This window comes from Amycolatopsis sp. NPDC104587, assembly GCF_055583645.1.
Genome location: NZ_JBVJNO010000003.1, coordinates 362,522 through 583,308 on the forward strand (window position 1 = coordinate 362,522; position 220,787 = coordinate 583,308).

Sequence of the window (220,787 nt, forward strand, 5' to 3'; positions counted from 1 at the left end):
GAGGGGGGGGGGGGGGGGTGGGGGGGGGGGCGGGGGAGACGGGGGCGGGGAAGAAGAAAAAGGAGGGGGGGGGGGAGGGGGGAGTGGGGGGGGGGGGGGGGGGGGGGCGCCCCCCCCCCCCCCCCCCACCCCGGGCTATGCGGTGATGGCTTGTTCGCCGGTGACGATGTGGTCGACGAACCCGTAGGCGAGGGCTTCGTCGGCGTCGAACCAGCGGTCGCGGTCGGCGTCGGTGGTGATCCGTTCGACGCTCTGGCCGGTCTGGCGGGCGGTGATTTCGGCGATGCGGCGTTTCATCTTGCCGAACACCTCGGCCTGGATGGCGATGTCGGTGGCGGCGCCGCTGATGCCGGCGGAGGGCTGGTGCATGACGATGCGGGTGTTGGGGAGCAGGTAGCGCTTTCCGGGGGTGCCGGAGGAGAGCAGGAACTGGCCCATGGAGGCGACGAAGCCGAGGCCCCAGGTGGAGACGTCGGGTTTGACGAGCTGCATGGTGTCGTAGATGGCCATGCCCGCGGTGACCGAGCCGCCGGGTGAGTTGAGGTAGAAGGTGATGTCCTTCGCGGGGTCGTCGGCGGCCAGCAGGAGGAGCTGGGCGATGATCCGGTTGGCGGTCTCGTCGGTGACTTCGGAGCCGAGGAAGATGATGCGGTCGCGCAGGAGTTGTTCGTAGACCGAGTCGTTGAGGGTCTGGCCGGGTGCCTGCATGTCGGGTACGGCGAGAAGGGTCATGGGGCCGACCGTAGGGTGCTGGGGGTGTGGTGGTGATCGTCGTTCGCTGTGGGCGTGCGAGTTTCGCTCCGGGCGATCGCCGGGATGGGGATGCGAATGCCGTCGGTCGAAGAGTTTCCGGTGCCGGGTGCGGGTCCGTACGGGGTCGTGGCCGGGCCGGACGGGGCGTTGTGGTTCACGCTGGTCCACAGCGGACAGATCGGCCGGTTCGCGGCCGGGGAGGTGTCGGTGTACCAGCTGGCGCCGGAGACGACCGGGCCGACGGTGATCACGGCGGGTCCGGATGGCGCGTTGTGGTTCACGGAGTACCAGGGGGGCCGGATCGGGCGGATCACGACCGGTGGTGTGGTTTCGGCGTTCGAGGTGCCGACGCCGTACGGGATCACGGCGGGTCCGGATGGGGCGTTGTGGTTCACCGAGATCAACGCCGACCGGGTCGGCCGGATCACTGTCGAAGGAGATGTGACGGAGTTTCCGCTGCCGGTGTCGGGTGCGTTCCCGTCGATGATCACGACGGGTTCCGACGGGGCGTTGTGGTGCACGCTGAACCAGGCGAACGCGATCGGGCGCATCACGACGGACGGTGCGGTTTCGGTGTATCCGGTGCCGACGGAGGCGGCGGCGCCGGTGGGGATCACGGCGGGTCCGGATGGGGCGTTGTGGTTCGTGGAGATCGGTGCCGGGCAGGTGGGCCGGATCGACGTCGATGGTGCGGTGATCGAGTTCCCGTTGCCGGACCGCGCTTCGCGGCCGCACGCGATCGTCGCGGGTGGGGACGGCGCGTTGTGGGTGACGTTGTGGGGTGCGAACCGGGTCGCGCGGGTGACGGTGGAGGGCGAGGTCACGGAGCTGGAGCTGCCGACGCCGGGGTCGGAGCCGCACGGGATCGCCGTGGGGCCGGACGGTGCGGTGTGGACGGCGCTGGAGGTCGGGAAGCTCGCGCGGATCCGGTACTGACACGAAAGGGGCCGCCGTCCTGAGTGGACGGCGGCCCCTTTCACGCCACGGCTCAGATGAGGCCGAGCTTCTGCACGGTGTCGCGTTCCTCGACGAGCTCGGCGACGGAGGCGTCGATGCGGGCGCGGGAGAAGTCGTCGATCTCGAGGCCCTGGACGATCTCGTACTTGCCGTTCTTGGCGGTGACGGGGAAGGACGAGATGATGCCTTCGGCGACGCCGTAGGAGCCGTCGGAGACGACGCCGGCGGAGGTCCAGTCGCCTTCGGGGGTGCCGTTGACCCAGGTGTAGACGTGGTCGATGGCGGCGGAGGCGGCCGAGGCGGCGGAGGAGAGGCCGCGGGCTTCGATGATGGCGGCGCCGCGCTTGGCGACGGTGGGGATGAAGTCGCTCTCGAGCCAGGCCTGGTCGACCTCGACGCTCTTGCCGCCGACCTCGGCGTGCTGGACCGAGGGGTACTGGGTGGCGGAGTGGTTGCCCCAGATGGCGAGCTTCTTGAGCTCGGTGACCGGGACGCCGAGCTTCTTGGAGAGCTGGGCGAGGGCGCGGTTGTGGTCGAGGCGGGTCATGGCGGTGAAGCGGTCGGCGGGCACGTCGGGGGCGTGCGAGCGGGCGATGAGGGCGTTGGTGTTGGCGGGGTTGCCGACGACGAGGACCTTGATGTCGTCGGCGGCGCCGGCGTTGATGGCTTCGCCCTGGGGCTTGAAGATGCCGCCGTTGGCCTCGAGGAGGTCGCCGCGCTCCATGCCCTTGCTGCGGGGGCGGGCGCCGACGAGGAGGGCGATGTTGGTGCCTTCGAAGGCCTGCTTGGGGTCGTCGAAGATGTCGGTGCCGGCCAGGAGCGGGAACGCGCCGTCGTCGAGCTCCATCGCGGTGCCCTCGGCCGCCTTGACCGCCTGCGGGATCTCCAGGAGCCGCAGCTTCACCGGGACGTCCTGGCCGAGGAGCTGACCGGACGCGATGCGGAAGAGCAGCGCGTAGCCGATCTGTCCGGCGGCGCCGGTGACGGTCACGTTGACAGGGGCTTGGGTCATTGCGGTTCTCCAGCTTGAGACGACTTTGGCTAGTGCGTGTGAGCCTATCTCTCCTCGTGGTGGCCGGACGGGTGCGTCCAGTCACTCTCGCTGGATCGATCAGGGACCGGCCGGGTCGTCGGTGACGTTGGCGGCGAGGCGGTGGAGGAGGTCGGCGAGCTGGGCGGTTTCCGCGTCGGAGAGGCCTTTTTGCATGCGCTGGTCGTGGGCGATGGCGGCGGTGGCGAGGCGGTGGAAGAGGTGTTCGCCGGTTTCGGTGAGTTCGACGAGGTGGACGCGGCGGTTGGCGGGGTCGCGGCGGCGGGTGACGAGGCCGGTGGTTTCCATGCCGTTGAGGTGGTGGGTGAGGGTGGCGCCCTGGATGCCGACGGCGTCGGCGAGTTCGCGTTGGTTGGCGACGGGGCGGGTTTTGAGGGAGATGAGGATCTGCCAGATGGGCTGGGAGCCGCCGGCGGCGGCGAGGGCGTGGTCGAAGGCTCGGCCGGCGGTTTTGGCGGTGCGGGCGAGGACTACGCCGATGGGGGCGGTGGTGGGTGGTGGCACGGGGTGAACCGTACCGCAGAAACAGAGAGATCTAAGTGTTTGACATCTAATGGTTAGAGATCTAACGTTGTGTTCATCGAACGGAAGGGGAGCACGATGAGCACCGATGAGCAGGTCCGCGAGTTCGGCCGGGTCTGGGCCGCGGCCGAGGAGCGCGGCGACACCGCTGTGCTGGCCGGCCTGGTCGCCGACGGGTTCCGCCTGGTCGGGCCGCTGGGGTTCGTCCTGGACCGCGACCAGTGGCTGGCGCGCTACGGCGGCGGTGACCTGGTCACCGAGAAGCTGTCCTGGACCGACGTCGAGGTCTGCGACTTCGGGGGCGCGGCGGTCGCGATCGGCGTGCACGAGCAGGTCGCGAAGCACCAGGGGAACCCGGTGAACGGCCGGTTCCGCGCGACGCACGTGCTGGTCCGCGTCGACGGGGCGTGGCGGCTGGCCGGGATCCACCTGAGCCCGATCGGCGGTCCGCCGCCGTTCGCGCCGGCGGTGGGGGCCGCGCGATGAGTGTTGAACTGAATCACACGATCGTGTGTGTCACCGATCGGGAGAAGTCGGCGGCGTTCCTGGCCGGGATCCTCGGCTTGGAGCCGGGCCCGGTCGACGGGCCGTTCGTGCCGGTCCGGCTGGCGAACGGCGTGACGCTGGACTACCTGCGCGTCGAGGCTGTCACCGGCCAGCACTACGCGTTCCTGGTCGGCGAGGACGACTTCGACGCGGCGATGGCGCGCATCGAAGCGGGTGGCGTCACGTACTGGGCGGACCCGTTCCACGAGCGGGCCGGCGAGGTCGGCAGCCTGAACGGCGGCCGCGGGGTCTACTTCGAGGATCCCGACGGCCACAACATGGAACTGCTCACGAGGGGGTAGTGGTGAAGCTGAGCATCGGGGTCACGGACTTCTCGTGGCCGGACAGGCTGACCGGCGAGCTCGCGGGGGTCGCCGAGGCGGCCGAGGACGCCGGGCTGGACACCCTCTGGGTCGCCGACCACCTGCTGCAGGCCGACCCGCACAGCACCCCGGACTCGGCGATGCTCGAGGCGTACACGACGCTGGGGTTCCTCGCCGCGCGGACCAGCCGGATCGCGCTGGGGACGATGGTGTCGGCGGTGACGTTCCGGCCGCCGGCGCTGCTGGTCAAAGCCGTCACGACGCTGGACGTCCTCTCCGGCGGGCGGGCGCGGTTCGGGATCGGCACCGGCCACCACGACGGGGAGGCGCGGGCGATGGGCCTGCCGTTCCCGCCGGTGGGTGAGCGGTTCGAGCGGATGGAGGAGACCATCCGGCTGGCGGTGCGGATGTGGGCGGGGGACACCTCGCCCTTCGAGGGTGCGCACTACCGCCTCGACCGTCCGATCGGGATCCCGCTGCCGGTGCGGCGGCCGCGGGTGCTGATCGGCGGCGCCGGTGAGCGGAAGACGCTGCGGCTCGTGGCCCGCTACGCCGACGCGTGCAACGTGTTCGACATCCCGGACGGCGGCAAGACGGTGCGCCACAAGCTGTCGGTGCTGCGGCGCCACTGTGACGAGGTGGGGCGGCCGTACGGGGAGATCGAGAAGACGATCAGCACGCGGTTGTCGACGGGTGAGTCCGCGGAGTCGTTCGCGCGGCGGTGCGCGGAGTTCGCGAGCTGGGGGATCGAGCACGCGGTCGTGATCACGGCGGGTCCGTGGCCGGTGGCCGGGATCCGGACGCTGGGGCGGGCCGCGGCCTTACTGGACTGACCGGACGACGCGGGGGTGATCACCGCGGCGGCCGGGCGGTCCGGCGGCACGAAATCGTTTTCCGGACGATTTATCCGTGCCCCGGTGAATGGGAAGAACGGAATTTGTCGGAATGTGAGCAATGCCGCGTGGTGGGACGACTACGGCGCGTTGCTCCGTTCAGCGGGGTTTGCTTCCATGATCCTTTCGCTACCATGGTCGCGCCCTCGTCCCCAATTCGCAGGTATTGGGAAGGATTCCGATGCTTTCTGCGGTCGTTGCTGCCGTCATGACGCTGTCCTCTGTGGTCACGCCCCATTCATGGAACACTCCTCCGCCGCCCGACAAAATCGTCATCGACGTCGTGAACGCCAATGGCACCGGCTGCCCGGCGGGCACGTCGGCCGTGGCGGTTTCGCAGGACAACACGGCGTTCACCGTGACCTACAGCGCCTACACGGCGCTGGTCGGGGTGGGCGCCGGTCCGCTGGACGCCAGGAAGAACTGCCAGATCGGCCTGCGGGTGCACGTCCCGCAGGGGTTCACCTACGGAATCGCGCAGGCCGACTACCGCGGATTCGCCCACCTGGAACGGGGCGCGACCGGCCTGGAAAGAGCCAACTACTATTTCCAGGGGAATTCGCCGACGGCGTACATCCAGCATCCGCTGACGGGCGCGTTCGAAGACGACTGGCATTTCATGGATTCGACCGAAGTCGGCGCGATCGTGTTCAAGCCGTGCGGCGAGGAACGCAACCTGAACATCAACACGGAATTGCGGGCCGCGGCCGGGTCGTCGGATCCGAAGAAGACGACGAGCTACGTCACGATGGACTCGACCGACGGCAGCATCACGACGACGTACCACTTCGCGTGGTTGTCCTGTCCGTGACCGGGAAACGGTGAACCCGGGGCGGCGCGGCTCGGCAGCGCGCCGCCCCGGAGGTCATGGCTTGACCGCGGCCCGGGGGTCGGTCGCCTGGAGGCCGAAGACCCGGCCGAGGGAGACGAGGGCCTCGTCGAGGTGGCTGAGGCTGGAGAGGACGGCACGGGTTTCGGCCTGTTCGACGCGGTCGGAGACCGGGGTGCCGTCGTCGCGCACGAGCGTGCCGGGTGTGGGGCCACCCGGCGCTTCGAGCGTTGTGCGGACGACGTCGATGTTGGCCAGCAGCCGGCCGGTGAACTGGCGCAGGCGGTCGGCGTCGGCGCCGGCGAGCTGCCCGGGCTGGGCGCGGGCGGCGACGTGGCGGGCGCGGAAGGCGATGGTCTCCAGGGTGGTGAGCACGTGCCAGCCGTAGTCGCGGCGGGCGCTGCGCAGGTTGACCGGGTGGGTGAGCGGCTCGATGGTGGTCCGGACCTGTTCGACGGCGCGGTCGAGGTCGCGGGAGAGCTCGATGATGTTGACGTTCTCCTCGCCGGCGAGCAGACCGCTGGTGTGCTCGAGGAACTCCGCCAGCTCGTCGAGGACCTCGGTGATGTCGTCGAGCATGACCGCGCGAGTGCGGACCGGGACGATGACGACCGCGGCGAGGATGCCCGCGGCGGCGCCGACCGCGGTTTCGGCGACGCGGATCCACAGCACTTCGAGGCTGAAGGTGCCGAGCAGGCTGTAGAGCAGGCCGAGCATGCTGGTGACGAAGAACGCCATCACCACCTGGGAGATCCGGGCGCTGTAGACCATCCCGAACACGCAGACCAGGATCAGCGCGAGCGTGGCGGGGGTGCTGCCGCCGACGAGGAGGGCGAGCAAGACCCCGCCGACGATGCCGATCAGGGTGCCGCCGAGGCGGCGGACGCCCTTGACGAAGGTGGCGCCGGCGCTGGAGGCGCCGATGAACACCACGAACACCGTGAGCACGGCCCAGTACCAGCGCTGGTGGGAGACGAGCTCGCCGCCGAGCACCGCGAGCCCGCCGCCGACGACGGCCTGGATGGCGCTGCGGGTCTGGTTGTCGTAGGCGAACTTCGCGGCCGGTTCGTCGTCTTCGGTGTCCGCTGTGCTCTCGGTCGAGTCCGGAGTGGACTCGGGCGTGGCGGCGCGCTGGGCGCGGTCGTCGGCCAGGGCGAGCTCGGCCAGCGCTTTGCGGACGCCGTCGCCGGGCGCGGCGTGTTCGTCGATGCGGCTGCCTTCGACGAGCATGCGGCTGTACTCGCCGGTCTGGCTGATCAGCGGCAGCTCACGCGGGTCCCGTTCCATCAGGGCGCGGAAGCGGGCGAGGCGGGCGATGAGGTCGTCGCGGACGTCCGCGGTCAGCTCGTCGGAGCAGGTGCGCTGGACGGTGATGACCAGCCACTGCACGGCGAGCTCGACCTCGATGGCCCGGCGGCGCAGGACGTCGGCGGCCCGGGCGTCGACGACGTCGGGGGCGGCGTCCTCGATGAGCAGGACACATTCGTGGAGCCGGCTGGTCGCCGAGCGCAGCTGCTTGCGGGTGCGCTCGCCGCCCCCGACCGCCAGGTGCGCCTCGGTGGCGCGGACGACGGCGGCGAGACGGGCGCGGAAGGCCCGGCGCACCCGCAGGAACTCGGCCTCGGCGTTGTGCCGCAGCAGGACGAACCGGACGACGGCGTTGGCCAGCACGCCGACCCCGAGCGCCATCAGCAGCTGGGGGACCTGCCCGAGGTGGGCCTGCAGGAACATCGGGAAGAAGAACAGGAAGAAGCCGATCGAGCCGAGCGCGGTGCCGCGCGGGCCGAAGCGCTGGGCGTAGACGGCGACGAAGATCAGCAGGACGAACACGACGCTGTCCATCGGCGGCAGGGCCGAGCCGAGGCTGGCGACGGTGATCGACGCCGCGCCGGTGAGGAACGCCAGGCCGAGGGTGACGGCCTGGCCGCCGGGGGTGGCGTCGTTGACGGTGAACGCCGTCATCATCGCGGCGATCGCGCCGACGAGCATGACGGTGAGCGGCACGTGCGCGGGCAGCAGCGCGCCGACGGCGAGGACGATGCCGAGGACGGCGGATCCGGCCAGCCGCAGCCGGACCAGGCCGGGGTCGGCCGCCGCGAGCCGGTCGAGGGCGGCGGTGCGGAAGCGGTTCATCGGGCGAGCAGCTCCCACTGGGCGAGGGTGGCGTGGCGGCCGCGGCTCGCGGTGACCCGCAGCCGGTAGTGGCGGTGCGCGGCCGGCTCGGCGAGCACGAACGGGCGCGTCTGGCGGCGCCACCGGAACAGCTCGTCGTGGCGTTCGTCCAGGGTGGTCCACTCGGTGCCGTCGTCGGAGCCTTCGAGGAGCCACGCCTGGGGGTCGCCGCCGCGGTCGCCGGAGGTGAGCGTGTACATCGTGACTTCGCGGGGGTCGCCGGTGACGGTGAACTCGATCGCCGGGGTGGCGCCGCGGAAGGTGACCTGGGTGCGGGTGGTGTCGTCGAAGAGCGCCCCGACGGTCTTGGCGTCCTCGCTGGTGGCGGTGCCGGTGAGGTCGGAGACCGGGTCGGGCTGTTCGGCGGGCGGCGGCGGGGCGCCCCACTCGGCCGGCTCGGTGGTGAGGTCGAAGACCAGCTCGGCGCCGCCGGCCAGCGTGGCGTGGGCGATGCTGGTGGCGTCGTGCGCCCGGCCGTCGACGGTCAGGCCGCGGACGTAGACGGTCTCGTCGGTGTTGCCGGGTGCGTGCACGACCAGCTTCTTGCCCTCGCCCAGGTGCACGGTCGCCTTCTCGAACAGCGGTGAGCCGATCGCGTAGCGGGGGCTGCCGACGGCCAGCGGGTAGAAACCCAGCGCGCTGAAGACGTACCACGCGGACATCTCGCCGTTGTCCTCGTCGCCGGGGTAGCCCTGGCCGATTTCGCTGCCGAGGTAGAGGCGCCGCAGCACCTCACGCACGACCCGCTGGGCCTTCGCGGGCGCGCCGGCCAGGTTGTAGATGTACGGGATGTGGTGCGACGGCTGGTTGGAGTGGCCGTACTGGCCCATGCGGACGTCGCGGGCTTCGGTCATCTCGTGGATCAGGCCGCCGTACGCGCCCGGCCGCTGACCGGTCTCCGGGGTCGCGAAGAACTCGTCGAGCTTCGCTTCGAGTCCTTCGTTGCCGCCGTGGAGCGCGGCGAGACCGGGGCCGTCGTGGGGTGCGGTGAAGGCGGTGTTCCAGGCGTTGGTCTCGACGAAGTCGCCGCCCCACGCGGCCGGGTCGTACCCCTCGGGGGCGAACTTGCGGCTGCCGTCGCGCTTGCGGCCCTGGAAGAAGCCGATCTTCGGGTCGAAGTGGTGGACGTAGTGCTTCGCCCGCTCCCGGAAGTAGGCGGCGTAGTCGGCGTACCTCCGTGCCCGCGGGCCGTCGCTTTCCCGGGACAGCGCCTCGGACAGGTTGGCGAGGCCGAAGTCGTTGACGCAGCCTTCCAGCGCCCAGGAGAGTCCTTCGTGGACGGACGTCGGGGTGTACCCGAGGAAGAGCGACTCCGCCAGCCCCTTCCGGCCGACCGACCGGTGCGGCGGGGTCACGGTGGCGTTCTTCAGCCCGGCGTCGTAGGCGGCCTCGACGTCGAAGTCGCGGACGCCCTTGAGGTAGGCGTCGGCGAACGCGACGTCGGAGCTGGTGCCGGTCATCAGGTCCGCGTACCCCGGTGACGACCACCGCGAGATCCAGCCGCCTTCGCGGTACTGCTGGACGAACCCGTCGATCATCCGGCCGCAGTGCGCCGGGTCGAGCAGCGCGTACGCGGGCCAGGTGGTCCGGTAGGTGTCCCAGAAGCCGTTGTTGACGTACATCTCGCCGTCGACGACCTTCGCCCCGGTGCGCCGGCGCGTGCTCGGCCACCGCCGCCGCACGACCGGGCTGGCGTGCCGGATCCCCTTCGGCGTGTTCTCGTGCGCGACGTTCGGGTAGAGGAACAGCCGGTAGAGGTTCGAGTAGAGCGTGGTCAGCTGGTCTTCGGTAGCGCCTTCGACCTCGACGCGGCCCAGCTGCTCCTGCCACAGCTCCCGCGCCTGGGCCCGGACCTGCTCGAACGTCGTCCCCTCGGGGATCTCCAGCTCCAGGTTCCGCTTCGCCTGCGCCAGGCTGATCAGCGACGTCGCGATCCGCAACGTGACGTCCGGGCCGTCGAACTCGAAGTATCCCGCGGTGCGCCGCCACGGCCGGCGGATCTTCCTCCCGCGGGTGGCCGGGGCGTCGGTCTTGGCGTAGACGAACATCCGGCGCGCGCCCGCCGACAGGCGGCTGCGGACCCAGGTGTGGCCGGTGACCACCCCGGTGTCGGCGTTGAGCCGCAGGCCCCCGCGGTTGCCGGCGTTGTCGAACAGCAGCCAGCCGTGCTTGTCCGGGAAGGTGCACCGCAGGATCGCCGCGTGCGACGTCGGCGCCAGGTCCGCGGTCACCCCGTTGGCGAACCGGACGCCGTAGTGGTGCGGCGAGTCCGTCTCGTCGTCGTGGGAGAAGGCCAGCGCGCGCTTGCGGCGGTCCAGCTCCACCGGGCCGACCCCGGGCAGGACGTGGAAGGTGTGCCGGTCGCCCATCCACGGGCTCGGCTGGTGGCTCAGCGCCAGCGCCTGCAGCGCCGGGCGGTTCTCCGCGTTGTTGTGGCGGTGGTAGGAGTAGATCCAGTTGGTGACCCGGGCGTCGGTGACCGGGGTCCAGAAGTTGAACCCGTGCGGCACCGCCGTGGCCGGGAAGTTGTTGCCCCGGGAGTAGTCGCTGCTGGAGTGCGAGCCGCGAGTGGTGCGGACGAAGTCGGCGGGCTCGCGCGGTGGCTCGGCGCGCTCACCGATCCGGACGTCGTCGACCCAGCCGGTGATCTCGCCCCCCGGCGACGCGGTGCGCAGCACGACCCGGTTGATCCGGCGCCCGGCGAACGCCCCCAGCGGGCGGCGCACCAGGTTCCACTGGTCCACCCACAGCGTCTTCGCCTCCCCCTGCTCTTCCGGGGTGAACCCGGCCGCGGCGCCGTCGGCGAACTCGACGTCGAGGCTCACCCAGGTGGCGTGGTAGGCCGGGATCTCGCCGTCGGCCTGCGGGAAGACCACATAGGACAGCTCGGTGCGTCCGGTGACGAGCACGTCCAGCTCGAACAGGACACTGCGCGGCCGCGCGTCGTAGCGCAGGGCCTTCGCCCCGGTGAAGCCGACGCCGGTCTTGGCCGTGGGGGAGCGGCCGGGGCCGCTGTCGACCCGCAGGGCCGGGTCCGCCGGCTGCGGGTCACCGGTTTCGAAGGAGGAGAAGAACACGGCGTCGGGCATGCGCTCACCGTATCCGCCGAACGGCGTAGCCCGCGTGATGACGTCAGGACGTCCAGGGCAGCGCGTCGCCGGCGCCGAGCCCGGCCGGGTCCGCCGGCAGGCGGACACCCTTGCGCAGCCACGACTCCTCGCGGTAGCGGCCGGTCTCGCGGTGCCACTGGTAGTCCCCGGCCAGCCAGTCCCGCAGGCCCTGCACGTGCCGCGTCACCGCGGCGGCCGTGGCCGGATCGGCCCGGCGCGCGGCGAGCAGCTCCGGCACCTCGATGCTGCCCAGCCGCTCGAACAGCTCGAGGCGAGCTTCCAGCAGCTCCCGGGTCCGCCGCATCGCGTCCGGCAGGCCGGTGCCGAGGAAGGCCGCGGTGACCACCACGCCGTTGGAGACGTCCTGCTCGTACTCGGTTTCGCGCCGGTAGGACACCAGGTCGTTGTGCAGGTCGACGACGTCGGCGAACGCCTCGCCGAGCCGCCGCACCGGTGAGGTCTCCCGGAGGTCGGCGGGGATCTCGATGCCGAGGACCAGCTCGTTGAGCTGCGCCGCCCACAGCGCCCCGCCCGCCCGGCGCCGCATGGCCAGGTAGTCGACCGGCTCGGGCACCCGCCCGGTCACCAGGTTCGCGACCTCCCACAACGCGTCGTCGAACAGGTTCGGCACCTGGGCCGCCAGCCGCTCGCACCAGGACGCTTCGGCCCGGGTGCGCCGCCACAGGTCGGCCAGGCCCCGCTCCGCCGGGTTGTCCGGCGCCCGCGCGCCGGACACGCGCATCTCCCCGAGCCGGGTGAGAAACCGCCGCGCGCCCGGCAGGTCCCGGGGTCGTTTGAAACGCTCCATGACGAGGTCGCCGAGGTACCAGCTCCAGGTGTGCCAGCAGGCGCACAGGTCGAGCCGCGCGCCGCGGGCGTCCGGGTGCACCCGCGCGGTGAACAGCCCGAGGTCGAAGTCGGTGAGGTCCTGGGCGTCCCAGACCTCCGCCCACGGGTCGCCCGAGCCGAGCAGGCCGACCTCGCGGGCCCACGCCGCGGTGTGGGCCCGGGCGGCGTCGACGTCGGGACTGCACCGGGCGGGGTAGGGCGGCAGGAGCTGCATGGTCCCCGATCCTGGCGCGGGCGCCGGTGCCCCGGCATCCACCGCAGGCGTGACACGGCTACCCGAACGCGTGACGGCCGCCTACCGCGGGTGGGTGCTCGCCCCCGCCGCCCGGGCCACGCCCCCTCGAACGCGGGAAGGCCCTCCCCGCCGCGGCGGGGAGGGCCTTCACCAGGGACCTACCGGACTAGATCTTCGCGCACTGCCCGGCGGCGGGGCCGCGGACGGTGTTCGGGAGGTCGTAGTCCGTCGGGGCGGGCGAGTTGGCCACGCACGCCAGCGGGCCGCCGACGCTGCTCGAGGTGAGCACCGCCCCGTGGTTGCCGGTCAGCGCGACCGGGCCGGCGACATCGGTCAGCTCGATCGACGTCGTGCCGGTCGTGCCGGTGATCGCCACCGGGCCGCCCACCTTCGTGCGGTTGAGCACCACCTGGGCGGCGCCGGTCGCGGCGAGCGGGCCCTTGATCTGGCCGCCGCGCACGATCAGGGTCGCGCCCTTGCCCACGGTGACCGGGCCGGACACCGTCGCGTCCTGCAGGCACACCGTGCCACTCGAGACGGTGAGCGGGCCGGAAGACGCGCCCGTGATCGTCTTCGTGCAGGTGGCGTCCGGCTGGCCCAGCAGCTCGAACTCGGCCAGCTGTGCCGGCGCGCCAGTGCTGGTCGCGGTCACTTCGAGCTTGTAGTAGGCGAAGTGCGCCGGGTTGGCCACCTTGAACGCGCGGGTCTGCTGCCGCCAGCTGAACGTCTGGTTCGTCTGCTGGTCGGCCACCGCCCACGTCTTGCCGTCGTAGGAGCCCTTCAGCGTCCAGCTCTTCGGGTCACCTGCACCGGTCTGGGACGTCAGCGTGTAGTGGCTGACGGCCTCGTCGGTCGAGTTGAGCTGGTACTGCACGGCCCCGGTGACGGCGGCCTGCGTGCGCGAGGTGTTGTCGAGCAGCGCACCCGCGTTCGAACCGTCCGAAGTGGACAGCGTGCCCTTGCCGGCGCCGGTCTCGTCGTGCAGCGGCGTCGGGACGGCGTCACCGGTGGTGATCGACGTCGGGGCGTCGTTCGGGCCGGTGCCCCACTTCGACGGGTTCGGGCCCATGTCGAAGTCGATCGTCCCGCCCTTGGCGATGACGTCCTGCGGCAGCGACGTCGAGGAGTACGCCTTGCCGATGACCTTCACACCCTGGACGTAGACGTTCTTCGCGCTGTTCTTCGGCGCGTTGATCACCAGGTTCTTGCCACCGGCCAGGTGGATCGTCGCCTTCTTGAACAGCGGCGACCCGATGGCGTAGTTGGGGCTGCCCATCTGCAGCGGGTAGAAGCCCAGCGCGCTGAAGATGTACCACGCGGACATCTCGCCGTTGTCCTCGTCGCCGGCGTAGCCCTGGCCGATCTCGGCGCCGTTGTAGAGCCGCGAGAGCGCCTCACGGACCTTCGCCTGCGTCTTCGCCGGCTGACCCGCGTAGTCGTACATGTAGAGCAGGTGGTGCGCCGGCTGGTTGGAGTGGCCGTACTGGCCCATCCGCACGTCCCGCGCCTCCCGCATCTCGTGGATCACGCCGCCGTAGGAACCCGGGTAGTTGGCGGTCTCCTGGTCGGCGAAGAACTGGTCGAGCTTGTTCGCCAGACCCGCCTGCCCGCCGTAGAGGTTGGCCAGGCCCTTGCCGTCCTGCGGCACGGTGAAGGCCATGCCCCAGCCGTCGGTCTCGGTGTAGTCCCCGCCCCACGAGCGCGGGTCGTACTGGTCCTTGGTCTTGGTGAACTTGCCGTTCGCGTCCTTGCCCTGGAAGAACCCGGTGCTCGGGTCGAACAGGTTGACGTACTGCTGGGCGCGGCTGGTGAAGTACGTGTAGTTCTCCTGGTACTCCGCCTTGCGCGGGTCGTTCGGCGCGGCTTCGTCGGCTAGCTTCTTCGACAGGTTGGCGATGCCGAAGTCGTTGACGTAGCCCTCGATCGCCCACGAGAAGCCCTCGCTGGCGGTGTTGGGCGTGTAGCCGAGGAAGATGCCCTGGTCCAGGCCCTTGCGCCCGACCGCCGAGTTCGGCGGGGTGACCGTGGCGTTCTTCACCGCCGCGTCGTAAGCCGACTTCACGTCGAAGTTCTTGACGCCCTTGAGGTAGGCGTCGGCGAACGCGACGTCGGAGCTCGTGCCGGTCATCAGGTCCGCGTAACCGGGGGAGGACCAGCGCGCGATCCAGCCGCCGTCGCGGTACTGCTGCACGAACCCGTCGACCATCTTCCCGGCCATGTCCGGCGTGAGCAGCGAGTACGCCGGCCACGTCGTGCGGTAGGTGTCCCAGAAGCCGTTGTTGACGTACATCTGGCCGTCGACCACCTTCGACCCGGTCTGGGTCACGGTGTCCGCGCCGGTCTTCGGCGACACGGGGCTCGCGTACTTGTACGCGGGCTTGTCGGCGGTGCCGGTGTTCTCGAACTGCGAGTTCGGGTACAGGAACAGCCGGTACAGGTTCGAGTAGAGCGTCGTGAGCTGGTCCTTCGACGCGCCCTCGACCTCGATCACCTTCAGCTGGTCGTCCCACGCCTTCTGCGCGGCGTCGCGCACGGTGTCGAACGTCGCGGCCGGCGCGATCTCCATCGCCAGGTTCTTCTTGGCCTGGTCGACGCTGATCAGCGACGTCGCGATCTTCATGTTCACCGTCTTGTCGGCGCCTGCGTCGAACCGCAGGTACCCGGTGACGTTGTCGCGGCCCTGACCGGTCAGCTTGCCCCCGGCGGTGACGGGCTTGTCGAACGTCGCGTAGACGAACATCCGGCCGGCACCGGCGTACACGTTGGTCTCGGTGTAGCCCGAGAGCGTGCCGGTGGCGGTGTCGAGCGTGAGCCCGGCCGAGTTGTTGACGCTGTCGAAGATCAGGCTCGAGTCCGCGCCCGGGAAGGAGAACTTCATCATCGCCGCGTGGTCGGTCGGCGCGATCTCGGTCTTGATCCCGTTCTGGAACTGCACCCCGTAGTAGTGCGCCCGCGCGACCTCGTCGCTGTGCTTGAAGGCCAGCGCCCGCTTGTCGCGGTTGGCGTCGGGCACCCCGGCGGCCGCGGACGGCATCACCTGGAACGCCTGCCGGTCACCCATCCACGGACTCGGCTCGTGGCTCACGCTGAACGCCTGCAGCTGCGGGAGGTTCTGCGCGTTGTTCTGGGTGCTGTAGTTGTAGAGCCAGCTGCCCGAGCCGGCGTCGGTGACCGGGGTCCAGAAGTTGAACCCGTGCGGCACCGCCGTGGCCGGGAAGTTGTTGCCCCGGGAGAACGTGCTGTTGGCCATCGTGCCCCGCGTGGTGACCACGTTGTCGCTCGGGCGGGTGCTCGCCGGCGGCGTCGGGGTCGCCGACACCTTCACGTCGTCCAGCCAGCCCTGCAGCGAGCCCGGGCCGTTCGGGTTGTCGTAGCCGACGAGGATCCGGTCGATCGTCTTGCCCTTGGCGACCTGCCCGATCGCCGAGCGCACCAGGTTCCACTGGTTGGCGTAGAGCACCTTCGAGGCGCCCTGGCCCTCCGGGGTCAGCGGGAAGCCGTACTGGTCGGTCGCGCCGAGGTTGCGCAGGTAGGTGCCGTCGGTGAAGGCCAGGTCGATCGCGACGTTCGTGCTCGGGTACTTCAGGTCGCCGGTGATGAACTGCGGCTGCACCTTGTACGACAGCTCGGTCGAGGCCACGACCGGCACGTTCACGTCGAAGATCTTGTTGTACGACCAGCCGTGCGCGGCGGTCTGCGTGCCGGAGTAGCGGAACGCCTTGAGCCCGGTGTAGCCGACGCGGTTCTTGCTCGTGTACCCGCTGGTCGGGCCGGAGTCGGTGAAGCTGCGCATGTTCGGCAGCGGCGGCGGCGCCGGGTCGTCGTTGGCCAGCAGCAGCTCCGACAGCTGCAGGATGTCCCCGCCGTTGTTGCGGGTCACGTTCAGCCGGAAGTACTTGTACGCCGCGGTCGGCGCGGCCAGCTTGTAGTCCTTCTGCTGGAACCGCGCGGTGAACGCCTGGTCGGCCTGCTTGTCCACGTCGGTCCAGGCGAGGGCGTCGTTCGAGCCCTGCAGCGTCCAGTCCTTCGGGTCGCGGTTGTCGAAGTCGTTGGCCGACGACAGCGCGTAGTGCGTGATCGACGTGGGTTCCGACAGCGAGATCTGCGCCCACGCCGTCGGGTCCCAGGACAGCCACTTCGTGTCCGTGGTGCCGTCGACGAGGTTCGACACGACCTCGCCGCCGTCGGTGTTCTCGCTGCTTGCGCTCGTTTCGGTGACCTTGCCGCGGATGTCACCGGGGATCGCGGTGCCGTTCGCGCCGTTCACCCCGGCCGCGCGCGGCTTGCCCGCGGCGTCGGTGTCGACCGTGTCGGTCCAGGTCGGCTGCGTGTCCCCGGGTTCGAACGAGGACGAAAAATCGGCGGGCAAGGCGTCTTCGGCGGCGGACGAGGCCGCGGGGAGGGCGACCAGGCCGGCGGCGACCACGGCGGCGGTCACCAAGAGAGCAACCGGCGGTCTGGCGCTTCGGGGCATCGTTGCTCCAAGCTCTGGAGGGTGAACGGGGGACCGACGGACGGGGGACCGGCGGCGCCCAGGAAGCGAAACGCGCGGGTGACATCGATGTCAAGACCGGCCGCCAAACCTGGCCAGAACTGGACAACGGAGGTGAAGGCCCCCCGATGAGAACCGTCCGGATCCTCGTCGCCGTTGTTGTCCTCGGCCTCGCCGCCGGGTCCGCGCCCGCGGCCGTCACCGCCGCGACATCCGCCGCCGTCCGCCCGGTCGCCACCTGCGCCGGCCTCGTGCGCGGCTACCCCCTGCCCGGCGCCGCCACGCACGTCACCTCGGCCGCCGTCGTCACCGGCGCCGGCCCCGAGTACTGCGACGTCCAGGGCTACGTCGACCCCGCCGTCCGCTTCGACCTGCGCCTGCCCACCAAGACCTACACCGGCCGCTACCTGCAGTACGGCTGCAGCAGCTTCTGCGGCCTGGTCGCCCCGCCCGCCTTCGCCGACTGCGGCCTGCCCCACGGCGGGGACGTCGCGGTCGCGGCCACCGACGACGGCCACACCGGCCGCACCCCCGGCGTCACCGACGACGGCAGCTGGGGAGCGACCGACCAGGCCGCCCGCGACGACTTCGACTTCCGCGCCCCGCACGTCGTCTCCCGCGCCGCCAAGGCCGTCATCCAGGCGTTCTACGGCGCCCCGCCGCTCAAGTCCTACTTCACCGGCTGCTCCGACGGCGGCCGCGAGGGCCTGCTGCTGGCCCAGCGGTACCCGGCCGACTTCGACGGCATCACCGCCGGCGCCCCCTGGACCCCACGGCTGGAGTTCCAGGCCTGGCTCGCCCGCGCCAACACCGCCGCCGACGGCCGTCCGATCCTCACCGCCGCGAAGCTGCCCGCCCTGCACCACGCCGTCCTCGCCGCCTGCGACGGTCTCGACGGGCTCACCGACGGACAGCTCGACGACCCCCGCGCCTGCCGCTTCGACCCGGCGACGCTGACCTGCCCGCCCGGCGCCGACACCCCCGCGTGCCTCACCCCGGCCCAGGTCGCCGCGACCCGCCGGCTCTACTCGCCGCCCACCGACACCGACGGCACCCCGCTCTACCCGGGCGGTGAGCAGCCCGGCTCCGAGCCGGCCTGGGCGCGGTGGATCATCGGCGAACCCGACACCGGCGGAGTCCCCGTCGCGCGCAGCCTCGCCGACAACTACCTGCGCTACCTCGGCTACCCGATCGGCGCGCCGGCGTCCACGGTCGACAGCTTCGCCTTCACCCGGAGCGAGTTCGACCGGCTCACCCCGGCCGCCGTCCGCTCCAACGCGCTGAGCCTCGACCTCTCGGCGTTCCGGCAGCGCGGCGGCAAGCTCCTGCTCTGGCACGGCTGGGCCGACCAGGCGATCCCGCCGACCGGCACCGTCGACTACTACCAGCGCCTCACCGCCCGCTCCGGCGGCGCGGCCGCCACCCAGCAGTGGGCACGGCTGTTCATGGTCCCCGCGCTCTACCACTGCGGCGGCGGCACGACGCTCACCGCATTCGACCCGCTGCGGGAGCTGGTCGCCTGGGTGGAGCACGGCACCGCACCCCAGGTGGTGACCGCGACCGGCCGTGACACAGCGGGGAACGTCACCCGGACCCGGCCGGTCTACCCGTACCCGCAACGCGCGGTCTACAACGGCGCCGGCAGCATCGACGACGCCGCGAACTTCCACCCCGCGCCGCCGGCCACCCCGGCCCACGACGTCTTCGACTGGGCGGGCGACGGGCTCTACGACACCCCGGGCCCGGTCGCGCCGTAAACCGTTCTCGCGCGGCCACCGTCGTCGCTAAGGTCGGGATCATGCCGACACCGGAACCCGCCGACCGTGTCCTCGCCCGCGCCTCGCTTGCCGAAGGCAACCCGACCGGGTGGTTCGAGCAGCTCTACACCGCCGCCGCCCGCGGCGAAACCGACGTCCCGTGGACCCGCGGCAAGCCGAACGCCGCCCTCGCCGGCTGGCTGCGTCCCGGCGAAGGCCGCCGTGCGCTGGTCGTCGGCAGCGCCCTCGGCGACGACGCCGAACTGCTGTCCTCGGCGGGCTGGGCCGTGACGGCGTTCGACGTCGCCCCGACCGCGGTCGAAGCCACCAGGGCGCGCTTCCCGGAGTCCACAGTGGACTACGTGGTGGCGGACCTGCTGACGCCGCCGGGGGAGTGGCGGCAGGCGTTCGACCTGGTCGTGGAGATCATCAACATCCAGGCGATGCCCCGCGACTTCCGGGCGGCCGCGATCACCTCGCTGGCCGGGTTCCTCGCCCCGGGCGGCACGATGCTGGTCTCCGAGGTGGCCGAGGAGAACGTCGAACCCGCGCCGGGCCCGCCGTGGCCGTTCAGCCGCGCCGAGATCGAGTCCGTCGCCCAGGACGGCGTCCGGCTGCTCAGCCTGGAGACCATCCACGACGGACTCCGCTACTGGGCGACCTTCACCCGCTGACCCCGGCCCGGTGCCGGCCGGGCGTCGTGCCCACGACCGCGGTGAACGCCGTGATGAAGTGGCTCGGGTTCGCCCACCCGCAGGCGTGGGCGACGTGCGTGGTGTCGTGGCCGTCGGCGAGCAGCACCAGCGCGTGGCCGACGCGCAGCTGCGTGCGCCACTCGTAGAAGGTCATGCCCAGCTCGTCGTGGAAGAGCCGGCTCAGCGTGCGGGCACTCGCTCCGGCCGCCCGCCCCAGCTCGGCCAGCGACGTGGTGTCGCCGGGGTTCTCGTAGAGCACCCGCGCGACGGCCCGCAACCGGTCGTCGCGCGGTTCGGGCAGGTGCAGCGGCTGTTCACGGGCCTCCTGCAGCTGATCGACCAAGACCCGGCGAAGCCGGGCGCTCGCGGCCCGGCCGGGCTCGTCCGGACCGGTGAGGGTGAGCACGAGCTCGCGGGCGAGGTCCGATGCGGTGAACACGGCCGGGTGATCCGGCACCAGCCGAGCGAGAGACGCGGGCAGGAACACGATCCGCATGTCGGTGTGGCCGTGCGCGCGGTGGTGGTGGGTGACCCCGGCCGGGGTCCAGGCGACCCGGTTGGCGGGCACGATCGACGTGCCGCGCCCGGTGTGCACCGACAGGACCCCGCGAGCCGCGTAGACCAGGTGCCCGCGCGAGTGGGAATGGGCCGGGATCGTCTCGCCTGAGGGCCACAGGTGCACCCCGCCGGAGGGCCACAGCCGGGACTCCTGAGCGGGTTGGCGGCGAACGGGCACAAGCTGGCATTCTACCGGTGGCCCGCCACCACCCGGTCCGGCGACAGTGGACGCATGAGCGAAACGATGCGAGCGGCGGTCTGCGTCCGGGCGGGTGGCCCGGAGGTGCTGGAGATCCGGGAGCTGCCGGTGCCGGTGGTCCGCCCGGGCTGGAGCCTGGTGCGGGTCGAGGGCGCGGGCCTGAACCGGTCGGAGCTGCGGACCCGCCAGGGTCACTCCCCGTCGGTGGTGTTCCCGCGGGTGCTCGGGATCGAATGCGTCGGTGTCGTGGTGGCCTCGACCGAGCCCCGGCTCCCGGAAGGCACCACCGTCGCGGCGGTGATGGGGGAGATGGGCCGGGCGTTCGACGGCGGATACGCCGAATACGCGCTCTTGCCGAACCCGCTGCTGATGCCGATCACCACCACCCTGCCCTGGGACACCGCGGCCGCGCTGCCCGAGACCTACCTGACCGCCCAAGGCGCCCTCGACACGTTGGGTGTCCACTCAGGACAGCGGCTGCTGGTCCGCGGCGGGACGTCGTCGGTGGGCATGGCCGCCGCGTCGATCGCGGCGGGCCACGGCGTCGAGACCGCCGCCACCACCCGACGGCCCGGCAAAGCCGCCGCGCTGACCGCCGCCGGTGCCGGTCACGTGCTCGTCGAAGACGGGCAGCCACTCGCGGAGAAGGTGCGCGGGCTCTGGCCCGGCGGCCCGGACCACGTGCTCGACCTCATCGGCGCGGACACCGCCGCGGATTCACTGCGCCTGGTCCGCCGCGGCGGCACGGTGTGCGTGGCGGGCTCGCTCAGCGGCTGGGTCGTCCCGGACTTCGAACCGATCACGAAGATCCCCTCGGGCACCAAGCTCACGGCCTTCCACAGCGACGACCTCAAAGGCAGCGCGGGCGAAGCCGTGCTGCAGCGTGTCTTCCGCGAAGTCGAGGCAGGGGTGTACCGGCCCAACCTCGACCGCGTCTTCGCCTTGGACGACATCGCCGAAGCCCACCACCACATGGAGGCCGACCAGGCCGCCGGCAAGGTGGTCGTGGTGCCCTAACAGCTTTCGAGGAACCGGGACAGCACGCGGGTGCCGAAGTGCAGGCCCGCCACCGGCACCCGCTCGTCCACCCCGTGCGCCATCGCCCGGTACGGGAAGCCCTTCGGCAGCCACAGCGGCGCGAAGCCGTAGTTGTCGATCCCCAGCTGGGCGAACGCCTTCGCGTCCGTGCCACCACCCAGGCAGTACGGGACCACCACGGCTTCGGGGTCCTCCGCCCGCAGCGCGGCGGCCATCGAGTCGAACCACGGCGAGTCCACCGGCGCCTGCACCGGCGGCTGGTGCGCGACGAACTCCCGCGTCACGTCCTCACCGAGCAACCCGTCCAGCGTCGCGAACAGCTCCTCTTCGGTGCCCGGCAGCACCCGGACGTCCACCTGCGCGGTCGCCGTCGACGGGATCACGTTCACCTTGTACCCCGCGTCGAGCATCGTCGGGGTGGTGCTGGTGCGGACCGTCGGCACCACGAGCGAGCCCGCCGGGCCCAGCGCGGCGACCGTCGCGTCCACTGCGTTCTCGTCGGACAGATCCACCGGCACCCCCAGCGCCGCGCCGGTCCGCTCCAGGAACGCCTGCACCGTCGGCGTCAGCGAAACCGGCCAGCGGTGCGCGGCGATCCGGTGCAGCGCGCCCACGAGCCGGGTGACGGCGTTCTCGTCGTTGGGCCGCGAACCGTGACCGGCGCGGCCCCGCGCGGTCAGCCGCAGGTGCGCCGTCCCGCGCTCGGCCGTCCCGACCGGGTACAGGTGCACGTCCCGCCCGTCCGCCGCCGGCACGTGGTAGGTGTAGCCACCCGACTCGCTGATCGCCGCCGCGCAGCCTTCGAACAGCTCCGGGTGCTCGGCGACCAGCCAGTGCGCGCCCCACTCGCCGCGGTCCTCCTCGTCGGCGACGAACGCCAGCACGAGGTCACGCCGGGGCCGCACCCCGCCGGCGAGGGCGGCCAGCACCATCGCCACGAAGTCCTTCATGTCGGTCGCGCCGCGGCCCCACAGGCAGCCGTCGCGGACCTCGCCGGCGAACGGCGGCACCGACCAGTCCGCGGCGTCCGCCGGGACGACGTCGAGGTGCCCCTGCACCAGCAGCGCCGGCAGCGAAGGATCGGCGCCGGGCACCCGCGCGATCACGCTGGCCCGGCCGGGCGCGGCTTCGAAGATCTCCGACGGGATGCCTAGGCCGTCCAGGAACGCCGCCACGTACTCCGCGGCCGGGCGTTCGGGCTCGGCGTCGTTCCCGCCGCGGTTGGTCGTGTCGAACCGGATCAGGTCCGCGCACAGCTCGACGACGTCAGCCATAGATGCCCTGCACCGCCCCCGCCGCGATCGCCGTGACGACCTTGAACGCCTTCATCGCCTCGGTCATGTCCACCGCGTCGAACCCGACCCGGCGGACGCCGATCTGCTCCACCGTCGGGATCACCGCCGTAGCCTGCGCGAGGTGGCTGGCGTCGAACTCGACCTCGATCCGGTGCGGCCCGACCTGCCGTTCCTCCCGTCCGGCGCGGGTCATCGCGTCGGCCGCCGCGCCGGTCAGCAGGTCCGCCGTGCGCGCGGGCGGCAGGCAGATCGCCGCGTACCGGCTCACGCACTCCTTCACCTGGACCAGCTCCGCTTCCGGTGCGTAGTCGCGGGCGTCGTCACACGTTTTGTCGTCACCCGAAACGAGCAGGACGGGGACGCCGTACTCCGCGGCCATCGCCGCGTTCAGCCGGCCTTCGCTCGCGGGGACGTCGTCCAGCCACACCCCGGTGATCTGGTTCTCCAGGTACGTGTGGGAAAGGACGCCGTCGAACCCGGCGCCCGCGTGGTAGCCGAGGAACACCACACCGTCCACACCGGAGTCGATCCCCTGCATCATCGACAACGGCTTGTGCCGCCCGGTCAGCATCCGCGCCCGCGGGTCGAGCTCTTCCAGCAGCAGGTTCCGCTGGGAGGAATGCGCTTCGTTGACCAGCACGTCACCGGCCCCGGCCTCGAACAGCCCGGCCAGCACGGCGTTGACGTCGCCGGTGAACAGCCGCCGGAAGCGGTCCCACTGCGGCGAACCGGGCACGACGTCGTCGGTCCACGTGACGCCGGTGGCGCCCTCCATGTCCGCCGAGATCATGATGCGCATGCCCGGCACTCTAGCCACGCCGCCCCGGTCCCGGCCGGGACCGGGGTGATCACGGTGCGTCACCGGTCACGATCGATAACGATCGGACACCTGCCGAGGTGGCGACATATTGCGCGGTTGTCCGGGTATGTGGTTACTTCTCGTCCTTGGGGAGGCTCACAGCGAGAACGATGGGGTGGTTTTTGGTGCATTTCCAACGCAGAATCGGGCGGTTCGGCCGCGTGGGCGCGGTCGTCGCGGCCGCGACGCTGGCGGCGATCCCGCTCGCCGTCCCCGCCCAGGCCCAGCAGGGCAAGGTGCTGCGGGTCGCGCTGACCACCGGCATCGACCACCTGAACCCGTTCACCGCCGTGCTCGCCGCCTCCACCCAGGTCGGCCGCTTCGTCTACGAGTTCCTCACCATCCCGGACGCGGCGAAGGCCGAGGCCTCGCCCGCCCTCGCCGAGTCCTGGACGCCGTCACCCGACAAGCTGACGTGGACGTTCAAGATCCGCAGCGGCGTCAAGTGGAGCGACGGGCAGCCGGTCACCGCCAAGGACGCGGCGTTCACCTTCAACCGCATGCTCACCGACGAGAACGCCCGCACCGCCAACGGCAACTACGTGGGCAACTTCGAGACGGTCACCGCCCCCGACGACACCACCCTCGTCATCAAGACCAAGACCGTGCAGGTCAACATGAACCTGCTCGACGTGCCGATCGTGCCCCAGCACGTCTGGGAAGGGCTCACCGACCTCAAGGCCCCCGGCACCGACGACCTCAAGGTCGTGGGCGTCTCCGACGGCCCCTACCAGGTCACCGAGTACAAGCAGAACGAGTACGTCAAGCTCAAGGCCAACAAGGACTACTGGCGCGGCGCGCCGAAGGTCGACGAACTGCAGCTGCTGCAGTTCAAGGACACCGAGGCCGCGGTCAACGCGCTCAAGCAGGGCGAAGTCGACGTCATCAACCGGCTCAACCCCAACCAGTACGCCGCGCTGCAGGGCCAGGAGGGCATCACCACCAACGCCGCCCCCGGCCGCCGCTACGACGAGCTCTCGATCAACTTCGGCGTCACCGACAGCTCCAACAACCCCATCGGTGACGGCAACCCGGTCCTCAAGGACCTCAACGTCCGCAAGGCGATCATCCAGGCCGTCGACACCCAGGCGCTGGTGGACAAGGTGCTCAAGGGCCTCGGCCAGGTCGGCGGCGGGGTCGTCCCGCCCATCTACAGCGCCTACCACTGGGACCCGAGCGACACCGAGAAGGTCAAGTTCGACCTCGCCGCCGCCAACGCCACGCTCGAGCAGGCCGGCTACAAGAAGGGCCCCGACGGCGTCCGGACCGCTCCCGGCGGCGCGAAGCTGGAACTGCGCCTGACCGGGCACTCCAACCGCAGCTACGACCAGGGTGTCGCCCAGTACGTCACCGGCTGGCTCAAGGACGTCGGCATCACCGTCAAGCAGGACCTCGTCTCCGACGACGAGCTGTCCGACCGCACCCAGACCGGCAAGTACGACCTGGCCATCGGCGGCTACGGCACCAGCCCCGACCCGGACTACGCGCTGTCGCTGCACACCTGCGCCGCGCGGCCCAGCGCCGACGGCAAGGGCGGCAGCACCGACACGTTCTTCTGCGACGCCCAGTACGACGACCTCTACCACAAGCAGCTCACCGAAACCGACAACACGAAGCGCGCGGACTACGTCAAGCAGGCCCAGGCCCGGCTCTACAGCCAGTACCCGACGATCGTGCTGGACTACCAGAACACGCTCGAGGCCTACCGCTCCGACAAGTTCTCCGCCTTCACCACCCAGCCCCAGCCCAAGGGCGCGATCCTCGAGCAGTCCGGCTACTGGGGCGTCTACGGCGCCACCCCGGCCGGCACCGAGGCGGCCGCGGACTCCGGGTCCGGCAGCACCGTGCTGTGGATCGTCATCGGCGCGGTCGTGGTGGTGGTCCTCGTCGCCGGCGGCGTGGTGCTCAGCCGCCGCGGCAAGACGGCGGAAGATCGCGAGTAGCAGCACATGACCATGCCCGACCAGGCCGCGGTGCTCGTCGACCCCGACGAGCACCGCGGCGGGACCGGCGCCGGCCGGTTCTTCCTCCGGAAGCTCCTCGAAGCCGTCATCAGCATCGTGCTGGTGGTCGTGCTGTTCTTCTTCCTCTTCCGCATGCTGCCCGGCGACCCGGTCGCCGCCATGACCCGCGACCGCGCCACCAGCCCCCAGCAGATCGCCGAGCTGCGCGAGAAGATGGGCGTCGACAAGCCCATCTTCGTCCAGTTCGGCCAGTACTTCTGGAACCTGCTGCACGGCGACCTCGGCGAGTCCCGGCTGCTCAACAACGGCCGCCCGGTCGCGGACATGATCGGCGAACGGCTCTGGCCGACCATCCTGCTCGTCGGCAGCGCCACCATCCTCGCCGTCCTCATCGGCCTGTGGCTGGGCATCCGCGCCGCCTGGCGCCGCGACAGCTTCTTCGACCGCGCCCAGACCGGCATCGCGCTCACGCTGTGGTCGGTGCCGCAGTTCTGGCTCGGCCTGATGCTGCTCGTGGTCACCGGCGGCCTGTTCCCCAGCCGCGGCATGCACTCCCCGGACGCCGCACCGGACGTGCTTTCCCAGACCGTCGACGTCCTGCACCACCTGGTGCTGCCGTGCGTGACGCTGCTGGCGGTGTTCTACGCCCAGTACATGCTGATCATGCGGTCGTCACTGCTGGGGGAGATGAACGCCGACTACCTCACCACCGCCCGCGCGAAGGGGCTGCGCGACGACCTCGTGCGCCGCCGCCACGCCGTCCCCAACGCCCTGCTGCCGACCACCACGCTGGTGTTCATGCAGTTCGGCCAGGTCGTGGCCGGCGCGGTCACCGTCGAAGCCGTGTTCAGCTGGCCCGGCCTCGGCCAGCTGACCTACGACGCGCTGCACGGCCCCGACCTGCCGGTGCTGCAGGGCGTGTTCACCGTGCTGGCGAGCGCGGTGGTGCTGATGAACCTGCTCGCGGAGCTGCTCTACCGCGTGCTCGACCCCAGGGTGCGTACCTCATGACCACCGCCGAGACCCCGCGGCAGATCGCCTGGAGCCGCCGCCGCGCGTCGCTCGCCCGGACTTGGCGCGAGTTCGCCTCCCAGCGCGCCGCGCTCATCGGGCTGGTGCTGCTCGCCGCCACCGTGGTCGTCGCGCTGCTGCTGCCGCTGATCAGCGACGAAAGCGGCCTCGACGTCACCAAGGCGGCCGGGCAGCCGCTCAGCCCGCCCACCGGCGACTACTGGCTCGGCACCGACAACTTCGGCCGGTCGGTGCTGCTCATGACGATCTGGGGCAGCCGGATCTCCCTGCTCGTCGGGTTCTCGGCGGCGCTGCTGTCGGTCGTCATCGGCACCGTCATCGGCATCACCGCCGCGCACTTCGGCGGCTGGGTGTCGGCGACGCTGCTGCGGTTCACCGACTTCTTCCTCGTCCTGCCCTCGCTCATCCTGGCGATCGCCCTCTCGGCGGTGCTGCCCAAGGGCGTCGGCACGATCATCGTCGCGATCGGCCTGACCGCGTGGCCCAGCACCGCCCGCCTGGTCCGCGCCCAGACGCTGACCATCGAGAGCCGCCCGTACATCGAGCGCGCCCACGCCCTCGGCGGCGGTCACCTGCACGTCATCGGCAAGCACGTCCTGCCCGGCGTGATGCCGCTCGTGCTGGCCAACACCACCCTCGTCGTCGGCAACGCCGTCATCGCCGACGCCACCCTGTCGTTCCTCGGCGTCGGCGACCCCAACTCCGTCACCTGGGGCCTGGTGCTGGAGAACGCCCTCAACAACGGCGCCATCAGCCGCGGCGCGTGGTGGAACGTGCTCCCGCCCGGCATCGCGATCGTCCTCGTCGTCCTCTTCTTCACCCTGGTCGGCCGGGGCCTGGAGACCGTGCTCAACCCGAGGTTGAAGAAGTGACCACCCCGCTGCTGCAGCTCAACGACCTGACCGTCACCTACACCGTCGGCGAGCAGGACATCCCCGCCGTCCGCGGCGTCACCCTCGGCCTCGACCCCGGCGGCACCCTCGGCATCGCGGGGGAGTCGGGCTCGGGCAAGTCCACGGTCGCGATGAGCGTCCTGCGGCTGCTGCCCCGCACCGCGAAGATCAGCGGCGAGATCCTCCTCGACGGCGAAGACGTCACCGCCATGAAGTGGGGCCGCCTGCGCGCGGTCCGCTGGGCCGAGGCGTCGGTGGTCTTCCAGGGCGCCATGCACGCGCTCAACCCGGTCCGCAAAATCGGCGACCAGATCGCCGAGCCCCTGCGGCTGCACCCGCCCGAAGGCGGCAAGGCGCTCACCGACGCCGCTGTCGACGCGCGGGTCGCCGAGCTGCTCACCCAGGTCGACCTGCCGCCGAGCCGCGCCGGCGCCTACCCCCACGAGCTCTCCGGCGGGCAGAAGCAGCGCGTCATGATCGCGATGGCCCTGGCCTGCTCGCCCCGGCTGATCATCGCCGACGAGCCGACCACCGCCCTCGACGTCATCGTCCAGGCCCAGGTCCTCGACCTGCTCTCGAGGCTGGTCGCCGAACAGGACATCGGCCTGATCATGATCAGCCACGACCTGTCGGTGCTCGCCGCCACCTGCAAGCGCATCGCGGTGATGTACGACGGGCAGATCGTCGAGGAGGGCCCCAGCGCCGACGTGATGGGCTCGCCCCGGCACGAGCACACCCGGGCGCTCGCCGCGGCGTTCCCGACCGTCGGCGACCCGGTGTCGCGCTTCGCCCCGGCCACCAGCACCCCGCTGCCGCCCGAACCGGCGGAGCGGGTGGCGGGCGAGCCGCTGCTGGCCGCGGAGAACCTGCGCGTGTCCTTCCGGGACCGCACCGGCAAGCGCATCAACGCCGTCGCCGGGGTCGACCTCACGGTGGCGCGCGACGAGATCGTCGCCCTGGTCGGCCAGTCCGGCTCCGGCAAGACCACGCTCGCCCGCACCCTGCTCGGCCTGCAGAAACCCGACTCCGGCGTGGTCCGCTACGCCGGGGACCCGGTGCCCACCGGCGGCGCCGGGCTCAAGGCCTACCGCCGTCAGGTGCAGCTGGTCCTGCAGGACCCCACCAGCGCGCTCAACCCGGCCCACACCGTCTACGAGGCCGTCGCCGAAGGCCCCCGCATCCACAAGCTGGCCGACGAGCGCGCGGTCGTCCACCGGGCCCTGGAGGCCGCGGAGCTGCGGCCGGCGGAGAAGTACGCCGACCGGCTCCCGCACCAGCTCTCCGGCGGGCAGCGCCAGCGCGTCGTCATCGCCGGGGCACTGGCGCTCGAGCCGTCGGTGGTGGTGGCCGACGAGCCGGTCGCCTCCCTCGACGCGTCCGTGCGCGGCGAGATTCTGGGGCTGCTGCTGCGGCTGCGCCGCGAGCTCGGCCTCGCCGCGCTGGTGATCACCCACGACCTCGGCCTGGCCTGGAACATCGCCGACCGCGTCGCCGTGATGTACCGCGGCGAGCTCGTCGAAACCGGGACGGTGGAACAGGTCCTGCTCGACCCGCGGCACGAGTACACGAAGTCCCTGCTGGCCGCCCTGCCCGGCGGCACCGCCCAGCGCCGGACCGTCGAAACCTGACGCTGCGGGAACCCCGCCCGAGCGCAGTGTGTAACCTCCGAACGGAAATGGCGACCACCACCGACCCCGCGCAGAAGCCCTCGACCGGACTGGCCGAGCGGCTCCTCACGCCTTCGCGATTCCCGTACCGCACGATCGCGATGGGCACGGTCGGGAGCACCCTGCTCATGCTCGCCGCCTTCGGCGCCGGCGGCATCCTGATCAAGGACCCCGTGCTCGGCCACGGCCCGATCTCGTGGATCCGCTACGGCCACGGGCGCATGCTCGCCAACGCCGTCCTCTACACCGGCTTCGGCCTCGTCGTCTGGGCCTGGGTCCGGCTCGGCCGCTACGTGCTCGCCGGCCGCATCGGCAGCCGCCCCATCCTGGTCGCCGCCGGCTGCTGGATGGCCCCGCTGCTGGTCTCGCCGCCGCTGTTCACCCGCGACGTCTTCTCCTACCTCGGCCAGGGCGCCCAGCTGCTCTACGGGCTCGACCCGTACGCCAACGGCCCCGCCGAGCTCGACGTCCTGCCGAACGTCGTGCAGAACGTCCACCCGCTCTGGCAGACCACCCCGGCGCCGTACGGGCCGCTGTTCCTGCTGATCTCCAAGGGCGTCGTCTCGGTCAGCGGCGACAACATGATCCTCGGCGTCATCCTCATGCGCCTCGTGCTGCTGGTGGGGCTCGCGGGCACGCTGTGGGCGCTGCCGCGGCTGGTCAAGCACCTCGGCGGCAAGCTCCCGGTCGCGCTGTGGCTCGCGGTCGCCAGCCCGATGATGGTCATCCACCTCTTCGGCGGCCCGCACAACGACCTGATGATGCTCGCGTTCCTCACCATCGGCGTCCTCGCCGCCCTGGAGAAGAAGCACGTCGTCGCGGTCGTCCTGGTCACGATCGGCATGCTGATCAAGCCGACGGCCGCGATCGCGCTGCCGTTCATCGTCTGGATGTGGGCCAACCACCTGGTCGGCGAGTCGAAGGTCCGCAACTTCCTGCGCGCCGGAGCGGCGTCGGTCGGGCTGTTCCTGCCGGTGTTCGTCGCCGGCACGTGGATCTCGCTCGGCTCGCTCAACCTCGGCTGGTGGTCCGGGCTCAAGGCCCCGCAGCTCATCGCCAACTGGCTGAACATCCCCACCGGCATCGGCGAGGTGTTCTACAACCTGGTCCACCTCGTGGTGGACGTCCAGGTGTCCCCGTTCGTCACGGTCGCCCGCGCGGCCGGCATGCTCCTGCTGATCGGCTTCGGCATCCGCCAGTGGTGGCTCGGCCGCGGCGGCGGCACCGAAGCCGTCTACCGCGCCGGGATCTCGCTGCTCGCGGTGGCGATCCTCATGCCGCCCACCCTGCCGTGGTACCTGACCTGGGGTTTTGTGCTCCTGTCGGCGTTCAAGTGGCAACCGCGTCACTTGGCGCTCGTGGTGGCGGTCTCGGTGTTCGTGACGCTGGTCTACTACCCGACGGGCGAGCAGGCCCTCTACGACTGGTGGTTCATCGCCCTGGTCGTGGTGGCGAGCCTGTACTCGGCGGCGTCGCTGCTGCGCCCGGACCCGCTGGGCCTGATCGACGCGTGGCGCCGGCCGGAGAAGTTCCTCCGCGACTGAGAGCCAGCCGGCCCGGCAGGTCGTTCGAGCAGCACAGCGACCTCGATGGCCTGCCCCAGGGCGAAGCTCGGTCCCGATCTCGGCCACCTCCACTACTGGGCCGGGCGGCTGCGCGCGATCTCCTCCGCGACCTTCTGCACGACCCCCGTCACGATCACGTCGCCGGACGTGACGTCGGTCAGCTCGACGAACCAGGCCTCTTGCGGTTCGGCGTACATGAACTGCACCCAGCCGATTTCAGGCGCCCGCCCAGCCGCTCCACCGATGGACCTCCGTCACCACCACCGCGTGCTCCGGCGGCCTTTCCGCGTACTGCTCGTATTTCGCGACCAGCCACGAAACCGGCTCCGCGCCCGGCGGCAGGGCCCGAGCCGAACCGTCCGCGCGGGCCCACCACAGCCGCGACCAGTCCTCGTCGTAGCCGTCGGCCAGGAAGCACACTGCCGGGTTCTCCGCGATGTTCGCGAGCCGCCGCAGCGCCACCGTCGACTTCGGCTTGTGGTCCACCGCGAACGCCACCTCGTCGCCGCGCACCGCGAAGGTCACCGGGACCAGGTGCGGCACCCCGGCCGCCGACACCGTCGCCAGCCGGGCCACCCGCGCCGCCGCGAACCGGGAACGAGCTTCGTCCGGTGTCATGTCAGCGCGGGGGAGTCGAACGTCAGCGTCCCCAGGTCCGCGTCCAGCGTCACCGGCACCCCCAGCGGCAGCGTCGGCGACGACGCCACGTGCCCGAACCCGAACTCCTCCACCATCGGCACCCCCAGCGGCCCCAGCCGCTCCAGCAGCAGCGCCCGCACGTCCGACGGCGCGCCGCACGCCGCCCACGAACCCAGGACGATCCCTCGCACCCCGGTGAACCAGCCGCTGCGCAGCAGCTGCGTCAGCATCCGGTCCAGCCGGTACACACTCTCGGTGACGTCCTCCAGCAGCACCACCGCGTCCCGCGCGGACCCCTGCTCCGGCGCCCCCAGCCCCGCCGCCAGCAGCGACAGGTTCCCGCCCGTCAAGACCCCCGACGCCCGGCCCGGCGCCAGCGGCGAACCGCCGCGCACCACCAGGTTCCGCTCGGGCTCGAACAGCGACCGCCGCAGGTGCTCCACCGCGAAGTCGTCGAACAGCACGCTCGCCGGCATCGGCGAGAACAAACTGGACAGTCCCAAGTGGACGTTCACCGCCCGGTGCAGCGCGGTGACGTCCGACGACCCGGCCAGCACCTTCAGGCCCGCTTCCCGCAGCGCCGCCCAGTCCACCAGGTCCAGCATCCGCTGCACGCCGTAACCGCCACGCGCGGCCAGGACACATCGGACACCGGGGTCCAGCCACGCCTCGGTGAACTCCGCCGCCCGCGCGGCGTCCGAACCGGACAGGTACGGCGGCGACCCCGGCTCGGCCGTCACGCACGGCCCGACCCGCACCTCGACGCCCCAGCCGCGCAGCACCGGCAACGCCTTCTCCAGCAGGTCCGCCGGCACCGGGCCGGCCGGTGCGACCAGCGCCAGGGTGTCGCCCGCACGCAGGCGTGGCGGCCTCATCGCCGCAGCTCCAGCCGCGCGACGTCCGGCGTCTCGAACCCGAGCACCTGGCCGTAGAACGACAGCTCCGCCGCCAGGGCCGCCTCGATCGTCGCGGCCTGCCGGAACCCGTGCTGCTCGCCGGGGAACCGCTGGTAGGCGTACGGCATCCCAAGGCCGGCGAGGCGCGCCACGAACCGGTCCGCCTGCTGCGGCGGGCAGATCCGGTCCTCCAGGCCCTGCTGGAGCAGCACCGGCCCGGCCAGGGTGGCGGCGTTGGCCAGCGGCGAGCGCTCGACGTACTGCTGTCTCGCCGCGGGCAACGGCCCGACCAGCCCGTCCAGGTAGTGCGACTCGAAGTCGTGGGTCTCACCCCCGCCGCCGGCCCAGTCGGCCAGGTCCAGCACCGGGTACATCACCGTGCCCGCCTTGTAGGTCTTCGTCGTCGTCAGCGCCACCGCGGCGGTGAACCCGCCCGCGCTGCCGCCGCGGATCGCGAGCCGGTCGCGGTCGGCCAGCCCGGCCGCCACCAGCGCCTCGGCCACCACGGCGCAGTCCGCGACGTCGACCACACCCCACTGGCCGCGCAGCCGCTCCCGGCGAGCCCGCCCGAACCCGGTCGACCCGCCGTAGTTCACCGCCGCGACGGCGAGGCCGCGGCTGGTGAAGTAGGCGATCTCCAGGTCCAGCGTCGCTTGGTGCTGCCCGGTCGGGCCGCCGTGGACGTGCACCAACACCGGCGGCAGCTCACCCGCGGGCGCCGCGAACTCCGGGTTCGCCGGCGGGTACAGCACCACCGGCACCGGCTCCCCGTCCGCCGCCGTGAACACCCGCTCCTGCGGCACCGGCAGGAACGCCGCCGGCAGCTCGGGCTGCGGCGTCAGATCCGTCAGCTCCCCGCTGCCGAGCGCGACGTGGACCACGGCGGACTCGCGCAGCGGACCGGCCGCGACCCCGGCGACCCCGCCGCCGTGCGCGGCGAACCCGGTGCTCGACCAGGCCGTCAGCTCCTCGGCGACCGGCGTCACCGAGCCGTCCGCTTCGTCGAGTACCGCCAGCCGGCCCGCCACCAGTACCGCGTGGCGGCCGCCGCCCAGCGGGACGAACCACCGCGAGCCCGCCTTCCACAGCGGCCCGCCCAGCTCCCGCTCCACCGGCGCCGGGTTCACCACCGAGCCGTCCAGCCCGATCCGGTGCAGGTTCCACCAGCCGTCCGGGTCCAGCAGGGCCAGCAGCGTCGTGGCCGTCTCCCACTCGACCTGGCACACGGCGACGTCCGGGCCGCCGGCCACGACGCGGTGCGGCCCGAAGGAGCCGTCCCCGGCCACCGGAGCCACGCACAGCTCGGTGCCGTCCCACGGCATCGCCGGGTGGTCCCAGCCGAACCAGGCGGCGTGCCGCCCGTCCGGCGCCAGCTTCGGCACGGTCAGGAAGTGGTGGCTCGCGGCCAGCACCCGCTCGGCGCCGCCGTCCAGCGCGATCGACACCAGCTCCCGCTCGACGTCGGTGGGACGCGAGCCGACCGACCGCTCGCGCACCGCCCACACCTCACCCGGCCGGCCCTCCCGGAGGTCGCCGTAGCGGACGCTTTGGGGCCGCGCGGGCTCCGGTGTCAGCGGCGCCACACCGGTTTCGCTCACCGCGTAAACCCGCTGATCCGCCCAGTGCGTGAACACCACCACACCCCCGGCGACCACCCACGGACGGCCGCCGTACTCGTGCAGCCGGTTGCGGACGCTCCACGGCGCCGGCAGGACGTCCTCGGTGCCGCCCGGCACCGCCCGGACCAGGGTGACCCGGCCCTGCTCACCGGGCCGCGCCTCGGCCCACCACACCTCGTCCCCGACGACGTCGAGCCACTGCGGGCCGCCGCCGGCGGCGGCCACGGCGGCGGCGGTGATGGGCGAAGACCAGGTTCCGTACGGGGCGATCCGAGACACCCCCAGAGGCTAGCGGCCCGCGAAGGTGGGGCGGCGGATGCCGATCATGCGCCGGTGGCCTAGGGTCGTCGGTGCTATGTCTCGCGTAATCCACGTCTTCCGCCAGCCGGATCGGTTCGTCGCCGGCACCGTCGGCGAGCCCGGCGATCGCACGTTCTACCTCCAGGCCTCCGAGGACGTGCGCACCATCAGCGTCACCATCGAAAAGCAGCAGGTCGTCGTCCTCGCGGAACGCCTCAGCTCGCTGCTGGAGGAGGTCGCCAGCCGCTTCGGCGCCGACGTGCCCGAGGACGTCCCCGACGACCTCGTCGACGTCGACCCCCTGACCGTGCCGGTCGAGGAGGAGTTCCGGGTCGGCACCATGGGCCTGGGCTGGGACGCCGACAGCAGCGCGGTCGTCGTCGAGCTGCTCGCCATCACCGAAGGCGAGGTCGACGAGACGGTCGTGCTCGACGACACCGAGGAAGGCCCGGACGCCGTCCGCGTCTTCCTCACCCCGGCCGCCGCCCGCGCGTTCGCCGAGCGGGCCGACCGGGTCGTCAACGCCGGCCGCAAGCCGTGCCCGCTGTGCGGGGAGCCGCTCGACCCGGCCGGGCACATCTGCCCCCGGCAGAACGGCTACCGGCGCGACACCGACGCGGGCGAAGACTGACCATGGCCGACACCCCGGCCGACCCGGCGTCGCGCGAGCTGGTCACCCACGGCCGCATCGACGTCGAAGGCCGGCTCGTCGACGCCTCCAACGTCACGCTCTTCTGCGCCATCGAGCTCGACGGCGTCACCGGGCGCGTCGTGTACAAGCCGGTGTCGGGGGAGCGGCCGCTGTGGGACTTCCCGGACGGCACGCTCGCCGGGCGTGAGGTCGCCACCGCGATCGTCGCCGACGCCGCCGGCCTCGGCGCGATCCCGCCGACCGTGCTGCGCGACGGCCCGTTCGGCCCCGGCATGGTCCAATTGTGGGTCGAGACCACCGAGGACGACGTCGTCGAGGTCCTCCCGCCCGACGAGGTCCCCGAGGGCTGGCGGGTCGTGCTGCACGCCCACGACCGGCTCGGCGAGCCCGCGGTGCTGGCCCACGCCGACCACCCCGGGCTGCGCGACCTCGCCGCGCTCGACATCGTCGTCAACAACACCGACCGCAAGGGCGGGCACCTGCTCCCGGGTGTCGACGGGCGGGTCTACGGCGTCGACCACGGCATCTGCCTGCACACCGACCCGAAGCTGCGAACCGTGCTGTGGGGCTGGATCGGCGAGCCGGTGCCGCCGGACACCGTCGAGAAGCTGCGCAAGCTGCGTTCGGAGCTCGACGGCGGCCTCGGCACGACGCTGGCCGAACACATCACGAAGTTCGAGATCCGCGCGCTGGCCGAACGCACCGACGTGCTGCTGGCCGAAGGCATCTTCCCCGAGCCCGGCGACGACTGGCGGGCCATCCCGTGGCCATTGTTCTGATCGACGACGCCGCCCGCGCCCGGCTCGTCAACCGCTTCGGCGCGGAGCCGCAGCTCTCGCCGCGTGGGCCGATCGTCCCCGCGTGGTGAACGTGCTCGACACGGACCTCGGCGCGAACGCGATCCTGCTGGAGGGCCTGGTCCCGGGCGCCCAGCTGGACGGTGACATCCCGTGGGCGGAGGTCGGCGACCTGCTCGACCAGCTCCACTCCGTCGAGCCCACCGGTCCCTTCCGGCCACTCGCGACCAGCGGGCCGGTCTCGCTCCTGCACGACGACCTGCACCCCGCCAACGTCCTCACCAGCGGCCGCGGCATCGTCGCCATCGACCCGCGCGCGGGGTTCGGCGACCCGTCGCTCGACGCCGTCGACTGGATGTTCGTCCCGATGGCCAGGGGCGGCACGATCGACGACGGGGCTCGCCGCGCTCGCCCCGCACGTGGCGGGCTTCGACGCCGACCGCGTCCGGGCCTGGTGCGTCGCGATGGCCCCGCTGGTCGCCCTCGGGCCGCTGCGGCGCGGCGAACCGTCGCCGTTCACCGACGCCGTCCTGCAGATGGCGCGCTGACCGGCGTGGCGTCACCCGCCCGGGTCGCCCGGGCCACTAGCGTCGCTGGCCGTGCGCTCCCATTCCTATGACGACGTGCTCGCCGGCCCGCGCCGCAAGAAGGTGCCGGAGGTCCCGGCCGAACCCGGCCTGGTGGTCGAGGACCCGGCCAGCGGGTTCTGCGGCGCCGTGATCAAGATCGAGTACGGCAACGTCGTGCTCGAAGACGGCAAGGGCCGCCACCGCGTGTTCCCGCTGGCCCCCGCCGGGTTCCTGCTGGAGGGCAAGCCGGTCACGCTCGTGCCGGTCAAGACGGTGAAGGCGCCGGTCAGGCAGGTTTCGGCGTCCGGGTCGGTCAAGGTCCAGGGGCTGCAGGCCCGCGTCGCCCGCGACTCGCGGATCTGGGTGGAGGGCAAGCACGACGCCGAGCTCGTCGAACGCGTCTGGGGCCACGACCTGCGGGTCGAAGGGGTCGTCGTGGAGCCGCTGGACGGCGTCGACGTCCTGGCCGACCGGATCGCGGAGTTCGGCACCGGGCCCGGCCGGCGCCTCGGCGTGCTGGTCGACCACCTCGTCTCCGGCAGCAAGGAGTCCCGGCTCGTCGGCGCGATCCACGACGAGAACGTGCTGGTCACCGGGCATCCGTACATCGACGTCTGGGAAGCCGTGCGGCCCGGGGCGGTCGGCATCCGGGCGTGGCCGAAGATCCCGCGCGGCACCGAGTGGAAGCAGGGGATCTGCGACGCGCTCGGCTGGGGGCAACCTTTTGAAGGCTGGCAACGTGTGCTGAGCGGGGTGAGCAGTTTCCGCGACCTCGAGACCCCGCTCATCGGGGCCGTGGAACGGCTCATCGACTTCGTCACCGAGTCGACGGAAGAGGCCTGAATGTCTGATTTGTCCAAGGTCACGCGTAGGTCACTTCAAGTCACTGTGCCGGTGCGAACCGGCGCGATCTGAGAGCATTAAGCCATGTCTTGGGCACTGGTCTGGTTGATCGTCGGCATCGCCCTCGTGATCGCCGAGGTCCTCTCCGGCGACTTCGTGCTGATCATGCTGGGCATCGGCGCGCTGTTCGGCGCCGGGGCCGACGTCATCACCGGGAACGTCTTCATCGACGTGGCGGTGTTCGCCGTCGCGTCCGTCGGCATGCTGATGCTGGTGAGACCCGCGCTGAAGCGGCGGCTGCTCGCCGGCTCGTCGCACCGGACCGGCATCGACGCGCTGATCGGCGCCCGCGCCGTCGTCGTGTCCACAGTGGACTTCGAGGCCGGGCAGGTGAAGCTGGCCGGCGACGTCTGGTCCGCCCGCAGTCTCTCCGAGGCCCACGAGCCGATCGCGCCCGGCACCTCCGTCACCGTCGTCGAGATCTCCGGCGCCACCGCCGTCGTGTCGGCCGAGCCGTGAGCCTGGGCCTCGTCACCGTCCCCGAGGGCCGGGCCGCGGTGATCGAACGCGGCGGGCGGTTCCGCGCCGTGCTCGGCCCGGGCCGGCACTTCGTGCTCCCGTTCGCCGACCGGGTCCGCGCCCGCGTCGACCTCGGCGAGCAGATCCTGTCCGCCCCGCCCCACGCCGTCGAAACCGGCGACGGGCAGGAAGTCCACATCGGCTTCGAAGTCGTCTTCGCGGTCACCGACCCGCGCCGGGCGACGTACGAAACCACCAACCCGGCCATCGCGATCGAACAGCTGGCCCGCACCGCGCTGCGGCAGGAAGCCGGGCTCACGACGGCCGAGCGCGCCGTCGCCGCGCCCGGGGACCTGCACCGTACAGTGTGGACGGTCCTGCACGACACCACCGGACGCTGGGGCGTCACCACGCGGGAGCTCAAGCTCGCGGTGCGCCCGCCCGCGGCGCCCGGACCGCCGTCAACCGCGCAAGAATGGTACTAGGTAAGGGGAAGAGCTCTTGACCGGATTTGTGATCGGCCTGGTCATCGTGTTGGCCTTGCTCGTGATCATCACGATCGCCAAGGCGGTCATGGTCGTGCCGCAGGCGCAGTCGGCCGTGATCGAGCGACTGGGCCGGTTCCGCACGGTCGCCTCGCCCGGCCTGAACATCCTCGTGCCGTTCCTGGACAAGGTGCGCGCCCGGATCGACCTGCGCGAGCAGGTCGTCTCGTTCCCGCCGCAGCCGGTGATCACCGAGGACAACCTGACGGTCTCGATCGACACCGTCGTCTACTTCCAGGTCACCGACTCGCGTGCCGCGGTGTACGAGATCTCCAACTACATCGTCGGTGTCGAGCAGCTGACCACCACCACGCTCCGCAACGTGGTCGGTGGCATGAGCCTCGAGCAGACGCTGACCTCCCGCGACTCCATCAACACGCAGCTGCGCGGGGTCCTCGACGAGGCGACCGGCCGCTGGGGCATCCGCGTCGGCCGCGTCGAGCTCAAGGCGATCGACCCGCCGCCCTCCATCCAGGACTCGATGGAGAAGCAGATGCGCGCCGACCGTGAGAAGCGCGCCATGATCCTCACCGCGGAAGGCCAGCGGGAGTCCGCGATCAAGACGGCGGAAGGCCAGAAGCAGAGCCAGATCCTCTCCGCGGAAGGTGCCCGCCAGGCCACCATCCTCGCGGCCGAGGCCGAGCGGCAGTCCCGGATCCTGCGGGCCCAGGGTGAGCGCGCCGCGCGGTACCTGCAGGCGCAGGGCCAGGCGAAGGCGATCGAGAAGGTGTTCGCCGCGATCAAGGCCGGCCGCCCGACGCCGGAGGTGCTGGCCTACCAGTACCTGCAGACGCTCCCGCAGATGGCGCAGGGCGACGCGAACAAGGTCTGGATGATCCCGAGCGACTACGGCAAGGCCCTCGAAGGCTTCGCCCGCGCGCTCGGCGCCCCCGGCGACGACGGTGTGTTCCGCTACGAGCCGCCGAAGGAAGACGACGTCCCGGCCAAGCCCGACCTCGAGGACGAAGAGGTCTCCAGCTGGTTCGAGACGAAGAGCGACCCGAAGGTCGCCGAGGCGGTCGCGGCGGCGGAAGCCGTGGCACGCCAGGAGGTCCCGGCCCTCGGCGTCGCGACCGGAACGCCGCCCGCGCGGCCGCAGATCCCGCGCCCGGCGCAGCAGCAGGCGCCGGAACTGGAAGAGGCGGAGGAAGAGCGCGGCACCGAGGTCGCGCCGGCGCCGCAGCAGCCGTCGACACCGCAGAGCGGGCTGCCCCAGCCGCAGTCCCCGTCCCCGCAGCAGCCGCCGGCCGGCCCGCCGCAGGGTGGCCAGTACCAGGGCCCGCCGCCGCAGTCCCCGCCGCCGGGCCAGTTCGGCGGACCGCAGCAGAACCCGGGCAGCGGGCCGTTCCCGCAGCAGCCCCCGTTCGGCGGCCCCCAGGGCGGCCCGCGCCGCTGACGTCAACGCCGTGAAGGCCTCCCACCACGCGGTGGGAGGCCTTCACGGCGTTCAGGCTCGCTGGTAGACGCTCGCGTCGTCGATGTCCACCTTGGACCGGTCCTTCAGCCAGATCACGCACAGGACCGAAACCACCGCCGACAGCACGATGTAGCCGGAGATCGAGTACGGCGTCCCGGTCTGGTGCAGCAGCCACGTCGCCAGCAGCGGCGCCGGGCCGCCCGCGAACACCGACGCCAGCTGGTACCCCAGCCCCGCGCCGCCGTAGCGCAGGTGCGTCGGGAAGCTCTCGCCGATCAGCGCCGCCTGCGGGCCGTACTGCAGCGCGTGCGGGATGAACGACACCACCACGATGACGAACACCAGCGCGTGGCCACCACTGGTCAGGACCGCGAAGTAGGGGAACGCGATCACGCCGGTGAGCACCACTCCGGACAGGTAGACCTTCTTGCGCCCGTACCGGTCGGACAGCTGCGAAAAGAACGGGATCATCAGCAGCTCCAGCGCCGCGCCGACGAGCACCGCGTTGAGCACGAACGTCTTGCTGAACTCTTCGCGCGCCACGACGTAGATCAGCACGTAGCTGGTGAACAGGTAGAACGGCATCTGCTCGCTGAACCGCACGCCGGCCGAGAGCAGGATCTCGCGCCAGTGGTGGCGGATCGCGTCGAGCACCGGCGTCTTCGCGGTCTTGCCGCTCTCGACCAGCTTCGCGAACATCGGCGTCTCGAGGATCTTCAGCCGGATCACCAGGCCGACCGCGACGAGGATCAGGCTCGCCAGGAACGGCAGCCGCCAGCCCCAGGAGTCGAACGCCGCGGGGGAGAGGACCGCCGAGAGCAGCGTCATGCCGCCGGTGCCGAGCACCAGCCCGACCGGCACGCCGATCTGGGCGAAGCTGCCGAGCAGGCCCCGTTTCTTCTGGTCGCCCCACTCCATCGCCAGCAGCACCGAGCCGCTCCACTCACCACCGATCGCGATGCCCTGGACCAGCCGCAGCAGCACCAGGATCAGCGGCGCGGCGAACCCGATCGCCGCGGTGCCGGGCAGCATCCCGACCACGCCGGAGGAGATGCCCATCAGCAGCAGCGTGACGATCAGCGTGGTCTTGCGGCCGATCCGGTCGCCCCAGTGCCCGAAGATCGCGGCGCCGACCGGGCGGGCCGCGAAGCCGACCGCGTACGTCGCGAACGACTGCATCGCCCCCGCGTACGCGCTCGAAGCGGGGAAGAACAGGTGCGGGAAGACCAACGCGGCCGCGGTGTTGTAGAGGAAGAAGTCGTACCACTCGATGGTCGTGCCGATCGCGCTCGCCAGCGCCGCACGCCGTACCTGCACTCGCCCCGTCTTGCTGTCCGGCTCCACCTTGTGAGTGACGCCGTTGTCTCCCAGGACCATCTCGCAACACCTCCGGTGACTGATGTCACACAACAGTGTGACGTCCGTCGACGAATTCGGCGATCGATGACCGTGATCGTGGCTAACGCGTGAAGAACCGCCGGGCGGCCCGCGGCGCCCACAGCAGCACCACGACGGCGACCTGGATCGCGCCGACCACCGGGATCACCGCGTGGAACATCGGCGACGACGACCACGAGAAGACGCTGAACACCACCGACAGCAGCTGCGACACCGTCGTCAGGCGACGCGTCCACGGCCGCGCCCCGGCCAGCTTCACCACCAGGAGCAGGCAGACCAGCAGCAACACGCCGTGGAAGACCGCCGCGGAGACAACGGCGATGTCGGCCGAACGCGCCACCTCCGCTGCTCCGAAGTCCGGATGCTGGCCGGCGATGACATCCCGCAGCGAGCCCTCGCCGGCCACCATGACGATCGGCACCACGAGGTGGCTGAGCGCCACCAAGGCCAGCAAACCCCGCGCCCACTGGACAACGGCCGGCACCCGGGTGGTGGTCAGGGTCATCTAGCTCTCCTCGATCCGGTGAGCCCGGCGCCAGCGCGGGCCGGGTGTCGGGTGGGGCGGGTCGACGCGGGCGGCCCACGCCTCGTTCAAGCGGGTGATCAGCCGGTGTGCGGTGGCGACGTCCTCGGCCGGCCAGTCGGCGATGACCTCGGCGAACACCCGGGCGCCCGCCTCGACGGTCGCGTCGATGTCCGCCCGGCCGGCATCGGTCGGGCGGACGAGGAACGTGCGCTGGTCGTCCGGGTCCGGCTCGAAGGTGACCTGCCCGGCCTGCTCCAGCGCGGTCAGGTGCCGGCTGGTGGCGGACGCGGTGAGCCCGAGTTCGGCCGCGATCGCGCCCGGTCGCACCGGCCCCCGCTCGCCGACCAGGCGAAGGATCCGCACCCGCGTCAGGTCGAGACGCCGGGAGATCCGGCGGTGGCCCTGGTCGATCAGCTCCATCACCGCCCGGGCCAGCTCGCCTGCTTCGTTTCGTTGCGACACGAAACGAAACTACCACAGCGGCAAACTTGCAGAGTCTGCAATGTTGCAGACTCTGCAAGTTTTGCTACCTTGAGTTCATGGACACCGACGGCGCCGGGCTCCGGGAGCGCAAAAAGCAGCAGACGCGCATCGCACTGAGCTGGGCGGCGATCCGGCTGACCGTGCAACGCGGGTACGACAACGTCCGGATCGAGGACATCGCCGCCGAGGCCGGGGTGTCCACCCGGACGTTCAGCAACTACTTCGGCAGCAAGGGCGAAGCCGTCGCCGCCCGCCACCACGACCGGGCCCGGGCGATCGCGGCGGCCCTGCGCGAGCGCCCGGCCGGCGAGCCGATCTGGGACGCCGTCACCGAAGCCACCCTGGCCGGGTTCGCCCTGGGCGAGCCGGTCGACCGAGGGCGCCCGGCGGACCCGTCGTGGGTCGAAGGGCTCCGCCTGATGGTCGCCGAACCCGCGCTGCAGACCGAGTTCCAGAAAGCCGCCGCGGCGGCCGAAGCCGAGATCGCCTGCGTCGTGGCCGAACGCACCGGCGCCGTCGACTTCTACCCGCAGCTCGTCGCGGGCGTGGTCGGCGCCGCGCTGAACGTCGTCACCTGCGAATGGCTCCGCGCCGACCCACCACCGCCGATGGACGAGCTCTTGCGCGACGTGTTCGGCCGGCTCGCCGCCGGCCTGCCCGAACCGCGCTGAACCACTGAGAAAACTGGGGCGCCCGGCACCCGCCGGGCTGGTTCGTCGTGCCCTTTTCCTGCCACCGCAAGGAGTTCCGCCATGGAAGACGTCGTCATCGCCGGAGCCGGCCCGACCGGCCTCCTGCTCGCCTGCGAGCTCGCCCTCGCCGGCGTCCGCCCGCTGGTCTTCGAGCGGCTGCCCGAGCCGGCCCCCGAGAACCGCGCCAACGGGCTCGTCGGCCAGGTCGTGCGCCTGCTCGACCGCCGCGGCCTGCACGAGCGGCTCGCCGGCCCGATCGGCCCGCCCGTGCCCGCCTTTGTCTTCGGCGCGATGCGCCTGGACCTCACCCTCACCGAGTACAACTCGCTCACCATCCTCGGGGTGCCGCAACGGCAGGTGGAGGCGATGCTCGCCGAACGCGCCACCGAGCTGGGTGTCGAGATCCGGCGCGGCCACGAGCTGACCGGCCTGACCCAGGACGGGGAGAAGGTGACCGTCCAGGTCACCGGCCCGGACGGGCCCCTCGAGGTGACCGCGCGCTACGTCGTCGGCGCGGACGGCGGCAAGAGCGTCACGCGCAAGCTCGCCGGCATCGGTTTCCCCGGCGTCACCGAAGACCGCACCATCTCCTACAGCTCGAGCGCCACCGTGCCCGCGGAGCTCGTCGACCCGGTGTCGGGCGGCCTAAAGGTGCCCGGCCACGGGGTCGTCCCGCCGTTCTTCCACTACCGCACCGAAACCGGCCTCTTCGTCTTCGCGCCGTTCCCCGGCCGGCCGCTCGTCACCACGATGGAGTGGACCGACGACGACAACACCGACGACGACGTCCCGATGACGCTCGACGAGCAGCGCGCGAGCATCCGCCGGGTGCTCGGCTTCGACCTGCCCCTCGGCCCGCCCGAGGGTGACGGGCTGCGCCTGCTGCGCCGGCTGCGGGGCCGCAACACCCGCCTCGCCGACCGCTTCCGCGAGGGGCGGGTGCTGCTGGTCGGCGACGCGGCGCACGTCCACTCCGCGATCGGCGGCCCCGGGCTCAACCTCGGGCTGCAGGACGCCGTCGGCCTCGGCTGGAAGCTCGCCTCCGAGGTCCGCGGCCACGCTCCGGCCGGCCTGCTCGACACCTACGAGAGCGAACGGCGGCCGGTCGCCGAGCGGGTGGTCATGCACACCCAGGCCCAGTCCGCGCTGATCGCGCCGGGCGGCGACGTCACGGCGCTGCGGCAGCTGTTCGGCGAGCTGCTCCGGCAGCCGAGCACCGTGCAGCACATCGCGGACCTGATGTCCGGCGCCGACGTCCGGTACCCGCCGGGCACCGATCACCCGCTCGACGGCCGCTGGGCCCCGGACCTGGTGCTCGACGACGGGACCCGGCTGGCCGAGCTGACGCGGACCGCCCGGCCGCTCCTGCTGGACCTCACCACGAGCGCGTCGCTGGGCGACGAGCTGACGGGCTGGACCGACCGCGTCGACGTCGTCACGGGTAAGGCGTCGGCGCCCGCCACCGCGCTGCTCGTGCGTCCCGACGGGTACGTCGCCTGGGCGTCGAGCTCGGCCGAGCCGGACGAGGGGGAGCGCAAGACGCTGCGGATCGCGCTGGAACGGTGGTTCGGCAGCCCCGTTGACATGTAGGAGATATCCTACGTATGGTCGCGGGCATGACGATCACCCACGTGCAGTTCCTGACCCTGCCGGTCGCCGACCACGCCCGCGCGCGCGACTTCTACGTCGGCAAGCTCGGCTTCGAGGCGCTCGTCGACCGCCGCACGCCCGAGGGCGGCCGGTTCGTGATGGTCGCGCCGAAGGGCGCGCAGACCGGGATCGTGCTGACCGACCAGCCGGTCACCGGCATGGAGCCGGGTCCGCGGCACTTCCAGCTGCAGACCACCGACCTCGACGCCGACGTCGCCGCGCTGCGGACCGCCGGGGTCGAGGTCGCCGACCCGGACCACCGGCCGTGGGGCCGCGCGACGTCGTTCACCGACGTCGACGGCCACACCCTCGGCCTGCTGGAGCCGTCGGACTTCGGCAACGTGCCGAGCTGATGCCGGTCAACGACGACGTCTTCGCCGCCCTGGCCAGCCCGGCGCGGCGGCAGGTCCTGCGGCTGCTGCTGGACGGCCCGATGGCCGCCGGCGCGATCGCCGAGCGCTTCGCGATGGCCCGGCCCAGCCTCTCGGAACACCTTCGGGTGCTGCGCGAGGCGGGTCTGGTCGCCGAGCAGCGTCAGGGCCGCAACCGCGTCTACCGGCTGGACGCGGCGCCGCTCGAAGAAGTCGCGGACTGGCTCACGCCGTACGAGCGCTTCTGGCGGACCAAGCTCACCAACCTGCGTGACCTGCTCGACGAGGAAGAGGACCTGTGACCGACGACGACCCGACCGCCATCCACGTCGACCAGTTCCTCGCCCACCCGGCCCGCAAGGTGTGGCGCGCGCTCACCGAGCCGGACCTGCTCGAACGCTGGATGAACATGCCCAACGACATCAAACCGGTGGTGGGGCACCGGTTCGAGCTGCTGGCCGAGCCGGTGCCCGCGGCCGGGTTCGCCGGCGGGCCGGTGGCGTGTGAGGTCCTCGAGGTCGTGCCCGAGCGCAAGCTGAGCATCCGCTGGGGTCCGCAGTGGACGGTCACCTGGCGGCTCGAACCCGAGGGTGACGGCACCCGGCTCTTCCTCAGCCACGAAGGTTTCGACCCGGACGACGAGTTCCAGCGCGTCTCGCGCCGGATCATGGGCGGCGGCTGGCGCTCCCACGTGCCGCGCGCGCTCGCCCGCTTGCTGGACACCCTGCCCGATCCGGCCCCGTTACGATCGAGTGGTGAGCGCCGCCGCTGAACCCGCTGAGCCGAAACCGCTGCGCGCCGACGCCCGGCGCAACCGGGCGCGCGTGCTGGAGGCGGCCGAGAGCGTGTTCGCCGCCAAAGGCACCGGGGCGCCCACCGAAGAGGTCGCCCGTGCCGCCGGGGTCGGCATCGGCACCGTCTTCCGGCACTTCCCGACCAAGGAAGCCCTGCTCGAAGCGGTGCTGGTCGCGCGGCTGCGCCGGTTCGTCGACGAAGCCGAAGCCGTCGTCGCGGCCGACTCGGCGGACCCCGGTGAAGCGTTCTTCGCGTTCCTGACCAGCTGGATCGAGATGTCCAGCGCCAAGAACGCCTACTTCGAAGCGCTCACCGCGGCCGGCGTGACCGTGCCGGTCTCCAAGTCCGACATCGGCGCCCGGCTGCTCGAATCCCTCGGGGTGCTGCTGTCACGAGCGCAGGACGCCGGCGCGGTGCGCAAGGACCTCGTCGTCGGCGAGCTGATCACCGTGATCATCGGGGTCGCGAAAGCCGCCGAATACGCCAAGGACGCGCACCTGCGCGACCGGGCCGTGACGATCATGTTCGACGGCCTTCGCCCGTCAGCGGGGGACCGGCGCTGAGCCGACCGGCTCCAGCGTCGGGCGCTTCGGGGTGAGCGTGTCCCCGGAGGACTCACCCTTGACGCGCCGCCGCACCCACGGCAGCGCGTGTTCGCGCGCCCACTGCAGGTTCTGGCTGCGACGCTCGGCCGGGCTCAGCTCCACCCGCGGCGCCGGCTCCGGGTTGGTCAGCGGGTGCTCGACGCCGAGGACACGCAGGACCTCGATGGCGACCTCGGTGTGGCCGAGCGCGTTGAGGTGCAGGCGGTCCGGCGCCCAGAACCGCCGGTCGCACAGCTGCCGCATCGACCACAGGTCCACCAGCAGCGCGTCGTGCCGGTCCGCGATCCCGCGCACGAGCTCGTTGTAGATCGCCACCCGGCCGCGGATCGCGCGGAACAGCGGGTCCTCGACCCCGTCGACCCCGGTGAACAGGATCAGGCGGGCGCCGGTCGCGCGGATCCGGGCGACCGCGGTCTCGTAGCCGCCGAGCAGCGCGTCGATGTCGACCTTGGGCCGCATCAGGTCGTTCCCGCCCGCGTAGAGGGAGACGAGGTCGGGCTCCAGCGCCAGCGCCGGCTCCAGCTGCTCGGCGAGCACCTGCGGCAGGAGCTTGCCGCGGATGGCGAGGTTGGCGTACCGGAAGCCCGGCTCGCGCGCGGCGAGCTGTTCCGCGGTGCGGTCGGCCCAGCCGCGCACGCCGTTCGGGGCGGCCGGGTCGTCGTCCCCGACGCCTTCGGTGAACGAGTCCCCCACCACCACTAAGCGCTTGCTCATGTCAGCAGTCTAAGCAGGCGCCCGGGAAAAAGGATCACACCCCTGGGCCGTGGGTGGATTACGGTGACGGACATGGCCGATGTTCGTGTGGGTGTGGTGTTCCGTCCGCAGTCGCCGCCCGAGGAGCTGCGGGAGACCGTGATCGCGGCCGACCGGGCCGGCATCGACGAGCTCTGGCTGTGGGAGGACTGCTTCCGCGAAGGTGGCCTCACGACGTCCGCGGCCGCGCTGGCGTGGAGCGAACGCCTCACGGTCGGGATCGGGCTGCTGCCGGTGCCGCTGCGCAACCCGGCGCTCGCCGCGATGGAGATCGCGACGCTGGCGCGGATGTTCCCCGGCCGCTTCGTCCCGGCGGTCGGGCACGGGGTGCTGGACTGGATGGCGCAGGTCGGCGCCCGGGCCGCGTCCCCGATGACGTTGCTGCGCGAGCACACCGACGCCGTCCGGCGGCTGCTGCACGGCGAGACCCTCAGCGTGACCGGGCGGTACGTGCAGCTCGACAACGTGGCGCTGGACTGGCCGCCGGAGCAGGTGCCCCCGCTGGTCGTCGGGGCGCGCGGGCCGAAGACGGTCGCCCTGGCGGGCGAGGTGGGCGACGGCGTGCTCCTGGACTCCTTTCTGGTCACCCCGGAGTACGTCGCTTCGGAGACGGCTCGAGCCACCGAGGCGGCAGAGGCCGTTGGCCGGCCGGCGCCGCAGGTTATCGTCTTCACGGAGATCGAACCGAACGTGCCCGCCCTTGGCGACCGCGCCCGCGACCTGATCGCCGAGCTGGCCGCCGCCGGCGCGACGTCCGTGATCTTGCAATGCCCTTCCGACCACCCCGACCCCGGTCCGCTGATCGCCGCCCTGGGCCGCTGACGGCGACCATGGGCATGTCCGTCACGACGTCGCTGCTGGACATCGCGTACGAAGAATCGGGCTCGCCGGAGGGGGTCCCGGTCGTGCTGCTGCACGGCTTTCCTTACGACGTCCGCAGCTACGACGAGGTCGCCGCCCGGCTCCCCGATGCCCGGGTGCTGGTGCCGTACCTGCGTGGCTTCGGCGGCACGCGGTTCCGCTCGGCCGAGACACCCCGCTCCGGCCAGCAGGCCGCGCTCGCCCAGGACCTGCTGGGCTTCCTCGACACCCTCGGCGTCGAGGAAGCCGTCGTCGGCGGCTACGACTGGGGCGGCCGCGCGGCGTGCCTGCTCGCCGCGTTGTGGCCCGAGCGGGTGCGCGGGCTGGTGTCGGTCGACGGTTACAACGTCCAGCTCCTCGCCCACGCGGGCGAACCGGCGCCGCCGGAGTGGGAACGGACCTACTGGTACCAGTACTACTTCCAAGCCGAGCGCGGCCGCCGCGGGCTGGAGCGCAACCGCGAAGAACTGTGCGAACTGCTGTGGCGCACGTGGTCCCCGACGTGGGCGGGCGCGGCGGAGGCGTTCCGCGCGAGCGCGGAGAGCCTGCACAACCCGGACTTCGTCGACGTCGTGATCCACTCCTACCGCCACCGCTTCGGCCTGGCCGAGGGCGACCCCCGCTACGACCGGCTGGAGGAGCTGATCGCGCGGGAGCCGCGGATCACCGTGCCGGCGGTGGTGCTGGAACCCGGCGCCGACGGCATCGGCGGTCCCAGCGCGGCCGAGGACCGTGAGTACTTCACCGGCCCGTACGAGCACCGCGTGGTGCCGGACGTCGGGCACAACGTGCCGCAGGAAGCTCCCGAGGTGTTCGCGGAAGCGGTGCGCGCACTGCTCTGACGTTCCGCCGCGCGCGGAATCCGTGGCCGGACCCGGGAAGCACGCGGTACACGGGAAGCATGACGGCCTACGACCCGATCGCCGACTGGTACGAGACGACGTTCCTCACCACCCAGCGCGAAGACCCCTTGGCCCTCGGCCCGGCGCTGCGGGAGCTGCTCGGTGCCGGCTCCGGGCCCTGCCTCGAGCTCGGCTGCGGCACCGGCGTCCACGCGGGCCGCGTCCGCGACCTCGGCTGGTCGCCACTCGGGGTCGACGTCTCCGCGAGCATGCTGCGCCACGCGACCGGACGGCTGCCCGTCGTGCGCGGGGACGCCGCGGCGCTGCCGGTCGCCACCGGGTCGGTGCCCGCGGTCGTCGCGATCATGGTCCACTCCGACATGCCGGCCTACCCGGCCGTGCTGGGCGAAGCGGCCCGCGTCCTCGCGCCCGGCGGGGTGTTCGTGCACCTCGGCGTGCACCCGTGCTTCTGCGGCGGGTTCGCCGACCGCTCCGACGACACGGCCGTCGTGCTCCGGCCCGGCTACCGCGAACCCGGCTGGACGACGGCGTCCTGGACCGACCGGGGCCTCCGCGACAAGGTCGGCGCCACCCACCTGCCCCTGCCGGAGCTCCTCCACGCCGTCCTCGACGCGGGCCTGACCTTCGAGCGGTTCGCCGAGGGCGGCGAGCCCACCCCGACGGTCTTCGGCTGGCGGGCGAGAAAACTTCCGCGGAGTTTGTCGAATCCAGCCCACCCCGGTTGACGCCCTCACAAGAGCGCGGACCACACCGAGGGAGCTGAGCAGCGATGGCGAAGGAATTCGAAGTCGGTTTCGAGGGCACGCTGGCCGCCACGCCGGAAGACTGCTGGCGGGCGATCACCGTCGATGCGGGGAGCTGGTCGTGGCCCATCTCGTACGAGCCGCGGGTCGGCGGCCGGGAGTCCGGGCTGACCTTCCACGGCGGTGAGGTCACCGTCTGGCAGCCGGGTGAGCACTTCGCCACCCGCTGCGAACGGGACGGCTGGTTCAACCAGCTCGACTACACCTTCGCCCGCCGGGACACCGGGACGCACCTGAAGTTCGTGCACCGCGGGGTCTTCCTCGAAGACTGCGACAACAACTACGACGCCTGCCGGCAGCACACCGCGTTCTACTACCACTCGCTCGGCGAGTACCTCACGCACTTCGCCGGCCGCACCGCCACCTACGCGATGACCGAGGCTCCCGCGGTGTCCGCGGCCGCCGACGGCTTCACCAAACTGACCAAGGCGCTCGGTGTGCCCGAAGGCGTCCGGGCCGGGGATCCCGTCTCGGTGCGGGGCGTCGCGGGGGTCGTCGACTACACCACGCCGAACTTCCTCGGGGTCCGGACCGCGGACGCGCTCGTCCGCTTCTACGGCCGCAACGCCTTCGGCTGGCCGATCGGCGTCGGGCGGCACCACTTCGACACTGTCGACGTCGAGGCGGAGGAACGCGCCTGGGCGGCGTGGCTGGCGGAGGTCTTCGCCTAAGCGGTCAGCTGCCGCGCCCGGTGCTCGGCGACGTGGACCCGCGTCGCGCAGCGCGTCGAGCAGAACCGGCGGCGGCCGTTGCGCGAGGTGTCGACGTACGCCGTCTCGCAGTCTTCGCGGCCGCAGATGCCGAGGCGGTCCGGGGCTTCGCAGACCAGGTGCGCGAGGCCGCCCGCGGTGTAGGCGCGGACCCGGCCGACCGGCCCCGCGTCCTCGGCCGAGTAGTGCAGGTGGGGCGGCTTGCCGTCGTGGGTCGTGATGTACGGCCGGCACGCCGCCTCGGTGAGCAGGCCGTTGACCAGGTCGGGCCGCTGCGCGGGCTCGGCGGCGAACACCGGGCGCAACCGCCGGGCCCACGCGGCGATCCGGGCCGCCTCGTCGTCGTCGAGCGCCGGGATGGACATGCCGTTGCGGACCATCCCCGCCAGCAGTTCGCTCGCGGAGCCCGCGTTCACCAGGTCCGCGGCCACCAGAGCGGCCGGCCCGCCGTAAGGGTTGAAGTGCACAAAGCCATTACACCACGATCGGGGTATGCCCACGAACCGTTGCCCCCGCTGCGGGTGGCCGCTCGCCGAACTGCCGGCGACGGCGGCCCGGCCCGCCACCCACCGCCTCGACTACGTGCGCTGCGTCTGCGGCAGCTGGCTGGCCCGGCTCGACGGCGAAGTCGTCGGCGCCACCCGGGACCGGCTCACCAGGTGAGGCTGCTCAGAGGTCGAGCACACCCGCGGCGTTGTCGTCCCACTGGTCGACGCGGCGGATGTACTCGTAAAGCGCGCGGCTGCCGCGCACCCAGCGCCCCTGGTCGGCGATCGCGAGGTCGTCGGCGCCTGCCCGGCGCGCCTCGGTGGCGAACCCGGAGCGCAGCGAATGCCCGGTCACCGGGTACGGCAGGTCCGCCCGGACGCCGGCCCGGGTGAGGATCTGGTTGACGCCGGTGGTGCTCAGCGCGGGCTCGCCGACGTTGCCGTGCCGGTCGACCCGGCGGAACGCGGGCCCTTCGGTGATGCCCGCACCGGAGCGCCACGCCAGCCAGGCCCGCACCGGGTCGGTGTCGGGGTTCTCGCGGCGCGGGACGACCATGTCCCCGGTGCTCTTGCCGTGCCGCACGGTCACCGACAGGCCCCGGTCGTCGACCCGCTCGACGTCGGTGACCAGCAGGTTCGCCAGGTCCGAGCACCGCGCGGCGATGGGGAACCCGATCAGGAGCATCGCCCGGTCGCGGGCCCCGGCGAGAGTGTCGGGACAGGCTCGCGACATGGCCCGCAGATCGGTGAGGGTCACCATCGTGGCCTTGCCGCGGCCGCGTTGGATGCCGTCCCGGGCGAGCCGCTGCCGGTACCCCTTCAGCGCCCGCCACGCGGCCCGGCTCGCTTCGGGATCGACGACGACCTTGTGGTGACGCAGCCCGGCGAGAGCACCGGTCAGCCGCCGTTCGATGGTCGAGGGCGCCGCCGGGGCGGCCCGTTCCGGCACCTCGGCGACGGCGCGTTCGTCCGGCCGCAGCGTCCGCCCGCGCTCCAGCCACACGACGAACCCGGTCAGCGCGCCGATCGACGCCGCCAGCGGCGGGATCCCGGCTTCGTCGGTGTAGTCCTGCCACACCTGCCAGTCCTGGGCGTAGGCCTTGAGCGTGTTCGGCGGCCGCTGCCCGTCGACGTGGCGGGCCGCGGCCTCGTCCAGCAACGCCAGCCGGTCCTGCGGGCTCGCGGCGGCCAAGACCGCGTCGGTCACCGGTTCCAGGTCGGGCACGCGCCGAGGTTAGTGGATGATTCGTCCGGGACGCTGTCGATCCGGCCGGGCGCCGTTCGTGTCAGCGGTGAACGCACCGACCGGCGAAGGAGACGACGTGAAGCAGTACCTGCTCAGCATCTACCAGCCCGACGGCCCGACCCCGCCGCCGGACGTGCTCGACGAGGTGACGAAGAAGCTCGACGTGCTGAACGCCGACCTCCAGGCGGCCGGCGCGTGGGTGTTCGCCGGCGGCCTGCACCCGCCGTCGAGCGCCACCGTGCTGCGGGCCGCCGACGGGGACACGCTCGTCACCGACGGCCCCTTCACGGAGGGCCGCGAGCACCTCGGCGGGTTCACGATCATCACCGCGCCCGACCTCGACGCGGCCCTGGCCTGGGGCAGCCGCCTCGCCGACGCCGTCGCCCCGCTGCCGGTCGAGGTGCGGCCGTTCGGCGGATGAGCGTCGAGGAGGTCTTCGCCGCGGAGTACGGCCGCGCGGTGTCGGTCCTCGTGCGGGTGTTCGGGAGCATCGACATCGCCGAGGAAGCCGTCCAGGACGCGTTCGCCGAGGCGGTCCGGCGCTGGCCGGCCGCCGGGCTCCCGCCGAGCCCGGCGGGCTGGATCATCACCACTGCCCGCAACCGCGCCGTCGACCGCCTGCGCCGGGAAGCCGCCCGCGAGGACAAACACGCCCAGGCCGCCTTGCTGCACCTGGAATCCGAGCCCGTCGAGGAGGGCGCCGTGCCCGACGAACGGCTCCGGCTGATCTTCACCTGCTGCCACCCCGCGCTGGCCCGGGCCAGCCAGGTCGCGCTGACGCTGCGGCTGCTCGGCGGTCTGACCACCACCGAGATCGCGGCGGCGTTCCTGGTCGCCGAGCCCACGATGGCCCAGCGGATCGTCCGCGCGAAGAACAAGATCCGCGACGCCGGGATCCCGTACCGCGTCCCGCGGGACGCGGACCTGCCCGCGCGGCTGGCGGCGGTGCTGGCCGTGCTGTACCTGATCTTCACCGAGGGGTACACGGCCAGCGCGGGGGAGGACCTGGTCCGCGACGACCTGTGTCACGAGGCGATCCGGCTCACCCGCGTCCTGGCCGGGCTGATGCCGGACGAGCCGGAGGTCTGGGGCCTGCTCGCGCTGATGCTGCTCGTGCAGGCGCGCCGCGCCACCCGCACCACCGCCGGCGGCGACCTCGTCCTGCTCGCCGACCAGGACCGCGCGCGCTGGGACCCGGCGCTGATCGGCGAGGGCCAGGAGATCGTCCGGCGGTGCCTGCGCCGCAACCAGCCGGGCCCGTACCAGATCCAGGCGGCGATCCAGGCCGTCCACAGCGACGCGCCCACGGACTGGACGCAGGTCAAGGCGCTCTACGACCAGCTCCTGGCCGCCACGCCGACCCCGGTGGTGGCGCTGAACCGTGCGGTCGCGGTCGCCGAGGTCGACGGTCCCGCCGCGGCGCTGGGCCTGCTTGACGGCCTCGGCCTCGAGGGTTTCCCGCTGTACCACGCGGTTCGCGCGGATCTGCTGGCTCGCCGGGGCCGCACCGAGGACGCGGCTTCGGCGTACCGGCGGGCGATCGAGCTGACCCGCAACCGCGTGGAGCGGGAACTGCTCGAGCGCAAGCTGGCGCTCCTGAGCTGAGGGTCAGCCCGCGGCGAACGCGTCGATCTCGACGCGGAACCGCGGGTCCACCAGGCCACGCACCTGCACCAGCGAACACGCCGGCAACCGGTCCGGGTCCAGGTATTCGTCGCGCACCGCGCGAAATGCCGGCAGGTCGGCGAGATCGGTGAGGAAGACCGTCAGCTTCACGATCCGGTCGAGCCCGGAGCCGGCCGCGGCGAGCGCGGTCGCGAGGTTTTCGAACACCTGCCGCACCTGCGCGTCCGCGGCGTCCCCGGCGAACTCCCCGGCGCTGCTGACCGGAACCTGACCGGAAACCGCGACGAGCGGCCCGTCGAAGGTCACGGCGTGGCTGTATCCGTTCACCGGGGGCAGCCCGTCCGGTCGCACCAGGTATTCCGCCATGAGTTTCCTCCCCTTCTCGATCTCCCCACCGTATCGCCGCACGCGCCCTCGTCCTGTGGAAGACACCGTGGAGTTCCTGAGGTCGCTCGCAGGCGGTTCACCCAGGTCCACCCGGCAGGCTGGTGCGTCGGCGCCCAGGTGGCCACCGCGGTCGCGGGGCAGGGGCAGGGGCACGCTGATGATCTCGCCGGGTCGAGCGCGGCCCCAGCCTCGCTTCGGGCTTCCAGGCTCGCCCAGGGCCGGGGGCTCCTAGTTTTTGCTCCCCCTGATCCCGTCCGTGGAAGCCATCCGGTGTTCTGAGTTCGGATATGTGACCTTATCCAAACCCAGAGGTCCTCCAACTTATCTTCTAATCATAACTAGATGGATTTAGTTCTAATTAGAAGATTTGATAGAGTCTCGATCATGACGGAAGATGCTGGTCAGGCCCGAATCTGCGAGTACCGCCGCTGCGGAGCACCGCTGCCACCCGCAGTAGGCCGGGGGAGCCGGGCGCGGTTCTGCCAGGACGGGAAGACCTGGGGCCGCCGGAACCTCACCTGCCGCGACGCCGAAGCCGTCCTGTCGGACGCCGAGTCGCTGCGAGAGAGCGACACCCGGCTCGACGACACCGCCGTCACCGCGCTCGCCGGCCACGTCGACCGAGTGCTCGAACCGGCACAAGGACTCGTCGAGACGCTCACAACGCTGCGCCACCAGCTCGAAGCGACAACCGCCACCGCGCTCGCCGAACGAGACGCGGCACTCGCCGAAGCCGACGACCACCGCCGTCAGCGCGGTCTCGCCGAAGCCGAAGCCACGCAAGCCTGGGAGACCGCCGAAGAAGCCTCCGCGACCGCAGCCGCCGCAGAGAAAGAGAAGGCCGCCGCCATCCGGGAGCGAGACGCCGCTCGTGGCGCTCAGCGCGAGGCGCTCCACGAGCGTCAGCGCGCCGAAGGCCAGCTGGCCGCGATCCGCGACGAGCTGGCGCGGGTCACCGAACGCGCCGAGGCGACCGCGACCCTGGCAAGCGAACGAGCCTCGACGATCGCCACCCTGACCGCGGAGCTCGCCGCCACCCGCACCGCCCTTGACGAGGAACGCCGCCGCGGTCACGCGGCCGCCACCAGGGCCGAGACCGCCGAGGCCCGCGCCGAAACAGCGGCCGGACGGCTCGACACGGCCCGCGAAGAGCTGACCAAGGCAGCAGCTGCCCACCAAACGGCACAGGAACGGGCCCGGGAAGACACCGACCGCCTGCGCGCCGGGTTCGACCAGCGGCTGGCCGAGCTGCAGGCGACCCACGAGCAGACGGTCCGGTCCATGCACGAAACCACCACGAACCTGGGCGCCGAGCTCCGCACCGCCCTCACCCGCGCCGACACCGTCGAACACACCCTGACCAGGGTCTTCACCGTGCTCAGGGAAACACCGGGACTCCCCGACGCCGTCACCGCAATGGTTAAGTAGTTACTTGACTATTGAAGCGACACGGCATAACTTAAGTACATGCTTGACCATGACCTGGACCTGGTGTTCCGCGCCCTGGGTGACCGCACCCGGCGGGCGCTGGTGGAACGTCTCGTGCGCGGTCCGGCGTCGGTCAGTGAGCTGGCCGAGCCGCTGACCATGTCGCTCGCCGCCGTCGTCCAGCACCTCCAGGTGCTGGAAGCCGCCGGGATCGTGCGGTCGGAGAAGACCGGCCGCGTCCGCACCTGCCGGATCGAACCCGACCTGCTGCGCGCCGGCGAGCACTGGCTGGGGCGGCAGCGCACCACGTGGGAAAGCAAGCTCGACCGGCTCGGCGACCTCCTGACCGAGCCGTCTGACGAAGGGAGCACGACATGAGCGTCATCCACTCCACCTTCACCCTCGAACGGACCTACCCGGTGACACCGGAGCGCGTGTTCGCCGCCTGGGCGGACCCGGTGGCGAAGGAGGCCTGGTTCGTTTCCGAGGGGACGCACGAGCTGGACTTCCGCGTCGGCGGCGAGGAGACGATCAACGGGCTCACCCCGGACGGCGGCGTCCTGGCCCTCGTCTCGACCTACCACGACATCGTGCCCGGCCGGCGGATCGTCTACGCCTCCACGCTCAGCGGCGGCGGGAAGCTGGCCACGCTGTCGACGACCACCGTCGAGCTGGCCGATGAAGGCGACGGCACCCGGCTGACCCTGACCGAGCAGGGCACCTTCCTCGACGGCGAGGAGAAGCCGGAGTGGCGTGAGCAGGGCACCGGTGACTGGCTCGACCGGCTGGGCGAAGCGCTGAAATGATCGTTCACGCCGTCCGGTACCGCTGGGGACTGACCCCGAACTCGCGTTTGAAGGCCGCGCTGAGCGCGAACGCGCTGCCGTAGCCGACCTGGTGGGCGACCGAGCCGATCGTGGCGTCCGGTTGCTGGCGCAGCAGGTCCGCGGCGAGCGCGAGCCGCCAGCCGGCGAGGTAGGCCATCGGCGTCTCGCCGACCGTGACGGCGAACCGCCGGGCCAGCGCGGCCCGGGAGACCCCGGTGTTCGCCGCGAGCTTCGCGACCGTCCACGGTTCGGCGGGCTGATGCTGCAGCAGCCGCAACGCCTGGCCGACGACCGGGTCGTCGTGCGCGCGGTACCAGGCGGGCGCGCTGGTGTCGGGCCGGTCGAACCAGGTCCGCAGCGCGGCGATCAGCAGCAGGTCGAGCAGCCGGTCCAGGACGGCTTCCTGGCCGGGCACGTCCTTGCCGATCTCGGCGGCGAGCAGCCCGACCAGCGGGGTCGGCCAGTCGTCCGCGCGCAGCACGATCAGCACCGGCAGCGCCGCGAGGAGCCGTTTGCTGAGCTCGCCTTCCATGCCGTAGGTGCCGGTGAGCAGCACGACCGGCCCGTCGGCGCCGTGGCCCCAGGTCCGCACGCCGAGGTCGGCGTAGTCGGTGAGGTGCCCGCCGTCGGGGGTGCGGCATTCCTGGCCGGGCAGGATGATCGCCTGCGGCGGCGTCGCCGGGTGGTCGGCGACGAGGTACGGGTCCGGGCCGCGCGCGATCGCGACGTCGCCTTCGCGCATCAGGACGGCTTCGCCGCCGTCGGGCACGATCCACGCTTCGCCGCGGACGACGGAGACGACGGTCAGAGGCGCCTGGTCCTCGATGTGCAGGGCCCACGGTGGCGTCAGCACCGAGCGGAGCAGGAACGCGCCGTGGGCGCGGGGGCCGTCGAGAAGCGCGGCGAGCGGATCCATGCCGCTCAGCATAGACGCTAAAACATGCGATCAAGGCTTTGAACTATGGAGAGTCTCACTCACAGCCGCTTGACTCACTGCCATGACAACAACGAACTTCCTGGTGGTGGGCGGCACCGGCAAGACCGGGCGCCGCGTGGCGGACCGGCTGCGGGAGCGCAGCCTGCCGGTGCGGATCACGTCGCGGCGCGCCGCGCCGCCGTTCGACTGGAGTGACCGCGAGACCTGGGCGCCGGCCCTCGACGGGGTCAGCTCGGTCTACCTGACCTACTACCCCGACCTGGTGGTGCCCGACGCGGCCGGCGACATCCGCGCGTTCACCGAGCTCGCCGTCGCCCAAGGGGTGCGGCACGTGGTGCTGCTCTCCGGTCGCGGCGAGGAAGAAGCCGAGGCATGTGAACGGATCGTGGCCGACGCGGGCACCGGCTGGACGGTCCTGCGGTGCAGCTGGTTCGCGCAGAACTTCAGCGAGCACTTCCTGCTCGACGCGGTGCGCGGCGGGGAGATCGCGCTGCCGGCGGGCACGGTGACCGAGCCGTTCGTCGACGTCCGCGACATCGCCGACGTCGCGGTGAAGGTGCTGACCGAGCCCGGGCACACGGGACGGCTGTACGAGCTGACCGGGCCGCGGCTGCTGAGCTTCGCCGACGCCGCCTCGGACATTTCGGCCGCGTCCGGGCGAGATGTCCGCTATGTTCCGGTTTCCGCCGAGGACTACGCGGCCGCGGCCGTCGGGTACGGCGTCCCGGAGGAAGAGGTGGGGGCGCTCACCGAGCTGTTCGCCCGGGTGCTCGACGGGCGCAACGAGTCGGTGACGCACGACGTGGCGAAGGTGCTGGGCCGCCCGGCGACGGATTTTGCCGAGTTCGCCCGGGACGCGGCGGCCACTGGGGTCTGGGCGCGGTGAAGGGGAAGGAGAGCTCGATGTCCACTGTGGTGCTGGTGGCCGCGCTGGTCGCGGCCGGGTTGATCGCGGGGTTGTTCTACGCCTACGCCTGCTCGGTGCTGCCGGGGCTCGCTCGCGGCGACGACAAGACGTTCGTGGAGGCGATGCGCGGCATCAACGTCGCGATCGTCAACCCCGTCTTCATGCTGACGTTCCTGGGCGCGCCGGTGCTGGCCGGCGTCGCGGTGTTCGTCAACCTGGGGTCGCGGCCGTTGCCGTGGATCATCGCCGGGTTCGTGTTCCTGCTGGCGATGGTCGTGATCACCGGGGCGGTGAGCATCCCGCTCAACAACGCGCTGGAGAGCGGCGGTGACGACTACGCCGCGGTGCGGGCGGCGTTCGAGGCGGTCTGGGTGCGCTGGAACGTCATCCGCGCCCTGGTGAGCACGGCGGGCTTCGGCTGCCTGGTCGCCGCCGTGCTCACCCGGGGCTGATCAGTCGGCGAGGCGGAACAGCAGGTCGGTGACCCACTGGGTGGGGTCGGGCTGTTCGAGGGGGTTGGTGCGCAGGACTTCCAGGCGGCCACCCCACTCCTCGCCGTCGGGGCCTTCGGTGACGTCCCACGTGAGGCCCTCGGCCGCGCCCCAGGCCAGGACCTCCGCGGTGGCGGCGGCCAGGCCGTCGGGCGCGCCGACGTAGGTCTCGAGGACGTACTTCCCGGCCGGGACCTCACCGAGGAAAGCGGGCTCGTCAGGTGTGAACCCACCCTCGATCGGGACGCCGGCCTCGACGGTGAACCGCATGCCGGGGTGCAGCACGCGGTAGCGGAAGAACGGCGCTCCGGCGGGCACGATCCCGTGGCCGGCGAGGGCGCCGATGAGCGGGGGCAGCCGGTCGGCGATGCGGGGGAACTGCTCGATCCCCAGCGTCGCGCGTTCGGCGACGTAGCGCTGGACGGGTCGGTCCACTGTGGACGGCATCAGGCGGGCTCCTCGGGGACGAACATCGGGCGCACCTCGATGCTGCCGTAGGTGGCGGCGGGGTGCTTGGCGGCGAGCTCGAGGGCTTCGTCGAGGTCGTCGCAGTCGAGGATGACGAACCCGCCGATCTGTTCCTTGGCTTCGGTGAACGGCCCGTCGGTGAGCAGGACCTCGCCGTCGCGGACCCGGATCGTGGTGGCTTCCGACGGCGGTCGCAGGCCTCCGCCGCCGCGGATCTTGCCGCGGCGGGCCAGGTCTTCACTCCAGCCGCCGCACCCGTCGTCCTGGTGTCCTTCGGCGGTCTCGTCGCCGGCGATGATCAGCAGGTACTGCATGTCAGTGTCCTTCCAGTACTTCGCGCAGGCGCGCGGCGAAAGCGTCCGGTTCGGTGGCGAACCCGCCGTGGTCGCCGGGGAACTCGACGGCGGTGAGCTCGAGGCCGGCGGCGAACCCGAGGGCGGCTTCGTGGGCCGTCGTCCCGGCGGACTTCTCGCCGACGGCGACCACCAGCCGCGCGGGTGTCGCCCGGAGCGCGTCGAGGTCGGGTTGGTAGCCGCCGGTGGCGGCCATCAGGTGGCGGAAGAAGTAGGTGAAGTTGCCTTCGCCCCGGGGGTCGAGCGGAGGCGCGGGGTCGACACCCACGAGCGCCATGAACGCGGCGAAGGCCGGGGCGAGGCCTTGGTCGTGGAACAGGGCCGGGATGTCGGGGCCGTCGAGGGCGGCGGCGGGCAGGTAACGGCTGACGGGCGGTTCGTGCAGCACGAGCGTGCGGACGTCGCCGGGGTGCCGCCGGACGTGGTCGAGCATCGTGATGGCGCCGCCGCTGCTGGCGAAGACGTCGGCGGGGCCGATCTCGGTGAGCAGGCGGTGCACGTCTTCGGCGTGTTCGCGGATGATGTCGTCCCCCGGTTCGCCGTCGAGGGGGCTGCGGCCGAGGCCGCGCGGGTCGTAGGTGACCACGGTGTGGTCTTCGGCCAGCAGCGGCCGGATGTGGGTGAACACCGCGGCGTCGGCCGGGCCGCCGGGGACCAGTAGCAGCACGGGTCCGTGGCCGGTGACGTCGTAGGTGATCGTGGCGCCGGGGACGGCGAGGGTGGGCATGGGTTCCTCCGGTGGTCGGGGTTCACCCGACCGACGAACGGGCCCGCCGGGGACCGACAGCGTTTCGGAGATTCTTCGGGTGAGGTAGTCGCGCTCGGCGTCGGTGGGCGCGAGGTCGCGGGCTTTCGAGTACCACTCGGCGGCGTCGGTGTGGCGGCGCAGGCGGCGCAGGAAGTCCGCGCGGGTGGCCGGGAGCAGGTGGTATCCGGTCATCGTCAGGCCCTCGAGCAGCGCGAGCCCGGCCTCGGGACCGTCGGCCATGCCGACCGCGACCGCCCGGTTGAGCTCGACGACTTCGCTGGGAACGTGCTTGCGCAGCTCGCCGTAGAGGCCGGCGATCTGGGCCCAGTCGGTGTCGGCGGGTGTCACAGCGGTGGCGTGACAGGCCGCGATGGCGGCCTGGATCTGGTACGGCCCGGGCCGGCGGCGGCGCAGCGCGGTCTCCAGGACCTGGGTGCCTTCGGTGATCTCACCCGTGTCCCAGCGGGTGCGGTCCTGCTCTTCCAGCGGCACGAGCTCGCCGTGCACGCCGGTGCGGGTGGCGCGGCGGGCGTGCTGGAACAGCAGCAACGCGAGCAGCCCGAGGACTTCGGGTTCGTCCGGCATCAGGCTGGCCAGTACGCGGGCGAGGCGGAGGGCTTCGGTGGCGAGGTCGGGGCGCAGCAGGTCGGGCCCGGCGCTGGCGGAGTAGCCCTCGTTGAACGTCAGGTACAGCACGCCGAGCACGGCGGTGGTGCGTTCGGGCAGCAGGTGCGCGGGCGGGACGCGGTAGGGGATGCCGGCGTTGCGAATCTTGCGCTTCACCCGCACGAGCCGTTGCGACATGGTCGCTTCCGGCACGAGGAACGCGCGGGCGATCTCGGCGGTGCTCAGCCCGGCGAGGGTGCGCAGGGCGAGCGCGACCTGGGCTTCGGTGGCCAGGGCCGGGTGGCAGCAGGTGAAGATGAGCCGCAGCCGGTCGTCGGTGACGCCGCTGTGGTCGGTGTCGGGGTCGTCGGGGACGTTCACGAGGCCGGCCTCCCGGAGCTTGGCGGCGCCGAGGGCGTCGCGGCGGAGCCGGTCGGTGGCGCGGTTGCGGGCGGCGGTGGTGAGCCAGGCGCCGGGCCGGCGTGGCACGCCGTCGCGGGGCCAGGTGCGCAGGGCCAGCGCGAAGGCTTCCTGGGCGCATTCCTCGGCGAGGTCCCAGTCGCCGGTGATCCGGATGAGCGTGGCCACGACCTGGCCCCACTCCTCGCGGAACGCCTCGGTGACCGCGGTCTCGACGTCCACCACCCGTACCTCCCCACGTTTCCGGTCACCCCGCCGACGAACGGCGGGCGCCGGGATCGACACCTAGCCGGTCGCCGCCGCGTGACAGGCGCCGAAACCTTCGGCCCGCACGACGATCCGGCCGTTTTCGACGCGCACGGCCGTCTCGGTGGCGTCGCTGACCGCCGTGACGCCGGCGGCCGCGGCGAGCTCGCCGGTGGTGTCGCAGACGATCCGCAGCCGGGGCCGGGCCGGCGGGGTGATCGCCTGGTCGAGGCAGCCGCGCAGGTCGGCGACGGCGAGCCGGGCCAGCGGGGCGAGCTCGCCGGGATCGCTGGTGACGAGCACCGCGGTGACGTCGGCGCCGGTGCGGACGGCTTCTTCGAAGGCGGCCGCGCGGTGCAGGCCGAGCACGGTCACGACGCCGTCGCCGGGCCGGATCGTCTCGCCGGTCAGCAGGTCGGTTCCCGCGGGCGGGCGCCACGGCTCGTCGACGGGCTTGGCCTGGCTGGTGATCGGCGGGGTCGCGGGCCAGTCGTCGCTCAGGCCGAGGTCGAGCAGGGCAGCGCACGCGGTGACGACGTGGAACGGCTCGCCGAAGCCGGGCGCGGCGGCGGCAAGCTGGCTCGCGCCGTGCAGCGTGGTGAGGGCGGCTTCGGCGACGCGGACCAGGCGCCGTCCGGGGCGACGGCGTTCGAGGGCGAGCCCGAGCAGGATCGCCTCGAGGCGCATGAGCTGCGCGAACGGCCGCCGGGTGTGCTCGTCGGCGAGGATCTCGGGCAGCAGGTCGCGGCCGAGGCGGGCCTCGTCGCTGTCGGTGTCGGTGGCCAGGGGGAGCCGGGCGACCCAGGCGCGGGCGAACGCGGCCAGCACGTCGGACGCGCTCGCGTCGGGCGGCGGGGTCGCGGGCCGGGGCGCGCGTTCGGCGAGGTCGGCCAGGACGGCGAAGTAGAGGGCTCGTTTGCCGGGGAAGTTGGAGTAGACGGCGCCGCGGGTCAGCTCGGCGCGTTCGGCGATGACGTCGATCTTCGCCTCGCGGAAGCCGCGGCGGGCGAACTCGTCGCGGGCGGCGGTGAGCACCTTCGCGCGGTTGCGCTCCTGGGTCTCCGCTCTGCTGAGCCTGACCATCGTCCTCCTTGCCGTGGTGTCGCGAGCCAAGATACCGTGACCATTGAGATGATAGGAACATCTGATTTGACCATCTGGAGTGGTGGATGATCCCCGAAATCGACCTGACCGACCTCAAGGTCCTCACCGACCCGTTCACCGCCTACGACCACGCCCGCGAAGCCGGCGCGCTGGCCAAGCTCGTGATCCCCGGCTTCGGCCCGTTCTGGGCGCTGACCCGCTACACCGAGGCGCGCGCGATGCTCGCCGACCCGCGGTTCGAGGTCCGCGCGGAGAGCTTCATGCGCCCGCCGGGCATCCCCGAGCACTGCCGGGAGTACATGCGGACGATGGCCGAGCAGGACGGGCCCGCGCACCTGCGGCTGCGGCGCCTGGTCGCGCCGGCCTTCACACCGAAACGCGCGGCGCAGCTCCGGCCCCGGCTCGCCGCGCTCACCGAACGGCTGCTCGACGAGCTGCCCGCCCACGCCGACGGCGGTGTGGTCGACCTGATCCCGCACTTCGCCCGGCCGCTGCCGATGGACGTCATCTGCGAGCTGGTGGGCATTCCCGAGGCCGACCGGCCGCGCTGGCGGGAGTACGGCGCCGCGGTCGCCGGTGGGGTGGGCCCGGACTTCACCACCGCGATCCCGGAGATCGTCGCGGGCGCGAAGGAGGCGGTGGCGCGCAGCCGGGCCGAGCCGGGTGACGACCTCATCGGCGACCTCGTGCGTGCCGAGGACGACGACCGGCTCACCGACACCGAGCTGGTCACCCTGGTCTGGCACCTGGTGCTGGCCGGGCAGACGTCGGTGAACCTCCTCGCCAACGCCGTCGAAGCCCTGCTGCGGCACCCGGACCAGCTCGCGGCTCTGCGCGCGGATCCGGCGTTGTGGCCGGGCGCGGTCGAGGAGCTGATGCGCTTCTGCAGCCCGCAGCTGCTGACCACCCCGCGGTTCGCGCGGGAAGACGTCGAGATCGGCGGCGAGGTGATCCGGGAGGGCGAGCGCGTGACGGCGGCGATGGTGGCGGCCGACCGCGACCCGCGGGTGTTCGCCGACGCGGACCGCCTGGACGTGACCAGGAACGGGCCGGCGCAGCTGGGGTTCTCGTACGGCCCGCACTTCTGCCTGGGCGCGTCGATCGCCCGGGTCGAGACGGAGGTGGCGCTCTCGGCGCTGTTCGCGCGCTTCCCGGATCTGGCGCCGGCCGGTGACGTGCCGCGCGCGCCCGACGGCGGGACGTGGCGGCCCGCGGAACTACCGCTGACGCTCTGAGATCAGCGCTTCGATGCCGTCGAGGACCCGGGCCAGGCCGAACCGGAAGGTGTAGGCCGGGTCTTCGGCGGCGTTGTGGGCCTCACCCGCGGCCTGCCCGACGCGGGAGGCGAGGGGGTAGTTGGCCGCGTCGGCGGCCGGGATGCCGGCCAGCACCGGCGCGGCGCGTTCCCACCACTGGGCGTCGGTCAGGCCACTGGTGCGCACCAGCCGGGCGGCGTCGAGCGAGCTGCGCGCGGTCGTCCGGACCAGGCCGGTGACCAACCCGACGGCGGCGTCCATCTCGACGTCGTCCAGGCCGATGCCCTCGACCGCGCGCAGTTCGTGCTCGTACTTGGCGAAGCTGTTCGGGCCCAGCGCCGAGCGGCTGGTGGTGGCCTGCAGCAGCCAGGGATGCCGGTGGAACAGCGCCCATTGGCCGTCGGCGACCGCGGTCAGCGCCGCGCGCCAGCCGAAGCCGGGTTCGGGGGCGGGCAGCTCGCCGTGGGCGTGGTCGACCATCAAGTCCAGCAGCTCCGTGCGGCCGGGCACGTAGGTGTAGAGCGACATGGGGGAGACGCCGAGGTGCTCGGCGACGCCGCGGATGGTGACGGCGTCGAGCGTGTCGGCGTCGGCAAGGGTGATCGCCGCGCGGACGACGTCGGCCGTGGTCAGCTTCGGTTTCGGGCCGCGTCGCGGGGGCGCCGACACGCCCCAGAGCAGCTCGATCGCGCGTCGCGGGTCACCGCCGCCGGTCTCCTCCGTGGTCACGCCGCCCATTCTGCCCACCCAATTCTCGTACAACGTACAGAGTTGTGCTAACCTCTTCTTCGTACACAGTACAGAGTAAAGGGGGACGATGACCCTGCAGATCCAGGCCGAGGGACTTCGCAAGCGCTACGGCGACGCGTACGCCCTTGACGGGTTCGCTCTTTCCGTCCCGGCGGGCACGCTCCACGGCCTGCTGGGACCCAACGGCGCGGGCAAGACGACCGCCGTCCGCGTGCTCTCCACCCTGCTGCGCCACGACGAGGGCCTCGCCCGGGTCGCGGGCTTCGACGTCGCCACCGAACCGGCGAAGGTGCGCGCGTCGATCGGGCTGGTCGGGCAGCAGGCCGCGGTGGACGAGCTGCTGTCCGGCCGGCAGAACCTGGTGCTGTTCGGCCGGCTGCACCACCTGGGCCGGCGCGAGGCCACCCGCCGCGCCGACGACCTGCTGGACCGCTTCAACCTCGCCGACACCGGGACGAAGCCGGTTTCGGCGTACTCCGGCGGCATGCGGCGGCGGCTCGACCTGGCCGCGTCCCTGCTCGCCGCCCCGCGGGTGCTGTTCCTCGACGAGCCCACCACCGGGCTCGACCCGCGCAGCCGCGCCGAAGTCTGGCGGGCGGTGCGGTCGCTGGTCGCCGACGGCACGACCGTCCTGCTCACCACGCAGTACCTTGAAGAGGCCGACCGCCTGGCCGACCGGATCTCGCTGGTCGAACACGGGCGCGTCATCGCCGAAGGAACCCCGGCCGAGCTGAAGGACTCTCTCGGCGCGACCCGGATCGAGCTGACCCTGCCCGACCCGGACGTCGTCGTCCCCGCGGCGGCTCTGCTGGCCCGCGTCACCGGGACCGAGCCCGTCACCGAAGAACTGCGGGTCAGCGCACCAGCCGAGCCGTCGATGCTGACCGACGTCGTGCGCGAGCTGGGCGCGACCGAACTGGCGGTCGCCGACGTCGCGCTGCGGCATCCGACGCTCGACGAGGTGTTCCTGGAGCTGACGGGGAAGGTGGCGCGATGAGGTGGGCCCTCGCAGACGGCTGGACGCTGACCGGGCGCTACCTCGCGCACCTGGCGCGGCGCCCGGCCCGGCTGGCCACGGTGGTGGCGTTCCCGGTCCTGATGGTGCTGATCTTCGCCTACCTGCTCGGCGGCGGGATGACCGTGCCCGGCGGCGGCTCGTACCGCGAGTTCCTGATGCCGGGGATGTTCGCCATGACCATGGCGTTCGGGCTGTCGGGGACGATGATCTCGGTGCTCGACGACGCCACCAAGGGGGTCACCGACCGGTTCCGGTCGCTGCCGATGGCGCCGTCGGCGGTGCTCACCGGCCGGGTGGCCGCGGACCTGGTGAACGCGGTGCTGGCGCTGGCGGTGCTGTTCGGCTGCGGGTTCGCCGTCGGGTGGCGCCCGCACGGCAGCCTCGGGGAGACGCTGGCCGCGGTGGTGCTGCTGCTCCTGCTGCGCACGGCGCTGGTGTGGGCGGGGATCTACCTGGGGCTGCTGACGACGGATCCGTCGATGGTGACGCTCGCGCAGACGCTGGAGTTCCCGTTCGGGTTCCTCTCCAGCGCGTTCGTGGCGACCGCGACGATGCCGGCGTGGCTGGGAACCGTGGCGGAGTGGAACCCGTTGTCCTCCACGGTGACGGCGGCGCGGGTGCTGTTCGGCAACCCGGGGGCGGCGGGGACGTCCTGGGTGAGCGAGCACGCCGTGCCAATGGCCGTGGTGTGGCCGCTGGTGCTGCTCGCGGTGTTCGTGCCGTTGTCCGTGCGCCGATACGAGAGGCTGGGGAACTGATCACCGATTTCCTGCCGGGTGAACCGCCACGAGCGGGCCGCCTGGTGCTCGACGACCGGGAACTGTCCATAACGGACGGTCTGAAAGAGTTGCTCGCCAGAACGGATCCCGATCCGTCCGCGCTGTTCTGGGCCACCGCGGCGAAGGCCGTGCTGCGGCTGGTCGCGGCGGGCCGGTTGCTGCCGGGGGTGACCGAGGCCGGGCACGACGCCTGGCGCGTCGGACCGCTCGAACCGGCGGAAGCCGCGTGGCTGCGGGATCTCGCGGCGGCGATGCCCGCGGGCGAGCGGGCGCCGGGGCCGCTGCTGCGGGCGTTCCTCGACGCCGTCGCCGACACGCTGCCGCGCACGCCCGCCGCGGCGAAAGCGGCCGGGACGCGGTTGTTCGCCGCGGTCGCGCCGCAGCGGGCCGAGGCGGTGCGGGACTGGGCCGACGAGCTGGCCGCCGGGCTCGACTCGGGTATCCGGGTGTCACTGCGGCTCGAGGCGCCCGGCGGGTTCGACACGGGCCGCTTCGACGCCGTGGTGCAGGTGCACAGCCTCGCCGACCCGGGCCGGGTCGCCGACGCCGTCGAGCTGTGGGAGACGGGCCGGTTCGGGCCGCGCGCCCGCATCGACGTCGTGCTGGCGCTGCGGCGGGGTGCGCAGGTGTGGCCGGCGCTGGGGCCGTTGCTGACCTCGGCCGTGCCGGACCGGCTGGCGCTCGGCGCGGACGAGGTGACCGAGCTGCTCGCGGCCGCGGCGCCGCGGCTGGCGGCGGCCGGGATCGACGTGCACTGGCCGGCCGAGCTGGCCGGGACGCTCACCGCGCGGGCGGTCGTGCGGGCCGGGGACACACCCGGTGACCTGCCGGCGTTCTTCGGCGGCGGCCGGGCGCTGGCGTTCGACTGGCAGCTGGCCTTGGGCGGCGAGGTGCTGACCGAGGCGGAGCTGGACGCCCTGGCCGAAGCCCGACGTCCGGTGGTGCGGCTGCGGGACCGCTGGGTGCTGGTCGACCCGGCGCTGGCGGCGAAGGCACGGGAGCGGACGTTGAAGCCGCTCACGCCGGTCGACGCGCTCGGCGCGGTGCTGTCGGGCACCACCGACGTCGACGGCGAGCCGGTCGAAGTGGTCACCGACGGCTGGCTGGCGCGGCTGCGAGAACGGCTGTCCGAACCCCCGGAGCCGCAGGCGCCACCGGCCGGGCTGGCCGCGTCGCTGCGGGACTACCAGCTTCGCGGGCTGCAGTGGCTGGCGACGGTGACCGGGCTCGGCCTCGGCGGCTGCCTCGCCGACGACATGGGGCTGGGCAAGACGGTCACGCTGATCGCGTTGCACCTGCACCGCGCGGCCGGGCCGACGTTGGTGGTGTGCCCGGCGTCGCTGCTGGGCAACTGGGAACACGAGATCCGCCGGTTCGCCCCGGGGGTGCCGGTGCGGCGCTTCCACGGCGGCGCGCGCTCGCTGGCGGAGCTCGACGGGTTCGTGCTGACGACCTACGGCACCCTGCGCGCCGATCCCGCGCCGCTGGCCGGGATCCGGTGGGGGCTGCTGGTGGCCGACGAGGCCCAGCACGTGAAGAACCACCGTTCGGGCACGGCGAAGGCGTTGCGGCTGGTGCCCGCCAACGCGCGGGTGGCGTTGACCGGCACGCCGGTGGAGAACACGCTCTCGGAACTGTGGGCGATCCTCGACTGGACAGCGCCGGGCCTGCTCGGGTCGCTGGCGGAGTTCCGGGCGCGCTGGGCGAAGCCGATCGAGGCGGGCAGTCCCGGGGCCGCGGAACGGCTGGCTCGGCTGCTGCGGCCGTTCTTGTTGCGGCGCCGCAAGTCCGACCCGGGGATCGCGCCGGAGCTGCCGGCGAAGACCGAGACCGACCGGCCGGTGACGCTCAGTTCCGAGCAGGCGGCGCTGTACGAGGCGGTCGTGCGGGAGATGATGGCCGAGATCGCCGGGAGTGACGGGATGGCGCGGCGCGGCCGGATCGTGAAGCTGCTGACGGCGTTGAAGCAGATCTGCAACCACCCGGCGCAGTACCTCAAGGCTCTGTCTCTTCAAGAGGGCGGCGGCCGCTCGGGCAAGCTGGAGCTGCTCGACGAGCTGCTGGACACGATCCTCGCCGAGGGCGGCGCGGTGCTGGTGTTCACCCAGTACGTCGCCATGGCCCGGCTGCTGGAGAAGCACCTGGCGGCGCGCGGGATCGGCACGCAGCTGCTGCACGGCGGCACGCCTGTGCCTCGCCGCGAAGAGCTCGTCAAGCGGTTCCAGGACGGTGCGGTGCCGGTGTTCCTGTTGTCGCTCAAGGCGGCGGGCACCGGGCTGAACCTGACGCGAGCCGACCACGTTGTGCACTTCGACCGCTGGTGGAACCCGGCGGTGGAGGACCAGGCGACCGACCGGGCGTACCGGATCGGGCAGACCCGGCCGGTGCAGGTGCACCGGCTCGTCACCGAAGGCACGGTCGAAGACCGGATCGCGGCGATGCTGCGGGAGAAGCGCGCGCTGGCCGACGCGGTGCTGGCCGGCGGCGAGGCGGCGCTGACGGAGCTGACCGACACCGAGCTCGCGGAGCTCGTCGAGCTGAGGAGCCGCGGATGAGCGACGAGCGGGTGCGCGGGTTTCCCGCGTTCGGCGCGACGGGGACGCGCGGGCGGTTCGCGACGTCGTGGTGGGGGCGGGCGTGGGTGAGCGCGATGGAGGACACCGCGCTGGACCTGCGTCAGCTCAAAGCGGGCCGCCGGTACGCCGCGGCCGGGCTGGTCGGGCCGATCACGGTGAGCCCGGGCCGGATCGCGGCGGTGGTCGACGACGCCGACGGCGGCCCGTACCGGACCGAGCTGCGGCTGGCGGAGCTGTCCGAAGCGGACTGGACGCGGTTCCTCGACCGGGTCGCCTCGCGCGCGGGGCACCTGGCGGCGTTGCTGGACCGGGACATGCCGCACGACCTGGTGACCGCGGCCGACGACGCGGGTGTCCACCTGCTGCCGGGCATCGGCGACCTCGACCCGGAGTGCGACTGCCCGGGCTGGGAGCTGCCGTGCAAGCACGCGGCGGCGTTGTCGTTCCAGGCGTCGTGGCTGCTGGACGCGGACCCGTTCGTGCTGTTGCTGATGCGCGGGCTGGGTGAGCGGGAGATCCGGGCGGAGCTGGAGAGCCGGACCGCGCCCCGGGACGACTTCCCGGCCGTCCCGGCGGACCGGACGCCGGGTGAGCTGCCGGACCTGGCGCTGTTCGAGCCGTCGGGGGCGCCGTCGATCCCGGCGGCGCCCGGGGTGCCGGCCGAGGCGTTCGCCCTGCTGACGGCGAACGCCTCGGGACAGGCGCGGGCGCTGCTGGCGGGCGAGCCGTGGCCGGGACGTCGGCAGGACACGGTCCGGCTGGCCGCGCAGTTCCCGGCGGTGGCGGAGCGGCTGGGTGAGGGAAGCGGCTTCCGGCGGGCGGTCGCGGCCTGGAGCTACGGCGGCCGTGACGGTCTCGAGGTCCTCGAATCGTCGTGGTCCCCGCCCAAGGCGGCGCTGGCGGCCGCGCGGGTCGCGCTCGCCGACGTCACCGACGAGGAGCCGGTGTTCGAGCGCAACCACTGCACGGCCGGCGCGGTCCAGCTGCGGCTCGACCACCGGGGCCGCTGGCACCCGTACCGGCTCGAGGACGGCACGTGGTGGCCCGCGGGTCCGCCGGAGACCGACCCGGGGTTGCTGCCGGGCTGAAACCCGCCGGGATTCCCGGTATCCAGCGCGGTCCCCGCTGTCTCCTGTGCGTTGACGGCGGGGTTCCGCCGGGCCCACTGGGGGTGGGGGGGGGGGGGGGGTGTCTCTCCCTCTTCCCTTCCTCTTCTTCTTCTTTTCTTTCCCCCCCCCCCCCCCCCCCCCCCCGGCCCCCCCCCCCCCCCCCCCCCCCCCCCCCCCCCCGCCCGGCTCGATGGTGCCCACGTCGGCGCCCCGCTGTCCCGGGTTTGCCGGTGCCCGGCGACCACCCTGCTGGGCGCCAGGCGACCTCGACCGGGCTCAGCCCACGGGCGTGACCGTGTAGTCCGTCACCCGCATCGAGTCGTGCATCCGGGCTCCGCCGCCGTTGAGCTTCGCCAGCGTCCGGCTCACCCCGGCCGGCAGGGCCGAGATCAGCTGCCCGCCGCGGGCCAGGGCCCACGCGCCGGTGCGCGTCGCCGGGATCAAGGTGCGCGCGGCGCCTTCGGCGAACGCGCGGCTCTTGCGCACCAGGCCGCCCATTTCGCTTTCGTACGCGGCGAAGGCGCGCTCGTGGTCGCCGCCCGCCGCGGCCAGTTCGCCGGCCAGGACGTACGCGCCGAGCACCGCGAGGCTGGTGCTGCCGCCGACGGCCGGGCCGGGGCAGTACCCGGCGTCGCCGACGAGGGTGACGCGTCCGCGGGACCAGGAGTCGATCCGCAGCTGGGTGATCGAGTCGAAGTAGAACGGGCCCGGGCCGTCCAGCTCGGCCAGCCAGGCGTCGACGTGCGGGTGCATCCCGGCATAGGCCTGGCGCAGCAGCTCCTTCTGCCGCGGGACGTCGAGCTGCTCGTCGCGGCGGAACAGGAACACCGCGCGGGCGTCGGCGATGTGCCGGGCGCTGTAGAACCCCGCGGTGCGGCCGGCGCCGAGGTGGATGACGGTTTCGCCGTCGTCGAGGCCGAGGGTGTCGGGCAGCGACAGCACGGCCAGGTAGGCCCCGATGAACTTGGTCAGCCCGGCTTCCTCGCCGAAGACGAGCCGGCGCACGTTCGAGTGCAGCCCGTCGGCGCCAATGACGACGTCGAACGTGCGCGGCGCGGCGTGCTCGAAGGTGACTTCGCCGTCGGGGGAGAGGGCGGTGATCGAGTCGCCGAAGAGGTACTCGACGTCTTCGCGGCCGGCGTCGTAGTAGATCTCGCTGAGGTCGTCGCGCATGATCTCGACGTGCCGGTCGGAGGCGGCCTGGAAGATCTTCGCGAGGTCGATCCGCACCGGCCGGCGCACGCCTTCGCGATGCATCGTCAGCCTGGTTGAGCCGGTGGCGACCGCCTCGACGCGCGGCAAAACGCCCATCCGTTCGGTGATGTCCATGGCGGGGCGGAACAGGTCGACGGCGTGGCCGCCGGTCTTGCGGAGGGTGGGGGCGCGTTCGACCACCGTGACGTTGAAGCCGTGCCTGGACAGCCAGTACGCCAGCACCGGACCCGCGATGCTGGCGCCGGAGATCAGAATCCGCATGAGCGCCTCCCTGACTTAACGGTAGGTAAGTTGTACCACGAGTCTTACCTACCGTTAAGTCAGTTATGCTGGGCGCGTGGCCAAGCCGTCAGACACCAGGCAGCGCATCCAGGACGTCGCCCGCTCGCTCTTCGCGACCCAGGGGGTGCAGCGCACCAGCCTGCAGGACATCGCCGACCGGCTGGGCATCACCAAACCCGCGCTGTACTATCACTTCTCCTCGCGCGAGGACCTGGTCCGCAGCATCGTCCAGCCGCTGATCGACGACGGCGAGAAGTTCCTGCTCGACTACGAAGCCCGCGGCGACACACCCGCGCGCGAGCTCGTCGAGGGCTTCTTCGACGTCAACTACCGCAACCGGGCGAACTTCATCATGCTGCTCACCGAGATGCCGACGCTGGCCGACCTCGGGCTCGTCGACAAGGCCCTGGCCTGGCGGACCCGGCTCACCGCGCTGATCTGCGGGCCCGACCCCACCCTCGAACAGCAGGCCCGCGCGATCCTCGCCCTCGGCGGCCTGCAGGACGTCTGCATGCAGTTCCCCGACGCGCCCATGGAGGAGCTGAAGGCCGCGGCCGTCGCCGGGGCCCTCGACGCCATCGGCCGCTAACGCACCGCCGCGCGATTGATGATCGCGCCCGTGTCCACCCCGGCCGGCAGCGTGCCGAACGCGATGCCCCAGTCCCCGCCGAAGCGCGACGCGCAGAACGCGTCCGCGACCGCCGGATGGCCGTGGCGCACCAGCAGCGAGCCCTGCAGCACCAGCGCCATCGCCTCGACCAGCCGCCGCGCCCGGTACTCGATGCCCTCGAGGTCGGTCAGCTCCTTCCGGACGCGGTCCACGGCGTCGTCCAGGCGCGCGTCACCACCGGCGGCCTGCTCGACCTCGGCGAAGAACGCCGCGACCGACTCCGGCTGCTTGCCCATGGCGCGCAACGCGTCCAGCGCCGCGACGTTGCCCGAGCCTTCCCAGATCGACGACAGCGGCGCCTCGCGGTAGAGGCGCGGCATGCCCGACTCCTCGACGTACCCGTTGCCGCCGAAGCACTCGAGAGCCTCAGCCGCGTGCATCGGCGCCCGCTTGCACACCCAGTACTTCGACACCGCCAGGCCGAGCCGCCGGAACGCCTGCTCCTGCTCGTCGCCGGGCCGGTCGCCCGCCGCGGCCAGCCGCATCGCGACCGTCGTCGCCGCTTCGGACTCCAGCACCAGGTCGGCCAGCACGTTGGCCATCAACGGCTGGTCGACCAGCGCCTTGCCGAACGCGTGCCGGTGCGTGGCGTGGTGGATCGCGCGCACCGCGCCCAGCCGCATCCCGGACGCGCTGCCGAGGGTGCAGTCGAGACGGGTGTTGTTGACCATCTCGATGATCGTGCGGACCCCGCGGCCCTCCTCGCCGACCAGCCAGCCCACGGCGTTGTCGTACTCGATCTCCGAGGACGCGTTCGACCGGTTGCCCAGCTTGTCCTTCAGCCGCTGCAGCCGGATCGGGTTGCGGGAGCCGTCGGGCAGCACGCGGGGGAGCAGGAAGCAGGAGAGCCCGCCGGGGGCCTGGGCCAGCGTCAGGAACATGTCCGACATCGGCGCGGAGGTGAACCACTTGTGCCCGACGAGGGTGTGGCTGCCGTCGGCGTTCGGCGTCGCGGTCGTGGTGTTGGCGCGGACGTCGGAGCCGCCCTGCTTCTCGGTCATCGACATGCCCGCGATCAGGCCGCGCTTGGTGGACGGCTCCCGCAGCCCGAAGTCGTACTCGGTCGCGGCCAGCAGCGGCTCGTACCGCGCCGCCAGCTCCGGGTTGGCCCGCAGGGCCGGGATCGCCGCGTAGGTCATCGAAATCGGGCAGCTGTGCCCGGCCTCGACCTGACCCCAGACGTAGAACTTGGCCGCACGGGCGGCGTGCGCGCCCTCGCGGGAGTCCCGCCACGGCGTGCCGTGCAGGCCGTGGGACACCGCGACGTCCATCAGGTCGTGCCAGTGCGGGTGGAACTCCACCTCGTCGATCCGGTGGCCGTAGCGGTCGTGCGTGCGCAGCACCGGCTCGTTCTCGTTGACCAGCCGGCCCCACTCCTGGGCCTGCTCGCTGCCGGCCAGCCGGCCCAGCTCGTGCACCTCGTCCGACGCCCAGCCGGCCCCGGCCCGCTCCAGGCCTTCCAGCAGCGCCGGGTCGGCCCCGACGTCGTGGCCGGCCAGCGGCGGGACCTGGTTGACGACCTCATGCGTGGCGGGCATCGGAACCTCCTAGAGCGCGGACGACAAACGTGCGGAGCTCGGCGACGTCACCGGCGTTGCCGCTGGTCAACGGGCCGATCAGAACTTCGGCGGCGGCGCCCACCAGCGCGGCGGCGGTGAGCCGGCCGTCTTGCGGCGGCAGCGCGCCCGCCCGGACCCCGGCCGCGACGTGCTCGGCGACGACCTCGGTGAACGCCCGCCGGAACTCCAGGCGCTCCGCGTCGATGAGAGCGTCGACCGGCTCGGCGAGCAGCGCGTACGCCTGGCGCGGCGCCTTGAGCGCGCGCTGGGCGAAGGTCTCGAACACCGCCAGGACCCGTTCGGCGGGCTCGCCCGGCTGCGCGGACGTCGCCCGGACGGCCTCGACCTCCCGTGTCACGACCTGCCGGAACACGTGCACGACCAGGTCGGCCTTGGTGGGGAAGTGTTTGTAGACGCTCCCGACGGCCACCCCGGCCCGCTCGGCGACGGCGGCGACGGAGCAGCCGCTGTAGCCGTGTTCGGCCAGCTGGCGCGTCGCCGCGACGACGATCGTCTCGCGCTGGGCGTCCAGGCGTTCCTGCACCTTCGGGGTGCGGCGGTAGGGCACGTCAAGAAGTGAATCACTGATTCATTACTTCAGTCAACGCTCTCCAGCAGCCGCTTCGCGCCCCGCACCTCCGCCTCGACGTCGGCCCGCAGCTTCCGCCGCAGGACCGGCTCGACCAGCCGGCGCAGGGGAGCGGCGAACCCGAACACGATCCGCCGCGTCACCCGGATCCCGCCGGGCACCGGCACACACCCGAAGCTCGCCTCGAACGTCGAGAACCGCCGGGCCAGCCGGTTCTCCCGCCGGTCGGGGAGCCCGACGTCGACCCGCTCGCCGGGCGTCAGCGTCATCCGGGACACCACCTTCGGCCCCGGTCCGAGCCCGGGCAGCGCCGACCGGAACCGGAACTCCGTGACGTCCCCGTCGCGGCGCACCCAGTCGATCCGGCCGAGCTTGCGGTCGACCTCCGCGTACCGCCGCGGGTCCATGACCAGCGCGAGGAAAGCCTCCGGAGTGCACAACACGGTCTCTTCCACGGTCACTTCCACCATAGAAAGAGAGTAGTTTCTCACTATGGCTCGAACAACCCCCGGCGTCACCCGCCGCCGCATCCTCGACGAGGCCGTCCACCTCTTCGCCACCCGCGGCTACGACACGACGTCGGTCGCCGACATCCAGACCGCCTGCGGCCTCAACCCCGGCTCCGGCGCGCTCTACAAGCACTTCCCGTCCAAAGCCGCGCTCCTCGAAGCGGCCGTGCACGACAACCTCGAGCGCCTCGCCGCCCGCACCGCCGAAACCGCCGACGCCGAGCTGCCCGACGACCCCCGCGAAGCCCTACGCGTGCTCGCCGACGTCGTCTGGGCGTTCCTCGCCGCCGACCGCGACCTCGTCCGCCTGATGATCCGCGAGTTCAGCGGGTTTCCCGAGCTGTTCGAGGCGATGTGGCAAGGCGTCTTCGCGACGGTCTACCGCCGCGGCACGGAATGGATCACCACCCTGCGCGACCAGGGCCGCGCGAACGTCACCGACCCCGAAGCCACCGCGGCCGTGCTGGTCGCGTCCCTCACCTACTACCCGATCCTGGACGTCCTCATCGGACACACCCCGGGCGACCTCGCCCCCGACCGCTTCCTCGCCGCGTGGACCGACCACGCCGTCGCGTCCCTCAACCTGCGCGACTGAGAGCTCCCGCCCCGCACAACGCACGGGCGAGAGGTTCAGCAGCCCGGTACAAGCACCGAGCCGGCGCGCGAACACCGACTTCCCGGACCGCCGCACCCCGCCATCCTCCCGCGGGGTTGCGCTGGAGCGCACTCCAGCTCCTACGGTCGAAGACATGACCACACCCCAGCACCGGATCGGCTCCGGCTTCGGCGCCACGAGCACCACCACGGAGGTCCTCGACGGCATCGACCTGACCGGCAAGCTCGCCCTCGTCACCGGCGGCTACTCCGGCATCGGCCTGGAGACCACCCGCGCCCTGGTCAACGCCGGCGCGCACGTCGTCGTCCCGGCCCGCCGCCGCGCCACCGCCGAAGAAGCCCTCGCCGGCCTCCCCGGCGTCGAAATCGACGAACTCGACCTCGGCGACCTCACCAGCGTCCACGCCTTCGCCGACCGCTTCCTCACCACCGGCCGCCACTTCGACCTAGTCATCACCAGCGCCGGCATCATGGCCGCCCCCGAAACCCGCGTCGGACCGGGCTGGGAAGCCCAGTTCGCCACCAACCACCTCGGCCACTTCGCCCTGGTCAACCGCCTCTGGCCGGCCATCGCCGACGGCGCCCGTGTCGTCGCCGTCTCTTCCCGCGGCCACCACTTCTCACCCATCCGCTGGGACGACCCCCACTTCGAGACCGGCTACGACAAGTGGCTTGCCTACGGCCAGGCCAAAACCGCCAACGTCCTGTTCGCCGTCCACCTCGACCGGCTCGGCCGGGACCGCGGCGTGCGCGCGTTCGCCCTGCACCCCGGCTCGATCCTGACCCACCTCGCCCGCCACATCCCGCAGGAAGAGCGCGTCGCGCAGGGCTGGGTCGACGAGAACGGCAACCCCAGCGGCTACTTCAAGACCCCCGAAGCCGGCGCCGCCACCCAGGTCTGGGCCGCCACCTCACCCCGGCTCGACGGCCTCGGCGGCGTCTACCTCGAAGACTGCGACATCGCCGAAATCGCCCCCGAAGGCGACGGCGTCGCCGACGTCGGGCTCCGCGTCGGCGTTCGCGAATACGCCATCGACCCCGACCAGGCCGCCCGCCTCTGGACCCTCTCGGCCGAGCTCACCGGCGTCGACGCCTTCGCTACTTCCCGGTGATCACGCCGACCGCGATGCCCAGGATCGCGGTGTTGTAGACGAACGACAGCACGCTGTGCGTCAGCACCGTGTACCGCAGCGGCCGAGCCTGAACCTCCACATCGGACGTCGCGAACGAAGTCCCCACCGTGAAGGCGAAGTACGCGAAGTCCAGCAGGTTCGGCCGCTCCGTCGCCGGGAACCGCAACCCCGGCCCCGGAGCGGCCCGGTGGTGCAGGTGCGCGTACCGGTCGGCGTACCCGAAGTGCAGCAGGATCCACGCCGCCAGCACCGCCGGCACCGCCCCGATCTGCAGCACGAACGCCGTCTCGTCGTCGTCCTCGGCGATCACGTTCGCCACCAGGATCAGCCCGCCGGCCGACATCCCGACCACGCTCACCACCAGCGTCGCGACGAAGCTCGACCGGCGGCCCAGCAGGCTGTGCAGCCACGTCGGCTCGGCGTCACCCAGCAGCCGGTACCGGCGGATCCGCAGCCACCGCGTCACGATCACCGCCGCCGCGACCGCGTCCCACGCCAGCAGGAACACCACGTCCAGCCCGGTGTCCGGCGCGATCAGCCACCCCAGCCCCAGCAGCACCAGCAGGAACTCCGCGCACTGGTACCAGATCCTCCGCAGACGTCGCATCGCGCGAAGCTACTGCGGGCCGGTGCCGGAGGCACCCCGGATCACCTGGTCAGGTGGCCCGGCACGAACCTTTCCGCAACAAAAGGTTGCACGTGCTCGCCAGGCGAGCTAACGTGACACGCAACCAAACGTTGCAGAAAGGCCGGAGCATGGACCACGGAACGATCGAACGGGAACTCCACATCAACGCCACCCCCGACACCGTCTTCGACGTCGTCAGCAGCCCCGAACACCTCCGCGAATGGTGGCCCGACGAAGCCGAATACCCCGTCGAACCCGGGGGAGAGGGCCGCATCGGCTTCGGCGGCAACTGGGTCCGCTTCACCGTCGTCGACGCCGTCCCGCCCAAACTCTTCTCCTTCCGCTGGACCCACGCCGCGGGGGAGACCGCCGCACCCGGCAACTCCTTCCTCGTCGTCTTCGAGCTCGAACCCGCCGGCACCGGCACCCGCCTGCGCATGACCGAAACCGGCTTCCGCGAACGCGGCTGGGACGAAGCCAAGATCGCCGCCGAGTACGCCGACCACGTCAGCGGCTGGGACCACTTCCTGGCCCAGCTGCCGCCGTACGCCGCCGCCCGGTGAGCACCACCGTGGACGATGACCTCTGGTCCGCCGTCGGCGACCCCACCCGCCGCCGCCTGCTCGACCTCCTGCTCACCGAAGGCAGCGGCACCGCCACCAGCCTCAGCGAACACCTCCCGGTGACCCGCCAAGCCGTCACCAAGCACCTCGCCGTCCTCGACCGCGTCGGCCTCGTCCACGCCACGACCGCCGGCCGCGAAAAGCAGTACCGCGTCGACGAAACCCAGCTCGCCCGCGCCGTCGCCCAGCTCGCCGAAGTCGGCGCCGCCTGGGACGCCCGGCTCGGCCGCATCAAGCGCATCGCCGAACGAATCGAAAGGAACCGCTAGCCATGGACATCCTGCACCGCATCGGCACCCGGAACACCACACCCGACCAGGTCTACAACGCGATCACGACCCTCGACGGCCTCTCCGCGTGGTGGGCCCACAAGACCGCGGGGGACACCGAAGTCGGCGGCGTCATCGCGTTCCGCTTCACCGCCGGCGGGTTCGACATGAAGGTCACCGAGCTCACCCCGGGACGACTGGTCCGCTGGGAGGTTGTCGACGGCCCGCCGGAGTGGGTCGGCACGACGATCCGCTGGGACCTCGAACAGCGCGGCGAGTACACGATCGTCCTGTTCAAGCACGAAGGCTGGCGCGAGGCGGGCGAGTTCATGCACCACTGCAGCACCAAGTGGGCCATCTTCCTGATGAGCCTCAAGCAGCTCCTGGAGACCGGGGAGGGAGCCCCGGACCCGCGGGACGTGTCCATCAGCGACTGGCACTGACGTCACTTGACATAATGTACATTATCGGCACTTGACGACCAGCTGGACCGAGGGCCGAGAGGGGCGGAAGATCCGGATCCGCCGGGGTGGAGTTCGTCAGGACGACATCTCCTGAGGAATGCGCGAGCGCGGCGGACTCTGCTGCTCTCGTACGGGAGCCAAGTCGGCTCCTGGAGACCCGCAGGAAGCCGGGAGAACATCCCCTGGAGCTGCGGATTCGACGTCCTGCCACCCGACCTGAAAACGTCACGGTGACGAAACTAGAGTGGGCAATCTTGCCCTGAGAGTCGACCGATCGTCGGCAGTTGATCCTTGGTGATCCTTCGAGAAGCCTTGCCCGACCTCCCGGCAGCCGTCTCGGCCGCATCGAACATGCGTGCGATTCCCCGAAAGGCGTCTCAGGATGCCCTGGGAGGCTCGAGCCGCCGTGCCGGATCCCCCGGGAGCGGACTCCCGGTGATTCCGACATTTCATGCATAATTGCCATTATGCATGAAATGGGATCGACCCCGGCCGCCGAAACTGTCGGTGGTGTGCGGTACAAGATCCACATGAAGGTTTCCGAGGCCCAGCAAGCCTTCTTCGCCGCCCGCCGGCCGCGCAAGGACTCGCCGCACACCACCGACGCCTACCGCCGTGATCTCGCCGGGATCACCACTCTCCTGGTTTCGGAGCTGGGCCGGGAAGACCTCGAGGTGGCCGACCTGACCGGGACGGCGCTGCGGTCGGCGTTCGGGGTGTTCGCGGACGGTCACGCGAAGAGCTCGGTGCTGCGTGCGTGGTCGACGTGGAACCAGTTCCTCACGTTCTGCGTGGCGGACGGGCTGCTGGCCGGCAACCCGATGGGTGCGGTGGCGCGGCCGCGGACGCCGGCGTTGACGCCGAAGCCGTTGCGGGGTGAGGAAACCCCGGAGCAGCTGCTGTCGGCGGTGGCCGTGGGTTCGCGGCGCGCGCGGGACCCGTGGCCGGAGCGGGACGTGCTGGTGATCGCGCTGGGGCTGGTGGCGGGGTTGCGGGCGGCGGAGATGCGGGCGCTGACGTCGCGGTCGCTGGTGGGGCGCGCGGGTGAGCTGCGGTTGCACGTGAAGGGGAAGGGCAGCCGGGACCGGTCGATCCCGGTGCAGCCGGTGCTGGCGGAGCTGATCGAGCGGTACCGGGAGTCGTGCCGGGTGCGGTTCGCGAACGTGCGGTTCTCCCCTGGTTCGCCGTTGCTGCTGGATCGGTCGGGCGAGCCGATCGGGCGGGGTGCGCTGGAGTACCTGGTGAAGTCGTGTTACCGGGGTGCGGGGTTGCACGACCGGGTGCCGGCGGGGGCGAACTTGCACGCGTTGCGGCACACGTTCGCGACGCGGCTGGCGGAGGACGGGGCGACGGCGTCGGAGATCATGGCGTTGCTGGGGCACGCGAGCTTGGCGACGAGCCAGAACTACATCGAGGCGACGGGCCGTGAGCAACGAGCGGCGGCGGCGAGCAACCGGACATACCGGGCCCTGGACGGCCTGAACTGACCGGTCCCGCTGTACCGCGCCGGACGGCACGCGTGCCGGGATGGACGACACGGGCCGGGGTCAGCGGAGTTGTTCGAGGTCCTTGGCGGCGCGGGCGATCTCGTCGGCGAGTCCGCGCAGCTCGCTGAGGTCGGCGCCGTCGTCGGCGGCGGTGACGATGTCTTCGGCGGCGCAGCGGAGCTGGAAGAGCCGGTCCTGGAGGGCGGCGACCTCGCCGTCGGAGAGGACGACGGCGTCTTCGGGGAGCCCGCTGCGCTGCAGTGCGGTCCGGCGTTCGTAGGCGCGCTGGCGGCAGGACTGGCCGCAGTAGCGCCGTCGGCGGCCGACGTTGCCGGCTTCGGGGAGGCGTCGTCCGCACCAGCCGCAGTGCTTGGGCGCGCCTCGGCGGCTCGGGCCCGGGGTGAGCTCGAGCGGGGCGGGCTGGGCCAGTTCGGCGGTTTCCCTCACCCGGGAGACCCTAGCTGGCCACCGTTCGCTCATGCCGAGGTCATGGCCGGAGGGCACAATCGGGGTATGCAGTCGTCGTTCCCGTACCTGGCCGATCCGCTCCCCCGTGCTTTCGCCCACCGTGGCTGGCACCTGGACGAGCTGGACGGGCTGGAGAATTCGCTGCCGGCGTTCCGGCGGGCGTGTGCCGAGGGTTACCGGTACCTGGAGACGGACGTGCACGCGACGTCGGACGGTGTGGTGGTGGTGCACCACGACGCGAGCCTGGACCGGACGACGGACGGGTCGGGGGCGATCGCGTCGCAGACGTGGGAGCAGCTGAAGAACGTCAAGGTCGGGGGGAGGGCTCCCCTGTCGCGGCTGGAGGACGTGCTGGAGGAGCTGCCGGACGCGCGGTTCAACATCGACGTGAAGGCCGAGCAGGCGGTGAAGCCGTTCGTCGAGGTGCTGGAGCGGACGGGGGCGCACGACCGGGTTGCGGCGGCGTCCTTCTCGGATGCGCGGCTGGCGCGGTTGCGGAAGCTGGCGGGGCCGAAGCTGGTGACGGCGATGGGTCCGCGGTCGGCGTTCGCGCTGTGGGCGCGGGGGAAGCTGCCGCTGCTCCCCCTCGGGCGGCTGGTGCTGGGGGCGATGGCTCAGGTGCCGGTGCGGCAGGGTGCGCTGCGGGTGGTGGACAAGGCGTTCGTGTCGATCGCGGGGCGGTCCGGGATCGAGGTGCACACGTGGACGATCGACGATCCGGCGGAGATGCGGATGCTGCTGGACCTGGGGGTGCACGGGATCGTGACGGACCGGCCGGACCTGCTGCGTGCGGTGCTGATCGAGCGGGGCACCTGGCAGCAGGCCTGACCGGGGTCAGCGGGGTGGTTTGCCGCTCCAGGCGGCTTCCCAGGTCTTGGGGCCGAGCAGGCCGCTGTCCTTGATGCCGTTGGCGCGCTGGAGGTCGAGGACGGCGGTGCGGGTCTTGTCGTAGTAGCAGCCGGTGCCGGTGAAGCCGTAGCCGAAGGCGTTCATGCGGAGCTGGAAGGCTTTGAGCGGGGCGGCGCAGTCGCCGTAGGCGTAGACGACGCCGGGCCACGGGGGTTTGCCGCTCGGGGGTGGCGGGGTGGGTGCGGGGGCGGGTCCGCCGCCGATGTAGGCGGATTCGGCGTAGGTGGGGACGCGTTTGCTGCGGGCGTCGGCGTCGCCGGGGAGCTTGAGCATGCCGGCGCACTGCCAGGGTTGCCAGCCGCGCATGCGGTAGAGGTAGAGGGCGCGGTAGTCCTGTTCGGCGGGGGCGGCCTGGTCGGGGCGGCCGGCGCCGCCGACGCTGCGCCAGGTGGGCAGGTCGAACTGGTAGGCGCCGTAGTAGCCGTTGCCGGTGTTGGTGGCGTAGCGGCCGCTAGACTCGCACATGCGGAGCTTGGCCCAGGCCGTCGGCGCGGGGTCCGCGGCGGCGACGGCGGGGATGGTCAGCGGCAGACCCCAAGCGGCCACGGCGAGAAGCAGGAGTCTCGCGACGGTTCGTCTCCGGTTGTGGATCATGCGAGCACAGTAGGAGTGTGCCCCCTTTGACCACAAGAGACACGCTGCCCGCATAAGTCTCACACAAAACACTGTTCACTCGTGTCAGCGACACGCCGTGAAGGCCGAACCGTGATTGCCACGGAAGTGGCGCATGATCACGAAGCGACAAAGCGGACACGGTTTGGGAGGTGTGGTGCCCGGCGCCGCTACCTCCCAGTAGTCTCCGCGCTGACCTGGACGTTCTTGAGCATGAGGAGCCGTGGATGACGCTGGCCGGGACGCGCTCGACCAAGCGCGAGCGGTGGGGCTGGTATTTCTACGACTGGGCTAATTCGCCGTTCTATTCGTCGACGACGACGGTGTTCGGCGCCCTCTCGATGAGCACGATCGCGGCCGAGGACGCGAAGTCGAACTTCACCCTTAATGGGGACCACGCGTGCGTGAACGCGTCCGGTGCGGTGGACACGCTCCACAACTGTGACGTGACGTTGTTCGGGCTGCAGTTCCCGGCGGGTTCGGTGTGGGGGTACCTGCTGTCGGTGGCGACGGTGGTGCAGGTGCTGGTGCTGCCGATCGCGGGTGCGGTGGCCGACCGCAGCCACAACAAGCGCCGGATCCTGGCCGGGTTCGCGTTCCTGGGCGCGGCGGCCGCGGCGGCGATGTTCTTCTTCGCCGGCTCGGACTGGCAGCTGGGCGTGGTGCTGTTCATCGTCGCGAACATCGGGTACGGCGGTTCGCTGGTCGTCTACTACTCGTTCCTGGTCGACATCGGCGGGCCGGACGAGCGGGACGACATCTCGGCGAAGGGCTGGGCGTTCGGGTACCTGGGCGGTGGGCTGGCGCTGGCGTTGCAGCTGGGGTTCTACCTCGGTCACGACGCGTTCGGGGTCAGCCAGGGCCTGGCGGTGCAGATCTGCTTCCTGACCTCGGGGTTGTGGTGGGCGCTGTTCACGATCCCGGCGGTGCGGGCGCTCCCCCGGCGGCACACGCCGGTGGACGTCGCCCCGGGGGCATCGGTGCTGCGTGCGGGCTTCACTGAGCTGAAGCAGACGATCGTGGCGGCGAAGGCGTACCCGTTGACGCTGGCCTTCCTGGGCAGCTACCTGGTCTTCACCGACGGGATCAACACCGTGGTCACGGTGTCGGCGCAGTACGGCAAGGACGAGCTGAAGTTCGGCAACGAGGTGCTGATCGTCACGATCCTGGTGATCCAGTTCGTCGCGTACCTGGGTGGCACGCTGCACGGGCTGGTGGCGCGGCGGGTGGGGGCGAAGCGGACGATCCTGGGCAGCCTGGTGCTGTGGGTGGTCGTGCTGGCCGGGGCGTACTTCGTGCAGCCGAAGCAGATGGTGCAGTTCCTGGCCGTGGCGGTGGGGATCGGGCTGGTGCTGGGCGGGACGAACGCGCTGTCGCGGTCGTTGTTCAGCCAGATGATCCCGGCGGGCAAGGACGCGCAGTACTACTCGCTCTACGTCGTGGGTGAGCGCGGGACGTCGTGGCTGGGGCCGTTGCTGTTCGCCGGGGTCGGGCAGGCGACGGGGTCGTTCCGGCTGGCGATCATCGCGCTGGTGGTCTTCTTCGCGGCGGGTCTGGTGCTGGTCTGGCTGGTGCCGGTGCGGCGCGCGATCATGGCGGCGGGCAACCGTCCGCCGGAGGTGTTGTGAACGACCGATAGGGTCGGGCGTCGTGACCTTGGTGAATCCGGCCGGCCCCGACCCGACCGACGCGCTCTCCTCCGTTCCCGCGGCCGGATCGCGGCGCGGGACGCCGCCGGTGGGCAGGCTGAAGTTCTGCTACGGGCCGATGGACTGCGGGAAGTCGACGCTGGCGCTGCAGATCGACCACAACCACGCGCGGCAGGGCCGGCGGGGCCTGGTGCTGGTGCGCCACGACCGTTCGGGCGCGCCGCAGATCTCGAGCCGGATCGGGCTGACCCGGCAGGCGGTGGAGGTCGGTGAGGACACCGACGTGCGGGACCTGGTGCGGCAGGAGTGGTCGCGGGGGCAGCACGTGGACTACGTCGTGGTGGACGAGGCGCAGTTCCTCTCCCCCGGGCAGGTCGACCAGCTGGCGGAGCTGGCCGACGAGGTCCAGATCGACGTCTACTGCTTCGGGATCGCGACGGACTTCCGGAGCCGGTTGTTCCCGGGGGCCGCTCGTCTGTTCGAACTGGCGGACGAGCTGCAGCCGGTCCAGGTCGAGGTGTTGTGCTGGTGCGGACTGGCCGGGCGGTTCAACGCGCGGGTGCTCGAGGGGGAGGTTGTGCGGGAGGGGGACACTGTTGTGGTCGCAGATACCGAACAATCCGTAGTTGAAACTTCAGCTTCAGCGCGTTTTGAGGCTGAATCTGCTACCGTGCGTTATCAGGTATTGTGTCGCCGCCACTATCGAGCGGGTGACTTGGGACCGGTTACTGCCCATCACGGTCAGTTACGGTTGACCTGACCTGGGCGCGAGTAGCCCATCCGGGGGATATCAGCACTAAGAAGGCCGTATTGACGTCACGCCGGAGCGCGAAACGCGTCCTACTAGAGGAAGCTGATGCCGGCGGGTGACGCAGCTCATCGTGAGCAACGACATGGTGTCCCGGGAATCCTCGGGGGCCCCGAGTCGTTGCATAGGGTGAGCAACACCCTGGCTCCACCCGGAGCTGACTGAAAGGACCCCATCATGGCCGACCGTGTTCTTCGTGGAAGCCGGCTGGGAGCGGTCAGCTACGAGACCGACCGCAACCACGACCTCGCTCCGCGCCGCACCGTGCGCTACGCCTGCCCGAAGAACCACGAGTTCGAGGTGCCGTTCTCCGACGACGCCGAGATCCCGACGGTCTGGGAATGCCGGCTGCACGGCAGCGAGTCGGAGATCGTCGACGGCGGGCAGCCCGAGCAGAAGAAGGTCAAGCCGCCGCGCACCCACTGGGACATGCTGCTCGAGCGGCGCACGATCCCCGAGCTCGAGGACCTGCTCAACGAACGTCTCGCCGAGCTGAAGGGGCGGCGGACCTCCCGGTCCGCTTGACCCCGGGAGCTCGGCTCGTAGCCACCGCTCCCACCACAACGGAAAGGCCCCCGCGACCTCCCCCCGCGGGGGCCTTTCGCATGCCCGGGGCCAGCTAGCTGAACGGGCCCTCCAGAGCGGCCCACTGCAGGAGCATGATCGTCTTCGCGTCGGCGATCCGGCCGTCGCGCACCATCGCCAGCGCCTCGCGGAAGGGCAGCTCGACCACCTCGATGTACTCCCCCTCCTCCGCGAGCCCGCCGCCCGTGCCGCGGTCGGAGGGGTCGTACGGCGCGGCGTAGCAGAAAAGGCGCTCGGTGACCGAGCCCGGGCTCGTGTAGACGTCGAAGACCAGCTGCAGTTCGCCGATGTGGACGCCGGTCTCCTCCTGCGCCTCGCGGCGGATGGCCGTCTCCGCGTCGTCGGCGTCCAGCAGGCCCGCCGCGGTCTCGAGGAACATGCCGTCCGGGTGGTCGTTGACGTAGACCGGGTAGCGGAACTGGCGGGTCAGCAGCACCGTGGCGCGGGTGAGGTCGTAGAGCAGGACGGTGGCGCCGTTGCCGCGGTCGTAGGTCTCGCGCTGCTCGGTCGTCCAGCGGCCGTCGCCGTGCTGGTACTCGAACGTCGTGCGGCGCAGGACGTGCCAGGCCGAGGCCAGCACCTCCACGTCGGTGATCCGGACCCGCGGGTTGCGGTCCGGGCCGAGGGCGCTTGTCGAAGAGGTCATACCCCGACCATAATGTGCAGGACTCGGAAGCAACAAGGAGGATCGTGCATGTTGGTCGGGGAACGCCGTGACCTGCTGCTGGCCCGGCTGGCCGCCGAGGGCAAGGTGCTGGCGAAGGACGTCGCGGCCGAGCTCGGCGTCTCCGAGGACAGCATCCGCCGGGACCTGCGCGACCTCGCCGCGGCCGGGCTCTGCCAGCGCGTCTACGGCGGAGCGCTGCCCGTCTCCCCCGCCGTCGCCGACTACACGAGCCGGACGTCGATCGCGGTGGCCGGCAAGGACCGCGTCGCCACCGTCGCCGCCCGGCTGGTCCGGCCCGGCTCGACGGTCATCCTCGACGGCGGCACCACCACCCTCGCCGTCACCCAGGCCCTGCCGAAAGAGCTGGAAGCGACCGTCGTCACCCACAGCCCGACCATCGCCGCCGCGCTGCTGGACCACCACGGCGTCGACGTCTTCCTGCTCGGCGGCCGGCTCTTCCGGCACTCCGCGGTCACCTGCGGCGCGGCCGCCGCCGAGGCCGCCCAGGCGATCAGCGCCGACGTCTTCCTGCTCGGCGTCACCGGGGTGCACCCCGAGGCCGGTCTCACCACCGGCGACGCCGACGAAGCCGCGATGAAACGCACCCTCGCGCGGCGGGCCGCCGACACCTATGTGCTGGCCAGCGCCGAGAAGCTCGGCGCGGCGTCACGGTTCACCGTGCTGCCCTTCGCCGACATCGCCGGCCTCATCACCGACGCCGACCACGCCGACCCGAACGTGCAGAAACTTGCAGCGATGGGCGTGGTCCTTCGCTGACCTCGGTGTACCACTCGTGGCCTGCGACCAGCGCGAACACCGGCTTCGGCAGCCACACGAGCACCCGCAGCACCGCCGAGAGCCGTCCGCTCCCCCGGACGTCGGACACGTGCGCCGCGAGCGCGGCCTGCTTGCGCCCGGCGAAGCGCCGCACGGTGAAGCGGTGGGTGATGGCCGAGGCCGGGCTGTACAGCCGTCCGAGCGCGGCGGTGTCGTAGCGGACCGGGACCCGCAGGGCACGGGCCGCCCGGGCGAGCCGCACGACGACGTCACGCGGGAGTGTGGCCTCCAGCAGCCGCGTCCCGGTCAGCCGGGCCGCCCGGCGGGCGACCTGGTGCACCTTGACGTGGTCGCGGTGGCCGTACCCGCCGCCTGCGTCGTACCCGAGCAGCAGGTCGGCCTTCTCCTCCTGCAGCACGGCGGCGAGCCGGTGCGCGGCCTCCTCGGTGTCCGCGCGGGCGAACCGCTGCCGGCCGGGCGGATCCGGGTACAGCTCGGGCCCGTGCCCGCTGTCGGCGTACCCGAGGTGCACGACCCGCCGGACGCCGAGGATGGCCGAGCTCGCCTCCAGCTCGGCCCACCGCGGGGTCGGGTGGTCCGCGGACATGCCGTCGGTGGCCACCACGACCACCACCCGGTGCCCGTCGGCCGCCGCGCGGGCGAGGGTGCCGCCGCTGAGCAGCACGGGGTCGTCGGCGTGGGCGTGGAAGGCCACGATGGTCGTCATCGGCCCCATGATGGCCGAGAACAGGAGAAATCGGCATGAGTGAACACCGGGTCCGGTTCGCGGCGCTGTTCGACGCCGAGGTGCGCCCGCACAACGAGCGGTTCCGCGCCGCGGCGGCCGTCCGGCCGGGCGAGGACGTCCTTGACGTCGGCTGCGGCACCGGCGAGTCCACCCGTGAAGCGGCCGAGGCGGGCGCGACGGCGCTGGGGATCGACGTCTCGGAGCAGGCCATCACCCAAGCCCGCGAGATCGGCGGGGCGAGCTTCGAGGTCGCCGATGTGCAGACCCACCAGTTCCCGCCCGCCGCGTTCGACGTCGTGCTGTCCCGGTTCGGGGCGATGTTCTTCGCCGACCCGCCCGCGGCGCTCGCCAACCTCGCCCGCGCGCTGCGGCCTGGCGGGCGCCTGGTGCTGCTGGTCTGGCAGGAGCGGGACCGCAACGAGTGGTACTCGGTGCTGCACGACGCCGTCGCGCCCGGCACCACCGCGCCGCCCGCCGGGCCGCACTTCTCCCTCGGCGACCGGACCCGCACCGACGCGCTGCTGCGGACCGCGGGCTTCACCGACGTCGAGTTCACCGAGCTGCGCGAACCCGTCTGCTACGGGCCTGACGCCGCGACGGCGTGCGAGTTCGCCCTCGGCCTCAAGGACGTCGAAGAACTGCGGCCCACCGTGGAGGCCCCAAGCCGTCTGCGGGCCGCCTTCGCCGCGCGCGAAACCCCGGACGGCGTGCTGCTGGGCGCCCGGACCTGGATCGTGACCGCGCGGGTCAGCCGCGCTTGAGCAGCCGCCGGACCTGCTGCCAGCGGCGCTGCGCGCCCCACGACGCCACCCGCAGGAACGCCTCGCGGATGATCGAGCCGTCCATCTTCGACTCGCCGATCTCGCGCTCGGTGAAGGTGATCGGCACCTCGACGATCTCGAACCCGGCGTCGGCCGTGCGGATGGTCAGGTCGATCTGGAAGCAGTAGCCGTGCGAGTTGACCTCGTCCAGCGCCAGCTTCTCCAGCACCGGACGGCGGTAGGCGCGGAAGCCCGCCGTGATGTCGCGCGTGCGCATGCCCAGCGCGATCTGCGAGTAGACGTTGGCGCCGCGCGAGAGCACCTGGCGCTTCACCGGCCAGTTCACCACGCTGCCGCCGGGCACGTACCGCGAACCGATCGCCAGGTCCGCGTCGCCGACCGCGTCCAGCAGCCGCGGGAGGTCCTCCGGCGCGTGCGAGCCGTCGGCGTCCATCTCGACGATCGTGCCGTACTCGCGCGCCAGTCCCCAGCGGAAACCGGCGATGTAGGCCGCGCCCAGCCCGGCCTTCTCGGTCCGGTGCATGACGTGCACGTTCGGGTTCGCGGCCGCGCGCTCGTCGGCGAGCTCCCCGGTGCCGTCCGGGCTGCCGTCGTCCACCACGAGCACGTGCACGTCCGGAAGTGCCTTGTGCAGGCGATCCAGGATCGGGCCGAGGTTCTCCCGCTCGTTGTAGGTCGGGATCACCACCAGCACCGGCTCGATTTCCCGGGCCCCCCGCGGCGCCTGCGACATCCGTGCTCCTCCGATATCCCCGGCGGTCAGTCCGCCGTGTCCCCTGCTGCCGTGCCGGCGCTGGTGCGCCGGGTGCGAAAACGGAGTACGAGCCCGCCGGCCACCCCGGCGATCGCCAGTGCCAGCAGCCCGTACTCCGTCCACGCACCGAGTCGATCCGACAGCGTAGTCTGCGTCCGCAGCGGGACGCGCCCGACCAGGGAATCCGCGGTGAAAAGGCCCGTTGAGCTGGTAACCGTTCCGTCGGGGGCGACGATCGCGCTCACTCCTGAGACGGCGGACACCACCACCGCGCGGCCGTGTTCGACCGCGCGCAGCCGGGACATGGCCAGCTGCTGCACGCTCATCTCGCTCTCGCCGTACCAGGCGTTGTTGGTCGGCACGACGAGCAGCTCGGCGCCGTCGCGCACGGCGTCGCGGCCCGGGTAGTCGAACGCGGCCTCGTAGCAGACGAACACCCCGACCCGCGTGCCCGCGACGCCCAGCGCCTGGTTGGCTCCGTCGCCGGGGAGCATGTCGACGGTCTCCTGGTCGATGAACGGCGTGACGAGCTCGGCGAGCTTGCGCGCGGGCACGTACTCGCCGAAGGGCACCAGCTGCTGCTTGGCGTAGCGCTGCCCGGGCCCGGTGTGCGGGTCCCAGACGATGACGGAGTTCTGGAGGTGGCGGTCGGGCAGCTCGTAGAGCGCGCCGACCAGCGCGGGCACACCGAAGGCGGCCACGAGCTGGTCGACCTGCGGGTCGGGGCCGGTGACGGTCGTCGCGCTTTCGGGCCACAGCACCAGGTCCGGCTTCGGGACCTTCCCGGCGTGGATCGCGTCGAGGAGACGCTCGCTTTCGGCGATGGTGTTGCGGCGCAGCACGTCCCGCTCGCCCTGCAGCGCGAGCCCGATGTCGGGGGCGTTGCCCTGGATGGTCGCGACGGTCCGCTCGCCGTCCTGCGCGCCGGTGCCGATGGTGGGCCACAGCGCCAGCCCGGCGACGACGGGCAGCAGCGTGACGACGGCGGCCAGGATGGTCTGCCGGGCTCGCAGGGTGGCCTTCAGCGAGTCACGCGAGTCCCACAGCCGGCCGGCGAGCGCGGCCAGGCAGAAGCCGGTCAGGACGACGGCGAGGCCGACCAGCGGCGCGCCGCCGATCGAGGCCAGCGGCAGGAACGCGCCTTCGGGCTGGCTGAAGGCGACGCGGCCCCAGGGAAAGCCGCCGAAGGGGAACCAGGCGCGCGGGGTCTCCATCGCGACGAAGATCAGCGCGCCCCACAGCGGCGCGAGCGGCAGCCGCGCCACCCACGTGAAGAGGCCGCCGGCCAAGCCGTAGTACAGCGCCAGCGCGAAGGACAGGCCGAGCCACGGCCACGGGCCGAAGTCCGGGCCCAGGAAGTCCAGCAGCCAGGTCAGCAGCGGCAGGAAGAAGACGAAGCCGAACGCGAAGCCGTAGCCGAACGCGCCCCGGAAGCTGCGGCCCCGCAGCACGAACGCGAACCCGGCGAACGCGAGCGGGGCCAGCCACCACAGCGGGCGCGGCGCGAAGCTCAGGTAGTAGGCGAAGCCGGACACCAGCGCCGTGGCCAGCCTCAGCAGCCAGGCGCGGGGGAAGCTTCGCCGGGTTCGGGCGGGTTGGTGCGGGGCGCCCGGTTCGGGGTCCGCCACGGTGACTGCCACAGGTGACAACTCTAGGTGATGGTGTTGTGGAGGACCGCACCCGAGCGCACGGTGCGCAGGCATCGCGGCAGCACGGCGTCCGGTTCCAGGCGCGGCAGCGGCGGCACGCCGGCCCGCGGGTCGGTGGACCAGCGCTGCACGCGGCTGTCCGGGGTGGCCACGACGAGGTCGGTCGCGTCCCAGATCGCGTAGTGCGCCGGCGCGCCCGGGACGAGGCTGCCGGTGACGCCGTCGTTGACTCCGGCGGCGCGGTGCCCGGCGCGGGTGTGGGCGGTGAACGCGGCCCGCGGGGACAGGCCCGCGCCCGGCGTGCGGTGGTAGGCGGCCGCGCGGACGCTCGCCCACGGGTCCAGCGGGGTGACGGGCGCGTCGGACCCGAAGGCCAGCACTACGCCTTCGGCGGCCAGGACCGAGAACGGGTTGAGCCCGGCCGCGCGGTCGGCGCCGAGCCGTTCGGCGTACATGCCTTCCTCGCCGCCCCAGAGCGCGTCGAACAGCGGCTGCATCGAGGCGACGACGCCCCAGCCGGCCAGCAGCTTCGCCTGCTCGGCGGTGACCATCTCGAGGTGCTCGAGGCGGTGGTGGCGGGCGGCGAGCGCGCGTTGCCCGACCTGCTTTTCGGCCAGGCGGAAGCCTTCGACCACCTCCGCGACCGCGGCGTCGCCGATGACGTGGAACCCGGCCTGCAGACCGGCTTCGGTGCACGCGGCCAGGTGCTCGCCGATGCGTGCGGCGTCGAGGTAGCGCGTCCCGGAGCCGTCGTGGTCGGCGTAAGGCTCGCTCAGGGCCGCGGTGCGGGAGCCGAGCGCGCCGTCGACGAACAGGTCGCCGGCCAGGCCGCGGGCGCCGAGCTCGCGGGCCGTGTCGACGGCGTCGAGCTCGCCCCAGTAGCCCACGACCTCGGGGGTGTCGGGGCCGGCGAGGGTGAGCAGGGCGGCCAGGTCGTCGCGGCCGGAGATGTCGGGGCCGGCGCATTCGTGCACGCTCACCACGCCCCGGGCGGCGGCCTCGGCCAGGAACGCGCGCTGGGCGCGGTCGCGCTGCTCCGAGGTGATCGCGGCGCGCACGGCCGCGCGGACGGCGTGGTGGGCGGCCCGGGTCAGCGGGCCCTCGGGTGACCAGCCGTCGGCGGCGCGGGCGGCGGGGGCCAGCTCGACCAGCGCGGTGGAGACCAGCGCGGAGTGGACGTCGACGCGGCTGAGGTAGACCGGGACGCCGCCGGCGGCGTCGTCGAGCTCGGTGCGGCTGGGCAGCCGCGGGTCGGTCCAGCCGCTCTCGTCCCAGCCGTGGGCGAGCAGGACCTGCCCCGGAACGGCGGCTGCGCGGACGCGGGCGAGCAGCTCGGCGCGGTCGTGGACGCCGGTGAGGTCGAGGCCGGTCAGGTGCAGGCCGGTGGCGGTGGCGTGGACGTGCGCGTCGACGAACGCGGGCGCCACGAACGCGCCCTGGAGGTCGACGATCTCGGCTTTGGCGTGCAGCGCGCGGGCCGGGGCGTCCTGCCCGACCCAGACCACGGTGCCGCCGGTGACCGCCATCGCCGTGGCGTCCGGGCCGGCGGGGGTGTAGACGCGGCCGCCGAGCAGGAGCGTTGTGTGTTCGTCCGTCACGTCGTCGAGTTTGCCCCGCGTCTCCCGGCTTCCTCCACCTGGGGGAAGACATGCCAGCAGGCAGGAAGATTTACTCCGTGAGAACGTTATGACAGGATATTTTAACGCGTTCCCGACGACTAGGAGTACAAGTGACTGCGACCCAGGAACCTGTGACGCCTGCCGCCGCCTTCGACCAGCCCTACGAGTACGCCCGCGCCGAGCTGGTGGAACCCGACTGGCGCCGCTTCCCGGGCTGGCACGACGTGACCGAGGCCGAGTGGCGTGACGCGCAGTGGCAGCGAGTGCACTGCATCCGCAACGCCAAGCAGCTGCGCGCCCTGATGGGCGACCTGCTGGAGGAGCGTTTCTACGACGACCTGCTCGCCGACCAGCGCGAGCTGGCGACGATGTCGATGCTGCTGCCGCCGCAGATGATCAACACGATGGCGCCCACAGCGGGCACCGACCCGGCGAAGGTGACCGAGGCGTTCTACGCCGACCCGATCCGCCGCTACATGCTCCCGGTCAAGAGCGACCGCGACCCGACGTGGCCGAGCCACCCGCACTCGGAGCGCGACTCGCTGCACGAGGCCGAGATGTGGGTCGTGGAGGGCCTGACCCACCGCTACCCGACGAAGGTGCTGGCCGAGATGATCTCGACCTGCCCCCAGTACTGCGGCCACTGCACCCGCATGGACCTGGTCGGCAACTCCACGGAGACGGTCGAGAAGCACAAGCTCACGCTCAAGCCGGTCGACCGCCAGGACGCGATGATCGCGTACCTCAAGAAGACACCGGGCGTGCGCGACGTGGTGGTCTCCGGCGGCGACGTGGCGAACGTGCCGTGGCCGCAGCTGGAGTCGTTCCTGATGCGCCTGATGGACATCGACACGGTCCGCGACATCCGCCTGGCGACGAAGGCACTGGCGGCGCTCCCGCAGCACTGGATCCAGCCGAAGGTCGTCGAAGGCCTCGAGCGCGTCGCGGTGACGGCCCAGCGCCGCGGCGTCAACCTGGCGATCCACACCCACGTCAACCACGCGCAGTCGGTGACGCCGCTGGTGGCGGAGGCGGCCCAGACGGCGCTGAACGTGGGTGTCCGCGACGTCCGCAACCAGGGCGTGCTGATGCGAGGGGTCAACGCGACGCCGGCGCAGCTGCTGGACCTGTGTTTCGCGTTGCAGGGCGAGGCGAACATCCTGCCGTACTACTTCTACATGTGCGACATGATCCCGAACGCGGAGCACTGGCGGGTTTCGGTGCACGAGGCGCAGGAGCTGCAGCACTCGATCATGGGGTACCTCCCGGGGTACGCGACGCCGCGCATCGTGTGCGACGTGCCGTACGTCGGGAAGCGGTGGGTGCACCAGCTGGCCGATTACGATCGGGAGCTGGGGATTTCGTACTGGACGAAGAACTACCGGACCGGGATCGAGCTGGACGACCCGGAGGCGCTGCAGCGCCGTTACCCGTACTACGACCCGATCTCGACGCTGCCCGAGGCCGGGCGGACCTGGTGGGCGAACCAGCCCCGCTGACGCCGCTGAGGGGGTGCCGCACGGTCGCGGCACCCCCTCGACTCAGTCCAGCAAAAGCGGCGAAGGCAGCTCGTGCCCCGGGTGCATCCGCAACAGGCCGTGCACCACGCCGGCCAGTCCCGACATCAGGCTCGGGGAGAACGCCTCGCGGGCCAGGCCGCCGACCGGGCCGCGTTGCTCGAGGCTGGTCAGCAGCTCCGCGTCGATCTCGTCGCGGCTCGGGCCGTCCCACGTCGGGTCGGCGAGCCGGATCGCCTCCAGCATCTCCCACAGGCCGATGTCGCCGTGGCACAGCGTGTGGCTCCAGCCGAAACCCTCGGCCGCACTCGCGCGAGCGGCGCGGACCGCCATCTCGAGCCGTCGCGGGTCGCCCGTGCGGTGGTGCAGGTCGAGCATCGCCAGCCCGATGCCCGCGCTGCCGTGGCACCAGCTGGTGAAGAAGTCGTCCTCGCTGCCGATCCGGGCGTCGAACCAGTTGCCGGCCTCGGGCCGGTAAAGCCATTCCTGATAGGCGAAAGCCTGCTCGGCCAGCTCCTGCCAGCCGGCCCGGTCCGCCGGCGTGCCCGCTTCGCTGAGCGCGAGCCGGGTCAACGTCCAGCCGATGCCGGTGGCGCCGTGGGCGAACCCGCCGATGCCTTCGGGGTTGAGCCGGGTGGGCCAGCGGGCGCCGTGGTCCTCGCGGACCGCCAGCTCCCCCAGCCGGTTGCCCACCGCCGCGGCCACCGGCAGCCACTCCGGCCGTCCGGTCGCGGCCAGGCCGAGCAGCGGGACCGCCGCGCCCGCGACGCCGTTGAGCAGGTCCACCTCGCGGTCCTCGGCGATCATGCGCCCGTCGGAGAACTGCCCGGCGCGCTCGGCCGCCCGGTCCAGCAGCCAGTCCCAGCCCAGCACCCGGTGCAGCGCAAGCCACGTCCACACCTGCGACGCCGCCCCGCTGAACGCCCCGGCCGACGGCGTCTCGGTCAGCTCCTCGACGCTCTTGAGCACCCGCAGCGCGCCGTCGAAGCACTCCTGCACCCCGGGGACTTCGTCGGCGCGGCCGGCGCGGACCTCGGCCAGGTACTCGGCCAGGGTGAGCACCACGCCGCCCTGGCCGGTGTAGAGGTCGGCGGGCAGGACCCGGATCGACCAGCCTGCCGGAGTGAACACCGGGCTGACCCAGGTGACCGTCCCGTCCGCGCCGCCGACCGCGCCGTCGCACAGCCGCCGGACCAGCTGCGCCGCCAGCGCCCGGCGGCGGCGTTCCCGGTCGCGGCAGTGCGGGTCGCGGGCCGGGTACTGGCGGCGCGAGGGCAGGGTCCGTTCGTTGAGGTAGGCCCCGACCAGCGCGTCCTGGATGATCGACTCCTCGAACGGCAGGTCGGCCTCGCGCCAGTCGGCCACCGACGCCGCGATCGCCGCGCGGTCCACCTCGAAGCTGAACAACGGGACGTCGCCGGCCTGCAGGTCGGCGATCTCCGCGTCGATCGTCGCGCGGTCCTGGGGCGCGCCGTGCAGGACCTTCGCGTTGCGCAGCAGGATGTCGCGCCCCCGCTCGGTCGCGGCCGCCTCGTCGTGCAGCGACGCCGGGTGCCACAGCATCCGGCCGATGTCGACGTAGGCCTGCGTCGGCCGCAGGATCCGGCGGGCCTCGACGCCTTCGAAGTGCCGCAGCAGGTGGAAAGCGTCGCCGCCGGGGCGGGTGTCGAGCCGGTGCAGGTGCGCGGTCATCTCGCGGAAGCCCTCGACCACGCGGTCCCAGTGCGCGTGCAGCACCGCCGTCGGGCTGGGGTGGTTCCCGGCGGTCGGCATCTCGACCAGGTCGACCTCCAGGCGCGCGGCCGCCGTGCCCGCGCCGGCGATGACCGGCGCCGGGATCCGGGGCTGCTGCCCGGGCAGCGCGCCGAGCCCGGAGATGTCCACCCCGCCGAGCGCGTACCCCGTGCCGCGCACCGGAAGCAGCCCGGTGCGCAGGACCGTGCGGCGGATCGCGGCGGTGGCGACGTCGACGGCGTCACCCTGGCCGCTGGCTGGGAAGTCCGCGGGCGCGTCGAAGAGCGTCTCGGCGTCCACGATGACCGGCACCGGGCCCGCGGCGATCATGTTCTCCGCGTGCATGTCGGTGCCCCCGCACAGCCGCAGGACCGCCAGCCAGTGCCCGATGTTGCGGTAGAAGACGCTCAGCTCGCGCTCGTCGGCGCAGTAGCGCGGCTCGACGAAGTCCGCCCACGCGTAGCCTTCGCGCAGTTGCACCGCGGGCACCCGGATCCGCTCGGCGAGCCCCGGCGCGCCGGGGAAGTCCTCGTAGGCGTCGCGGATCAGGGCCGCGAGCGCGACGTCGATCGCCGAGTTCCGCGGCTTGTACATGACGGTGCCGTCACCGACGTCGACGCGGCTGACCGTCAGGCCGCCCCGGTGCGTGTCGCCGCGCCCGAACGTGACCGCCCGCAGCGGCCCGCGCAGCGGGTCCGCGAACCGCGGCCGGTCCGCGGCCAGCCGGGCGGCGAACCCGGCGACGGCGGCCACCGACAACCTGGCCACCTGCGCGATACGCCGCGGAAGAACCGGGTACCGCCCATCGAGGGTGGTCAGGTAGTCGTCCCGCGTCGCGTCCTCGACGTACTGCGCCCAGGCCGCGGCGTCGTCCTCCGCGCCGCCGGCCAGCCGCCGGGCGTGCAGCTCGATGAGGAACACCCGGGACACCTTCGCGTGCAGCGAATGGACCAGCGCGTCACTCCCCGCCGCCAGCACGACGGCGCGCTCGTCCGGCGTCAGGCCGGGAATCGCGTCGAGCTCGTCGGCCAGGCCGCCGTGCCACGGTCGCGCGAGAGCGCGGACCGGACCGCCGAACGGCAGGGTTTCGCTTTCCGCTGAATCGAGCAACACCGGCCTCCACCTGTTTGCGACCCGAGCGCGCCCGCGCACCCGGAAACCGGGAAACGCGGGCGCTTTTGGCGAGAAGCGAGCTCGTCAGCAGCACCAGCTGCCGTGTGAGCCGCTCGGGCTGGAACAGAACGCGTACAGCATGTCGGTCGGGTCGACCAGCGCGGCTTCGGCGGCGTTTCCGCCGACGTACAGCGGACCGGCGGGGTTCGCCAGGCCGTGCGCCGTTTCCGAACCCGACAGCCAGCCTTCCACAATGGCAGCAGAATCCACAGTGCGCATGGAACCTCCAGGTCGACAAAAGGATCTGAACACGACCTGCGGAGTCTAGACAATCCACGTCATCCGATTCGACGACCATTCGGACGCAACCGGGGGCTCGGCGGGGAATCCGATCAAAGTCGGTTTTCTCCGGTTTCCGGAATTTGATCACCACGGATGATGACGGCAAAAATACCGTGATTGTTTACTTCGAGCCGAGTTCACGCTCCAGCTCGGCCGCTTCGCCGGCGCCCAGGCTCCGGTAGATCGCGAGAGCGTCGCGGAGCCCCTCTTCGGCCGCCCGGTGCTCCCCCAGCGCTTTCGCCACGCGGGCGAGCCCGGCCAGCGCCGCGGCGCGTTCCAGCGGGCTGGCGATCTCCAACGCGAGCTCGAGCGCCTCGGTGTAGCGGCGCCGGGCCGCCTCCGGTTCGCCGGCGGCCAGGTGCCATGCCCCGTAGCTGTTCGAGGTGATGGTCTTGCCGAACCGGTCATCGAGCTTCCCGAAGATGTTCTCGGCCTCGTCCAGCAGCGGCCGCGCGTGCTTCAGCCGTCCGGTCTTCGTGAGCAGGTCGGCGAGCTCCCGGCGCACCGACGCCTTGCCGACGGCTTCGTCGAACGTCTCGTACAGCTCCATCGCGCGACGCAGGACCTCCTCGCCGGTGACGAAGTCGCCGAGGTGGCAGTGCACGATGCCGAGCTCGATCTGCGCCATGGCGGAACCCGCGAGATCACCCAGCTTTTCGTAGAGCTCGATGGCCGTCTCGAAGTCCGTGCGCGCTTCGGCGTACCTCCCCTGCGCCCGGTTCACACTGCCGAGCACCGAAGACGTCTGCCCCTCGCCGAGGACCTGCCCGGCCACGCGGAAGAGCTCCCGCGCCCGCATCGCCGCGTCACGGGCGCGGGGGTAGTCGTCGGTGAACAACCACACGTGCGCGAGCCCCTTGAGAGCGGCCGCCTGCCCCAGCCGGTCTTCCAGCTCCTCGTAGATCCCCAGCGCTCGCTCGTTCGCCGCGACGCTCCGCGGGTACTCGTCCTGGAAGTAGTCCAGGTTGGCCAGTTCGACCAGGACCCCGGCTCGCTCCCGCTCCAAACCGTCCTGTTCGCACAAGGCGAGCGCGTCGGTGAACGCCCGGCGCGCGTCGACGTGGTCCCCGGTCTGGATCCAGACTTGGCCGAGGCCGGCCCAGGCGTGCGCCTCGTCGCCGGTGAGGCCCAGCTCGGCGAAGAGCCGGCCCGCGGCGCCCAGGGCGGTCTCGGCCTCCTCGTAGCGGTCGGCGTGGAACTGCGCCTTCCCGAGCTCGAGCAGCGTCCTGGCTTCGGCCTCGGGATCCCCCCAGGCGCGGGCGCAGTCGACCGCCCGCTGGTGGACGCGCACTGTCAGGTCCCATGGTCCGCTGCGTCCCAGGTACGGGGCCAGCACCAGCGAGAAGTCCACGACCGTCTCGGGCGCTTCCGCGCTGTCCAGGCAGGCCAGCAGGTTCTCCCGCTCGGCGTCGAACCAGCTCGCCGCCGCGCGGTCGTCCCCCAGCGGCGGGAGGGATTCGTCGGCCACTTCCGTGCCGTGCGCGAGCCGGTAGTTGGCCGCCGCTCCGCAAGTCAGGTAGAACTCCAGCAGCGACTCCCGGGCCGCCGTGCGGAGACCGGGCTCGTCGTCCTCGACCCGCTCGCGTGCGTACTCCGCGATGAGGTCGTGCATCTGGTAGCGGCCCAGCGTCGGCTCCTCCACGAGGTGTTCGTGGTACAGCTCGTCGAGACGGGCCGCCGCCTCGGACGGGCGGCAGCCGCACAACCCGGCTGCCGCGAACGGTTCGAGACTGTCGCCGGGGTGCAGACCGAGGAACCGGAAGAAGCGCTGCTGCTCGCCGGAGAGGTCGCGGTACGACAGTTCGAACGCCGCGGCGACGGCGCGGGACTGCGCGCGGATGACGGGCAGCTTGTTCGACGCCTCGGCGAGCTCGTCGGCGAGATGGGCGACGGTGAGCGCCCGGCGGTTCCGGAACCGCGCCGCCAGGATCGCCACGGCCAGGGGCAACCCGCCGGCGAGCCCGACCAGCCGGGTCAATGCGGCCTGCTCGTTCACCGGACGGCCCGCCAGCCCGCGGAACACCGCCTCGGCTTCTCCGGTCGGCAGCGGCGGCAGATCGATCGACATCGCGTCGAGCTCGCTCAGCCTCCGCCGGCTGGTCACCAGGACCAGGCCGCGGCCCTCGCCGGGCAGCAACGGTTCGATCTGCCGGTGGTCGGCGGCGTTGTCCAGCACCAGCACCATCCGCTTGCCGCTGACCGAGCTCCGCCACAGTGCGGCGCGCCGGTCGGTTTCGGCCGGCAGGTCCAGCGGGTCCACCCCGACCGCGGTCAGCAACGCCGCCAGCGCGTCCCGCGGCGCGACCGGCTCGCGTCCGGGACTGTGGCCGTGCAGGTCGAGGTAGTGGCGGCCGTCGGGGAAGTGCGCGGCGAACCGGTGCGCCGCGTGAACGGCGAAAGCCGTCTTGCCGACGCCGGGCATTCCGTCGATGGCGTGAACGGCCACGACCGCCCCCGTCGGGTTTTCGACGGCGTCGGCGATCAGGCGGAGTTCGGTCTCGCGGCCTTCGAAGGAGTGAACGTCCCGGCGCAGCGTGCTCACCGGCGCGGCCGGCTCGCTCTCGGCCGGCATGTCGTCGAGGCGCTCGCGCAGACGGATCAGCTCGTCGAACGCCTCCGTGACCGCAAGCCGCCGCTCTTCCTTCACCGTCTCGGAACTGGCCAGGTCCTGCAGGCACCGGGAAATGTAGTCGACCACGGACTGCCGCTCAGGCGGGTGCTCGCCTTGCCCGTTTTCCCATTTCGACAGCGTGGTGTCGGACGTCTTCACCCGGCGCGCCACGACGCGCTGGGTCAGCCCGGCATCACGCCGGAGCGCTCCCAGCAACGCGCCGAAGTTCCGGTAGCTGGTGTGCCAGACGTCGGCAGGAGTGGCCTTCACCCCTGCACAATCGCGCCCCGGCCGCGGAGTGCTACCGCTAGCCTTCGAAGCGGAGGTGGGGGCCGTGGACCGTCCGAGCTACCACACGACCGACAACATCACCCGCGACGTCGCCGGCTCGGTCGTCCAGACCGGGGTTGTGCACGGCGGCATCCACGTCCACGCCGGCCGCGCGCAGCACGTGCCGCGGCAGCTTCCCCCGCCTCCGGCCCACTTCAGCGGGCGGACCGACGAGCTGCGGACGCTGACCGACGCGCTGGCCGGTAGCGACCGGCCCGGCATCGTGGTCTTGACCGGCCCGGGCGGCGTCGGGAAGTCCGCGCTCGCGGCGCACTGGCTGCACCACGCGCGTGCCCGGTACCCCGACGGGCAGCTGTTCGCGGGACTGTCCGCACACGGGCCGGACGGACCTGCCGGGCCCGTCGACGTCCTCGGCGATCTCCTCCACGGGCTGGGCGTGGCGCCGTCGGACCAGCCGGCCGGGGAACCCCAGCGCGCGGCGTTGTACCGCTCGCTCACGGCCGGCCGGGCGATCGCCGTGCTGCTGGACGACGCCGCCTCGAGCGCGCAGGTCGTGGCGCTGCTCCCGGGGTCCCCGCGGAGCGCGGTGGTGGTGACCAGCCGACGCCGGCTGAGCGGCCTCGTCGCACACGGCAGCGTCGCTGTTCCCGTGGACGCCTTGCCGCCGGACGCGGCGGTGCAGCTGCTGGGCCGCGCGGTCGGCCGGGAACGCGTGCTCGCCGAGGCGGAGTCGGCGCGTGCGGTCGCCGAACTGTGCGGCGGCATGCCGATCGCGCTGCACATCGCCGCGGCGCGGCTGGTGGTCCGGCCGCACTGGCCGGTGGCGGCCGTGGCCGGGGAGCTCGCCGACGAACGCCGCCGTCTGGGGGCTCTCGTGGACGAGGACGGGGCCCTGTCCGTGGCGACCTGCTTCGATCTCTCCTACCGCGGGCTTCCACCGGTCGCGGCTCGTCTCTACCGGCTGCTCGGGCTGTACCCCGGACCCGACTTCGGCGGTGGTGTCGCGGCCGCGCTGGCGGGCACGCCGGTGGCGGAGGCCGACCACGTCCTCGGCGTGCTGGTCGACGCGAACATGATCACCGACATCGCGTTCGACCGCTACCGCCTGCACGACCTGGCGCGACTGCACGCCCAGCGCTGGGCGGAGCGGGAAGATCCGCCGTCCGGCCGGGAGCAGGCGGTGCGATCGGCCCTCCAGTGGTACCGCGACCGGGCCGCGTCGGCCGACGGCACGGCGACACCGCTGCGCTCGCGCCTCGCTCCCGTGCCGGAACCGGCGGAGTTCACGGCACGGGGACCGGCGCTGGACTGGCTCGAGCGGGAGCTGCCGAACCTGACCGCCTGCCTGCACGCCGCCTTCGCCCGCGGCTGGGACGAGCTGGTGTGCCGGCTCTACGACGCGCTTTGGGGGCTGTTCCTCTACCGCGGGCACTACGCCGAGTGGATCTGCGCCGGCGCGATCGCCGTGGAAGCCGCCGCCCGGTCCGGGGACGTCCGGGCCGAAGTGCGCATGGTGAACCAGGCCGCCGCCGTCCACCTGCGCATCGGTGAGCCGGAGCGCGCGGTGGAGCCCTACCGGCGGGCGGTGACCTTGGCGCGCTCGACCGGCGACTGGGCCGGCGAGGCCACCGCGCTGGAGGGACTGGGCGCCGCGACGCACGCGAGCGGCCGCGTCGCCGAGGCGATCGAGCACTACCGCGACGCCCTCGAGCTGAACGAAGTGCACGGACGGCACCGCGGGACCGCGCTCCTGCTCGGCTACCTCGGCCACGCGCTCGCCGAGCAGGGCGACGGGGACGCCGCCGTCGGCCACTTCGAGCGGTCGGCGCGGCTGGCGGAGTCCATCGGGGACCTCCACTGCCAGGCGCAGGCCGTCGCCGGGCTGGGCGCGGCTCACGCAGCCCGCGGCGCCCACGCCGAAGCGGTGGCCGAGCTGCGGCGTGTGCTGCGTTCGCTCCCGTCGTCGGAGGCCGCCGCGCTGCGGGTCCCCGTGCTGGAGAAGCTCGCCGAGGTCTTGGCGGACTCCGGTGACCCCGAAGGCGCCCGGCGGTACTGGGAGGACGCACTCGCCGCGTACGCCGCCATGGACGACCCGCACGCCGAGCGGGTCCGGGCTCGGCTCCGGGCGCTGCCGCCGCGCGCGGACTGAGTGCCGGGTCACCCGATCGGCTCCGGCAGCGGAGCCGGTGACACCGGCACGCCGTGCACCGGCTCGGCCAGACCGAGCAGGTCGTAACAGGTGCGGCGCAGAATCGCCAGCGCCTGTCCGGGCCGGGTGGTGATGGCCCGCACCAGCGTCGCGCGTTCGTCGTCGGTCGGCGGTTGCACCCGGGACACCTGCGGCGCCAGGGGACTGTTTAGGTGCAGCGGGGTCGCGATCCTCGACAGCGCCTCGGCGGGGCTGCCCGGCCGCACGCCGGCCGCCGGGCTCATCAAGGTGGGCACACCGAGCGCGCCCGCGTACTGGAGAACCGAGCCGAAGTCGCCGACCGCGACGTCGGCGGCGACGAGCGCACTCCGCCAGCCCTCTTCCGGCGGCAGCACGACCAGCCCGTGGTCGCGGGCCCGGGCCAGCCAGGCGAGCACCTGCCGTCGGCTGTAGGCGTACCAGATGAAGGGGTGGAGCACCGCCACCACCACGTGTTCCGAGCGCGGCAGCTCCAGCACCAACCGGGCGAAGATCGTCGGATCCGTGCCGAAGAGGGAGTCCTTCGACCAGGTCGAGGTGGCCACCACGACCCGCTGCGCCGGCGACGCGCCGAGCTCCCGGCGGTACCGGTCGCGGTAGGCCCGGCCGGCCAGCATCCGGTCGAACGACGGGTCACCCGCGACGACCGCACTGGGCAGCGCCTCGGGACAGGCGCCGGCCAAGACGCGCTTCTCCTCGTCGGTCGCCAGGGCCAGCGTGGCGGGAACCGCTTCGCCGTGGTGGCGGCTGAAGTCACCGTCGTGCCCGGTCCGGGACCCGAGGCTGCTCGCACCGTGGGGCATCAGGAGGACGGGCCCGTCCAGCTCGGCGACCCCCCACCGGCAGGCCGCGAGCACGAGGTCGAACCGCGTGGTCACCGCCTGCCGCCACGGGATGGACAGGCCCCCGAGCCGGCGGACATACTCGCCGATGCCGGCCCACCGGTACCCGGTCTCCGGGACCGTCAGCATCACCTGTACGCGCATGTCGCTTTCCAGCGCGGGCAGGACGTCCAGCAGTCGCTCCCCCGCCTGGACGTGCGGGACCACGGCGAGCACCCGCTTGACCCCCGGACGGCTCATCCAGTATTCCGCGACGCGGTCGCCGGCGACGATCACCCGGTCGGCGACCGGCGGGTCGAAAGCGGGGTTCGGTGTGGACACGGGGATCTCCTCTGCTCCGGCTGCCCGGAGCGCGGCGTGGCGCCGGGGCAGCGTTGACGGAGGAATCGTGAGGCCGTTCTCGGGGCTGCCGGGCCGGCGCGGGAATTCCCGTGCTTGGCGATCCGTCGTGCCTGGTGCGGGCATTGTCGCCGGCGGACGGCGCGAAAGTTTCGGGAATGGCATGTGGTCAGCCGCCCTTCCCGCACGGATGAATCTCGATGCGGTCGAGGCTGGTGACCGTCTTCGCCTCGTTCACGCCGGTGACTTCGACCGCGATGCCGAGCCACGCCTGCGCGTCGATCTCGGGCACCGGGCCGACCCGGCCGGCCCACCGGGTTCCGCCGTCGGAGTCGTGCATCGGCAGTGTGAACGTGCTGCCCGGGGCCGTCACCCGGATCACCGCCGACTTCGCGCGGGGCGAGACGGTCACCCCCACGAGCGAGGAGGTCGGTTCGTTCCCGCACTTGCCGTCGTCCGCCTCGGCGAGGCGCCGGTACTGGACCCACGAGCCGGTGACGGCCGGGGGCGCGTCGACCTCGCCGCTGGGTTCGGGCGCCCCGGAAGCCGGCTGTGTGGTGCCGGTCGGAGACGGCGGTGCCTGGACCGGCGGCGGGGCGGTGCTCGTGCCGGGTGTCGGCTCGGGTGTGGGGGTCGGGCTCGGGCTGGAGGTGGCGGAGAGCGAAGTCGCGGGCGCGGCGATCGGCGGCGCCGGGCTCGGGGACGTGCCGGACGGAACGAGCACGACCACCAGCGCCAGCGCCACAGTGGACACCCCGGCGGCCATCGTGGCCTTCGGGTACTTGAACGCGGCCGCCACCCGATCGAGCAGGTGTCCGGCCAGCGCGAGGCCGGGGATCCCCAGCAGGAGCCTCAACAGGGCCTTCCGGTCCTCGCCGCGCTTCTTGCAGGATCGGCAGCCGCTGACGTGCTTGCGGATCTCCTGCAGGAGTTCCGGGGAGTCCTTCTGGTGCTCGGCGAGGTCGGCTGGTCCCCGGCAGCCGCGTGGCCAGCTGATGAGCACCACGGCCGTGGCGGCCTCTTGGAGCGCTTCCCGGCCCCGGCGGCGTGCGTTCTTGAGCTTGGAGAACGGCAAGCCGAGCCGGGCGGCCAGTTGGCGTTCCGTGGTGCCCGTCAGCGGCACCTCGAAGAAGAGATCGATGTCCTCCTGCGGAAATCCGTCCAGAAAGCTCCAGACCCGGTCGAGCAGCTCGGCGAGCTTGATCCGTGCTTCCCGGTCCGAGCCGGCCGGCAGTTCGACGCGCTCCCAGTCGACGTCGCTCATGACTTTCCGGATCTTCTGCTGCCGCCGCACGAAGTCCTGGGCCGTCGTGATCGCGACGCGGCAGAGCCACGCCGCCGGATCGCGCACGATGCCGACGGGAAAAGTCCGCAGCGCCTTGAGGACGGCGTCGTGAGTCACGTCGTCGGCGTCCTGCTCGTTCTTGACGATCCAGAGGCATGCCGCGCGCATGGCGGGCCAATGCTGTTCAATGGCTCGAACGGGTTCGCGGTCCCGAGCGGACCGCGCGTTTTCAGGTGATTCCACAACGTCTAGACGTTGGGAGTCCGCCGCTGGGGCGACTGCGGAAAAAACATCACACCTTAGGCTCGATCTCCGGGCAAGTGCGGCACAGCCGTACCCGACACGCTGACGCGTAGTCCTTTTCCCGCCGCCGAAAGGGTGGTAACGCCGGTCAGCGGTAGGGGCGGAAAAAGTCCCGCAGCTCCTGGGCGTAGATCTCCGGCTCCTCGAACGCCGCGAAGTGCCCGCCCCGAGCCGGTTCCGAGACGTGGACGGTGTTCGCCGTGCGGTCCAGCCACTCTCGCGGCGGGAGCACGACGTCCCCCGGGAAGAGGGCGAAGCCGGACGGGACCTCGACGCGGCGGGCGAGCTGAGCCGGGGCGATCCGGGCGTTCGCGCGGTAGGTGCGCATCGACGAGCCGATCGTCTCGGTCAGCCAGTACAGCGTGACGTTGGTCAGGATTTCGTCGCGGGTGAACGGGAAGCCGTCGCTCCACGCGTGCAGCTTCTCCACTATCCAGGCCGCCAGCCCGGCCGGCGAGTCGTTCAGGCCCATCGCGGCGGTCTGGGGTCTTGTGCGGTGGATCGCGGCGTACGCGCCTTCGGAGGCGCCCCACGCCGCCGCGTTCGTCAGCCACTCGCGCTCCGGTGGGGTCAGCTCCGCCGGGTCACCGGTGAACACCGGGAGGCCGGCGTCCGTGCGGTGGACGGCGGCGACCCGATCGGGGTGGTCCAGCGCCAGATAGCGGCTGACGTGGCTGCCCATGTCCCCGCCCGCCGCGCCGAAGCGCTGGTACCCCAGCTGCGTCATCAGCTCGGCCCATAGGCCGGCGACGGCGATCGAGTCCAGCGGCGCGCCCGGCCGCTCGGAGTACCCGAAGCCCGGCATGTCCGGCACGACGACGTCGAAGGCGTCGGCGGGGTCACCACCGAATGCGGCGGGGTCGGTCAGCAGCGGGATAACCTTCGTGTACCGCCAGAAGGAGTCCGGCCAGCCGTGGCAGAGCACCAGCGGCAGCACCGGCCCGGCCGGCCCGGCCGGCTCGACGGCCCGGACGTGCGCGAAGTGGATGCCGAGGCCACCGACCGGGGTGCGGAAGCGCGGGATGGCGTTCAGCTCGGCCTCGCGGGCGGGCCAGTCGAAGCCGTCCGCCCAGTAGGCGACGAGATCACGCAGGTAGCCGACGTCGGTCCCGATGGACCATCCGGCGTCTTCGGGAGCGTCCGGCCAGCGCGTGGCGCGGAGTCTCGTGCGGAGGTCTTCGAGAACCGCCGGAGCGGTCTGCGGGGCGAAAGTCTCCATGGGACGACTCTACGAGCAGCGGTAACGGTTGCGCATTGTCCCGTAACAGGAGTTTCCCGCGCGTCGACTCGTGAGTCGCCTGCTCCGGCACCGACTCACGAGGAGGAAGAATGACGACGGATTCGTTCGCTCGCGAACAGGAGAACCTCGCCAGGAAGATCGTCATCGGGATCATGTGGACCGCCTTGATCGTCGCTCCCCTCTTCCTGGGCGGGCTGGCGTTCTTCTTCGTGGTCCGTGCCTTCGCGGGCGGTTTCACCGCCGGTCTCCGCAGTTTCGCCGCGGTGGTGCTGCCGCTGATGGTGCTGACGTTCGTCGTCGCACCGAAACTCGGCGGAAGCCGGCGGGGCGACGCGCCCGCCACGACGCGGGCCCGCATCCCCGACCTCCCCCTTTGGCTGGCCACGACCGGAATGGCCGCGGTCGGGGCGGTGCTGATGCAGCTGCTGAACATCTCGACCTCGATCCCGATCGTCGAGCTGGTCCTGTCCGCCGGCTTTTCGTTCATCCTCTACCTGTGGGCGGACGACCGGGACCGGGCGGCGCCCTACTGCCTGGGCCTGGTCATCGGCGCGCTCGGCTACGTGATCATCCTCGGTGTCCCGCACGTCTGAACTCCACAGTGGACAGCACGGACTTCAGCAGCGCCACCACCGCCGCTGACTTCGTGTCGTCCAGAAATCGAAGCCCCATGAAGTTGTCGCCCGGTGTGAAGCCGGGCAACGCCCAGATCGCTTCGTACGGCATTCCGACGCGCCGGTAGTGGCGCAGGCTGTAGACGTTGCTGAACAAGCACTTCCCCGGATCCGGGTTCCACAGCCGCCGCGCGAAGGCCGGGTTGCGGAAGCCGTGTCCGACTTCGGCGGTGGCTTGGACCTGCTTGCGGCCGGTGAACAGCACCACGTCGCCCGTGGTGACGGTGTCCATCCGGCGGTCGTACTTGTCCTTGGCGCCCCAGAACCGCGCCCGGCCGGCGGGGTGCAGCGCGGTCAGGCGCGCGAGGTCGGCCGGGTCGAGCAGGTCAGCGAGGGCACCGAAGTCCACCGTCTTCTCGAGCGACTCAGCCCCGTAGCGGCGGGCGTCGGGAGTGCCGTAGGACGGCTGGATGAAGACCTGGACCACGGCCGCACGCTACCGGGTCACCTTTCGCCCGCCACGACCTGTGCCGGGGACACCCTCGGCTCCTGGGCCGGAATGCCGGCGCGGGCGGGAAGGGGATCGTCGGTGACCTTGGCCCAGCCACGCACCCCCGCCGGCGCGCGCCAGCCGGGTACGTCTTCGGCCACTTGGTCGTGCACGACGAGCGCGTGGCTGCAGTGCTCGTGCCACGAGCTGATCGTCGCCGCACGGGTGCGGGCCCGGCGCAGGTCGCCGTGCAGCGCGAGCAGTGCGTGCACGAGACCCGCTGGAGTCCGCCCGTCGCACACCGGGCAGGTGCACGGCCACAGCTGCGCCAGATCGGGAGTGTCCGTGAAGACCCGGCCGAGCGTCTCAAGGCGGTGGTAGGCCAGCAGCGAGGATAGGTGTGCCGGAGCGCGCTGGTCGTGCCGACCGCGCCCGCGTGCGCCCCGTGGCACAACGCGCCGACCGCGGCGATGTCGGACCTGAGCAGGATCACCGGCACCTCGACGGCGGCCGGCAGCCGCAGGAACCCTCGGACCAGGTACTGGATCCCGAACGGGTCGTCGCGGTGCTCGACCGCGATCGCGACCGGAGCACCGGACGCGTTGATCTCGCGGACCAGCGCGCCGCACGCGGCGTTCGTGGCGAACCAGCGCGCGGCCAGAGGCAGCACGGCCACCACCGGAGATCGACGGTGCGCCGCGGCGCTGAGGATCGTGCGCAGTCCCCGGATGTCGTAGAGGGCGACGTACCCGGAGTCGGTGAGGGGAAGCAGCCCGAGCGCGGCTTGCCTGCCGAGCCGTGCGGGGTGTGTTCCCCGGGCGGCGCCGACACGGTCGTTTCCCGAGTACCGGTCGGCGTCACACAGCAGCGGTCCGGTGAACCCGTGGTCACGCAGGCCCTGGACGGTTCGCTCGAGATCTCCGCCGGTCAGCACCAGCCCGGCGTCCCACGCTTCGGCGATCTCCGCCGCGCCGAACGCCGCGCGTGACCGGCGGCGTCACCGGTGGTCACACGGGTGCGATCGACAATCCGCGGAACGGGCCGGCGGTTCGCTGCGGAGTGTGCGGGCCGGGACGCCTGTGGGTGAGTTCAGCCGCCGTGGGTGGATTCGCTCTGGTAGGTCGTGTACGTGTACGGGTTGTCCAGGATCTTCGCCTCCGGGATGTCCGGGTTCATCCCCTGCCGCCACGCCTCCTCGCCCAGTTGCCCGCGCAGGTAGTCGACCGTCGACTCCACCTCGCGGCGGACCGCCGGCAGATCCACCTCCACGAGACGGCCGTCGCGCTTGACCACGCGGCCGTCGACCAGCACCGTGTGGACGTCGCCGCGCTGGGCCTGGAATGCCACGTGACCGTACGGGTTCAGCAGCGGGAACGACGCCGGTGAATGCACGTTCTTCAGCAGCACCACGTCCGCCTTCTTGCCGACCGCCAGGCTGCCGATGTCCGTGCGGCCCAGCGCGGCCGCGCCGCCGCGGGTGGCCCACTCCACCACCTGCTCGGCCCGCAGCGCCGCGTGCGTCACCGTTTCGCCCTTCGCGTGCGCCTCCAGGTGCTCGCGGGACCGGTCCGCGCCCAGCGTCGCGCGCATCGCCGAAAACAGGTCGCCGCTCCACCAGACCGACGTGTCCATCGACAGGGACACCGGGATCCCGTACTGCCGCAGCGCCCAGGTGGGCGGGTAACCCTGGCCCGCGCTCTGCTCGCTCTCCGTCGACACCGACACCGACCCGCCGGTCGCGGCGATCCGGTGGTAGGAGTCGGCCGAGAGGGACGCGCTGTGCACGTAGATCGTCGACGGGGTCATGAACCCGTGGTCGTGCATCAGCTTGATGCCCTCGTCACCGGTCGCGCCCCACACGCCCGCGTGCGTCGTCACCGGCACGCCCAGCTCGCGCGCCACCTCGAACGCCGCCTGCTCCGGGAACGCCGGGTCGCCGGTGACGTCGAACGCGAGCTGGAAGCCCAGGTCGCCGCCGGTGCGGCGGGCGACGAAGTCGCGGAACTCCGGCGTGCCGGTCCAGTTCGCCGGCGAGTCCTGGATGTTGCCGTAGGCCAGCACGAACCGGCCGGGCACCGATTCCAGCGCGTCCGCGGCCGCGTCGGCGTGCTGGGTCGTCTGCAGGCCGTGTGACCAGTCCACTGTGGTCGTGACGCCCGCTTCGAGGGCTTCGAGCGCGCCCAGCCGGTTGCCCGCGTAGATGTCCTCGGGGCGGAACACCTTGCCCCATTCGAGGTAGTACCAGACGAAGTACTGCGTGAGCGTCCAGTCGGCGCCGTACCCGCGCATCGCCGTCTGCCACAGGTGCCGGTGGGTGTCGACCATGCCCGGCATGACGATCCCGCCGGTCGCGTCGATCTCGGTCGTGCCCGGTGGCACCTCCAGCGCGGGCCCGATCGCGGTGATCCGGTCGCCGGTCACCAGGACGTCCTCACCGGCGAGCACCCGGTGGGTGTCGTCGAGGGTCAGCACTGTGCCGCCTCGCAGGACGATCGATCCGGACATCGCTGCCTCCAGTCGCGTACACTCGTCCGCTCTACGGACACTCGACGGTGGAGACACCCTTGCCCAGTGCCGCACCGGTGTCAATCCCCACCGCTACGCTGCCGGGGAGGACCGCTGCAGGAGGAGGACGCGCATGCCACGCGAGGGAACGGGGCCCGACTTCATCGAAGCGCTGGCCCGCGGGCTCGAGGTGATCACCGCGTTCCGCCCCCACCAGCGGGAGATGACACTCGCGGAGGTGGCGACGGCGGCGAACCTGGCCCGCCCGACCGCGCGGCGGATCCTGCTGACGCTGGAAGAGCTCGGTTACGTCCGGGCGAGCGGACGCGGGTACACGCTCACCCCGCGCGTGCTCGACCTCGGTGTCGCCTACGTGCGCTCGACGGGCCTGTGGGACGTCGCCCGCCCGCACCTGGAACGCCTGGTCGAACGCACCGGCGAGTCGTGCTCGATCGCCCAGCTCGACGGCTCCGACATCGTCTACGTCGCCCGCGTCGCGGTGCCGAAGATCGTCGGGCTCACCGTGCAGATCGGCACCCGCTTCCCGGCCCTGCCGACGTCGCTGGGCAAGGTGCAGCTGGCCGCGCTGCCGCCGGACGAGCTGGACGCGGTGCTGGCCGAGCCGACCCGGTCCGGGCTCGTCGCGCGCTGGCAGCCCGACCGCGCCGAGCGTGACGCCGCCCTGCGGGAGGTCCGGGCCCGCGGCTGGGCACTCACCGACGAGCAGCTCGCGCTGGGCATCCGTTCGGTCGCCGCGCCGCTGCGCGACGGGTCCGGCCGGGTGATCGCCGGCGTCAACGTCAACTGCCACGCCGCGGAGACGTCCGTGGAACGGCTCCTGGACCACCACCTGCCGCTGCTGCTGCAGGCCGCCGGGGACATCAGCGCCGACTTCGCCCGGCTGGACGAGGTCCCGCACGTCACCGTGCCCGCCGTGTCTTGACCGACGGCGCAGTCGGGGAGCAAACTACGGACAGGAGTCCGTCAGGCGGACAGAAGGGTGGTTCCGGGTGGATTCCAGCACAACGGGCCCGTTGTCCGGGCTGCTGGTCGCGGACTTCTCCCGGGTGCTCGCCGGCCCGTACGCCACGATGCTGCTCGCCGACCTGGGCGCCGACGTCGTCAAGGTCGAAGGCCCGCAGGGCGACGAAACCCGCACCTGGATGCCGCCGGTACGCGGGAACGTCTCCACCTACTACCTCGGCGTCAACCGCGGGAAGCGGTCGATCGCGCTCGACCTGCGCGAGGAAGCCGACGCCGCGGTCGCGCGCGAGCTGGCGGCCCGCGCGGACGTCGTGATCGAGAACTTCAAACCCGGCGGCCTGGCCAAGTACGGCCTGGACTTCGACGCCGTCAAGCAGGCCAACCCCGCGACCGTCTACGCCTCGATCAGCGGCTTCGGCTCCGGCGAGGGTCGGCACGTCCCCGGGTACGACCTCATGGTGCAGGCGATCTCGGGGCTGATGAGCCTGACCGGCGATCCGGACGGCCCGCCGTACCGGGCCGGGATCTCGGTGTTCGACGTGATGGCGGGCAACCACGCGGTGATCGGCATCCTCGCCGCGCTGCGCCACCGGGACACGACCGGCGAGGGCCAGCACGTCGAGGTCAACCTGCTGTCCTCGGCGCTGACCGGCCTGGTGAACCACAGCTCGGCCTACGCCGCCGGCGGGGTCGTGCCGTACCGGATGGGCAACGCCCACCCCAGCGTCTTCCCGTACGAGCCGCTGCCGGCCGCCGACACCGACCTGATCGTCGCCGCGGCCAACGACGGCCAGTTCCGGCGGCTGTGCGAGGTCCTGGAGCTGCCGGACGTGCCGGACGACCCGCGGTTCGCCCGCAACGCCGACCGCACGCGCAACCGCGAGGAGCTGCGGCCGATCCTGGTGGAGCGGCTCGGCCGGAAGACCGCGGTGGAGTGGTTCGACGCGCTCACGAAGGTCGGTGTCCCGTGTGGACCGATCAACACCATCGACGGCGGGTTCGCGATGGCCGAGCGCTTCGGGCTCGACCCCGTCGTCGAGGTCGGCGAGGGCGAGCGGGCGGTTCCCACGACCCGGCACCCGATCCGGTTCTCCGCGACGCCGGCGGCCTACCGGCTGCCGCCGCCGGAGCTCGACGAACACGGCGCCGAGCTGCGCGCCTGGCTGACGGAGACCACGGATGACTGACCCCGTTTACGAAACCGCGCTCGGATCGTCCACGAAGGACAAGATCACCCTGCTCGGCCAGGACCTCGCCGAGGATGTGATGGGCACCGTCGGGTTCGGCGAGCTGGCGTTCTGGCTCGCGACGCAGCGACGTCCGTCCCAAGGGGAGACCCGGGTCTTCGAAGCGGTGCTGGCGGCGCTGGCCGACCACGGCTTCACCCCGACCGCGATCGTCACGAGGCTGACCTACCTGTCCGCCCCCGACTCGGTCCAGGGCGCGCTTGCCGCCGGGCTGCTGGGCGGCGGGTCGCGGTTCCTCGGCGTCACCGAGGACTGCGGCCGCTTCCTCCACGACGTCCTCTCCGCCGCCGACGAGCAGCCGACCGACGAGCCGGGCTGGGACGCCCTCGCCCTCGAGACGGTGGAAGCCGTTCGCGCGCAAGGGAAGTACGTTCCCGGGCTCGGCCACCACGTGCACAAGGACGGCGACCCGCGCACCCGGCGGCTGTTCGAGATCGCCGCCGAGGAGGACCTGCGCGGCCCGCACCTGGAGCTGTTCGCGGCGATCGGCCGGGTGCACCCGCAGGTGCTGGGCAAGACGCTGCCGCTCAACGGCGCGGGGGTCTGCGGCGCCGCGCTCGCCGACCTCGGGCTGCCGCTGCCGCTGCTGCGCGGGTTCGCGCTGCTGGCCCGGACCGCCGGGCTGATCGGCCAGCTCGCCGAGGAGCTGCGTCACCCCGTGGCGAACGACATCTTCCTGTCGGTCGACCTGAACAACCGGCCGGTCGCACCGGACCCGGAACCCTGAGAGGAACGCCGATGCAGCTGGTCACCGAAGACAACATCACCGAGCTCGCCGCGCGGCGCTGGGCGAGCGCGCACGACCCGCGGACAGCGGAGCTCATGGCCGCCCTCGTGCGGCACCTGCACGCGTTCGCCCGCGAGGTCCGGCTGAGCGAGACCGAGTGGATGGCCGCGATGCGGTGGCTCACCGAGACCGGGCAGATCAGCGACGAGAAGCGCGAAGAGTTCATCCTGGCCTCCGACGTGCTAGGCCTGAGCATGCTGGTGGTGCAGATGAACCACGCCTTCGACGCCAAGGCGACCCCGGCGACCGTGCTCGGCCCGTTCCACATCGACGGCTCGCCGGAGAAGGAGTTCGGCGGGGACATGTCCGACGCGCTGCCCGGCACGCCGCTCTACATCACCGGCACCGTCCGCGGTCTCGACGGCTCCCCCGCCGCCGGCGCGGTCCTCGACGTCTGGCAGGCCGACGAGGAAGGCGCCTACGAGTCGCAGATCCCGGACATCGACGAGGCGCGGCTGCGCGCGAAGTACGTCACGCGCCCCGACGGGTCCTACTGCCTGCGCACCATCGCGCCGAAGGGCTACTCGATCCCGATGGACGGCCCGGTCGGCGAGCTCGTCGGCGGCACCGACATCAGCCACTTCCGGCCCGCCCACGTGCACTTCCTGATCAACGCCGCCGGGTACGAGCCGCTGATCACGCACCTGTTCCAGGAGGGCGCCGAGTACCTCGACAGCGACGTCGTGTTCGGCACCAAGCAGGAGCTGGTCGTCGCGTTCGAGCCCCGTGAGCCCGGGCCGACCCCGGACGGTGGCGAGTCGGCCGAGCCGTGGCTCGAGGCGCGGTACAACTTCGTCCTGCAGCCCGTGTGACCGCCGGTGCGCGCGGCGGAGCTCCCCACGGCGGGCGGCTGCCCGGTGGTGACCGAACGAGCTGAGCCCGGGCCGGCGCCGGACCGGCTCGCGGTGCGGGTGACGGCGGCGCCGATCACCCCGCTCGACCTGCTCTGCGCGTCCGGCACGTCCTACTTCGGCGTGCCGGCGACGCCGTACGTGCCGGGAGTCCAGGGCGTCGGCGTCCTGACGCAGCCGACGCAGGCGTACCCGGCCGGGACCCCGGTCTGGTTCGCCACCACCGCGGGCATGCGACCGGGTGACGGCTCCATGGCCGAACGCACCACCGTCGCCGCCGGCGACCTCGTCGTCCTGCCGGAGGAGGCCGACCACACGCTCGTCGCGGCGCTCGGCCTGTCCGCGGTGGCGGCGTGGATGTGCCTGACCCGCACGGGCGGGCTCACCCCGGGTGAGACGGTGCTGGTGCTCGGCGCCGGTGGTGTGGTCGGGCAGGCAGCCGTGCAGCTGGCGCGGCTCGCCGGGGCCGGGCGGGTCGTCGCGTGCGCCCGCTCGGCCGAAGCCCGGGAGCAGGCCACGCGCCTCGGCGCCGACGCGGCCGTCCCAGTCGGCGACGAGGAGGCACTGCGATCCGCGGGGCCGGTGGATCTTGTCGTCGACCCGGTGTGGGGCGCCCCGGCCGCGGCGGCCCTGCGGACGCTGCGCCCGGGCGGGCGGCTGGTCAACCTGGGCGGATCAGCCGGGGACCACTGCCCGGTGGACTCGGCGACGCTGCGCAGCCGGTCACTGCGGATCCTCGGGTACACCAACAACGAGCTGACCCTCACCGAGCGCGCCGAAGCGCTGCTCACCGTGGTCGGATACGCGGTCGCGGGCGACCTCACGGTCGGGTACGAGCGGGTGCCGCTCGCCGACGCCGCCGACGCGTGGAAGCGTCAGGCCGCCGGGGCCGCCCGCGGCCGGATCGTGCTGGCGCCCTAGCGGGCGTAGCCGTTTTCGATCAGCCGCTTGCCGATCAAGTCGTAGACGGCCGGGTCCTCCGGCGCGACCGTGGCCAGGCCGTCGACGTACCGGTTGAACAGACAGAAGGACGCCGCGATCAAGACCGTGTCGTGCAGCTCGAGGTCGGTCGCGCCCTCGGCGCGGGCAGCCGCGACCAGCTCATCGGTGACCGCGCGGCCCGTCTCCCGCACCGCGAGCGCGATCCACAGCAGCGCCTTGAGCTTCGCCGACACGGGGGCGTCGTCGATCCCACCGCACGCGGCGTCGACCACCGCCTGGCCGCCGTCGAGGGTCTGGGCCGCCACGGCGGAGTGGCTGCCGGTGCAGAACCGGCACTCGTTGCCGTTGGAGACGACGGCCGCGATCAGCTCACGCTCGCCGACGGTGAGGCTGCTGGGGCCGCGCAGCAGCACCTCGCCCAGCTGGCCGAGCGGCGCGGCGGTCTCCGGCCGGTAGGCGAAGAGCGCGCTGATCCCCGGCAGCTGCGGGTCGAGCGGGATGTGCGGCATGCGGTCCTCCTCCACGGACGGAAGATCTTCCCCTCCCAGTCTTTCGAATGGCGGCGGCCCGGCCAACCTCCGTCTTGCCCAACCGGGCCGCCACCGAACGCCGGTCAGCCGATGGTGAAGTCGTCGGCGTAGAGGGCACTTTGGCCGTACCAGCCGTGGACGTACACCGTCACCGCGCCCGAGGCGCCGGTGGTGAAGGGCACCGACAGCTGCGTCCAGCCGCTGCTCGAGGTCCACGTGCTGGCGTTCGCGCCGCCGCGGACGCCGACGTAGGCGTAGCTGCCCTGCACCCACGCCTTGAGCGTGTAGGCGTGGTTCGGGGCGAGCGTGACGTTCTGGGCCGCCTCGCCGGTGGCCGAGGACGTCGGGACCACCTGCAGGGCGTGGGTGCCCGAATGCGCCGGCGTCGCGACGATCGAGTCACCCGAGGCGCTCCACGGGCTGAGCGCGCCGGTTTCGAAGCCGCCGTTGACCACGCCGCCCGCGGGCGGCGTGCCCTTCACGGTGAGGGTGAAGGTGGCGCTGTGGCTGCCGGAGCTCGCGGCGCCGGTGACGGTCAGCGGGTAGACGCCGGGGGCGGCCGCCGTCGTGGTGCTCACCGACAGCGTCGCGCTGCCGCCGGCGGTGACCGAGCCCGGGCTGACCGAGGCCGTGACACCGGCCGGCGCGCCGGTCACCGACAGCGCCACCTGCTGGGCGGAGCCGGACGTCACGGCGGTGCTCACGGTCGCGGTGGCCGAGCCGCCGGGGTCGACCGCGGCCGAAGCCGGGGTCGCCGCGAGGGAGAAGTCGTTGCCGGGCACGGAGGTGCCGCCGGTGAAGGGCTCGAAGGCGTGGCTGAAGAACCAGGTGTCCTGGGCGATGCCGGAGCAGTTGTCGGCCGCGGCGCCGCCGGGGCAGCTGCCGTTGTCGCGCTGCAGCGCCCAGAACGAGATCTCGTTGATGCCCTTGGACACCGCCCAGTTGTAGACCGTGGCCGCGTCGGCGGTGGTGAAGGTTTCGGCCGGCCCGAAGTCGTCGACGCCGATCATCTCGGTGACCCCGACCATCGCCCACAGCTGGGCCTGGGTCTTGCCCGGGTACAGCGCGGCGAGCTGGGAGACCAGCCCGGTCGCGGCGGTCTGGGTGTCGGTGGCCATCTGGTGGGCGGCGTTGTCGTAGTAGTCGAAGGTCATGAGGTTGGCGACGTCGACGCGGGCGCCGTTGGTGACGGCGTTGCGCAGCACGGCCAGCCCGCTGTCGGCGAGGCCGCGGGTGGTGGTGGGCAGGGTGTAGGAGATCTGCAGCGAGCGCCCGGAGGCCGCGGCCCAGTCCTGGACCTTCTTGATGGCCTTGTTGCGGCGGTCGATCCCGGCGGTGTTGGTGAGCGAGTTGTCCTCGATGTCCATGTCGAGGCGCGGGACGTCGTAGGTGGTGATCACCGATTCATACGCGGCGGCGATGGAGTCGACGTTGGTGCAGCTGTCGGCGATCTCGGTGCCGGTGTTGTCGGCGGTGTAGCCGCCGAAGGAGGGGATGACGTCCCCGCCGCGGGAGCGGATCGTGCTGATGTCGGCGCCGAAGGTGCCGCTGGAGATCGGCATCCCGGTGTCACCGTTCCAGTAGACCGTGCACGAGCCCTTGGTGGCGGCCTGGATGAACGCCATCGTGAGGTGCTTGGCGCCGGACTGCTGCGCGAGCGCGGCCGGGCTCTCGCCGGTCCACGCTTCGAAGTAGGGCGCGAAGACGTGCGTGGGCAGCGGCGTGGCGGCCTGGGCGGTTCCCGCGGCGGCGACCAGCGAGCTCGCGGAAACCGCTGCGAGGGTTAGGAAAACGGACATTCGGGCGAAAGGTCTGCGTCGACGCATCTGCGCTCCAGAGCCGGCGGGGAGCCGTGCTGCGGCGTCGCACGGCGGGAACGTCTCCAGGATTGGATCAGACCAATCCGTGCGTCAAGGTCTAGACCACTAAACCGGCCGGATGGCGGTAGGTGTTGCTCGCTGTCCGTAATGTCGGAACCGGCCGCGGGCCGACCACAGCGGGTGATTAACGATCGGAACAAAAATGTGCCAAATCCTGCGGCCTGCCGGTAGCGTGCGCGTCCATGCGGGTGACATGGGGGAAGATTGGACGACGCAGAGTGACCAAGCCGTGGCGGGCGGCCCCGAAGGCGGCCCTCTCAAGCCCGCTGACGCTGATCGTGGCGGCCGTGACCTCGCTGCTGGCCTGTTTCCTCGGCGCGGCCGCGGTCCTGCAGGCGTCCGCGGCCGGCGGCGCGACCATCGCCTACCAGACCGGGATCACCTGCCCCGACAGCTACGGCCCGGTGTTCGGCAAGGGAAACATCCCCGTGAAGGACATCCCGGCGCTCACCCAGGCCGTCCAGCGCCACGCCCCCGCACACGGCTTCGGCGCGCCGGTCGTCGGCCAGTACACGACCGTGCTGTTCGGCACCCAGTTCGACGGCGGCCCGGGCTACAAGGTCCGGCTGGCCTCGCGCGACCAAGCCGGACTGGACAACCTGACCCTGCAGCAGGGAACACGCGCGCCCGGGTGGTGGCTGGGCAACGTCCTGGCCGACGGTGAGCACATCGGCGTCGGCGCCAAGCCCAGCATCCAAGGCGTGGCGCTGCCGCCGGTCACCGGCATCTACCGCGACCTGCTCGACCCGCCGCCGCGCTGGTGGTGCTCGCAGCAGTCCGGCGCGGTCGTGGACCGGCTGGCCAACGACCCGATCGACTCGATCGTCTTCGCCACCGACCGCAAGACCTTCGACGACGCGGTCAAGGCCATCGGCCTGCCCACCATGCAGTACTTCCACATCTCGTTCTACGAACCCCCGCCGACCACCCTCAGCGGCGCCGAAGACCTCCTGCAGCGCTCCCACGACCTGGTCGCCGACGTCCGCGCGGACCTCACCGCCCAGGGGCTCGGGAACCTGGTCGCCGCCGACGTCCCGACGTTCGAACGCTCGGTGCAGATCGCGCGCCAGGCCGAGGACAACGTGTTCGTCTCGATCCTGCCGCTGGCCCTGATCAGCGTCCTGGTCGGCTGCGCGGGCCTGGGCACCGTCGCCCTGCAGTGGTACCAGCGGCGGCACGCGCAGCTGCGGCTGCTCTCGGCCCGCGGCAGCGGCCCGGCGGCGCTGGGCGGTCTCGCCGTCGCCGAACTGGGCCTGCCGATCATCCTCGGCGGGGCGGCCGGCGCGGTCGCCGCGCGGCTGCTGCTCGGCGTGTACGGGCCGGCCGGCTCCCCCGACCCCGCGGCGGAGCTGCGCGCCGGCGCCGTCGCGGCCGGGACGCTGCTGGTGTCGCTGGCGCTGCTGGCCCTCGTGGTCGCCGTCCGCGTGCACCGGGAGTTCGAGCTGGGCCGGGTGCGCGGCAAGGGCAACCGGGCGCGGCTGCTGGGGTACTTCCCGTGGGAGCTCGCGACCGCGGGGATGGCCTGGCTCGGCTGGAACCGCCTGACCCACTACGGGACGGCCTCACGCCTCGGAAATCCATTACCCCAGGTCGACCCGCTGGCCCTGACCTACCCGGTGTTCGTCGTGCTGACCGTGGGGCTGCTGACCGCGCGGCTGGCCTGGCTGGCCCTGCACGCCTCCCACCGCGCCCGGCTCTGGTCACGCCCGGCGCTGCAGCTGGCGATCCGGCGCCTCGCCGGCGCCCGCGCCCCGGTCACCGGGGTGCTCGTGATCGGCACCCTGGCCATCGGCACGCTCGCCACCGGCCTCGGCATCGCCAACGGCCAGGAGGACGCCCTCGACACCAAGTCGGCGATCTTCGTGGGCAGCAACGCCCGGCTCGACACCGACAGTCCGATCGGGATGGGCGAGGTCGCGATGCCGGCGTCGCTGGCCGGGACCAGCACCGTGGTCGGTGAGCTGACCGGCACCGGCAGCGTGGTGCTGGTCGTCGACCCCGCGACGTTCACCCGGGGCGCCGCCGTGGACCACGTGCCCACCGGCGACCTCGGCGGGCTGCTGGCGAAGATCTCGCAGCCGGACCCGCGCGGCACCCCGGTGCTGCGGATCGGGCACACGGCCAAGCAGACCGCGCAGCTGCCGGACGGGCTGCCCGACGCCGTCACCGTCGCCGACCTGCCGGTGTTCCCCATGATCGGCACCTCCGCCGGGTACGTCGTGTCCCGCACGGTGCTGAGCCACGCGCAGCTGGACAGCGTTCCGAAGTGGAGCGTCCTGACGAGCGCGCCGATGGCGGAGGCGACGACCGCGTTGCGCTCCGCGGGGGTGTTCATCCCGAACCGGGTCAGCCGGGAGTCCGCTTTGGACGGTCTGCCGTTCTTCGTGGTGTCGTGGACGTTCTCGTTCGTGGCGCTGCTGGGCGCGGTGCTCGGTGTCGTGGCGATCCTGGCGCTGCTCGTCGCGGTCGAAGTCCGGCGACGGCAGAACGCGCTGGCCGGCGCTTTGGTGCTGCGCATGGGAATGCGGCCGCGGACGCTGCTGGCGAGCCACCTGATGGAGCTGGGCGCGCTGAGCGGGCTCGCGATCGTCGTCGGGGTGGTGTGCGGGATCTCCGTGGCCGGGCTGTCGGTCCCGCGGTTCGACCCCGCGACGTTCCTCGCGCCGCGCTCGGAACTGCCCGACCCGACGTCGTTCGTGCTGACCGTGCTGGTCATCGGGCTGCTCGTGGTGGGCCTGGCCGGCTGGATCGCGGTGCGCTCGGTGCGCACCGCCCGGACCGCGGAGCTGATCCGTGCCTGAGAAACCGATCTTCTCCCTGCGTGGGCTCGGCGTCGACTACGCGACCCCGGCCGGGGTCGTCACCGGCGTCGACGACGTCAGCATCGACGTCCCCGCGCGCGGGATGACCGTGCTGGCGGGGCCGTCCGGGTCCGGGAAGTCGACGCTGCTGCGGGTGCTGGGCCTGTTCGAGGCGCCCGCGCGCGGCACGCTGACGTTCCAGGGCGCCGACGTGCGCAAGCTCCGGCACCGGGAGCGGCGGGCGCTGCGCCGCCACCACCTGGGGCTGGTGTTCCAGAACCCGTCGGACAACCTGCTGGGCTACCTGAGCGTCGCGGACAACCTGCGCGCGGCCGCCGAAGCCGCGGGCACCGACTGCGCTCCCGACGACATCCTCGGCCAGCTCGGCCTGCACGGCACCGGCGGCTGGAAGATCTCCGCGCTTTCGGGCGGGCAGCAGCAGCGGCTGGCCTTCGGGTGTGTGCTCGCCGCGCGCTCGACGGTGATCCTGGCCGACGAGCCGACGTCCCAGCTGGACGAGGCGTCGGCGGACCTGGTGCTGGACACCCTGCAGTACCTGGTGGACCAGGACTTCGCGGTGCTGGTCGCCTCGCACGACGAACGCCTCATCGACCTCGGCGCGCGGGTGGCCCGGCTGCACAAGGGCTCGCTCGAAGGTGTCGAAGAACAGGAGCCGCGACGATGACCGCCGAAGCCGCGCCGTCCATGCTGGAAGCCGTCGGGCTGCGCCGCAGCTTCGCCCACCCCAGCGGCGACATCGAGGTGCTGCGCGGGCTGGAGCTGCGGGTGGCCGCCGGTGAGCTGGTCACGGTGTCGGGCCGGTCCGGGTCGGGCAAGAGCGCGCTGCTCGCGCTGCTGTGCGGGTTCGACTCCCCCGACTCCGGGTGCGTGCTGCTGGACGGCGTCCCGATCAGCGGCGCACCGCCGTGGCACACGTGCGCGGTGCTGCCCCAGGCCCTCGGGCTGGCCAACGAGCTGACGATCGCGGAGAACGTCGCCCTGCCGCTGCGGCTGCGCTCGGACGTGCCACGGCCGTCGAACGCCGACATCGGGGCGCGTGTCACCGAGCTGCTGGACGAGCTGGGCATCGGCGACCTCGGCGACCGCTACCCGCTGGAGGTGTCGTTCGGGCAGCAGCAGCGGGTCGCGCTGGCCCGTGCGGTGGCCGGGCGGCCGCGGGTGCTGCTGACCGACGAGCCGACCGCGCACCTGGACGCCGGCTCCACGCCCCGGGTCCTGCGGCTGCTGCGCCGGTGCGCGGCCGAGGGGGCGGCGGTCATCGTCGCGACCCACGACGACGAGGTGCACCGCATCGCCGACCGCCGCGTCCGCCTGCTCGACGGCGTGCTCACCGCGCTGCTCGACTAACCGATCAGGAATCGAGAAGCACTGGTCAGCGGGGCCGCAATACCGTCGTCGGCGTACCACAACCGACGAACTTCAGGAGCACCGATGAACACCCAGGGGATCAAGACCGTCCTGCACCCGGTCACCGACGTGGCCGCCGCCAAAGCCGTCTACACGGCGCTGCTGGGCCTCGAGCCGCAGGCCGACGCGCCCTACTACGTCGGCTACGACGTCGCCGGCCAGCACATCGGGCTCGTGCCCAACGGCGCGCAGCAGGGCATGACCGGGCCGGTGACCTACTGGCACGTCGCCGACCTCGAGGCGAAGCTGGCCGAGGTGACCGCCGCGGGCGGGAAGGTCAAGGACGAGCCGAAGGACGTCGGGAACGGCCGCCTCGTGGCGACCTTCACCGACGCCGACGGCAACGTCCTCGGGCTGCTGGAAGACCCCGCGTAAGACGTCAGCGGCGGCCCTCGACCGTCAGGTCGCCCCGGGTCGCCGCGCGAAGGTGGTCGCCGGCCAGCACGTCGTGCGGGTAGCCGAGGTCGATCGCGCTGACCTCGGCCAGCCGCGCCAGCCGGCCGGCGGTCAGGTCCACCTCCAGCGCGCCCAGGTTGCCCGCCAGCTGCTCGGGCGTGCGCGCGCCCACGATGGGCGCCGTCACCCCCGGGGTGTGCAGGAGCCACGCCAGCGCGACCTGGGCGGGGGTGTGGCCCACCTCCGCGGCGACCTCCGCCACGACGTCGGCGATGGTGAGGGCCCGCTCGGTGACCATGCCCAGGTTCGTGTTGAAGCTCTTGCGCGAACCGGGTTCCGCGCTCGCCGCGGTCAGGTCGGCGCGGCGGTACTTGCCCGAGAGGACTCCGCCGCCGAGCGGCGAGAACGGCGTCACGCCCAGCCCCATCGCGCGGGCCATCGGGACGAGGTCGCGTTCGGCGGCCCGGTTGACGAGGCTGTACTCGATCTGCAGCGCCACCAGCGGCGACCAGCCGCGTAGGTCCGCGATCGCCTGCATGCGCGAGACCTCCCACGCCGGCACGTTCGACATCCCGACGTACAGGACCTTGCCCTGGCGGACCAGGTCGTCCAGCCCGCGCAGGACCTCCTCGACCGGGGTCGTGAAGTCCCACACGTGCAGGAAGAGCAGGTCGAGGTAGTCGGTGCCCAGCCGGCGCAGGCTCGCCTCCACCGACGCGAACAGGTTCTTGCGGTGCGGGCCCCCGGAGTTCGGGTCGCCCGGCGTGCGCAGCGTCGAGTACTTCGACGCCAGCACCAGGCTTTCGCGGCGGCCGCGGACGAACTCGCCCAGCAGGCGCTCGGCGCTGCCGTCGGTGTAGGTGCCGGCGGTGTCGACGAAGTTGCCCCCGCGCTCGACGTAGGTGTCGAACAGCTTGCGGGCCTCCTCCGGCCCGGCGCCCCAGCCCCATTCGGTGCCGAAGGTCGCCGTGCCCAGCGCCAGCGGTGAGACCCGCACCCCGGAGCGGCCCAGCAGCCGGTAGGTGTCGAGGGTGAGTGGCATGGGTAACTCCCGTGTTCTCGTGATCCGGTGCGGCGACCAGCCTGCGACGGCCACGAGCGCGGGGTAAGGGAAGGAGCTTCCTGGGAACACGAGTCCCACCCGAGCGGTTGCACCGGGCATGATCACGCGCACTCAGGAGCTGGCCGCGTTCCTGCGGACGCGACGCGAACGGCTGGACCCGGGCGAGCTCGGCCTGCCCTCACGCAAGCAAGCACGGCGCACCCCCGGCCTGCGCCGCGAAGAGGTCGCCGAGCTGGCCGGGATCAGCGTCGACTACGTCGTGCGGCTGGAGCAGGCCCGCGAGCTGCGGCCCTCGGCGGAGGTGGTCGACGCGCTGGCCGGAGCCCTGCGGCTGGCCTCGGACGAACGCGCCTACCTCTTCGACCTGACCGGGCAGCGCGCCCGCGACGACGGCAAGCCGGCCACCACCGCGGCGGCGCCGCTGGCCCGGCTGGTGGCCGACCTCGCGCCGCTGCCGGCCATGGTGCTCAACCACCGCTTCGACATCCTCGCCTGGAACCCGGCGATGGCGCGGCTGCTGCTGGACTTCGACACCCTGCCTCCGCCGCAGCGCAACGCCATGTGGCTGTGCCTGAGGCACCCGAAGGCGCGGGACTTCTACGCCGACCGCGACCGCGTCGTCCGCGAAGGGATCGCCCACCTGCGCACGGCCTGGGCCGCGCACCCGGAAGACCGGGTGCTGGGCGAGCTGGTCACCGGGTTCCTCCGCGACGACGAGGACTTCGCCCGGCTGTGGGCCGAGCGCGACGTCAAGGTCAACGGCCGTGGCCGCAAGGTGCTGCGCCACCCCGACGCCGGCTCGATCACGGTGGACTTCGAAACGCTCACGCCGCTGCAGGACCCCGACCAGCTGCTGGTGATCCACCGCGCCGCGGACGAGGAGAGCCAGGCCGCGCTGGACCGGCTCAGTGCTCCAGCGCCGTCGCGCGGCTGACGTCCTCCCACGCTGCCAGGTCCGCGGCGAGCGCTTCGTGCTGCGCCCGGATCGCGTCCACGGCATCCGCGCCCAGCGCGAGATGCAGCGGAGCGTCTTCGGCGCCCACCGCGCGGACGATCGCCGCGGCCGCCTTCGCCGGGTCGCCGGGCTGGCTGCCGTCCATGGCCTCGACGGCGTCCCGCGTGCCCGACGTCGACACGCGGTAGGCGTCGATCGTGCGGGAGCGGTGCATGCGCCCGCCGCCGAACTCCGTGCGGAACGCGCCGGGCTCAACGATCAGCACCCGCACCCCGAACGGCGCGACCTCCGCCGCCAGCGCCTCGGACAGCCCTTCCAGCGCGAACTTCGCCGCGCTGTAGGCGCCGAAGCCGGGCATCGACAGCTGCCCGCCCATCGAGCTGATCTGCACGACCGTGCCGCCGCCCTGCGCCCGCAGGTGCGGCACCACGGCCTTGGTCACCGCGACCGCGCCGAAGAACATCACCTCCATCAGGCCCCGCAGCTCCGCCATCGTCAGCTCCTCGACCGCGCCGACCGAGCCGTTGCCGGCGTTGTTGACCACGACGTCGATGCGGCCGAACGCCTCGAGCGCGGTCTTCACCGCCGCGTCGACCTGCCCGGCGTCGGTCACGTCCAGCGCCGCGGTCCGGACCCGGTCACCGCCGCGCTCCTGCAGGTCCGCCAGCGTTTCCGGCCGCCGCGCGGTGGCCAGCACCCGGTCGCCCGCCGCCAGCGCGGCCAAGGCGATCTCCCGCCCGAAGCCGGCGGAGCAGCCGGTGACCAGCCAGACGCGGCCGTCGGTGTTCCTCATGTTCGTTTCCTCCCCGTGGTTTCTCCCTCCCATCCTGGAGACGATCACCGCCGTGCCGCCAACACCGATGTCCTGCCGGGGCTACAGTCTGAGCCTGTGACCCCTGAGCTGCGGCAGCTTCGCTATTTTGTCGCCGTCGCCGACGAAAGCAGCTTCACGCGCGCAGCCGCCGGCCTCCACCTCGCCCAGCAGTCGCTCTCGCAGCAGATCACCGTGCTGGAACGCACCCTCGGCGCGCGGCTGTTCGACCGCGACCCCCGCGGCACCCGCCTCACCGCCGTCGGGCGGCTGTTCCTCCCGGAAGCCCGCGCGGTCCTCGCCCGCGCCGAGGAAGCCGTCGCGACTCTCGGCCGGGCGGTGCGCGGCGAACTCGGCAGCGTCCGGCTCGCCTTCCTCACCACCACCGCGAACTACCTGCTGCCCCCGGTCGTCCGCGCGGTCCGCGAACGGTTCCCCGACCTCGTGGTGACCACTGCCGAAGCGGCCATCGCCGAACTGGTCGACGGCCTGCGCGAAGACCGGTTCGACCTGGCCTTCACCCGGCCCCCGCTGGTCGAGGGTCTGGCGTCACGAACATTGCTGACCGAGGAGGTGTGCGCGGTCCTCCCGGCCGAGCATTCGCTGGCCACCCGCGACTCCCTGCAGCTGGCTGACCTGGCCGGCGAGCCGTGGGTGCTGACCCCGCGGAGCAGCTGGGAACCCTGGCACCGCAGCTACGACGACGACTTCGCCGCCGCCGGTTTCACCCCGCGGGTCGTCCAGCGCGCCGCCACCGTCCAGGGCCTGCTGGGTCTCGTCGCGGCCGGGGTCGGGGTCACCCGGCTGACCCGGTCGTCCCACAGCCTCCGCCGCAGCGGGGTGGCGTTCGTGCCGCTGGCCGGCGACGTCGCCCGGACCGAGCTGGTGTGGTTGCCGGGCAACGACAACCCGGCCCTCCCCGCGATCACCGACGTCGCGGTCGAGCTCGCCGCCACCACGGACCTGACCCAGGCGGGCTAGAACGTCTTGGCCGCGTCCCGGGCCGCCTCGTGCGCGACCCGGCCCAGCTCGTCCGCGTCCCCGGTGAGGGTGGGGTGGAAGCGGACCTCGGTGACGTCGTCGATGCCCGCCCAGTTCAGCCAGCCGGTGAAGAACGGCGCCTGGAAGTCCGTGCCGAACTCCTTGCCCAGCCCCGGTCCCCACACCGCGCTCGTGTAGACGACCGCCGCGCGCTTGCCGCGCCCGGCGAGCAGCCCTTGGTAGCCGGTCACCGCGTCGACCCCGAACACCAGCCCCGGCTGGGACACGACGTCGATGAACTGCTTGAGCACGTACGGCACCCCGGAGTTCCACATCGGGACGCTGAACAGGACCCGGTCGGCGGCGTCGAACCGCGCGAACGCCGCCTTCGCCGCGGCCCAAGCTTCGGCCTGCTCACCCTGCGGGGTGCCACCACCGAAGACGGTCATCTTGGCGCGCGCGGCGGCCGGGCCGAACGCGGGCAGCGAGCCGTCCCAGAGGTCCCATTCGTCGATCTCGGCGTCCGGGTGGATCGTGCGGTAGGTGTCCAGGAAGGTAGCTGCCAGGCGCAGCGACTGGGAGTCTTCGCCGCGTGGGGACGCGGAAACGTGCAGCAGATCAGGCATGGTGATGCTCCTCGGGGGTGTCGGCTTCCGCCGGACAAAGAATCGGACTAAAGTCCGCTTATGTCCCCGAACCGTAGCGGACCCGAGTCCGCTTCGTCAACGCCGGTCGAACTGCCCGTCCTCGGCGCCCCCGTCCGCGAACGCGCCGACGCCGCCCGCAACCGCATCCGCGTCCTCACCGCCGCCGAAACCCTCTTCGCCGAACACGGCGTCGACGCCGTCACCATGGACGACGTCGCCAATGCCGCCGGCGTCGGCAAAGGCACCCTCTACCGCCGCTTCCGCGACAAAGCCGGCCTCGCCATGGCCCTGCTCGACGAACGAGAACGCGAACTCCAGCACCACCTCCTCACCGGCCCCCCACCCCTCGGCCCCGGCGCCGACCCCGCCGACCGCCTCGGCGCGTTCATCCACGCCTACCTCGACCTCCTCACCCGCCAGCTCGACCTCGTCCTCCTCTCCGAGACCGCCGCCACCGGCGCCCGCTTCCGCACCGGCGCCCACACCCTCTGGCGACGCCACTGCCACCACCTGCTCGAAACCGGCGGCGCACCCGACGCCGAAACCGCCGCCGACGTCCTGCTCGCCGCCCTCTCCGCCGAACAGGTCCGCCACTGGCTCCACGACCGCGAACGCACCACGCAGACCCTGGCCGAGTCCCTCGTCCGCCTCGTTCGACCCTGGATGCCGGCCGCGGCCGGAAAGTGACCTTCCCCCGATACGGTCCACGCCGAACCGACACCGAGGGAGACCCATGCGGAAAGCCGGCCCCGCCTTCGCACTCACGGCACTGCTCCTGACCGCGTGCGACCCCGGACCCGGCACCGCCGCGCCGCCCCCCACCCCGACCCTCGCCGCACCCGCCACCGACACCACCCAGCTCGTGGCGGCAGTCCGCGCCGGCATCGGCAAAACCCCCACCGCCACCTTCACGATGAACGCCGAATTCGGACCTGCCGGCAAAACCGCCACCGGCGCCCTCAAGTTCGACGGCGCCACCAGCACCCTCACGATCACCGTCGACGGCAGCGAAACCCGCGTCCTCGGCAACCGGACCTTCACCCACGCACCAACCCCCGGCATCCCCGGCAAACCCTGGATCGGCACCGACCCCGGCAACCCCGACCCCATCGCCCAAGCCGCCGCCGCGGGCGTGCCCGTCGTCGTCAAGCTCCCCGACCTCGGCCGCGCCCTGACCGAGATCGAACGCGCCGGCCGCATCGTCTCCGCCGGGCAAACCGCCCTGCGCGACCAGCCCACCACCCACTACCGCCTCGAAATCGACGCCGCCAAAGCCCCCGACCTATTCCCCGAGCTCGCCAAACCCCCGCTCGACGGCAAACCGGCCGAGCCCGTCACCGCCAAGCTGCCCGCCGAACTCTGGCTCGACACCGCACAACGCCCCGTCCAGCTCACCATCGACCTGTCCCCCGGCTTCCCAGCCGGAAACGGCGTCAAGGGCACCACCGACTACCGCGACTGGGGCGACCCGGTCGACATCCCAGTCCCGCCCGCCGACCAGGTCGTCGACCTTTCCGAGCTGATGAAGAAGATGGGCACCTGACCCGCGACGTCACGGTCCGTGTCCGGCGTCGGACCCGATCACCCGATCCGTAGAATCAACGGCGATGCGACGTCTTCGGTGGTACTGGGGGGCACTGGTCCTCGCCTGCGTGGCCCTGCTGGTGGGCTTCTTCGCCTTCTTCGGCTCCGAAAGCAAACCCGGGCAACCCCAGCCCCGGCAAGGCCCACCCGGCACCGGACCGCTCACCGTCGTCGCCATGGGCGACAGCACCGTCTCCGGCGAAGGCGCCGGCCAGTACACCGCCACCACCAACGGCCAGGGCGGCAACTGGTGCCACCGCTCCCCCAACGCCTTCGTCGACAAGATCGCCCTCCCCGGCATCACCGCCCACGTCAACCTCGGCTGCTCCGGCGCCCCCGCCGAACAGGTCGCCCTCGGCGACGTCAAACAGTGGACGGAAGGCTCCCAAGCCCAGCAGCTCGCGGCCCTCGTCAAGGACCACCGCGTCGCCGCCGTCGTGATCGCCGTCGGCGCCAACGACGAACCGAAGTTCTCCAACCAGGTCACCGACTGCTTCAAAGCCTGGTTCAACCCCGGCGGACCCCCGTGCAGCACCGCGCTCAAGCAGACCTGGCAGTCCAAAGTGGACGCCATGGTGCCGAAGGTCGCCACCGCCGTCTCCGACGTCAAGAAAGTACTGGCCCAAGCGGGATACGTGCCCGCCGACTACCAGCTCGTCGTCCAGTCCTACGCCGCCCCCATCGGCCCCGACCTGCCCGAAGACCTGCGCAGCCTCAACGGCTGCCCCTTCCGCGTCGAAGACCTCCGATGGATCTCCCAGACCGGGATCGGCATCCTGTCCTCCGGCCTCAAAACCGCCGCCCGGCAAACCGGCGCACGGTTCCTCGACCTCGCCAAGGCCGGCGTCAAACACGAAGCGTGCAGCGGCGGCGCGAACCCCGCGACCGAATGGTTCACCCGCCTCACCCTGCAGCTGGCCGACCTCGGCCAAGCCGACCGCGCCGGACACGCGCTGCAGGAGTCGTTCCACCCCAACGCGGCCGGGCACACGGCGATCGCCAACTGCCTGACGGAGTTCCTCGCGGCCCGCGAAGGCAACGCCTCCTGCCTGGCCGGCGCGGACGGGAAGCTCCACTCGGCCCCGGAGGTCGTCGCCCGCTGAGCAAGTTTCCCCGCTCCGTTGCGGGTTTTTGCTTACTGGACCACGGTTTCTATACCGTCGCCATGCGGTATAGGTCGTTATACACTCAAAGGTCGAGTGCGGCGCGCAGGGCGATGTCGATGCGCTCCTGGACGTCCTGGTCGATTTCGGCGATGCGTTCGTCGAACCAGGGCCGGTAGAGCCGGGTGAGGTTGAGCGTCGACACCCAGTAGCGGGCGTCGACCGCCACCCCGAGGATGTCCTGCGGGTCGCGTTCGAGCAGTTCGGTGCCGAGCAGCCAGGGGCGCTCGGACTCGTTCACCCCGTCCGAGGACAGCAGCACGACGGTGCGGTGCCGGGCCGGTTCGGTCGGGGGGTGGTACGTCCAGACTTCACCCCTGCGCACGCAGATCCTTCTCCGCCGCCGTGCGCTCGGCCTCGTCGAACTCCGCGACGGCCGGCTCCGGCTTCTGCGGGGTGTAGCCCGTGCGAACCGCCTCGCGCCTGGCCGCCTTCGACAGCCAGGACGAGACCGAGATCCCGTGTGCCTTCGCGGCGCGTTCGGCGAATTCCAAGGCGCCGCTGTCCAGCGAAAGTGTCACCTTACGTGTTGCCATACCTTTTACCGTACCAGTGCCCCGGTCATCGGACGGCCCGCCGGGGTCAGAACGTCGGCGAACGTCCCTCGAACGGCGTAGAGAGCACCACCGTCGTGCGGGTCGACACCTTCGCGGCCTCCCGGATCCGCCGCAGCAGGTCCTCCAGCGCCAGCGGCGACTGGACCCGCACCAGCAGGATGTAGGACTCGTCGCCGGCCACCGAGTAGCACGACTCGATCTCCTTGATGTGCTGGATCCGCTGCGGGTAGTCGTCCGGCGCGCCCGGGTCGTTGGGCGTCAGCGAGATCAGCGCCGTCAGCGGCAGCCCGATCTGCTCGCCGTCGAGCCGCGCGGTGTACCCGAGGATGACCCCGCGCTGCTCGAGGCGGCGCACCCGCTGGTGCACCGCCGACACCGACAGCCCGACCCGCTCGGCGAGGTCGGTGAAGCTGCGCCGGCCGTCGGCCGCGAGCTCCTGGACGATCGACTGGTCCAGCGGTTCCAGGCCGCCGACCGTCATGCGTTCAGCACGACGAGCTCGTGCGGCTGGTTGTTCACGGACTCAACGCCGTCTTCGGTGACGATCACGATGTCTTCGATGCGGGCGCCCCACCGGCCCGGCTGGTAGATGCCCGGCTCGACGCTGAAGGCCATGCCCGGCTCCAGCGGCAGGGTGTTGCCCGCGATGATGTAGGGCTCCTCGTGCACGTCCAGGCCGATGCCGTGCCCGGTGCGGTGGATGAAGTACTCGCCGAACCCGGCCTCGGCGATGACCTCGCGCGCGGCGGCGTCGACCTGCTCGGCCGTGACGCCCGGCTTGACGGCGGCGACCGCGGCGGCCTGGGCGCGCTGCAGCACGGCGTAGGTGTCGGCCACGTCGGCGTCGCGCGGGGCGCCGACGGCGTAGGTGCGGGTGGAGTCGGAGTTGTACCCGGCCGGCAGCGGGCCGCCGATGTCGACGACCACGACGTCACCCTTCTCGATGACGCGGTCGGAGACGTCGTGGTGCGGGCTCGCGCCGTTCGGGCCGGAGCCGACGATCACGAAGTCGGCCTGGGTGTGGCCCTCCTCGACGATGGCCGCGGCGATGTCGGCGCCGACCGCCGCCTCGGTGCGGCCGGGCCGCAGCCACTCGTGGACCCGCGCGTGCACGCGATCGATGGCGGCGCCGGCGTCCCGCAGCGACGCGATCTCGGCGGCGTCCTTGCGCATCCGCAGCTCCCGCACGACCGGGCCGGCGAGGGTCTGCTCGGCCTCGCCGAGCGCCGCGCGCAGCGCCAGGACGTGCAGTGCCGGGGTGAAGTCACTGACCGCGACCCGTCCGGGCTTGCCGAGCCGGCCCGCGACGAGCTGGTACGGGTCGTCGCCGTCCACCCAGGTGAGCAGCTCGACGCCGAGCTCGTCGGTCGGCACATCGGCGTACCCGGGCGCCTCTAGCTTCGGCACGACCAGCGCGGGAGCGCCGTCGGCCGGCACGACGAGGGTGGTGAGCCGCTCGAAGGAGCCACCGGCCTGCCCGATCAGGTAGCGCAGGTCGGAACCGGGCGCGATCAGCAGGGCATCGGTGTCCGCGGCCGCCGCGGCGGCGCGGGCCCGGTCGAGGCGGGCGCGAAGGGCTGCGGCGTCGGGGGCAGGCGTGTGGAGGGAACGGCGCGACATGGCCCCGAGCCTAGCCGGGTGGTCAGCCTGATCCACTCGCCCGGTGCCCCGACATGCCGCCCGCTCCCCCGACGGCGCACATCCGCTCAGGGGACGGGCGGCGGACTCGACGCGGCGCCTTGCCGCCGGAGGTGCACTCCCCCGGCGGGACGGGCATGGCTCGGGATCGGGGCGGCCGGCGGTGAGCATCTCCCCCGGTGCGCTCCTTCCCCACCCCAGGTGCGTCGCGCCCCCTGCCGGACGAGTTGGCGTGGCAGGCTGTGCGGGTGACCGGACCACTTGCCCTGCTCGACTCCGCGAGCCTCTACTTCCGCTCGTTCTACGCCCTGCCCGACTCGATGCGCGCCGCCGACGGGACGCAGGTCAACGCCGTGCGCGGGTTCGCCGACACGATCGCGCGGATCCTCACCGACCGGCACCCCTCGCGCCTCGTCTGCTGCCTCGACGCGGACTGGCGGCCGAAGTTCCGCACCGACCTGCTGCCGAGCTACAAGGCGCACCGGGTCGCCGAGGAGACCGACGCGAGCAACCCCGACGTCGAAGAGGTCCCCGACACCCTCACCCCGCAGGTGCCGATCATCCTCGAGCTGCTGGAGGCCTTCGGCTTCGCGACCGCGGAGGCGGCCGGCTACGAGGCCGACGACGTCATCGGCGCGCTCGCCACCCGTGAGAAGACCGACGCCGTCGAGGTCATCACCGGCGACCGGGACCTGTTCCAGCTGGTGCGCACCGAGCCGACCCCCACCTCGGTGATCTACGTCGGCAAGGGCTGGGCCAAGGCCGAGGTGCTCGGCCCGGCCGAGATCGCCGAGCGCTACAGCCTGCCCCGCGAGACGGCCGGCCCGGCGTACGCGGACATGTCCATGATGCGCGGCGACCCCTCCGACGGGCTGCCCGGCGTCGCCGGCATCGGCGAGAAGACCGCCGCGAAGCTGATCACGCAGTTCGGCTCCCTCGACGCGCTCCTCGAAGCGTCCGCCGCGAGCGACGCCCGGGTGCCGCTCAAGACCCGCCTGCGCCTGGCCGACGCGGCCGACTACCTCGCGGTCGCGCCGACCGTGGTCCGGGTGGCCGTCGACGCGCCGGTCGAGCAGTCCCGGCCCGACCCGGTCCCCGCGACCCCCGCCGACCCGGACCGCGTCGCCGAGCTGGCCGAGCGGTGGAACCTCGGCAACTCGGTGGAACGGCTGCTGAACGCCCTGCCCGGAAACTAGAACAGCGTGCCGCACCACGGTGCGGTGACCGTGGTGAACAGCTCGTCGGCCCGTGCGACCGCCGCCGCGTTGTGGACTTCGATCCGGCCGGTGTCCGCCAACGCGGTCGCGCTCCACTCGCCGAGGTACAGCATGCCGAACGTGTCGGCGTCGAGCGCGAGGTCCGCCGTGGCGTCCGTGCGGTGGGCGCCGTCCGGGCCGACTTCGTAGTGCCCCGTGTTGGCCGGCAGGCTCCGGTCGGTCACCGCGAGCACCACCGGCTCGGCCGCGCGGTAAGTGCGGGCGGCGAGTGCCGCGGGGACGTCGACCGGGCGCAGCCACAGGTCGTCTTCGACGTCGAGGGTGCGGGCGTGCCGGTGGTCGGTCAGCATCGGGGCGAGTGGCTCGTCGACCGGGCGGTGCCGGGCGTGCACGGCCGACACCAGGTCCACCGACAGCAGGAACCGCCACAGCGCGGCCCGCGCGACCGGGCCGGCCGCGTGCAGGTCGCGGACCTCCAGCACGGCACCCTCCTCCGGTGCGTCGAGAGAGCGCCGCTCTACCGTCTTGTACACCGCGAAACCGTCGTCCCCATCCGGTCCACTGTGGACGACCACGACGTGGGTGCCGTCCCGGTCGACGTGCCGGTCGTGCGAGATCGGCCACCAGAGGTCCGGACGCCCGATCATGCCCGCCCGGCCGAGCCCGATCCGCCGGTACAGCCCGGGAACCTCCTTCACGGCCTCCTCGGGCGTGAGCATCCGGACGTCCCCGCCGGCCGGGACGCGCTCGTGCAGCCGGGCGGCGGGCCGCGGCAGCCGGACGGTCTTGCCGAGCGCGGCCGAGCCGTAGCCGAACCGGCCGTAGATCGTCGGTTCGCTCGCGTGCAGCACGGCCAGCGGGATGCCGCGCGCGGCGAAGTCGGCCAGCTGCACGGCCATCATCGCGGTCAGCACCCCGCGCCGGGTCCGGTCGGCGCGGACCCCGACGCCGTCGACCGCGGCGACCGGCACGACCCGCCCGCCGGGCACCGCGATCTCGGTGGTGTACGAGCTCGCGATCCCGATCGGGGTGTCCCCGTCGAACGCGCCGAACTTGTGCGCGGCGGGCCAGGAGTCCCCGAAACGGGCCCAGGGTTCGTCGGCGACCCGGTTGCCGTGCAGGGAACGGCTCAGCAGGTCGAACGTGCTGCGGCGGTCGTCTTCGGTGACGGGGCGGACGTCGAAGGTGCGCATGCCGCCGATCCTGCCGCCCCGCCCGAGCCGCGGCATCCCGTTTTCCGCCTCAGTAGTGGGTGCCGCTCCAGGACGCCACACGGGTGCCGAAGAGCCGGTCGGCCGCCGCGGGCGCGGCCGGGTCACGCACGACGATGCGGCCGGCACCGGCCAGTGCGGACGGCCGCCACGTGCCGAAGTAGACCATCGCGAGCGTGGTGACGTCGAGGGCGAGCCCGGCCGGCTCGCCGGTGCGCTCGGCGCCGTCCGGGGTGATCCGGTAGGTGCCGCTGTTGCCGGGCAGCACCGGGTCCGTCACCTCGACGACCACCGGCTCCGCGGGCCCGTATTCGCGGGCCGCCAACGCCTTCGGGACGTCGACGAGCCGGGTCCAGTGCTCGTCCCCGATCCGGTCGACGGTGCTCCGCCGGTGATCCTCGAGGATCAGCTCGATCGGCTCGTCGAGCGGCCGGGCCTCGGCGACGATCCGGTCGACGAGGTCGATGCCGAGCAGGAACCGCCACAGCCCGGCGAACGCGGCCGGCGTGCCGGCGAACAGGTCCACCAGGTGCAGCTGCTTGGTCCACGGGTGCTTCTGCAAGCCGTCGACGTAGTAGGTGGCGTACCCGTCCGGGCCGTCGGGTCCGTGGTGCACCAGCGCCTTCACCGGCGGGCTGGTGCGCCGCGCGTGGTTCTCGTAGAGCCGCCACAGCACCTCGGGCCGGGTCATCATGCCCGGCCGGAACTCGAGACCGTCGTACACGCGCGGACACACTTCCAGCGCTTCGTCGAGCTCCAGCAGCTCGACCTCACCGCCCGACGGAACGTCCGGGTGCAGCCGCGCCCGATGCCGGTCGACGCTGTAGCCGCGGCACCGGGTCGCCAGGCCGTACCCGAACCGCCCGTAGATGGGCGCCTCCGACGCGAGCAGGTTCGCGAACACCACACCCCGCGCGGCGAAGTCCGCCAGCTGGGTCGTCATCAACGCCCTCAGCACACCGCGGCGCGTGCGGTCGGCCCGCACGCCGACCCCGGTCACCCCGGCCATCGGCAGCCGCGCGCCGCCCGGGACGGTCAGCTCGGCGTCGAACGACCGCGCCGTCCCGACGAGCTCCGGGTCGAACGCCCCGAGCGTCCCGCCGGGCTGGTAGGCGCGGGCGGCCCGTTCCCAGTCCGCGTCGTCGCTCGGCGCCGCGTGCAAGCTGTCGCGGAAGAGGTTGCTCGCGGCACGGTGCTCGTCGACGCGCAGGGTCCGGATCTCGAAATCGGTCATGCCCGGATCATCGCCGGAACGACCGAGGTCCGGCCACCGGAATACCCCGGCGGCCGGACCTCGGCTCGTGCGCTCGCCTTACTTCGCGGCGGGCGGCGACACCTCGTAGTTGCCGCCGTCACCCTTCACCGTGATAGTGATCTGCTGCGGCTTGCCGGCGATGGTCGCGGTGCACTCGAACTTCGCACCGTCCTCGACCTTCTGCTCGGCCGGGCAGGTGACCCCGGTGACCCCGTCGATCTTGTAGGTCTCCGTCAGCAGCTTCTGCACGTCGGTCTGCATCTGCGTGTTGTTGAAGACCTGCGTCTTGAAGAACCCGGGCGCGACAAAACCGAGGATGCCGACCACCGCGACGACCACGACCAGCACCACGATGCCGATCAGCAGGCCCTTCTTGGACTTCTCCGGCTTCTCGCCCTCCGGAGCCGCCCCGCCGGGGAACTGCTGCTGCTGGCCGTAGTCGTACTGGCCCGGCTGCTGCTGGCCGTACTGCGGCTGCGCCTGCGGCCCGCTCTGCGGGTACGCCCCACCGGGCTGCTGCCCGTACTGCGGCTGGGCCTGCGGGCCGCTCTGCGGATACCCGCCGCCCGGCTGCTGCCCGTACGGCGGCGGCTGCTGGCCCCACTGCGGCTGCTGCGGCGGGGTGTACCCGCCGGGCTGCTGCCCGTACTGCGGCTGCTGAGGGTGCTGCGGCTGGCCCCACTGCTGTTGCTGGTTCGGGTCGTACGAAGGCGGCTGCTGGCCCCACTGGGGCTGTTCCTGCGGGCCGCTCGGCGGGTACGCGCCGCCCGGCTGCTGCCCGTACTGGGGCTGCTGTGGGTCGTTGCCGCCATACGGCGTGCTCATCGTCTGCCTCCGCCTGCCTCGATCATCTCGCTGTCCACCCCGAAACCGTCGTCAAGCCGCGTACGCACGGTGTTGTTCGCGATCCAACCACAGGTCGGAGCCGAGCACACGTGTCCACGCACATCCCCGCCGCCGCCGGCGAGCAGGCCTGACACGGAGTTCACGCCGCGCCCGCGGCCACCACGCCCCGGCGCAGCGCCTTCACCGCCTCGGCCGCCGCCGCCCCGACCGGGTCACCCTTGCCGAGCACGTCCCGGATCTGGTCGAGCAGGTCGATCACCTGGCGTGACCAGCGGACGAAGTCCCCCGCCGACAGCTCCTGGCCGTTCGCCTCCGCCGCCGTGAGCACCTTCTCCAGCGACTCACCCCGCGCCCACCGGTAGACCGGCCAGGCGAACCCCGCGTCCGGCTCCCGGGTGCGGTCGAGCCGGTGCCGCCGCTCGTCCTCGGTCAGCTCCACCCACAGCCGCGCGGTCTCCTCCCACGCCTCGGGCACCGCGCCGCCGGGCAGCCGCGGTTCCCCGGCGGTGTCCCGGCGCGCCTCGAACACGAGCGTCGAGACGACGGCGGCGAGCTCCGCCGGCCCGAGCTTGCGCCACACGCCGTGCCGGATGCACTCCGCGGCCAGCAGGTCGGACTCGCTGTAGAGCCGGGTCAGGCGCCGGCCGTGCTCGGTGACGCGGTCCTCGCCGTCCCCGGCCGACTCCGGCCCCAGGTAGCCGCGCTCCCCCAGCAGCGCCAGGATCCGGTCGAACGCGCGCGCCAGCGAGTGCGTGGTCGCGGCCACCTTCCGTTCCAGCTGCTCGGTTTCCGCCGTCAGCCGCTGGTACCGCTCGACCCAGCGCAGGTTCGCCTCCCGCTCGGCCAGCCCGTGACCCGGGTGCGCGCGCAGGGCCCGCCGCAGCGCCGCCAGCTCGCCGTCCTCGTTCGTGCCGGACCGCCGCTTCTGCCTGCCCGGCAAGGAAATCCCGGCGTTGCGCAGGGTCGAGGCGATGTCCCGGCGGGTCTTGGGCGAGCGCAGCTCGATGTGCTTGGGCAGCTTGATCCGGCCCAGCGCCTCCACCGGGGCCGGGAAGTCGGCCACCGACAGCGGTCCGGACCACCGGTCCTCGGTCACCACGACCGGCCGCGGCTCGCGGATCGGGTCCAGCCCGGGATCCACGACGACGGCGAGCCCCGCCCGCCGGCCCGCGGGCACGGCGATGACGTCACCCTTGCGCAGCTTCTCCAGCGATTCGGCGGTCCCGGCCCGCCGCACCGCCGTGTTCTGCCGCGACAGCGCCTTCTCCCGCGTCGAGATCTTCGCGCGCAGCTCGACGTACTCGAGCATCTCGTCGAACTCCCCGGTCACGGCGGCGGCGTAGCCCTTCAAGGCTTCCTTGTTCCGCTCGATCCGCCGCGCCGTGCCCACCACCGACCGGTCGGCCTGGAACTGCGCGAACGACTGCTCCAGCAGCTCCCGCGCCGAGCTCGCGCCGACCTGGGCGACCAGGTTCACGGCCATGTTGTAGCCGGGCCGGAACGACGATCGCAGCGGGTACGTCCGCGTCGAAGCCAGCCCGGCGACCTGCTTCGGGTCGACCCCCGGCTGCCACGCCACCACGGCGTGCCCCTCGACGTCGATGCCGCGCCGCCCGGCTCGCCCGGTGAGCTGCGTGTACTCCCCCGGCGTCAGGTCGACGTGCGCCTCGCCGTTGTACTTCACCAGCCGTTCGAGCACGACCGTCCGGGCCGGCATGTTGATGCCGAGCGCGAGGGTCTCCGTGGCGAACACGGCCTTGACCAGCCCGCGGACGAACAGCTCCTCGACCGTCTCCTTGAACGCCGGCAACAGCCCGGCGTGGTGCCCGGCGATCCCGCGCTCCAGCGCCTCCCGCCACTCCCAGTACCCGAGCACCCCCAGGTCACCCTCGGGCAGCTCGGACGTCCGCTCCTCGATGATCCGGCGGATCTCCTCGACCTCGTCCGGCCCGTTGAGCCGCAGCCCCGACCGCACGCACTGCGTGACCGCGGCGTCACAGCCGGCCCGCGAGAAGATGAACACGATCGCCGGCAGCAACCCCGCCCGGTCCAGCTGCTCCACCACGTCCACCCGGGACGGCGGCCGGAACCGCGGCATCCGCGGCGCACCCCGCCGCGACCCGCGCGGACCACGGAAGCCCGCGGGCGCGTACTGGCGGCCGATCTCTTCGGTGCGCCGCAGCAGGGTCGGGTTGATCCGCAGCTCCGCGCCGGCCGCGTGGACGTCCTCGCCGGCGAACAGGTCCAGCAGCCGGTTCCCGACCAGCATGTGCTGCCAGAGCGGCACCGGCCGGTGCTCGTCGACGACGACCGTGGTGTCGCCGCGGACCTCCACCAGCCATTCGCCGAACTCCTCGGCGTTGCTGACGGTGGCCGACAACCCCACCACGCGGACGTGCTCGGGCAGGTGCAGGATCACCTCTTCCCAGACCGCGCCCCGGAACCGGTCGGCGAGGTAGTGCACCTCGTCCATGACCACGTACCCGAGGTCGGTGATGGTCGACGACCCGGCGTAGAGCATGTTGCGCAGCACCTCGGTGGTCATCACGACCACCTGGGCGTTGCCGTTGATCGAGGAGTCGCCGGTCAGCAGCCCGACCGCGTCCGAGCCGTAGCGCGCCACCAGGTCGCCGTACTTCTGGTTCGACAGCGCCTTGATCGGCGTCGTGTAGAAGCACTTGCGGCCTTCGGCCAGCGCCAGGTGCACGGCGAACTCGCCGACGATCGTCTTGCCCGCGCCGGTGGGCGCGCAGACGAGCACACCGTGGCCGCCTTCGAGCGCTTCGCACCCGCGGATCTGGAACTCGTCGAACTCGAAGGACGCTTCCGCGGCGAAGCGCGTCAGCTGGGGGTACTTCCCACGACGCGAGGAGGCCGCGAAGGCCTCGGCCGGGGACTGAGAAGGGCTACTGGCCACCTCGTCAGGGTTCCACATGCCCCCGACAGTTTGCACGCGGTGTGACCGACGGCGTGGCGGCCCGCAGTCACCGCTTCTTTTGCTTCCGGCCGACACACGGTGTCGGCCGGAAGCGGCCACCGTATAGGTCGTTATACATCACAGTGGTGGGAACCGGTCCGGGCCGGGCGGCGTCGGAGGCTGCATGAGGGCGGGAGGTGGGTGGTGATGACCGAGCCGTGTCCGAGCTGCGGGCAGCTGGACCAGGTGCAGCACGTGCCCGCGGTCTACCACGGCGGGCATTCGTTCTACCGGGGTCAGGGGCCGGTGGTGGCCGTGCCCGCCGGTGACGGGGTGCTCTACACGAGCAGCCAGGTTTCCGGGATCACCGTCTCCGGGGTCGCAAGGGCGCTCGACCCCTTCCCTCCCCCGCGCCGCGGCGGCGGCCTGCTGGCCGCGGTGGTGCTGCTGGCGCTGGTCGGGAGCTGCTTCCTGCTGCTGCCGCTGTCGGCGGCCGACGACCCGCCGCCCGGTGGGGCCGGGGCGAAGGTGCTGGGGATCGTGCTGATCTCGCTGCCGTCGCTGTGCGTGTACGTCGCGGCCGGGACGCTGGTGTGGCTGTACGTCCGGCGGTTGCGGGCGCACCGCCGTCAGCGACGCGGGGTGCCGGCGGCGAAGCAACTGTGGGAGCAGGGCTGGTTCTGCCACCGCTGCGGCGGGGTGTACTTCGCGGACACTCGCGCCGAGCGGCTGCTGACGCCCGCGCACTTCCGGCAGCTGGTGGCCCGGGCGGGTGGGTACGAGCGTTAGGCCAGGACCGTCAGCGCGCCCGGGACGCAGCTGACCGTCACCGGCACGCTCCCTTGCGGCTCGCCGTCGGCGTAGGCGGGCCAGGTGTTGCCGGTCAGGGACACCGAACGGGCGCGCAGCGTGCGGACCGCCGGGTGGGTGAGGTGCTTGCCGGTGCGCAGGCCGGGGAGCATGCGGATCAGGCCGCGGCGGCTGACGTCCCCGACGACGGTGACGTCGAAGACGCCGTCCTCGGGGTCGGCCGTCGGGCAGATCGGGACGCCGCCGCCGTAGAAGCGCGTGTTGCCGACCGCCACCAGCGTCGCGTCGAGCTCCAGGCGCTCGGTGCCGGTGTCGACCACCACCGGCCGGGAGCGGAACGCGGCCAGCTCGGCGAGGATCGCCACGTCGTAGCGGCGCGGCCCGGACGGCCAGCGCATCCGGTTGGCGCGTTCGTTGACACTCGCGTCGAAACCCGCGCACAGCACGGTCGCGAACCAGGTGTCCCCGAGGCGGCCCAGGTCGATCCGCCGCCGGGCCCCCGACTTCAGGGCCGCCACCAGCGCGTCGACCGCCGCCGGCGGCTCACCGGGCACACCGAGGGCGCGGGCGAAGTCGTTGCCGGTGCCGGCCGGGACGAGCCCGAGCGCGACGTCGTGGTCGGCGCAGAACTGGACACCCTGGTGGGCGGCACCGTCCCCGCCGAGCACGACCAGCACGTCGAGGCCCGCGTCGTGGGAGGTCCGCATCAGCTCACGGGACTCTTCGACGGTGTTGGCGACCAGCACGTCGAGGCGGTCGACGGCGGCGCGCAGGCGCTCGGCGACCGTGTCCATGATCCGGGCGGCCGCGCCGTGCCCCGAGGCCGGGTGCACGGCGAGCGCGGCGTGGATCCCCACTACGTGATGTCGTCGGTGCCGGACCGGCCGCCGGAGGTGGTCGGGGTGGACGGCTCGTCGTCGATCTTGCTCGGCGTGTAGTCGAACGGCGCCGCTTCGTCGTCGTCCAGCTGGTCCCAGCCCTCGTCCGCGCGTTCCCGGTCCTTCTTGCGGTCGTGGATGCGGGCGAGCTGGACCGACAGCTCGAACAGCACCGTCAGCGCGCCGGCCAGGCCGAGCATCGAGAACGGGTCCGAGCCGGGGGTCACGAAGGCGGCGAAGACGAACAGCGCGAACACGATGCCGCGGCGCCACTTCTTCAGCTGCCGGTACTTGACCACGCCGACGCGGTTGAGCATCACCACGAGCAGCGGCAGCTCGAAGCTGATCCCGAAGATGATCAGCAGCGACAGCATGAACGAGATGTACTTGTCGGCGGTCAGCGCCGTGACGAACTCGTCCTGGCCGAAGCCCATCAGCAGCTGCAGGGCGTGCGGGAACAGCATGTACGCGAGCACCGCGCCGGCGGCGAACAGCACCGAGGCGAAGCCGACGAACGTCAGCGCGTACTTGCGTTCCTTGGAGTACAGCCCGGGCGCGATGAACGCCCAGACCTGGTAGAGCCACGCCGGCGAGAACAGCACGGCGCCGGCCGCGAGGCCGACCTTCAGCTGGATCATGAAGGCTTCGAACGGCACCGTCTGCAGCAGCTGGCAGCCCTGGTAGCCGTTGAGCCGCCGGTCCGGCGGGATGGCGCAGTACGGGTCCTTGACGATCTCGCCGAGCGACGGGATCGGCCCGACCTTGGTGCTGAACCAGAAGAAGCCCAGGATGCCGCCCACGACGACGGCGAGCAGCGCGAAGCCGAGACGGCGGCGGAACTCGTAGATGTGCTCGATGAGCGTCATCGTGCCGTCGGGGTTCTTGCGACGGCTGCGCTTGCTCCGCTTCGACCGGCGGGTGTCGCCGTTTCCGGAGGCGGGTTCCGCCACGGGATGTTCCGTTCTCGTCGGTGTCCGCCGGAGCGCGCCGGCTGGGGCGCGCTCCGGCGGACCAGGGACCGGGTGTGGCCTAGCCGCTCAGCTGGCGTTCTTCTGCGGCTGGTCGGCGGACTGCTGCTTCTTCAGCTCGTCGAGCTGCCGCTGGAGGTCGGCGACCTGCTGGTCGGTCGCGGCGGTCGCCGGCGGGGCGACGGGCGTGGCCGGGATCTGCTTGGTCTCGACGGGCTCGGCGTCCTCGTGCGAGGCGCTCTTGTCGCCCGCGAGGTCCTTGGTCTCGGCCTTGAAGATCTTCATGGACTTGCCGATCGACCGCGCCGCATCGGGAAGCCGCTTGGCCCCGAACAGCAGCACGACGAGCAGCACCAAGATGATCAAATGCCATCCTTGCAATCCGTTGGCGAACAAGATGGCCTCCTATCTGCGTCTGGTAGGGATGTTACTGGTTTTCCGGTTTCCGGCGGCGCTCCGCGAAGGCGACGCGCAGCGCGGCCGACCGCGCGCGGAGGAGCCCGGCCCGGTCCTGGGTGTTCGTAGCCACCATGCTTGCGGTCTGCTTGAAACCACGCAAGACCTTGGCGGTCCGCACCAGCAGGACGACGAGCAGCAGCAGGCCGATCGCGGCGAGCACGACGGTGGGCAGGTACGGCACGTCGATCACCCTAGTGGTCGCAGGTTGACGGAAGGTGACGGGCTCGGGCCACCGCGTCGGCCGCCCGGCGTCCGACGTCCGCCGCGAGGTCGGCCGGGCTCTCCACCAGCGCTTCCCCGCCCAGACCCAGCACCAGGCGCACCATCCACGACTGGTCGGCGTAGCGCATCCGGATGCGGAGCCGGCCGCCGTCGAGCTCGTCGAGCTCCTCGCAGGGGTAGTACTCGGCTACCCAGCGTGCGTCCGGATCGAGGACGAGCACCGCTTCCCGCTGGTCGGGACGCTCGCGGAAGACACCGTCGGAAATGTCGGTCGGGTGGGCGTGCGCGGGCGGCCGGGACGGCTCGTCGAGCACCGTCAGCTCGTCGATCCGGTCGAGCCGGAACAGCCGGACGCCCTCGGCGCGGCGGCACCAGGCCTCCAGGTACCCGACGGCCTGCACGATGAGCAGCCGCATCGGGTCGACCGTGCGCTCGGTGACCTGGTCCTTGGACGCGGTGTAGTAGCGGATCCGCAGCGCCCGCCCGTCCTGCAGCGCCTGGGCGACCCGCTCGCGGGTCCGCGCGGTCTTCTTGCCTTCGCGCACACCCCCGCCGACGACGACGCCGGCGGGCTGGGCCTGCCCGGCGGCCGACTCGATCTTGGCGATGGAGCGGCGCACCGCGTCGCCGTCGACCACGCCCGGCGTCTCGGCCAGCGCGCGCAGCGCGACCAGCAGCGCGGTCGCCTCGCCGCCGGTGAGCCGCAGCGGGCGGTTCATCCCGGCGTCGTGGGTGACGACGATCGTGTCCCCCTCGAAGGACAGGTCGATCAGGTCACCGGGCCCGTAGCCGGGCAGCCCGCACATCCACAGCAGCTCGAGGTCCTTGCGCAGCTGCTTCGGCGTGACGTCGAAGTCCTGCGCCGCCTCGTCGACGCGGATGCCCGGGCGCGCCAGCAGGTAGGGCACGAGCGCCAGCAGCCGCGGCATCCGGTCGGTGGACCCGCTCACGAAGCGCTCCCCTGCCGGGCCACGACGGCTTCGAGCCGGTCCTGGACCGTCTTGGCCAGCACGTCGGGTTCGAGCACGAGGACGTCAGGGCCCTGGGCGGTGATCCAGTCGGCCGCGGACTCCGGGAAGTACAACCCGATCTCTACGAGGTCGCCCTCTTCGCCGTCGACGGTCTCCCGGCCGATGACCTTCCCCCGGCGGCGGACCCCGGCGGCGCGGCCGTCGGCGACCCAGAGCCGCGCGGTGGTCACCGGGGCCGGTTCGGAGTCACCGGTCACCGACACGAGCTTGAGCAGGTTGACGCCTTCCGGGCGGTGCACGGCGCCGGGCCTGCCGACCGGACGCACCTGGCCGGTGACGCGGGAGAGGCGGAAGCAGCGGGTGGCGCCGCGGTCGCGGTCGTGCCCGACGACGTACCAGCGGGCCTTCCACGACACGACACCCCACGGCTCGAGGGTGCGCATGATGCGTTCGGGCGAGCCGCTGCGGCGGTATTCGAAGCGCACGGCCTGGCCGTTCTGCACCGCGGCCAGCAGCGGCCCGAACGCCGGTTCGGCGCGCACGCGCGGCTCGACGATCATCGGCGCCTGGTCGTCGACCTCCAGGCCGGCGGCGCGCAGCTTCACGAGCGCGCCCTGCGCCTGCCCGGTCAGCTCCGGGGAGTCCCACAGCCGGGACGCCAGCGCGACCGCGGCGGCTTCGTCGGGGGCGAGGTCGATCTCGCCGAGCTCGTAGTCGCGGCGGGCGATGCGGTAGCCCTCGATCGCGTCGAAAGCGGAGTTGCGGCCGGTCTCCAGCGGGATGCCGAGCTCGCGCAGCTCGGTTTTGTCGCGCTCGAACATCCGGAAGTAGGCGTCGTCGCTGGCGGCGTCGCCGTATCCGGGCACGATGCCGCGAATCCGCTCGGCAGTGAGGTACTGCCGGGTGGACAGGAGGGCCAGCACCAGATTGACCAGCCGTTCGGCGCGTGCGGTGGACACCCGGTAGAGCCTAGCCCGCGCCGCCCGGCCCGATCGTGAGGTCCGGGGTGCGCGCGTCGTAATCGCCCCTCGCGGCGTCCACGGCGTCGAAGTTCGCCTCGGCCCAGTCCTTGAACCCGGCCATCAGCGCGCGCAGGCTTTCTCCCAGCGGGGTAAGGGAATAGTCGACGCGCACGGGCACCGACGGGGTCACCTCGCGGCGCACCAGGCCGTCGCGTTCGAGCACCCGAAGGGTCTGGGTGAGCATCTTCTGGCTGACTCCGGCGATGCGCCGCGAAAGGTCGCTGTAGCGCTGCGGGCCGTCACCGAGCGCGACGAGGACCAGGCTGACCCACTTGCCGGCGATCTCGTCGAGCAGCTTCCGGGTCGGGCAGGCGGCGAGGTAGGCGTCGTAGGCGGCCTTCTCGTCCTGCCGCCGCTGTTCCGCCGTGCGCGTGGGCACCGGGCGAACCTCCTCGTGCTGTGGGCACCTTCGGGTGCGTACTTTCCGTTGGAGAGTAGCTCCCCCTACGTTCGCGAGGAAGGTTCACCTCGCGAAGGAGACGAAGATGCGTGCGATCGTGGTCCGCCGGTTCGGTGGCCCGGAGGTGCTGGAGCAGCTCGAAGTGCCGGTGCCCGAGCCGGGTCCCGGGCAGGTGCGGATCCGGGTGGCGGCGGCCGCGGTCAACCCGGTCGACGTCGCCACCCGGGCCGGGATCCTGACCGAGGCCGGGGTGATCCCGCCGCGGGAGGTGCTCGGCCTCGGCTGGGACGTCGCCGGCGAGGTCGACGCGGGCTCCGGCTTCGAGGTGGGCACCGCGGTGATCGGCCTGCGCGACCGGATCGCCGGCCCGCTGGGCGCCTACGCCGAGCAGATCGTGCTGGACGCCTCCGCCGTGGCTCCGGCGCCCACCGGCGTCTCCCTCGTCGAAGCGGCCACCCTCCCTCTCAACGCGCTCACGGCCGCCCAGGCGCTCGACCTCGTCGAAACCACCGGGACCGTCCTGGTCACCGGCGCGGCGGGCGCGGTCGGCGGGTACGCGGTCGCCCTCGCGCACGCCCGGAAGCTGGCCGTCGTCGCCGTCGCGGCCGAAAGCGACGAAGCCACCGTCCGGGGCTTCGGCGCGGACCTGTTCGTCCCGCGTGGCCCGGACCTCGCCGAGCGGATCCGGGCCCTGGTCCCAGGCGGGGTGGACGCGGCCCTCGACACCGCGCTCCTCGGCCTGGACACGCTCGACGCGGTCCGCGGCGGCGGGGAGTTCGTGGCCTTCGCCGCCGGGGCCGCGCCGATCCCGCTGCGCGGCGTCCGCGTGCGGAACGTCTGGATCCGCGCGGACGGCGGGCGGCTGGCCGAGCTGGCCCGGATTCCTCCCCCGCGCGTCGCCGACGTGCTGCCGCTGGCGGACGCGACAAAGGCCCACGAACGGCTCGAAGCGGGCGGACTGCGCGGCAGGCTCGTGCTGACGCCGTGAATCGTGCTTAGCCTGGACGCATGGATGATCGTGTTCTTCTCATCACCGGCGCCTCACGCGGCCTCGGCGCCGCCACCGCGCGGCTGGCCGCCACCACCGGGTTCAAGGTCGCGCTCGTGGCGCGCAAGGCCGAGTCCGCCGCCGCGCTGGCCGCCGAGCTCGGCGAGGACCGGGCGCTGGCGCTCGGCGCCGACGTCGGCGACTGGCCGAGCATCTCCGACGCCGTGAGCAAGGCCGTCGAGCGGTTCGGGCGGCTCGACGCGGCCTTCGCCAACGCCGGCGTCGGCGTCGGGACGTCGTTCTTCGGCACCGGAGGTGACGACCCGGAGCAGTGGGCGGAGATGGTCCGCACCAACGTGCTCGGCGCCGCCTACACCGCCCGCGCGGTGCTGCCCGCGTTGGCTGAGTCCTCGGGGCACCTGGTGATCACCGGCTCGGTCGCCGGCCGGTTCATCCGCAACGCGAGCCTGTACTCGGCGACGAAGTGGGCGGTGACCGGCCTGGCCGGGTCGATCCGCGAGGAGGCCGTCGGCTCCGGTGTGCGGGTCACGCTGGTCAACCCGGGCATCACCGACACCGACATCCTCGACGAGGAGATGCGCAAGAAGCCGAAGCTCGAGCCGGCTGACATCGCCCGCGCGGTGCTCTACGCGCTGCAGCAGCCGCCGCACGTGGATGTCAACGAGATCATGGTCCGCCCGACCGGCCAGGTGCTCTAGCGGCTCAGGCGCGCGACGCGGCCCTGGGCGCCGCTGGCCCAGCAGCTCGGTCCGGCGCAGTCCACCGAGTCGAAGCTGCCGGTGTCGAACGACGTCCAGTGCCGCCCGCCGTCCGGGCTGTAGTCGCTGCCGCCGGTGCCGACCGCGATGACGCCGCCGCCGCGCCAGGCCAGCCCGGAGCGGTACCCGGCGGGGTACTGGCCCGGGGTGCGCCAGGTGCGGCCGCGGTCCTTCGTCAGCGCGACGGCCGGGCCGGGCGCGGTCGGGTTCGCGTAGTCGCCGCCGATCGCGATGCCCTCGCCCGGGGTCCGGAACGCGACGGCGAACACGCCGGCCGACGGGCTGCTCGGCAACGGCGTGTCGGACGCCGTCCAGTGGCGGCCGCCGTCGCCGGAGTGCAGGACGCGGGCGGTGGCTCCGCCGCCGGTGGCGAGCCAGGCGTCGAACGGTCCCGACGTGGTGATGCACTGGCCGCTGGCGGCGAAACCGGCCTCGCCGGGCAGGGCGGGCGGGAAGCCGCTGTCCGGCACCGGGCGCCAGCTGCGGCCGCCGTCGAAGGTGGCCTGGACGCGGAAGTGGCCGTCGACGGGGTCGCTCATCGCAAGGCCGCGCCAGGGGTCGAAGAAGGCCAGGCAGTCGTAGAACGCGGCGGCTTCGGTGTTCTGGAACGTCTGCCGCCAGTGCTTGCCGCCGTCGTCGGTCCGGTAGATCCGCGAGTCGGCGCCCGGGCCGATCGAGAGGGTCACGGCGTGGTCGGCGTCGAAGGCCTCGATGTCCCGCAGCTCGAGCGTCTCCGCACCCGGCGGGCCGACGGACTTCCAGCTCGCCCCGCCGTCGGTGGTGCGCAGGACGGTGCCCTGCGTGCCGCTGACCCACGCGACGCGGGCGCTGAGCGCGGACAGGCCACGGAACTGAGCCGTGACGCCGGTGGCCTTCACGTCCCACTTCGGCGAGTGCTCCCCCGCCGACGCCGGAGCCGCCACCGAGACCAGCAGGGCGAGCACGAGCAGCACAACACGCATGCGGGAGATCCTGCCGCACCCGCCCGGCGACTTTCGTAGGGAACACCGGGCGGGCGCGCGCGGGACTAGAGCGAGCTGATCAGGCGCTCCACGCGCTCGTCGACCGAGCGGAACGGGTCCTTGCACAGGACCGTGCGCTGGGCCTGGTCGTTCAGCTTCAGGTGCACCCAGTCGACGGTGAAGTCGCGCCCGGCGGCCTGGGCGGCGGCGATGAAGTCGCCGCGCAGCTTCGCCCGGGTCGTCTGCGGCGGGGTGTCCTTGGCGGCCTCGATCTCGCCGTCGTCGGTGACCCGGCGGACCAGGCCCTTGCGCTGCAGCAGGTCGAAGATGCCCCGGCCACGGCGGATGTCGTGGTAGGCGAGGTCGAGCTGCGCGATCCGCGGGCTGGACAGGTCGAGGTCGTGCTTGTGCCGGTAGCGCTCGACCAGCCGGTGCTTGATCGCCCAGTCGATCTCGGTGTCGATCTTGCCGAAGTCCTGCTGCTCGACCGCTTCCAGCGCCCGGCCCCACAGCTCGACGACCCGCTCGTTCGCCGGGGTCGAGCCGTTGTCCTTGAGGTGCTGCACGGCGCGGGCGTGGTACTCGCGCTGGATGTCCAGCGCCGAGGCCTCGCGGCCGCCGGCGAGGCGCACCTGGCGGCGGCCGGTGAGGTCGTGGCTGATCTCGCGGATCGCCCGGATCGGGTTGTCCAGGGTGAAGTCGCGGAACTGGACACCCGCCTCGATCATCTCGAGCACCAGGTTCGCCGAGCCGACCTTGAGCATGGTCGTCGGCTCGGCCATGTTCGAGTCGCCGACGATGACGTGCAGGCGCCGGTAGCGCTCGGCGTCGGCGTGCGGCTCGTCGCGGGTGTTGATGATCGGCCGTGACCGCGTCGTCGCGCTCGAGACGCCTTCCCAGATGTGCTCCGCCCGCTGCGAGAGGCAGTAGACCGCGCCGCGCGGCGTCTGCAGCACCTTGCCGGCGCCGCAGATGAGCTGGCGGGTCACCAGGAACGGGAGCAGCACGTCCGCGATCCGGGAAAACTCACCCGCGCGGGTCACCAGGTAGTTCTCGTGACACCCGTAGGAGTTCCCGGCCGAGTCCGTGTTGTTCTTGAACAGGAAGATGTCGCCGCCGATGCCCTCGTCGGCCAGCCGCCGCTCGGCGTCGACCAGCAGGTCCTCGAGGATCCGCTCGCCGGCCTTGTCGTGCGTGACGAGCTGGACCAGGTCGTCGCACTCGGCCGTCGCGTACTCGGGGTGCGAGCCGACGTCGAGGTAGAGCCGGGAGCCGTTCGACAGGAAAACGTTCGAAGAACGACCCCACGAGACGACCCGCCGGAAGAGGTAGCGCGCCACCTCGTCCGGCGAGAGCCTGCGCTGGCCGTGGAAGGTGCACGTGACCCCGAACTCGGTCTCGATGCCAAAGATCCGCCGCTGCATTCCACCAGAGTAGGCGCTGCACCCCCTTCGAAGGTGCGCCGTTCGGGCGTCGACACGCCCCCAGTGCGCCACAGACGGTGAAAACTCCCCGAATCAGGCACGATTGAAGCGGCGCTCTTGACGACTTCCGGAAGGCGACTCCTTGACACACCAGCTCATCCAGGCCTTCCGGCAGGTCGGCCGGACCGACCGTGCCCTGATGCGGCGCAGCGCCGCCCTGCCGGCGACAAGGGCCGACGACGCGCTGATGGCGCTGTCGAGATCGGCGAACAAGTCCCGCTTGTGGTGGGGGGTCGCCGCGGTGCTGGCCACGCGCAAGGGCACGCCTCGCCGCGCGGCGCTGCGAGGCGTCGTCGCGATCGCCGGGGCCAGCGCCGCCGCCAACCTGATCGGGAAGCCGCTGTTCCCCCGGCGCCGTCCGGCCGAGGAGGAGGTGCCCATGCACCGCCGCCTGCGGAAACGCCCGACGTCGTCCTCGTTCCCCTCTGGCCACTCGGCCTCGGCCGCGGCCTTCGTGACGGCGGTGGCGATGGAGTCGCCGCGCGCCGGTCTCGCGGTGGCCCCCCTCGCGCTCGCCGTCGCCTACTCACGCGTCCACACCGGCGTCCACTGGCCCTCCGACGTCGGGGTCGGCCTGGGCATCGGGGTCGGCGTGGGCCTGGCGACCCGGCACTGGTGGCCGCTGCACGACGACGTCCCGGCCCGCACCGCCCACGACGCGGACGCGCCCGAGATGGTCGACGGCGACGACATGCTCGTGCTGGTCAACCCGAAGTCCGGCATCGACGGCCAGGACCCGACCGAGGACGCCCGGCACGCCTGGCCCAAGGCCGAGATCATCAACCCGGACCCCGGCCAGGACCTGATCGCCCAGCTCGAGAGCGAGATCGACGCCCGCGGGACGGTCCGTGCGCTCGGCGTCGCGGGCGGTGACGGCACCGTGGCCGCGGTCGCCGCGGTCGCCGCGGAGCGCGACCTGCCGCTGGCGCTGATCCCGGCGGGCACGCTCAACCACTTCGCCCGCGACGTGGGTGTCAGCTCCATGGTCGACGCGGACGAGGCGACCGAGATCGGCAACGCCGTCGGCATCGACCTCGGCGAAGTCGAGATCAAGGAGGCGGACGGCGACACGGCGCACCGCTGGTTCGTCAACACCGCCAGCCTCGGCGGCTACCCGGAGATGGTCCGGCTGCGCGAGAAGCTGCAGGAAAAGCACCCCAAGTGGCCCTCGGCCGCGATCGCGCTGACCCGGACGCTGCGGCACGCCAAGCCGCTGACCGTGCGCCTCAACGGCAAGCTCACCCAGGTCTGGCTGCTGTTCGTCGGCAACGGCACGTACGCCCCGAAGGGCTTTGCGCCCAGCCGGCGGCCCGCGCTCGACACCGGTCTGCTCGACGTGCGCTACCTGCGCGCCGACCTGCCTTACTCGCGAGCCCGGTTCCTGCTGGCGATGGTCACCCGCAGCCTCGCGGCCAGCCACGTCTACCAGGAGCTCGACGTGGCGGAGCTGGACGTCGAGCTGCTGGACGGGCACCGGCGCGTCGCCACCGACGGCGAGGTCGGCCCGCTCGGCAACCGGTTCCGCTTCCGGTCCCGGCCCAGCGCCCTCACCATCTACCGACTTTAATCTTTCTTTACTTTTTCTCAACAAACCCACAGCCGCCCCTGGCTAGCGTCTTGATCGAGATGCGGGCAACCCTGCCCGCATCTCGGCGACGAACGGGGTGGGATGGATCTGGCGAGCGTGGTGCACCGGGCCGCCACCGACCCCGTGCTGCCCGGTGACGTCACCGCCCGCGCCCGGGACCTCGGGCCGCTGGAGTCGCCGTTCATCTGGCTCGGCCTCGCCTCGGCCGCCGTCGCCGTCCTCGCCGTGGTCGTCGCGCTCGCGCACCGGCGGCGGGTGCGGCGCTGGGGACTCACAGCGTTCGGCGTCCTCCTGCTGCTCGCGGCGGTCACTGCCCTGAACAGCTACGTCGGGTACGTGCGCACCTCCGACGACCTGGCCCGCCTGCTGCAGCGCGGCCCCGGGGTCGCCAACCTCGCCGGCCGCCTGCTCGACGACGGCAAGGAAGCGCCCTCCGCACCGCACGCCTCAGGGGGCACCGCGGCCGCCGGGCAGCGGATCGACGTCCTGAGCCTGCCCGACCCCGCGCACGGGGTGCCGTCGGGCAGCAACTACGTCGTCCTGCCGCCCGGGTACGCCGCCGACACCGCCCGCCGCTACCCGGTCGTCTACCTGATCCACGGGTACCCGTTCGGCGGCCCACGCGACTGGCTGACCTCGGGTGACGCGCCCGGCACGCTGCTCGCGCTGCAGCAGGCCGGCGTCATCGCGCCGATGATCGTGGTGAGCGTCGACCTGACCGCGGGCAACCCGGCCACGGACTGGGAGTGCCTCGACGTGCCGGGCGGTCCGCAGCTGGAGACCTACCTCGCAAAAACGGTCGTCCCGGCGGTCGACCAGCGCTACCGCACCCTCGCCGACCGCGGCCACCGGGCGCTGGGCGGCATGTCCGGCGGCGGCTTCGGGGCCCTCAACATCGGCCTCCACCACGTCGACGAGTTCGCCACCCTGCTGATCGCCCTGCCGTACGACGACCTCAACGACTCCGTCGGCGTCCTGAACGGCGACCGGGCCGCGATCGCGGCCAACACCCCGCGCCGCTACCTGCCCACGATGAAGTTCTCCGCGCCGATCTCGGTGATGCTGGCCGTCGGCACCGGCGCGCCCACCGACGTCACGACGGCCCACCGGATCGCCGACGCCCTGCGTGCCCGCGGCCAGAACGCCGTGGTGCACGCCGAACGCGGGTTCAACCACACCTGGCACACCGCCCGGGCGACCCTGCCGTACCTGCTCGCGTTCGCCGACCAGGACTTCCGGGCCTCCCCCGCGACCTCCTGAAACCCGGTTGTGCCGTCCGGGACCCTGAGACATGGACCTCCCGACGCACTACGCCACCGGCCCCGCCGAAGCCGACCGGCTCACCCGCACCCCGCACGGCCGCCTCGAGTACCTGCGCACCCAGGAGCTGCTCCGGCGCTTCTTGCCCGGCCACGAACGGGTTCTCGACGTCGGGGGCGGCACCGGGGTCCACGCGGCCTGGCTCGCCGCCGACGGACATCGCGTCCACCTCGTCGATGTGGTCCCGGCCCACGTCGACCAGGCGGCGGCGCTCCCCGGCGTCACCGCCGCGGCCGGCGACGCGCGTGACCTCGAAGCGGCCGACGCCACCTACGACGTCGTCCTGCTGTTCGGCCCGCTCTACCACCTCGTCGACGCCGAGGACCGCGCTCGTGCGCTGGCCGAGGCCCGGCGCGTGCTGCGCCCGGGCGGCCTGCTCGCGGCGGCCGGGATCAGCCGTTACCTCTCCCTGCTGGAGACCGGCGCCACCGGCACCCTCGGCCGCGTCGAACCGGTCCGCGCGGTCATCACCACCGGCGCGTACGACACCCACGTCGGTTTTGTCCCCACGCACTGGCACACAGCGGACGAACTCCGCGACGAAGTCGCCGAAGCGGGTTTCACCGGCACCGCCGTCTTCGGCGTCGAAGGGCCTTCGTGGCCCGCGCTCGACACGGCCGGGCTCTCCCGGTTCGACGAACTCGCCGAATCCGCCCTGCGCGCCGCCCGGATCGTCGAGCGGGACCCGCACCTCGTCAACGCCAGCGCGCACCTGCTCGCCGTCGCCCACCGGCCCGCATGACAAAGGCGGGGGCGCGGTCACCGACCACGCCCCCGCCTTCACCAAGTGCTACTCGCCTTCCGGCTTCTCCTCCGGCTCGTCACCCTGCGGGTCCGGCACCGGCAGCAACGTGTCCAGCGCCGCGCCCGTCAGCCTGCGGAACGAGCGGCGGGGCCGGTCGCGGTCCAGGACCGCCACCTCGAGCTTGATCGGGTCGGCCTCGCCGTTCCCGTTCGCCGACGAAGACGACGACGCGGACGAAGACGACGAGGTGCCCGCCGACGAAGACGCCGTCGTCGACGGCTGGGCCGGCGTACGCAGGGCCGCCACGGCCACGCCCAGGGCTGCCTGCAGGTCCAGGCCGTCCTCGAACGTCTCCTTCAGCTTCGCCGCGATCTTCTCGTTCTGGCCGCCCATCACGATGTACTGCGGCTCGTCGAAGATGGACCCGTCGTAGGTCAGCCGGTACAGCTGGTCCTCCGCCGCGCTCGCGCCGACCTCCGCCACGCAGACCTCCACCTCGAACGGCTTCAGCTGCTCGGTGAAGATGCTGCCCAGCGTCGCCGCGTAGGCGTTCGCCAGCGCCCGGGCGCTGACGTCACGACGGTCGTACTGGTAGCCCTTGAGGTCCGCGTGCCGGATGCCGGCCACGCGCAGGTTCTCGAACTCGCTGTAGCGCCCGACCGCGGCGAACCCGATGCGGTCGTAGATCTCGGAAACCTTGTGCAGGGTCGCCGACGGGTTCTCCGCCACGAACAGCACGCCGCCCGCGTACTTCAGCACCACCACGCTCCGGCCGCGCGCGATGCCCTTGCGCGCCAGCTCGGAACGCTCCCGCATCAGCTGCTCGGGAGAGGCATACAACGGCATCGTCACGGTGTGCGCTCCACGTCTTCCGGTGTTGCAACGTTCATAGGTTCAGGCCCCGCGTCAGGAGAGCCGGCTCTGCTGGCGCTCGATCCGCCCGGCCACCACGGCCTCCGCGACCGCCGCCGTCTCCGACTCCGGCAGCTGCACGGCGCCGTGCTCCGCGGTGATCGTCACGACGCTCGGAAAGATCCGGCGCACCAGGTCCGGGCCGCCCGAAGCGGTGTCGTCGTCCGCCGCGTCGTACAGCGCCTCGACCGCCACCCGCACCGCGCCTTCGACGTCGGCGTCCGGGTCGTGCAGCTTCTTCAGCGCCGACTTCGCGAACAGCGAACCCGAGCCGATGCCCGCGTAACCGCCGTTCTCCTCGTACCGGCCGCCCGCGGCGTCGTACGAGACGATCCGGCCCGCGTGCTTGGCGTCCTCGGCCTCCAGGTCGTACCCGACGAACAGCGGGATCGCGGCCAGCCCGGCCATCGCCATCTCGAGGTTGGCCTTGACCATCCCGGCCAGCTTGTTCGTCTTGCCGTCCAGCGACAGCGAAACGCCCTCGATCTTCTCGTAGTGCGCGAGCTCCACCGCGTACAGCCGCACCATCTCCACGGCCAGCCCGGCCGTGCCCGCGATGCCGACCGCCGAATACTCGTCGGTCACGTGGACCTTTTCGATGTCGCGGCTCGCGATCAGGTTGCCCGACGTCGCCCGCCGGTCACCCGCGATCAGCACACCGCCCGCGAACGTCAGCGCGACGATCGTCGTGCCGTGCGGCACGCCGAGGTCACCGGCGCCGTTGCCCACCCGTCGCTCCGGAAGCAGCTCCGGCGCCTGTACCCGCAAGAAGTCCGAAAACGACGACGTCGCCGACGAGAAGTACGCGGCCGGCAGCGCGGGACCCGAGATGCCCCTGGTGTTGTCCATACGTGCTCAAAAATCCCATCTGTGCGGGCCGCGACCCCACGCCCGGCGACCCGGCCCACCCGGACCACGGTCACCACCACGCAGGGCCCCGGCCGCCGGCTGAACGGTCGGCAAGGGCGCGGACGCCCCGAGCGGCTACTCGCCGCCCTTCTGCACGTAGGCCCGGACGAAGTCCTCGGCGTTCTCTTCGAGCACGTCGTCGATCTCGTCGAGGATCGTGTCCACGTCCTCGCCGAGCTTCTCGCGCCGCTCCTGACCCGCCGCGCCGGTGTCGTCGAACTCCTCGTCGGAGTCGCCGCCGCCGTGCTTTTCGATCTTTTCCTGGGCCATCTCGCCTCCCGGTGTGGCTGATGTTTCCTAGCCTACCCAGCGGCCCCGACATTCGGGGTCACGCCGCCATCGCTGGTGCGTCCCGCCTAGTCCGAACCGGTGAGCGCCTCCACCAGGTCTTCGGCCGTCGCCGACTCGTCCAGCAGCTTGCCGACGTGCGCCTTCGTCCCCCGCAACGGCTCCAGGGTCGGGATCCGGACCAGGGACTCCTTGCCGACGTCGAAGATGACCGAATCCCACGACGCCGCCGCGATCGAGGTCGCGTACTTCTCCAGCGCCCGGCCCCGGAAGTAGGCCCGCGTGTCCGACGGCGGGGTCGTGACCGCGGCCAGCACCTCTTCCTCCGTCACCAGCCGCTTCATCGACCCGCGCGTGACCAGCCGGTTGTACAGGCCCTTCGCCAGGCGCACGTCCGAGTACTGCAGGTCGACCAGCCGCAGCCGCGGCGCGCCCCAGGCCAGGCTGTCGCGCTGCCGGTAGCCCTCGAGCAGCCGCAGCTTCGCCGGCCAGTCCAGCCGGTCCGCGCACTCCTGCGGGTCGCGCGCCAGCGCGTCCAGCACCTCGCCCCAGACCCGCAGGACCTCCTTGGACGCCTGGTCGGCGTCCGTGCGGTCCAGGTTCTGGGAGACGATCTCGTGGTAGGCGAACTGCAGGTCCAGCCCGGTGTACTTGCGGCCGTTCGCCAGCGCGACCTTCGCCTTCAGCGTCGGGTCGTGGCTGATCTGGTGCACCGCGCGCACCGGCTCGTCCAGCTTCAGGTCGTCGAACCGGATGCCGGACTCGATCAGGTCCAGGATCAGCGCCGTCGTCCCGACCTTCAGGTAGGTCGAGTACTCCGACATGTTCGCGTCACCGATGATGACGTGCAGCCGGCGGTACTTGTCCGCGTCCGCGTGCGGCTCGTCGCGGGTGTTGATGATCCCGCGCTTCAGCGTGGTCTCCAGGCCGACCTCGACCTCGATGTAGTCCGCACGCTGGGAGAGCTGGAACCCGGCCTCCTCGCTCTGCTGGCCGATCCCGACCCGGCCCGAGCCGGTCACCACCTGCCGCGACACGAAGAACGGCGTCAGCCCGGCGATGATCGCGGTGAACGGCGTCGAGCGCGCGCACAGGTAGTTCTCGTGCGTGCCGTAGCTGGCGCCCTTGCCGTCGACGTTGTTCTTGTACAGCTGCAGCTGGGGCTGGCCGGGCACGGACGCCGCCTTGAGCGCGGCCTCCTCCATCACCCGTTCGCCGGCCTTGTCCCAGATGACCGCGTCGCGCGCGTTCGTCACCTCGGGCGCCGAGTACTCCGGGTGCGCGTGGTCGACGTACAGCCGCGCGCCGTTGGTCAGGATGACGTTCGCCGCGCCCAGGTCCTCGACGTCGGGGTCGTGCCCTGGCCCGCCGGGGCCGGTCAGGTCGAACCCGCGCGCGTCCCGCAGCGGGGACTCCACCTCGTAGTCCCACCGCGCGCGCCGGGCGCGCGGGATGTCCGCCGCCGCCGCGTAGGCCAGCACGACCTGGGTCGAGGTGAGTACCGGGTTCGCCGTCGCGTCGCCCGGCACGGAGATGCCGTACTCGACTTCGGTTCCCATGATCCGCCGCATGTCCACCACCCTACGGGGTCGCCCTAGTGGAACGATGCACCCATGCCAGGCAGTGACGAACTCGTTGCCCTCTATGACCAGGCCGGCTCCGAAGTGGGCACGACCACCCGGTCCCGGGTCCGCGCGGAGGGTCTGTGGCACGCCGCTGGCGTCGTGCTGGTCCGTTCGGGTGACGGAAGCGCGGTCTACGTGCACCTGCGCACGCCGGGGAAGGACGTGTTCCCGTCCACCTGGGACTGCTGGGCCGGCGGGGTGGTCGCGGCCGGCGAGTCACCGGCCGCGTGCGCCCGCCGCGAACTGGCCGAAGAGCTCGGCGTCCACGGGGTGGAACCCGTTCCGCTGTTCACCAAGGTCTACGACGACGGCCGCAACCGCTGTCACAACTTCGCCTTCGAGGTCCGCTGGGACGGCCCGATCCACCACCAGGCCGAAGAGATCGTCGAAGGCCGCTGGATCCCGCTCGAAGAGCTGCGCGCCTGGATCGACGACCCGGCGCCGGAACTGCCCTTCATCCCCGACGGCCGCGAAGGCGTCCAGGAGTGGTTCCGCCGCTACGGCTGAGCCGTCAGCTTCGCGGCCATTGCGGGCAGCAGCCGCTTCGCCGCGTCGATCGCGCGCGCCGCGGTGCTCGCCGACACGGTCAGCCCGGACACCAGCGTTCCCTTGGCCAGCAACACCGTGCACGTCTTGCCCTCGCACCAGGCGCGCCGGCGCTCGACCCCCGGCTGGGCCGGCACGTCCACCGGCTCCCCGGTGCACACCGTCTTCGCCACGACGTCCGCGCCCGGCTGGTCCGGGTAGACGGCGACCCGGTGCCGCAGCTCCGATCCGCTCGGGTAGCGCCAGCTCGCGGTCCGGCTGGCGACCGACGTCTCCTCGGAGAGGCATCCCGACGCCGCGCCCGACCCGGGCTGCACCCCTTCTTCCGCGACGTCCGCGTCGGTCAGCAGCGCCCGCTCGGCGAGCAGCCCGGCGTCCGGCGCCGCCGGCGTCACCGGAGCCGTCCTCGCGGCGGGGGCCGGGGCTGCCGTCGTGGGCGGGGCCGCGGTGGCTGTGGGAGCCGGTTCGTCGTAGTACGTCTCGAGGTTGTTCGGGTCGGGTCCGTCGCAGCCGGTCAGGCCGACCAACGCGACCGCGGCCAAGGCAACCACCTGGCGATGACGCACCTGCTCCGGCCTCCCGTTGTCCGTCCGTGCCTGCGAAGGGTAGTGCAGCCCGTCAGTGCCACCCCAAAGAGGACCGGTGCCGCCAGTACTCCCCTGCATCCTCCGCCAGCCCGGCGAGCGCCGCTTCCTCGTCCGTGCTCAGGGAAAGCGTGGCGGCGGCCAGGTTCGCGGCCAGCTGGGCCGGGCTCGCCGGCCCGATGACGGCGGTGTCGGCCCAGCCCTGCGCGAGCACAGCGGCCACGGCGACCGCGTCCGGCCCGGTCCCGTGCGCCCCGGCGATGTCGGCCACGACCCGCGGTGCTTCGACGGCGAGCCGGCCGTTGGCCAGGGTTTCCTTGACCAGCACCCGGTTCCCGGCCGCGTGCGCCGCGGCCAGCGCGGGCCCGGCGGACGGCTCGAGGACGTTCCAGGTGGACTGCACGGCCGAAAACACCGGCCGCCCGGCCACTTCCAGCCCGAACGCCCGCTCGATCGCCGCCGCCTGCGCCGGCCCGGACGTCGAGAACCCGACCGCGACGCCGTTCGCCGAAAGCTCGGCCAGCGCCTCGAGCAACGGCTCGTCGCCGAACAGCGGACTGTCCACAGTGAGCGAATGGACCTGGTAGAGGCTCACCCGATCCCCCAGCAGCGCCAGGGTTTCCGCCCACTGCGCGGCGAACCGCGCGGCCGAGTGCTCCTTCACCTCGTGCACTTCGGCGTCGAGGCGCCAGCCGCCGACGTAGGCGTAACCCCACTTGCTCGAGACGACGACGTCGGTGTGCCCGCGCTCGTCGAGCCAGCCGGCGAGGAACTCCTCCGAAAGCCCGTAGGACCGGGCGACGTCGACCCGCCGGACACCGGCGCCGTAGGCGTCGTCGAGGACCGTGAACGTCGCGGCCCGCATCGACTCGACGTCGCGCACCCGCGGCAGCGCGTCGTCACGGCCGAGGTTGATGTAGGCGGGGCGGCCGAGCGCCGCCAACCCGAGGGCGACGCGGTTCACGCCGTCTGCTTGTGCCGGAGGATGGCGAGCCACTGACCGGAGTTCTGGGCCTGCCGGTGGAGCTTCTCGAGCCGCGCCGCCGGGGCCCGGACGTACCCCTTGCCGAAGACCGGGGCGATCTGACGGAGGCTCGCGCCGCCTTCGCGGGCGGCGAGCAGCGCCCAGTCGGACGCGTCGGCGCAGGCCGCGGAAGCGCGGCGGAGCTCGCCCAGGATGTCGATGAGGTCCTGGGCGGGGACCTCCCCCGCCTCGACGGCGGCGGCGGTCGTCTCCAGCCAGGCCAGGACGTCGGACTCGGTGATGGGCGCGCGGGGCCGCCGGCTTTCTTCGCTCACAGCCGGTGAGTATAGGTCGTTATACGTCGATATACTCGGTGGCAGCCATGACGACACGCGCCGAATCCCAGCCGGAGGTCGAGCAGCTGCTCGACGTCTTCAAGGCGCTCGCGAACCCGGTGCGGCTGCAGGTACTGCAGTGGCTGCGGGAGCCCGCGAAGCACTTTCCGGTGGAGCGGGCCATCGCCGACCCGGTCGAGGTCGGGGTCTGCGTGAGCCACATCCAGGAGAAGACGGGGCTCGCGCAGTCGACGGTGTCGGCGTACATGGCCGAGCTGCAGCGCGCCGGCCTGGTGCGTGCGACCCGCGTCGGCAAGTGGACGCACTACAAGCGCGACGAAGCCCGGATTGCCTCGCTCGTCGCCGTGCTGGGCCGCCTTCTCTGACCACTCCCCTCCTCTGTCTCTCGGTCCGCCCGTTGACTCATATCGTAAATCTGCGATACTTCGATGTATGAACAAGCCGCGGCTCGGCCGCTACGGGATCTGGACGTTCGACTTCGAGGATCAGCCGGCGAGCCTGATCCGGGACTCCGTGCAGGAGCTGGAAGGACTCGGCTGGCCGGCCGTCTGGATCCCGGAGAGCACCGGCCGGGAAGCCTTGACCCACGCCGGGTTCCTGCTGTCGGTCACCGAGCGCCTCGCCGTCGTGAACGGGATCGCGCAGATCTGGTCGCGCGGACCGCGCTGGACCCACGGCGCGGCCCTGCTGCTGGCCGACGCGTACCCGGACCGCCACCTGCTCGGACTGGGCTTCGGCGGCGGGCAAGCCGACGCGAAGCCCCTTCAGGCGATGAACGACTACCTCGACGAGCTGGACGCCGTCACGAGTCCCAACCCCGAGCCGCGGACGCCGATCCGGCGGCTGCTCGCCGCGTACGGCCCGAAGATGCTGGAGCTGGCCCGGGACCGGTCGGCGGGCGCGCACACCTACCACGTGACCCCGGAGCACACCGCCCAGGCGCGGGAGATCCTGGGCGCCGAGTCGTTCCTCGGCGTCGAGCACGCCGTCCTCTTCGAGACGGACGCGGCCAAGGCGCGGGAGGTCGCCCGCGGCCACCTGCACCGGTACCTCACCTCGCCGTACAACGTCGCGAAGTTCCGGCGGCTCGGCTACACCGAGGCGGACATCGACGGCGGCCGCGGCAGCGACCGGCTCGTGGACGACCTGGTGTTCTGGGGTGACGTCGACACGATCACCGGCAAGCTGCACGCCCACCTCGACGCGGGCGCCGACCACGTGGGCGTCCAGGTCATCGGCGTCGCGCCGGGCACCTCGGCCATGCCGCAGTGGCGGCGGCTGACCGAGGCGCTGCTACCGGCCGGGGCCGTCGCGTAAGCCGAACCGCGCGGTGCAGTGCCAGACGCGCTTGAGGACCTGGGGATCGTGCCGGCCGGCACGCACGGCTTCGCCGACGACCCGCGCGTCGAGCCAGCCGTCCTCGGCGATCTCCACGCCGGCGCGGACGACGTCTTCACCGCGAAAGTCGGCGTGTTCGGCCAGCAGCGCGGTCGAGAGCCGGAACCCGTGGTGCCAGTACGCCGGGAACGGCAGGGCGGCGGCCGCCGCTTCGACGTCGGTGCCCCGGAACGCCGGGTCCAGCACCAGCGCCTCGACGTCGTTCGCGAGCACGAGCGGACCGTGGACGTGGGCTTCGATGTGGTCGTCGAGCTCGTCCTGGTGGTCGGCTTCGGCGAGCGGCAGCAGCGGCAGGTGCGCCGCCGTGCCGAAGGCTTCGGGCTCGGCGAAGCTGTCCGGGTAGCAGAACGTCGTCCGCCGCAGCACTTCCCGCTTCAGCCGCAGGTGCGAGGAGCCGAACCGGACGGACCCGCCCGCCGGGCGGCGGCGGTAGTTGAGCGAGCCGTACTTCGGCCGGGCCGACGGCGGCAGGGCGTCGTAGACGCCGCCGAAGATGCGGTGCTCCCAGCGCCGGCGGTCGCCGCCGGGGTACGCCGTCAAGCCGCCGTTGCTCGTGCCGGTCTCGAACTGCGAGCGGTAGACGCCGTCGGTGGCCCAGTGCCGCAGCAGCGGCACCTCCCCCACGAGCCGGTCCGGGTGGAAGTGGACGGTGACGTCCAGGTCCTCCGGCAGCGGCGGGCCCTCGACCCGGTCCGCGACGTGCCGGACGGCTCGTGCCCACGCTTCTTCTCCGGTCCCCCTGGCCATGCGCCTCAGCCTACCCGGGGGTATAGGTCGTTATACACCCAGAACGACGTCCGAAAACCGCTGGCTCCACGGGTGGTCCGCCAGCTTGACTGCGGCCATGCGGTTAGGCGGGTTCGGGGTCACGGTGCGGTTCGCGCTGCTGGCCGTCGTGTGGGGTGCGAGCTTCCTGTTCATCAAGGTCGGGCTCGGCGGGCTCTCCCCCGCCCAGGTCGCCCTGGCCCGCGTCGCGCTGGGCGCGCTGGCGCTGGGCTTCGTGCTGGGCGTGCGCCGGCGGCCGCTCCCCCGGGATCCCGTGCTGTGGGGCCATCTCGCGGTCGTGTCGGTGCTGCTCTGCGTGGTGCCGTTCCTGCTGTTCTCGTGGGCGGAACAGTACATTTCGTCCGGTTTGGCCAGCATCTTCAACGCGACGACACCGCTGATCACGATGCTGCTCGCCGCCGCGGCGCTGCCCGAGGAGCGGTTCACGCCGCCGCGGGTGCTCGGCCTGCTGCTCGGTTTCCTCGGGGTGCTCACGATCGTCGGCGTGTGGCAGGGCGTCGACGTCTCCCACCAGCTGACCGCGCAGCTCGCCTGCCTCGGCGCCACCACGTGTTACGGCGCGTGTTTCGTCTACATGCGCCGGTTCGTCTCGCCCCGCGGGGTGGATCCGGTGGTCGTCGCGTTCGGGCAGACCGGCTCCGCGACGGTCATCCTCGCCCTGCTGGCCCCGGCGATCGCCGCCACGCCGGTCCACCTCGACCTGGCGGTGGTGGCGAGCATGCTCGCGCTCGGGGTCTTCGGCACCGGCATCGCCTATGCCTGGAACGTCCGGATCATCGCGGCCTGGGGCGCCGCCAACGCCTCCGCGGTGACCTACCTCACACCGATTGTCGGCGTGCTCCTCGGTGTGGTCGTGCTGGGCGAGCCGGTGAGCTGGAACCAGCCCGCCGGCGCGGTGCTCGTGGTGCTGGGCATCCTCGCCGCGCACGGCCGCCTGCGCCGGGCGGCGAAACCGGTGCCCGAAGCCGAACTGGTCCGGGACTAGGAACGCCGATGGGGCGGTCGCCACGGCGACCGCCCCATCGTGCGCTGCGAACTACAGGTACTGACCGGTGTTCGTGGCGGTGTCGATCGCCCGCCCCGAGTCCTGGTTCTTGCCGGTGACGAGCGTGCGGATGTAGACGATCCGCTCGCCCTTCTTGCCGGAGATCCGGGCCCAGTCGTCCGGGTTGGTGGTGTTGGGCAGGTCCTCGTTCTCCGCGAACTCGTCGACGATCGCGTCCAGCAGGTGCTGCACGCGCAGGCCGGGCTGGTTGGTCTCCAGCACCGACTTGATGGCCGACTTCTTCGCCCGGTCCACGATGTTCTGGATCATCGCGCCCGAGTTGAAGTCACGGAAGTACAGGACCTCCTTGTCCCCGTTGGCGTAGGTCACCTCGAGGAACCGGTTCTCGTCGCTCTCCTCGTACATGCGCTCGACCGTGTGCTGGATCATCGCGTCGAACGTCGCCTTCGAGTCCCCGCCGAACTCGGCGAGGTCGTCGGCGTGGATCGGCAGACCCTCGGCCAGGTACTTGGAGAAGATGTCCTTCGCGCCTTCGGCGTCCGGACGCTCGATCTTGATCTTGACGTCGAGCCGGCCCGGCCGCAGGATCGCCGGGTCGATCATGTCTTCGCGGTTGGAGGCGCCGATGACGATGACGTTCTCCAGGCCTTCGACACCGTCGATCTCCGACAGCAGCTGGGGCACGATCGTGGTCTCCACGTCGGACGAGACGCCCGAGCCACGGGTCCGGAAGATCGAGTCCATCTCGTCGAAGAACACGATCACCGGGGTGCCCTCGGAGGCCTTCTCCCGCGCCCGCTGGAAGATCAGGCGGATGTGCCGCTCAGTCTCCCCGACGAACTTGTTGAGCAGCTCGGGACCCTTGATGTTCAGGAAGTAGGACTTCCCGTCCTCGTTGTCGCCCCGCGCCGCCGCCACCTTCTTGGCCAGCGAGTTCGCCACCGCCTTGGCGATGAGCGTCTTGCCGCAGCCCGGGGGGCCGTAGAGCAGGACGCCCTTGGGCGGGCGCAGCTGGTACTCCTGGTACAGGTCGGCGTGCAGGAACGGCAGCTCGACCGCGTCCCTGATCTGCTCGATCTGCCGGGTGAGGCCACCGATGTCCTCGTAGCGGACGTCGGGCACCTCCTCCAGCACCAGGTCTTCGACCTCCGCCTTCGGCACGCGCTCGTACGCGTAGCCGGCCTTGGAGTCGACCAGCAGCGAGTCGCCCGGCTTGAGCGGCTGCTCGGCCAGCAGATCGGAGAGCAGGACCACCCGCTCCTCGTCCGCGTGCCCGACCACCAGCGCCCGCGGGCTCGCGCCCTCGGAGTCCGGTGCGAGCACCTCACGCAGCGCGCACACCTCGCCGGTGCGCTCGAAACCGCCGCCCTCGACCACGGTGAGCGCCTCGTTGAGCCGCAGCGCCTGGCCGCGACGCAGCGAAGAGACCTCGACCGCGGGCGAAACCGACACCCGCATCTTGCGGCCCGCCGTGAAGACGTCCACCGTGTTGTCCTCGTACGCCTCCACGAAGACGCCGTACCCGGACGGTGGCTGGGCCAGCCGGTCGACCTCCTCGCGCAGCGCGAGGAGCTGTCCCCGGGCTTCACGCAGGGTTTCGACCAGTTTGGTGTTCCGCTCGGTGAGCTGGCTCACCCTTTCCGAGGCCTCGGCGAGTCGTTGTTCGAGAACTCGGTTCTGCCGTGGCGAGTCGGTCAGTTTGCGGCGCAGCAGCGCCACTTCCTCCTCGAGAAAACGGATCTGCCGAGCCTGCTCGTCCGCCGTCGTCCCAGCTCCGGATGTTGCTGAAGGGTCGGCCTCCTCGCGCCGACCTCCGGGAAGGTCATGATGCATCGGGCACCTCCTCGGAGTGCTTTTCATTCCACGGTACCGGCGATCACCGACAAGAAAAGGCCTTTCCGGATCACAAGATCGGCGCGTCGCGGTTTCAGCACCTCGTCCAGCACGGACATTCCCGCAGCACAAGGGGCCATTTGTGTGCCGTGGCCCTGGCGTGTCGCGGGGTCATCCGGGGCTGGACGAAGCAAGCACGTCGGGAGTACCCAGCCCTTGACGGCCCCAATCGCGGCGCAGCGGGGCGACTCGGGCCAGTTCCGCCCTAACCGCGCGGCGGGCACGCCCGGTGGCTAGCATCGGGCCGACGCCGGCCGCCCCATGGCCGGCCTCTCCGAAGGACGCTAGGGGGCACCACCCATGACCTACCCGCCGCAGCAACCGGGCGGCTACGGCCAGCAGCCCGGCGGCTACGGGCAGCAGCCCGGGCCCTACGGACAGCCCCAGCCGGGCGGCTACCCCCAGAGCGGACAACAGCCGCAACCCGGCTACGGCGGCACCCAGCAGTTCGGGCAGCCGGACCCCTACGGCCAGCCCCAGCAGTACGGGCAGCAGGATCCCTACGGCCAGCCCCAGCAGGGCGGTTACCCGCCCCAGACCGGCGCTGGGCCCCAGCAGGGCTATCCCCAGTACGGGCAGCAGGACCAGTGGGGCCAGCAGCAGGGCTTCGGCGGCTACGACCCGTACGGGGGCGGCGGCTTCGGTGACGCGCCCCCGCCCAAGAAGAAGAAAACCGGGCTCATCGTCGGCATCGCGGCCGCCGCGGTGATCCTCGTCGGCGGCGGTGTGACCTGGTTCGTCCTGGCGAACGGCGACGACAACAACACTGCCGCGCCGCCCGCGAGCAGCAGCTCCCAGGCCCCGACGTCCGCACCGAAGACGTCCACCCCGAAGAGCAAGAGCAGCTCGCCGACCAGCCCCTCGACGAAGAGCACGAAGCCCGTCGGCGGGCCCGCCCCCGGCGGGAAGCCCAGCTCCCAGGAACTGTTCGACTCCGTCGCCGCCGCCTACAATGCCAAGAGCGCCGAGGACCTCGACGCGGCCATCTGCCGCAGCGTCCACAAGGACGGCGCCGTCGGCGAGGTCACCGGCGAGATCTCGCTCAAGCTGGACGGCGCGCCCCAGGACACCGGCACCTCGTCCACTGTGCACTGGACCAACAGCGTGAACGGCCAGACGGCCAAGGGTGTCTTCACCGGCAAGAACGAAGCCGGGCTGTGGTGCCTCTTGGACGTCAAAAAGGACCCGAAGTGACCGTCCAGCGGTGAACCGCGTGCTGGCCGCCGGGCTGGTGCTGATCGGCGTGGCCGGCGCGGGGGTGGTGCTGGGGCTGCTGCTCGTCGCGCCGTCGGGCTCCGCACCCGCGCCGTCGGGCAGCACCCCGCCGGCGACCCGCGCTTCGACGTCCACCGTGCCGAGCGCGGTGGACACGGCGGCGGTGAACGTGCTGGCCAAGGCGATCGTCAACGCGATCACCGCCCACGACTCCGCCGCCTTCGGCAAGCTGACCTGCCGGCCGCAGACCGCCGAGGCGCTGGCCGGCCTGCAGCGGACCTGGGACGCCGCCGGGCCGGTCACGGCGACACTGCGGCAGCTCCCCCAGGTCCGCGGCGAGTCCGCGACCGCGCTCGTGCACGTCGAAGCGGCGGGCGGCACGAAGGACACGCCGTTCCCGCTTCACAAGGAGAGCGGCCGCTGGTGCGTGCCGGGCTGACTCAGCCCTTGCCCTTGGCGGGACGCCGGGACACGCGCGGGGACACGGTGCCGTCCGCGAGCCGCCGGGCGGTGAGCAGGAACGCCGTGTGCGCGACCATCCGGTGGTCGGGGCGGACCGCCAAGCCCACCACGTGCCACGGGCGCATCAGCGTTTCCCACGATTCGGGCTCGGTCCAGCACTGCTGCTCGCGCAGCGACTCCGTGACGCGCGAAAGCTGCGTGACGGTCGCGACGTAGACCGTGAGCACGCCGCCCGGCACCAGGTGGGCGGCCACGTTCGGCAGCTGGTCCCACGGCGCCAGCATGTCCAGCACGACCCGGTCGACCTCGCCTTCGTGCGAGGCCAGGTCGGCGACGGTGAGCGACCAGTTGGCCGGCTTCTCGCCGAAGAACTTCACGACGTTGTGCTCGGCGTGCACGGCGTGGTCGTCGCGGATCTCGTAGGAGTGCACGCTCCCGGCCGGGCCCACCGCGCGCAGCAGCGAGCACGTCAGGGCGCCGGAGCCGGCGCCCGCCTCGAGCACGCGCGCGCCCGGGAAGATGTCGCCCCACATCACGATCTGCGCGGCGTCCTTCGGGTAGATCACCTGCGCGCCGCGCGGCATCGAAAGCACGTAGTCGGGCAGAAGCGGGCGCAGCGCGAGGTAGGTCGACCCGCCCGCGGAGGTGACGACCGACCCCTCGGGACGGCCGATCAGGTCGTCGTGGGCCAGGCCGCCGCGGTGGGTGTGGTACTCACCGCCGTCGGCCAGCGTCAGGGTGTAGTGCCGCCCCTTCGAGTCGGTCAACTGCACCCGATCACCCGCGCGAAACGGTCCGCTGACCGACAACACTTCCTCCAGTACCCCGAATGGCCGACGACAGATCTTCGCAGGCCGCCCGGGCCGGGAACGCAGCGGGTCTCAGCCCCGGCGGGCGCGGCGGTTCAGCGCGGCGCGCAGGTCGTCGCGGCGCAGCACGCCCGCCGGGCGGCCTTCGTCGTCGACCACGAGGAACTGCCACGCCGGGGTCTCGCGGACCCGCTCGACGATGTCCTCCCCCGGCTCCGAGGCCAGCAGCACGGTCTCGGCGCGGATCGGCTCGGCCGCCAGCTCAGCCGGCGCGTGCGGGGACGAGCCCGCGAGCCGTTCCGCCGCGCCTTCGTCCAGCAGACCGGCGGCGACGCCGTCGGCGCGCACCAGCACCACACCCCGGCCCGCCGACGCGGCCAGCGCGTCCGAGACCGGGCTTTCGGCGGGCAGCTGCAGCACCGGCCGGACCAGCTCGCCCAGGACGAGGCCCTCCGGCCAACCGCGGCGCCGTTCGGCGGCCAGCTCCGAGCGGGCGCCGAGGATGACGAACCACGCCGTGACGACGCAGACGCCCAGCCGCAGCCAGCGGTCCGGGCTCGCCGTCGCCAGGCCCCACAGCGCCCACACGAGCAGTCCGGCGGCCACCACGGCGCCGCCGGCGACCGCGGCGCGTGTGCCCTTCGCGCGGATGCCGGTGGCCGCCCAGACGCCGGCGCGGACCAGCCGGCCGCCGTCCAGCGGCAGGCCGGGAAGCAGGTTGAACACGCCGACCGCGAGGTTCGCCACCGCGCACTCGGCGACCAGCAGCCAGACGGCGCCGTCCGGCGGCACGGCGAACATCAGCAGGCCGCAGAACCCGCCGAGCAGCAGCGACACCGCCGGGCCGGCCGCGGCGACGAGTCCTTCGTCACCCGGCCGCTTCGGTGTGCGGGCCACTTCGGACAGACCACCGAGGAGGAACAGGCGCAGCCGCCGGACCGGGATCCCCAGCCGCAGCGCGACCAGGCAGTGGCCGAGCTCGTGCAGCAGCACCGACAGCCCCAGCAGCAGCGCGAACGCGCCGGCCAGCAGCCACGACGTCGCCGCCGAGGCGTCCGGGAGCAGCCGCCCGACCAGCGGCGCGTACAGGACCACGACGATCAGCGACCCGATCCACCAGGACGGCGCGAGCAGCACTGGCACCCCGGCGACCCGGAACAGCACGAGACCGCCGTCCGGGCGGACGGCCTGCCGGGCGCCCCCGGTGCCCTGTTCACTGGTCGCGGCCATGCCGGAGAGCCTAGAGCCCCCGGTGTGGGTCCCGGGTGATCCGGCCCCGGCCGCAACCGGGTCGTGTCACGGCTCACCCCACGCCACCCCGACGGCCAGCGCCCGAAGGCCACATTGGGTGCGTTAGACGCACCGAAGGCCACCTTGGGTGCGTTAGACGCACCGAAGGCCACATTGGGGCGTTCGCCGTCGGGGGTGGCTCGGGCGTTGCGGTCGCCGGAACTGTCGTACCCCGGCGTTACGCTCTGCCCATGCCCGACGCCGACACCGTCACCACGGATCCCCCCGCCGCTTTCGCCGTCGCCACCCAGGTGCGGCGGCGGCCCGCGTTGTCGCCGTCCCGGGCCAGCGACTTCAAGCAGTGCCCGCTGCTCTACCGGTTCCGCGCGGTCGACCGGCTGCCGGAGGTCCCGACGAAGGCGCAGCTGCGCGGCACGCTCGTCCACTCTGTGCTGGAGCGGCTCTTCGCGCTGCCCGCCGCCGAGCGCGTGCCCGCGCAGGCGCGGGAGCTGCTGGGTCCGGCGTGGACGGAGCTGTCCGCGGACCGTCCGGAGTGGACGGAGCTGTTCGACGGCGAGAAGCCGGACGAGCACGCGGACTGGTTGCGCTCGGCGGAAAAACTGCTGGACGCCTACTTCGGGCTGGAGGACCCGCGGCGGCTCGAACCGGAGGCGTGCGAGCTGCACGTCGAGATCGAGCTCGGCTCCGGGGTGCTGCTGCGCGGCTACATCGACCGCGTCGACGTCGCGCCGACCGGCGAGATCCGGGTCGTCGACTACAAGACCGGCGCCGCGCCTCGCGAAATCGGCGAAGCCAAGGCGATGTTCCAGATGAAGTTCTACGCCGTGGTGCTGTGGCGGCTGCGCGGGATCGTGCCGCGGCAGCTGAAGCTGATGTACCTCACCGACGGCCAGTCGCTCGCCTACACGCCGGACGAAGCCGAGCTGATTCGCTTCGAACGCACGCTGGAAGCCATCTGGCAGGCCATCCTCAAGGCGGGCAAGACCGGCGACTTCCGGCCGAACAAGAGCAAGCTGTGCAACTGGTGCGACCACCAGGCGCACTGCCCCGAGTACGGCGGCACCCCGCCGGAGTACCCGGGCTGGCCGGAGCCCGACGCGGGCGACGAGACGCCGCTGGACCGGGCCGACTGATGGCCGACGCGTTCTACGTCCCCCTCGGCGGTGACCGCTTCGCCGCGACCGCCCACACGGCCGGACCCTGGTCTTCCGACTCGCAGCACTTCGGCCCGCCTTCGGCGTTGCTGGTGCGCGCTCTCGAAAACGTCGAACCCGCCCACCCGGCGCAGCTCGCGCGCGTGACCGTCGAGATCCTCGGCCCGGCGCCGGTCGCCGAGCTCACGGTGCGGGCACGCGTGGAGCGGCCCGGCCGGTCGGTGGAGCTACTCCAGGCGGAGCTGGCGAGCGCGGAAAGGGTTGTCGCGCGAGCGTCCGCCTGGCGCCTCGCGACGTCGGACACCGCCGAGGTCGCCACCGACGCCGGCCCGCTGCTGCCCACGCCGGACAGCGTCACCGAGTCGCCGTGGCCCGAGGGCTGGCAGGCCGGCTACCTCGACGCGGTCGAGTGGCGCGCCGTCCGCGGCGGCATGGACGTGCCCGGCCCGGCGGCGGTCTGGGCCCGCCCGCGCGTCCCGCTGGTCGACGGCGAGGAGCCGAGCGGGCTGCAGCGGCTGTTCACCGTCGCCGACTCCGGCAACGGCGTGTCCAACTTCCTCGACCCGCGCCGGTGGTGGTTCATCAACTCCGAGCTGACCGTGCACCTGCGGCGGCCGCCGTCGGGCGAGTGGATCGGCCTCGACGCCGTCACGCTGGTCGGGGCGGCCGGCATCGGCACGGCGACGAGCATCCTGCACGACGCCGGCGGCCCGGTCGCCACCGGCGCGCAGGCCCTGCTGGTCCGGCCGCGACAGGCCGGGGGCGGATAGCCACCCAGAACGGGCCCGCATCCAATAACCTTCGCGGAACGACCGACATGAGGAGCGCTCCGGCATGCAGATCACCTCGGTGGTCAACCAGAAGGGCGGGGTCGGCAAGACCTCGCTGAGCGTCGGCACCGCGGCCGCACTGGCCGAACAGGGCCGGCGGGTGCTGCTGGTCGACCTCGACCCGCAGGGCCACGCGACGACCGAAATGCTCGGGTTGTCCGAAGTGCCGGCGGACCGGCCCAGCCTGGCCAAGGCGCTGGCGAAGACGTGGAAGGGCCCGATCGAAGAGCTCGTCGTCCCGCACCCGCGCAGCAACCTCGGCAAGGGCGGCGCGCTCGACGTCGTGCCGACCTCACCGGGGATGTTCGACCTGATCCGGCGGCTCGACTCGTTCCGCGTGCCCGGCTGGCAGCTGGCGCGGGTCATCCAGTTCGCGAACTACGACCACTGCGTCATCGACTGCCCGCCCGCGCTGGACGTGCTGACGAACAACGCGCTGGCGGCGTCGCACGGGATACTGGTCCCGGTCCAGCCGGACAAGACGAGCATCCGCGCGCTGCGGCTGCTGGCCGACCAGGTCCGGTACGTCGAGCAGACGGTCGGGCGGCAGCCGCTGTCGTGGTTCGGCCTGGTGCCGAGCCTCTACCGGCGCCCGATCTCGCACTACGCGGCCGCGGCGCTGCAGGAGATGTACGAGTTCGGCATCCCGATGCTCTCGCACCTGCCGCTGGGCGTGGTGATGAACGAAGCAGCGGCCCACGGCGTCCCGGTCACGACCTACGCGCCGGAAACCCTGCAGGCGCTGTCGTTCCGCGAGATCGCCGGGATCCTGGACAGCTACCTGGAGCAGAACCAGGCGCCCGCGGTGGTGCCCGCCGACGAGGAGTTCGTCTTCGAGGACTTCATCTCCGAGGTGGCGGTGGCGCGCAACGTCAACGACAACGGCGCCCGCAAGGGGCTTTACGACCTGCTGCCGAAGAAGCCGAACCGCCCCCGGTCGTGAGGTCCGCCCGGACCCCACGACCGGCGCGGGTCAGAGGCGGCAGGAGCGGATGTCGGAGGCCAGGATCGCCTTCGCACCCACTTCGGCGAGCTCGTCCATCACACGGTTGACGTCCTTGCGTGACACCATCGCGCGCACCGCGACCCAGTCGTCGTCGGCCAGCGGGGCGACCGTCGGCGACTCCAGGCCGGGTGTGATGGCGATGGCGCGCTCGACGAGCGTGCGCGGGCAGTCGTAGTCCAGCATCAGGTACTGCTGGGCGAAGACGACCCCGCGCAGGCGCGCCGCCAGCTGCGACTTCGCCTTGCTCTGCTCGGTGCCCTTCCGCTGCAGCAGCACGGCTTCCGACACGCAGATCGGGTCGCCGAAGGCCACGAGGTTGTTCTGCCGCAGCGACCGGCCGGACTCGACGACGTCGGCGATCGCGTCCGCGACCCCGAGCTGGATCGAGATCTCGACCGCGCCGTCGAGGCGGATCACCTCGGCGGTGACGCCGTGGCGCGCGAGGTCGTCCCGCACCAGCCGCGGGTACGACGTCGCGAGCCGCTTGCCCTGCAGGTCGGCCGGCTTCCAGTCCTGGCCCGCCGGGGCGGCGTAGCGGAACGTCGAGCCGCCGAAGCCGAGCGCCTGGAGCTCCTCGACCGGGGCGCCCGAGTCGAGGGCGAGGTCGCGGCCGGTGATGCCGAGGTCGAGGTCACCGGACCCGACGTAGATCGCGATGTCCTTGGGGCGCAGGAAGAAGAACTCGACCTCGTTGACCGGGTCGAGCACGGTCAGGTCGCGCTGCTCATGCCGCTTCCGGTAGCCCGCCTCGCCGAGCATCTCCGTCGCCGCGGCGGCGAGGGCTCCCTTGTTCGGCACGGCAACACGCAGCATTTCGCTTCTCTCCTCGTATCTTCGAGCGACCCGTCACAGGTAGCGGTAGACGTCCTCGGTCGACAGACCGCGGCCGAGCATCAGCACCTGCAGCCGGTACAGCAGCTGGGAGATCTCCTCGGCGAGGCGCTCGTCGGACTCGTGCTCGGCGGCGATCCACACCTCGCCCGCTTCCTCGAGCACCTTCTTGCCCTGGGCGTGCACCCCGGCGTCCAGGGCGGCGACGGTGCCGGACCCGTCGGGACGGGTACGCGCGCGCTCGGCAAGCTCCGCGAACAGCTCATCGAAGGTCTTCACGGTCTGCAGATCCTTCCATCCCGGACCGGCGAGCGCCGCCCCGGCCCGCCGCGGATGCCGCCGATCTCACACCGAAGTGGACAAGGCCTCCCGAGTACTGGGACGGCGTTCGAAGTCGAGGAGGTACTGCTTCCGCTCCAGCCCGCCGCCGTAGCCGGTCAGCGAACCGGTCGAGCCGATCACCCGGTGGCACGGGACGATGATCGAGATGGGGTTCTTGCCGTTGGCGAGGCCGACCGCCCGCGCGGCCGACGGCTTGCCGAGCAGCTGCGCCAGCTCGCCGTAGGACGCGGTTTCGCCGTAAGGGATCTCGAGCAGGGCGGCCCAGACCGAGCGCTGGAACGGCGTGCCGCGGAAGGTCAGCGGCAGGTCGAACGCCCGGCGCTGCCCCGCGAAGTACTCCCCGAGCTGGCGCTGGGCGCGGTCGAAGATCTCGGCGCCGGTGCTGGGTTCGCCGAACACCGTCTCGGCCGGGCGGTGGCGCTGCTGGTGCATGTACAGCCCGAGCAGGGCGCCGTCCTCGGCGACGAGGGTCAGCGGGCCGCAGGGGCTGTCCACGGCGAGGTGGGAAGGCATGGTTCTCCAGACGGGGTCAGGCGGCGGGCATCCGGTTGATCGCGTGGTCGCCGGTGGCCCACAGGTGCTGGGTGGCGTAGGCGCGCCACGGGCGCCACGCCTCGGACCGGGCGACGACGGCGGCCTGGCCGCCGAGGCCGAGCGCCTCCGCCGCGTACTTGATGCCGAGGTCGGTGGGCAGGAACGCGTCCGGGTCGCCGAGGGCGCGCATCGTGATGCTTTCGACCGTCCACGGCCCGAAGCCGGGCAACGCGGTCAGCGCGGCCCGCGTCTCGCCCCAGTCGCTGCCCGCGCCGAGGTCGAGCCCGCCGGTCAGGGCTTCGACGAGCGCCAGCAGCGTCCGGCGGCGGCTGCGGGGCATGGCCAGCGTCTCCGGGTCCAGCGAAGCCAACGCCTCGGGTGACGGGAACAGGTGGGTCAGGCCGCCTTCGGGGTCCTCGACCGGCTCGCCGTGCGCGACGACGAGCCTCGCCGCGTGCGTCCGCGCGGCCGCCGTCGACACCTGCTGGCCGAGCACCGCGCGGACGGCGAACTCGGCGCCGTCGACCGTGCGCGGGACCCGGCGGCCCGGCGCGGCTGCGACCAGCGGCGCCAGCAGCGGGTCGGTGGCCAGCTGCTCGTCCACGGCGACCGGGTCGGCGTCGAGGTCGAGCAGGCGGCGGCAGCGGCTGGTGGCCGAGGGGAGGTCCCGCAGGTCGGTCAGGCTGAGGCGGCAGGCCATGTAGCCGGCAGCGGGGTCCCCGGGCCGCAGCGCGACGACGCCGTGGCCGCGCGGCAGCCGCAGCGTCCGGCGGTAGGCGCCGTCCCGCCACTCCTCCACGCCCGGCACGCCGGTGGCCACGAGGTGCCCGAACAGGTTGTCCGGGCACAGCGGCTTCCGGTAGGGCAGCCGCAGGACGATCGACCCGGCCGCGGCCGAGGGCGTGCCCTTCGCGCGGCTGCGCAGCTCGGTGGGCGAGAGCGCGAACACCTCGCGGACGGTGTCGTTGAACGTCCGGATGCTGCCGAACCCGGCGGCCAGTGCCAGCTCGGTCATCGGCAGGGTGGTCGTCTCGATGAGGGTCCGCGCGGTCTGCGCCCGCTGGGCTCGCGCGAGCGCCAGCGGGCCGGCGCCCAGCTCGGCGAGCACCTGGCGCTCGACCTGCCGGACGCTGTAGCCGAGCCGGGCGGCCAGGCCGCGGACGCCTTCGGTGTCGACGACGCCGTCCGCGATCAGCCGCATCGCCCGCGCGACGAGGTCGGCGCGCTCGTTCCACAGCGGTGAGCCGGGGCTGGCGTCCGGGCGGCAGCGCTTGCACGCCCGGAAGCCGGCCTGCTGGGCCGCCGCGGCGCTCGGGTAGAAGCTCATGTTCCGCGGTTGGGGCGGCACCACCGGGCAGCTGGGCCGGCAGTAGATCCGGGTCGTCACGACCGCGGTGTAGAACCACCCGTCGAACCGGGCGTCCTTCGCCTGCACGGCCCGCACGCACCGCTCGAAGTCCTCGTGCACCCCACCAGCATCGCCGAGCGCGGCGGCGAGGGCTAGCGGAAAAGCGACATGGGCGTGGTCAGCCGAGCAGGGCCGCCAGCGCCGGCACGTCGACGCCGACGAGCGAGTCGCGGAACACCCGCCGCTCCCCCGGCTCGACGGCGACGTCGTTCGGGACCACCAGCACCGTGCAGCCCGCCGCGACCGCCGACGCTGTGCCCGGCGGAGAGTCCTCCACCGCGACGCACCGCCGCGGATCGACGTCGAGCAGCTCGGCCGCCTTGAGGTACGGGCGCGGGTGCGGCTTGTTGAAGCCCTCGACCTCGTCGCCGCACACGGTGACGTCGAAGAACTCCCGGCCGATGGTGTTGAGCGCCAGTTCGGTGAGGTCCCGTTCCGTGGAGGTCACGAGCGCGGAGCGCAGGCCGGCCTCACGCACTGCGGTCAGCGCCTCGCGGGCGCCGGGGCGCCACGGCAGCGCGTCGTCGAACAGCCCGGCGGTGCGGCGGCGGATCTGTTCCCCGGTCGAGGCGACCGCTTCCGGCGTCACGGCCTGGCCGACGACCTCGAGCAGGTAGGCCGAGGTGTCGTCCATGTTGGACCCGACCAGCGTCATCCGCTGCTCCTCGGAAAGGGTGCCGCCGAGGGCTTCCGCCGTCTCGTAAAGCGCGACGTCCCACAGCTTCTCGGAATCGACGAGCGTGCCGTCCATGTCCCAGAGCACGGCGGCCAATCCGTCCACAGTGGAGTCTCCTCAGGTGTTGAAGTACTTGGCTTCGGGGTGGTGGCAGACGATCGCGTCGGTCGACTGCTCGGGGTGCAGCTGGTACTCCTCGGACAGCTTCACGCCGATGCGGCCCGGCTCGAGGAGCGCGACGATCTTCGCCCGGTCCTCGAGATCGGGACAGGCGCCATAGCCCAGTGAGAACCGTGCCCCACGGTAGCCGAGCTTGAAGAACTCCTCGACGTCGTCCGGGTCCTCTGAGGCGACCGCCACACCGCCCGGGAGGGTCAGCTCGCCCCGGATGCGGCCGTGCCAGTACTCGGCGAGCGCCTCGGTGAGCTGCACACCGAGGCCGTGCACCTCGAGGTAGTCGCGGTAGGCGTCGGCGGCGAAGAGCTCGTTCGCGTAGTCGGCGATGGGCCGGCCCATGGTCACGACGGTGAACGGGACCACGTCGACCACACCGTCCGAGACGGCTTCCCGCGGCCGGTAGAAGTCGGCCAGGCAGAGGCGGCGGTCCCGGCGCTGCCGCGGGAAGGTGAACCGCAGCCGCTCCGGCGCGTCGGGCGACGGCTCGGTCAGCACGACCAGGTCGTCCCCTTCGGCGACACACGGGAAGTAGCCGTAGACGACGGCCGCGTGCGCGAGGACACCGTCGGCGGTCAGCCGGTCGAGCCAGTACCGCAACCGCGGCCGGCCTTCGGACTCCACCAGCTCGTCGTAGGTCGGCCCGCTGCCGCCGCGGGCGCCCTTGAGCCCCCACTGCCCCATGAACGTCGCGCGCTCGTCGAGCATCGCGGCGTAGTCGGCGAGCGCGACCCCCTTGACCACCCGGGAACCCCAGAACGGCGGCGTCGGCAGCGGGACGTCGGTGGCGACGTCCGAGCGGGCGGGCGGCGGGCCTTCGAGGGCTTCCTCCTCGGCCTTGCGGGCTTTGCGGGCTTCGGCGATCCGCAGCGAGCGCTCCCGGCGTTCCTTGCGCTCACGGCGTTTCCCGTCCGCCTCGGCGTCCACAATGGTCGGCTTCCCGCGCTTGGCCGCCATGATCGCGTCCATCAGCCGCAGGCCCTCGAAAGCGTCCCGCGCGTAGCGGACGTCGCCGAGGTAGAGCTCGCTCAGGTCGTTCTCCACGTACGACCGGGTGAGCGCCGCGCCGCCGAGCAGGACGGGCCAGCGCGCGGAGACACCCCGGGAGTTCATCTCCTGGAGGTTCTCCTTCATGATCACCGTGGACTTGACCAGCAGCCCGGACATCCCGATCGCGTCGGCGCCCTGCTCCGCGGCCGCGTCCAGGATGGTCGTGATGGGCTGCTTGATGCCGAGGTTGACCACCTCGTAGCCGTTGTTGGACAGGATGATGTCGACCAGGTTCTTGCCGATGTCGTGCACGTCGCCGCGGACGGTGGCCAGCACGATCCGGCCCTTGCCCGAGTCGTCGCCGGTTTCCATGTGCGGCTCGAGGTGCGCGACGGCCGCCTTCATCACCTCGGCGGACTGCAGCACGAACGGCAGCTGCATCTGCCCGGACCCGAACAGCTCGCCGACGGTCTTCATGCCGGCCAGCAGCGTGTCGTTGATGATCTCCAGGGCGGGCCGCTGCTCCAGCGCGCTGTCGAGGTCGTCGGTGAGGCCGTTGCGCTCGCCGTCGACGATCCGCCGTTCCAGCCGTTCGAACAGCGGCAGCGCGGCCAGCTCCTCGGCCCGCGACGCCTTCGACGACGCCGCGCTGACCCCCTCGAACAGCGCCATCAGCTCCTGCAGCGGGTCGTACCCTTCGCGGCGGCGGTCGTGGACGAGGTCGAGGGCGACCGCGCGCCGGTCGTCCGGGATCCGGGCCATCGGCAGGATCTTCGACGCGTGCACGATCGCGGTGTCCAGCCCGGCCTGGACGCACTCGTGCAGGAACACGGAGTTGAGCACCTGCCGCGCGGCCGGGTTGAGGCCGAAGGAGATGTTCGAGAGGCCGAGCGTGGTCTGGACGTCGGGGTGACGGCGTTTGATCTCGCGGATCGCTTCGATCGTCTCGATGCCGTCGCGCCGGGACTCTTCCTGGCCGGTGGCGATGGTGAAGGTGAGCGCGTCGATGATGATGTCGGACGTCCGCACGCCCCACTTCCCGGTGATGTCGCCGATCAGCCGGGACGCGATGTCGGCCTTCTTCAGCGCGGTCCGCGCCTGGCCCTCTTCGTCGATGGTGAGGGCGACCACGGCGGCGCCGTACTCGCTGACCAGCTCCATGACCTGGGTGAACCGGGACTCGGGGCCGTCGCCGTCCTCGTAGTTGACGGAGTTGACCGCGCAGCGGCCGCCGAGGCGCTCCAGCCCGGCGCGCAGGACCGGGACCTCGGTGGAGTCGAGCATGATCGGCAGGGTGGACGCGGTGGCGAGCCGGCCGGCGAGCTCCGCCATGTCGGCCGTGCCGTCGCGCCCGACGTAGTCGACACACAGGTCCAGGAGGTGGGCGCCGTCGCGCGTCTGCTCGCGGGCGATCTCGACGCAGTCGTCCCAGCGGCCTTCCAGCATCGCGGTGCGGAACGCCTTCGAGCCGTTCGCGTTGGTCCGCTCGCCGATCATCAGCACGCTGGCGTCCTGCTTGAACGGCACCGCCTGGTAGAGCGACGACACGCCGGGCTCGGGCCGCGGCCGCCGCGGGACCGGAGCGGTTCCGGCGACGGCGGCCGCGAGCTGCCGGATGTGCTCGTCGGTCGTCCCGCAGCAGCCGCCGACCAGCCCGACACCGAACTCGCGCACGAACCCCGTCAACGCTTCGACCAGGGCTTCCGGGCCGAGCGGGTACACCGCGCCCGTCGGGCCCAGCTCCGGCAGGCCGGCGTTCGGCATCACCGACAGCGGCACCCGGGCGTGCTTGGCCAGCTGCCGCAGGTGCTCGCTCATCTCGGCCGGGCCGGTGGCGCAGTTGAGCCCGATGACGTCGACGCCGAGCGGCTCCAGCGCGGCCAGTGCGGCGCCGACCTCGGTGCCGAGCAGCATGGTGCCGGTGGTTTCGACGGTGATCGAAGCGAGGATCGGGACGTGCCGGCCCTCGGCGGCCATCGCGCGTTTGGCGCCGATGATCGACGCCTTCGTCTGGAGGATGTCCTGGGTGGTCTCGACGATCACCGCGTCGGCGCCGCCGGCGAGCAGGCCGCGGACCTCTTCGCGGTAGGCGTCGCGCAGCGTGGTGAACGGCGCGTGGCCGAGCGTCGGCAGCTTGGTGCCGGGGCCGACCGAGCCGAGCACGAACCGCGGGCGCTCCCGGGTCGCGAACTCGTCGGCCGTCTCGCGGGCCAGGCGGGCGCCTGCCTCGGCGAGCTCGAAGATCCGGTCAGCGATGTCGTATTCGGCGAAGTTGGCGAAATTGGCCCCGAAAGTGTTGGTTTCGACGGCGTCCGCCCCGGCTTCGAGGTAACCGCGGTGGACCGACCGGACGACGTCCGGCCGGGTGACGTTGAGGATCTCGTTGCAGCCTTCGAGGCCGCCGAAGTCGTCCAGGTTCAGGTCGTGGGCCTGCAGGGCGGTGCCCATCGCCCCGTCGGCCACCAGGACGCGCGAGCTGAGGGCTTCGAGCAACGGTGACGACCCGCGATCGGACATGCTGAACAGCGTAAGGCCGGTGGTCGTAGGCTGGTCCGGTGAGTGAGCCCGTCGACGAGACCCCGCGGCCGCCCGGCGACCGCCCCGAACCCTCCCGGCCCTTGATGGTGGTCGCCTTCGAAGGCTGGAACGACGCAGGTGACGCGGCCAGCCGGGCCGTCGAGCACCTGCAGCTCAACTGGGACGCCACTCCACTGGCCGAGCTGGAGCCCGACGACTACTACGACTTCCAGGTCAGCAGGCCCACGGTCCGGATGGTCGACGGCGTGACCCGCCGCGTCGACTGGCCGACGACGACGTTGTCGGTGTGCCGTCCCGACGGGTTCGACCGCGACGTGGTGCTCGTCCAGGGGCCCGAGCCGAACATGCGCTGGCGCGCCTTCTGCGCCGAGCTGCTCGAGCACATCAAGCAGCTGGACGTCGCGACCGTGGTGACGCTCGGCGCGCTGCTCGCCGACACCGCGCACACGCGGCCCGTCCCGGTCACCGGGACGGCGTACGACAAGGACACCGCGTCGCTCTACGGGCTCGAGATGAACAACTACCAGGGCCCGACCGGCATCGTCGGGATCCTGCAGGACTACTGCGTGCAGGCGGGTATCCCGGCCGTGTCGATCTGGGCCGCGGTGCCGCACTACGTGTCGCACCCGCCGTCCCCGAAGGCGACGCTGGCGCTGCTGCACAAGCTGGAGGACATCCTCGACGTCGAGATCCCGCTGGGCGCGCTGCCGGAGCAGTCCGAGGAGTGGCAGCGCACGGTCAGCGAGATGGCCGACGAGGACGAGGAGATCAGCGAGTACGTCCGCAGCCTCGAAGAGCGCGGCGACGCGCAGGAGGAGGTCGCGGAGCAGGACGTCAGCGGCGACAAGATCGCCGCCGAGTTCGAGCGCTACCTGCGCCGCCGCGGCCGGGGCGGCGGGCAGGAAGGCTTCGGCCTCCGCTGAGGGCTACTCGAGCCAGCTGGTGGCGAACGCCCGGGCGGGGTTCGCCACCAGCATGGCCGTGACGACGTCATCGCCGAGCCGCCGGGTCAGCCGCGGCGCCAGTGTGGTGAGCAGGTAGGAAGCGCCGGGCTCGTGGCGGGCCGCCGCGGTCGTCGTGTCGCCGCCGAGCAGGATCTGCCCGCCGTGCCCCGCCTCGACCAGGGCTTCGAGGCCGTCGAAGAGCCGCCCGTCGGTGGCGTGGTTGGCGCGCGACGGCCCGTCGAAGCCCAGGAACACGCCGGTTTCGGCGATCTCCCGCTGGATCCGCGGGTCCGGGTTGCGGTTGAGGTGCCCCAGGATCACCTGGTCGGCTGGCACGTCGAGCTGCCCGCACAGCAGCTCGGCGGTTTCGAGACCCGCCGTGCCCAGCTCGAGGTGCACGGCGATCGGCGCGCCGGTCTCCTGGTGCGCGACCGCGGCGGCGGTCATCGTCAGCCGGGCGTGGGAGTCGATCGTGTGGAACGCGCCGGCGACCTTGACCAGCCCGGCCCGCGGGCCGTCGCGCGGCTCGTCCGGCAGGTCCGCGGGCTGTGTGCCTTCGGTCAGGTCGGCGACGAACTCCCGCACCAGGCCGTCGACGAGCCGGCCGAGGACCGACGGCGCGTAGTGCTCCGCGCGGTGGAGGCCGGTGGCCGCGACGACGTGGACCTCGAGCTCCTTCGCCAGCCAGGCGAGCTCCCGGGTCCGGCGCGTGAGGCCGTACGGCGTCCACTGGACCAGCGCCGAGCCACCCGCGGTCCGGAACGCGAGCAGCGCGTGCGCGGCCTCGGTCGGGTCGTCCAGCTCCTGGCCGGGCAGCAGCTTCGAGGCGAAGAAGAGGTGGTCGTGCGCGTCGGTCACACCCAGCTCGGCCGGGTCGATGTCACCCAGCACCGTCCGGACCCGCGGTTCCCCCGTCACAAAGCCGAGTGTAACGCCTCAGCCGTTACGATGGGGCGGTGTCCGACGACTTCCGCCTCGACCTGGGCGCCCCTTGGCTGAACCTGCTCGCCACGCGCGGCCGCCACTTCGGGGCGAACCCGACCGAGCGGATGCCGGCACCGGAGCGGCTCGCCGAGTGGTTCGCCGCAGTCGGCCTGACTCCCCTGTCCCGGATCACCGGCGCCGACCTCGACGCGGCACACCGGCTCCGCGAGGTCCTGCGGGAGCTGGCGCTCGGCGCGGTCGACGGAATCGCCCCGAACGCGGACCAGGTGCGGGCGCTGACGGCGTTCTTCCGGGCCGAACCGGTCCACCTCGCCGCGCTCGACCGGCTGCACCGGAGTGCGCCCCCGACCGCCGTCGAGGCGTTGAGCAGGCTCGCCCTGCAGGCGGCCGACTGGCTCACCGGCCCGTTGCGCGACGACCTGCGCGTCTGCCCGGAGCAGGACTGCCGAGGTGTGTTCGCCGACCCCGGCGGCCGGCGGCGCTGGTGCCCGTCACCGGCGTGCGCCAGCCGAGGCCGGGTCCGCGCGCTCAGAGAACGTCGGCGTGCCGAGTCATGACGGCCAGATGATCCGGCGCATCGGCACGGCGCCCCGGGCGCGCTTGCGCCACTCGCGCGGATAACCCAGCGAAACCTCTTCGAAGCGGACGCCGTCCGCCTCCGTCGTCCGCGGGATGTGCAGGTGGCCGTAGACGGCGATCTCCGCGCGGTAGCGGACGTGCCAGTCTTCGGTCTTCGTCGTGCCGCACCACATCGCGAACTCCGGCCAGTACAGCGGCGCGGTCGGGTGGCGGTGCAGCGGCCAGTGCGACATCAGGATCGTGCCGTGGTCCTCGGGGATCGCGTCGAGACGCTCGGTGCTGAGCTTCAACCGGTCTTCGCACCACGCCTGGCGGCTCGGGTACGGGTCCGGGTGCAGGAAGTACTCGTCGGTGCAGACCACGCCGGCCTCCCGCGCCTGGCGTAGGGCCTCCTCCAGGGACTTCCCCTCGGCCTGCGGGGTCCGCCAGCTGTAGTCGTAGAGCAGGAACAGCGGCGCGATCGTCAGCGGCCGCGGGCCGTGGTCCCAGACCGGGTACTCGTCTTCGGGCGTCAGGACGCCGATCTCGCGGCACCGCTCGACGAGGTGCTCGTACCGGGCCTGGCCGCGCAGCTGGCAGTCGTCGGTGTTCGTCGTCCACAGCTCGTGGTTGCCCGGCACCCAGACGACCTTCGCGAACCGCTCACGCAGCGTCTTCAGCGTCGAGATGGTGGCTTCGGCCCGCTCGGCGACGTCTCCGGCGACGAGCAGCCAGTCCTCGGGCGTCTCCGGGACGACGGAGTCGAGGATGGGCCCGTTGCCCTCGTGGGTCACGTGGAGGTCGCTGGTGGCGAAGAGATGTGGCACCCCTCCACCGTAACCACCGCCCGAGTGGGAATTCGCCGGAACCGGGTGTTGCCGGCCAGCACCAGCACTCCGGCGAGGACGTAGACGCCCGCCTGGACGTCCAGCAGCACCGCGGACCCGGTCGTCGTGACGAGCGTGCCGGCGAGCAGCGCACCGACGGTCGTGAAGGTGGCGATGACCGCGAAAGTCGTGCTCAGCACACGTCCGGCGCGTACCGGCGCGACCGCGCTCTGGATCTCCGACAGCACTCCGGCGCCGACGACCACCCCGGGCGCGCCCACCAGCACGAACAACCCGACGTACACGCCCATCGCCGTGGTCACCGCGGCCAGGTTCCAGATCACCGCGGACAGCAGGCCCAGCACCAGCGAGCCCCAGCCGAGCAGCGCGACCGGCGCCACCCGCCGGGCCACCGTGGCGATGGCGAACCCGGCGGCCAGGCCGCCGAGCGCCTGCACGCCGCGCAGCAGGCCCGCGTCGGCTTCGCTGCCGCCGAGCACGTCCAGGACGTAGACCACGAACAACACGAGGAACATGCCCTGCGCCACCGAGGTGAACACCAGCGCGAGGCCGGTGCGCCACAGCCGCCGGTTGTGCGTGAGCTCGCGCAGGCCGTCGAGCCACGCCCGCACCACCGGTTCGCGGGCCGCGACCGGCGCCGGCGCGGCCACCCGGCGGAACGGCTTGGCCAGCAGCGCCGCGGCCACGACCAGCACCGCGAGGTACCCGGTGATGACGTCCGCGAGCCCGCCGAAGCCCAGCAGCGCGCCGCCCGCCCAGCCGCCGGCCAGCCGGGCGACACTGCCGTTGACGCTCATCAGCCCGTTCGCGCCGGTCACGTCCGCGACGCCGACCAGCTCCGGGACGAGCGCGTTGCGCGCGGGTTCGAACACCGACGCGAGTGCCGCCTGCGCGGCCATCACGCCGTACACCACGGTGACGCCCGGCTCGGCCAGCAGCGGCAACGCGACGACAGCGAGCCCGCAGCAGACGCCGAACAGCACCGCGCGGCGGTTCCACCGGTCGGCCACCACACCGGCGACCGGGCTGAGCAGCACCGCGGGCAGCAGGCCGAGCACGATGCTCAGCGCCGTCGTCGCCGCGGAGCCGGTGCGCTGGAAGACGTAGACCGGCAGCGCGACCTGCAGCATCCACTCCGCCGTCTCGCCGAAGAAGGCGGCCACCCACAAGCGGGCGAACGCCGGCACCCCCAGCAGCTGCTTCATTCCTCCGCCTTCCCCGAGTGCTCGATGCGCGGGAACGCCCGCAGGCCGACGTGCACCGGGCGCGCGTCCGGCGGCGCGTCCGTCCGGATCGGGCTCACGTACGGCCGGACCAGGGCGTCGATCGCTTCGGTCAGCCGGGTCAGCTCGTCGGGTGTGACGCGCAGCGTGTAGGTGCTCAGCCCGGACGCCGCGCGCCAGGCCGGGTCGAGGCCGTCGAGCGAGTCCAGGTACCGCTGGGTCAGCTCCTGTTCGTGGCCGAGGGTCGCGCCCACCACGCCGATCTGGGCGGCCCGGTGCGCCGGCTCGTCGGCCAGCTCCCCCAGCTCGAGCCCGACCTGCCGGGCGCGCCACGGCCGTTCGCGCCCGTCTTCCCCCTCGGCCCGCTCGACCAGGCCGTACTGGGCGAGCTGCCGCAGGTGCCAGCTGCAGTTGGACGCGGTGGAGCCGACGGCTTCGGCGCACTCGCTCGCGGTCCGCGGGCCGACGGCCGTGAGGTGGTTGAGCAGGGCCGAGCGCAGCGGGTGCGCCAGGGCGCGCAGCAGCTCGACGTCCTCGATCCGCTTGCGCGGCGGCAGCTCGGCCATCGGTCGTCCTATCTGAAAGAGTTATTTCGAAAGTGCTCTTTCATAGTTGGTCCCGCCCGCGGGTTTGTCAACCGGCTCCGCTAACGTTCGCGGGGCAGCGGCTGCGCCGAGCAGTGACTGCGTCGTCACCCGACCTTGGATGGATGTTGCCCGACCAGCGCGAACTCGCCACCGCCGCCGCCCTCGCCCTCCCCCGGTTCGTGGGTTCGACCGCGCTGTTCCACGCGGCCGTCGCCGAGCGGATGGCCGTCACCCCCACCGAGCTGCACTGCCTGCACCTGCTGCACGGCGGGGTCAGCGACTCGCCGACCGAGCTCGCCCGGCTGCTCGGGGTGACCACCGGCGCGTTCACCCGGCTGCTCGACCGGATGGAACGGCACCGGCTGGCCGAGCGCGCCAAGGACCCCGCGGACCGCCGCCGGCTCGTCGTCCGCCCACTGCCCGACCGGATGGCGGAGCTCGCCGAGCTGTACGCGCCGATGGCCCTGTTCGTCGGCGAGCGGCTCGCGCACCTCGACCGCCGTCAGCTGACCGCCCTGCTCGAGTTCCTCACCGACGGCACCGCCGCGGCCGAGCAGTCGACCCTCCAGCTCCCGGACGATGTGACCCACGCCATATCCAATTGACTAACTCTACGAATGTTGCGTTAGAGTGGTCGCACTATGAGGAACTGAACCGCGCCCATCCCGCTTCCGAGGCGGCACCCGGTCGAGCCTGACGCTCCCGCGTGCCACGACGCCCGGCGGGATTTCCGCTTCTTCTCATCCGGGCCCGGTGATCGCACATGTCCACCCTCTTTCCCTTGCAGGCCAAGGACGTCGTCTTCGGCTACGGCACCCGCGTCGTCCTCGACGGCGTCTCGCTGACCGCGTCCGCCGGGCAGCGCCTCGGCCTGGTCGGCGAGAACGGCACCGGCAAGTCCACCCTGCTGCGGCTGCTCGCCGGGCTCGAAGAACCCCGCGCCGGCGAGGTGCGGCGCGGCCCGGACGTCGGGTTCCTGCTGCAGGAGCTGCCGTTCGCCCTGGACGCGACCTTCGCCGACGTGATCGACGACGCGCTCGCCGAGATCCGCGCCGCCACCGTCCGGCTCGACGAGCTGACCACGGCCATGACCGACCGCCCCGACGACGCGGACGTGCTCGAGGAGTACGGCCGGGTCCTGGAGTGGGCCCAGGCCCACGACCTCTGGGACGCCGACCGGCGCGCCAAGCTCGTCTGCGACGGGCTCGGCCTCGGCGGGGTCGAACCGGACCGGCGGCTCGGCACGCTCTCGGGCGGGCAGCGGTCACGGCTCGGCCTGGCCGCGCTGCTGGTCCGCCGGCCGGAAACCCTGCTGCTGGACGAGCCGACCAACCACCTCGACGACACCGCGATGGACTTCCTGGAACGCCACCTCACCGAGCTGACCGGGATCGTGGTGCTGTCGTCACACGACCGGGTGTTCCTCGACGCCGTCTGCACCGACATCGTCGACCTCGACCCGGCCGCGGCCGACCGCCAGGCCGGCGGCGCGGTCCGCTACGGCGGGACCTACACCGACTACCTCGGCCACAAGAAGGCCGAGCGCGCCCGCTGGGAGCAGCGGTTCGCCGAAGAGCAAGAGGAGCTGAAGGAGCTGCGGGAGACCGTCGCGGTCACGGCGCGGAACGTCGCCTACGGCCGCGGCCCGCGGGACAACGACAAGTTCATCCACCACTTCAAGGGCGCCCGCGTCCAGAAGACGATCTCCCGGCGGGTGCGCGACGCCGAGCAGCGGCTCGAGCACCTCGAGCGCGACCAGGTCCGCAAACCCCCGGCGCCGCTGCGGTTCCGGGCCGAGCTCACCGGTCGTGCGAACGGGGACGGACCGGCGATCTCGGTGCGCTCGCTGGAGGTGCCGGGCCGGCTGACGCTGCCCCGGCTGGACGTCGACGGCGCGGCGCGGCTGCTCGTCACCGGCGGCAACGGCGCCGGGAAGTCGACCCTGCTGTCGGTGCTGGCCGGGCGGCTGGCCCCGGCGGGCGGGAGCGTCCACTTCGGACACGGGGTGCGGGTCGGGTTGCTGGAGCAGGACGTCGTGTTCGCCGATCCGGAGCGGACGGCGGCCCGGGTGTACCGGGACACGCTCGGCGAGGACGCTCCCCCGTTGAGCCACCTCGGCCTGCTCGCGTCCCGGGACCTGCGGCAGCCGGTGGGCGCGTTGTCCGTGGGCCAGCGGCGGCGGCTGGCGCTGGCGGTGCTGCTCGCCGAACCGCCGGACGTGCTCCTGCTGGACGAGCCGACGAACCACATTTCGCTGACCCTGGCGGAAGAACTGTTCACGGCGCTGGAGACGGCGCCGGGCGCGGTCGTCATCGCGTCCCACGACCGGTGGCTGCGCCGGGACTGGACGGGTGACCACCTGGAGCTGGCCGCCGGCCGGCCCGCCGCGGTATAGGTCGTTATACACGGCGGAGCTTTCACGTGAAAGCTCCGCCGTTGGCCGTCAGAGGGTGATGCCGAGGAGGGCGTCGACGGCGATGCGGATGAGGCCCGGCGCCGCCGGGTCCGTGCCGTCCCGGCGCAGGGCTTCGGTCGCCCACGCGTCGACCGCCGCGAGGGCCTTCGGCGTGTCGAGGTCGTCGGAGAGGTGGTCGCGCAGCCGCGTGACCGTGTCCTCGGCGGACGGTCCCGTGGCGAGCGAGACGGCCTCGCGCCAGCGGGCCAGGCGGGTCTCCGCCTCGGTCAGGAGGCCGGCCGACCACGGCCGGTCCTCGCGGTAGTGGCCGGCGAACAGGGCCAGCCGGATCGCACCCGGGTCGACCTTGTCGGCGCGCAGCCGCGAGACGAACACGAGGTTCCCGCGCGACTTCGACATCTTCTCGCCGTCGAGGCCGATCATGCCGGCGTGGACGTAGTGGCGGGCGAACTGCCCGTCCTTGGCCACGGCTTCGGCGTGCGCCGCGCTGTACTCGTGGTGCGGGAAGATCAGGTCCGACCCGCCGCCCTGGAGGTCGAACCCGAGGCCCAGCCGGTTGACCGCGATCGCGCTGCACTCGATGTGCCAGCCCGGCCGGCCGGCGCCGAGCTCGGACTCCCACGACGGCTCGCCTTCGCGGGCGACGCGCCACAGGAGCGCGTCGAGCGGGTGGCGCTTGCCGGCGCGGTCGGGGTCACCGCCGCGCTCGGCGAAGAACTTCGCCATGGTCGCCTCGTCGTAGTTCGACTCGTACCCGAACTTCCCGGTCGCCGTGTGGTCGAAGTAGACGTCCGGGAACTCCGGGTCGTCGGCCCGGTACGCGCTGCCGTTGGCCAGCAGCTTCGCGATGACCTCGACGATCTCCGGGATGCTCTCGACGGCGCCGACGAACTGCTTCGGCGGCAGTACCCGCAGGGCGACCATGTCCTCGCGGTACAGCGCGGTCTCGCGCATGCCGAGCACGACCCAGTCGTCGTGGTCACGCTCGGCGCGCTCCAGCAGCGGCTCGTCGATGTCCGTCACGTTCTGCACGTAGTGGACCTCGTGCCCGTTGTCCCGCCACACCCGGTTCACCAGGTCGAAGGTGAGGTACGTGGCGGCGTGGCCCAGGTGCGTCGCGTCGTAGGGCGTGATGCCGCAGACGTACATCCGGGCGGTGGCGCCGGGCGCGGTCGGGCGGATCTGCCCGGTGGCCGTGTCGTGGAGCCGCAGCGGGCGGGGGGTGCCGGGAACGCGGGGCACGTCGACCGATGACCAAGTCTGCATACCCTCGACTGTAAGCGTTCGTTCCGGCGCCCTCCCGCCCGGTGGGACTCCTCCCCCACGTGGCGCAGCAACTACTCCCGGCGTGCTGCGTTCGCCCTGATCGCGTCGCGGACGAAGACACCGGCGCCCGGCCGCTGTTCGTCCTCGCGGACCAGGAACGCGAGCTGCGCCGGCTCTGTGACGTACAGCTCACCGATCCGCCGCTGCGTCGTGTACGAGCACTCCCCCATGACCCGGCTCAGCATCGTCCGGTGCTCCTCGGCGAGGTCCATCGCCTCGGCGCCGTCCGGGGCGCCGCCCGCGTCGAGGAGCGCGGTCAGCCGGCGCACCCAGTCCTGCCGGGCCGTCTCCCCCGCCGTCAGGTCCTCCTTGGACGGTGTGGCCGCGCCCTGCCACTCGGGCGTGTTCCCCCACCGCTGCGCGGCTTCCTCCGCGTAGCCGGCCGGTTCCGTGAACCCGCCGAACACTTCGAACTTCTCTTCGGGCGTCAGTGCGTTGCCCATGGCTCTCGCCTCCATCACACGATCGACGGCCGCGACCATCCGCCCGAGCTCCCCGATGCGCTCGACCAGCAGCTCCCGCTGGCGTGACAGGTGCGCGTCGGCGTTGAGGCCCGGGTCGTCGACGAGGTCGCGATCGTCTCGAGGGGGAACCCGAGCTCCCGGTAGAACAGGATGCGCTGCAACCGGTCGAGATCGTCGTCGCCGTAGCTGCGGTACCCCGACGGCGTCCGCCCGCTCGGGCTGAGCAGGCCGATCTCGTCGTAGTGGTGCAGCGTCCGGACGGTGATCCCGGCCAGCGCGGCGACCTTGCCCACGGGGTGGCCCATCGTTGCCCCTCCTCTTCCGGCCGGTGTGGCCCTTGCGGTGTCCACCGTGGTGCCTCACGCGACGTGAGGGTCAAGCGTCACCCTTCCGTAGCCGTCGTCGCGCGGCCGGCGCGGTTAGCCTGTCCCGATGAGCACGGAGGTCGCGGTGGGCAGCGCGGGCGTCGTGTTCGTGCTGGTCGCGGTGGTCCTCTTTGGTCTGCGGTGGCGCCGGAAACCCACCGTTTCCGCCGCGCCGCCGATACTCGGTGACGTCCCGCGGGAACCGCTGTCCGCCGTGCACCGGGGTCCGCTGCTGACCAGCATCGAGGAGACGTTCGCCGCCGGCCGGTTCTGCGTCCTGCACGGCGGCAGCGGCGTGGGCAAGACCCACCTGGCGGCCGCGTTCGCCCACGGCTGCCGCGCGCCCGTGGTGTGGGTCGCGGACCCCGCGAATGCCGACCTCGCGTACGCGAAGCTGGGCGGCGCCGATCCCGAAGCGGGCCTGGCGTGGCTCGACGGCCTCGACGGCGCGGTCGTGGTCTTCGACGGCGCGACCGACCCGGATGCGCTCAACCGGTGGCTGCCCGCCCGCGCCCGGGTGCTGGTCACGACGACCGTGCCGGACTTCGAAATCCTCGGCGGCACGGTCCCGGTCGCCGGGTTCGACGAGGCCGAAGCGGTCCGGTTCCTCGGCGCGCGAGCGGGCCGTGAGCCCGACGAGGCCACCGCGGACGTCGTCCGCGAGCTGGGCTGCCTGCCCCTCGCGCTGGCCCAGGCGGGCGCGGTGATCCGGCGGCAGGGTTTCGCGGGCTACTTCGACCGGCTGCCGCACACGCCGCCGCTGGAGCGGGAGCCGGGCGAGACCCACCCGGCCAGCGTCGAGGACACGACGCTCGCCGCGCTGCGGATGGTGGCCGCGCGGGACAGCCGCGCCCGGGTCGTCGCCGAGCTGCTCGCGGTGCTGGCGCCCCGGGGCACGCACCGCCCGCTGGTGCACCGCGCCGGGCCGGACCCGGTGGCGGTGGAAGCGGCGCTCGCCGGTCTGGCGGAAGCCTCCCTGACGGAGTTCGACGTGCGCGGCGACGTGGTCGTGATGCACCGCCTGACCCAGCGGGCGGTACTCGGCCGGCTGCACACCGAAGAGCGGCTGGCGCCGGCGCTGGACCGGGCGTTCGCCGTGGTCGAGGCGGGTGACCCGGACGTCGACCTGGTGGGCCATTCCGCGGCGCTGTGGCGGCACTTCCGCGCGCTGCCCGCCGCCGAGCTCACCCCGCGGCTCGGCCGGATCCTGCGGCTGCGCCGCCGCGCGGTCGAGGTGCTGGCCGAAACGGGCGCGCTCGCCCAGGCCCGCGCGCTCGGCCGCGAGGTGCTCGCCGACCACCACGCCTACCTGCCCACCGGCCACGAGGACACCGCCCTCGCCGCGCGGGCGGTGTACCGCGCGGGCGAGCGGGTGCCCCGGGCCGGGTGACGCGGGTCAGCGCCGCCGGGTGCGGAGGTAGTCCCCCACCACAGCCGCGCCGAGACCGTCGAGGTCCGGCGCCACCACCCGGCCACCCGACCGGCGGGCGATGACGTCGACGAACGCCGTCAGCCGGGGGTCGTCACCCAGGCGGAACACCGTGATCGACGCGCCCAGCTTGGCCAGCCGGTCCACTTCGGACAGTGTCTTGTGGAGGGTCCGGGGCTGGGGCGGGTAGTCGAAGACCGCTTCGCCGTCCGGTTCCAGGTGCGCCGTCGGCTCGCCGTCGGTGACCATCAGGACCACCGGCTGGGCGTCCGGATGACGCCGCAGGTGCTGACCGGCCAGCAGCAGCGCGTGATGGGCGTTCGTGCCCTGCTCCCACGCGCCTTCCAGCCCGACCAGCTCCGGCAGCTCCACGGACATCGCGTGCCGGCCGAAAGTGATCAGCTGCAGCGCGTCGTTGCGGAAGCGGGTGCTGATCAGCTGGTGCAGCGCGAGCGCGGTGCGCTTCATCGGCAGCCAGCGGCCTTCCTGCACCATCGACCACGACGTGTCGACCAGCAACGCCACCGCGGCGCGGGAGCGGTGCTCGGTCTCCACCACCTCGACGTCCTCGACGTCGAGCCGGACCGCGCTCTCCCCCACCGACACCGACCGCAGCACCGCGTTGCGGATCGTCCGCGGCACGTCCCAGGGCTGCATGTCCCCGAACCGCCACGGCCGCGACGCGCCGGTCGGCTCCCCGGCCGCGCCCGCCGACTCGGTCTCGCGGTCGCCGGTCTTGCCGCGCAACGCGTTCACGATGTCGGACAGCGCCGTCTCGCCGAGGCGCCGCAACGCCTTGGGCGACAAGCGAAGCGTGCCGTCGGCGGCCCGTTCGAACAGGCCCTGGCGGCGCAGCTCACGCTCCAGTTCGGACAGTCGCCGCGCGTCGACGCCGGCGTCCTTGCCCAGCTGGCGCTCGAGCGATTCCAGGTCGATGTCCTCCAGCCGCGCACCCGGGTACGACTGGCTCAGCTGCTCGGCGAGCGCGTCCAGCTCGGCGAGATCCGCCATCGCCTGGGCGCCCTCGCCCATGCCCAGCGGGTTCTTGCCGCGGAAGCGCTCCGAACCCGTCCAGTCCTCACCGGGCCGGGCTGCCTGAAGCTGAGCGTCCAAATCGGCCAGCTGCTGCGCGAGACGCGGGTCGCCGAACGCCTGCTGGGTCAGCTCGGCCAGCTCCGCCCGCTGCTCGGCCGACATCGAGTTGAGCATCCGCTGGGCCGCCGCCGACCGCTCGGCGAGCGCGTCGATCAGCTCCTCGACGTTCCGCGGGTTCTCCGGGAAGAACTCGCCGTGCTTGCCCATGAAGTCTTCGAAGCGCTCCTGGATGTCTTCGGCGCCCTGGGCGTGCGCGGCGAGCAGGTCGTTGAGGTCGGAGAGCATCTCGTTGATCCGCTCGACGTCCTCGGGCCCGGCGTTCTGCAACGCCTGCTTCATGCCCTGGAAGCGCGACTCCATCAGCTCCTGGCCGAGCAGGTCGCGGATCTGCTGGTAGTTCTCCCGGCCCTGCGCGGAGCGCCAGTCGTAGTTCGCCAGCTCGTTGACGGCCGCGGCCGTGCCCGGCGGAAGCGCGTCGAGCTGCGCCTCGCGGAAGCGCGCTTCGTCGTCCGGGTCGGGGAACAGCTCGCGCCGCTCCGCCTCGAGGGCCTCCTCCAGCAGGCGCTGGACCTCCTGCAGGGTGCCGTCGAGGTTGTTGCGCCGCTGGATCTGCGACCGGCGCTGCCACAGGCGCCGGGTGAGCTCGTCCAGGCCCGAGGTGCGGTCGGTGCCGCGGCGCAGGAGCTCCTCCAGCGCGGACCGCGGCGACGACCCGGCCATCACCTCGCGGCCGATCTCGTCGAGCGCGTCCCGCAGGTCGGCCGGCGGCGCGAGCGGGTCCGGCCCGTCGTGCCACGGGCCGTAGGAGTAACCGTCGGGAAGCGGGACCGCGGTCATCGGCCGTAGACGGTCGTCGTGTCGTCGGAGTCCTTGGCCAGGCGCCGGGCCAGGAACAGCGATTCCAGGGCGAGTTCGACGGCCGCCGCGATGCGCCCGGCCGGTTCGTCGGCCTGGACGCCGGCGCGCAGGGCGACCTCGTGCAGCACCGGCAGCTCCGGCAGGGCTTCGAGGACGTCCTTGCCCGGGACGCGCTCGCCGGTGGCGACCAGGTGGCCCTCGGCGACGGCGTCGGCCAGCGGCCGCAGGTCCAGCCCGGCGAACCGCTCGCGCGCGGTCTCGGCGACGGCGCGGCGGAGCAGGTGCACGAGGTGCTCGATCTCGCGGCCTTCCTCGCCGGGCTCGAACTCGATCTTGCCGCGCAGCACCGCCGGGACGGCGTCGAGGTCGACCGGCCGGGCCACGGGCGGCTCTTCCCCGGTCAGGGCCGAGCGGCGCAGAGCGGCGGCCGCGACGGTTTCCGCCGCGGCGACGGCGAAGCGCGCCGACACGCCGGAACGCTGGTCGATGACCGGCGATTCGCGGAGGTTCCGGACGAACCGGGCGAGGACCTCCAGCAGCGGCTCGCCGACCTCGGCGACCAGGTGGGCCTCCTGCCGGACGACGGCGACCTCGGACTCGACGTCCAGCGGGTAGTGCGTCCGGATCTCGGCGCCGAAGCGGTCCTTCAGCGGGGTGATGATCCGGCCGCGGTTGGTGTAGTCCTCGGGGTTCGCGGTCGCGACGAGCAGGACGTCCAGGGGCAGCCGCAGGGTGTAGCCGCGGACCTGGATGTCGCGCTCCTCCATCACGTTGAGCAGCGCGACCTGGATGCGCTCGGCGAGGTCGGGCAGCTCGTTGATGGCGACGATGCCGCGGTGGGCGCGCGGGACCAGGCCGAAGTGGATCGTCTCCGGGTCACCGAGACTGCGGCCTTCGGCGACCTTCACCGGGTCGACGTCGCCGATCAGGTCACCGACCGAGGTGTCCGGCGTGGCGAGCTTTTCGGTGTAGCGCTCGGACCGGTGGCGCCAGGCGACCGGCAGGTCGTCCCCGAGCTCGGCCGCGCGGCGGATCGACGCGGGCGTGATCGGCTGGAGCGGGTGTTCACCCAGCTCGGAGCCCTCGATGACGGGTGTCCACTCGTCGAGCAGGCCGGCGAGGGTGCGCAGCAGGCGGGTCTTGCCCTGGCCGCGTTCGCCGAGCAGGACGACGTCGTGGCCGGCCAGCAGCGCGCGCTCGAGCTGGGGCAGCACGGTCCGGGAGAACCCGACGATGCCGGGCCAAGCGTCTTCGCCCGTCTTCAGGGCGTTCAGGAGGTTGTCGTGGATCTCTTGCGCGATGGGCCGCGGCTCGTACCCGGCCGCGCGCAGGGCCCCGGCGGTGCGGGGAAGAGCGTCTGGAACAGCGTTCACCCGTTCGACGCTACTGCCGGATCGGCGGCCCGTCGATGTGGAGCGACTCCAGCGTGGGCGCGCACCCGCGGCGGGAGGCGGCCCGGTAAAATAGGGCGTCGTGTGCCGACCCAGTGCGACCTTCGCCGTCTGGTCCAGTGCGTGGCTGAACGGAGCCGCCGCGTCCGACGATGTGCTCGACGCCCTGCTCGCGTGGGGTGAAGCCCATGACGTCGTCGCCGCCGACGCGGCCGCGGCGGAGGCGTTCACCCTCCCGCTGGCCTTCAACCGGGCGGCCACCCCGGTCCAGCTGCTGATGGCCCTGCGTTCGCAGGGAGCGAAAAGCATGCAGCTGGTCCTTCCGGTCCCGGGCGACGTCCGCGGCCTCGGCGGCGGCGGGCCGTTCACCGAAGCGGCGTTGCGCGCCGGCGACGCGCTGGTGCTCGCCGACCTCGGTTTCGGGCTGGTGCCGGAGCCGATCGCCGAAGGCCTGGTGCGCTGGACGGTGTATTCGGTCTCGGCGGCGCCCGCGCCGGAGTTCATCGGGCTCGCGGAGGCCGAGCACGGCCTCACGGACGCGATCCGCAACAGCGCGGGCGCGCTCCAGGCGCTGAACGTTGCTTCCGACCGGCCGGGGGTCCGCGCGGAGCTGTCGGCACACCTGCGCTCCCGCCCGGACGTGGACTGGCCGGCGGGCACGCCCGGGCGCGCGTTGCGGGTGCTGCAGCGGGCGGAGGAGATCGCGGCGATCCTCGCGATCGCGTCCTCCGACGACCCGGGCGGCGCGTTGTCGGCGTCGGCGTCGAACCTGCGCGCGCAGGCGCTGCGGCCGCTGTCCGACGCGGTGCGGACGGCCCGGTGCGCGGCGGTGAACGAGGCCGTGCGGGTCTTCGCGGAGCAGACGGCCCGCGAAGGCTGAGTCTCAAGCGCCCCAATGTGGCCCTGGTTGCGTCTTGCGCACCCAAGGGGCCCTTCGGTGCGTCTGACGCACCGAAGGCCACATTGGGGCGCTGGTTAGCGGGCCGGGCGCTTCGCCGGTTCGCAGCAGCCCACCGCGCAGGGCGCCCCGTTGACCGTGCAGCCCGCTGCCGGGAACGGGGACAGCTTCCGCGGCTTCACCCCGTGCGTGTGCTCACGGATCAGCTCGACCACCAGTTCCGCGAACCGCGGGTCGCTGCCCGCCGTCGCCGCGCGGGCGAACGCCATGCCGTGCTCGGCCGCGCGCTCCGCCGCTTCGTTGTCCAGGTCCCAGATCACCTCGAGGTGGTCGGACACGAACCCCACCGGCGAGACGACCACGCCCGGGACCCCCGCCGCGTGCAGCGCGTCGATGTGGTCGACGATGTCCGGCTCCAGCCACGGCACCTGCGGCGGCCCCGACCGCGACTGCCACACGACGTCGTACTCCTCGATGCCCGCTTCGGCCGCGACCAGGCGGGCCGCCTCCGCGATCTGGCGCGAGTAGCGCCGGCCGCCGTCCTCGGGCGGGCCCGACGCGCGGTCCGCGCTCTCCGGCACCGAATGCGCCGTGAACACCGTGCGGATGCCCGGTGCGTTCCCGAGTGACGCGTGGGCCGCGCGGACGCCGTCCGCCACCGCCGACACGAACAGCGGGTGGTCGAAGAACTGGCGCAGCTTCACCAGTTCGGGTGCTTCGGCGCCGACCGCCGCGCGGGCGCGCTCGATGTCCTCGTCGTACTGGCGGCACGCCGAGTAGCCGCCGTACGCGCTCGTGGGGAAGACCAGGATCCGCCGGGCGCCCGAAGACGTCAGCGATTCGAGCGTGTCCTCGACCATCGGGTGCCAGTTCCGGTTGCCGAAGTGCACCGGCAGGTCCATCCCGGCGGCCGAGAGCTGCTTCTCGACCGCGGCGATCGCGTCGCGGTTCAGCTTGGTGATCGGCGAGACCCCGCCGAAGTGCCGGTAGTGCTCGGCGACCTCGAGCAGCCGGTCGCGGGGCACCCCCCGGCCCCTGGTGACGTTCTCGAGGAACGGCATGACGTCTTCGGGCCCTTCCGGACCGCCGAACGAAAGCCACAGCAACGCGTCGTATCCCACCCCTGCCATCTTGCCGATGTGGCGGCCCGCACGCTGACGCGGGCCGGTTATGAATCGAGCAGTCCAAAACCCTGGTACGATGGTCGCATGGCCAGGCCACGGGAGTTCGACGAGTCCGCCGCCGTCGAGAGCGCGATGAACGCGTTCTGGGACCGCGGCTACGAGGCGACGTCGACGCAGGACCTGTGTGAGGCCACCGGGCTCGGGCGAAGCAGTGTCTACAACACCTTCACCAGCAAGCGGGCCTTGTTCGGGCGCACGTTGGCGCACTACAGCGCCCGCGGGCTGGCCGGCCGGAAAGCCGTCCTGGACGGCCCCGGCACCGCAACCGAACGCATCGCGGCGATGTTCGGCGAGATCATCGAGGAAGAGCTCGACCACGGCCGCCGCGGCTGCCTGGTCGTGAACACGCTCGCCGAGCTCGGCACTCCCGACGACGAGATCGGCGAAGCCCTGCATCGCGACACCGCCCACCAGCTCGCCCTCCTCGCCGAGTGCGCGCGGGAAGGCGTCCTCGACGGCAGCCTGCAGCCCGGCCGCGACCCGGCCGACGTCGCGGAGTACCTGCTGAGCACCATTTCCGGGCTGCGCCTGATGTCCCGCCGGGGCGCGAGCGGCGAAGCGATGCAGGCCGTCGCGGACCTCGCCCTCGCCGCCGTCACTCGCTGAGCCCCGCTCGACGACCATTCAGTCGTGCCCCAGTTTTGAACTGTCCGATACAGAATTGAGGAGACCCCGTGCCCCTGGCCGTCTTCGTCCTCGGGCTCAGCGTGTTCGCGCTGGGCACATCCGAGTTCATGATCACCGGCCTGCTCCCCGGCATGGCCACCGACCTCGGCGTGAGCATCCCCGACGCCGGTCTGCTGATCTCCGCGTTCGCCATCGGCATGGTCGTCGGCGCGCCGCTGCTGGCGATCACCACGCTGCGGCTCCCCCGCCGCCGGACGCTGCTGGCGCTGCTCGCCGTCTTCCTCGGCGCCCACGTCGTCGGCGCCCTCGGCACCGGGTACGCGCTGCTGTTCGCGACGCGGGTCGTCGCGGCGCTCGCCTGTGCGGGCTTCTGGGCCGTCGCGGTGGCGACGACGATCGCGCTGGTCCCCGTCGAGCGGCGCGGGCGCGCGATGGCGGTGCTGGTCGGCGGGCTGACCGTGGCGAACATCGCCGGAGTGCCCGCCGGCACGTTCATCGGCCAGCACGCGGGCTGGCGGACGGCGTTCTGGGCGGTGGCGGCGGTGACGCTGCTGGCGGCGGCCGGGGTGGCCGCGCTGGTGCCGGAGACGACCGGCGGCGGGCTGGACGTCCGGACGGAGCTGCGGCTCTACCGGCGGGGCCGGGTGTGGCTCGCGCTGGGCGTGATCGCGTTGTGCCAGGCCATGATCTTCGCCGCGTTCAGCTACCTCGCGCCGCTGCTGACCGAGACGGACGGCCTGCCCCAGGCATGGGTCCCGGGTGTCCTCGCGCTTTTCGGCGTCGGCGCGCTCATCGGGATCACGGCCGGCGGTCGGCTGGCCGACCGGCACCCGTTCGCGACGCTCTACGGCTGCATCGGGCTGGCGCTGGTGTCCCTGGTCGTCCTGGCGCTGACCACCGACCCGGTGGTCGCCGTCGCGGCCGTGCTCGTCTTCGGGGCCGCCGGGTTCGGCGCGAACCCGGCGTTGAACGTGCGGACCTACGCCGTCGCCGGCGGCACGTCGACCCTCGTCGGAGCCAGCACGACGGCGGCGTTCAACGTCGGCAACACGATCGGGCCGTGGCTGGGCGGTGTCGCGATCGGCGCCGGCCTGGGCTTCCCCAGCGTGGCGTGGACGGGCATCCTCCTCGGCGCGGCGACGGTCGTCGCGCTCACGGTCGCGGTCGCCGTCCAGCGGAACGACGACCGCGAGCCGATCACCGTGTGAGGCTCAGATGCCGAGGGCGTGGACCCCGCCGTCGACCATGATCATCGAGCCGGTCGTGGCCGGGAGCCAGTCCGACAGCAGCGCGCAGACGCTCTTCGCCGTCGGGTCCGGGTCGGAGCTGTCCCAGCCGAGCGGCGCGCGGTCGCCCCAGCCGTCTTCGAGGTCCGAGAAGCCCGGGATCGACTTCGCGGCCATGGTCTTCATCGGGCCCGCGCTGACCAGGTTGACGCGGATGCCCTGCGGGCCCAGCTCCTTGGCCAGGTACCGGTTGACCGACTCCAGCGCGGCCTTCGCGACACCCATCCAGTTGTAGACCGGCCACGCGACGCGGGCGTCGAAGTCCATGCCCACGATGGACGAACCGCGGCCCAGCAGCGGCAGGCACGCCTTCGACAACGACATGAACGAGTACGCCGAGACGTCGATGGCGACCTTGACGTCGTCCGCCGGGGCGTCGAGGAACGGCGCGCCGAGGCAGCTCTGCGGGGCGAAGCCGATCGAGTGCAGCACGCCGTCGAGGCCGTCGACGTGCTCGCGGATGTTGTCCGCGAGGGAGTCGAGGTGCTCCTGGTTGGTGACGTCCAGCTCGATCACCGGCGCGGGCTGGGGCAGCCGCTTTGCGATGGTCTTGACCAGCGACATCCGGCCGAAGCCGGTGAGCACGACCGTCGCCCCCTCCTGCTGCGCGATCTTGGCCGCGTGGAAGGCGAGCGAAGCGTCGGTGATGATGCCGGTGATCAGCAGGCGCTTGCCTTCGAGCAGTCCGGGCACGGGTCCTCCAGGTCTTGGGTTCGGGAAAACTAGAGAAAGGTCAGTGGCCGAGGCCGAGGCCGCCGTCGACGGGCAGCACCGCGCCGTTGACGTAGCCGGCTTCGTCCGAGGCCAGGTAGCGCACGGCGGCGGCGATCTCCGACGGCTCGGCGTACCGGCCGGAGGGCACCTGCGCGAGGATCTGCTTCTTGCGGTCCTCGGACAGCTCGTCGGTCATGTCGGTGTGCACGAACCCCGGCGCGACGACGTTCGCGGTGATGTTGCGGGAGCCCAGCTCACGGGCCAGCGAGCGCGCGAAGCCGACCAGCCCGGCCTTGCTGGCCGCGTAGTTGGCCTGACCGGCCGAACCCGAGAGGCCGACGACGGAGGAGATGAAGACGAACCGGCCCCACTTGCCGCGCAGCATCCCGCGCGAGGCGCGCTTCGCGACCCGGTAGGCGCCGGTCAGGTTGGCGTTGATCACGCGCTCGAACTGGTCGTCGCTCATCCGCATCAACAGCGTGTCATCGGTCAGGCCGGCGTTGGACACCAGCACCTCGACCGGGCCCTGGTGCTCCTCGACCAGCTTGAACGCGGCGTCGACCTGCTCGGTGTCGGTGACGTCCGCCTGGACCCCGAAGAGCCCTTCGGGCGCGCCCGAACCACGGTGCGTGACGGCGACCTGGTGTCCCTGCTCCGCGAGGTCCCGGGCGATCGCCAGACCGATGCCCCGGTTGCCCCCGGTGACCAAGACCGACCGTCCCACTGTGTTCTCCCTCTTCGTCGACCGTGCGCGGCTGTCGGGCACGAGGTTATCGGCAGCTCCGCCGGGCCGCGCACCCGCGCCCGGGGTGTCCGCGACCGTCCTAAGCGGGTGTTAGGAACTGCCCTCCGACCTTGCTGGTTACCCGCTGGTTGGTCACCGTGAGTCGCAACACAGGAGGTCGACGATGACAACCCGGATCAGCGGTGCCACCACAGGAGCCGTCAGCGAGAAACGCGTGATCGGCAACGTGCTGCGCGGCTCCATCGGCAATCTGGTCGAGTGGTACGACTGGTACGCCTACGCGGCGTTCACCACGTACTTCGCCAAGTCGTTCTTCCCGACGACCGACACCACAGCCGCCTTCCTCGGCACCGCCGCGGTGTTCGCGGTCGGGTTCCTCATGCGCCCGCTCGGGGGCTGGATGCTCGGCCGGTTCGCCGACCGGTTCGGCCGCCGCAGCGCGCTGGTGCTTTCGGTCACGCTGATGGCGGGCGGATCCCTGCTCATCGCCGTCACGCCGAGCTACCACACGATCGGCCTGGCGGCGCCCATCCTGCTGCTGGTCGCCCGGCTGATCCAGGGCCTGTCGGTCGGCGGTGAGTACTCGACCTCGGCGACGTACCTGTCCGAAGTGGCCACGCCGGGCAAGCGCGGGTTCTACTCCAGCTTCCAGTACGTGACGCTCTACGGCGGCCAGCTGCTCGCCCTGGGCCTCCAGCTGATCCTGCAGGGCCTGCTCACCGAACAGCAGCTGACGGCGTGGGGCTGGCGGATCGCGTTCGGCGTCGGCACGGTCGCCGCGCTCAGCGTCATGTGGCTGCGGCGCGGGATGGACGAGTCCGAGAGCTACACGCGTGAAGTGGACGAAGCCAAGACGACCGGCGAACGCGGCACACTGCGCGCGCTGGCCAAGTACCCCAAGGAGATCGCGCTCGTCGTCGGCCTGACGCTGGGCGGCACGGTGGCCTTCTACACCTTCGCCACCTACAGCCAGAAGTTCCTCGAGAACACCGCCCACATCCCGCGGCGCACGGTCACGATCATCCTGTTCTCGGCGATCCTGCTGGCGGCGATCCTGCAGCCGCTGGCCGGGAAGCTGTCCGACCGGATCGGCCGCCGCCCGCTGCTGCTGTTCTTCGGCATCGCCGGCACGCTGCTCACCGTGCCGATCATGACGCTGATGGGCTCGACCCGGAACCCGGTCGGCGCGTTCCTCCTCGTCCTGGCCGGGCTCGTCGTGGTGGCGGGGTACACGTCGATCAACGCGATCGTGAAGGCCGAGCTGTTCCCGACGAAGATCCGCGCCATCGGCGTCGGCCTGCCCTACGCGCTGACCGTCGCGATCTTCGGCGGCACCGCGGAGCTCATCGCGCAGGCGCTGAAGAGCGCCGGGCACGAGTCGGTGTTCTTCTACTACGTCGCGGGCTGTGTCCTCGTTTCCCTGATCGTCTACGGCACAATGCGGGAAACTTCGAAGACGTCCGAGCTGGAAGAGCGTGGCGAAGACCAGCACTGAGAAAGGGATGACCGTGCGCGTGCTCCTCGTCGAAGACGACGCGGGGGTCGCCGCCGCGCTCGCCGAGTCGCTGCAGGCGCGCGGTCATCCCGTCACCAGCGTCGGCCGCGGGGCCGACGCCCTGCACGGCCACCGCGACGCCGACCTCGTCCTGCTCGACCTGGGCCTGCCCGACATCAACGGGCTCGACGTGCTGCGCAAGATCCGCGCGGTCTCGCCGGTGCCGGTGATCGTGCTGACCGCCCACGGTGACGAGCGGTCCGTGGTGCGCGGCCTGCGCCTCGGCGCGGACGACTACCTGGTCAAGCCGGTGCGGCTGGCCGAGCTCCTGGCCCGGATGGACGCCGTCGTGCGGCGCGCGGTGGCCCGCGACGCGCCGGCCGGCGACGTCGTCCGGTTCGAGGACGTCGAGATCGACCTGCGCGCCCGCCGCGTTCGGGTCGCCGGGAACGACATCTCCTTGACGCACAAGGAGTTCGAGGTGCTGGCCGTGCTCGCCGCGCGGCCCGGCACCGCGGTCAGCCGCCAGCAGCTGATGGACGAGGTGTGGGGCGACGCCTACCTCGCGGTGTCGCGCTCGCTCGACGTCCACCTGACCGGGCTGCGCGCGAAGCTGGACCGGCCGGGACTGCTCACCACGATCCGCGGCTTCGGCTACCGGCTCGGCCGGGACTGACCCCGTGCGCGCCCGGCTGCTCGTCGTCCTGGTCGCCCTCGCCCTCACGGTGGTCGCCGCGTTCGCCGTGCCGCTGCTGACGTCGACGGCCGAGCAGCGGACCCAGGAGCTGGTCATCTCCCGCACCGCCGACGTCGACCGGTTCGTCGTGCTGGCCCAGCAGGCCGTCGACACACGCGACCCGGCGGCGCTCGCCGCCGACGCGGCCCGCTACGCCGAGCTGTACGGCGAAGGCGTTGTCATCGTCGACGCCCGGCGCGTGCCGCTGGTGCAGGCGGGCGGGCTGACCGCGGCCGAACCGGCGGTGCACACGCTGGTCGAGGCGACGATGCGCAACGAGCCCGCGCCCCGCGTCGACCGGCTCGGCCCGTGGTCGGCCGAACCGGCCTACTTCGCGCGGCCGGTCGGCACCGGCACCCGGGTGTCCGGCGTGGTCGTGCTGCGGGCGTCGGTGACGGCGGCGGCCGCGGACGTCGCCACCCGCTGGGGCACCATCGGCGCCGGCGCGCTGCTGGTCGCGGTGGTGTTCGTGCTGTTCGCCGTGGTGCTGGCCCGGTGGATGGTGCGGCCGCTGCACGAGCTGGAGACCGGGGTGCTGGCCGTCGCCGCCGGGCACCGCGCCCACGTCCCGGAACGCGCCGGGCCGCGTGAGCTGCGGTCGCTGGCCGGCGAGGTCAACCGGATGTCCGAGGCCGTGCTCGAAGCCGCCGACCAGCAGCACCGGCTGGTCGCCGACGCCTCGCACCAGCTGCGCAACCCCCTGGCCGCGCTGCGGCTGCGCGTCGACTCGCTCGCCGGGCGGGTCGAGGGTGACGAGGCCACCTACCGCGCGACCGTCGCCGAGGTCGAACGCCTGGAGAAGCTCCTCGACGGGATGCTGGCGCTCGCGCTGGCCGAGAGCACCGCCACCCGCGTCGCGGCCGGGGGCGCGGACGAGTCCTGCGACCTGGCGTCCGTACTCGCCGAACGCGTCGACGCCTGGCGGCCCGTCGCCGACGAAGCCGGTTCGGCGCTCGTCCCACCACCGGGCCACGAGGAGCCGGTGACCGTCCGCTGCCCCGAGGGCGAGCTCGCGCAGATCCTCGATGTGTTGCTGGACAACGCCGTCCACTACGCCGGGCGCGGCGCGAAGATCACCACGGACTGGGAGGCGGGCGCGGACACCGCGACGCTCGTCGTCCGCGACGACGGGCCCGGTCTGTCCACCGAGGACAGAGCACGGGCCACCGAACGGTTCTGGCGCGCGGGTGGTGAGGGCGCGCCGCGCGGAACCGGGCTCGGGCTGGCCATCGCGCAGCAGCAGGTGCGCACCCGGGGCGGGGTCCTGGACCTGTGCCAGGCCGAGCCGCACGGCCTCGAAGCCCGCGTCACGCTGCCGCTGCGGGAGGCGCGATGACCTTCACCCGCCGCACCGCCCTGCTCGGCGGCCTGGGCCTCGCGCTCGCCGGCTGCTCGACGTCCGGCTACTCCGGCTCCGAGCGCGCGGTGACGATCGCGGCCGGCGAGCGCGGCGGGTTCTACCTGGCCTTCGCCGAGCTGCTGGCCACCGAGCTGAGCCGCGCGGAGCCGCTGCTGCACGCCACCGCCGTGCCGACCGAGGCGAGCGTCGCCAACGTCGGCCTGGTCCAGCGCGGGCAGGCCGACCTCGGGCTGGTGCTCGCCGACGTCGCCCAGACCGCGCTCGGCGGCGGCGCGCCGTTCGGGGCGCGGGTGCCGCTGCTCGCGCTGGGCCGCGTCTACGAGAACTACCTGCAGCTCGTGGTGCGGGCGGACGGGCCGGTGCGCCGGCTCGCCGACCTGGCGGGCCGGCCGGTCTCGCTGGGCGCGGGCGGCTCCGGCGCGGCCCAGCTCGGCGAGCGCCTGTTCGCCAAGGCCGGCGTCACCGTGGACGCCCGGCACCTGCTGTTCGACGACGCCGTCCAGGCCCTGGCCGGCCGCCGGATCGACGCCATGCTGTGGTCCGGCGGGGTGCCGACTCCGAAGCTGGCCGACCTCACCCGCACGACGCCGATCGCGCTCCTCCCGCTCGACACGCTCGTCCCGCCGCTGCGGGCGGCGTACGGGCCGGTCTACGACCAGGTCCAGGTGCCCGACGGCGCGTACCGCGGGGTCGGGGCGCTGGGCACGCTCGGCGTGGCGAACCTGCTGGTGTGCTCCCCCGCCCTGCCCTCCGACGTCGCCGCCGCGGTGGTGCGGCTGCTCGTCGAGCGCGCGACCGCCCTGGTGCCCGCGGAGGCCGTCGGGACGCAGTTCCTCGACGTGCGGACGCTGATCGGCACCCAGCCGGTGCCTCTGCACCCGGGCGCGGCGGCCACCTACCGGGCCCTGCACGGCTGACCGCTAGATTGGCCTTCGTGACCGCACCCCGCCGCCCGATCGTCGAGATGCCGCTGCGTGTGCGCTACCACGAGTGCGACGGCCAGGGCATCGTGTTCAACGCCCACTACCTGGCCTATGTGGACATGTGCGCGTTCGAGACGGAGAAGGCGCTGTTCGGCTCGCACGAGGAGTTCCTCGCCCAGGGCACCGACGTCGTGGTCGCGGAGGCGAACCTCAAGTACCGCGCGCCCGCGCGCTACGACGAAGAGCTGGTCGTCTCCCAGTACCTGAGCCACCTCGGGACGACGTCGATGATCTTCGACTTCGAGATCCGCCGCGCCGGGACGCTCGTGCTGGCGGCGAACATCCGGTACGTCTTCATCGACCCGGCGACGCTGCGGCCGGCGGCGCCTCCGGACGCCGTCCGCAAGGTCTACGCGGCCCTGCTGCCCGAGGCCTGAGCCGTGTTCCGCGTTCTCTTCCACCAGCCGGAAATCCCGCCGAACACGGGCAACGCGATCCGCCTCGCGGCGAACACCGGGTGCGAGCTGCACCTCGTCGAGCCGCTGGGGTTCACGCTGGAGGACAAGCAGCTGCGCCGGGCCGGGCTCGACTACCACGACCTCGCTCGGGTGCGAGTGCACGCGTCGCTGGCCGAAGCGTGGGAAGTGTTGCTGCCGGCGAAGGTCTACGCGTTCAGCGCGTCGGCGACCCGGCTGTACACCGACGTTTCGTACACGGCCGGGGACGTGCTGCTGTTCGGGCCGGAGTCGGTGGGCCTGCCCGACGCGGTGCAGCACGCGCCGGAGGTGACCGACCGCGTCCGGCTGCCGATGCTGGCGACGAGCCGCTCGCTCAACCTGGCCAACACCGCGGCGATCACGGTCTACGAAGCCTGGCGGCAGAACGGCTTCGCGGGCGCGTGATCACCGTCCGGTAGGTTCGCCCGATGCGACAGCAGTTCCTGGGGGCGCTCATCGGCGCCGCGTTCGGCACGGTGTTCGTCCTGGTCAACTCCGGCTCCCCGGTGCCGCTGGCGCTCGCCTGGGTGCTGCGCACCCTCGCCGTGCTGGCGCTGGCGGCGGTGGTGGTCCTCGGCGTCCGCGCCGGCGGCCGCCCGACGCTCGAAGGCCGGCCGATGTTCGGGCCGAGCTACCGGGTGATCGTGATCGGCGAGGTGGTGCTGCTGGTCGCCGGGTTCTTCGTGCTCAGCCTGCTGGACGCGCCGGTCCAGGCGAACGTCGCGTGGATCGCGACGATCGTCGGGCTCCACTTCGTCGCGCTGGCGTCGGCGTGGAAGACACGCTCGATCCCGGTGGTCGGGGTTGTGCTGACGGTGCTCGGCGTGGTCGGTCTCGCCCTGCTCGGCAGCGTGGCGGAGTGGGTCCCGTTCGTGAGCGGCGTGCTCTCCGGGGTGACCCTGCTCGGCGGAAGCCTCTACGGCGTCCGCCGAGCCTGAGTCACGGGAGTCTCTGGCCGAAGAACAGGCTCGCCGCCGCGCCCATCATCAGGATGAGCGTGCCGACGACCACCCACGGCTTGCTCGCGTCGGCATCCTTGATCTCGTAGCCGATCTGCTCGCCGAGGTCGCCGTAGACCTTCTTCAGCTCCTCGGCGCTCGCCGCCTTGTAGAAGTCGCCGCCGGACAGACGGGCGATTTCGCGCAGGGACTCGTCGTCGACGCTCACCGGCTGGGCCTTGCCGTCGATGTCGACCGAGCCGTGCGTGGTGCCGAACGAGATCGACGAGATCGGGACTCCGGCCTGCTTCGCCGCCTGGGCCGCCGTGTAACCGCCGCGGGCCGCGTACAGGTCTTCGGGCACCGTCTGCTTGCCGTCGGACATCAGCACTATGCGGGCCGGGGGCGGGCCGTCGGCGCCGCCGACGACGCTGGAGAAGCTCTCCACCGACTGCAGGGCCGCGAAGATGCCCTCGCCGGTCGCCGTCGACTGAGCCAGCTTGAGGTTCTCGATCGCCTTGATCACGCCGTTGCGGTCGGTCGTCGGGTTGACCAGCACCGTCGCCGTGCCCGCGAACGAGATCAGGCCCAGGTTGATCCCCGGGGTCATGTTCTGCGCGAACTGCGTCGCCGCGTCCTGCGCCGCCTTCAGCCGGGTCGGCGCGACGTCGGTGGCCTCCATCGACAGCGACACGTCGATCACCAGCATCACGGTCGCCCGGTTGCGCGGCACCTTCTGCTCGGCGGTCGGCCCGGCCAGCGCGACGGTGAGGATCAGCAGCGACAGCACGATCAGCACCGCCGGCAGGTGCCGCACCCAGCCCTGGCTCTTCGGCGCGACCTTCTCCAGCAGCGCCAGGTTCGCGAACCGCATGGTCCGCTTCCGGCGCGCGCGCTGCGCGAGGACGTACCCGACGGCGACCGCCGCGACGGCGATCAGCAGCAGGAACCACCACGGCGCGGTGAACCCGGTCAAGCTCATGCGCACACCTCGCTGACGCTCGGTGCGGCCTGAGCCGAAGACGCAGCGTTGAATGGTTCGGTCGCAAGCTCCCTCACGCGACACCCCCGGACCAGCGCCGCTTGCGGGCCACGACGAACCGCACCATGTCGGCGATCCAGTCGGCGTCGGTGCGCAGCGTCAGGTGGGCCGCGCCCGCGCGGCGCAGGCCGGCCGCCACCGTCTGCCGGTGGGCGTGGGCCGCGGCCCCGAACTCCTTGCGCAGCAAGGCCGACGCGTGCACTTCGCGCTGTCTTCCTGTCTCCGGGTCGGCCAGCACGACGGTGCCCACCTCGGGCAGGTCGATGTCGCGCGGGTCGAGGACTTCGATCGCGATCAGCTCGTGCCGCCCGCCCAGCGCGCGCAGCGGCCGCTCCCAGGTCGGCTCCCCGAGGAAGTCGGAGATCACCACGGCCAGGCCCCGCCGGCGCGGCGGACGGCGCAGGGCCTCCAGCGCCTCGGCGAAGTCGCCCCGGGTGCCTTCGGGCGCCCGCGGTGTCTGGACGACCTTGCGGATCAGGCCGCGAGCGTGCGCCAGGCCGCCGCGGGCCGGGATGCGGGTGGTCTCCGCGCCGTTCGACAGCAGCGCGCCGATGCGGTTGCCGCCGCCCCCGGTCAGGTGCGCGACCGCGGCGACCGCGCAGACCACCAGGTCACGCTTCTCGCAGAGCGCCGTGCCGAAGTCGAGGCTCGCCGAGAGGTCGGCGACCATCCAGGTCTCCAGCTCGCGGTCGGCGACGGTCTCGCGGATGTGCGGGGTCGTGGTGCGGGCGGTGACGGCCCAGTCCATCCTGCGCACGTCGTCGCCGGGCTGGTACGGCCGCGCCTCGCCGGGCTCGGACCCCGGCCCCGGCACCAGGCCGAGGTGGTTGCCCTGCAGCAGCCCGTCGAGCCGGCGGCGGACGTCGAGCTCCAGCGTGCGGAGCCCGGCCTCCATCCGGTCGCCGCGCAGGATCGGCGGCGCCCACGAAGGGCGCTCGCCCTTCTCGTTCTTCGCCATCGCCGGGTTACCTGACCGGCGCGCCCGCCGGGACCGGGCCACCCTGGCCGGCCCCGCCCTGCGGCCGGGCCGAGACCTGCGGCAACGGCACGGTCTGCAGCACGCGCGTGATGATGTGGTCGATGGGCACGCCGTCGGCGAGCGCGTCGTAGGACAGCACGAGCCGGTGGCGCAGCACGTCCGGCACGACGTCGACGACGTCCTGCGGCAGCACGTAGTCGCGGCCGCGGACGAGGGCCAGCGCCCGCGCGGCGGCGATGATGCCGAGGCTCGCGCGCGGCGACGCGCCGTAGGACACCCAGCCGGCGACGTCGGCGAGGCCGTGCTCGTTCGGCGTCCGGGTGGTCAGCACCAGGCGCACGACGTAGTCGACGAGGGCGTGGTGCACGAACACCTGCGCCGCGACACCCTGCAGGCGGACCAGCTCGCCCGGGCTGAGCACCTCGTGCGGGGTGGGCGGGGTGACGCCCATCCGGTAGATGATCTCGCGCTCCTCCTCGGCGGAGGGGTACTCGACGAGGATCTTGAACAGGAAGCGGTCGCGCTGCGCTTCCGGCAGCGGGTACACACCCTCGTTCTCGATCGGGTTCTGGGTGGCCAGCACGAGGAACGGGTCGGGCATCGGGAACGTCTGCCCGCCGATCGACACGTGCCGCTCGGCCATCACCTCGAGCATCGCCGACTGGACCTTGGCGGGCGCGCGGTTGATCTCGTCGGCGAGCACGAAGTTCGCCACGACCGGGCCGAGCTCGACGTCGAAGCGCTCGGCGCCCTGGCGGTAGATCCGGGTGCCGAGGATGTCGGCGGGCACCAGGTCGGGGGTGAACTGCACGCGGGAGAACGACCCGCCGACGACCCGGGCGAACGTCTCCACGGCCAGGGTCTTCGCGACGCCGGGCACGCCTTCGAGCAGCAGGTGGCCCTTGGCCAGCAGGCCGACGAGCATCCGCTCGACCAGGCGGTCCTGGCCGACGATGATCCGCTTGACCTCGAACACGGTCCGCTCCAGCAACTGGGCGTCCCGGGCCGGCGTCGCGGGCTGCTGCCCGTTCCCGCCCTCGGCGTAGCCGGGCTCGGTCACTCTGCCTCCTCAAATCCGTGCGCCGCCCCCGCGACGGTGATCACGCGGTGCGACCGTACTGCGTCCCCCGGGCGTTCGTCTCATCCGGCACGCGGGCGCGCTGCTGGCCCGTGGGTAGCCAACACCTTCCCCGGTGTGACATCTGTGAAGCAGGCGCTCAGCGGTGACGCTCGAGGTCTTCGGGCGTGTCGATGTCGTCCGCTTCGCCCCGTTCGGCGGGGACGTCGGTGATCCGCAGCGCGGCGAGGGTGCGGCGCAGGGCGGCGTTTTCCAGCTCCGCGGGCAGGGCGTCCCGCAGTGCGGACACCCGCCACGCGCCGAGCAGCCACTGCCGCGCCCCGGCGGCGTCCACGAGCACCGCGCCGTCCCCGTCGCCGATCGCCGCCACCAGCCGGTCCACTGTGGACCGGCGGACGCCCGGCAGGTCGGCGGCCAGCACGGCGACCGCCTCGACGTCGCCGGGCACGAACGCGAGCCCGGCGGCCAGCGCGGCCACCGGGCCGGCGCCGGGCACCGGTTCCCGGGTCCACACGACGTCGAACCCGGGCCGCCGCGGGCCGACCGCGATGACGCGCTCGGCGCCGTCGAGGGCGTGGATCGCGCGGGCCAGCAACGGTTTCCCGCCCACCGGCAACGCCGGCTCGTCCACACCGGACGGCCGGCGGGCCGAGCCGCCGGCCACCACGATCCCCGCGTAGCGCATCCGGAGAACCCTAGCGGCCCAGCACGAGGTAGGTGAAGCCCAGCACGCCCCGGTAGTGCCCGACGTACTCGCGCAGCCGCCGGTCCAGCCACGCCCGCACGTCGCCGGCCCGCGGGTCCCCGGGGTGCGCCGACAGCCATTCCCGCCACCCGGCGCGCGAGGTGGACTCGAAGTCGTCCCATTCGAGCTGGTCGGCGGTGCTGAGGTGGTACACGTGCCAGCCGGCCGCGCCGGCGGCGTCGACCAGCTCCGGCAGGGTCAGCGTGTCCGGGCCGAAGATCTCCAGCGCGACCGGGTTCGGCGGGGCGGCCCAGAAGCCGTCGCCGTAGAGCAGCCGGCCGGACGGCACGACCCGGGCGAGCCCGTCGAGCGCCGCCTTCGTCGAGCCGAAGATGTGCGCGGCCCCGATGCAGAAGGCCCGCTCGGCGGAACCTTCCCAGGTCGCGGCGTCCGCCTCGGTGAAGTCCACCGCCAGGCCACGCTCGGCGGCCGCGGCCCGCCCGCGCTCGAGACCGGTCACGTCGGTGTCGACGCCGGTCACGCGCAGGCCGGGCGCGCGGGCGGCCGCTCGCAGGAGCAGCTCGCCCCAGCCGCAGCCGAGGTCGGCCAGGTGTCCCTCCCCCAGCGCCATCCGGTCGAGCAACAGCTCGGCGTGGGCCTCGGACAGGGGCGTGTTCCAGCGCATCCGGGTGCGCCGCAGCGCGTTCAGTTCGTCGTCCACCAGGCGATCCTGAGACCCGCGCGTGGACGGCGTCGAGCCGTTTTCGGGCATACTCGGCCGGTGACCTACACCGTCGAACCGCGGGTCGACGCCTACATCGACGCCCTGCCCGCGTGGCAGCAGGCGATCTGCCGGGAGGTCCGCGAGCTGGTGCACGCGGCCGACCCCGAGGTGGTCGAGACGATCAAGCGCACCCGGCAGCCGTACTTCGTCCTGGACGGCAACATCTGCGCCCTGCTGGCGGCGAAGGACCACGTCAACGTCTTCGTCTACGACGGCGGCATCGTCCCGGACCCCGAAGGCATCATCACCGCCGGGCACGACAACAAGACCGCCCGGACGGTCGCCTTCCGCGAAGGCGAGCCGATCAACGCGCCCGCGCTCACCGCCATGTTCCGGCAGATCATCGCGAACAACCGGGCCGGTGGCTGGCGCAAGCTCAAGCGCGAGCAGGCGGGCTGACCGGCGCTCAGCCGACGAGCCGGGTCGCGTACGGCATGATCCCGCCGTAGCGCACCGGCGCGATCCGGACCCGCAGGCCGGACTGCGGCGCCTCGACCATCTGGCCGCCGCCGAGGTAGAGCGCGACGTGGTGGATGCCGCCCGCGCCGCCCCAGAAGAGCATGTCGCCGCGGCGCATCTGCGACAGCGGGACCCGGCGGCCGGCGGTGTACTGGTAGCCGCTGTAGTGCGGCAGCGAGCGGACTCCGGCGAAGGCGTAGATCATCAGGCCGGAGCAGTCGAAGCCGATCTTGTTGTAGTCGCCGTAGCGGTCGGCGACACCGCCGTCGCGGATGCCGCGGGTCGGGCCGCTCGCGTTGCCGCCGCCCCAGGCGTAGGGCATGCCGAGCTTGGACAGCGCCCGGGCGATCGCGGCTTCGACGCCCCGCCCGGCCGGGGCCGAGGGTGCGGGCCCGGCCGCCGGGCGGCCGCCGCCGCCGGAGGAGCCGAGCGCGGCCTGTCGGGCGCGTTCGTCGTCCTCCCGCTGCTTCTGCGCGAGCCAGTCCTGGTAGCGCTGCCGTTGTCCCTGCAGGCCGTTGACCTTGGACTGCGCCGCGTAGAGCTGCTGCTCGACGTCGGACTTGTTCTTCTCCAGCTGGGTGTTCTGGGTGGCCTGGCTGTCCTGCGCCTGGACGGCGGCGGTCTGCGCGGAGTCCGCGCTGTTCTTCGCCTCGCGCGCGGCGTCCTGCTTCTGCTGCGCGATCTCGGCGGCCTTGCGGGCCGCGGAGTCCTTGTTCGACTTCTCGGTCTGCGCCTGCTGGAGCCGGTCGAGGGCGTTGAGCCGGTCGCCGCCGACGGCGTCGAGCAGCTGCGCGCGGGCGAGCATGTCCTTGGGGCTGTCGGCGCTGAGGTAGGCCGAGAGCGAGCCGACCGTGCTGCCCTGCTGGAAGCTGGCGGCGGCGAAGGTGCGGAGGTCCGCGCGGGCCTTCTCGATCGCGCCGGCCGCGGCGTCGGCCTCGGTCCGGGCGGCCTTGGCGTCGTTCTCCGCCTGGGTCGCCGCGTCCTGGGCGGACTGCAGGTCGACCAGGGCCTTGTTGGCCTCTTCCTGCTTGAGCTCGACGTCGTCCTGCAGCTGCGACAGCTTCTGCTCGGCCTGGGCGAGCTGGTTGGTCAGCTTGCCTACCTCACCGGCCTTCGCGTTCGCCTGGGCCTTGCTGTTGTTCAGCTCCGAGTCGCTCGGGTTTGGCGGCGGCGGGGGCGCCGCGAGGCCGGTGCCGCCCGCGCCGAACAAGATCACCAGGACCAGGGTGCTCACGGTCAGTCCCCGGCGCCCGCTCGGCACACACCAGCCCCTGCGCCGTTCCGGCACGACCGCCACCTCCGCTCACCTGCGCACATCGCGCGTCACTGCAGTCACACCACTATCACAAGCATCACCGGAAACTTACACACCGTAGGCACCAATTCCCCTTATTGAGGGACCCCCGGCGCGGATGGCGCAGCCCACACCGCGTGTCGTCTTGAACCCCAAACAGGACACGCGTACTGTTTGAAGCACCGCGAGGTGTGCCATCCCGAATCCGGTCCTACGGTGGGGGTGCGCAAGACTCGCCAGCACCGAACCCGACCGAACTGACCTCAGGACCCGCCCGCCGCACCGGCGCGGAAGTCCATGCCACTGGAGTTAGACGTGACCGCACCTGCCAGCAAGGACAGCTTCGGCGCCAAAGACACGCTGAAGGTCGGCGACGCCTCGTACGAGGTGTTCCGCCTGAACAAGGTCGAGGGCGCCGAGCGCCTGCCGTACAGCCTGAAGGTCCTGCTCGAGAACCTGCTGCGCACCGAGGACGGCGCGAACATCACCGCCGACCACATCCGCGCGCTGAGCTCGTGGGACCCGAAGGCCGACCCCTCGATCGAGATCCAGTTCACGCCGGCGCGCGTGATCATGCAGGACTTCACCGGTGTCCCCTGCGTCGTCGACCTCGCCACCATGCGCGAGGCCGTCACCGACCTCGGCGGCGACCCCGACAAGGTCAACCCGCTCGCCCCGGCCGAGCTGGTCATCGACCACTCGGTGATCATCGACGTCTTCGGCCGCCCCGACGCCTTCGAGCGCAACGTCGAGATCGAGTACGAGCGCAACCGCGAGCGCTACCAGTTCCTGCGCTGGGGCCAGGGCGCCTTCGACGAGTTCAAGGTCGTCCCGCCGGGCACCGGCATCGTGCACCAGGTCAACATCGAGCACCTCGCCCGCACGGTGATGTCGCGCAACGGGCAGGCCTACCCCGACTCCTGCGTCGGCACCGACTCGCACACCACCATGGTCAACGGCCTGGGCGTGCTGGGCTGGGGCGTCGGCGGCATCGAGGCCGAGGCCGCCATGCTGGGCCAGCCGGTCTCGATGCTCATCCCGCGCGTCGTCGGCTTCAAGCTGACCGGCGAGATCCCGGCGGGCGTCACCGCCACCGACGTCGTGCTCACGATCACCGAAATGCTGCGCCGCCACGGCGTGGTCGGCAAGTTCGTCGAGTTCTACGGCGAGAGCGTGGCCGCGGTGCCGCTGGCCAACCGCGCCACCATCGGCAACATGAGCCCGGAGTTCGGCTCCACCGCGGCGATCTTCCCGATCGACGAGGAGACCGTCCGCTACCTGAAGCTGACCGGCCGCTCGGCCGAGCAGGTCGCGCTGGTCGAGGAGTACGCCAAGCTGCAGGGCCTCTGGCACGACCCCTCGCACGAGGCGTCCTACTCCGAGTACCTCGAGCTCGACCTCTCGACGGTCGTCCCGTCGATCGCCGGCCCGAAGCGCCCGCAGGACCGCATCGAGCTGTCGGACGCGAAGTCGTCGTTCCGCAAGTCGATCCACGACTACGTGGACGGCGAGGACAGCACGCCGCACACCAAGATGGACGAGGCCTCCGAGGAGTCCTTCCCGGCCAGCGACGCCCCGTCGCTGTCGTTCGCCGAGGACGACGCCGCGCCGGTCACCTCCTCCGCCGCGAACGGCGCGTCGGGCCGCCCGAGCAAGCCGGTCAAGGTGTCCACTTCGGACCGCGGCGAGTTCGTCCTCGACCACGGCGCCGTGGTGATCGCTTCGATCACCTCGTGCACCAACACCTCGAACCCGTCGGTCATGCTCGGCGCCGCGCTGCTGGCGCGCAACGCCGTGGACAAGGGCCTCGCGGTCAAGCCGTGGGTCAAGACGTCGATGGCGCCGGGCTCGCAGGTCGTCACCGACTACTACACCAAGGCCAACCTGTGGCCGTACCTGGAGAAGCTGGGCTACCACCTGGTCGGCTACGGCTGCACCACGTGCATCGGCAACTCCGGCCCGCTCTCGGACGAGATCTCCGCGGCGATCCAGGAGAACGACCTCACCGCGGTCTCGGTGCTCTCGGGCAACCGGAACTTCGAAGGCCGGATCAACCCCGACGTGAAGATGAACTACCTCGCGTCGCCGCCGCTGGTCATCGCCTACGCGCTGGCCGGGACGATGGACTTCGACTTCGCGAACCAGCCGCTGGGCCAGGACACCGACGGCACCGACGTCTTCCTGAAGGACATCTGGCCGACGGCGCAGGAGATCCAGGAGACCATCGACTACGCGATCACGCAGGAGATGTTCACCAAGGACTACGCCGACGTCTTCGACGGCGGCGAGCGCTGGAAGGCGCTGCCCACCCCGGAGGGCAAGACCTTCGAGTGGGACGCCGAGTCCACCTACGTCCGGAAGCCCCCGTACTTCGAGGGCATGACGCCGGAGCCGTCGGCGGTCACCGACATCTCCGGTGCGCGCGTGCTGGCGAAGCTGGGCGACTCGGTCACCACCGACCACATCTCCCCCGCCGGCGCGATCAAGCCGGGCACCCCGGCCGCGCAGTACCTGACCGAGCACGGCGTGGAGAAGAAGGACTTCAACTCCTACGGCTCGCGGCGCGGCAACCACGAGGTGATGATCCGCGGCACGTTCGCGAACATCCGGCTGCGCAACCAGCTCCTGGACGACGTGCAGGGTGGCTACACCCGCGACTTCACCCAGGACGACGCCCCGCAGGCGTTCATCTACGACGCGGCCCAGAACTACGCGGCGCAGGGCACTCCCCTGGTCGTGCTGGGCGGCAAGGAGTACGGCTCGGGTTCGTCGCGCGACTGGGCGGCCAAGGGCACGTCGCTGCTGGGCGTGCGCGCGGTGATCACCGAGTCGTTCGAGCGCATCCACCGGTCGAACCTGATCGGCATGGGCGTCATCCCGCTGCAGTTCCCGGCGGGCGAGTCGGCCGAGTCGCTGAACCTCGACGGCACCGAGACGTTCGACATCTCGGGCATCACGGCGCTGAACGACGGCGACACCCCGCGCACGGTGCACGTCACCGCCACCAAGGCCGACGGCACGAAGGTGGAGTTCGAGGCGGACGTCCGCATCGACACCCCGGGTGAGGCGGACTACTACCGCAACGGCGGCATCCTGCAGTACGTGCTGCGGAAGATGACGCAGGCGTAAGGGTTTCCGCGCTGGTGAAGGCCTCCCCGCTCCCGGAGCGGGGAGGCCTTCGCTCGTTTCCGCCCGCGGTGAACACGGGCCCGGCCGGGCCCGGCGATCACTACAGTCGCCTCCCATGGGGACGATCACGACACGCACCGTCGAATACCCGGCCGACGGCCTGACGATGGTCGGGCACCTCGCGGTCCCGGCCGGCGCCGGCCGCCGTCCCGCGGTGCTCGTCGGGCCCGAAGGACCGGGGCTCAACGACTTCCAGCGCGGCCGGGCCGACGCCCTGGCCGAGCTGGGGTACGTGGCACTGGCCTTCGACCTGCACGGTGGCCGCTGGTTCGCCGACCCGCAGGAGATGCTGGCGCGGTGCATGCCGCTGCTGGAAGACCCCGACCGGCTACGGGACATCGGCTTCGCCGCGCTCGACGTGCTGTGCGCCGAACCCCGGACCGACCCGGACCACGTCGCCGGCATCGGCTACGGCACCGGCGGCGCGGTCGTGCTGGAGCTCGGGCGCGCCGGGGCCGGCCTGCGCGCGATCGCGACGGTCAACGGCCTGATCACCGGCCGGCCCGGTGAGGCGGCGCGCATCCGCTGCCCGGTGTGGGCCGGGGTCGGGTCGGAGGACCCGATCCAGCCGCCCGCGCAACGCGAGGCGTTCGCCGCCGAGATGCAGGCCGCGGGCGTCGACTGGCGCCTGGTCACCTACGGCGGCGCCGAGCACGCCTTCCACCACCCGCCGCTCGGGACCGGCCAGGCCGTGCTCCCCGGCGTCGGCTACCACGCCCGGCACGCCGAGCGTGCCTGGCGCGACGTCCTCGCCCTGCTCGCCGAATGCCTGCCCGCAGCCGAGTGAGCCGCTAGGCGGGCACGGCTTCCCAGCGCACGCTGGAAACCGAGGGCTCCTGCGAAAGCCGCGACACCGCCGACTCCATCTGGGCGTCGTCGCGCTGGTCGGCGGCCAGCTCGGCGCGGACCTCGACCGTGCGGCTCTCCGGCTGGTCCGTGCTCAGCACCGACAGCAGCCGGAAGTCCGTGCGGGCCAACGCTTGGACGAGCAACGCCCGCACGTGCGCCTCCGAGTCGTCGCGGGTCACCGCCTGGAACTCGTAGCGGGCGGGGGTTTCCCCGCCCGAGTCGGGGCGGCGGTCGACGACCCGGCCCAGCGGCCGCAGCACCACGTTCACCCCGACCACGACGGTGGTCCCGGCCGCCGCGACCACGAACAGCCCGGCGCCCGCAAGGGAACCCACCGCGGCGGAGCACCACAGCGTCGCCGCCGTGTTGAGGCCACGGACGTTGAGGCCGTCGCGCATGATCACACCGGCACCGAGGAAGCCGATGCCCGAGACGATCTGCGCGGCCACCCGGGTCGGGTCGGCGTCACCGCTACCGGCCAGGCCGCCGAAGCCGTGGGCGGACAGCAGGACGAACAAAGTCGCGCCGACCGCGACCAGTGCGTTGGTGCGCAGCCCGGCCATCCGGGCACGGAACTGGCGCTCGAACCCGATGACGGCGCCCAGGCCGACACCGGCGCCCACGCGCAGCAGCATTTCGAAGATGGTCATGTCCGACTCGTTTCCGGCGTGCGCGCACTGCCGGACAGGAGGAGACCGGACGCGATCAGCCCAGCCGGAAGCCTCCGGTGAGCGCACGCCCGGTCGTCCGCTGACTGTCCGCTGGCATGTGCCGCTCACCTCGCTTCCGTTGCTCGTGGTTGATCAACCGCACCACTGTAACCGAAACCTGCGGGTCAGGGCTGTGATGATCACTACGCCCAGTGCCTGCGCAGGTGCCCCACACCAGCAACGTCGGCGGCCGAAGCTCCTTGAGCAGCGGCTCGATCGCGTCCGGCTCCTCGCCCCGCTCGGGACATGAGGAACGGGCCGGGGCGACAGCGTCACCCCGGCCCGGTCACATCGGGCTTACGGCGTTTCGAACGGCTGCACGTTCGGCTGGAAGACCTGGCCGTTCGCCGGGACCTTCAGGTCGATCAGGTAGTCCGCCACGGCCTTGTCGACGCCGAGGGCGTCACCGAGGATGCAGTGGCCGAACGCGTCGACCGACAGCAGCCGGGTGTTGCCCAGCTGCGCCGCCATCCGCTGGGCGAACTTGTACTGCGTCGCCGGGTCGTAGTAGTTGCCGACCACGACGACCGGGACGTCGGTCTTCGCCTGCCACGGCCCGCGGTAGGCGTCCGGCTTCTTCGCCGGCCACACCGGGCAGGCCGCCGTGTCGGCGAAGGCCTGGTAGCGGCCGAAGGTGCGCGACTCGCGCTCCCACTTCGCGGCGATGTCCGGCACCTGCTCCTGCTTGATCTTGAACGGCTTGTCCGCGCAGTTGACGGCGAAGTACGAGTCGTCGCTGGTGTAGGGGCTGTCCGGGGCCAGGTCGGCGAGGCCCTGCTGGCCGCCGGTGAGCGCCTTCAGCCCGCGGGCCTGCAGCGTCTGCGCCTGCGCGCCGGCCGGGTGGATCGCGGTGTAGAGCGCCTGCAGGTCCTCGGCCAGGGCGGGGAACCTCGACGGCGAGTACAGGATGCTCGAGACCGCGCCGGTGAACGTGTTGATGTCCAGCGGTTCGCTGCCCGGGAGGGTGATCGGCTGCTTGCGCAGGTACTCGCGCAGCTCGTCGAACTTCGCCCGCGGGGTGCCGTCGCTGAACGCGCACTTCGGGCCGGCCTGGTCGCACCGCTTCAGGAAGCCGTCGAGCGAGATCTCGAAGCCCTGCGCGCGCTGCCGGTCGTACTCGACGCCGTCGCTCGTGCGCAGCTTCGGGTCGACGTTGCCGTCGATGACGATCGCCCGGGACTGCTTCGGGAACATCGAGGTGTAGGTCGAGCCGATCAGTGTCCCGTACGAGAAGCCGACGTAGGTCAGCTTCCGGTCGCCGACCGCCGCGCGCAGCGTGTCGAGGTCGCGCACGACGTCCTTGGTGGACATGTGGTTGAGCAGCGAGCCGGCGTTGTTCTTGCAGAACTGGCCGTAGTCGCGGTAGCTGGCGAGGGTGGCGGAGATCTGGGGGCGGCTCAGCGGCACCGCGACCTGGGCGCCGAAGACCTCGTCCGCGTCCTCCTGCGTGGTGAAGCAGCGCAGCGGGTTGCTGTCCCCGACCCCGCGCGGGTCGAACCCGATCAGGTCGAAGCGGTCGAGGACCGGCGGCTGGAAGATGAACGGGCCGCTGATCGGCATCCGCAGCCCCGAGCCGCCGGGGCCGCCGGGGTTGAGGAACAGCGAGCCGACGCGGGCGGCGGGTGTGCGGGCGGCGCGCTTGAGCAGGGCGATGTCGATGGTGCCCAGCGACGAGTTGTCGTGGTCGATCGGCACGCGGTAGCGCGCGCAGCTGTAGAACTTCACCTCGTCCGCGGGCACCCCGGCGAGGGTCGCGGACGGACAGGCGCCCCAGCTCACCGGGGCGGTCGCGCCGACCACGGCCGGCTTGACGGCGGCGTCGGTCGCGGCGGCGGCGGTGCCGGTGGCCCCGGCCACGCCGAGCCCGGCCACGAGTGCCCCCACCAGCGCGAACGAGCGCACCCGGCCCTTTGTGGATCTCCGCACGACGTCTCCCTCCCTAGGTCACGCACTCGCCGCGCGTTCAGGACGTCACGGCGCGTTACCCGGGTGAGACTGGCACAAATCGGTGAATACCGTCACCGTCCGAAAGGATGGTGGAAACCTATCGAGTGATGCGGTCCAGGAGGAAAACGGGCAACGGACGGCCCGCCTCCTTCCGCTCCATCGCGTAGCCCGGCCAGAAGGCGAGGAGTTCCCGCCACATCGCGGTGTACTCCTCGCCCGTCAGCTCGCGCGCGACGACCTCCGCCGGGCGGCCCGCCAGTGCGACCGAGGCCTTCGGGTTCGTGCGCAGGTTGAGCGCCCAGGCCGGGTCGTTCGGGCGGCCCCAGTTGGACGCCGTCAGCACGAAACCCTCGCCGTGCGGGTAGTAGAGCAGGTTGGTGCCGCGGGGCAGCCCGCTCTTGCGGCCGGTCGTCGTGAGGCGCAGGGACGGCAGCCCGGCGAGCGCGACGAGGCTCACCCGGCCGCCGAACGCCCGGTGCAGTTTCTTGTCCGCCCACACGACAAACGGAGCCGAACGCATCAGCCACGGCTTCGTGCCGACGGCCCGGGCCAGCGCCCGGAGAGGATTAGCCACGCACGGATCTTGCCAGGCTCACCCCGAACCGCTGCTGGGAGTCGGTCCACCACCGCTCGAGCGCGAACCCGGCCGCGGCCAGCTCGGCTTCGACGCCGGCGGGCCGGAACTTGGCCGAGATCTCGGTGCGGATGTGCTCCCCTTCGGCGAAGGCCACCGTCAGGTCCGCGCCGGGGATGTCCACGGTCAGCGCGCGCGGCGCCCGCAGACGCATCTCGATCCACTCGTTTTCGGCGTCCCAGTGCGAGACGTGCTCGAACTCGTCCGGGTCGAAGTTCGCGCCGAGCCGGGTGTTGATCACCCGCAGCACGTTCTTGTTGAACTCGCCCGTCACGCCGGCCGCGTCGTCGTACGCGCGCTCGAGGACGCCCGGGTCCTTCACCAGGTCGGTGCCGAGCAGCAGCCACTCCCCCTCGGCCAGGACCTCCCGCACCGACCGCAGGAACGCCGTGCGGTCGGCGGGCAGGAAGTTGCCGATCGTGCCGCCGAGGAAGGCCACCACCCGCGGCTGCCCGCCGGGCAGCAGGCCGAGGTGCTGGGTGAAGTCGCCGACAACCCCGCGGACCGCCAGACCCGGGTAGTCCTTCGAGATCGCCTCGGCGGCTTCGGCGAGCGCGGACTCGGAGACGTCGAGCGGGACGAACGCCTCCAGCGTCCCGCCCGCGGTCAGCGCGTCGAGCAGCAGCCGGGTCTTCTCGCTCGACCCGGACCCGAGCTCGACGAGCGTGTGCGCGCCGGTCAGCTCCGCGACGTCACCGGCGTGCGCGGCCAGCACCTCGCGCTCGCTGCGGGTCGGGTAGTACTCCGGCAGCTGGGTGATCTTCTCGAACAGCTCGCTGCCGTCGGCGTCGTAGAACCACTTGGGCGACAGCCACTTCTGCGCGGCGGTGAGCCCGGCGACGACGTCCGCGCGCAGCTCCGCGGTGACGGCGTCGCCGGAACGGTGGTGGTCGAGATCGACTTCGGTCATGACGACTCCTGGGTCAGGGGAAGCAGGTCCACACCGGCCGCGGTGGCGCGCACGGCGTGGTGGTCGGGAACGGGTTTCCAGCGCGGGTCACCGTCAAGGGGTTCGGACGCCAGCAGCACGCCGGCCGGGGTCTCCAGCACAGACAGCGCGTGCGTCCAAGCCGTGCCGACGAGGGTCGAGCCGTCGGTCAGCAGGAAGTTGAGCCGGGAACCGGGCGCGGCCGCCTCGACGGCGGTGGTCAGCTCGGCCACCGCTGTCAGCGGGTCCGCGCCCGTGGCGAGCCGGGCCCGCAGCAGGGCCCAGAGCACGGCCGAGTCCGTCGGCGCCTCCAGGGTCAGCAGCTCGGTCACGGGCAGGGTCTTGGCCAGCTCGGACAACGAGTCCGGCCAGCCGCGGACGACGCCGTTGTGGCTGAACAGCCACTTCCCGGCGGTGAACGGCGCCGCGGCCGCTTCGGTCACCGGCATCCCGGTGGTGCCGTTGCGGACCGCGGCGACGAACGCGCCCGCGGTCACCGCCGCCGCGAGCGGCGGCAGCGTCTCGTCCGTCCACAGTGGAGTGCCGCGGCGGTGGCGCAGCGGTGCCGGACCCGGGCCGGGGTACCACCCCAGCCCGAAGCCGTCGGCGTTCACCGAGCCGCCGCCCCGCATGTCCGCCGGGGCGTAGGACTGCACCAGCAGCGAATGCGGCGCGCGGAAAACGGCCTCGGCGGGGGAAACGGGCTCGCCGAGGTAGGCGATGTGCCTGCACATGGCGCCTAGCCCACCTCGCCCCGGGCCGCGTCACGTGCCGTGCGGAAGCCGGCGAAGATCTGCCGCCGGATCGGGTAGTCCCAGTTGCGGAACGTGCCGCGGACCGCCGCCGAGTCGGTGCCGAACGAGCCGCCGCGCAGCACCTTGTACTCCGGCCCGAAGAACACCTCCGAGTACTCCCGGTACGGGAAGGGCGCGAAGCCCGGGTAGCCGTGGAAGTCCGTGCTCGTCCACTCCCAGACGTCGCCGATCAGCTGGTGCACCCCGGTCGGCGACGCGCCGGCCGGGTACGCGCCCGCGGGCGCCGGGCGCAGGTGCCGCTGGCCCAGGTTCGCGTGCTCGGCGCCCGGTTCCTCGTCACCCCAGGGGAAGCGCCGCGACCGGCCGGTCGCCGGGTCGAACCGCGCCGCCTTCTCCCACTCCGCTTCGGTCGGCAGCCGCCGGCCGGCCCACGCCGCGTACGCCTCGGCCTCGTGGAACGACACGTGCACCACCGGCTCCTCGGCCGTGACGCGCTCGTGGACGCCGAACCGGGTCCGCCACCAGCCGTCCTGCTCCCGCTGCCAGAACCGCGGCGCGGTGACGCCGCTCTCGCGCAGGTAGGCCCAGCCGGCCGGGCTCCACCACCGCTCGTCGTCGTAGCCGCCGCTGTCGAGGAACTCGGCGTAGGCCCCGCACGTGACCGGCACGGTGTCCATCCAGAACGCCTCGACGGCCGTCTCGTGGGCCGGCCGCTCGTTGTCCAGCGCCCACGGCTCGGCCGAGGTGCCCATCGTGAACACCCCGCCCGGCACCAGCACCTCCGCCGGCAGCGAGCCCGACCGGGCGGGCGGTGGCTCCGGCGCGTGCAGCACCGGCTCGCCCGTGCGCAGCTGGTGGGTGGCCAGCATGGTCTCGTCGTGCTGCTGCTCGTGCTGGGTGATCATGCCGAAGGCGAAGGCCCGCTCGGTCAGCCGCCGCCCCTCCAGCGGCGCGTGTTCCAGCACGTCGAACGCCTTTTCGCGGACCTGCTTGACGTAGGCCCGCGCCTCCGCCGGGCCCAGCAGCGGCAGCTCGGGCCGGTCGGCCCTGGCGTGCTGGAAGGCGTCGTAGATGTCGTCGATCTCCGGACGCAGCGGCTCCCGGCCGCCCACGTCGCGGACCAGCCACAGCTCCTCCTGGACACCGATGTGCGCCAGGTCCCAGACCAGCGGCGACATCAGCTTGGAGTGCTGGCGGACGAGGTCCTCGTCGTCGACCGCGTCGGTCAGCGCGACGCTGCGGGCCCTCGCCCGTGTCAGCGCCTCCGCGGCCCGGGCGCGCAGGTCCTGCGCGCTCAGCTCGGAAAGTGCGTCGGCCTCGGTGCTCATGCGTTGCTCCTCGATCGGTACGCGCGCCCCTGCACGCTCTCGCTGATCTCGGTGATCGACTGTTCCGGCAACCCGGTGGCCGCCAGCTCGGCGCAGCCGAGGTCGGCCAGCGCGGCCGCGGCGGCCGCGAGCTCCGGGTCGGCGAGGCCGGCCCGGGCCGCCGTGGTCCACCGGTCCGCCACCGGCGCGCACAGGTCGAGGACCTTGTCCACAGTGGACGGACGGGCGAGCAGCGCCGTGACCAGGGCGACCGGCGGCAGCCACGCGCCCGGCGGCTGCGCGTCGAGGTACCGGATCTCCAGGTACCCCTGCGGGCGGACCGGGGTGAACATCGTCGTGAGGTGGTAGTCGAGGTCCGCCGACGTCGGCTTCGGCAGCAGGGCGCCCGCGCCCCTGCCGTCGATCCAGTCGCCGAAGGTCAGCCCTTCCGGCGCGTCCCACGGCCGGTTGCCGCGCGGCAGCACCATCAGCGGGGTGTCCATCAGGCGCGCGGCCCACTCCGCCGCCGGGTCGCGCGCCACGCGGGCCGTCCTCGTCCGGACCGCCTCGGTGTCGTGCACCGCGAGCCAGCGGGCCGAGGCGAACCCCGTGTCCCGCCCGGCGTGGACGCGGGAGTTGGCGAAGAGGGCGAGCAGCGGCGGCCCCATCGCGTGGGCGGCCGCCCAGCGGAACGCGTACTGGTCGGCCTCCCCCGCGTCGACGCACACCTGCAGGCCCGCGGTGCTGCACATCATCGTGAGACCGCCGGGCCCGATCGGCGCGAACCGGCGTTCCATGGCCGCGTACCGCGGCGTGCGCAGGAGCCGGCGCGGCGCGCGGTGCGCGTCGATGCCGGATTCACCGAGCTGGAGCCCGTGGCGGGCGAGGAGTTCACCCAGGTGGCGGAGATCGGCCGAGACGACTGCGTCGAGCTCGCGCAGTGTGGCCTGGGGAAGGGCGGAGACTTCGACCTGGCACCCGGGTTCGAGACTCACGGGGTTGCCGGCCGGGAGGGGCGTGGCGGGGCTGTCGGGGCGGAGTGTCCGCGGGGTGTGCGGACCCAGCGCCGTGGCCAGGAGGTCGGGATCGAGGGGTCTTGCCGGGTCGTCGGCGTGGTGCACGGTGAACTCCAGCTCGACGCCGGTCAGGCGCGGTGGTCCGTGCTTGAAACACACCGATGCGACGTACGCCTCGCCGGCCGCGCGGTCCGCGAGGACCCGCGCGGTCTGGTTGGACGCACTCCCCGACTTCTCGGGGAAGTCGTGCATCGTGGATGCTTCCGTCATGTCCGTTCCTTGTTCCGTGTGATGGAACTTCTTGACTTCGGACGCTACACGCGGGGTACGACAAAATCAGGGCTCGTCCTGCGCAGCGGGAGCCGATCACCACTTCGTAAGAACTCCCGGATCAGGGCAAAGCGGACTCGGTGCCCAGACCGAGCTCGGCCGCCGACGCCCGGACGGCCTCGATCACCAGGTGCAACGCGGGCCGGCGGAACGCGGTGCGCCGGTAGGCGATCGACACCGTCCGCAGCAGCGGCGTGGTGAGCGTGACGACGTCGATCCCCGGCGGCCGCAGCAGCCGCAGGCCCAGGTCGGAGACGAGGGTGACGCCGAGGCCGGCCCCGACCATCGCCATCGCCGTCGACTGCTCCTCGACCTCGTGGTTGATCTTCGGGGCGAAGCCGTGGCGCTTGCAGGCCGTCCG

At 72.3% G+C, this 220,787-nt stretch carries 221 protein-coding genes and 1 pseudogene (1 of these 222 cut by a window edge); 108 read left to right on the forward strand and 114 right to left on the reverse strand.

Going from position 1 to position 220,787, the window contains the following annotated elements:
- Positions 1-135: 135 nt before the first annotated feature.
- Positions 136-732: a ClpP family protease gene (locus tag ACZ61C_RS09730; protein WP_465304836.1), complete on the reverse strand. Its 597-nt coding sequence runs from the start codon at positions 730-732 to the stop codon at positions 136-138.
- A gap of 84 nt (positions 733-816) precedes the next feature.
- Between ACZ61C_RS09730 and ACZ61C_RS09735 the strand changes: the two genes are divergently transcribed.
- Positions 817-1,689 (forward strand): Vgb family protein, encoded by an 873-nt coding sequence (locus ACZ61C_RS09735; RefSeq protein ID WP_465305619.1) that lies wholly within the window; start codon positions 817-819, stop codon positions 1,687-1,689.
- A 52-nt stretch (positions 1,690-1,741) separates the two neighbouring features.
- Here ACZ61C_RS09735 and ACZ61C_RS09740 read toward each other — a convergent pair whose 3' ends face one another.
- Together ACZ61C_RS09740 and ACZ61C_RS09745 are read right to left on the reverse strand one after the other, a co-directional pair.
- Positions 1,742-2,722 carry a malate dehydrogenase gene (locus tag ACZ61C_RS09740; protein ID WP_465304838.1) on the reverse strand — a complete coding sequence of 327 codons (981 nt, stop codon included), beginning with the start codon at positions 2,720-2,722 and terminating at the stop codon, positions 1,742-1,744.
- 99 nt (positions 2,723-2,821) lie between these two features.
- On the reverse strand, positions 2,822-3,265 hold the full coding sequence (locus ACZ61C_RS09745; protein WP_465304840.1) for a MarR family winged helix-turn-helix transcriptional regulator: 444 nt from the start codon (positions 3,263-3,265) through the stop codon (positions 2,822-2,824).
- Positions 3,266-3,361: 96 nt separating this feature from the next.
- On the opposite strand from ACZ61C_RS09745, the gene ACZ61C_RS09750 reads away from it, so the two are divergent.
- From ACZ61C_RS09750 to ACZ61C_RS09765, 4 genes are all read left to right on the forward strand, one after another.
- On the forward strand, positions 3,362-3,769 hold the full coding sequence (locus ACZ61C_RS09750) for a nuclear transport factor 2 family protein (RefSeq protein ID WP_465304842.1): 408 nt from the start codon (positions 3,362-3,364) through the stop codon (positions 3,767-3,769).
- Positions 3,766-4,131, forward strand: a complete 366-nt coding sequence (locus ACZ61C_RS09755) for a VOC family protein (protein ID WP_465304844.1) — start codon at positions 3,766-3,768, stop codon at positions 4,129-4,131. The genes ACZ61C_RS09750 and ACZ61C_RS09755 overlap by 4 nt, the downstream gene beginning before the upstream one ends.
- 2 nt (positions 4,132-4,133) lie before the next feature.
- Positions 4,134-4,985: a TIGR03560 family F420-dependent LLM class oxidoreductase gene (locus tag ACZ61C_RS09760; protein WP_465304846.1), complete on the forward strand. Its 852-nt coding sequence runs from the start codon at positions 4,134-4,136 to the stop codon at positions 4,983-4,985.
- A 241-nt stretch (positions 4,986-5,226) separates the two neighbouring features.
- Complete coding sequence (locus ACZ61C_RS09765; RefSeq protein WP_465304848.1) at positions 5,227-5,856, forward strand: DUF4360 domain-containing protein; 630 nt, start codon at positions 5,227-5,229, stop codon at positions 5,854-5,856.
- 54 nt (positions 5,857-5,910) lie between these two features.
- Here ACZ61C_RS09765 and ACZ61C_RS09770 read toward each other — a convergent pair whose 3' ends face one another.
- From ACZ61C_RS09770 to ACZ61C_RS09785, 4 genes are all read right to left on the reverse strand, one after another.
- Positions 5,911-8,007 (reverse strand): FUSC family protein, encoded by a 2,097-nt coding sequence (locus tag ACZ61C_RS09770; RefSeq protein WP_465304849.1) that lies wholly within the window; start codon positions 8,005-8,007, stop codon positions 5,911-5,913.
- Positions 8,004-11,135, reverse strand: coding sequence for a GH92 family glycosyl hydrolase (locus ACZ61C_RS09775; protein WP_465304850.1), 3,132 nt, complete (start codon positions 11,133-11,135; stop codon positions 8,004-8,006). The genes ACZ61C_RS09770 and ACZ61C_RS09775 overlap by 4 nt, the downstream gene beginning before the upstream one ends.
- Before the next feature lie 43 nt (positions 11,136-11,178).
- Entirely contained in the window at positions 11,179-12,219 is a 1,041-nt protein-coding gene (locus ACZ61C_RS09780) for a terpene synthase family protein (protein WP_465304852.1), read from the reverse strand.
- 187 nt (positions 12,220-12,406) lie between these two features.
- Positions 12,407-16,714 (reverse strand): GH92 family glycosyl hydrolase, encoded by a 4,308-nt coding sequence (locus ACZ61C_RS09785; RefSeq protein ID WP_465304854.1) that lies wholly within the window; start codon positions 16,712-16,714, stop codon positions 12,407-12,409.
- 146 nt (positions 16,715-16,860) lie between these two features.
- Between ACZ61C_RS09785 and ACZ61C_RS09790 the strand changes: the two genes are divergently transcribed.
- A complete protein-coding gene (locus tag ACZ61C_RS09790; protein WP_465304856.1) occupies positions 16,861-18,489 on the forward strand; it encodes a tannase/feruloyl esterase family alpha/beta hydrolase in 1,629 nt (542 codons plus the stop codon).
- Between the two features lie 41 nt (positions 18,490-18,530).
- Positions 18,531-19,163, forward strand: coding sequence for a class I SAM-dependent methyltransferase (locus ACZ61C_RS09795; protein ID WP_465304858.1), 633 nt, complete (start codon positions 18,531-18,533; stop codon positions 19,161-19,163).
- On the opposite strand, the gene ACZ61C_RS09800 is transcribed toward ACZ61C_RS09795, so the two are convergent.
- Positions 19,153-19,866 (reverse strand): AraC family transcriptional regulator, encoded by a 714-nt coding sequence (locus tag ACZ61C_RS09800; RefSeq protein ID WP_465305621.1) that lies wholly within the window; start codon positions 19,864-19,866, stop codon positions 19,153-19,155. The two genes, ACZ61C_RS09795 and ACZ61C_RS09800, sit on opposite strands and share 11 nt — an antisense overlap.
- A gap of 108 nt (positions 19,867-19,974) precedes the next feature.
- On the opposite strand from ACZ61C_RS09800, the gene ACZ61C_RS09805 reads away from it, so the two are divergent.
- The gene (locus ACZ61C_RS09805; protein ID WP_465304860.1) at positions 19,975-20,958 is read left to right on the forward strand and encodes a zinc-binding dehydrogenase; all 984 of its coding nucleotides are present in this window, start codon (positions 19,975-19,977) and stop codon (positions 20,956-20,958) included.
- On the opposite strand, the gene ACZ61C_RS09810 is transcribed toward ACZ61C_RS09805, so the two are convergent.
- Together ACZ61C_RS09810 and ACZ61C_RS09815 are read right to left on the reverse strand one after the other, a co-directional pair.
- Entirely contained in the window at positions 20,955-22,253 is a 1,299-nt protein-coding gene (locus tag ACZ61C_RS09810; RefSeq protein WP_465304862.1) for a M20/M25/M40 family metallo-hydrolase, read from the reverse strand. The genes ACZ61C_RS09805 and ACZ61C_RS09810 overlap by 4 nt on opposite strands.
- A complete protein-coding gene (locus ACZ61C_RS09815; protein WP_465304864.1) occupies positions 22,246-23,073 on the reverse strand; it encodes a M55 family metallopeptidase in 828 nt (275 codons plus the stop codon). Before ACZ61C_RS09815 ends, ACZ61C_RS09810 begins: the two co-directional genes overlap by 8 nt.
- A 170-nt stretch (positions 23,074-23,243) precedes the next feature.
- Here ACZ61C_RS09815 and ACZ61C_RS09820 point away from each other — a divergent pair, with 170 nt between their 5' ends.
- Genes ACZ61C_RS09820 through mptB form a run of 5 tightly spaced genes read left to right on the forward strand, consistent with a single transcriptional unit; the run spans position 23,244 to position 30,233 of the window.
- Entirely contained in the window at positions 23,244-25,076 is a 1,833-nt protein-coding gene (locus ACZ61C_RS09820) for an ABC transporter substrate-binding protein (protein ID WP_465304866.1), read from the forward strand.
- Positions 25,077-25,082: 6 nt separating this feature from the next.
- On the forward strand, positions 25,083-26,108 hold the full coding sequence (locus ACZ61C_RS09825) for an ABC transporter permease (RefSeq protein WP_465304868.1): 1,026 nt from the start codon (positions 25,083-25,085) through the stop codon (positions 26,106-26,108).
- A complete protein-coding gene (locus tag ACZ61C_RS09830) occupies positions 26,105-27,001 on the forward strand; it encodes an ABC transporter permease (RefSeq protein WP_465304870.1) in 897 nt (298 codons plus the stop codon). The genes ACZ61C_RS09825 and ACZ61C_RS09830 overlap by 4 nt, the downstream gene beginning before the upstream one ends.
- Positions 26,998-28,650: a nickel ABC transporter ATP-binding protein NikE gene (gene nikE, locus ACZ61C_RS09835; protein ID WP_465304872.1), complete on the forward strand. Its 1,653-nt coding sequence runs from the start codon at positions 26,998-27,000 to the stop codon at positions 28,648-28,650. Before ACZ61C_RS09830 ends, nikE begins: the two co-directional genes overlap by 4 nt.
- A 47-nt stretch (positions 28,651-28,697) precedes the next feature.
- The gene (gene mptB / locus ACZ61C_RS09840; RefSeq protein ID WP_465304873.1) at positions 28,698-30,233 is read left to right on the forward strand and encodes a polyprenol phosphomannose-dependent alpha 1,6 mannosyltransferase MptB; all 1,536 of its coding nucleotides are present in this window, start codon (positions 28,698-28,700) and stop codon (positions 30,231-30,233) included.
- A 92-nt stretch (positions 30,234-30,325) separates the two neighbouring features.
- On the opposite strand, the gene ACZ61C_RS09845 is transcribed toward mptB, so the two are convergent.
- From ACZ61C_RS09845 to ACZ61C_RS09860, 4 genes are read right to left on the reverse strand one after another with little or no spacing between them, the layout of a single operon-like run.
- Positions 30,326-30,451, reverse strand: coding sequence for a hypothetical protein (locus ACZ61C_RS09845; protein ID WP_465304875.1), 126 nt, complete (start codon positions 30,449-30,451; stop codon positions 30,326-30,328).
- A 19-nt stretch (positions 30,452-30,470) separates the two neighbouring features.
- Complete coding sequence (locus ACZ61C_RS09850; RefSeq protein ID WP_465304877.1) at positions 30,471-30,872, reverse strand: TIGR03668 family PPOX class F420-dependent oxidoreductase; 402 nt, start codon at positions 30,870-30,872, stop codon at positions 30,471-30,473.
- Positions 30,869-31,768, reverse strand: a complete 900-nt coding sequence (locus ACZ61C_RS09855; protein WP_465304879.1) for a S66 peptidase family protein — start codon at positions 31,766-31,768, stop codon at positions 30,869-30,871. The genes ACZ61C_RS09850 and ACZ61C_RS09855 overlap by 4 nt, the downstream gene beginning before the upstream one ends.
- Positions 31,765-33,687: an alpha/beta hydrolase family protein gene (locus tag ACZ61C_RS09860; protein WP_465304881.1), complete on the reverse strand. Its 1,923-nt coding sequence runs from the start codon at positions 33,685-33,687 to the stop codon at positions 31,765-31,767. Before ACZ61C_RS09860 ends, ACZ61C_RS09855 begins: the two co-directional genes overlap by 4 nt.
- Positions 33,688-33,763: 76 nt before the next feature.
- On the opposite strand from ACZ61C_RS09860, the gene ACZ61C_RS09865 reads away from it, so the two are divergent.
- The 7 genes from ACZ61C_RS09865 to ACZ61C_RS09895 all read left to right on the forward strand — a co-directional run bounded on the left by ACZ61C_RS09865 (position 33,764) and on the right by ACZ61C_RS09895 (position 39,029).
- Complete coding sequence (locus ACZ61C_RS09865) at positions 33,764-34,339, forward strand: DUF3090 domain-containing protein (RefSeq protein ID WP_465304883.1); 576 nt, start codon at positions 33,764-33,766, stop codon at positions 34,337-34,339.
- A gap of 2 nt (positions 34,340-34,341) precedes the next feature.
- Positions 34,342-35,139 (forward strand): SCO1664 family protein, encoded by a 798-nt coding sequence (locus ACZ61C_RS09870; RefSeq protein WP_465304885.1) that lies wholly within the window; start codon positions 34,342-34,344, stop codon positions 35,137-35,139.
- An 82-nt stretch (positions 35,140-35,221) separates the two neighbouring features.
- Positions 35,222-35,776: a hypothetical protein gene (locus tag ACZ61C_RS09875; RefSeq protein WP_465304887.1), complete on the forward strand. Its 555-nt coding sequence runs from the start codon at positions 35,222-35,224 to the stop codon at positions 35,774-35,776.
- Positions 35,757-36,569 (forward strand): DUF3097 domain-containing protein, encoded by an 813-nt coding sequence (locus ACZ61C_RS09880; RefSeq protein ID WP_465304889.1) that lies wholly within the window; start codon positions 35,757-35,759, stop codon positions 36,567-36,569. The genes ACZ61C_RS09875 and ACZ61C_RS09880 overlap by 20 nt, the downstream gene beginning before the upstream one ends.
- Before the next feature lie 84 nt (positions 36,570-36,653).
- Complete coding sequence (locus ACZ61C_RS09885; protein WP_465304891.1) at positions 36,654-37,088, forward strand: NfeD family protein; 435 nt, start codon at positions 36,654-36,656, stop codon at positions 37,086-37,088.
- Positions 37,085-37,573 carry an SPFH domain-containing protein gene (locus tag ACZ61C_RS09890; protein WP_465304893.1) on the forward strand — a complete coding sequence of 163 codons (489 nt, stop codon included), beginning with the start codon at positions 37,085-37,087 and terminating at the stop codon, positions 37,571-37,573. The genes ACZ61C_RS09885 and ACZ61C_RS09890 overlap by 4 nt, the downstream gene beginning before the upstream one ends.
- Before the next feature lie 88 nt (positions 37,574-37,661).
- Positions 37,662-39,029, forward strand: coding sequence for an SPFH domain-containing protein (locus ACZ61C_RS09895; protein WP_465305623.1), 1,368 nt, complete (start codon positions 37,662-37,664; stop codon positions 39,027-39,029).
- A gap of 51 nt (positions 39,030-39,080) precedes the next feature.
- Here ACZ61C_RS09895 and ACZ61C_RS09900 read toward each other — a convergent pair whose 3' ends face one another.
- From ACZ61C_RS09900 to ACZ61C_RS09910, 3 genes are all read right to left on the reverse strand, one after another.
- Entirely contained in the window at positions 39,081-40,427 is a 1,347-nt protein-coding gene (locus ACZ61C_RS09900; protein WP_465304895.1) for an MFS transporter, read from the reverse strand.
- 82 nt (positions 40,428-40,509) lie between these two features.
- Positions 40,510-40,953 carry a hypothetical protein gene (locus ACZ61C_RS09905; protein ID WP_465304897.1) on the reverse strand — a complete coding sequence of 148 codons (444 nt, stop codon included), beginning with the start codon at positions 40,951-40,953 and terminating at the stop codon, positions 40,510-40,512.
- Entirely contained in the window at positions 40,954-41,436 is a 483-nt protein-coding gene (locus ACZ61C_RS09910; RefSeq protein WP_465304899.1) for a MarR family winged helix-turn-helix transcriptional regulator, read from the reverse strand.
- 77 nt (positions 41,437-41,513) lie between these two features.
- Here ACZ61C_RS09910 and ACZ61C_RS09915 point away from each other — a divergent pair, with 77 nt between their 5' ends.
- The 6 genes from ACZ61C_RS09915 to ACZ61C_RS09940 all read left to right on the forward strand — a co-directional run bounded on the left by ACZ61C_RS09915 (position 41,514) and on the right by ACZ61C_RS09940 (position 45,528).
- Complete coding sequence (locus ACZ61C_RS09915; RefSeq protein WP_465304901.1) at positions 41,514-42,128, forward strand: TetR/AcrR family transcriptional regulator; 615 nt, start codon at positions 41,514-41,516, stop codon at positions 42,126-42,128.
- 81 nt (positions 42,129-42,209) lie between these two features.
- Positions 42,210-43,739 (forward strand): FAD-dependent monooxygenase, encoded by a 1,530-nt coding sequence (locus ACZ61C_RS09920; RefSeq protein ID WP_465304903.1) that lies wholly within the window; start codon positions 42,210-42,212, stop codon positions 43,737-43,739.
- A gap of 26 nt (positions 43,740-43,765) precedes the next feature.
- A complete protein-coding gene (locus ACZ61C_RS09925) occupies positions 43,766-44,152 on the forward strand; it encodes a VOC family protein (protein ID WP_465304905.1) in 387 nt (128 codons plus the stop codon).
- Positions 44,152-44,472 (forward strand): metalloregulator ArsR/SmtB family transcription factor, encoded by a 321-nt coding sequence (locus ACZ61C_RS09930; protein ID WP_465304907.1) that lies wholly within the window; start codon positions 44,152-44,154, stop codon positions 44,470-44,472. The genes ACZ61C_RS09925 and ACZ61C_RS09930 overlap by 1 nt, the downstream gene beginning before the upstream one ends.
- Entirely contained in the window at positions 44,469-44,942 is a 474-nt protein-coding gene (locus tag ACZ61C_RS09935; RefSeq protein WP_465304909.1) for an SRPBCC family protein, read from the forward strand. The genes ACZ61C_RS09930 and ACZ61C_RS09935 overlap by 4 nt, the downstream gene beginning before the upstream one ends.
- Positions 44,926-45,528, forward strand: a complete 603-nt coding sequence (locus ACZ61C_RS09940) for a TetR/AcrR family transcriptional regulator (protein ID WP_465304911.1) — start codon at positions 44,926-44,928, stop codon at positions 45,526-45,528. The genes ACZ61C_RS09935 and ACZ61C_RS09940 overlap by 17 nt, the downstream gene beginning before the upstream one ends.
- On the opposite strand, the gene ACZ61C_RS09945 is transcribed toward ACZ61C_RS09940, so the two are convergent.
- Complete coding sequence (locus ACZ61C_RS09945; RefSeq protein ID WP_465304913.1) at positions 45,508-46,284, reverse strand: SGNH/GDSL hydrolase family protein; 777 nt, start codon at positions 46,282-46,284, stop codon at positions 45,508-45,510. The two genes, ACZ61C_RS09940 and ACZ61C_RS09945, sit on opposite strands and share 21 nt — an antisense overlap.
- 72 nt (positions 46,285-46,356) lie before the next feature.
- Here ACZ61C_RS09945 and ACZ61C_RS09950 point away from each other — a divergent pair, with 72 nt between their 5' ends.
- Genes ACZ61C_RS09950 through ACZ61C_RS09965 form a run of 4 tightly spaced genes read left to right on the forward strand, consistent with a single transcriptional unit; the run spans position 46,357 to position 49,521 of the window.
- Positions 46,357-47,145 (forward strand): LLM class flavin-dependent oxidoreductase, encoded by a 789-nt coding sequence (locus ACZ61C_RS09950; protein WP_465304915.1) that lies wholly within the window; start codon positions 46,357-46,359, stop codon positions 47,143-47,145.
- A gap of 14 nt (positions 47,146-47,159) precedes the next feature.
- Positions 47,160-48,026 carry an alpha/beta fold hydrolase gene (locus ACZ61C_RS09955; protein WP_465304917.1) on the forward strand — a complete coding sequence of 289 codons (867 nt, stop codon included), beginning with the start codon at positions 47,160-47,162 and terminating at the stop codon, positions 48,024-48,026.
- Between the two features lie 59 nt (positions 48,027-48,085).
- Positions 48,086-48,772 carry a class I SAM-dependent methyltransferase gene (locus ACZ61C_RS09960; protein ID WP_465304919.1) on the forward strand — a complete coding sequence of 229 codons (687 nt, stop codon included), beginning with the start codon at positions 48,086-48,088 and terminating at the stop codon, positions 48,770-48,772.
- A 44-nt stretch (positions 48,773-48,816) separates the two neighbouring features.
- Entirely contained in the window at positions 48,817-49,521 is a 705-nt protein-coding gene (locus ACZ61C_RS09965) for an SRPBCC family protein (protein ID WP_465304921.1), read from the forward strand.
- On the opposite strand, the gene ACZ61C_RS09970 is transcribed toward ACZ61C_RS09965, so the two are convergent.
- Complete coding sequence (locus ACZ61C_RS09970; RefSeq protein ID WP_465304923.1) at positions 49,518-50,027, reverse strand: CGNR zinc finger domain-containing protein; 510 nt, start codon at positions 50,025-50,027, stop codon at positions 49,518-49,520. The two genes, ACZ61C_RS09965 and ACZ61C_RS09970, sit on opposite strands and share 4 nt — an antisense overlap.
- A 25-nt stretch (positions 50,028-50,052) precedes the next feature.
- On the opposite strand from ACZ61C_RS09970, the gene ACZ61C_RS09975 reads away from it, so the two are divergent.
- Positions 50,053-50,223: a hypothetical protein gene (locus ACZ61C_RS09975; protein WP_465304925.1), complete on the forward strand. Its 171-nt coding sequence runs from the start codon at positions 50,053-50,055 to the stop codon at positions 50,221-50,223.
- 6 nt (positions 50,224-50,229) lie between these two features.
- Here the strand turns inward: ACZ61C_RS09975 and ACZ61C_RS09980 are convergent, their stop codons facing one another.
- Positions 50,230-51,273, reverse strand: a complete 1,044-nt coding sequence (locus tag ACZ61C_RS09980; RefSeq protein WP_465304927.1) for a site-specific integrase — start codon at positions 51,271-51,273, stop codon at positions 50,230-50,232.
- A 97-nt stretch (positions 51,274-51,370) separates the two neighbouring features.
- On the opposite strand from ACZ61C_RS09980, the gene ACZ61C_RS09985 reads away from it, so the two are divergent.
- Together ACZ61C_RS09985 and ACZ61C_RS09990 are read left to right on the forward strand one after the other, a co-directional pair.
- Positions 51,371-51,715 carry a YciI family protein gene (locus ACZ61C_RS09985; RefSeq protein WP_465304929.1) on the forward strand — a complete coding sequence of 115 codons (345 nt, stop codon included), beginning with the start codon at positions 51,371-51,373 and terminating at the stop codon, positions 51,713-51,715.
- Positions 51,712-52,899 (forward strand): RNA polymerase sigma factor, encoded by a 1,188-nt coding sequence (locus tag ACZ61C_RS09990; RefSeq protein WP_465304931.1) that lies wholly within the window; start codon positions 51,712-51,714, stop codon positions 52,897-52,899. The genes ACZ61C_RS09985 and ACZ61C_RS09990 overlap by 4 nt, the downstream gene beginning before the upstream one ends.
- Before the next feature lie 3 nt (positions 52,900-52,902).
- Here the strand turns inward: ACZ61C_RS09990 and ACZ61C_RS09995 are convergent, their stop codons facing one another.
- Positions 52,903-53,286 carry a RidA family protein gene (locus ACZ61C_RS09995; protein WP_465304933.1) on the reverse strand — a complete coding sequence of 128 codons (384 nt, stop codon included), beginning with the start codon at positions 53,284-53,286 and terminating at the stop codon, positions 52,903-52,905.
- Positions 53,287-53,691: 405 nt separating this feature from the next.
- Between ACZ61C_RS09995 and ACZ61C_RS10000 the strand changes: the two genes are divergently transcribed.
- From ACZ61C_RS10000 to ACZ61C_RS10010, 3 genes are read left to right on the forward strand one after another with little or no spacing between them, the layout of a single operon-like run.
- Positions 53,692-54,735 carry a hypothetical protein gene (locus tag ACZ61C_RS10000; protein WP_465304935.1) on the forward strand — a complete coding sequence of 348 codons (1,044 nt, stop codon included), beginning with the start codon at positions 53,692-53,694 and terminating at the stop codon, positions 54,733-54,735.
- Positions 54,736-54,774: 39 nt separating this feature from the next.
- A complete protein-coding gene (locus tag ACZ61C_RS10005; protein ID WP_465304937.1) occupies positions 54,775-55,113 on the forward strand; it encodes an ArsR/SmtB family transcription factor in 339 nt (112 codons plus the stop codon).
- Positions 55,110-55,541, forward strand: coding sequence for an SRPBCC family protein (locus ACZ61C_RS10010; RefSeq protein ID WP_465304939.1), 432 nt, complete (start codon positions 55,110-55,112; stop codon positions 55,539-55,541). The genes ACZ61C_RS10005 and ACZ61C_RS10010 overlap by 4 nt, the downstream gene beginning before the upstream one ends.
- A 4-nt stretch (positions 55,542-55,545) precedes the next feature.
- Here the strand turns inward: ACZ61C_RS10010 and ACZ61C_RS10015 are convergent, their stop codons facing one another.
- Positions 55,546-56,478, reverse strand: coding sequence for an AraC family transcriptional regulator (locus ACZ61C_RS10015; protein ID WP_465304940.1), 933 nt, complete (start codon positions 56,476-56,478; stop codon positions 55,546-55,548).
- An 82-nt stretch (positions 56,479-56,560) separates the two neighbouring features.
- On the opposite strand from ACZ61C_RS10015, the gene ACZ61C_RS10020 reads away from it, so the two are divergent.
- Together ACZ61C_RS10020 and ACZ61C_RS10025 are read left to right on the forward strand one after the other, a co-directional pair.
- The gene (locus ACZ61C_RS10020) at positions 56,561-57,385 is read left to right on the forward strand and encodes a Rossmann-fold NAD(P)-binding domain-containing protein (protein WP_465304942.1); all 825 of its coding nucleotides are present in this window, start codon (positions 56,561-56,563) and stop codon (positions 57,383-57,385) included.
- 17 nt (positions 57,386-57,402) lie between these two features.
- On the forward strand, positions 57,403-57,858 hold the full coding sequence (locus tag ACZ61C_RS10025) for an anthrone oxygenase family protein (protein ID WP_465304944.1): 456 nt from the start codon (positions 57,403-57,405) through the stop codon (positions 57,856-57,858).
- Here ACZ61C_RS10025 and ACZ61C_RS10030 read toward each other — a convergent pair whose 3' ends face one another.
- The 5 genes and pseudogenes from ACZ61C_RS10030 to ACZ61C_RS10050 all read right to left on the reverse strand — a co-directional run bounded on the left by ACZ61C_RS10030 (position 57,859) and on the right by ACZ61C_RS10050 (position 61,821).
- Positions 57,859-58,344 carry a GyrI-like domain-containing protein gene (locus ACZ61C_RS10030; protein ID WP_465304946.1) on the reverse strand — a complete coding sequence of 162 codons (486 nt, stop codon included), beginning with the start codon at positions 58,342-58,344 and terminating at the stop codon, positions 57,859-57,861.
- Complete coding sequence (locus tag ACZ61C_RS10035; protein WP_465304948.1) at positions 58,344-58,679, reverse strand: YciI family protein; 336 nt, start codon at positions 58,677-58,679, stop codon at positions 58,344-58,346. Before ACZ61C_RS10035 ends, ACZ61C_RS10030 begins: the two co-directional genes overlap by 1 nt.
- Before the next feature lies 1 nt (position 58,680).
- On the reverse strand, positions 58,681-59,445 hold the full coding sequence (locus tag ACZ61C_RS10040) for an alpha/beta fold hydrolase (protein WP_465305625.1): 765 nt from the start codon (positions 59,443-59,445) through the stop codon (positions 58,681-58,683).
- Positions 59,446-59,457: 12 nt separating this feature from the next.
- Positions 59,458-60,714: pseudogene (locus ACZ61C_RS10045) on the reverse strand (RNA polymerase sigma factor); the annotation flags it as partial.
- Between the two features lie 63 nt (positions 60,715-60,777).
- Positions 60,778-61,821, reverse strand: a complete 1,044-nt coding sequence (locus ACZ61C_RS10050) for a TetR/AcrR family transcriptional regulator (RefSeq protein WP_465304950.1) — start codon at positions 61,819-61,821, stop codon at positions 60,778-60,780.
- 86 nt (positions 61,822-61,907) lie between these two features.
- On the opposite strand from ACZ61C_RS10050, the gene ACZ61C_RS10055 reads away from it, so the two are divergent.
- Positions 61,908-63,077 (forward strand): cytochrome P450 family protein, encoded by a 1,170-nt coding sequence (locus ACZ61C_RS10055; RefSeq protein ID WP_465304952.1) that lies wholly within the window; start codon positions 61,908-61,910, stop codon positions 63,075-63,077.
- On the opposite strand, the gene ACZ61C_RS10060 is transcribed toward ACZ61C_RS10055, so the two are convergent.
- A complete protein-coding gene (locus ACZ61C_RS10060) occupies positions 63,060-63,836 on the reverse strand; it encodes a TetR/AcrR family transcriptional regulator (protein ID WP_465304954.1) in 777 nt (258 codons plus the stop codon). The genes ACZ61C_RS10055 and ACZ61C_RS10060 overlap by 18 nt on opposite strands.
- A 79-nt stretch (positions 63,837-63,915) precedes the next feature.
- Here ACZ61C_RS10060 and ACZ61C_RS10065 point away from each other — a divergent pair, with 79 nt between their 5' ends.
- From ACZ61C_RS10065 to ACZ61C_RS10080, 4 genes are read left to right on the forward strand one after another with little or no spacing between them, the layout of a single operon-like run.
- Positions 63,916-64,845 (forward strand): ATP-binding cassette domain-containing protein, encoded by a 930-nt coding sequence (locus ACZ61C_RS10065; protein ID WP_465304955.1) that lies wholly within the window; start codon positions 63,916-63,918, stop codon positions 64,843-64,845.
- A complete protein-coding gene (locus tag ACZ61C_RS10070) occupies positions 64,842-65,624 on the forward strand; it encodes an ABC transporter permease (protein ID WP_465304957.1) in 783 nt (260 codons plus the stop codon). Before ACZ61C_RS10065 ends, ACZ61C_RS10070 begins: the two co-directional genes overlap by 4 nt.
- A 44-nt stretch (positions 65,625-65,668) precedes the next feature.
- Positions 65,669-68,200, forward strand: a complete 2,532-nt coding sequence (locus ACZ61C_RS10075) for a DEAD/DEAH box helicase (RefSeq protein WP_465304959.1) — start codon at positions 65,669-65,671, stop codon at positions 68,198-68,200.
- Positions 68,197-69,309: an SWIM zinc finger family protein gene (locus tag ACZ61C_RS10080; RefSeq protein WP_465304961.1), complete on the forward strand. Its 1,113-nt coding sequence runs from the start codon at positions 68,197-68,199 to the stop codon at positions 69,307-69,309. The genes ACZ61C_RS10075 and ACZ61C_RS10080 overlap by 4 nt, the downstream gene beginning before the upstream one ends.
- 297 nt (positions 69,310-69,606) lie before the next feature.
- Here ACZ61C_RS10080 and ACZ61C_RS10085 read toward each other — a convergent pair whose 3' ends face one another.
- Positions 69,607-70,806 carry an FAD-dependent monooxygenase gene (locus ACZ61C_RS10085; protein ID WP_465304963.1) on the reverse strand — a complete coding sequence of 400 codons (1,200 nt, stop codon included), beginning with the start codon at positions 70,804-70,806 and terminating at the stop codon, positions 69,607-69,609.
- Positions 70,807-70,882: 76 nt separating this feature from the next.
- Between ACZ61C_RS10085 and ACZ61C_RS10090 the strand changes: the two genes are divergently transcribed.
- On the forward strand, positions 70,883-71,416 hold the full coding sequence (locus tag ACZ61C_RS10090) for a TetR/AcrR family transcriptional regulator (protein ID WP_465304965.1): 534 nt from the start codon (positions 70,883-70,885) through the stop codon (positions 71,414-71,416).
- On the opposite strand, the gene ACZ61C_RS10095 is transcribed toward ACZ61C_RS10090, so the two are convergent.
- The 3 genes from ACZ61C_RS10095 to ACZ61C_RS10105 are packed head-to-tail and all read right to left on the reverse strand — an operon-like array spanning position 71,413 to position 74,115.
- Positions 71,413-73,035: an acyl-CoA dehydrogenase family protein gene (locus ACZ61C_RS10095; protein WP_465304967.1), complete on the reverse strand. Its 1,623-nt coding sequence runs from the start codon at positions 73,033-73,035 to the stop codon at positions 71,413-71,415. The genes ACZ61C_RS10090 and ACZ61C_RS10095 overlap by 4 nt on opposite strands.
- A complete protein-coding gene (locus tag ACZ61C_RS10100; protein ID WP_465304969.1) occupies positions 73,019-73,624 on the reverse strand; it encodes a TetR/AcrR family transcriptional regulator in 606 nt (201 codons plus the stop codon). The genes ACZ61C_RS10095 and ACZ61C_RS10100 overlap by 17 nt, the downstream gene beginning before the upstream one ends.
- A 29-nt stretch (positions 73,625-73,653) precedes the next feature.
- Positions 73,654-74,115: an SRPBCC family protein gene (locus tag ACZ61C_RS10105; protein ID WP_465304971.1), complete on the reverse strand. Its 462-nt coding sequence runs from the start codon at positions 74,113-74,115 to the stop codon at positions 73,654-73,656.
- Between the two features lie 22 nt (positions 74,116-74,137).
- Between ACZ61C_RS10105 and ACZ61C_RS10110 the strand changes: the two genes are divergently transcribed.
- Together ACZ61C_RS10110 and ACZ61C_RS10115 are read left to right on the forward strand one after the other, a co-directional pair.
- Entirely contained in the window at positions 74,138-74,749 is a 612-nt protein-coding gene (locus ACZ61C_RS10110; RefSeq protein ID WP_465304973.1) for a TetR/AcrR family transcriptional regulator, read from the forward strand.
- A gap of 154 nt (positions 74,750-74,903) precedes the next feature.
- Complete coding sequence (locus tag ACZ61C_RS10115; protein WP_465304975.1) at positions 74,904-75,881, forward strand: SDR family NAD(P)-dependent oxidoreductase; 978 nt, start codon at positions 74,904-74,906, stop codon at positions 75,879-75,881.
- Here ACZ61C_RS10115 and ACZ61C_RS10120 read toward each other — a convergent pair.
- Positions 75,868-76,509: a DUF1345 domain-containing protein gene (locus ACZ61C_RS10120; protein WP_465304977.1), complete on the reverse strand. Its 642-nt coding sequence runs from the start codon at positions 76,507-76,509 to the stop codon at positions 75,868-75,870. The two genes, ACZ61C_RS10115 and ACZ61C_RS10120, sit on opposite strands and share 14 nt — an antisense overlap.
- A gap of 149 nt (positions 76,510-76,658) precedes the next feature.
- Between ACZ61C_RS10120 and ACZ61C_RS10125 the strand changes: the two genes are divergently transcribed.
- The 4 genes from ACZ61C_RS10125 to ACZ61C_RS10140 all read left to right on the forward strand — a co-directional run bounded on the left by ACZ61C_RS10125 (position 76,659) and on the right by ACZ61C_RS10140 (position 79,373).
- A complete protein-coding gene (locus ACZ61C_RS10125) occupies positions 76,659-77,093 on the forward strand; it encodes an SRPBCC domain-containing protein (protein WP_465304979.1) in 435 nt (144 codons plus the stop codon).
- Positions 77,090-77,422 (forward strand): ArsR/SmtB family transcription factor, encoded by a 333-nt coding sequence (locus ACZ61C_RS10130; RefSeq protein ID WP_465304981.1) that lies wholly within the window; start codon positions 77,090-77,092, stop codon positions 77,420-77,422. Before ACZ61C_RS10125 ends, ACZ61C_RS10130 begins: the two co-directional genes overlap by 4 nt.
- 2 nt (positions 77,423-77,424) lie before the next feature.
- Positions 77,425-77,865 (forward strand): SRPBCC family protein, encoded by a 441-nt coding sequence (locus ACZ61C_RS10135; RefSeq protein ID WP_465304983.1) that lies wholly within the window; start codon positions 77,425-77,427, stop codon positions 77,863-77,865.
- A gap of 533 nt (positions 77,866-78,398) precedes the next feature.
- Positions 78,399-79,373, forward strand: coding sequence for a tyrosine-type recombinase/integrase (locus tag ACZ61C_RS10140; RefSeq protein WP_465305627.1), 975 nt, complete (start codon positions 78,399-78,401; stop codon positions 79,371-79,373).
- 60 nt (positions 79,374-79,433) lie between these two features.
- On the opposite strand, the gene ACZ61C_RS10145 is transcribed toward ACZ61C_RS10140, so the two are convergent.
- A complete protein-coding gene (locus ACZ61C_RS10145; RefSeq protein ID WP_465304985.1) occupies positions 79,434-79,820 on the reverse strand; it encodes a hypothetical protein in 387 nt (128 codons plus the stop codon).
- A 66-nt stretch (positions 79,821-79,886) separates the two neighbouring features.
- On the opposite strand from ACZ61C_RS10145, the gene ACZ61C_RS10150 reads away from it, so the two are divergent.
- Positions 79,887-80,669, forward strand: coding sequence for a glycerophosphodiester phosphodiesterase (locus ACZ61C_RS10150; protein WP_465304987.1), 783 nt, complete (start codon positions 79,887-79,889; stop codon positions 80,667-80,669).
- A gap of 6 nt (positions 80,670-80,675) precedes the next feature.
- Here ACZ61C_RS10150 and ACZ61C_RS10155 read toward each other — a convergent pair whose 3' ends face one another.
- On the reverse strand, positions 80,676-81,344 hold the full coding sequence (locus ACZ61C_RS10155; RefSeq protein ID WP_465304989.1) for a transglycosylase family protein: 669 nt from the start codon (positions 81,342-81,344) through the stop codon (positions 80,676-80,678).
- A gap of 245 nt (positions 81,345-81,589) precedes the next feature.
- Between ACZ61C_RS10155 and ACZ61C_RS10160 the strand changes: the two genes are divergently transcribed.
- The 3 genes from ACZ61C_RS10160 to ACZ61C_RS10170 all read left to right on the forward strand — a co-directional run bounded on the left by ACZ61C_RS10160 (position 81,590) and on the right by ACZ61C_RS10170 (position 84,344).
- Entirely contained in the window at positions 81,590-82,990 is a 1,401-nt protein-coding gene (locus ACZ61C_RS10160) for an MFS transporter (protein WP_465304991.1), read from the forward strand.
- Between the two features lie 22 nt (positions 82,991-83,012).
- The gene (locus tag ACZ61C_RS10165) at positions 83,013-83,771 is read left to right on the forward strand and encodes a thymidine kinase (RefSeq protein ID WP_465304993.1); all 759 of its coding nucleotides are present in this window, start codon (positions 83,013-83,015) and stop codon (positions 83,769-83,771) included.
- A 225-nt stretch (positions 83,772-83,996) separates the two neighbouring features.
- Complete coding sequence (locus ACZ61C_RS10170; protein WP_003081521.1) at positions 83,997-84,344, forward strand: RNA polymerase-binding protein RbpA; 348 nt, start codon at positions 83,997-83,999, stop codon at positions 84,342-84,344.
- A gap of 94 nt (positions 84,345-84,438) precedes the next feature.
- Here ACZ61C_RS10170 and ACZ61C_RS10175 read toward each other — a convergent pair whose 3' ends face one another.
- Positions 84,439-85,050, reverse strand: a complete 612-nt coding sequence (locus tag ACZ61C_RS10175; RefSeq protein ID WP_465304995.1) for an NUDIX domain-containing protein — start codon at positions 85,048-85,050, stop codon at positions 84,439-84,441.
- A 48-nt stretch (positions 85,051-85,098) separates the two neighbouring features.
- On the opposite strand from ACZ61C_RS10175, the gene ACZ61C_RS10180 reads away from it, so the two are divergent.
- On the forward strand, positions 85,099-85,848 hold the full coding sequence (locus ACZ61C_RS10180) for a DeoR/GlpR family DNA-binding transcription regulator (protein ID WP_465304997.1): 750 nt from the start codon (positions 85,099-85,101) through the stop codon (positions 85,846-85,848).
- Here ACZ61C_RS10180 and ACZ61C_RS10185 read toward each other — a convergent pair.
- Positions 85,781-86,575, reverse strand: coding sequence for a PIG-L deacetylase family protein (locus ACZ61C_RS10185; RefSeq protein WP_465304999.1), 795 nt, complete (start codon positions 86,573-86,575; stop codon positions 85,781-85,783). The two genes, ACZ61C_RS10180 and ACZ61C_RS10185, sit on opposite strands and share 68 nt — an antisense overlap.
- A gap of 35 nt (positions 86,576-86,610) precedes the next feature.
- Between ACZ61C_RS10185 and ACZ61C_RS10190 the strand changes: the two genes are divergently transcribed.
- A complete protein-coding gene (locus ACZ61C_RS10190) occupies positions 86,611-87,357 on the forward strand; it encodes a class I SAM-dependent methyltransferase (RefSeq protein WP_465305001.1) in 747 nt (248 codons plus the stop codon).
- Here ACZ61C_RS10190 and ACZ61C_RS10195 read toward each other — a convergent pair.
- The 3 genes from ACZ61C_RS10195 to ACZ61C_RS10205 are packed head-to-tail and all read right to left on the reverse strand — an operon-like array spanning position 87,344 to position 91,379.
- The gene (locus ACZ61C_RS10195) at positions 87,344-88,111 is read right to left on the reverse strand and encodes a polyprenol monophosphomannose synthase (RefSeq protein ID WP_465305003.1); all 768 of its coding nucleotides are present in this window, start codon (positions 88,109-88,111) and stop codon (positions 87,344-87,346) included. The genes ACZ61C_RS10190 and ACZ61C_RS10195 overlap by 14 nt on opposite strands.
- A 26-nt stretch (positions 88,112-88,137) precedes the next feature.
- Entirely contained in the window at positions 88,138-89,772 is a 1,635-nt protein-coding gene (lnt, locus tag ACZ61C_RS10200; RefSeq protein ID WP_465305005.1) for an apolipoprotein N-acyltransferase, read from the reverse strand.
- 11 nt (positions 89,773-89,783) lie between these two features.
- Positions 89,784-91,379: an amidohydrolase gene (locus ACZ61C_RS10205; protein ID WP_465305007.1), complete on the reverse strand. Its 1,596-nt coding sequence runs from the start codon at positions 91,377-91,379 to the stop codon at positions 89,784-89,786.
- Positions 91,380-91,510: 131 nt separating this feature from the next.
- On the opposite strand from ACZ61C_RS10205, the gene ACZ61C_RS10210 reads away from it, so the two are divergent.
- Positions 91,511-92,899, forward strand: a complete 1,389-nt coding sequence (locus ACZ61C_RS10210; RefSeq protein WP_465305009.1) for a KamA family radical SAM protein — start codon at positions 91,511-91,513, stop codon at positions 92,897-92,899.
- A gap of 42 nt (positions 92,900-92,941) precedes the next feature.
- On the opposite strand, the gene ACZ61C_RS10215 is transcribed toward ACZ61C_RS10210, so the two are convergent.
- The 3 genes from ACZ61C_RS10215 to ACZ61C_RS10225 all read right to left on the reverse strand — a co-directional run bounded on the left by ACZ61C_RS10215 (position 92,942) and on the right by ACZ61C_RS10225 (position 98,987).
- Positions 92,942-95,764 (reverse strand): type 2 lanthipeptide synthetase LanM family protein, encoded by a 2,823-nt coding sequence (locus ACZ61C_RS10215; RefSeq protein WP_465305011.1) that lies wholly within the window; start codon positions 95,762-95,764, stop codon positions 92,942-92,944.
- A gap of 84 nt (positions 95,765-95,848) precedes the next feature.
- Positions 95,849-96,043, reverse strand: coding sequence for a DUF6229 family protein (locus tag ACZ61C_RS10220; protein WP_465305013.1), 195 nt, complete (start codon positions 96,041-96,043; stop codon positions 95,849-95,851).
- A 184-nt stretch (positions 96,044-96,227) separates the two neighbouring features.
- Positions 96,228-98,987: a tetratricopeptide repeat protein gene (locus tag ACZ61C_RS10225; RefSeq protein ID WP_465305015.1), complete on the reverse strand. Its 2,760-nt coding sequence runs from the start codon at positions 98,985-98,987 to the stop codon at positions 96,228-96,230.
- A 64-nt stretch (positions 98,988-99,051) separates the two neighbouring features.
- Here ACZ61C_RS10225 and ACZ61C_RS10230 point away from each other — a divergent pair, with 64 nt between their 5' ends.
- The gene (locus ACZ61C_RS10230) at positions 99,052-101,157 is read left to right on the forward strand and encodes an ATP-binding protein (protein WP_465305017.1); all 2,106 of its coding nucleotides are present in this window, start codon (positions 99,052-99,054) and stop codon (positions 101,155-101,157) included.
- Between the two features lie 8 nt (positions 101,158-101,165).
- Here the strand turns inward: ACZ61C_RS10230 and ACZ61C_RS10235 are convergent, their stop codons facing one another.
- The 3 genes from ACZ61C_RS10235 to ACZ61C_RS10245 all read right to left on the reverse strand — a co-directional run bounded on the left by ACZ61C_RS10235 (position 101,166) and on the right by ACZ61C_RS10245 (position 105,184).
- Entirely contained in the window at positions 101,166-102,359 is a 1,194-nt protein-coding gene (locus tag ACZ61C_RS10235; protein WP_465305019.1) for a hypothetical protein, read from the reverse strand.
- A 187-nt stretch (positions 102,360-102,546) separates the two neighbouring features.
- Positions 102,547-103,905: an RNA polymerase sigma factor gene (locus ACZ61C_RS10240; RefSeq protein ID WP_465305021.1), complete on the reverse strand. Its 1,359-nt coding sequence runs from the start codon at positions 103,903-103,905 to the stop codon at positions 102,547-102,549.
- 148 nt (positions 103,906-104,053) lie between these two features.
- A complete protein-coding gene (locus ACZ61C_RS10245; protein WP_465305023.1) occupies positions 104,054-105,184 on the reverse strand; it encodes an epoxide hydrolase family protein in 1,131 nt (376 codons plus the stop codon).
- 110 nt (positions 105,185-105,294) lie between these two features.
- Between ACZ61C_RS10245 and ACZ61C_RS10250 the strand changes: the two genes are divergently transcribed.
- Positions 105,295-105,798 carry a hypothetical protein gene (locus tag ACZ61C_RS10250; RefSeq protein ID WP_465305025.1) on the forward strand — a complete coding sequence of 168 codons (504 nt, stop codon included), beginning with the start codon at positions 105,295-105,297 and terminating at the stop codon, positions 105,796-105,798.
- Here ACZ61C_RS10250 and ACZ61C_RS10255 read toward each other — a convergent pair.
- Complete coding sequence (locus tag ACZ61C_RS10255; RefSeq protein ID WP_465305027.1) at positions 105,773-106,306, reverse strand: hypothetical protein; 534 nt, start codon at positions 106,304-106,306, stop codon at positions 105,773-105,775. The genes ACZ61C_RS10250 and ACZ61C_RS10255 overlap by 26 nt on opposite strands.
- 17 nt (positions 106,307-106,323) lie before the next feature.
- Entirely contained in the window at positions 106,324-106,581 is a 258-nt protein-coding gene (locus ACZ61C_RS10260; RefSeq protein ID WP_465305029.1) for a hypothetical protein, read from the reverse strand.
- Positions 106,582-106,709: 128 nt separating this feature from the next.
- On the opposite strand from ACZ61C_RS10260, the gene ACZ61C_RS10265 reads away from it, so the two are divergent.
- Positions 106,710-107,297, forward strand: a complete 588-nt coding sequence (locus ACZ61C_RS10265; protein ID WP_465305031.1) for a hypothetical protein — start codon at positions 106,710-106,712, stop codon at positions 107,295-107,297.
- 101 nt (positions 107,298-107,398) lie between these two features.
- On the opposite strand, the gene ACZ61C_RS10270 is transcribed toward ACZ61C_RS10265, so the two are convergent.
- The gene (locus ACZ61C_RS10270; RefSeq protein WP_465305033.1) at positions 107,399-108,814 is read right to left on the reverse strand and encodes an amidohydrolase family protein; all 1,416 of its coding nucleotides are present in this window, start codon (positions 108,812-108,814) and stop codon (positions 107,399-107,401) included.
- 133 nt (positions 108,815-108,947) lie between these two features.
- Here ACZ61C_RS10270 and ACZ61C_RS10275 point away from each other — a divergent pair, with 133 nt between their 5' ends.
- The 5 genes from ACZ61C_RS10275 to ACZ61C_RS10295 all read left to right on the forward strand — a co-directional run bounded on the left by ACZ61C_RS10275 (position 108,948) and on the right by ACZ61C_RS10295 (position 113,604).
- Entirely contained in the window at positions 108,948-109,757 is an 810-nt protein-coding gene (locus tag ACZ61C_RS10275) for an IclR family transcriptional regulator domain-containing protein (protein WP_465305035.1), read from the forward strand.
- A gap of 67 nt (positions 109,758-109,824) precedes the next feature.
- A complete protein-coding gene (locus tag ACZ61C_RS10280; protein ID WP_465305037.1) occupies positions 109,825-110,985 on the forward strand; it encodes a CaiB/BaiF CoA transferase family protein in 1,161 nt (386 codons plus the stop codon).
- Positions 110,978-111,772, forward strand: a complete 795-nt coding sequence (locus tag ACZ61C_RS10285) for a citryl-CoA lyase (RefSeq protein WP_465305039.1) — start codon at positions 110,978-110,980, stop codon at positions 111,770-111,772. The genes ACZ61C_RS10280 and ACZ61C_RS10285 overlap by 8 nt, the downstream gene beginning before the upstream one ends.
- 11 nt (positions 111,773-111,783) lie before the next feature.
- Positions 111,784-112,644 (forward strand): dioxygenase family protein, encoded by an 861-nt coding sequence (locus tag ACZ61C_RS10290; protein ID WP_465305041.1) that lies wholly within the window; start codon positions 111,784-111,786, stop codon positions 112,642-112,644.
- Between the two features lie 48 nt (positions 112,645-112,692).
- Complete coding sequence (locus ACZ61C_RS10295) at positions 112,693-113,604, forward strand: quinone oxidoreductase family protein (protein WP_465305043.1); 912 nt, start codon at positions 112,693-112,695, stop codon at positions 113,602-113,604.
- Here ACZ61C_RS10295 and ACZ61C_RS10300 read toward each other — a convergent pair.
- Together ACZ61C_RS10300 and ACZ61C_RS10305 are read right to left on the reverse strand one after the other, a co-directional pair.
- Positions 113,601-114,134 carry a carboxymuconolactone decarboxylase family protein gene (locus tag ACZ61C_RS10300; RefSeq protein ID WP_465305045.1) on the reverse strand — a complete coding sequence of 178 codons (534 nt, stop codon included), beginning with the start codon at positions 114,132-114,134 and terminating at the stop codon, positions 113,601-113,603. The two genes, ACZ61C_RS10295 and ACZ61C_RS10300, sit on opposite strands and share 4 nt — an antisense overlap.
- A 104-nt stretch (positions 114,135-114,238) precedes the next feature.
- Complete coding sequence (locus tag ACZ61C_RS10305) at positions 114,239-115,954, reverse strand: glycosyl hydrolase family 18 protein (RefSeq protein ID WP_465305047.1); 1,716 nt, start codon at positions 115,952-115,954, stop codon at positions 114,239-114,241.
- Between the two features lie 299 nt (positions 115,955-116,253).
- Here ACZ61C_RS10305 and ACZ61C_RS10310 point away from each other — a divergent pair, with 299 nt between their 5' ends.
- The 4 genes from ACZ61C_RS10310 (at position 116,254) to ACZ61C_RS10325 (ending at position 120,639) form a co-directional block, all read left to right on the forward strand.
- Positions 116,254-118,836: an FtsX-like permease family protein gene (locus ACZ61C_RS10310; RefSeq protein ID WP_465305049.1), complete on the forward strand. Its 2,583-nt coding sequence runs from the start codon at positions 116,254-116,256 to the stop codon at positions 118,834-118,836.
- A complete protein-coding gene (locus ACZ61C_RS10315; RefSeq protein WP_465305051.1) occupies positions 118,829-119,521 on the forward strand; it encodes an ABC transporter ATP-binding protein in 693 nt (230 codons plus the stop codon). Before ACZ61C_RS10310 ends, ACZ61C_RS10315 begins: the two co-directional genes overlap by 8 nt.
- Positions 119,518-120,204 (forward strand): ABC transporter ATP-binding protein, encoded by a 687-nt coding sequence (locus ACZ61C_RS10320; RefSeq protein ID WP_465305053.1) that lies wholly within the window; start codon positions 119,518-119,520, stop codon positions 120,202-120,204. The genes ACZ61C_RS10315 and ACZ61C_RS10320 overlap by 4 nt, the downstream gene beginning before the upstream one ends.
- 84 nt (positions 120,205-120,288) lie before the next feature.
- A complete protein-coding gene (locus ACZ61C_RS10325; RefSeq protein WP_465305055.1) occupies positions 120,289-120,639 on the forward strand; it encodes a VOC family protein in 351 nt (116 codons plus the stop codon).
- Between the two features lie 4 nt (positions 120,640-120,643).
- On the opposite strand, the gene ACZ61C_RS10330 is transcribed toward ACZ61C_RS10325, so the two are convergent.
- Positions 120,644-121,702 carry an aldo/keto reductase gene (locus tag ACZ61C_RS10330; protein WP_465305057.1) on the reverse strand — a complete coding sequence of 353 codons (1,059 nt, stop codon included), beginning with the start codon at positions 121,700-121,702 and terminating at the stop codon, positions 120,644-120,646.
- Between the two features lie 118 nt (positions 121,703-121,820).
- Between ACZ61C_RS10330 and ACZ61C_RS10335 the strand changes: the two genes are divergently transcribed.
- Positions 121,821-122,657 (forward strand): helix-turn-helix transcriptional regulator, encoded by an 837-nt coding sequence (locus ACZ61C_RS10335; RefSeq protein WP_465305059.1) that lies wholly within the window; start codon positions 121,821-121,823, stop codon positions 122,655-122,657.
- Here ACZ61C_RS10335 and ACZ61C_RS10340 read toward each other — a convergent pair.
- On the reverse strand, positions 122,629-123,471 hold the full coding sequence (locus tag ACZ61C_RS10340; protein WP_465305061.1) for an oxidoreductase: 843 nt from the start codon (positions 123,469-123,471) through the stop codon (positions 122,629-122,631). The genes ACZ61C_RS10335 and ACZ61C_RS10340 overlap by 29 nt on opposite strands.
- Positions 123,472-123,567: 96 nt before the next feature.
- On the opposite strand from ACZ61C_RS10340, the gene ACZ61C_RS10345 reads away from it, so the two are divergent.
- On the forward strand, positions 123,568-124,470 hold the full coding sequence (locus ACZ61C_RS10345; protein WP_465305063.1) for a LysR family transcriptional regulator: 903 nt from the start codon (positions 123,568-123,570) through the stop codon (positions 124,468-124,470).
- On the opposite strand, the gene ACZ61C_RS10350 is transcribed toward ACZ61C_RS10345, so the two are convergent.
- Positions 124,467-125,096, reverse strand: coding sequence for an FMN-dependent NADH-azoreductase (locus tag ACZ61C_RS10350; protein WP_465305065.1), 630 nt, complete (start codon positions 125,094-125,096; stop codon positions 124,467-124,469). The two genes, ACZ61C_RS10345 and ACZ61C_RS10350, sit on opposite strands and share 4 nt — an antisense overlap.
- Positions 125,097-125,156: 60 nt before the next feature.
- Between ACZ61C_RS10350 and ACZ61C_RS10355 the strand changes: the two genes are divergently transcribed.
- The 3 genes from ACZ61C_RS10355 (at position 125,157) to ACZ61C_RS10365 (ending at position 127,804) form a co-directional block, all read left to right on the forward strand.
- A complete protein-coding gene (locus ACZ61C_RS10355; protein ID WP_465305067.1) occupies positions 125,157-125,804 on the forward strand; it encodes a TetR/AcrR family transcriptional regulator in 648 nt (215 codons plus the stop codon).
- Positions 125,805-125,850: 46 nt separating this feature from the next.
- On the forward strand, positions 125,851-126,660 hold the full coding sequence (locus ACZ61C_RS10360) for an SCO4651 family lipoprotein (RefSeq protein ID WP_465305069.1): 810 nt from the start codon (positions 125,851-125,853) through the stop codon (positions 126,658-126,660).
- Positions 126,661-126,724: 64 nt separating this feature from the next.
- Positions 126,725-127,804, forward strand: coding sequence for a GDSL-type esterase/lipase family protein (locus tag ACZ61C_RS10365; protein ID WP_465305071.1), 1,080 nt, complete (start codon positions 126,725-126,727; stop codon positions 127,802-127,804).
- 85 nt (positions 127,805-127,889) lie between these two features.
- Here ACZ61C_RS10365 and ACZ61C_RS10370 read toward each other — a convergent pair whose 3' ends face one another.
- The 4 genes from ACZ61C_RS10370 to ACZ61C_RS10385 are packed head-to-tail and all read right to left on the reverse strand — an operon-like array spanning position 127,890 to position 130,041.
- Positions 127,890-128,189, reverse strand: a complete 300-nt coding sequence (locus tag ACZ61C_RS10370) for a hypothetical protein (RefSeq protein WP_465305072.1) — start codon at positions 128,187-128,189, stop codon at positions 127,890-127,892.
- Entirely contained in the window at positions 128,176-128,400 is a 225-nt protein-coding gene (locus ACZ61C_RS10375) for a hypothetical protein (protein WP_465305073.1), read from the reverse strand. The genes ACZ61C_RS10370 and ACZ61C_RS10375 overlap by 14 nt, the downstream gene beginning before the upstream one ends.
- A 46-nt stretch (positions 128,401-128,446) precedes the next feature.
- Entirely contained in the window at positions 128,447-128,902 is a 456-nt protein-coding gene (locus ACZ61C_RS10380; protein ID WP_247023285.1) for an Lrp/AsnC family transcriptional regulator, read from the reverse strand.
- Positions 128,899-130,041: a M24 family metallopeptidase gene (locus ACZ61C_RS10385; protein WP_465305076.1), complete on the reverse strand. Its 1,143-nt coding sequence runs from the start codon at positions 130,039-130,041 to the stop codon at positions 128,899-128,901. Before ACZ61C_RS10385 ends, ACZ61C_RS10380 begins: the two co-directional genes overlap by 4 nt.
- A 266-nt stretch (positions 130,042-130,307) precedes the next feature.
- On the opposite strand from ACZ61C_RS10385, the gene ACZ61C_RS10390 reads away from it, so the two are divergent.
- Positions 130,308-131,255, forward strand: a complete 948-nt coding sequence (locus ACZ61C_RS10390) for a 5'-3' exonuclease (RefSeq protein ID WP_465305078.1) — start codon at positions 130,308-130,310, stop codon at positions 131,253-131,255.
- Here ACZ61C_RS10390 and ACZ61C_RS10395 read toward each other — a convergent pair.
- The 4 genes from ACZ61C_RS10395 to ACZ61C_RS10410 all read right to left on the reverse strand — a co-directional run bounded on the left by ACZ61C_RS10395 (position 131,252) and on the right by ACZ61C_RS10410 (position 137,505).
- The gene (locus ACZ61C_RS10395) at positions 131,252-132,469 is read right to left on the reverse strand and encodes a GNAT family N-acetyltransferase (RefSeq protein WP_465305080.1); all 1,218 of its coding nucleotides are present in this window, start codon (positions 132,467-132,469) and stop codon (positions 131,252-131,254) included. The two genes, ACZ61C_RS10390 and ACZ61C_RS10395, sit on opposite strands and share 4 nt — an antisense overlap.
- A gap of 49 nt (positions 132,470-132,518) precedes the next feature.
- On the reverse strand, positions 132,519-133,721 hold the full coding sequence (locus ACZ61C_RS10400) for a GNAT family N-acetyltransferase (RefSeq protein ID WP_465305082.1): 1,203 nt from the start codon (positions 133,719-133,721) through the stop codon (positions 132,519-132,521).
- 78 nt (positions 133,722-133,799) lie between these two features.
- Positions 133,800-134,567: a DUF4333 domain-containing protein gene (locus tag ACZ61C_RS10405; protein WP_465305084.1), complete on the reverse strand. Its 768-nt coding sequence runs from the start codon at positions 134,565-134,567 to the stop codon at positions 133,800-133,802.
- 160 nt (positions 134,568-134,727) lie between these two features.
- Positions 134,728-137,505, reverse strand: a complete 2,778-nt coding sequence (locus ACZ61C_RS10410; RefSeq protein ID WP_465305629.1) for a DEAD/DEAH box helicase — start codon at positions 137,503-137,505, stop codon at positions 134,728-134,730.
- Positions 137,506-137,712: 207 nt separating this feature from the next.
- On the opposite strand from ACZ61C_RS10410, the gene ACZ61C_RS10415 reads away from it, so the two are divergent.
- Positions 137,713-138,294: a hypothetical protein gene (locus ACZ61C_RS10415; RefSeq protein ID WP_465305086.1), complete on the forward strand. Its 582-nt coding sequence runs from the start codon at positions 137,713-137,715 to the stop codon at positions 138,292-138,294.
- Here ACZ61C_RS10415 and ACZ61C_RS10420 read toward each other — a convergent pair.
- From ACZ61C_RS10420 to ACZ61C_RS10450, 7 genes are all read right to left on the reverse strand, one after another.
- Positions 138,291-139,172 (reverse strand): diacylglycerol/lipid kinase family protein, encoded by an 882-nt coding sequence (locus tag ACZ61C_RS10420; RefSeq protein ID WP_465305088.1) that lies wholly within the window; start codon positions 139,170-139,172, stop codon positions 138,291-138,293. The genes ACZ61C_RS10415 and ACZ61C_RS10420 overlap by 4 nt on opposite strands.
- A complete protein-coding gene (gene tatC, locus ACZ61C_RS10425) occupies positions 139,172-140,143 on the reverse strand; it encodes a twin-arginine translocase subunit TatC (protein WP_465305090.1) in 972 nt (323 codons plus the stop codon). The genes ACZ61C_RS10420 and tatC overlap by 1 nt, the downstream gene beginning before the upstream one ends.
- An 87-nt stretch (positions 140,144-140,230) precedes the next feature.
- Positions 140,231-140,527 carry a Sec-independent protein translocase subunit TatA gene (gene tatA / locus ACZ61C_RS10430; RefSeq protein ID WP_395936003.1) on the reverse strand — a complete coding sequence of 99 codons (297 nt, stop codon included), beginning with the start codon at positions 140,525-140,527 and terminating at the stop codon, positions 140,231-140,233.
- A 61-nt stretch (positions 140,528-140,588) separates the two neighbouring features.
- Complete coding sequence (locus ACZ61C_RS10435) at positions 140,589-140,801, reverse strand: bacteriophage holin (RefSeq protein ID WP_465305092.1); 213 nt, start codon at positions 140,799-140,801, stop codon at positions 140,589-140,591.
- Between the two features lie 10 nt (positions 140,802-140,811).
- Entirely contained in the window at positions 140,812-141,792 is a 981-nt protein-coding gene (locus ACZ61C_RS10440; protein WP_465305094.1) for a helix-turn-helix transcriptional regulator, read from the reverse strand.
- Entirely contained in the window at positions 141,789-142,772 is a 984-nt protein-coding gene (locus tag ACZ61C_RS10445; protein WP_465305096.1) for a helix-turn-helix transcriptional regulator, read from the reverse strand. The genes ACZ61C_RS10440 and ACZ61C_RS10445 overlap by 4 nt, the downstream gene beginning before the upstream one ends.
- A gap of 10 nt (positions 142,773-142,782) precedes the next feature.
- Positions 142,783-143,214, reverse strand: coding sequence for a winged helix-turn-helix transcriptional regulator (locus ACZ61C_RS10450; protein ID WP_465305098.1), 432 nt, complete (start codon positions 143,212-143,214; stop codon positions 142,783-142,785).
- Positions 143,215-143,320: 106 nt separating this feature from the next.
- Between ACZ61C_RS10450 and ACZ61C_RS10455 the strand changes: the two genes are divergently transcribed.
- Together ACZ61C_RS10455 and ACZ61C_RS10460 are read left to right on the forward strand one after the other, a co-directional pair.
- Complete coding sequence (locus ACZ61C_RS10455; protein WP_465305100.1) at positions 143,321-144,223, forward strand: NADP-dependent oxidoreductase; 903 nt, start codon at positions 143,321-143,323, stop codon at positions 144,221-144,223.
- 20 nt (positions 144,224-144,243) lie between these two features.
- Positions 144,244-144,942: an SDR family oxidoreductase gene (locus tag ACZ61C_RS10460; protein ID WP_465305102.1), complete on the forward strand. Its 699-nt coding sequence runs from the start codon at positions 144,244-144,246 to the stop codon at positions 144,940-144,942.
- Here ACZ61C_RS10460 and ACZ61C_RS10465 read toward each other — a convergent pair.
- Together ACZ61C_RS10465 and pafA are read right to left on the reverse strand one after the other, a co-directional pair.
- Entirely contained in the window at positions 144,939-145,964 is a 1,026-nt protein-coding gene (locus tag ACZ61C_RS10465; protein ID WP_465305104.1) for a WD40/YVTN/BNR-like repeat-containing protein, read from the reverse strand. The genes ACZ61C_RS10460 and ACZ61C_RS10465 overlap by 4 nt on opposite strands.
- A gap of 65 nt (positions 145,965-146,029) precedes the next feature.
- Positions 146,030-147,388, reverse strand: coding sequence for a Pup--protein ligase (gene pafA / locus ACZ61C_RS10470; RefSeq protein ID WP_364567011.1), 1,359 nt, complete (start codon positions 147,386-147,388; stop codon positions 146,030-146,032).
- A 199-nt stretch (positions 147,389-147,587) separates the two neighbouring features.
- On the opposite strand from pafA, the gene ACZ61C_RS10475 reads away from it, so the two are divergent.
- From ACZ61C_RS10475 to ACZ61C_RS10485, 3 genes are all read left to right on the forward strand, one after another.
- Positions 147,588-149,015, forward strand: coding sequence for a phosphatase PAP2 family protein (locus tag ACZ61C_RS10475; protein WP_465305631.1), 1,428 nt, complete (start codon positions 147,588-147,590; stop codon positions 149,013-149,015).
- 102 nt (positions 149,016-149,117) lie between these two features.
- On the forward strand, positions 149,118-150,296 hold the full coding sequence (locus tag ACZ61C_RS10480; protein WP_465305107.1) for an alpha/beta hydrolase: 1,179 nt from the start codon (positions 149,118-149,120) through the stop codon (positions 150,294-150,296).
- 31 nt (positions 150,297-150,327) lie between these two features.
- The gene (locus ACZ61C_RS10485) at positions 150,328-151,098 is read left to right on the forward strand and encodes a class I SAM-dependent methyltransferase (RefSeq protein WP_465305109.1); all 771 of its coding nucleotides are present in this window, start codon (positions 150,328-150,330) and stop codon (positions 151,096-151,098) included.
- Between the two features lie 48 nt (positions 151,099-151,146).
- On the opposite strand, the gene prcA is transcribed toward ACZ61C_RS10485, so the two are convergent.
- The 4 genes from prcA to dop all read right to left on the reverse strand — a co-directional run bounded on the left by prcA (position 151,147) and on the right by dop (position 154,781).
- On the reverse strand, positions 151,147-151,953 hold the full coding sequence (gene prcA / locus ACZ61C_RS10490; RefSeq protein WP_465305111.1) for a proteasome subunit alpha: 807 nt from the start codon (positions 151,951-151,953) through the stop codon (positions 151,147-151,149).
- Between the two features lie 54 nt (positions 151,954-152,007).
- A complete protein-coding gene (gene prcB / locus ACZ61C_RS10495) occupies positions 152,008-152,862 on the reverse strand; it encodes a proteasome subunit beta (protein WP_465305113.1) in 855 nt (284 codons plus the stop codon).
- Positions 152,863-152,997: 135 nt separating this feature from the next.
- Positions 152,998-153,192, reverse strand: coding sequence for a ubiquitin-like protein Pup (locus tag ACZ61C_RS10500; protein ID WP_013226725.1), 195 nt, complete (start codon positions 153,190-153,192; stop codon positions 152,998-153,000).
- A gap of 86 nt (positions 153,193-153,278) precedes the next feature.
- On the reverse strand, positions 153,279-154,781 hold the full coding sequence (gene dop / locus ACZ61C_RS10505) for a depupylase/deamidase Dop (RefSeq protein WP_465305115.1): 1,503 nt from the start codon (positions 154,779-154,781) through the stop codon (positions 153,279-153,281).
- Positions 154,782-154,823: 42 nt separating this feature from the next.
- On the opposite strand from dop, the gene ACZ61C_RS10510 reads away from it, so the two are divergent.
- On the forward strand, positions 154,824-155,342 hold the full coding sequence (locus ACZ61C_RS10510) for an NUDIX domain-containing protein (protein ID WP_465305117.1): 519 nt from the start codon (positions 154,824-154,826) through the stop codon (positions 155,340-155,342).
- Here the strand turns inward: ACZ61C_RS10510 and ACZ61C_RS10515 are convergent.
- The 3 genes from ACZ61C_RS10515 to ACZ61C_RS10525 form a co-directional block, all read right to left on the reverse strand.
- Complete coding sequence (locus tag ACZ61C_RS10515) at positions 155,333-155,932, reverse strand: hypothetical protein (RefSeq protein WP_465305119.1); 600 nt, start codon at positions 155,930-155,932, stop codon at positions 155,333-155,335. The two genes, ACZ61C_RS10510 and ACZ61C_RS10515, sit on opposite strands and share 10 nt — an antisense overlap.
- A gap of 67 nt (positions 155,933-155,999) precedes the next feature.
- Positions 156,000-156,929, reverse strand: a complete 930-nt coding sequence (locus ACZ61C_RS10520; RefSeq protein WP_465305121.1) for an aldo/keto reductase — start codon at positions 156,927-156,929, stop codon at positions 156,000-156,002.
- Complete coding sequence (locus tag ACZ61C_RS10525) at positions 156,926-157,264, reverse strand: hypothetical protein (protein WP_465305123.1); 339 nt, start codon at positions 157,262-157,264, stop codon at positions 156,926-156,928. Before ACZ61C_RS10525 ends, ACZ61C_RS10520 begins: the two co-directional genes overlap by 4 nt.
- Before the next feature lie 47 nt (positions 157,265-157,311).
- On the opposite strand from ACZ61C_RS10525, the gene ACZ61C_RS10530 reads away from it, so the two are divergent.
- Positions 157,312-157,650, forward strand: a complete 339-nt coding sequence (locus ACZ61C_RS10530; RefSeq protein ID WP_465305125.1) for an ArsR/SmtB family transcription factor — start codon at positions 157,312-157,314, stop codon at positions 157,648-157,650.
- 67 nt (positions 157,651-157,717) lie between these two features.
- The gene (locus tag ACZ61C_RS10535; RefSeq protein ID WP_465305127.1) at positions 157,718-158,602 is read left to right on the forward strand and encodes a TIGR03620 family F420-dependent LLM class oxidoreductase; all 885 of its coding nucleotides are present in this window, start codon (positions 157,718-157,720) and stop codon (positions 158,600-158,602) included.
- Here ACZ61C_RS10535 and ACZ61C_RS10540 read toward each other — a convergent pair.
- Positions 158,579-159,430 carry a DUF3626 domain-containing protein gene (locus ACZ61C_RS10540; RefSeq protein ID WP_465305129.1) on the reverse strand — a complete coding sequence of 284 codons (852 nt, stop codon included), beginning with the start codon at positions 159,428-159,430 and terminating at the stop codon, positions 158,579-158,581. The genes ACZ61C_RS10535 and ACZ61C_RS10540 overlap by 24 nt on opposite strands.
- A gap of 97 nt (positions 159,431-159,527) precedes the next feature.
- On the opposite strand from ACZ61C_RS10540, the gene ACZ61C_RS10545 reads away from it, so the two are divergent.
- A complete protein-coding gene (locus ACZ61C_RS10545) occupies positions 159,528-160,454 on the forward strand; it encodes a DMT family transporter (RefSeq protein ID WP_465305131.1) in 927 nt (308 codons plus the stop codon).
- A 51-nt stretch (positions 160,455-160,505) separates the two neighbouring features.
- On the opposite strand, the gene arc is transcribed toward ACZ61C_RS10545, so the two are convergent.
- On the reverse strand, positions 160,506-162,308 hold the full coding sequence (gene arc / locus ACZ61C_RS10550) for a proteasome ATPase (protein WP_465305133.1): 1,803 nt from the start codon (positions 162,306-162,308) through the stop codon (positions 160,506-160,508).
- Positions 162,309-162,668: 360 nt separating this feature from the next.
- Here arc and ACZ61C_RS10555 point away from each other — a divergent pair, with 360 nt between their 5' ends.
- A complete protein-coding gene (locus tag ACZ61C_RS10555; RefSeq protein ID WP_465305135.1) occupies positions 162,669-163,562 on the forward strand; it encodes a hypothetical protein in 894 nt (297 codons plus the stop codon).
- A 10-nt stretch (positions 163,563-163,572) separates the two neighbouring features.
- Positions 163,573-164,022: a hypothetical protein gene (locus ACZ61C_RS10560; protein WP_465305137.1), complete on the forward strand. Its 450-nt coding sequence runs from the start codon at positions 163,573-163,575 to the stop codon at positions 164,020-164,022.
- A 1-nt stretch (position 164,023) separates the two neighbouring features.
- Here ACZ61C_RS10560 and ACZ61C_RS10565 read toward each other — a convergent pair whose 3' ends face one another.
- A complete protein-coding gene (locus ACZ61C_RS10565; protein ID WP_364622923.1) occupies positions 164,024-164,854 on the reverse strand; it encodes a tRNA (adenine-N1)-methyltransferase in 831 nt (276 codons plus the stop codon).
- Between the two features lie 72 nt (positions 164,855-164,926).
- Positions 164,927-166,084, reverse strand: coding sequence for a site-2 protease family protein (locus ACZ61C_RS10570; RefSeq protein WP_465305139.1), 1,158 nt, complete (start codon positions 166,082-166,084; stop codon positions 164,927-164,929).
- Between the two features lie 251 nt (positions 166,085-166,335).
- Here ACZ61C_RS10570 and ACZ61C_RS10575 point away from each other — a divergent pair, with 251 nt between their 5' ends.
- The 3 genes from ACZ61C_RS10575 to ACZ61C_RS10585 all read left to right on the forward strand — a co-directional run bounded on the left by ACZ61C_RS10575 (position 166,336) and on the right by ACZ61C_RS10585 (position 169,032).
- A complete protein-coding gene (locus ACZ61C_RS10575; RefSeq protein ID WP_465305141.1) occupies positions 166,336-167,238 on the forward strand; it encodes a RecB family exonuclease in 903 nt (300 codons plus the stop codon).
- Positions 167,238-168,029, forward strand: a complete 792-nt coding sequence (locus ACZ61C_RS10580) for a thioesterase family protein (RefSeq protein ID WP_465305143.1) — start codon at positions 167,238-167,240, stop codon at positions 168,027-168,029. The genes ACZ61C_RS10575 and ACZ61C_RS10580 overlap by 1 nt, the downstream gene beginning before the upstream one ends.
- Before the next feature lie 64 nt (positions 168,030-168,093).
- A complete protein-coding gene (locus ACZ61C_RS10585) occupies positions 168,094-169,032 on the forward strand; it encodes a ParA family protein (protein WP_465305145.1) in 939 nt (312 codons plus the stop codon).
- A 30-nt stretch (positions 169,033-169,062) separates the two neighbouring features.
- Here ACZ61C_RS10585 and hisG read toward each other — a convergent pair whose 3' ends face one another.
- The 6 genes from hisG to metH all read right to left on the reverse strand — a co-directional run bounded on the left by hisG (position 169,063) and on the right by metH (position 176,567).
- The gene (hisG, locus tag ACZ61C_RS10590) at positions 169,063-169,908 is read right to left on the reverse strand and encodes an ATP phosphoribosyltransferase (RefSeq protein WP_465305147.1); all 846 of its coding nucleotides are present in this window, start codon (positions 169,906-169,908) and stop codon (positions 169,063-169,065) included.
- Positions 169,909-169,941: 33 nt separating this feature from the next.
- A complete protein-coding gene (locus tag ACZ61C_RS10595) occupies positions 169,942-170,205 on the reverse strand; it encodes a phosphoribosyl-ATP diphosphatase (RefSeq protein ID WP_285996397.1) in 264 nt (87 codons plus the stop codon).
- A gap of 66 nt (positions 170,206-170,271) precedes the next feature.
- Entirely contained in the window at positions 170,272-170,781 is a 510-nt protein-coding gene (locus ACZ61C_RS10600) for a methylated-DNA--[protein]-cysteine S-methyltransferase (RefSeq protein ID WP_465305150.1), read from the reverse strand.
- A gap of 16 nt (positions 170,782-170,797) precedes the next feature.
- Positions 170,798-172,270 carry an AlkA N-terminal domain-containing protein gene (locus ACZ61C_RS10605; RefSeq protein ID WP_465305152.1) on the reverse strand — a complete coding sequence of 491 codons (1,473 nt, stop codon included), beginning with the start codon at positions 172,268-172,270 and terminating at the stop codon, positions 170,798-170,800.
- A gap of 58 nt (positions 172,271-172,328) precedes the next feature.
- The gene (locus ACZ61C_RS10610; RefSeq protein ID WP_465305154.1) at positions 172,329-172,991 is read right to left on the reverse strand and encodes an HAD family hydrolase; all 663 of its coding nucleotides are present in this window, start codon (positions 172,989-172,991) and stop codon (positions 172,329-172,331) included.
- A gap of 12 nt (positions 172,992-173,003) precedes the next feature.
- Complete coding sequence (metH, locus tag ACZ61C_RS10615) at positions 173,004-176,567, reverse strand: methionine synthase (RefSeq protein ID WP_465305156.1); 3,564 nt, start codon at positions 176,565-176,567, stop codon at positions 173,004-173,006.
- 38 nt (positions 176,568-176,605) lie between these two features.
- On the opposite strand from metH, the gene ACZ61C_RS10620 reads away from it, so the two are divergent.
- Positions 176,606-177,511, forward strand: coding sequence for a PAC2 family protein (locus ACZ61C_RS10620; protein WP_465305158.1), 906 nt, complete (start codon positions 176,606-176,608; stop codon positions 177,509-177,511).
- A gap of 3 nt (positions 177,512-177,514) precedes the next feature.
- Here ACZ61C_RS10620 and ACZ61C_RS10625 read toward each other — a convergent pair whose 3' ends face one another.
- Entirely contained in the window at positions 177,515-178,450 is a 936-nt protein-coding gene (locus ACZ61C_RS10625) for a phosphotriesterase family protein (RefSeq protein WP_465305160.1), read from the reverse strand.
- Between the two features lie 38 nt (positions 178,451-178,488).
- Here ACZ61C_RS10625 and ACZ61C_RS10630 point away from each other — a divergent pair, with 38 nt between their 5' ends.
- Positions 178,489-179,034 carry a CGNR zinc finger domain-containing protein gene (locus ACZ61C_RS10630; RefSeq protein ID WP_465305162.1) on the forward strand — a complete coding sequence of 182 codons (546 nt, stop codon included), beginning with the start codon at positions 178,489-178,491 and terminating at the stop codon, positions 179,032-179,034.
- Here the strand turns inward: ACZ61C_RS10630 and ACZ61C_RS10635 are convergent.
- Genes ACZ61C_RS10635 through ACZ61C_RS10645 form a run of 3 tightly spaced genes read right to left on the reverse strand, consistent with a single transcriptional unit; the run spans position 179,029 to position 181,672 of the window.
- On the reverse strand, positions 179,029-179,862 hold the full coding sequence (locus tag ACZ61C_RS10635; RefSeq protein WP_465305164.1) for a metallophosphoesterase family protein: 834 nt from the start codon (positions 179,860-179,862) through the stop codon (positions 179,029-179,031). The two genes, ACZ61C_RS10630 and ACZ61C_RS10635, sit on opposite strands and share 6 nt — an antisense overlap.
- A complete protein-coding gene (locus tag ACZ61C_RS10640; protein ID WP_465305166.1) occupies positions 179,826-181,088 on the reverse strand; it encodes an MFS transporter in 1,263 nt (420 codons plus the stop codon). The genes ACZ61C_RS10635 and ACZ61C_RS10640 overlap by 37 nt, the downstream gene beginning before the upstream one ends.
- Positions 181,085-181,672, reverse strand: a complete 588-nt coding sequence (locus tag ACZ61C_RS10645; RefSeq protein WP_465305168.1) for an ArsR/SmtB family transcription factor — start codon at positions 181,670-181,672, stop codon at positions 181,085-181,087. Before ACZ61C_RS10645 ends, ACZ61C_RS10640 begins: the two co-directional genes overlap by 4 nt.
- Before the next feature lie 146 nt (positions 181,673-181,818).
- On the opposite strand from ACZ61C_RS10645, the gene ACZ61C_RS10650 reads away from it, so the two are divergent.
- Complete coding sequence (locus ACZ61C_RS10650; protein ID WP_465305633.1) at positions 181,819-182,298, forward strand: MarR family winged helix-turn-helix transcriptional regulator; 480 nt, start codon at positions 181,819-181,821, stop codon at positions 182,296-182,298.
- Positions 182,299-182,456: 158 nt separating this feature from the next.
- Positions 182,457-184,088: an ABC-F family ATP-binding cassette domain-containing protein gene (locus tag ACZ61C_RS10655; RefSeq protein ID WP_465305170.1), complete on the forward strand. Its 1,632-nt coding sequence runs from the start codon at positions 182,457-182,459 to the stop codon at positions 184,086-184,088.
- A 48-nt stretch (positions 184,089-184,136) separates the two neighbouring features.
- Here ACZ61C_RS10655 and mshC read toward each other — a convergent pair whose 3' ends face one another.
- The 3 genes from mshC to ACZ61C_RS10670 all read right to left on the reverse strand — a co-directional run bounded on the left by mshC (position 184,137) and on the right by ACZ61C_RS10670 (position 186,204).
- A complete protein-coding gene (mshC, locus tag ACZ61C_RS10660) occupies positions 184,137-185,375 on the reverse strand; it encodes a cysteine--1-D-myo-inosityl 2-amino-2-deoxy-alpha-D-glucopyranoside ligase (protein WP_465305172.1) in 1,239 nt (412 codons plus the stop codon).
- A 71-nt stretch (positions 185,376-185,446) separates the two neighbouring features.
- Positions 185,447-185,878 carry a TipAS antibiotic-recognition domain-containing protein gene (locus tag ACZ61C_RS10665; RefSeq protein WP_465305174.1) on the reverse strand — a complete coding sequence of 144 codons (432 nt, stop codon included), beginning with the start codon at positions 185,876-185,878 and terminating at the stop codon, positions 185,447-185,449.
- A 14-nt stretch (positions 185,879-185,892) separates the two neighbouring features.
- Positions 185,893-186,204, reverse strand: coding sequence for a MerR family transcriptional regulator (locus ACZ61C_RS10670; protein ID WP_465305176.1), 312 nt, complete (start codon positions 186,202-186,204; stop codon positions 185,893-185,895).
- Positions 186,205-186,331: 127 nt separating this feature from the next.
- On the opposite strand from ACZ61C_RS10670, the gene ACZ61C_RS10675 reads away from it, so the two are divergent.
- Positions 186,332-187,654 carry a hypothetical protein gene (locus ACZ61C_RS10675; RefSeq protein ID WP_465305178.1) on the forward strand — a complete coding sequence of 441 codons (1,323 nt, stop codon included), beginning with the start codon at positions 186,332-186,334 and terminating at the stop codon, positions 187,652-187,654.
- Positions 187,655-187,660: 6 nt separating this feature from the next.
- On the opposite strand, the gene ACZ61C_RS10680 is transcribed toward ACZ61C_RS10675, so the two are convergent.
- Entirely contained in the window at positions 187,661-189,625 is a 1,965-nt protein-coding gene (locus ACZ61C_RS10680) for a vWA domain-containing protein (RefSeq protein ID WP_465305180.1), read from the reverse strand.
- On the reverse strand, positions 189,622-191,019 hold the full coding sequence (locus ACZ61C_RS10685; protein WP_465305182.1) for an ATP-binding protein: 1,398 nt from the start codon (positions 191,017-191,019) through the stop codon (positions 189,622-189,624). The genes ACZ61C_RS10680 and ACZ61C_RS10685 overlap by 4 nt, the downstream gene beginning before the upstream one ends.
- Before the next feature lie 100 nt (positions 191,020-191,119).
- Between ACZ61C_RS10685 and ACZ61C_RS10690 the strand changes: the two genes are divergently transcribed.
- Positions 191,120-191,917, forward strand: a complete 798-nt coding sequence (locus ACZ61C_RS10690) for a hypothetical protein (protein ID WP_465305184.1) — start codon at positions 191,120-191,122, stop codon at positions 191,915-191,917.
- 95 nt (positions 191,918-192,012) lie between these two features.
- Here the strand turns inward: ACZ61C_RS10690 and ACZ61C_RS10695 are convergent, their stop codons facing one another.
- Positions 192,013-193,056 (reverse strand): ferrochelatase, encoded by a 1,044-nt coding sequence (locus tag ACZ61C_RS10695; RefSeq protein ID WP_465305635.1) that lies wholly within the window; start codon positions 193,054-193,056, stop codon positions 192,013-192,015.
- A gap of 87 nt (positions 193,057-193,143) precedes the next feature.
- Between ACZ61C_RS10695 and ACZ61C_RS10700 the strand changes: the two genes are divergently transcribed.
- Both ACZ61C_RS10700 and ACZ61C_RS10705 read left to right on the forward strand, forming a co-directional pair.
- Positions 193,144-193,725, forward strand: a complete 582-nt coding sequence (locus ACZ61C_RS10700) for a TetR/AcrR family transcriptional regulator (protein ID WP_465305186.1) — start codon at positions 193,144-193,146, stop codon at positions 193,723-193,725.
- A 68-nt stretch (positions 193,726-193,793) separates the two neighbouring features.
- On the forward strand, positions 193,794-194,954 hold the full coding sequence (locus tag ACZ61C_RS10705) for a Cmx/CmrA family chloramphenicol efflux MFS transporter (protein ID WP_465305188.1): 1,161 nt from the start codon (positions 193,794-193,796) through the stop codon (positions 194,952-194,954).
- 3 nt (positions 194,955-194,957) lie between these two features.
- Here the strand turns inward: ACZ61C_RS10705 and fabI are convergent, their stop codons facing one another.
- Positions 194,958-195,725, reverse strand: coding sequence for an enoyl-ACP reductase FabI (gene fabI / locus ACZ61C_RS10710; protein WP_465305190.1), 768 nt, complete (start codon positions 195,723-195,725; stop codon positions 194,958-194,960).
- A 40-nt stretch (positions 195,726-195,765) separates the two neighbouring features.
- Positions 195,766-196,470, reverse strand: coding sequence for a 3-oxoacyl-ACP reductase FabG (gene fabG, locus ACZ61C_RS10715; protein ID WP_465305192.1), 705 nt, complete (start codon positions 196,468-196,470; stop codon positions 195,766-195,768).
- A gap of 184 nt (positions 196,471-196,654) precedes the next feature.
- Between fabG and ACZ61C_RS10720 the strand changes: the two genes are divergently transcribed.
- Genes ACZ61C_RS10720 through ACZ61C_RS10750 form a run of 7 tightly spaced genes read left to right on the forward strand, consistent with a single transcriptional unit; the run spans position 196,655 to position 202,440 of the window.
- Positions 196,655-197,986 (forward strand): MFS transporter, encoded by a 1,332-nt coding sequence (locus ACZ61C_RS10720; protein WP_465305194.1) that lies wholly within the window; start codon positions 196,655-196,657, stop codon positions 197,984-197,986.
- A gap of 7 nt (positions 197,987-197,993) precedes the next feature.
- Positions 197,994-198,662 (forward strand): response regulator transcription factor, encoded by a 669-nt coding sequence (locus tag ACZ61C_RS10725; protein WP_465305196.1) that lies wholly within the window; start codon positions 197,994-197,996, stop codon positions 198,660-198,662.
- Between the two features lie 4 nt (positions 198,663-198,666).
- Complete coding sequence (locus ACZ61C_RS10730; RefSeq protein ID WP_465305198.1) at positions 198,667-200,058, forward strand: sensor histidine kinase; 1,392 nt, start codon at positions 198,667-198,669, stop codon at positions 200,056-200,058.
- Positions 200,055-200,999 carry a TAXI family TRAP transporter solute-binding subunit gene (locus ACZ61C_RS10735; RefSeq protein WP_465305200.1) on the forward strand — a complete coding sequence of 315 codons (945 nt, stop codon included), beginning with the start codon at positions 200,055-200,057 and terminating at the stop codon, positions 200,997-200,999. Before ACZ61C_RS10730 ends, ACZ61C_RS10735 begins: the two co-directional genes overlap by 4 nt.
- A 17-nt stretch (positions 201,000-201,016) precedes the next feature.
- Positions 201,017-201,442: an acyl-CoA thioesterase gene (locus ACZ61C_RS10740; protein WP_465305202.1), complete on the forward strand. Its 426-nt coding sequence runs from the start codon at positions 201,017-201,019 to the stop codon at positions 201,440-201,442.
- Positions 201,443-201,445: 3 nt separating this feature from the next.
- Positions 201,446-201,907, forward strand: coding sequence for a tRNA (cytidine(34)-2'-O)-methyltransferase (locus ACZ61C_RS10745; protein ID WP_465305204.1), 462 nt, complete (start codon positions 201,446-201,448; stop codon positions 201,905-201,907).
- 23 nt (positions 201,908-201,930) lie between these two features.
- Positions 201,931-202,440, forward strand: coding sequence for a hypothetical protein (locus tag ACZ61C_RS10750; protein ID WP_465305206.1), 510 nt, complete (start codon positions 201,931-201,933; stop codon positions 202,438-202,440).
- Between the two features lies 1 nt (position 202,441).
- On the opposite strand, the gene ACZ61C_RS10755 is transcribed toward ACZ61C_RS10750, so the two are convergent.
- The 5 genes from ACZ61C_RS10755 to ACZ61C_RS10775 form a co-directional block, all read right to left on the reverse strand.
- On the reverse strand, positions 202,442-203,422 hold the full coding sequence (locus ACZ61C_RS10755; protein ID WP_465305208.1) for a VWA domain-containing protein: 981 nt from the start codon (positions 203,420-203,422) through the stop codon (positions 202,442-202,444).
- A gap of 73 nt (positions 203,423-203,495) precedes the next feature.
- On the reverse strand, positions 203,496-204,440 hold the full coding sequence (locus ACZ61C_RS10760; protein WP_465305210.1) for a DUF58 domain-containing protein: 945 nt from the start codon (positions 204,438-204,440) through the stop codon (positions 203,496-203,498).
- Between the two features lie 7 nt (positions 204,441-204,447).
- The gene (locus tag ACZ61C_RS10765) at positions 204,448-205,521 is read right to left on the reverse strand and encodes an AAA family ATPase (protein WP_360181304.1); all 1,074 of its coding nucleotides are present in this window, start codon (positions 205,519-205,521) and stop codon (positions 204,448-204,450) included.
- A 157-nt stretch (positions 205,522-205,678) separates the two neighbouring features.
- Complete coding sequence (gene mobA / locus ACZ61C_RS10770; RefSeq protein WP_465305212.1) at positions 205,679-206,224, reverse strand: molybdenum cofactor guanylyltransferase; 546 nt, start codon at positions 206,222-206,224, stop codon at positions 205,679-205,681.
- Positions 206,225-206,234: 10 nt separating this feature from the next.
- A complete protein-coding gene (locus ACZ61C_RS10775; RefSeq protein ID WP_465305214.1) occupies positions 206,235-206,945 on the reverse strand; it encodes an SAM-dependent methyltransferase in 711 nt (236 codons plus the stop codon).
- Between the two features lie 60 nt (positions 206,946-207,005).
- On the opposite strand from ACZ61C_RS10775, the gene ACZ61C_RS10780 reads away from it, so the two are divergent.
- Positions 207,006-207,407: a DUF1801 domain-containing protein gene (locus tag ACZ61C_RS10780; protein ID WP_465305216.1), complete on the forward strand. Its 402-nt coding sequence runs from the start codon at positions 207,006-207,008 to the stop codon at positions 207,405-207,407.
- A 7-nt stretch (positions 207,408-207,414) separates the two neighbouring features.
- Here the strand turns inward: ACZ61C_RS10780 and ACZ61C_RS10785 are convergent, their stop codons facing one another.
- Positions 207,415-208,728, reverse strand: a complete 1,314-nt coding sequence (locus ACZ61C_RS10785; protein ID WP_465305637.1) for an NlpC/P60 family protein — start codon at positions 208,726-208,728, stop codon at positions 207,415-207,417.
- Positions 208,729-209,058: 330 nt separating this feature from the next.
- On the opposite strand from ACZ61C_RS10785, the gene ACZ61C_RS10790 reads away from it, so the two are divergent.
- Together ACZ61C_RS10790 and ACZ61C_RS10795 are read left to right on the forward strand one after the other, a co-directional pair.
- On the forward strand, positions 209,059-211,890 hold the full coding sequence (locus ACZ61C_RS10790) for an aconitate hydratase (RefSeq protein WP_465305218.1): 2,832 nt from the start codon (positions 209,059-209,061) through the stop codon (positions 211,888-211,890).
- Between the two features lie 115 nt (positions 211,891-212,005).
- A complete protein-coding gene (locus tag ACZ61C_RS10795; protein ID WP_465305220.1) occupies positions 212,006-212,737 on the forward strand; it encodes a dienelactone hydrolase family protein in 732 nt (243 codons plus the stop codon).
- Positions 212,738-212,741: 4 nt separating this feature from the next.
- Here ACZ61C_RS10795 and ACZ61C_RS10800 read toward each other — a convergent pair whose 3' ends face one another.
- From ACZ61C_RS10800 to ACZ61C_RS10835, 8 genes are all read right to left on the reverse strand, one after another.
- Positions 212,742-213,449, reverse strand: coding sequence for an MgtC/SapB family protein (locus ACZ61C_RS10800; protein WP_465305222.1), 708 nt, complete (start codon positions 213,447-213,449; stop codon positions 212,742-212,744).
- A 357-nt stretch (positions 213,450-213,806) separates the two neighbouring features.
- Entirely contained in the window at positions 213,807-215,411 is a 1,605-nt protein-coding gene (locus ACZ61C_RS10805; RefSeq protein WP_465305639.1) for an alpha/beta hydrolase, read from the reverse strand.
- 142 nt (positions 215,412-215,553) lie between these two features.
- Complete coding sequence (locus tag ACZ61C_RS10810; protein ID WP_465305641.1) at positions 215,554-215,976, reverse strand: nitroreductase family deazaflavin-dependent oxidoreductase; 423 nt, start codon at positions 215,974-215,976, stop codon at positions 215,554-215,556.
- Positions 215,977-216,022: 46 nt separating this feature from the next.
- The gene (gene egtD, locus ACZ61C_RS10815) at positions 216,023-217,000 is read right to left on the reverse strand and encodes an L-histidine N(alpha)-methyltransferase (RefSeq protein WP_465305224.1); all 978 of its coding nucleotides are present in this window, start codon (positions 216,998-217,000) and stop codon (positions 216,023-216,025) included.
- Positions 216,997-217,752, reverse strand: coding sequence for an ergothioneine biosynthesis protein EgtC (gene egtC / locus ACZ61C_RS10820; protein WP_465305226.1), 756 nt, complete (start codon positions 217,750-217,752; stop codon positions 216,997-216,999). Before egtC ends, egtD begins: the two co-directional genes overlap by 4 nt.
- 5 nt (positions 217,753-217,757) lie before the next feature.
- Positions 217,758-219,101 carry an ergothioneine biosynthesis protein EgtB gene (egtB, locus tag ACZ61C_RS10825; protein ID WP_465305228.1) on the reverse strand — a complete coding sequence of 448 codons (1,344 nt, stop codon included), beginning with the start codon at positions 219,099-219,101 and terminating at the stop codon, positions 217,758-217,760.
- Positions 219,098-220,366 carry a glutamate-cysteine ligase family protein gene (locus tag ACZ61C_RS10830; protein ID WP_465305230.1) on the reverse strand — a complete coding sequence of 423 codons (1,269 nt, stop codon included), beginning with the start codon at positions 220,364-220,366 and terminating at the stop codon, positions 219,098-219,100. Before ACZ61C_RS10830 ends, egtB begins: the two co-directional genes overlap by 4 nt.
- 121 nt (positions 220,367-220,487) lie before the next feature.
- Positions 220,488-220,787: the final stretch of a LysR family transcriptional regulator gene (locus ACZ61C_RS10835; RefSeq protein WP_465305232.1), read on the reverse strand. The gene runs 627 nt beyond the window's last position; the window shows 300 of its 927 coding nt (coding positions 628-927); the start codon falls outside the window, past its right edge; the stop codon is at positions 220,488-220,490.

Coding starts and splice junctions, on each gene's coding strand:
- ACZ61C_RS09845 (WP_465304875.1), bottom strand. CDS start 30,451: ATGTACGCCGAACCGCAAGAGGCCTGGTTCGTCGAGCTGACCGACGTC.
- mobA (WP_465305212.1), bottom strand. CDS start 206,224: ATGCGCTACGCGGGGATCGTGGTGGCCGGCGGCTCGGCCCGCCGGCCG.
- ACZ61C_RS09870 (WP_465304885.1), top strand. CDS start 34,342: ATGGCCGACACCCCGGCCGACCCGGCGTCGCGCGAGCTGGTCACCCAC.
- ACZ61C_RS10725 (WP_465305196.1), top strand. CDS start 197,994: ATGACCGTGCGCGTGCTCCTCGTCGAAGACGACGCGGGGGTCGCCGCC.
- ACZ61C_RS09900 (WP_465304895.1), bottom strand. CDS start 40,427: ATGGTCCTGGGAGACAACGGCGTCACTCACAAGGTGGAGCCGGACAGC.
- ACZ61C_RS10330 (WP_465305057.1), bottom strand. CDS start 121,702: ATGCCACTCACCCTCGACACCTACCGGCTGCTGGGCCGCTCCGGGGTG.
- ACZ61C_RS10125 (WP_465304979.1), top strand. CDS start 76,659: ATGGACCACGGAACGATCGAACGGGAACTCCACATCAACGCCACCCCC.
- ACZ61C_RS09945 (WP_465304913.1), bottom strand. CDS start 46,284: ATGAGCAAGCGCTTAGTGGTGGTGGGGGACTCGTTCACCGAAGGCGTC.
- ACZ61C_RS09965 (WP_465304921.1), top strand. CDS start 48,817: ATGGCGAAGGAATTCGAAGTCGGTTTCGAGGGCACGCTGGCCGCCACG.
- ACZ61C_RS10190 (WP_465305001.1), top strand. CDS start 86,611: ATGAGTGAACACCGGGTCCGGTTCGCGGCGCTGTTCGACGCCGAGGTG.
- ACZ61C_RS10580 (WP_465305143.1), top strand. CDS start 167,238: ATGGCCGACGCGTTCTACGTCCCCCTCGGCGGTGACCGCTTCGCCGCG.
- ACZ61C_RS10795 (WP_465305220.1), top strand. CDS start 212,006: ATGGGGACGATCACGACACGCACCGTCGAATACCCGGCCGACGGCCTG.
- ACZ61C_RS10585 (WP_465305145.1), top strand. CDS start 168,094: ATGCAGATCACCTCGGTGGTCAACCAGAAGGGCGGGGTCGGCAAGACC.
- ACZ61C_RS10405 (WP_465305084.1), bottom strand. CDS start 134,567: ATGAGCACGCCGTATGGCGGCAACGACCCACAGCAGCCCCAGTACGGG.
- ACZ61C_RS10415 (WP_465305086.1), top strand. CDS start 137,713: ATGACCGAGCCGTGTCCGAGCTGCGGGCAGCTGGACCAGGTGCAGCAC.
- ACZ61C_RS10750 (WP_465305206.1), top strand. CDS start 201,931: ATGCGACAGCAGTTCCTGGGGGCGCTCATCGGCGCCGCGTTCGGCACG.
- ACZ61C_RS09765 (WP_465304848.1), top strand. CDS start 5,227: ATGCTTTCTGCGGTCGTTGCTGCCGTCATGACGCTGTCCTCTGTGGTC.
- ACZ61C_RS10035 (WP_465304948.1), bottom strand. CDS start 58,679: ATGCAGTACCTGCTGATCATCGCCGGCGACGAGACCGCCGAAGGACAC.
- ACZ61C_RS09850 (WP_465304877.1), bottom strand. CDS start 30,872: ATGACACCGGACGAAGCTCGTTCCCGGTTCGCGGCGGCGCGGGTGGCC.
- ACZ61C_RS10270 (WP_465305033.1), bottom strand. CDS start 108,814: ATGTCCGGATCGATCGTCCTGCGAGGCGGCACAGTGCTGACCCTCGAC.
- ACZ61C_RS09775 (WP_465304850.1), bottom strand. CDS start 11,135: ATGCCCGACGCCGTGTTCTTCTCCTCCTTCGAAACCGGTGACCCGCAG.
- ACZ61C_RS09885 (WP_465304891.1), top strand. CDS start 36,654: ATGTCTTGGGCACTGGTCTGGTTGATCGTCGGCATCGCCCTCGTGATC.
- ACZ61C_RS10720 (WP_465305194.1), top strand. CDS start 196,655: ATGACAACCCGGATCAGCGGTGCCACCACAGGAGCCGTCAGCGAGAAA.
- ACZ61C_RS10135 (WP_465304983.1), top strand. CDS start 77,425: ATGGACATCCTGCACCGCATCGGCACCCGGAACACCACACCCGACCAG.
- ACZ61C_RS10080 (WP_465304961.1), top strand. CDS start 68,197: ATGAGCGACGAGCGGGTGCGCGGGTTTCCCGCGTTCGGCGCGACGGGG.
- hisG (WP_465305147.1), bottom strand. CDS start 169,908: ATGCTGCGTGTTGCCGTGCCGAACAAGGGAGCCCTCGCCGCCGCGGCG.
- ACZ61C_RS09770 (WP_465304849.1), bottom strand. CDS start 8,007: ATGAACCGCTTCCGCACCGCCGCCCTCGACCGGCTCGCGGCGGCCGAC.
- ACZ61C_RS10025 (WP_465304944.1), top strand. CDS start 57,403: ATGTCCACTGTGGTGCTGGTGGCCGCGCTGGTCGCGGCCGGGTTGATC.
- ACZ61C_RS09990 (WP_465304931.1), top strand. CDS start 51,712: ATGAGCGTCGAGGAGGTCTTCGCCGCGGAGTACGGCCGCGCGGTGTCG.
- ACZ61C_RS10360 (WP_465305069.1), top strand. CDS start 125,851: ATGCGGAAAGCCGGCCCCGCCTTCGCACTCACGGCACTGCTCCTGACC.
- ACZ61C_RS09895 (WP_465305623.1), top strand. CDS start 37,662: ATGGTCGTGCCGCAGGCGCAGTCGGCCGTGATCGAGCGACTGGGCCGG.
- ACZ61C_RS10675 (WP_465305178.1), top strand. CDS start 186,332: ATGAGCACGGAGGTCGCGGTGGGCAGCGCGGGCGTCGTGTTCGTGCTG.
- ACZ61C_RS10500 (WP_013226725.1), bottom strand. CDS start 153,192: ATGGCCCAGGAAAAGATCGAAAAGCACGGCGGCGGCGACTCCGACGAG.
- ACZ61C_RS09930 (WP_465304907.1), top strand. CDS start 44,152: ATGCCGGTCAACGACGACGTCTTCGCCGCCCTGGCCAGCCCGGCGCGG.
- arc (WP_465305133.1), bottom strand. CDS start 162,308: ATGCATCATGACCTTCCCGGAGGTCGGCGCGAGGAGGCCGACCCTTCA.
- ACZ61C_RS09830 (WP_465304870.1), top strand. CDS start 26,105: ATGACCACCGCCGAGACCCCGCGGCAGATCGCCTGGAGCCGCCGCCGC.
- ACZ61C_RS10485 (WP_465305109.1), top strand. CDS start 150,328: ATGGACCTCCCGACGCACTACGCCACCGGCCCCGCCGAAGCCGACCGG.
- ACZ61C_RS10375 (WP_465305073.1), bottom strand. CDS start 128,400: ATGGCAACACGTAAGGTGACACTTTCGCTGGACAGCGGCGCCTTGGAA.
- ACZ61C_RS10085 (WP_465304963.1), bottom strand. CDS start 70,806: ATGCGGATTCTGATCTCCGGCGCCAGCATCGCGGGTCCGGTGCTGGCG.
- ACZ61C_RS09960 (WP_465304919.1), top strand. CDS start 48,086: ATGACGGCCTACGACCCGATCGCCGACTGGTACGAGACGACGTTCCTC.
- ACZ61C_RS10475 (WP_465305631.1), top strand. CDS start 147,588: ATGCGGCGCAGCGCCGCCCTGCCGGCGACAAGGGCCGACGACGCGCTG.
- metH (WP_465305156.1), bottom strand. CDS start 176,567: ATGTCCGATCGCGGGTCGTCACCGTTGCTCGAAGCCCTCAGCTCGCGC.
- ACZ61C_RS10245 (WP_465305023.1), bottom strand. CDS start 105,184: ATGGAGACTTTCGCCCCGCAGACCGCTCCGGCGGTTCTCGAAGACCTC.
- ACZ61C_RS10000 (WP_465304935.1), top strand. CDS start 53,692: ATGACGGAAGATGCTGGTCAGGCCCGAATCTGCGAGTACCGCCGCTGC.
- ACZ61C_RS09925 (WP_465304905.1), top strand. CDS start 43,766: ATGACGATCACCCACGTGCAGTTCCTGACCCTGCCGGTCGCCGACCAC.
- ACZ61C_RS09975 (WP_465304925.1), top strand. CDS start 50,053: ATGCCCACGAACCGTTGCCCCCGCTGCGGGTGGCCGCTCGCCGAACTG.
- ACZ61C_RS09815 (WP_465304864.1), bottom strand. CDS start 23,073: ATGCGCATCATGATCTCGGCGGACATGGAGGGCGCCACCGGCGTCACG.
- ACZ61C_RS09865 (WP_465304883.1), top strand. CDS start 33,764: ATGTCTCGCGTAATCCACGTCTTCCGCCAGCCGGATCGGTTCGTCGCC.
- ACZ61C_RS10350 (WP_465305065.1), bottom strand. CDS start 125,096: ATGCCTGATCTGCTGCACGTTTCCGCGTCCCCACGCGGCGAAGACTCC.
- ACZ61C_RS10640 (WP_465305166.1), bottom strand. CDS start 181,088: ATGAAGCAGCTGCTGGGGGTGCCGGCGTTCGCCCGCTTGTGGGTGGCC.
- ACZ61C_RS10170 (WP_003081521.1), top strand. CDS start 83,997: ATGGCCGACCGTGTTCTTCGTGGAAGCCGGCTGGGAGCGGTCAGCTAC.
- ACZ61C_RS10655 (WP_465305170.1), top strand. CDS start 182,457: ATGTCCACCCTCTTTCCCTTGCAGGCCAAGGACGTCGTCTTCGGCTAC.
- ACZ61C_RS10050 (WP_465304950.1), bottom strand. CDS start 61,821: ATGGTCAGGCTCAGCAGAGCGGAGACCCAGGAGCGCAACCGCGCGAAG.
- ACZ61C_RS10700 (WP_465305186.1), top strand. CDS start 193,144: ATGGCCAGGCCACGGGAGTTCGACGAGTCCGCCGCCGTCGAGAGCGCG.
- ACZ61C_RS10300 (WP_465305045.1), bottom strand. CDS start 114,134: ATGCCGCACATCCCGCTCGACCCGCAGCTGCCGGGGATCAGCGCGCTC.
- ACZ61C_RS10040 (WP_465305625.1), bottom strand. CDS start 59,445: ATGCCCACCCTCGCCGTCCCCGGCGCCACGATCACCTACGACGTCACC.
- mptB (WP_465304873.1), top strand. CDS start 28,698: ATGGCGACCACCACCGACCCCGCGCAGAAGCCCTCGACCGGACTGGCC.
- ACZ61C_RS10600 (WP_465305150.1), bottom strand. CDS start 170,781: ATGCCTTCCCACCTCGCCGTGGACAGCCCCTGCGGCCCGCTGACCCTC.
- ACZ61C_RS10220 (WP_465305013.1), bottom strand. CDS start 96,043: ATGCGCACTGTGGATTCTGCTGCCATTGTGGAAGGCTGGCTGTCGGGT.
- ACZ61C_RS10275 (WP_465305035.1), top strand. CDS start 108,948: ATGCCACGCGAGGGAACGGGGCCCGACTTCATCGAAGCGCTGGCCCGC.
- ACZ61C_RS10055 (WP_465304952.1), top strand. CDS start 61,908: ATGATCCCCGAAATCGACCTGACCGACCTCAAGGTCCTCACCGACCCG.
- ACZ61C_RS10530 (WP_465305125.1), top strand. CDS start 157,312: ATGACGACACGCGCCGAATCCCAGCCGGAGGTCGAGCAGCTGCTCGAC.
- ACZ61C_RS10335 (WP_465305059.1), top strand. CDS start 121,821: ATGATCACGCGCACTCAGGAGCTGGCCGCGTTCCTGCGGACGCGACGC.
- ACZ61C_RS10645 (WP_465305168.1), bottom strand. CDS start 181,672: ATGGCCGAGCTGCCGCCGCGCAAGCGGATCGAGGACGTCGAGCTGCTG.
- ACZ61C_RS10365 (WP_465305071.1), top strand. CDS start 126,725: ATGCGACGTCTTCGGTGGTACTGGGGGGCACTGGTCCTCGCCTGCGTG.
- ACZ61C_RS09790 (WP_465304856.1), top strand. CDS start 16,861: ATGAGAACCGTCCGGATCCTCGTCGCCGTTGTTGTCCTCGGCCTCGCC.
- ACZ61C_RS10760 (WP_465305210.1), bottom strand. CDS start 204,440: ATGGCGAAGAACGAGAAGGGCGAGCGCCCTTCGTGGGCGCCGCCGATC.
- ACZ61C_RS09750 (WP_465304842.1), top strand. CDS start 3,362: ATGAGCACCGATGAGCAGGTCCGCGAGTTCGGCCGGGTCTGGGCCGCG.
- prcB (WP_465305113.1), bottom strand. CDS start 152,862: ATGGACAACACCAGGGGCATCTCGGGTCCCGCGCTGCCGGCCGCGTAC.
- ACZ61C_RS09730 (WP_465304836.1), bottom strand. CDS start 732: ATGACCCTTCTCGCCGTACCCGACATGCAGGCACCCGGCCAGACCCTC.
- ACZ61C_RS10395 (WP_465305080.1), bottom strand. CDS start 132,469: ATGCGCACCTTCGACGTCCGCCCCGTCACCGAAGACGACCGCCGCAGC.
- ACZ61C_RS10290 (WP_465305041.1), top strand. CDS start 111,784: ATGCAGCTGGTCACCGAAGACAACATCACCGAGCTCGCCGCGCGGCGC.
- ACZ61C_RS10060 (WP_465304954.1), bottom strand. CDS start 63,836: ATGGGCGGCGTGACCACGGAGGAGACCGGCGGCGGTGACCCGCGACGC.
- pafA (WP_364567011.1), bottom strand. CDS start 147,388: ATGCAGCGGCGGATCTTTGGCATCGAGACCGAGTTCGGGGTCACGTGC.
- ACZ61C_RS10175 (WP_465304995.1), bottom strand. CDS start 85,050: ATGACCTCTTCGACAAGCGCCCTCGGCCCGGACCGCAACCCGCGGGTC.
- ACZ61C_RS10320 (WP_465305053.1), top strand. CDS start 119,518: ATGACCGCCGAAGCCGCGCCGTCCATGCTGGAAGCCGTCGGGCTGCGC.
- ACZ61C_RS10575 (WP_465305141.1), top strand. CDS start 166,336: ATGCCCGACGCCGACACCGTCACCACGGATCCCCCCGCCGCTTTCGCC.
- ACZ61C_RS10250 (WP_465305025.1), top strand. CDS start 105,295: ATGACGACGGATTCGTTCGCTCGCGAACAGGAGAACCTCGCCAGGAAG.
- ACZ61C_RS10670 (WP_465305176.1), bottom strand. CDS start 186,204: ATGGGCCACCCCGTGGGCAAGGTCGCCGCGCTGGCCGGGATCACCGTC.
- ACZ61C_RS10305 (WP_465305047.1), bottom strand. CDS start 115,954: ATGTCCGTTTTCCTAACCCTCGCAGCGGTTTCCGCGAGCTCGCTGGTC.
- ACZ61C_RS10155 (WP_465304989.1), bottom strand. CDS start 81,344: ATGATCCACAACCGGAGACGAACCGTCGCGAGACTCCTGCTTCTCGCC.
- ACZ61C_RS10070 (WP_465304957.1), top strand. CDS start 64,842: ATGAGGTGGGCCCTCGCAGACGGCTGGACGCTGACCGGGCGCTACCTC.
- ACZ61C_RS10735 (WP_465305200.1), top strand. CDS start 200,055: ATGACCTTCACCCGCCGCACCGCCCTGCTCGGCGGCCTGGGCCTCGCG.
- ACZ61C_RS09915 (WP_465304901.1), top strand. CDS start 41,514: ATGGACACCGACGGCGCCGGGCTCCGGGAGCGCAAAAAGCAGCAGACG.
- ACZ61C_RS10380 (WP_247023285.1), bottom strand. CDS start 128,902: ATGACGGTCGGCGGCCTGGAACCGCTGGACCAGTCGATCGTCCAGGAG.
- ACZ61C_RS10455 (WP_465305100.1), top strand. CDS start 143,321: ATGCGTGCGATCGTGGTCCGCCGGTTCGGTGGCCCGGAGGTGCTGGAG.
- ACZ61C_RS09755 (WP_465304844.1), top strand. CDS start 3,766: ATGAGTGTTGAACTGAATCACACGATCGTGTGTGTCACCGATCGGGAG.
- ACZ61C_RS10010 (WP_465304939.1), top strand. CDS start 55,110: ATGAGCGTCATCCACTCCACCTTCACCCTCGAACGGACCTACCCGGTG.
- ACZ61C_RS10340 (WP_465305061.1), bottom strand. CDS start 123,471: ATGAGGAACACCGACGGCCGCGTCTGGCTGGTCACCGGCTGCTCCGCC.
- ACZ61C_RS10385 (WP_465305076.1), bottom strand. CDS start 130,041: ATGTCGCGCCGTTCCCTCCACACGCCTGCCCCCGACGCCGCAGCCCTT.
- ACZ61C_RS09905 (WP_465304897.1), bottom strand. CDS start 40,953: ATGACCCTGACCACCACCCGGGTGCCGGCCGTTGTCCAGTGGGCGCGG.
- ACZ61C_RS09820 (WP_465304866.1), top strand. CDS start 23,244: ATGGGGTGGTTTTTGGTGCATTTCCAACGCAGAATCGGGCGGTTCGGC.
- ACZ61C_RS09780 (WP_465304852.1), bottom strand. CDS start 12,219: ATGCAGCTCCTGCCGCCCTACCCCGCCCGGTGCAGTCCCGACGTCGAC.
- egtD (WP_465305224.1), bottom strand. CDS start 217,000: ATGACCGAAGTCGATCTCGACCACCACCGTTCCGGCGACGCCGTCACC.
- ACZ61C_RS09795 (WP_465304858.1), top strand. CDS start 18,531: ATGCCGACACCGGAACCCGCCGACCGTGTCCTCGCCCGCGCCTCGCTT.
- egtB (WP_465305228.1), bottom strand. CDS start 219,101: ATGAGCACCGAGGCCGACGCACTTTCCGAGCTGAGCGCGCAGGACCTG.
- ACZ61C_RS10110 (WP_465304973.1), top strand. CDS start 74,138: ATGGCTCGAACAACCCCCGGCGTCACCCGCCGCCGCATCCTCGACGAG.
- ACZ61C_RS10480 (WP_465305107.1), top strand. CDS start 149,118: ATGGATCTGGCGAGCGTGGTGCACCGGGCCGCCACCGACCCCGTGCTG.
- ACZ61C_RS10095 (WP_465304967.1), bottom strand. CDS start 73,035: ATGCCCGCCACGCATGAGGTCGTCAACCAGGTCCCGCCGCTGGCCGGC.
- ACZ61C_RS10800 (WP_465305222.1), bottom strand. CDS start 213,449: ATGACCATCTTCGAAATGCTGCTGCGCGTGGGCGCCGGTGTCGGCCTG.
- ACZ61C_RS09785 (WP_465304854.1), bottom strand. CDS start 16,714: ATGCCCCGAAGCGCCAGACCGCCGGTTGCTCTCTTGGTGACCGCCGCC.
- ACZ61C_RS10015 (WP_465304940.1), bottom strand. CDS start 56,478: ATGGATCCGCTCGCCGCGCTTCTCGACGGCCCCCGCGCCCACGGCGCG.
- ACZ61C_RS10020 (WP_465304942.1), top strand. CDS start 56,561: ATGACAACAACGAACTTCCTGGTGGTGGGCGGCACCGGCAAGACCGGG.
- ACZ61C_RS10810 (WP_465305641.1), bottom strand. CDS start 215,976: ATGCGTTCGGCTCCGTTTGTCGTGTGGGCGGACAAGAAACTGCACCGG.
- ACZ61C_RS09825 (WP_465304868.1), top strand. CDS start 25,083: ATGACCATGCCCGACCAGGCCGCGGTGCTCGTCGACCCCGACGAGCAC.
- ACZ61C_RS09735 (WP_465305619.1), top strand. CDS start 817: ATGGGGATGCGAATGCCGTCGGTCGAAGAGTTTCCGGTGCCGGGTGCG.
- ACZ61C_RS10400 (WP_465305082.1), bottom strand. CDS start 133,721: ATGACCGATTTCGAGATCCGGACCCTGCGCGTCGACGAGCACCGTGCC.
- ACZ61C_RS10180 (WP_465304997.1), top strand. CDS start 85,099: ATGTTGGTCGGGGAACGCCGTGACCTGCTGCTGGCCCGGCTGGCCGCC.
- ACZ61C_RS10465 (WP_465305104.1), bottom strand. CDS start 145,964: ATGCGTGTTGTGCTGCTCGTGCTCGCCCTGCTGGTCTCGGTGGCGGCT.
- ACZ61C_RS10555 (WP_465305135.1), top strand. CDS start 162,669: ATGACCTACCCGCCGCAGCAACCGGGCGGCTACGGCCAGCAGCCCGGC.
- ACZ61C_RS09805 (WP_465304860.1), top strand. CDS start 19,975: ATGAGCGAAACGATGCGAGCGGCGGTCTGCGTCCGGGCGGGTGGCCCG.
- ACZ61C_RS10030 (WP_465304946.1), bottom strand. CDS start 58,344: ATGCCGTCCACAGTGGACCGACCCGTCCAGCGCTACGTCGCCGAACGC.
- ACZ61C_RS10540 (WP_465305129.1), bottom strand. CDS start 159,430: ATGGCCAGGGGGACCGGAGAAGAAGCGTGGGCACGAGCCGTCCGGCAC.
- ACZ61C_RS10355 (WP_465305067.1), top strand. CDS start 125,157: ATGTCCCCGAACCGTAGCGGACCCGAGTCCGCTTCGTCAACGCCGGTC.
- ACZ61C_RS10150 (WP_465304987.1), top strand. CDS start 79,887: ATGCAGTCGTCGTTCCCGTACCTGGCCGATCCGCTCCCCCGTGCTTTC.
- ACZ61C_RS10285 (WP_465305039.1), top strand. CDS start 110,978: ATGACTGACCCCGTTTACGAAACCGCGCTCGGATCGTCCACGAAGGAC.
- ACZ61C_RS10510 (WP_465305117.1), top strand. CDS start 154,824: ATGCCAGGCAGTGACGAACTCGTTGCCCTCTATGACCAGGCCGGCTCC.
- mshC (WP_465305172.1), bottom strand. CDS start 185,375: ATGCAGACTTGGTCATCGGTCGACGTGCCCCGCGTTCCCGGCACCCCC.
- ACZ61C_RS09740 (WP_465304838.1), bottom strand. CDS start 2,722: ATGACCCAAGCCCCTGTCAACGTGACCGTCACCGGCGCCGCCGGACAG.
- ACZ61C_RS09950 (WP_465304915.1), top strand. CDS start 46,357: ATGGCCGATGTTCGTGTGGGTGTGGTGTTCCGTCCGCAGTCGCCGCCC.
- ACZ61C_RS10680 (WP_465305180.1), bottom strand. CDS start 189,625: ATGACCGCGGTCCCGCTTCCCGACGGTTACTCCTACGGCCCGTGGCAC.
- ACZ61C_RS09955 (WP_465304917.1), top strand. CDS start 47,160: ATGTCCGTCACGACGTCGCTGCTGGACATCGCGTACGAAGAATCGGGC.
- ACZ61C_RS10115 (WP_465304975.1), top strand. CDS start 74,904: ATGACCACACCCCAGCACCGGATCGGCTCCGGCTTCGGCGCCACGAGC.
- ACZ61C_RS10535 (WP_465305127.1), top strand. CDS start 157,718: ATGAACAAGCCGCGGCTCGGCCGCTACGGGATCTGGACGTTCGACTTC.
- ACZ61C_RS10790 (WP_465305218.1), top strand. CDS start 209,059: ATGCCACTGGAGTTAGACGTGACCGCACCTGCCAGCAAGGACAGCTTC.
- ACZ61C_RS10005 (WP_465304937.1), top strand. CDS start 54,775: ATGCTTGACCATGACCTGGACCTGGTGTTCCGCGCCCTGGGTGACCGC.
- ACZ61C_RS10755 (WP_465305208.1), bottom strand. CDS start 203,422: ATGAGCTTGACCGGGTTCACCGCGCCGTGGTGGTTCCTGCTGCTGATC.
- ACZ61C_RS10545 (WP_465305131.1), top strand. CDS start 159,528: ATGCGGTTAGGCGGGTTCGGGGTCACGGTGCGGTTCGCGCTGCTGGCC.
- ACZ61C_RS09920 (WP_465304903.1), top strand. CDS start 42,210: ATGGAAGACGTCGTCATCGCCGGAGCCGGCCCGACCGGCCTCCTGCTC.
- ACZ61C_RS09995 (WP_465304933.1), bottom strand. CDS start 53,286: ATGGCGGAATACCTGGTGCGACCGGACGGGCTGCCCCCGGTGAACGGA.
- ACZ61C_RS10570 (WP_465305139.1), bottom strand. CDS start 166,084: ATGGCCGCGACCAGTGAACAGGGCACCGGGGGCGCCCGGCAGGCCGTC.
- ACZ61C_RS10185 (WP_465304999.1), bottom strand. CDS start 86,575: ATGACGACCATCGTGGCCTTCCACGCCCACGCCGACGACCCCGTGCTG.
- ACZ61C_RS10460 (WP_465305102.1), top strand. CDS start 144,244: ATGGATGATCGTGTTCTTCTCATCACCGGCGCCTCACGCGGCCTCGGC.
- ACZ61C_RS10665 (WP_465305174.1), bottom strand. CDS start 185,878: ATGGGCAACGCACTGACGCCCGAAGAGAAGTTCGAAGTGTTCGGCGGG.
- ACZ61C_RS09855 (WP_465304879.1), bottom strand. CDS start 31,768: ATGAGGCCGCCACGCCTGCGTGCGGGCGACACCCTGGCGCTGGTCGCA.
- ACZ61C_RS09810 (WP_465304862.1), bottom strand. CDS start 22,253: ATGGCTGACGTCGTCGAGCTGTGCGCGGACCTGATCCGGTTCGACACG.
- ACZ61C_RS10160 (WP_465304991.1), top strand. CDS start 81,590: ATGACGCTGGCCGGGACGCGCTCGACCAAGCGCGAGCGGTGGGGCTGG.
- ACZ61C_RS10120 (WP_465304977.1), bottom strand. CDS start 76,509: ATGCGACGTCTGCGGAGGATCTGGTACCAGTGCGCGGAGTTCCTGCTG.
- ACZ61C_RS10830 (WP_465305230.1), bottom strand. CDS start 220,366: ATGACGGAAGCATCCACGATGCACGACTTCCCCGAGAAGTCGGGGAGT.
- ACZ61C_RS10065 (WP_465304955.1), top strand. CDS start 63,916: ATGACCCTGCAGATCCAGGCCGAGGGACTTCGCAAGCGCTACGGCGAC.
- ACZ61C_RS10105 (WP_465304971.1), bottom strand. CDS start 74,115: ATGGTGGAAGTGACCGTGGAAGAGACCGTGTTGTGCACTCCGGAGGCT.
- egtC (WP_465305226.1), bottom strand. CDS start 217,752: ATGTGCAGGCACATCGCCTACCTCGGCGAGCCCGTTTCCCCCGCCGAG.
- ACZ61C_RS10195 (WP_465305003.1), bottom strand. CDS start 88,111: ATGTCGCAGGCGCCGCGGGGGGCCCGGGAAATCGAGCCGGTGCTGGTG.
- dop (WP_465305115.1), bottom strand. CDS start 154,781: ATGCGGCGGATCATGGGAACCGAAGTCGAGTACGGCATCTCCGTGCCG.
- ACZ61C_RS10325 (WP_465305055.1), top strand. CDS start 120,289: ATGAACACCCAGGGGATCAAGACCGTCCTGCACCCGGTCACCGACGTG.